This window comes from Bacillus sp. AFS077874 (assembly GCF_002566505.1).
Lineage (GTDB): Bacteria > Bacillota > Bacilli > Bacillales > Bacillaceae_G > Gottfriedia.
Map to the genome: position 1 here is coordinate 346028 of NZ_NUYF01000012.1, position 230686 is coordinate 576713.

Below are 230686 nucleotides of genomic sequence, written 5' to 3' on the forward strand. Positions count from 1 at the left end.
AATTCGTTTTACAACACCAATGCTTTGGTCAGTTGCTTTTATTCCATCATTCGTTCTAGGTGGGGTAACTGGTATTATGAACGCTGCAGCTCCTGCTGACTATCAATTCCATGATAGTTATTTCGTAGTAGCTCACTTCCACTACGTAATCGTAGGTGGGGTAGTATTTGGTCTATTTGCCGGTGCACATTACTGGTGGCCAAAAATGTTTGGTAAAATCTTAAATGAAACATTAGGTAAAATTACATTCTTTTTATTCTTTATTGGTTTCCATTTAACATTCTTTATTCAACATTTCTTAGGTTTAATGGGGATGCCTCGTCGTTACTTTACATACTTACCTGGACAAGGCTTAGATACTGGAAACATGATCAGCTCAATTGGAGCAATGTTCATGGGTCTAGCTACAATTGTTATGTTAATCAATGTTGTTTATACAGCAATCAAAGGTAAGAAAGCTGCTGGAGATGCATGGGGTGTAGGTCGTACACTTGAGTGGTCAATTCCTTCTCCTGCACCAGAATATAACTTTGCTCAAATTCCATATGTACGTGGATTAGACGCTCTATGGGTAGAAAAAATGGAAGGAGACGGCAAAATGACACCTGCTGAACCACTAGGTGATATTCATATGCCAAACTCATCTATTTTACCGTTTGTTATGTCAGTGGGCTTATTTATTGCAGCATTTGGGGCATTGTATAATGACCAACTTAAAAACCACACGGCAGTTGGTGTATTAATTCTTGGCTTAGTTATTACATTCGGTTCAATGTTCTTACGTTCTTGGATTGATGATCATGGATTCCATATCCATAAAGAAGACATAGCAGATGAGGGGGTTGAGGCATAATGGAAATGAATCAAAAATTTACAGCTGAAACGTTTCCTCACAACCCTGAAAAAGCTACAGAAGAAGGTAAAAATAAGTTCTTAGCATTCTGGCTATTTCTTGGTGGAGAAACTGTATTATTCGCATCATTATTTGGTACTTTCTTAGCATTAAGAAACTCTACTGCTGGTGGAGCCAGTGCTGCAGAAATGTTCGAACCAAAATTAGTATTCATTGCTACAATGTTACTTTTAACATCATCACTTACAAGTGTTTATGCAATGTACCACATGAAAAACTTTGAACACAAAAAGATGATGCTTTGGTTAGGAATTACAGTTTTATTAGGTCTAGGATTTTTATTATTAGAAATTTACGAATTTAGACACTATATGCACGAATATCATTTTACAATTAAAAGTAGTGCATTTGGTTCTTCATTCTATACATTAGTAGGTACTCATGGTGCCCACGTATTTGTTGGTTTACTATGGATCACTACTTTAATGCTTCGAAATGGTGGAAGAGGTTTAAATTTATACAACGCACCGAAGTTTTATGTGGCAAGTTTATACTGGCACTTCATCGACGTAGTATGGATTTTCATCTTTACAGTAGTATACTTAATGGGAATGGTGGGATAAGAAAATGGGTACAAATACAAACTCTCATCAAAGAAATCAAGTTGAAATAAAGTATCACAGACGTAAACATGCAGAAGAAATGAAACAACAATTAATTTCATTTGCATTAATGATCATTTTAACACTTGCATCATTTGCAGCAGTATTATACAGAGATAAAATGGATCCATACTTTACAGTACCATTTATTTTATTACTTGCTGTAGTACAACTAGTGTTCCAACTTTATTACTTCATGCACATGAAAAATAAAGGTCACAGCACACAAGCGTTCTTCCTATATTCAGGACTTACAGTTGCTGTAATTACACTATTAACATTCTTAACATTAATCTGGTTATGATGTAAAAAGGAAGTGAATTTTATTCACTTCCTTTTTTTATGTTCGTTAATGTAGATTGTTGATATGTTGTGGGACTTACTTGCAGTTTGTTTCGATAAGAAAGATTGTATTGTAGAACTTCTAATTTTGCAGGAGATTTTTCTTTTATATAAACTCCTAACATAAACTTAAAGATTAAAATAAGGTGGTATGGTTTGATTGAAAACATTTGAAGCTCTAGAGTGGCTTAAAAGTAATAATAATCCTTCAGCATTTGCGACTAATAGATTTGGTGAAACAATTTATGCTATTAATTTTGTTGAGAAACTTTATGAACTTGGTGCAGGAAAAGTGAGTGTTGTTGGTATTATAGATGAAAAAGAACGGATTGAGGATGAAGGTGGACCTTATGCTGAATCCTTGATAGTTGAATTACCTGAAGATGACGTAAAAAGGAATGATATTATAAGGTTTTATGAAAAAGAGATGGAAGAACAAGGGATTGACGAAGGAGAAGGAATTTTAGAATGGAATGAAATTAATTTGGATAATGGCATACTTGGTTTTGGTTGGTATTGATACGATGCCAACTTTAGATATGTAATGCACCTACCGTATGAGTTAAATAGAATAGAAAAAAAGGCTAATTTCGAAAGAGCCTTTTTTGAATTCGAAACCCTATGTATTACCTTGGAAATGTTATTAAATGTATATTTTTTTAGTTTTTTTGTAACTTAGTAACCACAATTAAAGATTCTTAATGTTGCCAGTATGGAGAACTTATTTAGATTGAGAAAGCACATAATGAAAGTACTTTTGTGGTGTACCATAACGCTTGAGTTCTAGAATAAATTCTTCATCAGCTTGAGTAATAGTTCCTTTTTCTACTCCATTACCATCTTGGATTGATACAGGAAATAAACTTCCATCTTGGTAATCAAAGTTAATGATTTTTCCCATACCTTCACCTGTGATGCTTAACGTAACTCCTTCGTTTACCATAGCATAACCAACTATATCATACATTTTCTTAAACAATTCCTCTATCTCAGCTAATGCAACAAGTTCTTCTTCGCCATCATTAAATACGGTATCCTTATCAAATTTTACCCAAATACCAACAGCTTCTTTTTCTGGAGCTCTATTTAAATCTTCATAATCAATTTTTGTTATCGTCCCGGAATGATAAATAGGTTCTTCCTCATTAATACAATAAATGTCACTTCTTTTAATAATTTCTACTCGATCGCCTTCACTTACTGTTAATTCTCTTTTTGTACCAAACCTATTGTAGTAGATCAATCATATTTCCTCCTAGTAAAATTCTTTAGACTTATAAATTATCCCCAAAATTACTAAAGAAATACTGAAAGGGAATATTAATTTTCATTGTTGTATTATTTAGGGTGTATCATGGATCCAATTCAACTATGGACATATTTATTGGTATAAGAAAGTTCAGTGGAAGAAAACTATAAAGCAGACATAATTTTAGAATGAGTACTAATTCGGTTATAGTTGAACAGTAAAATGGAAGGGATGATTCAACGATGGATATGGAAATTCCTAAAGATGAAGATATTGAAATGGAAGAAAAAGTTGAGCTTACTGGTAGTATTGATAAATTAACAGAGCATGTAATTTGGGGTGCACAAGGTTTCATGGATATTCCTGATCAAGGTAAAACGTACAGGAAAAGATATTTAGGAAACCGATATCAATAACTTAAGAAATCGTTGCCCGTGAAAAAGACGTGTAAGGTACAAAAGAAAGGCAAGGAAAATACACTGTATTATTTCCATTTACACAAAGATATTCATGAATAAATATAGATACATAACCAGCGCATGATTTTTTGGATATCATATTAATCCATAAGCAATTAACGCAATACTTTCATTCAAAATTTAGGAGCTGATTAATTAATCAGCTCCTATTTCACATTGCAAATTTAACTAACTCTAAGCGGTTCTTTATTATTAGGAGGTTGGCTAGTTTTTGAAGAAGACTCTTTATTCAAAGCCAATAATAATATCATTCCAAGTATACAAGCTGTACCAAGCCATTGGAAAAAACCAAAAGGCTCTTTTAACCAAAAGATTGTAGTTAAGACGGCAGCTAGTGGTTCAATACTTCCTAACAGACTTGATTCTTTAGGTGGAAGATTTTGTAAACTTTCTATATAGAACCAAAATGCAATCATTGTACCGAATATGATAATGAACACTAAATATAACATCGCTTCAAGCGTTAAGTTTTTAAAATCCATTTGCCAAGGAGGATGGATAAAACTTAATACAAAGCCACCGATTATCATAGCCCATCCGACAATGACAAGTGAGTCGTATTGCTTCAGTAATGGTACGGCAAATAAAGTATAAAATGCTAAAGCTACCCCAGATAATACACCCCAAGCGATTGCAATTGTTGGCACAGATAATTGCGAGATTGAGCCGTTAGTTAATAAAAAAAAACTTCCAGTTAATGCTAGAGAAACAGATAACAAATCTCTTCGTGTTAGTGCGGTTTGTTTACGGATAATTAAATATACGATAATCATTACAGGTGCTAAATACTGTAATAGTGTTGCAACAGCAGCGTTTCCATGTTCAATTGAGGCCATATATGTGTATTGAACCGCTAGCATCCCAAATACCCCGAAGATCATTAGTTGAATTGCGATCCTTCCATTTTTCCAAACCCCAAGGATCTGAGAACGATCTTTTATAAAATATTGAATGGCTAAGAGTAATAATCCAGCTATAAGCAAACGGATCGTAACAAGCCAATCTACATCAATTTGATACTGTTGAAACAGTTTTTTTGCGACAGTACCACCAATCCCCCAAAATACTGCCCCTGTGATAACAAGAAATATTCCCTTTCGTTTATTCATGATTTTAGTCTCCACCTTCAAATATAAAAATAGTGTTATAATATGTTAAATGATAAGTGGGAAAAGACTAAATTAATACTCAAATCGAATGGAAAAATGTAAGGATATTGAGGTGGTTATAGGGATATGCAAATTAAAAATTTTATGGTTGACGAAAGTTTAAAAGAATTAACTAAACATCAAACTGTTGTTTTGCCAATTGCATGTTACGAAACAACGATTAAGAAAAACATAAATAGTTATATACCACTTCATTGGCATGATGAATTTCAGTTTGTTCACGTTGTTAAAGGTGAAGCAATTTTTCAAATAAATGAAGAAAATATTTTTGTTCATGAAGGGGAAGGGCTTTTTATAAATAGTGGCTGCTTGCATATGGCAAAAGATCTGAATGATTCTGAATGTACCTATATTTGTTTAAATGTTTCTCCAAGTTTCGTTTTGTCTCAAGAACTTTATACAACCTTTGTAAAGCCTTATTATCAGGCGACTAATATACCCTTTTTATTCTTAGATCCAAGGGAGCTATGGGCCAATAGCATTTTAAGCTCTATTTTGAAAATCAATGAGATGATCAAACAAAATTCACCATTCTATGAAATCGAGGTCAGCTTACATCTCACATTAATTTGGAAGAATTTAATTATGAATGGGATTGAATTAGAGTACGAACAGTCGGTAGTGGTAAAGAGTAACCGAATGAAGCAAATGTTAAATTGGATCCACCTACATTATCCTGAGAAAATACTATTAGAAGACATTGCAAGAGCTGGTCAATTAAGTCGATCTGAGTGTTGTCGATATTTCAATCGTATTTTAAAAACAACTCCATTAAACTATGTAACCGATTATCGAATACAAAAAAGTTTAATATTACTACAACTACCTGAGTCGAATGTCACTGATGTTGCCTATCAAGTTGGATTTAATAGCACAAGCTACTTTATTGATAAATTCCGAAAGTTGATGAAATTGACACCATTAGCTTACAAAAAACAAAAAATTCCAGAAATCATATGAAGTAAAACACAAAAGCTTCTTTTAGTTGAAAAATATAAGTTGTTTAGCTTTAGTTTTTTTACTAATGTAATTGGCAGGATTGTGTAATATGGAGTGTTAGAATTCACAAGATCATAATCATGAGATGAACTCGGCGTAATGACCGAGTAATATGAAAAAGATACAAATAGGTGGTGGTATTATGATGAAACATCTTCTTCCTAGAATAGAAGATTTGTTGCAAACAAATTTTTCTTTGCACTCTGATCTGGATATCAATAATGAAGCAGCGTATCTATTTAAACAGCATCATAGTGAAGTCTGGATGTTAACGATAAATGAGTATCTTCATTTTAAGAGCAGAAATATAAAAGAATTTTATTGGAAAAAAGCGGGCGTTTTCAATGAAAAAGCTGTGATTCAAGACGTGATTCAAGCAGTACAAGCATCAGATGTTGTAGTCATCACAGATGGAGAAGGAAAAATTAAGGGCTATATCACTTCTGCTGTTTTAGTTTCTAAAGTGTTCGAATCATATCAATATTTAGAGGCCTATTTTCGAACGATGATTGATACAATGGATGGTTCGGTCTCGATTGTAGATGAAGCTGGAAAAACAGTTGTTTGGACTCAAGGTGCTGAAAGGATATTTTCAATCCCTAAAGAAGAAATTATTGGGAATAAAATGGAGGAGTTTTTTCCAAAAGATATGTTATTAAATAAAGTAACAATGGAGACAGGTCAATCCTTTCGTCATAAGCATCATAAACCACGTGAGGATCTCTTTGTCATGATTAATAGCAGTCCAATCTTTATCCATGATCGAATTGTGGGTGCAGTTGCGGCTGAAACCGACATTACGAGTCAAGTGATAATGAATCAAGAGCTTATGAATGCTTCCTCTAAAATTCTTCAATTGCAGAAGGAAGTTTCAAGACTGCAATTGTCACATGATTCTTTTCAACATATAAAAGGATCGAGTCAATTGATGAAAGAAACAGTTTCGTTATCGAGGAAAATGTCTGAAACGAGTGCGAATATTTTATTACTTGGTGAAACAGGAGTTGGGAAAGAAGTCTTTGCAAAAGCAATCCATTTTTATCGTGGATCATCTTCTCCATTTATTGCTGTAAACTGTGGTGCGATTACACCATCATTGTTTGAGAGTGAATTTTTTGGCTATGAAAAAGGAGCATTTTCTGGTGCAGATGTAAAGGGTAAAAAGGGAAAACTAGAGTTGGCGAACGGTGGAACTCTTTTTCTGGATGAAATTGGTGACTTACCATTGGATATGCAAGTTAAGCTTCTTAGAGTATTGCAAGATAAAACGTATTACCGCGTTGGTGGTACAAAGCAGCTAACAGCGGAATGCCGAATCATTGCTGCTACAAATAAGGATTTAGAATCAATGGTTGAAGTTAATACTTTTCGAGAAGACCTTTATTATCGTCTTAACATTTTATCTATTACGATTCCCCCGTTGAGAGAACGAAAAGAAGACGTAATGGAGCTCCTTCATCATTTTATCTATGAGTTTTCATTACTATATAATCGAACGATTAAAATCGTTGACCCTCAGGTAACTTCCACCTTATTACAATACGATTGGCCTGGAAATGTGAGAGAGATGAGAAATGTTATTGAGCGATTAGTATTACTGTCTGTAGAAGAAACGATCTCTATAGAAGCTTTACCGCCAAAGTTGCTACAATCTACATTGTTATCGACTAGGTATGATGAATCCTTGGAAGATGATCTAAATGATTTTGAGAAAAATAAAATCATTAAAGCCATTCAAACAGAGAAAGGGAACAAGCAAGCAGCCGCAAAAAAACTAGGAATATCTCGAGCTACTTTATACAATAAAATGAAAAAATTAAAGATTGAGCTTTAAAAGTAAAAAGCCTTTTCGACTAAATTAGTCCAGACGAGCGTAAGAAACTCCTGGGCTGATTTAGAACCTTGAAATCAAATATCCCCCATTATTTCTCCTCAACCAGTAAGTAGTAACTTTTAAATAAAAACTCTATCAATGGCATTTTCTACGGTTCTGTCAAACCGCTACCGTCTAAATATTTAGACACTATACGCTAAACAGTGTCTAAAGACATTTACACTATTTCCTAAACTATCCTCTAAATAAAAGATTTTAAAATGGCACAGAACTTGCATTTATACTTCATGTCTAATTTAAACCATCTATTAAAGGGGAAATGATCATGAATTATCGAATGCAAGAATTACAAACATTTTTACAAAAACAAAGTATCCCAGGTGGCTTGGTCACATCACGCCAAAATATTTTTTATTTATCAAATTTTGATTACAATCCGCATGAACGATTTGTAGGTATTTTTGTCTTCCCAAATGACGAACCCATTTTTATTACACCAGCAATGGAAGTTCAAATGATAAAGGAAGCAGGCTGGAAACATCTAATCCTAAGTTACACAGATTCCGATCATCCGTGGGAACTTGTTCGTGAAGTAATTGAAAGCAGAAACAAAATGAATCTCTTTGCAGTTGAAAAGCATGATATCTCCTATTTTTATATTGAAAGTCTGCAACAGATTTTTGGTGAAGTAGAGTTTGAATCTCTAGATTCGATTCTTACTGAAATGCGACTAGTAAAAGATGCTGATGAAATTGAAATATTACGTGAAGCCGCTGCTTTTGCTGATTATGGGGTACAAGTGGGTATTGAAGCATTAAAAGAAGGAATCACAGAACTTGAAGTATTAGGAAAAATTGAATTTGAATTAAAGAAAAAAGGGATTAAAGAAATGTCATTCTCTCCCATTGTTTTGTTTGGCCAAAATGCAAGTAACCCACATGGAGCTTCAGGTGACAATAAGTTAAAAAAAGGAGATAGTGCGTTATTTGATTTAGGTGTGAAATATAAGGGATATTGCTCTGATATCACAAGAACAGTCATGTATGGTAATCCTGGTATTGAACTCATTAAAATCTACAATACAGTTTTACAGGCTAATCTTGCAGGGGTAGAAGCATCTCAACCTGGAACAAGAATTGGTGATGTTGATCTCTCAGGAAGACGCGTGATTCAAGCAGCTGGCTACGGTGAGTTTTTTCCTCATCGAATTGGTCATGGTCTAGGGATTGAAATTCATGAGGCACCTTCTATAAATGAAATTAATGAAGGCTTACTGAAATCAGGAATGGTCATCACTATTGAACCTGGCATTTATCTAAATAGCCTCGGTGGTGTCCGTATTGAAGACGATGTTGTCATTACTGATCATGGGTATGAAGTATTAACGAAGTTTCCAAAAGAATTAATGATTGTAGGAGCTGAACGAAATTGAACCGAATCGAAAAAATACAGAAACAGCTTTTAGAGAACAATGTCGACGCAATATTGATTACAAAGAGTGAAAATCGTAGATATACGACAGGTTTTACAGGTTCAGCTGGTATGGTGCTAATTTCAAAAAATACTGCTACCTTTATCACTGACTTCCGCTACGGGGAACAGGCTCAAAATGAAGTGAAAAACGCTAAGATTATTGTCCATAACGGTAATATTGAAAAAGAAGTTGCAAATGAAATCGACTGTCAAGGTCTTAAAAAGGTCGCTGTTGAGGCAAATGCCATGACATTAAATACATTCTCAAAACTACAAGAGTATGGAAACGTAAAATGGATTCAATTGGAAAATATCGTTGAAAAGGTTAGAGAAATCAAAGAGCCAATAGAATTAGAAATAATGAGAACGGCAGCTAAAATCGCAGATAAGGCGTTTGATTATATTTTGAATATCATTAAACCAGGGATTACGGAATTAGAAATCCGTAATGAACTGGAATTCTATATGCGAAATCTTGGTGCAACCTCAACATCTTTTAATACTATAATTGCTTCTGGAAAGAGGGCTGCACTACCGCATGGAGTGGCTTCCGAAAAAGTGATCAATTATGGTGACATGGTAACCCTTGATTTTGGTGCATTGTACAATGGTTATTGCTCTGATATTACAAGAACAATCGCCGTTGGGAGCTGTTCGGATGAGTTTCGCAACATTTATCACATCGTATTAGAAGCTCTAAAACGTGGAACAGAAGGAATTAAATCAGGTGAAAAAGCGAAAACGATTGACGATTTAACGAGAGACTATATTTCAGAAAAAGGATTCGGAATTCGTTTTGGACATTCAACAGGTCATGGGTTAGGTATGGAGGTTCACGAACCAATCCGGCTTTCTGACAAAAGTGTAGAAATTCTTCAAACTGGAATGGTTGTTACCGTTGAACCAGGAATTTATATCCCAGGATGGGGTGGCTGCCGGATTGAAGATGATATTATAGTGAAAGAGAATGGTTATGAAATAATTACCCATTCTGATAAGCACTTAATTATCTTATAAAAAATATTGAACAGGTCATCTAATGCATTTTAAAAAGATGACCTTTCTTTTGAATGGGAGGAGTATTCGATATGAATGAAATCATCTTATATATCATGACGTGTTTTATGGTTCTAGGGGCAATCGATTATCTGATTGGTAATCGGTATGGACTCGGACAAAAATTTAAGGAAGCCTTCCAATCCATGGGACCACTTGCTCTTTCAATGGTTGGCATGATCTCGCTATCACCTGTATTAGCAAAATGGTTAACACCGATTGTATCTCCTGTCTACCAGTTTCTTGGAGCAGATCCATCGATGTTTTCATCCACGTTTTTAGCTCTTGACATGGGTGGATACTCATTAGCAAATGAAATGGCTCAATCGAGTGATGCTGCTTTATTTTCTTGGGTGTTTTTAGGAACAATGATGGGGCCAACAATTGTTTTTACCATTCCGGTTGCTTTAAGCATCGTTCATAAAAATGATCATCCCTTTTTTGCTAAAGGAATTTTAATTGGGCTAATGACTATTCCATTTGGATGTTTAGCGGGAGGATTCGTTGCAGGATTTGGTTTTATATGGATGCTGAAAAATTTGATTCCTTCTATCCTGGTTTCTATCTTGATTGGCATTGGAATGCTATCGGCTCAATCAGTGATGATTCGTGGTTTTAAATGGTTTGGAAAAGGAATTGAAATCGTTATTATCATTGGTCTTGTTTCGATTATCATTAAAACATTAACAGGTATCTCTATTATTCCAGGTTTGATGCCGCTTTCGGAAGGCTTTGTAACAGTTGGAAAAATAACGATCATACTTGCCGGTGCGTTTCCGTTTGTTTTTGTGCTAGTAAAAGTATTACAAAAGCCTTTTGCATTACTCGGAAATAAGCTAGGTATGAATCAACAAGCATTAGGTGGATTCATCGCTTCCTTCGCCCATCACATTCCAATGTTTGCGACAATGCATGAGATGGATGACCGTGGGAAAGTCATAAATACCGCTTTTGCAGTAAGCGGTGCATTTGTTTTTGGCAGTCACTTAGGTTTTGTAGCAGGTGTTGAGAAGAATTTTGTCATTCCACTGATTGTCGGTAAACTGACCGCTGGGTTTTTGGCTGCTGCATTGGCTTTGCTAGTGACAAAACGTGTGGCAAAATGAATTATGAATAATAGAAATGTAGATTGGAAGGTTAAAGGCTTGCCTCATTTGGGGAAGCATGATCAGTGTGTTGAAATATAATGTGGTCAATAGGGAAAAAGGACATTAAATTAACTTAACATTTTTTAGTGATGAAATTATCGTATATTTGGATGATTTTTTCATGGTTTTAAATGTGAATATGTTTGAGTAATTTCATGATTCCCAATGGTTTTTTCAGAAGTTAAAAAATTATGAGCTAATTTTATTAAAAACAAATTCAATTGATTAGTTTAGTTTTTTTAATGTTTGATATTAATTAACCTACAACAGCGTGAGGATGCTATAGTACCTCACAAAAAGTGTGCACCCTATATTTTCATTCACTATAAATACCCATCATTTAAAAATGAATAACGTTTTCAAATCGTATTTTAATTTGAATAAACCGTTATTACTGTTATATAATTTAGTAGTATAATAGTTTGGATAATTTCATTAAATATTATATGATAGAAGTAATGTTTAAATTTTTTTTGTCTTTGTGAAGTTTTTGTTTATAAGTTTTAAATCTACACTATATTTACATAGTCCAATATTAATTTAAACATTAGGTAAAAATAATAAGTGTGAATAGAATAATTAAAGGGTGTGCATTCATGATTAGCTTAGGGATGTTCGGGTTTAAAGCACTTTGGAGTCCATATTTATTTGTGTTTTTAGTTTTAGTCATTTTAGGTTATTTTTACATAATTAATAAATTTAAAGATAAAAACCATGTTACTGAGACTAAACAAAAGGTGTATTTCGTAATTGGTATTTTGTTAGTTTACACCGCACAAGGCAGTCCAATCGATTTAATTGGTCATATAATTTTTAGTGCACATATGACTGAAATGGCAGTATTATACTTAGTTGCACCGATCTTTCTTATTAATGGTATTCCAGATTGGTTATGGAGAAACATACTTAAACCAAAATTCGTTAATTCGTTTTTTACTTTTGCTACAAAACCATTAATTGCTTTACTTATTTTTAATGTAGTATTTTCGATTTACCATTATCCATTAGTATTTGATACGGTAAAAACGAATAATGTCTATCATTTCTTATTTACCAATATATTATTTTTCATGGCAGTATTTATGTGGTTTCCTGTTATTAATAACTTACCTGAGAGACAAACACTTTCTGATATCCAAAAGATTGGTTATATGTTTGGAAATGGTATTTTATTAACACCAGCATGTGCACTTATTATTTTTGCAGGACATCCATTTTACGCGACTTATAATGATCCAGTGTTATGGAGTAAAGCGATGGAACTTTGCGTATCACCAGATTTATTAAAATCACTTAATATTTCAGGTCCAGAAGTATTTAACTTTATGTCAGCAAGGGAAGATCAGCAGGTTGGCGGAGTTATCATGAAAATTATCCAGGAAATAGTTTATGGATCTGTTATTGGTTATAATTTTTTCAAATGGGCTAAAAGAGAACAAAATGGAAATAAAATTGATCCAATCAGTAGTAATCCGTTATTGCTTAAAAAATCGTAGGGGTGGAAATTTTGAATTCGTTACCAATTTTACCAACAATAAGTACAAGTTTTATTGTAATTAGTGCCGTATTAGTTGCAATCGGCTGGTATCTTATTGCAAAAAGAAATATAGAGGGACATAAGAAAGTTATGTTCTTTGCTGGAGTCTTTGCACTCTCGTTTTTCATTGTATACGCAACGAGAACAATCTTTATCGGAAATACTTCTTTTGGGGGACCAAAAAGTTTAAAGCTGTATTATCATATATTTTTATTTTTCCATATATTCTTAGCTACAACTGGCGGAGTATTTGGTCTAGTATCAATTATCTCAGGATATAAAAACAAATTAAAACTACACAAAAAAATTGGACCGATTACTAGTATTATTTGGTTTTTTACTGCAATTACAGGTGTATTCGTTTATTGCTTATTATACGTTTTCTACAAAGGTGGAGACACTACTTCCGTGATTAAAGCTGTTTTAGGATTTTAAGTGAAAAATAAAAGAGTGAGTAAAAGAAGTTGTACTTCTTTTTACTCACTCTTTTTAATAATTATAGAATAATGAACTTGCTTACTAGAGAAATTTGCTCTTCAGCTTTTTTAAGTAATTCTTTACTTTTATCAACGATACTTTCAGGGAAGTTTTCGCCTTCTCCGTACTCTACACCGTGAGGATAATAGTATTTACCTAAAAGTGGAGTAAGTAATTGGATTTTCCCTTTACTTGACTCTACGTGTCCTTCTACTGCGAAACCTTGAACGCGTAAGTAGTAGATTTCATTACGTTGTTCAAATTTATAATCGTAAGTTACTCTTTCGTAATCCCATTGACCAGCAAGGACAAAGCCTAATTCTTCCATGATTTCAGTTAATAAATTTACATTTAATACATGGTTTTCTAAATTTGTATTCTCAAATTTCATGTTATTACCCCCTAAATTACTTAGAAAAAATCCCTATTAATATAATATTATCTATGACAATAATTAGCAATGAAAAGCTGATAAATGTATTTTAACTAATTTATATATTTTTTTGAATAATTTGGCTACAATGGATATATAAACATAGAGTTAACAATTGGGAAGGGAAGATCTAAATGGAAAAGCTTATAAAACTTTTCTTTTTTACAATAAGTTTTATAACAGTTTTTATGTTCAGTCCACTTATTAAAGATTGGATCACCAATATTTCATCATTTAAACAATATCAAAAAGTAGAAGAAGTGAATATGCCAATGATCGAAAATGCAAGTACTGAAAAAGTTACATACTCCGTTTCTCAGTATATTGGTCAAAGTGAACAAGAAATTTTAAAAAACTTTGGTAAACCGTCAAGAAAAGTTCCTTCTCAATATGACTACGATTGGCTTGTTTATGATAAGGATGCTACAAAGTATACTCAATTTGGTGTACTAAATGGCAAAGTTGTAACGATTTATGTTGCAGGTAATAAAGTTGATATAACCCCATTTGTGATGGGGAGCCACTATGAAGAAACAATGGATAATGTAGCATTACATGATAAAGTCTCTTTTTCGATATTAAGTAATCAATACACATTTAAATTATCGACAACCGATTTACACGAACGTCCACTTGTTTCATTAAATAATTGTTTTGCTCAACTTTATTTTGACCGTTTTACTGGAAGTTTATTAGGTGTTCGCTATTTATCTCCAGAAACTTTAGTTAAGCAAAAACCGTACGAGCTAATTTATAGTGGGAATTTAATAAATGCAAAAAAATTAAATACATTGCAAGAAGCAATTGTTGATCGCGAAGAAGAGAGACAGATATTTAACTTAACGAATGTTTATCGTAAAAGAATGAATTTAAGTACTTTAAATTGGAATGCTAATGCTGCCAAAGTAGCTTTAGGACATAGTAAAGATATGGTTCAAAATAAATATTTTGATCACTATTCTAACTTATATGGTAGTCTAGCTGATCGTTTAAATGATGCAAATGTTCCGTACAGAATTGCTGGCGAAAATATTTCTGCTAATTATGTAGATGGTATAGCATCTGTATATGGATGGATTAATAGTAAAGGCCATCGTGTAAATATGTATAAAAAAGAATACACCACCCTTGGAGTTGGAGCCTTTAATAAATATTACACCCAAAATTTTATAAAATAATAGCGAAATCAAGCAAAAGCGAAAGTTTGTGCTTGATTTTTTTATTTCCATACAAGCACAAAATTATTCGAAAGACATAATTTTGTAGTAAATGCTTTTAATTGGAGTGATATGAATGGGAAATGAAAATAATCGTCCATCTATCGAACAATTTAGGCAATTCGTTATGGAACACCCAAAACTTCGTGAGGAAGTAAAAACGGGTAAAAAAACATGGCAACAATATTTTGAAGATTGGTATTACAAAGGTCAAGACCATGAAATGTGGGATGAATATAGAAATGACAATAATAATAATACAAAGTCTCAAAAGAAAACTGCCAAAACGGAACAATCAGAAGAAGGATATGTTGGAAAAGTCATTTCTTTTGTTAAAAATTTAGATCCAGATCAAATTCAAGGCCATTTAACAAATGTAAACTCTACTTTAACGAATATTCAACAGCTTATATCACAATTTAAATCTCCAGCTGCTTCAACTAATCAAAGAGAAGAAAAGCCAGCATCACAACAATTTAATTTTAGACAGGATTGAGGAGATCTAAATTGAGAAAAGATGTATTAGAATTTCTGCAGAGTGAGGAAGATTATTTGAAGTTTTTAAGACAACAACCAAAATGGTATCGTAAACTTTCTAGAAATCCTGAGCTTACTGATGAGTTTAGACTGGCTTCCCTTGAGTTTTTTGGTAAAACTATTCCACAACGAGTTGATAAATTGTCAAATCAAGTTCAAATGGCATCGTTTATGATTGACATGTTCCATGTATTAAAGGATCAACAAAGTACTAGTAGTGAATCCTCTGATACTGAATCAAAAGAAGACTAAAAAAGGATAATAATTCAATCTGTCATAGCTTTTTGCTACAATGAAGAAAGTAAGTTTTAAAAAAGGAGTAGTAGTTATGACAGAAATTTGTTTAGTAAGACATGGGCAAACTGATTGGAATTTTAACAATATAATTCAAGGAAGAGAAGATATTCCTTTAAATATGGTAGGTAAACAACAGGCGAATGATAGTGCATTGTTTTTAAGTGATCAAAAATGGGATTGGGTTATTACAAGTCCTTTGGTTAGGGCGAAACAAACTGCACAGGCAATTGCAGAGTTTTCTAAAATTGATGAGATTATAGAGGATGAACGATTTCTAGAAAGAGAATTTGGTGAAGCTAGTGGAAAACCTATTTCAGATGTTCATGAAAACATTTATAATAATAATGTAGAAGGAATGGAAACAAATGAAGAATTAATCGATCGAGCTTTTAGTGCATTAAAAGACATTGCCCAAAATTATGAAGGTAAACGAATTGTAATTGTTGCACATTCTCATACGATTAAGGCAATTCTACATGCGATTGATCCTGAGAAAGTAAATTTTAGGACGAAATTAAAAAATGCTTGTGCAAATTTTATTGAATTTAAAGATGGTAAATGGAAGATAAATGAATTTAATATTTCTGATCACATAAAAGCTTAGGACAAGTTCTTTTATTTAAGGAATTAAATGTGATATAGTTTATTCTTGGAGGTGTAAGGAAATGTATGCAACAATGGAAACCTTGCAACTTATAACAGTCTCAGAAGAACTTGCTTCAATGATCGTGCAATCGGATGTTGCAGATCAGTATCGAACTTCATATATTGCATTAAATAATGATAAAACTGCCCAAGAAATTATTAGCCGTTTTATGAAGACGAAGGATTTATATGAGGATGTTCAGCGATTTGGAAAATATCATCCTGATTATAAAGAAATTCGTAAAAAAATGAGTGAAGTTAAAAGAGAACTTCAATTAAACGATACAATCGCTGCATTTAAGCAAGCTGAAGATCAGGTCCAATTACTTTTAGATGAGACTAGCTATTTAATTGCTCAATCTGTTTCGCCTTCTGTAAAAGTTCCAGCGGGTAATCCATTCTTCGTAAATACAGGTGGAGGATGTAGTACTGGTGGATGTGGCACAGGTGGAAAGTGTGGATGTAAAACGAGGTAATAAATCATATTGAAAGGCTCATTATATGATAATGAGTCTTTTTTTTAGTAAAAGTCATTTTCTGAACCTAGTACAGTTAGCGCAATTATTTCCACAACAAAACATTTTTTTATTCGGAACGTAAAATCGATGTTTAAATACGAAATTATTATGTTCTTTACGAATAAATTCAACTCGGTAAATTAGTTTAAACTGTTCAGTAATGGTTCTTGCGCAATCAATCAGTAGTTTTTTGATCGATTCTTCGGTTTGTTGTCGGTCGGTCTGAATATATAGAAAATTGGCACCGCAAATTTGTTTGTTTGAAAAATGATTAATTTGTTTATAATTTGAAATACAGTTAAAAAATTGCTCCCAAACATCATCTAACATAATTTTCAATCCTTTCTAAAAACTATTTATGAAAGTTTCGTTGCAAAAGAAATTTGGGATATGATATTCTATTTCTAACGGATTTTTAAAGGAGAAAGCTATGTTCGTGCAAAGACAAGGTATTATTATTTATTTACAATCATTAAAACAAGCAAAAATGTTACGTAAATTTGGAAATATTCACTTTGTCTCTAAACGTTTGAAATACGTAGTCCTATATTGCAATATGGATGATATAGATCGAACAATAGAGAGATTGAAAAAATTTCATTTTGTGAAACGAATTGAATTGTCATATAAACCTTTTATTAAGACTGAGTACGAAAATGCAAAACCAGACGAAGCAAAGGAATATGATTATCAAGTAGATTAAAAACGATTGAATGGATAATTAATTTAGAAGGGGTGACCTATCTGAATTAAAAACCGTTCAATCGTTTTTCTTGTGGTATGGTTGAGTGGTAGGGGATAGGTAAAAACTATCCCTGATATTCTTTTTACTTTATAAGAAAGATTAGAAAATAGTAAATCCTATTATCTAGTCTAGTTATTTCATTGGTGGAATTAAGTGATTTAAGCGTAAAATTCCGATAATATATTGATGGAATAAATCGTTTTCATGAAATGAGCTTGAGTGTCTAATTTGTAATGTGATGATTTCTTTGTTTAAGGTTGTAGCTAATTCTTCAAACAACACTTCACGTTTTGTAACTGAATCTTCTTTTAGTGTAATTCCTTCTCTACAATAATATATTGGTTGGAATTCACCAATAGAAGTAGGGCTTAAGATAACAGCAAAAGAACAGCAGTTTGAACCTTTATTTTCAGCTGTTAATTTAAGTAAAAATTTAACTCTATCTTTTTGCGATTTAGCAATTTCAAATAGTTCATATAAATCTGAGTATCCTTCTCCAATTTCAATCATGCGTTGGATCATGTGTGTTCCCCCTTAAAACGTAAATACTTTACGAGTAATTCAAACAAAGTATGGAAATAAATGCAACATTTATTCTACAGGATAAAGGCATAAAAAAAAACCCCGCATTTGCAGGGCCCCTCTTATTAAAGTGTAATCACTTAAAAGAAGGCAAAGGGAGAGGAGAAACCGGAGGAAGAACTTATGGGGAAACGTAAGTCTTCTCCGCGGTTGGCAACAACATCAACTGAGATGTTGTTAAAATTAATTATTTCCAAAGTGGATGATTTTATACATAAGTAGAAGAATATGGAAAGAAATGTTTTTGTTTTAGTGAAATTATGATAGGATATGTTCGTAAATTGAAATATATAGTAGGAGTAAATTAAATGAGAGTAGTGTCAGGAAAAAATAAAGGATTAAGTTTAAAGGCAGTACCTGGAATGAGTACTAGACCGACAACCGATAAAGTAAAAGAAGCAATGTTTAATATAATTGGACCTTACTTTGAAGGTGGTATTGTATTAGATTTATTCGGTGGTAGTGGTGGACTATCAATTGAGGCATTAAGTAGAGGGATTGAAAAAGCGATTATTGTAGACCGTGAAATGAAGGCGATTAAGACGATTAAAGAAAACTTAGCAACTTGTAATCTAACTGATTGTGCTGAAGTATATCGAAATGACGCTGAGAGAGCTGTCAAAGCGATTATTAAAAGAGAGATCCAATTTGATTTAATTATTTTAGATCCTCCTTATAAAAAGCAACAAATCGTCTCATTAATTGAAACTTTTGATGGAAAAAATCTACTTGCATCAGATGGAACAATTTTAGTAGAACATGCTACAGATGTCGAATTACCTGAAAAAATAGGGAAATTTGTTCGAACAAAATCAGAAAAATATGGAATTTGTGGCGTATCAGTGTATCATATTCGTATGGAGTAATTTTTAGGGGGTACAAGATGAAACGTATTGCTGTTTGTCCTGGGAGTTTTGATCCAATTACTTTAGGACATTTAGATATTATTAAACGTGGAGCAAGAGTGTTTGATGAAGTAATTGTTGTCGTATTAAATAACTCGGCCAAAAATTCTTTATTTACTTTAGAAGAAAGAAAAGAATTAATTACGGAAGCTACAAGTGCAATTCCAAATGTACGCGTTGATTCATTTAGTGGTCTATTAATGGATTATGCGAAAAAAATTAACGCCTCTGCAATATTAAGAGGCCTAAGAGCAGTATCAGACTTTGAATATGAAATGCAAATTACAGCAATGAACAAAAAATTAGTAGATGAAATTGACACATTTTTTGTAATGACAAATAATCAATATTCATTCCTCAGTTCTTCAATTGTAAAAGAAGTCGCGAAATATGGTGGAAATGTAAAAGACTTAGTACCAGAATGTGTAAATAACGCATTAACAGAAAAATTTTTGAAACCTCAAGTTTAATGTAAGCTTAAGTATTTATATATAATTTATTAATGAGAAGACAACAAAAAAGAAACCTCAAGTGTTTAAAACTGAGGTTTCTTTTATTGTTGAAAATATAAAATAGTCACTTATACTAAGTGAGCCTTATTGATCATATAATTTATTTTTCGAAGACATAATAATTAATGATTTTAAAAGTTAATCTATGAACATTAATTAATAAAAATAAGCCTTTGAACTTGTTTTTAAATTCTTTTAACTCTTAAATATTTAATAATTTCTCAAGAATATACAATTACTAGAGATTATTGATCTTATAAAAATTCTTTAATAGTTGACCTATAAACTAATTAACAAACTTTTATACTACTCTAAGAAAAGGATATTTGATTAAGTTTTTATCGTAAACTTTTTTTGATGAATTAGTTGATTGGAATGGAAGGATGCTCGACTCCTATGGGATAAGCGGGAANNGCCCCATGGAAAGCGAGCATCCTGTAATGGAAATCAACATCACTCTACTCCTTTTACGAATATTTGATAATTATTTGACGAATTTTTTTTCAACCACGTGAGAAACCTCAATTATAATTTACTGAAGTTTCTCTTTTTATATACGGAAGGCTTTAAGAAGATAACTTTTTTATATACAGTTTATAAATCAAGATAATTACATAAATGTAAAGAGAAATTAATGTTATAAATGAACCTGTTGAAATCAATGATTCCAGGTTTAACTGTTTCTCTGTAAAAATCTTTATAACAGGTAAAGTATTATTAGTAACATTAGAAGTTAACTGATTAAGATATAGTGGCTTCCAAAAGATAATTGCCAAAATAGGTGCAATTCCAGATTGTAATAAACGACCAATTAAATAAGGTTTAATACTTAATTTCACTTCAGAAATAATACTTGCTACTTGGGCTTGTATTGAAAAACCACCAAATCCTAAAATAAAGCTAGTTAAAGCCACTTGCTGCAATAATGTACTATTGCCTAATTCACTGACTAATTTAGATCCTAGAGTAATTTCAAATAATCCAGATAAAAAAGGCGTAGATAAATTGTGATTAACCTTTAAATTTGAAAAGCAATATGCAATTATTTTTCCAACATTCGAGATAAATCCAATTTCAATTAAAAGCATATTAAGAACAGAAAAAACGATAATAAATCCACCGATCATTAATAATGTTTGTACGGAAGAAGCTATTGCGTCCCCTAATATTTTTCCGATCGGTCTTCTTTCACTTAATCTTTTTTCATGCATAACTTTAAAAGCGTATTTAAAGCGGTTAGAATGAATTCTTTCTTTACGAGAGTAGTTAGGTTGGTTTCTTCCGTAAAACCTCATAATGAGGCCTACAATAGCGTTAGATAAATAATGACTGAGTGCAAGAACGATCCCAACTTTTGGGTTATGAAAAAAACCAACAGATATGGCAACAAAAATAAACAATGGATTCGATGAATTTGTAAATGAATTAAGTCGTTCGGCTTCTAATTTTGTTAATTCCCCATCTTTATATAATTTTGCAGAAAGTTTCGCACCTGAAGGAAATCCTGAAGCCATCCCCATAGCCCAAACAAACGCCCCAACACCCGGAACTCTAAATAAAGGTCTCATAACTGGCTCTAAAAATACACCAATAAATTGAACAATTCCAAAGCATATTAGAAGTTCACTTAAAATGAAAAAAGGAAGGAGCGAAGGAAATACGATTCCCCACCACATATTTAACCCTCTTATTGAACCTTTAAATGCTACCTCTGGATGCAAAATAATAGTTGATGTCAGAAATATGAGTAATAAAAAAATTAGTAAGGTAATGAAGTAATTTTTTTTCACATATAAACCTCCAAAGATAAACTTAAAAACCATATAGATTTTTGTCTAATTGTAGTAAGACCAATGAGTAGGAAATAAGATAGTAATATATGTATAAAAAAACTTGTACAATTAAATATACGTTGCTGGAATTCAATTTTAGACCAAAGAGTTTAATTGGAGGGGAAACAACTTGGAACCGAAAATTGGTTTAGCATTAGGTTCAGGAGGTGCACGAGGATTTGCACATGTTGGTGTAATTTCTGTTTTAAAAAAGCATAATATTCCTATAGATCTGATTGCAGGCAGTAGTATAGGTGCTTTAGTTGCTGTTTTATACGGTGCTGGTGCGGATGTAGATCGTCTATATAAAATCGCAAAAGTATTTCAATCTAAATACTATATTGACTATGTTGTTCCAAAAATGGGTTTGATTTCTGGGAACAGAGTTAAAGAGTTGATAAAAGTACTATCATTTGGTAGAAAGCTTGAAGAATTAGATTTGCCAGTGTCGGTAATCGCTACAGATTTATTAACAGGAGAAAAAATTGTATTTCAAAAGGGAGATATTGCTACTGCAGTCCGTGGGAGTATTTCAATACCGGGAATTTTTGTACCAGAAACATGGAATGGAAAACTTTTAGTTGATGGTGGAGTCATCGATCGTATCCCCGTTTCAGTTGTCAAAGAGATGGGGGCTGATTTTATTATTGGAGTAGATGCTTCTCCTATTCAAGTAAGTGGTGAAGTTTCGACAATCTATGATGTGATTATGCAAAGTATTGAAATAATGCAGCATGAGCTCGTGAGAAATAGAGAAATTGCTTCGAATGTTATGATAAGACCTAAATTAGACCATGTTAATTCTAGAAACTTTACTAACCTTGAAAATGTTATCAAAATAGGTGAAGAAGCTACAGAAAAATTAATTCCAGAGATTCTTGAAAAGATTGAGCAATGGAAGGAGAAAAATAGTGATAAAAAGGATCAGAATTCTTAATGTCCTATTAGTACTTGGTATTACGCTAATTCTTTTATATTTCATTCCATTACCATACTATGTAACAAAACCAGGCTTAGCCGAGCCTTTAAGGCCATATGTAAAAGTTGAAGGTGCAAAAAAAGATAAAGGTGAATTTATGCTAACGACCGTCGCAATGGGTAAGGCAAATGTCTATTCATATATTGGTACGAAAATTAATGACAATTACCATTTATACAAGATAGAAGAAATAAAAGTAAAAGGTGAAAGTGATGAAGATTATCAGTTCCGCCAATTAAGATACATGGAAGAGTCAAAGCAAGCTGCGATTTTAAACGCATATAAGCAGGCTAAAAAATCTTATAAAGTGACGGAAAACGGAATAGTAGTCGTATCTGTTTTAAAGGATATGCCAGCCCATAACGTATTAATGCTAGGTGACATTATCACTAAAATCGATGGGAAAGAAATTCGTACGATCAATGATTTTACCAATACAATAAAAAGTAGAAAGCCTGGTACAAATTTTAATTTAGAAGTAAGTAGAAAAGGGGAAATTAAATACTTTAATATTAAAACAGAAGCTTTTAAAGACGAACCGAATCGTGCTGGAATTGGTGTTTCGATTGCAGAAAATTTAAATCTAACTACAAATCCAAAAGTTAAAATAAATTCAGAAGAGATTGGTGGACCTTCAGCGGGACTGATGTTTGCACTAGAAATTTATGATCAATTAAAAGACGAAAGTTTAGCAAAAGGTCATGAAATAGCTGGAACTGGAACAATTGATAAAAATGGAGTCGTTGGACCGATAGGTGGTATATCTCAAAAAATAATTGCAGCATCTGATTCCGGAGCAGAGATTTTCTTTGCACCAAATGAGAACGGTAAAAAGAATTCTAATTATAATGAAGCTATAAAAAGTGCAAAAAAACATGACTTGAAAATGAAAATAATACCGATTGATACATATGACGAAGCAATCAATTATCTTGAAAAGTTAAAGACAAAAAAATAATTTGATTAGAATAGGCGCATGATAAAAAATGGCAGGATATAAGGGGGATATCCCTAAACCTGCCATTTTTTTAGTTTATACTATTTAGTTGAAACTAATTACGATCTACTAAATTGATTACTATTTTCATCATAAATAATTGGATACAGTGAATATTCGGTTTTTATTAATTTTTGTTGATTATGTAATGAAAGCATCGAAGCATAAGTATATGTTGCTTTCAAATCAGTACTTAGTTCTTTTTGATTTTGCTGATTAATAGTCGTGTAAATTGGTAATTCAATTAATTTTTTTTTGCTATTTAAATAAGTTTTTCCCATTGAACTCATACCGAGTAAACGAATATAAGGAACACGATCTTTCTCTAATATTGCTGACATTTCCTTTTTTGATGTATTTGTTAAGATATGTGTTAACAATCTTTGAATTCGAGTCCAAGTGTATCTCTTTGTTTTTATTGATGTCATTAACTCTTCAAAATTAAGACAGTTTAATACAGAATGTAATACCCTTCTTTCTAAACCTTCGACAGCTTCGTAAATTTCCTCAAGCTCTTCTTTAGTTGAAGTCATTAATTTATATTTCAAAAATGGTAAATATTCATTCCAAGAATGAAGAGCACCATACTCGTTTATGTAATCTTCAATTGAATCTTTAGTAAAGCTTGGAACAAAGTCAGAAATCGATTGATTTTCACCTTTTAGAATTTTTCTAATTGCTGTAGCGCTAGCGATACTATGATGATTGGTTTCTTCATCATGATAATTTGCAGCTATACGCTGAATCGTTCTACCTTCCATTCGACTATCAAAGTGTTCAATAGCTTCTAAATAATGTATTCCTAAAATATTATTTGGAAGTGAAACATCTAGCTTCGATGATTCAAGATTTTTTTGTAAAGCAGTGCTATATGCAGCAGGATAACTTAGTCCTTCATCAAGAAAAGTACGTATACTTGTATTGATTGAAGAAGTAAGCTGCTTCTTTTGTTTGATTAACTCGTAAAATGTCTCAATTTTACCCTCTTCACTTCCAAAACAAACATAATCACATTTTAAAGAATCAAGAATTGAAATAGCGCCTTTGGCAAAGATGCTAGCGTGTTGAGTCGAATAGCTATAAGGTAATTCAATAACAAGATCTGCACCTGCTTGTAAAGCCAACTTTGTACGTACATGCTTTGGAACGACTGCTGGCTCGCCTCTTTGTAAAAATTGACCACTCATTACCGCAATAACAACATCAGCATTTGTACTTTTTTTAGAACTAGTTAAATGAAAAACATGTCCATTATGTAATGGGTTATACTCTACTACTACACCAACCGAACGCAGAGAAATGCACCTCCAATATTTACTAATTTCACGAATTTATACATTAAGAATACCAGTTTTCAGAAATAATTCGCAACCTAGTGTGAATTGTATTGAATTTTATTGTGGAAAATAATATATTAGATAGGTTACATATAAGAAGCAAGGTCAAGGATTTAATGGGAAAGCTAGTAACCAAGTCTAAAACTTTTAGTGAATTTTTCGTCGTATGCTTGTCGGGAATTCAGTCAAAGAAGTATATTATGATGTCTAGCTCCACAAGCTAGCTCTTCTGTAATATTCCATTAATCTTCGAAGTGGAAAGAGCCACTTCTTTTAGCTGAATGGAGATATTCTAAAAAATAAGTAGAAAAGATGTCTAGCTCCGGCTCCTAACTCCTCGAGTCATAAGCCAATTTTCATCTAAGATTAAAGAGCAAATCTTAGCCAAAAATCGTCTTATGCTTGTCGGAGCTAAGCAGTCGCCTCCGCTTTTCGAGAGTGTAAAGAAAAAATATTGACAAGTGATTATAAAGAATATATAATTTTCATTGTTGCCTTGAGGTGGTTTATTTATGAAATGGTCAGTGCACCAGTTGCAGAAATTAAGACATAAAGGTTTAAATTTAGATGAGACAATTGATGTAAGTCAAATAAAGGAACGTAATACTGATATTCGAGAGGTTTCTCCAATTCGAGTTACTGGACGAGTTGATTTTGGAACGAACCGATATACGTTTCATTTAACAATAACTGGATATTTAATTTTACCTTGTGTAAGAACATTAGTTGATGTAAAATATCCTTTGTCGATTACCACAACAGAAACATTTTTTACAACATCTGAATGGAAAAGTGAAGATGAGAATTTTCACATCCTAGAGGGTGACGTGTTAGACTTAACCCCAGTGATTGAGGAATGTATCTTAGCCGAGATTCCAATGCAGGTTTTTGCAGAGGATGTTGAGGGGAAAGAAACAGCTCCAACGTCAGGAACAGATTGGGAAGTTAGGGAACATGTCGAAGTAGAGCAAAAAATTGACCCTCGACTTGCTGGTTTAGCAAAATTTTTTGACAAACAAGATAATTGAGAAGTACCGGATAACCGGCTTCATAACAAACACTCACTTTAAGGAGGTGGGATCAATGGCAGTACCTGCAAGAAGAACGTCCAAAACTGTAAAAAGAAAGCGTCGTACGCATTTTAAATTAGCGGTACCTGGAATGGTTGAATGCCCAAACTGTAGTGAATTAACATTAGCACACCGCGTATGTAAATCATGCGGACACTACAAAGGAAAACAAGTACTTAGCAAATAAGCTAGTCTTTGAATGAGCACATAGGAAACTATGTGCTTTTCCTTTTGCCTTTAAACGTAGTTTATCTATGATCGAATCCTCTAAAATCATGCTCCCTCTTACCTCTGCCCATTTCAATTTCTGTATAGTATAATAAAAACTAATAGGAAACTAGGTATAGAGAGAGGGATTCCAATGTCTGAAGTAATTACTTATCAAAGAGATGAAATAGATTATATATTTTTAAATAGGCCTAATTACGGGAATTGCATTGATGAAAATACGGTAGAAAAACTTTCTGAAATTATCCGAGAAATCCGAATGAAATCCCAAAGTAAACTAGTTGTATTAACTGGGGAAGGTATGAAATATTTTTGTACCGGTGGAGATTTAAACACAATTTTAAAGTTTAAAAATAATTTAAATGGATTGGAATCTTTTAATCTAAAAATGTGTGATGTGATTTATCAAATTGCTATGTTACCTCAAATTACAATCTGTTTTATTAATGGTTATGCTTTAGGTGGCGGCTGCGAACTGGCAAGTGCATTCGATTTTAGATACGCGAGTCACAATGCAAAAATAGGATTTATTCAAGGAAGAATGGGAATTCCAACCTCTTGGGGTGGAGGTACCGTGCTTCAAGAAAAAATGAGTCATCAAGATTGGATTACATTACTATCATCCTCAAATATTTACACCGCATTTCAAGCTAAAAAGATCGGCTTTATACATGAACTATCAAAAGATTTAACAAGTTTACATAATGAAAGCTTTATTAGTTTAGCTAGAGGTATTCCAGCACAAATTCATCATCAAAATAAAAAAATACTTATTCGTAAATGGACTGAACAAAATCTTAAGAGAAGAATGGAAGAAGAAGTTATTTCTGCTATGCCACTTTGGTTTTCAGATGAACATATAAAAAATATCGAACAATTTACAAAAAAATTGGAAAAGTAATCTTCTACCTTCATTTTTTTGTGCATATGAATTAGTAAAATCTGCTTATTGCATAAGAAATTGGAGGGGATTGCAAATGGTTGCAAATCGCCAGGATGCATGGACAAAAGATGAAGATAACTACTTAGCTGAAGTAGTTTTAAAAACGATAAATGAAGGGTCAACTCAATTAATGGCATTTAAAGTAGTAGCAAAGAACTTATCAAGGACTGCTGCTGCTTGCGGTTACCGATGGAATTCTTTTGTTAGAAAGTTCTACAAAGAAGAAATTGAAAAAGCAAAAAATAGTAGTAAAAAACAAGCTGTTCCCACAAATGAGGTAGAACCAACGCACGATTCGGAAATAATTATGAATGAGATTCACGAAGAAGCTACAACAGAAAAAGGCCATTCCGAAATAACCTTTGAGTCAGTATATAAATTCCTTGAATATTTGAGATTAAAAGTTGATGCTAGTGGACGAATTAAAGATATACAATCTTTAGAAAAAAAGCTATTAAAATATAAACAAGAAAATGAACAATTGAAAATTGAAAAACAACAACTAGTTGAAAAACTAAATGAGCTCCAAAGTGAATATGAACATTTATTTGATTTTTTAGATCAAAAACGAAAAATAGTAAATGTTAGTTCTAAAAATGACACGAAGGTAAAATAAAGACAAAAAACTCANNTGAGTTTTTTGTCTTTATTTATTTTCTGGTTTCCAAATGACAAATTCAGAATCTGCCTCAATGAAACCTTGTTTATTCCAAAATTCATTTGAATTTGCTCTTGGTAGCGTTTTAATTGTTTTCTTAAAGGATTTAGCGAAGTTTACTAATTCTTTTCCGTACCCATTCTTTTGATAATAAGGTAGAACTTCCATTTTATTAATTTCAATTATTTCTTCATTATTTTCACTATGTGTATATAAACTCATTCGGGCAATAAGTGCCTTACCTAAGTATATACCATAGAAAGGAGATTGAAACTCGTTATCAATTAAATTTGATTCAAGATCTTCAAGCATTGATAGCTCTTGTAAACCGTAACCGGAAAATTGCTGAAATTGTTCAAGTGTTTTAAAATTTATTTGTAAACGTTCTATCTTGATGTTCAAAAAAGCTCCCCCTTAAAAAGAATGTAAATTTTTAATATTTTAAATATAATTATATCGTACAATTAAATTTAAAAAAAGATAGATTCGGTGTAAATTTATTATCACAAAGATAATAGTGGAAAAATAATTTTTCGATTGGAGAAATCAATGAAAATAGGCATAATTGGTGGTGGTGCCGTCGGTCTTCTTACAGCATCGTATTTGTATCAAAATAAACATAATGTTACATTGTTTACGAGAACAGAAGAACAGGCAAATCTTATAAATAACTTAGGTGTTATACTTTCAGTAGATGAAAAAACGAAACAAATGTGTATAACAGCAAAAAAATTATTACCTAAAATAAACACGTTCGATCTATTAATTGTTTGTGTTAAGCAATATCATTTAAATCAAATTGTTAACACGTTAAATCAATATGAGGGTGAGAATATATTATTTCTTCAAAATGGAATGTCTCATATTGATATCGTTAAAAATTTACCCATTCCAAATTGCTTTATAGGTATCGTTGAACACGGTGCATTAAAAACTTCTGCGAATGAAATCACACATACTGGTAAAGGTATAATTCGAATTGGACAAATAAAAGGGAAAATAGATGCATTAAATCGCTTATCAAGTTTACATACAGCTGAGTTTCCAATCAAAAGCCAAGATGATTGGGAGTATATACTTAAACAAAAGTGTTTAATAAATTGTGTTATTAATCCTTTAACGTCTATATTGAACGTTCGCAATGGTGAATTAATCACTAATGAGTATTTTAAACCAATTTGTAAATTATTATTTAAAGAGGTTGCAACGATCCTAGATTTAAATAACCAAAAAGAGTGGGATAAATTAGTAGAAATATGCGAGAAAACGAAAGAAAACTACTCATCAATGAATCGAGATTTATTTCACGGTAGACAAACAGAAATTGAAAGTATGCTAGGATTTGTTAAAAAATTGGCAATTAATAAAAAAATAAATGTACCGACAATTGAACTTGTGTACAATAGTATAAAAGGACTTGAGAAGAAAAAGGGGTAATTCTTTTTGGAAAAATTTTTCATTTTCTTTATTTCACTATTAATTGAATTTCCGATTTTTTCAACAATATTTATCTATATGTTTTTGAAATTATTTTTTAAAAATAACAAGCGTAAACTTTTGCTTTTTACGCTAGATTTATCTACAATTCTATATATTAGTTCATTTTATTTTGTATTAAATATGATTTTTCCAACTGCAACAGGTTGGATATTAATTAATTTATTATTGGTTATCTTATTTATTAGTATTATTCTTCAATGGAAAGCAAAAAGAGATATTCGGTTTACTAAGCTACTAAAAGGTTTTTGGAGAATGTCATGTATTCTGTTTATTATTCTTCACTGTATAACCGTGTTGGCTGGTTTAGTTTTAAAAATAACTGAGTATAATGCTTAACTGAAGAGCGAGAGAGGAAGTTCGTAATGCAAATTAGTAAAGTCCATTTAGACGGGCAAAATAAATTGCTGAATGATTTTGTAAATGGAAATGAAGTAATTTCTTCTTTCTTTGGTGAAAATCCATTAGTAAAGGAAGAAATGGAATATAGAATTAAAAATGTAATGGAGCGTTCTTATAATCGCACAGGATTAGTTAATGCACTAGAGAAGTTTCATCATAAGCATCATGCAAGTAATGAATCATTAGAAAATGTGAAAAAATTACTTAATAAAGATTCATTTGTGGTAATTGGTGGACAACAAGCTGGCTTATTAACTGGCCCATTGTATTCTATACATAAAATTATTTCAATTATTCAATTGGCTAAGAAATATGAAAAGGATCATGGTCTAACAGTCGTACCAGTATTTTGGATTGCTGGTGAAGACCATGATATAGATGAAATTAACCATATTCATACAATTGAGAACAAAACAGTAAAAAAACAAACCTTTTATCAAAAAACGACTTATTCCCATGCTGCTTCTAGAACAGAATTAGATCAACAGGAAATGAAAAAGTGGATTGATAAAATCGTTAAAACTTTTGATGAAACGAATTATTCGAAAGATTTACTTGAAGAACTATATTCGATGATTGAGCAATCTACTACTTACGTAGATTTTTTTGCGAAAATTATTTTTAAATTGTTCAAAAAAGAGGGACTTGTCTTAATTGATGCTGACGATCCGAATGTCCGTGAGTTGGAATCATCTTTATTTAATGAAATGATTCAAAAGCAAGAGAACGTAAGAGGGGTTTTAAAGGATACGAAAAGCAGATTAATAAAATCTGGGTACCACGAAACACTTCAAATTTCTGAACAGAGCATTCATCTTTTTTACCATAGTACTGAAGGTAGACAGTTACTTGAAGTGTCTGAAAATGAAGATGTTTTTCAAACAAAAAATAAGAATTATCAATTCTCTAAACTTGAGTTGATCAAAATCGCAAATGAACAGCCAGCCTTATTAAGTAATAATGTGGTTACTAGACCGGTCATGCAGGAGTATTTATTTCCTACATTAGCATTTGTCGGTGGCCCTGGTGAGATTGCTTATTGGGCTGAGTTAAAGGACATTTTTAATCTATTTAACCTTCAAATGCCACCTGTGTTTTTAAGACATATGTTTACTATTTTTGAAAGAAATATCGTATCTGCTTTAGAAGATTTTTCATTAGATATTAATGATGTGCTGAAAACATCATTAGAAGAGAAGAAAGTCGAATGGATTAAAGATCAAGTGAAGCTAGACTATAAAGAAGTGTTTAGTCATGCTAAAAAGTCTTTAGAAGAATTGCATAAACCTCTTCAAGATGTAACGAATAAAGTAACACCTAACTTAAAGGATTTTTCTATAAAGAATTATGTAAAAATAGAAGAACAAATTTTACTTTTAGAACGAAAAATAGAAGAAACAATTTTAAAGCAAAATGAAGAACAAATTGAAAAGTGGAATCGAATCATCTGTTCAATTTCTCCTAATGGGAAACCACAGGAGCGAACACTAAACATTCTCTACTATATTAATAAATATGGTTTTGATTTTGTTCATGAGCTTTGTGATTTAGAATTATCTTGGGATTACGCTCATCAAATTGTAAAAATTTAAGCATCAAAAATATTGCCTTTATTACTATGAATTAAGTTGAAATAATTCTTTGAAATAAGCTGAATTTTATAATAAAAATGAAATCCTGCTGCACTTTTAGCAGGATTTTTTGATTTTTTAAAGAATTTTTTAGAAAAGGTGGTAAGAAGTGGGGGAATGTGGTAAGTTTGTGTTAGAAAGTGGGGGAATAGGATGTTTATCGGTGAATATCAACATAATATCGATGTAAAAGGACGTCTTATTATACCTTCAAAATTTCGAGACAAGCTTGGTGAAAACTTCATTGTTACAAGAGGTTTGGATCAATGCTTATTTGGCTATTCATTGGCCGAATGGAGTGTAATTGAAGATAAACTGCGCACACTACCATTAACAAAAAAAGATGCGAGAGCATTTACTCGTTTTTTCTTCTCAGGAGCTATGGAATGTGAGATGGATAAGATGGGGAGAATTAATATAACACCTAACTTACGCAGTTATGCAAAATTAGAAAAAGAGTGTGTAGTAGTTGGTGTTACAAATCGTATTGAGATTTGGGATTTATCAACTTGGAATACATATATGAATGAATCAGAAGAGTCATTTGGTGAGTTGGCAGAAAACTTAATCGGATTTGACTTGTAAAAATTAACAAATTGAAAGTAGTGAAAGCATCATGTTTGAACATATTACGGTTTTATTAAAAGAAACTGTGGATTCTTTAGATATAAATGAAGATGGCATTTATGTAGATTGTACACTTGGCGGTGGAGGTCATAGTGAATACTTACTATCTCAACTTTCATCAAAGGGTAGATTAATCGCTTTTGACCAAGATGAAACAGCAATTAGACATGCAAAAGAGCGATTGAATAAATATGAAAACCAATTAACAATTGTAAAAAGTAATTTTAAACATATAAAAGAAGAACTTCATAATTTAGGCATTTATGAAGTTGATGGAATCTTATTTGACTTAGGTGTTTCTTCGCCACAACTAGACGTTGCTGAACGTGGATTTAGTTTTCATCAAGACGCACCACTTGATATGCGTATGAATCAAGAGCAAACATTATCAGCATATGAAGTTGTAAATGACTGGCCATATGAGCAGCTTGTGAAAATATTTTTCCGATATGGAGAAGAGAAATTCTCTAAACAAGTTGCAAGAAGAATTGAAGAATTAAGAGCTAAGAAACCGATTGATACAACTTTTGAGTTAGTCGAAATCATTAAAGATGCAATTCCTGCACCTGCAAGAAGAACTGGTGGACATCCTGCTAAAAGAATTTTTCAAGCAATTCGTATAGCTGTAAATGATGAACTAGGAGTATTTGAAGAAGCGCTAAAGGATGCAATTACCCTAATAAAACCTAAAGGTAGAATAAGTGTCATAACATTCCATTCATTAGAGGATCGCATTTGTAAAACGATTTTTAAAGAAGCTAGTTCACTTCCGCTGTTACCACCAGGTTTACCAATTATTCCAGATGAGTTTAAGCCGAAGTTGAAATTAGTGACAAGAAAGCCACTTTTACCAACAGATGAAGAAGTCGAATTTAATAAGAGAGCAAGATCTGCAAAGTTAAGGGTTGCAGAAAAATTATAAGGAGGGAAAATAATGAGTAATTTGGCTAGAAAGCTACAACAAAAACAAGTTACTGATTTACAACAAAGACCTTCTAACAAGAAAAAACAAAAGAAAGTATCAAAAATTACACCTTTTGAGAAAATACTTTATTTAGTATTTATTTTTGCATGCTTCTTTATGGGGACAAAAATCATTAAAACTCAAGCGGCAATATATGATACAAATTTAAAAATACAAAATGTGAAAAATGAAATAGCGGATGGAAAACAGCGTAATTCTGAGCTTAAAATGAAGATTGACGAATTAAGCACATATGAGCGCATATGGCAAAAAGCAAAAGAGTTAGGTTTAAATATTGATAGTAACAATGTAAAGTTTACCGACACTAGCAAGTAGGAGATTGTGATATGAGTAAGAAAAAGAATAAATACACAAATTATGGTATTCGTTGGTTTTTTCTAGGTACTTTACTCCTTTTTATATCACTTGTAGCTAGACTTGGCTATATACAATTATCAGACACAGTTGAAGGTAAAAATTTAAAAGTTTATGCGGATGAAAATTACAATACCTCTCAAAAAATTCCAGCAAAAAGAGGAACAATCTATGATTCACACGGAGTTCCACTTGCGGAAGAGGTTACAGCATATACCGTGTCGGCAGTTCTAGATCCAAGAGCCTCCAAAAACTCAAAAGTGAAAAGGCATGTAGTAGACAAAGAAAAAACAGCTAGAGAATTATCATCAATTTTAGATATCGATGAATCGGAACTTTTAGCGAAATTAGGTAAACCGAAATATCAAGTTGAATTAGGACCAGGTGGAAGAAATATTTCTCAAAGCACAAAAGAACAAATTGAGAAATTAAAGCTACCTGGTATTGTTTTTACTCCATCACAGCAGCGATATTATCCAAATGGTGTATTTGCTTCTCATACGTTAGGGTATACGAATGTAGATGATAATGGTGACCTAATAGGAGAAATGGGATTAGAAAAAGCATTGAATAATGATTTAACCGAAAAGGATGGAAAAAGAAGCTTTTTACGTGATCGAAAAGGAAATATACTTCCATATGAAAATGAGAAGGTTACTCCTCCACATAATGGTGATGATGTGTATTTAACAATAGATACAAAGATTCAAAGTTTACTAGAAGACGCAATGACCAGCGTTGAAAAAAAATATGAGCCAGAAAAGATTATGGCAATCGTTTCTGATCCAAAAACCGGTAAAATTGTTGCAATGAGTAATCGTCCTAGCTTCAATCCGAATATTCATGACATTACAAACTACACGAATGACCCGATTTCATATGCAATTGAAGCAGGTTCTACGATGAAAATATTCACTTTAGGGGCTGCGATGAATGAAGGCGTTTATAATGGGAATGAATATTTCCAATCAGGTCGATATAAAGTACCAGGTGGAGGCACTGTCCATGACGTAAATCGTAACGGGTGGGGTTCAATTACTTTTGACGAAGGGATTCAAAGGTCTTCAAACGTAGGTATTTCGATTCTTCTTAATGAAAAATTAGGTGCAGATCGCTTTTTACAATACTATAAAAACTTTGGATTTACTCAAAAAACTAATATTAATCTTCCAGGTGAATCAAGTGGTAAATTAGTATTTAATTATCCACTTGAAAAAACAACAACTGCTTTTGGACAAGGATCCACAGTAACTGGAATTCAAATTATCCAAGCTGCAAGTGCTATTGCTAACAATGGGAAAATGATGAAACCGTATATTGTAGATAAAATTGTCGATCATGATACGAATAAAGTCATTAAAGACTATAAATCTCAGGTTGTGGGTAATCCAATTTCAGAAGAAACAGCAAAAAGAGAGAGAGCGTTATTAGAAACGGTTATTACTGCGCCACATGGTACTGGGCATAACTATGCGATTGAAGGTTATACTGTCGCAGGTAAAACTGGTACTGCCCAAGTTGTTGACGATCACGGGAAATATCTTAAAGGACGTGGTCAAAACTTATTTTCATTTATCGGTATGGCACCAGCTGATAATCCAAAATTAGTCGTTTATGTAGCGATGCTTCGTCCAAAGCTTGAAGCGACTGAAATCGGTTCAGATGGTGTTTCTGAAATATTTAGAACAGTGACTAAAGGCGCATTAGAGTATATGAAGGTTGAGCCTGTTGAAAATGCTAAAGTAGACAAATTAATCGATAAAGAAAGTATAGAAATTCCGAATTTGAAGGGTCTAACTTTAGATGAAGCAAAATCTTTAGCTATATCTGAGGGATTAAAACCTGTATTATTAGGAAATGGGTTAGAAGTTACTGGTCAATCAATTAAGTCAAAAACTCAAGTTGTCAGAGGTACAAAAATTTATCTTAAGACAAATGGAACAAATACAATGCCATCGATTATTGGTTGGTCAAAATCGGATGTTAACCGTTTAGGTAAATTATTTAAGCTAAAAATCTCATCAAAAGGATCTGGATTTGTTACAAGCCAGAGTATTAAAGAAGATTCAGAGCTACGGGATCATGACTATTTAACGATTGAATTAAATAAACCTAATGGAACGACCAATGAAGAAAAAGATGTAAAAGTAGATGTACAAGAGTAAAATGACTGAAATAAGTTTAATTAAATAAAAATGACAATAGACCATTCTAGGACAATAACAAGCTAGAAGGTCTATTGTATTTGGTACAAGCATATATTGAAACGAACATAATGTAGAGGAGTGTTCGTTTCGATGCGAGTATCTAATGTAACAGTTCGAAAACGATTATTTTTTGTATTCATTGGCGGTTTATTAATTTTTTCTATTATTGCAACGAGGCTTGGTTATGTACAATTTGCTATGGGTGATCTTTTAACTGAGCGAGCGAAAAATTCGTGGAGTCGAGACATTCCATTTGAACCAAAGCGTGGTGAAATTTTAGATCGTAATGGTGTTGCTCTTGCTACTAATAAAAGTGCTCCATCTGTATTAGTCGTTCCTAGGCAAATTAAAGATCCTAAGGTAGCGACTGAAAAACTTGCCCCAATTTTAAAAATCTCCGAAGTAAAACTTTATAAAATTTTAACGAAAAGATCTAGTATGGAACACATTCGAACAGAAGGTATAAAAATTACAAATGAGAAAGCTAAACAAATCCGAGATCTTAACATAGCTGGTGTATACATAGCAGAGGATTCTAAAAGGTATTATCCATTTGGTAACTATCTTTCTCATGTTTTAGGTTTTGCTGGAATAGATAATCAGGGCTTAAACGGATTAGAACTTTATTATGATAAGCAATTAAGTGGTGAAAAAGGTAGTGTACAATTTTATTCTGACGCTAAAGGTCAAAGAATGCCTAATATTGCAGACGACTATATTCCACCAATTAATGGTTTAAACTTAAAATTAACTGTCGATTCGCGAATACAAACAATTCTTGAACGAGAAATGAATAATGCTACTGCACAATATAATCCTGATTCAATGATTGGAATTGCGATGAATCCAAATACGGGAGAAATACTTGCAATGAGCAGTCGTCCAAGCTTCAATCCTACTAATTTTAAAAATGTTTCGCCTGAAGTATATAATCGAAATTTACCTGTTTGGTCAAATTATGAGCCAGGTTCAACGTTTAAGATTATTACACTAGCAGCCGCATTAAATGAGGGATTGGTAGATTTGAATAAAGAGCATTTTTATGATGATGGGGCTGCTGAAGTAGCTGGAGCTCGTTTGCGTTGTCATAAAAGAGGTGGACATGGCTCTCAGACTTTCTTAGAGGTAGTTCAAAATTCTTGTAACCCAGGATTTGTAGAATTAGGTAATCGACTAGGAGAAGATCGTTTATTTAACTATATTCGTAACTTTGGTTTCGGCAAAAAAACAGGAATTGATCTACAAGGTGAAGGATCAGGGATTTTATTCAGCATGGATAGAGTCGGTCCAGTTGAAGCAGCAACAACTGCTTTTGGTCAAGGAGTATCAGTTACACCAATTCAGCAAGTTGCAGCAGTATCAGCTGCTATTAATGGAGGAATTCTTTACCAACCTTATATAGCGAAAGAGTTTGTAGATCCGGTTACAAACGAAGTAGTAAGTCGAAAAACACCAATTGCAAAAAGACGAGTTATTTCTCCAGATACATCTAAAAAGGTACGATTAGCTCTAGAAAGTGTTGTTGCACAAGGTACTGGTAAAGGTGCATTTGTGGAAGGATATCGTGTTGGTGGTAAAACTGGTACAGCGCAAAAAGTAAAAGATGGACGATACGATGATAGTAGCTTTATCGTTTCGTTTGTAGGCTTTGCACCGGCTGACGATCCTCAAATAGTGGTTTATATTGCAGTTGATAATCCAAAAGGCACTGTACAATTTGGGGGAGTTGTAGCTGCTCCAATAGTAGGGAATATTATTCGAGATAGTATGCAAGTTTTAGGCGTACCACCTAGAAAAAATCAAATCCCAAAAAAATTCGTATACGGTGATACACCAACATATGAAGTGCCAAATTTAATTGGTTTGGAGAAAAAAGATTTGCAACCTTTGCTAGATACTTTTACTATTGAATATAGTGGCAGTGGAAATATTGTCGTTGACCAAGCACCAAAAGCAGGTGTTAAACTAAAAGAAGGTTCTAAAATAAGAATTTATTTAGGAACGAAAGAAGAAACTAAATCTAAAACTAAAGATAAAAAATGATTTAGTGAATACGAAAGGAATTACTATGAAACTTCATACTTTACTATCAAGATTAAAGCCTTTAGTGAATCTTCCATCTGAAAATCCGGAAATCACTGGGGTTGAAATGGATTCAAGAAATGTAAAACCAGGTTATTTATTCATCTGTATTGAAGGATATACAGTTGATGGCCACAAGTACGTAAATCAAGCAATTGAAAACGGGGCAGTTGCGATCCTTGCACAAAAACCAATTGAATCGAATGTACCAGTAGCTTATGTGAAAGACACAAATCGTTCGATGGCTGTTGTTGGTAATGCCTTTTATGAAAACCCAACACAAAAACTAAATCTAGTTGGGATTACTGGTACGAATGGTAAGACCACTACTTCATATATTGTTGAAGAGATTGTTAAACACAATAAGAAAAAAACAGGTGTCATTGGCACAATTGGTATGAAAATAGGAGAAGAGATTTTTGAAACAAAAAATACAACTCCTGATAGTTTAACTTTACAATCAATGTTTGCAAAAATGGTTGACGCAAATGTGGATATGGCAGTTATGGAAGTATCTTCACATGCATTACATTTAGGGCGTGTTCATGGCTGTGAATATGACATTGCTGTTTTTACAAATCTATCACAAGATCACTTAGATTATCATGGGACGATGGAAGAATATAAAAAAGCTAAAGGTTTATTATTCTCTCAATTAGGTAATAGCTTCTCAACGCAAAAACCTAAATTTGCGATCCTAAATAATGATGATTCTGCTTCTGAAGAATATATGAAGTTTACACAAGCAAATCTAATAACTTATGGTTTAAGTAAAGAAGCTGACTTGTTTGCTGATGAAATTGAATTAACGAATGCTGGTACTAGATTCACATTACATTTTTTAAATAAACAATATGTTGTAGAAATGAATCTTATTGGAACATTTAATGTATATAATGTGTTAGCGGCAATTGGTGCAGGAATTGCATTAAATATAGAAATGGAGACAATCTTAGACGCGGTCGCGACGATTGAAGGAGTGCCAGGACGTTTCCAAGCCGTTAATGCTGGGCAAGATTTTACAGTTATCGTAGACTATGCGCATACACCAGATAGTTTAGAAAATGTATTAAATACTGTTAAGCAATTTGCAAAAAATGATATTTTTACTGTTGTTGGTTGTGGTGGAGATCGTGACCGTACAAAACGACCACTAATGGGTAAGATTGCAGCGGATCTTTCAACAAAAGCGATTTTTACATCTGATAACCCAAGAACAGAAGACCCATCTTTAATTTTAGAAGACATGAAACGCGGATTAGAGCATAATAATATTACGGTAATAGAAGATCGTAAAAAAGCTATAACATTTGCGATTCAAAATGCAAAAAAACATGATATTATTGTTATTGCAGGTAAAGGTCATGAGACATATCAGATTGTAGGAACGAATGTTTCACATTTTGATGATGTTGAAGAAGCTAAAGAAGCTATTTTGCAAAGAAGAGGATAGTATCCTCTTCTTTGTAATGTGAAAAATTGATTTCATAATTCTTTATAAAAGAATTAAACTATTAACAACAAAGAAGAGAACTTAGAAAGGAGGGCGTATAATGCTAGAACCGTCAATTTTAGTTGCTATGATTACAGCATTTATCATTGCAGTCATTTTATCGCCTATTTTTATACCGTACTTAAGAAAGCTTAAATTTGGACAGAGTATTCGAGACGAAGGTCCACAATCTCATAAAAAGAAATCAGGAACCCCAACTATGGGTGGGATTATCATATTAATTGCTTTAAGTTTATCTGCACTTTTAATTTCTATGTATTTTGATGTTTTATCAACACGTACATATGTATTATTATTTGTCACAATTTGTTTTGGAGTAATTGGATTTTTAGATGACTATATTAAGGTTGTTAAAAAAAGAAACCTAGGACTAACATCTAAACAAAAATTCATTTGCCAAGTTATTGTGTCAATCATTGTCTTTTTTGCAATCCGTGCTATGGGAATCTCTACATCTATTTCGATACCAGGGACACATTATTCATTTGATTTAGGCTTTATCTATGTATTATTAATTATCTTTATGCTAGTTGGTACTTCAAACGCTGTAAATTTAACAGATGGATTAGATGGACTTGTGTCAGGTACAGCAGCAATCGCATTTGGTGCATATGCTGTACTTGCTTATAACCAACACCAGCTTGATGTGGCAATATTTTCAATAGCAGTTGTAGGAGCTGTATTAGGTTTCTTAGTATTTAATGCACACCCTGCAAAGGTCTTTATGGGAGATACGGGCTCATTAGCATTAGGTGGGGCACTTGCTGCAATTGCAATCGTTACACACTTAGAAATTTTACTTGTTATTATTGGTGGTATTTTTGTTATTGAAACGCTATCAGTAATGATTCAAGTTGCCTCTTTTAAAGCAACTGGTAAAAGGGTATTTAAAATGAGCCCTCTGCACCATCATTATGAATTATCTGGATGGTCAGAATGGCGTGTAGTAGTAACATTTTGGTTTGTAGGATTACTTTTTGCATTATTAGGAATTTATATTGAGGTGTGGATGTAATTGAATAACATATCGAATTTTCAAAATAAAAATGTATTAGTATTAGGAATGGCAAAGAGCGGTTATGCAGCTAGTAGATTATTAAAAAAATTAGGTGCGACTGTAACTGTTAATGATCGAACTTCTTTTGAACAAAATGAAATCGCACAAAAGCTAAAAAGTGAAGGTTTTAACGTAGTTTGTGGTGAGCATCCACTTTCATTAGTAGATGATCAACCATTTTGTATCGTCAAAAATCCAGGAATTCCATATACGAATCCATTATTAATAGAAGCTGTAAAGCGTAATATTCCGATTTATACGGAAATAGAGCTTGCATATTTAATAAGTGAAGCACCATTTATCGGTATTACAGGCTCTAATGGGAAAACGACAACGACAACTTTAGCATTAAATATGTTACAAGAAGGCAATAAAAAACCACTTGTTGCAGGAAACATTGGTACTGTTGCATGTGAAGTTGCTGAAAATGCAAATGAAGATAATATTATTGTAACTGAACTTTCTTCATTTCAATTGATGGGAATCGAAAGTTTCCGACCAAAAATTTCATTAATCACAAATATTTTCGAAGCTCATCTAGACTATCATGGTACAAAAGATGAGTATATTAAGGCAAAAGCCAATATATTTAAAAATCAAACAGAAAATGATTTTGCTGTCGTTAATTTTGATGATGAGAATGTAATGGCAATGGCTTCTCAAATTAGAGCGAAAATTATTCCATTCTCTTCAACTAAAATTATGCAAGATGGTGCATATGTTCAAAATGGCTTTATTTATTTTAAAGAGAAAAAAGTGATTGAAGTTGAAAAAATTGTCTTACCAGGTAAACATAATTTAGAAAATATCTTAGCAGCAGTAGCAATTTCTAAACTTTTAGATGTTGAAAATGATGCAATTGAAAAGGTATTAACAACTTTCACTGGTGTTGAGCACCGACTTCAGTTTGTTACAGAAATAAATAAGAGAAAGTTTTATAATGATTCAAAGGCTACTAATATTTTAGCAACACAAAAAGCAATCTCTTCTTTTCAAAAACCAGTCATTTTAATAGCTGGTGGATTAGATCGAGGAAATGGGTTTGACGATTTAATTCCTTATTTTAAAAATGTAAAAAAAATGGTCACTTATGGTCAAACAGCAGAAAAATTAATTGAATCAGCAGAAAAAGCAGGAATGAAAGCAGTAAAATCGGTAGATAATGTTGAAGATGCTGTAAATGAAGCATTCGCTCATTCAGAAGTTGGAGATATTATTTTATTGTCACCTGCTTGTGCAAGCTGGGATCAATTTAAGACTTTTGAAGAACGTGGTAATAAATTTATACAAGCAGTGCATAAGTTAATGTAAGGCTTGTTTAATTCAAAAGTTGAGGTGTATTTAAGTGCCAACAAAGAAAAATAGTCCTGACATGATTCTTGTTCTCGTTACGCTATCATTATTAACAGTAGGTATGATTATGGTTTACAGTGCTAGTGCAATATGGGCATCATATAAGTTTCATGATTCGTTCTTTTTTGCTAAACGGCAATTATTATTTGCTGGGGTTGGAGTAGTTGGAATGTTTGTTGTTTCAAATATTGACTACTGGCTTTTCAAAACACATGCAAAAAAAATATTAATCGCTTGTTTTATCTTGTTGGTACTTGTACTTGTACCAGGAGTTGGTCTAGTACGAGGTGGTGCACGAAGTTGGATTGGAATCGGTGCATTCTCGATCCAGCCCTCTGAGTTTATGAAACTTGGAATGATGGTATTTCTATCAAAATACTTAGCAGATAACCAGAAAAATATTACGTCTTTTAAAAAGGGTCTTGTACCAACATTAGGTCTTGTGTTTTTAGCATTTGGATTAATTATGCTTCAACCAGATTTAGGAACAGGTACAGTAATGGTAGGTACTTGTGTAATTATCATATTCGTAGCAGGAGCAAGAATTTCTCATTTTATGGGATTGGGTATTGTTGGGGTTGCAGGATTTGTTGGCCTAATAGCTTCTGCTCCATATCGAATAAAAAGGATTACATCATTTCTAGATCCATGGTCTGATCCATTAGGAACTGGATTCCAAATTATTCAATCACTATATGCAATTGGTCCTGGTGGATTATTTGGTTTAGGATTGGGACAAAGTAGACAAAAGTTTATGTATTTGCCTGAACCACAAACTGATTTCATCTTTGCGATTCTATCAGAAGAATTAGGATTTATTGGCGGAACTTTTGTCATCTTATTATTCTCTTTATTACTTTGGAGAGGGATCCGAATTGCTTTAAGTGCGCCAGATTTATTCGGTACTTTTTTAGCAGTAGGAATTGTCTCAATGATTGCAATACAAGTAATGATTAATATTGGCGTTGTAATAGGCTTAATGCCTGTTACAGGGATTACATTACCATTTTTAAGCTATGGTGGTTCATCTCTAACATTAATGCTATTAGCCGTAGGTGTATTATTAAATATTAGTAGACATGCGCGTACATAAAAGGACCGACTCAAATTGAAACAAGTACAAGTGGTACTTGAATATTTCAAAAATGAGTCGGTCCTTTTTATGTAGTAAAGTAATATGTTCTTGCCTAATTACTTTCCAATTAGTAGGTTTTCTTTATTTTTATAGAAAAAACAATTAGAATGATAGTGATAAAATTGGTATAATAACTACTTAAACTGCTTAAAGTTATTTATGTATTGTAATTTAGGAGGATCTTTATGAAAATTTTAGTTAGTGGTGGGGGTACTGGTGGTCATATTTATCCAGCACTTGCGCTAATTAAAGAGTTAAAAAAACAAGATTCCAATGTAGAATGTTTATATGTTGGTACAGAAAATGGATTAGAAAAAGGGATTGTATCTAAAGCAAACATACCTTTTAAATCTATTGTTATTACAGGGTTCAAGAGAAGCGTATCATTAGAGAATTTTAAAACAGTCTATCGATTCTTAAAGGGTGTATCAGATAGTAAGAAAATAATTCGTGAATTTAAGCCGGATGTAGTCGTTGGAACCGGTGGATATGTTTGTGGTCCTGTTGTTTACGCAGCAGCAAAACTAGGGATTCCGACAGTTATACATGAACAAAATAGTATACCTGGACTAACAAATAAGTTCTTAAACCGTTATGTCACAAAAGTTGCAATTTGTTTTGAAGAGGTTGCTGACTATTTTAATAAGGAGAAAGTAGTGTTTACTGGAAACCCGAGGGCTTCTGAAGTACTTGGAGAATCAAATCCAGCAGTATTAGAATCATTAGGATTAAAATCAGGTAAACGCACAGTACTAATTGTTGGTGGTTCGAGGGGAGCAAGACCGATTCATCAAGCCTTTTTAAAAAGTGTCAATCAATTAGGTGAAAAAGATTACCAAATGATTTATGTAACAGGCGAAGTACATTACGATTCTGTCATTGAGGAAATAAATAAAGTAGGTAACCCAGAAAATGTAGTGGTTAAGCCATTTTTACATAATATGCCTGAAATTTTAAGAGAAGTGGATTTAGTCGTATCAAGAGCGGGGGCAACTACATTAGCAGAATTAACTGCATTAGGAAAACCTAGTATTCTAATACCAAGCCCATATGTAACGAATAATCATCAAGAAGTTAATGCTAGATCACTTGAGAAAAATGGTGCGGCAATTGTTATATTGGAAAAAAACTTTAATAGTGAATATTTAGTAACTGAAATTGAAAAAGTATTACTAAATCCTATTAAACTTGAAGAGATGAAAAATGCATCATTAAAAATGGGTGTACCAGATGCTGCAAAAAAACTAGTAAATGTATTAGAGAAAATAAGTAAATGAACTTGCACGAACAAGTTTGAAATAAAATAAAAATGTAATAGAGGATACTATAAGCTAAAGGGGGAAAATAACGAATGTTTGAATCAAAATTAAAGGAAATATTAAATGACTCGAGTCTTCTAATAAATGAGCCTTTAGCAAATCATACGACAATGAAAATTGGAGGACCAGCTGAGTATTTGGTCATTCCTAAAACTGTGAATGAAATTAAAGAGATTATTAACCTTGCAAATGAACATGGCGTAAATGTGACTGTAATTGGTAGAGGATCAAATTTACTTGTATCGGATCAAGGTATTGAAGGTGTCGTAATTAAAATAAGTGATTGCTTAGACCATATTGAAGTAGAGGGTACAAAAGTAGTTGTAGGTGCAGGATATTCAGTTATTCGTTTAGCTACTCAACTAAGTAGAAAAGGATTATCTGGTCTAGAGTTTGCAAGTGGAATTCCTGGTAGTGTTGGTGGCGGTGTATATATGAATGCAGGTGCTCATCAATCAGATTTTTCAAATATTACTTCTAGAGCACATATTCTATTTCCTGATGGAACAATGGAATGGTTATCAAATGAAGAATTAGACTTTTCATATCGAACTTCAGTATTACAACATAAACGTAAAGGATTTGTATTAGAAGCAGAACTTCAGCTTCAAGAAGGATCAAAAGAAGCTTCAACTGCTTTAATGCAAAAAAACAAAGATTATCGAAGAGAAACACAACCTTGGAATTATCCATGTGCTGGAAGTATTTTCCGTAATCCATTACCACAGTATGCTGGTAATTTAATTGAACGTGCTGATTTAAAAGGATATCAAATTGGTGGTGCGAAGGTTTCTGAAATGCATGGCAACTTTATTGTAAATGCTGGAAATGCTACTTCAAAAGATGTACTAGACTTAATAGCATTTATTAAGAAAACTATATTAGAAAAATTTAATGTGCAACTTGAAACAGAGGTAGAAATTGTTGGGAAAAAAATGTAAGTTTCTTCAAAACTAACCATATTATATGCTATAATTTACATAGCATATGATGACCAAGATAGAATGGCATTCATTTGCTATTCTATTTTTTATTATTCTATTATTAAGTCAAGAACACTCGTGATTTAAATTATGAGATGAATCGACTTCGGATGCAATATAGTATTAAAAAAACGTCATATTATTTTACTATACTAGTAACCGACATGAAGTATAAGATAAAATCATATCGGACACTTGAACTAGAACGAATTCAAGTATGGTGCTTGTGACTTGTTTGGTGGCTGTCGTTCGCCAATACCTCTCGAAAGTCGCAAAGAGAACAACCGTAATACCCCTCAGTATAAAATCAAGCAAAGTGCGTTTCACCTAGCGTTAGGGAAACTTAACCGTAGGGACTACGGGGATAGCTTGGTAAATAAAAGAAACCTCTGCTAGTTAAGAAATATGCTAACAAGTATGCTTTGTTCCCAAGAATCTCGTAACTTTAGTCATGAGTAGTTCAATATTCTTAAATTACTTCTTAAGCAAAAGTAAATTAAAAAGGTATTTTTAGTTGAACATTGATAATGGAGGCATATTTATGCAGGAAAATAAGATTATTAGTTTAGAAGACCGTGTACCTGTTTTACGTAATAAAAAACGTAAAAAAGCAAATTTGCGAATACTGGTCACAATTCTTGTGTTTTTTTCTTTGCTTTTATGTGTATTGTATTTCCAAACATCAATTGGTTCAAAAATTCACTTAGTCATTAATGGAAACCAACTGTACTCTGATAAAGAAATTGAAAAATTAGCCGATGTTAGCGTTGATGATAGCTTTTTGACAATTAGGTCAAAAAGGGTAGTAGATCAGCTTGAAAGTCAAAACACAATTCAATCTGCAATCGTACATAAAAGATTTCCTAATAAAGTAGAAATTGATGTAAAAGAATTTCAGCCTGTTGGACAAGGTTTATTCAGCGGGAAAAAGTATCTATTGTTAGAAAGCGGAGTCCTTATTAAAGAGAAAAATTCACTAGGAAATACTACAGCACCTGATTTAATTGGTTGGAAACAAGGAGACGAGTTGCAGGAAATGGCTGCAGAATTGAAAAAAATGCCACAAAGTATATTTCAATCAATTTCTGAAATAGATTATACTCCAAGTAAGGATGATCCTTTGTTAATAACGGTTTTTACGAATGAAGGGTATGAAGTAAGGACAACGATTCGAAAATTCTCAAATAAAATGTCAAATTACCCATTAATTTTAAAGTCAATACCTAAAGATCAAAAAGGGGTTATCCATTTAGAAGTTGGTGCGTATTTTTCTCCTTATAGTACTGAACCTAAATAGTCGATTTAACATTAGTTAACAGTACTTTCAAGTCTTTTTTAACTTTACATGTTAGTGTAGACTAGTAGTTAAATAGAAATAATGAAAAAAATTAAAAAGATTATGAAAAATCAAGCTTAAAAAAGAGGAAAAACCCCGTAAATGTTGAATAGATGTCATATATGATATTTAAGAATGAAGTGATGCTCGATTATAATAGATAGAGAGAAAAAGGAGGTGCCATCATGAACAGCAATGAGATCTATGTGAGTCTTGACGTTGGAACTTCAACAATTAAAGTAATCATAGGAGAACTAGTTAACGACACACTTAACATTATCGGTGTTGGTAATGTTAAATCTTCAGGCTTAAAACGTGGGTCAATAGTTGATATAGATGAAACAGTCAAATCAATCAAAAAAGCAATTGATCAAGCAGAAAGAATGGTTGGCATTCATATTGACAAAGTAATTGTAGGGGTTAGTGCGAATCAAGTGCAATTGATTAGTACTAACGGCGTAGTAGCAGTTTCTAAAGAAAATAAAGAAATTGACAATGAAGATGTTTTAAGAGTAATGGATCAGGCTCAAGTAATTTCTATACCACCGGAAAGAGAAATTATCGATGTTGTTCCACATGAATACATTGTTGATGGCCTTTCTGAGGTAAAAGACCCAAGAGGAATGATTGGTGTACGGTTGGAAATGGAAGGTACATTAATTACTGGTTCAAGAACTCTAGTACATAATATACTTCGTTGTGTTGAAAGAGCGGGGTTAGAAGTAACGGATATATGTCTACAACCTATGGCTGCAAGTACGATAGGACTAAAGCAGGATGAGAAAAACTTAGGTGTAGCACTTGTTGATATCGGTGGAGGCTCAACTACAATTTCTCTTTTTAGAGAAGGTGTATTAATGGCTACTTCAGTCCTACCTGTTGGAGGAGACCATATTACGAAAGACATATCAATTGGTCTGAAAACTTCAACAGAAGATGCAGAAAAAATTAAAGTGAAATTTGGACATGCTTTTTATGATACTGCATTACCTGAAGAAGTATTAAGTGTACCGATAATGGGTAGTGAACAACATCAACAATACAGTCAGCAAGAAATTTCTGATATTATTGAAGCTAGATTAGAAGAAATCTTCATTTTGGTTCAAAATGAGCTTGTAAGAATGAGGGGAAGCAATTTACCAGGTGGATTTGTTCTAACTGGTGGTACAGTAACAATGACTGGTGTAATCGATTTAGCTCAAAGGGTATTTAAAAATAATGTAAGGGTTGCAACACCAGATTATATAGGTGTAAGAGAACCTCAATACATTACTGGTGTAGGTCTAATCAAGTATGCTTTTTATAAATCAAAAATGCGTGGAAAAAAACTTAGCTCTAATATTGCATTCGAATCAAATGAACGAAAACCTGTAGCTGTTTCAAATTCAAATACAAAACCAAAACAGCAGGATGAAGAGCGCGTCATGAGTAAAGTTAAAAGCATTTTTAAATATTTATGGGATTAAATTTGTGATGAATTTGAAAAGTAGGGGGATCAATCATGTTAGATTTTGATACAAATGTAGATGCTTTAGCGAAGATAAAAGTAATTGGTGTAGGTGGCGGAGGAAATAACGCCGTTAACCGAATGATTGAACATGGAGTACAAGGTGTAGATTTTATTGCTGTGAATACTGATGCACAAGCTCTTAATCTATCAAAAGCTGAAGTGAAAATGCAAATCGGTGGCAAACTTACTCGTGGTTTAGGGGCAGGAGCTAATCCTGAGGTAGGTAAAAAAGCAGCAGAAGAAAGTAGAGAACAATTACAAGAAGCTCTTAAAGGAGCAGACATGGTATTCGTAACTGCTGGAATGGGTGGAGGTACAGGAACAGGTGCAGCTCCAGTAATTGCACAAGTAGCAAAAGAATTAGGTGCATTAACTGTAGGTGTAGTTACTCGTCCATTTACATTTGAAGGTAGAAAGCGTTCAACTCAAGCTGCAACTGGTATTGCTGCAATGAAGGAAAGCGTTGATACTTTAATTGTTATTCCTAATGACCGATTATTAGAAATCGTTGATCGTAATACCCCAATGCTAGAAGCATTCCGCGAAGCAGATAATGTACTTCGTCAAGGGGTTCAAGGTATTTCTGACTTAATCGCTGTTCCGGGATTAATTAACCTTGACTTTGCAGATGTTAAGACAATTATGTCTAATAAAGGTTCTGCATTAATGGGTATCGGTGTTGCTGGTGGAGAAAACCGTGCGGCAGAAGCAGCTAAAAAAGCTATTTCTAGTCCATTATTAGAAACTTCAATCAATGGTGCACAAGGTGTACTTATGAATATCACTGGTGGAACGAACTTAAGCTTATATGAAGTGCAAGAAGCAGCAGATATCGTTTCTACTGCATGTGATGCTGAAGTAAATATGATTTTCGGTTCTGTAATCAATGAAAACTTAAAGGATGAAATTATTGTAACGGTTATTGCGACTGGATTTGAAGGTGTTATTACAGCACCGCCTACTCCAAAACCAATGGCGAGACAAACAATTTCAACACCAACTCCGCAACCAACTATTAAACGCGAACCAATTCGCGAAGAAGCTCCGGTTGTAGAAACGACTAAAAATGTAACTAGTCTTGATGACTTAGATATTCCAGCGTTTTTACGTAATCGTAAAAGACGCTAATAAAATGTTAAAAAACCAAGATAAGATGACTCTCTTATCTTGGTTTTTTTCATTCTTTCGAGTAGTGATTTTGTAAATTAGTTAGATCACTAATGACACTCTTGAACTTTTCGTTACAGCCTTTAGGAAATAAAACACCTAAACCATGTGAGTGTGTAAATTCAAAAGATGGGAGTTGTTGTTTTATGCCTTCCCAAAATTTATAAACCCCAAAATCTTGTATTCGTACTTCGGTATCATGGATTAAAACAATACCTTCTTGAGATACTTTTGGAAGCCAAGTAGTGTAATCATGTAGCACAGCTTCAAAAGTATGAAACCCGTCAATATGAAGTATGTCGATCGTATTATCTTCGAAATTCTCAATTGCTTCATCAAAAGACTTACGTAACATTTTAGCTTCTCTTTGGTAATGTTTTTGAACAACTTCATGTACCGTATCAAAAACTTCATTACTATACAATCCACTATGCAGATCACCTTGCCAAGTATCAACTGCAAAACAATCACATGACAGATTTTGATCTTTCACACTTTGACAAAAACAGAAAAAAGAAAAGCCAAAGTGGGTACCTAATTCTACAATTTTTTTTGGTTTTACGAATTGAACTAAATCGTAAGCAAATTTAGCGTGACCTTTCCAGGCAGAGTGTTGTCTTATTGATGGTTTTGTTCCGTCAAACTCAAAAATGGGTGAATGAAATATCCAGCTATCCAAATCCTCACTCCTTATTGGGCAGTTTAATAGAAATAAAGTGAAAGATTTCTATATAATATTGACCTGTCCAATTCATATTTCGAAAATGTATTGTCGAAAAACTCTTCAATAAAGCTTCCTTTTTTTGACAGACTTCTTACCGTGCTCATCCTATACTTACATATAAATGAATATTCTATAGAGGATGGCGAACAAAATTGGTGATATATGGCGATCTTGTTTGGTTATTAAACTTGTTAATGGACTTCTTGATTATTCAGTTGACAGGCTTAATTCTAAAAAGAAATGTATCTATTTTGCGGTCATTGTTAGGGGCATTATTAGGTTCAATCGTTGTTCTAATGACGTTTACTCCTTATGCATATGTTTTTGGCTCACCTTTTATGAAAATATTATTATCGTTTTTTATCGTATTTTTTGCATTTGGAAGGCAACGGATTATCACTTTTTTACAGCTATTAAGTATCTTCTATTTTTCAACATTCATTTTAGGTGGCGCATTATTAGGCTTACATTATTTATTTGCTACTAATGAATCAAATTTAACCAAATCATCCTTTTATGGTGATCCTGTAAGCTGGTATTTTGTAATTGGAATGCTACCAATCGTCATATTTTACGCTAGAAAATCGATCAATCAGATCTCGTTTACCAAATGGAAATTGAATGAAATGTATGAAATGGAAATTGTGTGGCGGAACACTTCGATTAAAATTAGAGGGTTAATGGATAGTGGTAACTCTCTACATGAACCGCTTTCTAGGAAACCAGTTATTATTTTAGATTGTTCCACTAGTGATTATGGATTACCTATCGAACTAGTTAAGTTAGTTAGAGACTCTGAAAATACATTACATAATACAGAAGCACTCGATGTCTTAAGTTTTTTTCAAGGAACCTATATACCTTATAAAAGTATTGGTCAAAGTAATCAATTCCTCGTCGCAATAAAACCTACTGTTGTTAAATTGAAAATTAATGGGAAATGGTATTCATCGAGTTCGGTTTTGGTTGGACTGAGTCATGTTACTTTGTCTTCAGACAATTTATATGAATGTATCCTTCATCCAAAAATGATGCAGGGAACAATTAATGAAATTGCATAGGAGGTAGAAAATGAATCGATTGTTCTTAAAACTAAAGTTAGGTTTGTATAAGCTATTAGTAAAGCTTGGTTTGAAAGCCGACGAAGTATATTACATTGGGGGAAGTGAAGCATTACCACCTCCTTTGACAAGGGAAGAAGAAGAAAAGCTTTTACAGAAACTACCGAATGGAGATTTAGGTGCTAGATCACTATTAATTGAGAGAAATCTACGATTAGTAGTATATATTGCTAGAAAGTTTGAAAATACGGGCATTAATATTGAAGATCTGATTAGCATTGGTACAATCGGATTGATTAAAGCCGTTAATACCTTTAATCCTGAAAAGAAAATTAAATTGGCTACTTATGCTTCAAGATGTATCGAAAATGAAATTCTGATGCATTTACGTAGAAATAATAAAAACCGTTCTGAAGTCTCATTCGATGAACCATTAAATATTGATTGGGATGGAAATGAATTATTACTTTCTGATGTATTAGGTACAGAAGACGATATCATAACGAAGGACTTAGAAGCCAATGTCGATAAATCATTATTAACAAAGGCATTAGATCAACTGAATGATCGTGAAAAACAAATAATGGAACTACGATTTGGACTAGATGGAACTGAAGAAAAAACCCAAAAAGATGTAGCTGATATGCTTGGAATATCGCAATCATATATATCCCGATTAGAAAAACGTATTATTAAAAGGCTTCGAAAAGAGTTTAATAAAATGGTTTAAAATATAAGAACCGATTAGATTTGATTTTTTCAAATACTAATCGGTTTTTTCTATGTAAGGAGGATATCTAAATAATTTTAAAAAATATTTTCATTAGTCATACCTGCTAAATTTCATTAATTCCGCTTAGAAAATCCTAGTTTTTTCTCTATTTGCTATGCTATTTTAGTCCTGAATTTATTATATTTGTATATTTTATTTTGTGCATAAATTTTCCACCGAAGGAGATACTTACCTATAGTACAGCAACTCCAAGTAGGAGGGAACATCATGACACGAAACAAAGTAGAAATATGCGGTGTAGATACATCAAAGCTTCCAGTTTTAAAGAATGATGAGATGCGTAAGTTATTTCATGCAATGCAAAGCGGTGATCGAAGCGCAAGAGAAACAATTGTTAACGGCAATTTGCGACTTGTCCTAAGTGTTATTCAGCGTTTCAATAATCGCGGAGAATTTGTGGATGACTTATTTCAAGTAGGCTGCATAGGCCTTATGAAGTCTATTGATAATTTTGATTTAAGCCAAAATGTAAAATTTTCGACGTATGCTGTACCTATGATTATTGGTGAAATAAGAAGATATTTAAGGGATAATAACCCAATAAGAGTGTCTAGATCATTAAGAGACATCGCTTATAAAGCATTACAAGTAAGAGAGCGATTATTAGCAGAGAATTCAAAAGAACCAACTCCTGTTCAAATCGCAGAAGTACTAGGCGTAACACACGAAGAAATCGTCTTTGCATTAGATGCAATTCAAGACCCAGTTTCGTTATTTGAACCGATATATAACGATGGCGGAGATCCAATCTTTGTAATGGATCAGCTAAGTGATGATAAAAATAAGGACGAGCAATGGGTTGAAGAACTAGCACTACGTGAAGGAATGAAACGACTAAACGATCGAGAAAAAATGATCATAAGCAAAAGATTCTTCCAAGGAAAAACACAAATGGAAGTTGCCGAAGAAATCGGAATTTCCCAAGCACAAGTATCCAGACTAGAAAAATCAGCAATAAAACAAATGAACAAAAATATACAGGGTTAAAGAAAAGCGTAGGCGACTGGTTAGCTCCGACAAGCATAAGACGATTTCCGCTAAAGGTTGCTTTTTAACCTTTAGCGGAAATTGGCTTATGACCTCGAGGAGCTAGGAGCCGGAGCTAGACATCATACTATTTCTTTCCCTGAATAAAAAGTAATCACTCAAAAGAAAAGTAACTTTTAACCTTTAGCGGAAATTGGCTTATGACCTCGAGGAGCTAGGAGCCGGAGCTAGACATCACGAGAAATGCGGAGGCGACTGTTCAGCCCCGACAAGCATAAAGCGAAGACCGATGAAAGTTGCTTTTTACTTTCATCGGGCTTTGACTTATGACCTCGAGGGGCTAGGAGCCGGAGCTAGACATCATACTTTTCTTTCCCTGAATAAAAAGTAATCACTCAAAAGAAAAGTAACTTTTAACTTTTAGCGGAAATTGGCTTATGACCTCGAGGAGATAGATAGCGTAAATGAAGCCTGACTTCAATCAAGCTTCAATTCCTGTATAATGAAATGCTTATTATAATGAATGAAATAAAAAAACAATTATATAAACTAAATAATCCAATAACTATTAAATAGTTAAACTGGAAGAATGAAAATACGATATTAATGTGTTAGACAATGGATGAGCTTCGAACAACCTTGTCTAACACATTTTTATTTGAAATTTATCATGATATTTGGCCCTTACTTCATATATTTTATAAAAAGGATGGTGAAGTTAAATGGCCAGAATTTCAGATTTTCAAGTTAAAGATGTTGTAAATGTTGCCGATGGAAAAAAATTAGGCAATATTGTTGATTTAGATATTGATCAATCAAATGGAAAAATCACTTCGATTATTTTAACAAAGCCAGGGAAGGGTTTAAATTTTTTTAGTAAAGAAGAGGAAATGACAATTTATTGGAATGATATTGTGAAAATAGGTGAAGATGTTATTTTGGTAAAATATCGTTCATCTGTGGATTTGGATGAAAACCAAGCAAGTCCAGTTAAATACACATAAAAAAACTCGTTGACTAACGAGTTTCAAGGCGATGAGTGGGGCGTAATTGTACTTTTACTTTATTCTTAAAATTGGCTACCACGTCGAATACGATTCCTTGCAGCTATTTTTATTTTCGAAAGTGAAAAAAATAAGTGTGTTTTGTCAAAAATAATCAAAAATGTGAAATCTATGGTAAAATATAGGAAACCATCAACTGGTTTACATATATTTACTAAATTAGTTTCTGTGAGGTCTTATAAATATGAAAGAGAGCTTCATTCAATCGACTGAAAGTACTTTTATGATTCAACCTTGGGAAGACTCATACAAACATTTAGTTGCAGGATTTACAACAAAAAATGATGGAGTTAGCCAAGGTTGTTTCACTTCTTTTAATCTTGGATTACATGTAAATGACTCGAAGGATATTGTGGTAGAAAATAGAGAACTCCTTGCGAGTAAATTAGAGTTTTCAAAATCGAAATGGGTTTGTTCTGAACAAGTTCATGGGAATAATGTCATGAAAGTAACTAAAAAAGATTGTGGCAAAGGTGTTACTGATTATGAAACTAGCATCCAGACAACAGATGGTTTTTATACGAATGAGGAAAATATTTTATTAACTTCTTGTTATGCAGATTGTGTTCCATTGTATTTCCTTGAACCAACAAGTAAATTTATTGGTTTAGCTCATGCAGGTTGGAAAGGTACTGTTCAAAACATTGGTGGACGTTTAATCGAAAAATTAATTAAAGAAGAAAACTTACAACTTAAAAATATCCAAGTTGCAATCGGGCCATCAATTGGTGATTGTTGTTATGAAGTGGATGATTTTGTGATGAATAAGCTAAACGATGCTTTTGAACATAAGATTCCTAATAATATTTTAACCACTTTACAAAACGGGAAATTCAAATTGAATTTAAAAGAAGCAAACAAACAATTACTCATTAGATCGGGCATTAGTGAAGAAAATATCATAATGACAAATTATTGTACAAGTTGTAACCCGAGCATATTTTTTTCTCACCGTAGAGATGGTGGAAAAACAGGAAGAATGATGAGTTATATTGGTTGGAGGAAATAGCATCATGACAGTCAAACAAAATTATGAACGTATTAGTGAACAAATTAATGCAGCTAAAGTAAGAGCAAAACGAAATGATGAAGTCACTCTAATAGCTGTTACTAAACAAGTATCTACTGAAGTGGCTAAAGAAGTTTTAGCTGAAGGTATACTTCAATTAGGCGAAAACCGTTTTGAAGGTCTAAAGGAAAAACAAGAACACATTAAAAGTGATGTTGTTTGGCATTTTATTGGTTCACTTCAAACTAGAAAAGTAAAAGACGTCATACATAGAATAGACTACCTACATTCTTTAGATCGACTATCCTTAGCAGAAGAGATCCAAAAAAGAGCAGCAGAACCATTAAAATGTTTCATACAGGTCAATGTATCTGGAGAAGACTCAAAGCATGGCATACATCCAAATGATGTAATTGAATTTGCTAGACAGCTTTCAGAATTTGATAAGGTACAAGTTGTTGGGTTAATGACAATGGCACCATTTACAGAGGATGTAACAATCATTCGAAATAGTTTCAAAGGATTAAAGGAATTACAAGAAAAAGTAAAAAATCTACAGATTGCAAATATTTCATGTTCTGAATTATCAATGGGTATGTCTAATGATTTTGAGATAGCAATAGAAGAAGGTGCTACATTCATAAGAATAGGTACTGATTTAGTAGGAAAGGGAAGGTAGAGAAAATGAGTATTATTGGAAAAGTAAGAAACTTTTTTGCAATGGAAGATGAGTATGAAGATGATTATGAATACGAAGAGCAACAACAGCAACAACAGCATCAACAAAAACAATATCAACAACAGCATCAACAACAACAATTTTCTAAACATGTAAATGAAGAAATTAACCATGAGCGAAATGCATCAAAGCAAAAATTAGTAAGTATACCAGGAGGAGCTTCTTTGTCGTCAAAAGTTGTATTAGCGCAGCCGCGTGAATATGCAGAAGCACAGGATGTAGCAGACCATTTAAAATCAAAAAAAGCAGTTGTGATCAATTTACAGCAAATGCAAATCGATCAAGCTAAACGCTTTGTTGATTTCTTAAGTGGTACAGTTTATGCAATAAGTGGAGATATAAAAAAAATAGGTACAAATACGTTTATTTGTACACCTGATAATATTGATATTTCTGGAACGATTACAGATATGTTATTTGAGGAAGACAATTCCATTAAAAGGTGGTAATTAAATGGATTTACTTTTTTATATTTTATACAAATTAATTTCATACTATAGAATAGTCATCGTAATTCATATCATTTTATCTTGGTTCCCTCAAATAAGACAATCAGGCTTCGGTCGCTTAATTGGTAGGTTATCAGAACCATATTTAGAGCCGTTCCGTCGAATTGTTCCGTCAATTGGTATGTTTGATTTTTCACCGATTGTTGCATTATTTGCTTTAGAATTTGCTGGAATTGGTATTTTAAATATTTCTCGTTTCTTTTAAAGAGAGAATCTAACAGGTTCTCTTTTTTAATTAATATTGATAGTTTGATGAAAAAGAGGATTACATCAATGAGTATTTATGATCATTATCGAAAAGAAGAGCATGTTTTCGTAGACAAGGTTCTCAGCTGGAAAGAAGAAGCAATTGAACGCTATTCTATTAAGTTGACAGATTTTCTTGATTTAAGAGAACAAATGATTATGCAATCAATTATCGGTAATCAAGGGGAGTGTTTTGTCGCTTTTTTTGGTGGTCGTGAGGATTGTGAACGAAAACGTGCGATTATTTATCCGAGTTTTTATACACCTGTTGAAGAGGATTATTCTTTAGTTGCATTTGACTTAGTTTATGCAACAAAATTTCACACTTTATCTCATCGACAAGTATTGGGAACATTAATGTCTTTAGGAATCACAAGAGGAAAATTTGGTGATATTCTAATTAAAAATGATATGATCCAAGTAATTGTTGCTGATGAAATAGCAAGTTTTGTAGAAAGTAACTTAAATTCTGTAGGAAAATCGCCAATTAAATTAAAGAGAATTACATTTAAAGAATTGATTGAATCAGACGATGTTTGGCAAACTAATAATGGGACTGTATCATCACTAAGATTAGATGTCTTATTGAGTGAATTCTATAATATATCGAGACAAAAAGCACAAAGCTTAATTAAAGCCGAACACGTTAAGGTAAATCAGCGAGTTATTGATTCTACTTCGTTTTTATGTGAAGAAGGAGATTTATTCTCTGTCAAAGGTTTTGGTAGAGGAATGTTGATGTCAATTGATGGCTTATCAAAAAAAGAAAAATGGCGGATAAACTACGGCGTTAAAAAATAGTCAGAAATTGTAGAAGGAAAAACGTAGAAACTGTCGAAAGTTTATTATAACCTATTAATAAAGAACATACATACATGGAGGTGGCTTAATTGCCTTTAACACCACTTGATATTCATAATAAAGAATTTGGTAAAAGTTTTCGTGGCTATGACGAAGATGATGTTAACGAGTTTTTAGATCAAGTCATTAAAGATTATGAATTAGTTATTCGTGAGAAGAAACAATTAGAAGAACAAATTCTTGATATGAAAGAAAGATTAAAGCATTTTTCTACTATAGAAGAAACTTTAAATAAGTCAATTTTAATTGCGCAAGAAGCTGCTGAAGATGTAAAAGGTAGTGCCCAAAAAGAAGCTAAATTGATCATTAAAGAAGCGGAGAAAAATGCTGATCGAATTATTAATGAAGCTTTAATTAAATCTAGAAAAGTTACAATGGAATTCGAAGAGCTTAAGAAGCAATCAAAAGTTTTCCGAACTCGTTTAAGAATGGCAATTGAAACTCAATTAGAAATGTTAGGTCATGAAGATTGGGATCATATTTTAGATGATAAAGAAACAGAAGAAATCGCAAACTAGTCGTATAAGCCTTGACGATTTGTAAAGTTTTACATATAATTTATCATTATCCGACAGAAGACACCTTCCTAAGGTTACGTGAAGGTGTAATAACACCAGTAATAGGTGGGAGATGAATGACGATTGGCGTTAGCCAAAATGCTTTCTTTTTTTGCTACTATTCTGTACAATAGATAATGTAAATACCGTAGAAAAAGAATGAATTCAAGTGTAGTGCTTGTTGCGTAAATAGAACTCGTCTGGTGGTTGTCATTCGCCTATACCATTCAAGAGTCGCAAATAGAACAACTGTAATACCCCTCAGTAAAAATCAGGCTGAGTACGTTTCACCTAGCGTTAGGTGAAACCAAACCGTAGGAACTACGGGGTTAGCTTGGTAAATAAAAGTAACCTCTGCTGGTAAAGAATCACTAGTAAGTATGCTTTGTTCCCAAGAATCTCCTACTTCAATCAACCTGTAAGGGTGTTAAGTGGTGAGTAGTTCAATAGATATTAATAGTAAATCGGTGACAGGGAAGAGTACTTCTATAAAACTAGGTAGCGAGTCAAGGATAGTGTAAGCTTGATATAGAAAATAGAAGGAAAATCACCCTAGAGTGCTTTTCTGAAAATGAGTAAGAAAAGACGTTTCATTCACGTTATGAATGCTAAGTGGACAATGAATTAATGAAATTTATTGTCAATTAGGGTGGTACCACGGGAAACCTTTCTCGTCCCTTTTTGGGGATGAGGAAGGTTTTTTGCGTCTTATACGGTTTATTTATTATACATAATAGACAACTCCACTAATAAAAGGCTTGTAAGATGGATACAATGCGTTAATGTGGAATTTAAAAAATGTAAAGTAAGCTAGCATAGAGTAGTTGACTTGCCTAAAACGGCTAGCTTTAGATCAATTAAGTTTAATAATGGAGGAAAGCAAATGGAGTACAAAGATACGTTACTTATGCCAAAAACTGAATTTCCAATGAGAGGAAATTTACCTCAACGTGAGCCACAAATTCAAGAAGAGTGGAACAAAAAAGATATTTATGCAACTGTTCAAAAACATAACGAAGGAAAACCGTCATTTATCTTACATGATGGACCACCTTATGCAAATGGTGACCTTCATATGGGACATGCACTTAATAAAGTATTAAAGGATTTCATTGTACGTTTTTATAATATGAATGGATACCGTTCTCCTTACGTTCCAGGTTGGGATACTCACGGTTTACCGATTGAACAAGCATTAGCAAATAAAAAAGTAAATCGTAAAGAAATGTCAGTAGCAGAATTCCGTAAACTATGTGAAGAATATGCTTACGAGCAAGTAGATCGTCAAAAAGAACAATTTAAACGTTTAGGAATTTTAGGTGATTGGGACCGACCATATATCACACTTGAAAAAGAATATGAAGCTGAACAAATTAAAGTATTCGGTAAAATGGCAACTAAAGGTTTAATCTATAAAGGTCTTAAACCAGTATATTGGTCTCCATCAAGTGAATCTGCACTTGCAGAAGCGGAAATCGAATACCAAGATAAGCGTTCAGCATCAATCTATGTTGCCTTTGCAGTTGAAAATGGAAAAGACGTTTTAAACGGTGGAGAGAAATTCATTATTTGGACGACAACTCCATGGACAATCCCAGCTAACTTAGCTGTATGTCTACATCCTGACTTAAGCTATGATGTAGTATCTGTAAATGGTGACAAGTTCGTAGTTGCTAGTGAGTTAAGAGAATCTGTAGCAAAAGAACTAGGTTGGGAAGATGCAGTAGTTGAAAAGACTTTTAATGGTTCTGAACTTGAAGGAATTATTTGTAAGCATCCATTGTATGATCGCCAGTCAGTCGTTATTTTAGGTGATCATGTAACAACTGACGCTGGAACAGGTTGTGTTCATACTGCACCAGGTCATGGTGAAGACGACTTCCGTGTAGGTCAACAATATGGATTAGAAGTGCTTTGTCCAGTAGATGAAAAAGGTGTTTTAACAAAAGAAGCTCCTGGATTTGAAGGTTTATTCTATGATGAAGCTAATAAAGAAATTACAAAAGCATTAGAAGAAAAAGGTGCTTTATTAAAATTACAATTTATCACACACTCTTATCCACATGACTGGAGAACGAAAAAGCCAATTATCTTCCGTGCAACAGCACAATGGTTTGCATCAATTGAAGCAATTCGTGAACAATTAATGCAAGCTGTTCAAGATACTACGTGGTTCCCAGCTTGGGGAGAAACTCGTCTATTCAACATGGTTCGTGATCGTGGAGATTGGTGTATTTCACGTCAACGTGTATGGGGAGTTCCAATCCCAGTATTTTATGCTGAAGACGGAGAGGCAATTATTACTGAAGAAACGATTGAACATGTTTCGAACTTATTTAAAGAGCATGGTTCAAATATTTGGTTTGAAAAAGAGGCGAAAGAATTATTACCAGAAGGATTTACACATCCTGGTTCACCAAATGGTAACTTCACTAAAGAGAAAGATATCATGGATGTTTGGTTTGATAGTGGTTCATCACATCAAGCTGTATTAAACACTCGTGAGGAATTATCTTTCCCTGCTGATATTTACTTAGAAGGTTCTGACCAATACCGTGGTTGGTTTAACTCTTCATTAAGTACAAGCGTTGCTGTAACAGGTCAAGCACCTTATAAAGCTGTAGTAAGCCATGGCTTCGTTTTAGATGGTGAAGGTCGCAAGATGAGTAAATCAATCGGAAACATCGTTCTACCATCAAAAATTATGAATCAATACGGTTCAGATATTTTACGTCTATGGGTAGCTTCTGTAGATTATCAATCAGATGTACGTATTTCTGACGCATTAATGAAACAAGTTGCTGAAGTATACCGTAAAATCCGTAATACGTTCCGTTTCTTACTAGGAAACTTAGATGGATTTAATGCAGAACAAGATGCTTTAAAATATGAAGAGCTACGCGAATTAGATCAATACATGCTAGTTAAATTGAACAACGTGGTTAAAACTGTTCGTGAATCATACGAAAAATATGAATTTGCTAATGTTTACCACACAATTCAAAACTTCTGTACAACAGAATTAAGTTCTTTCTATTTTGATTTATCAAAAGATGTATTATATATCGAGCCAAAAACGAATAAAGATCGTTTAGCAATTCAAACAGTATTACATGAGTCATTACAAGCACTAACTCGTTTAGTAGCTCCAATTTTACCTCATACAGCTGAAGAAGTTTGGTCACATATGGCAGGAACTACTGTTGATAGCATTTTCTTAACTGAAATGCCAGATGTTAAAGATTTCGGCGATACTCAAAGCTTAGAAGCTAAGTGGGAAAAATTCATGGATTTACGTGATGACGTATTAAAAGCACTTGAAGTTGCACGTAATGAAAAAGTAATCGGTAAATCTTTAACTGCAGCAGTTAAAATCTATCCTAATGCAGAAGTAGCTGAGCTATTAAATTCTATAAATGAAGACTTTAAACAATTATTAATTGTTTCTCATGTAGAAATTGCAAATAGCGATGAGCAAGCTCCTGAAACAGCGCAAAAATTTGATACATTAAGTATTGAAGTAACTCCTGCGACAGGTGAAACTTGTGAACGATGCTGGGTAGTTACTGAAGAAGTTGGAAAAGATGAAGAGCACCCTACACTTTGCTTACGTTGTGCAAGTGTTGTAAAAGGTATGTAATCATTAAGTGTTTAAGCGCACTTAAGAAAAGAGTCGAAAGATTAACCTTTCGACTCTTTTAAATTTAGAATTGGATTAAGATTTTTCAAAAATTGTAAAAAAGTATGTATTGGTGTATGTTATGTTTACAGTACTAAAAATAAGATATAAGAGGTTAATACATAATGAATTATGAAAATAATCCAAATTGGGATAAATTAACTGACTTAATGAAGAAGAGAGTAGATTTAAGGGAAAAAGGATACAGTTACCAAGAAATAGCTGACCTAGAGCAGAAAAGTCGTTCAAGTATACAACAAAGTATCAAGCGCTCATATTACCTTTTAGGAATAAAAGAACCAGATATTAAAGGAATTCTAAAAAAAGAAATTGACCAGTCTGTTCATATAGAAGGAATTAGGAATGAAATGCTTGAGGAAATGAGAAAACAAGGAATTAGGGAATTTGTGAAAGAGTTTATTAAAAGAGATGATGTAAGAGAAATTCTTAAAGAAGAATATAGAAAAGAATTCGAAGATGAAAAAGGATGATTCGTTAGTAAAATCTTCCTTTTTTTATTTTCGAGTTGTATGTATGTATGTGTCGGTGTAAAATTATTCTTGTAAGCGATAACAAAAACTAAAAACAAACATTGGGGGAATACAATTTGAATAAAAACATCAAAAAAGTTACTCAAACAGTTTTAGGGGTTGCAATCGCGATGCCAATGTTTATAGGATTAGGCACAACATATGCTGGAGCGACTTCAGGTGCAGTAACTGCTACTAAATTGTCAGTAAAAGAAAGGCCATGGAGTAGTTCTAAAACAGTTGGATACCTTGCTAAAAACCAAAAAATTAACTACTCAGGTTACAATAGTACGTTTGTAAAGATCAGCTATAAAGGTAATACAAGATATATTCTTAAAAAATACGTAAAATATGTTCCACCAACTAAACCAACAACAAAACCATCAAATCCAACAACAAAACCATCAAATCCGACTACACCAGCTAGCTCAAATTCCTCGATTCAACAACAAATTTTAGACATAGTAAATATCGAGCGTGGAAAAGGCGGATTAAAGCCATTAACACTATCTAGCTATTTAAATGGAACAGCTCAAGCATGGTCACAAACAATGAGTAATGCTAACAATATGTATCATTCAACATTAAGCTTTAATGGTGGTTATAAAGGTGAAAACATCGCACACGGACAAACAACTGCAAATGAAGTAATGACTGATTGGATGAATTCAACAGGTCACAGAGCGAACATCATGAGCCCTAACTTTAAACAAATTGGAGTAGGTAAGGTAGGAACTTATTGGACGCAACAATTTACAGACTGATGAAAACGACTGAAAATGGTTGACAGTTAATTTAAAAATACAAATTAAAAGTACCATATAGATTAGACACTTTAAAAAGTCTATTCTATAAGGTACTTTTGTTTATAATTAGTAAAAACGGAATAGAGAACTTTTAAATAAGATTTAAACATGTACTTATAAAGACCTTAAACTACGTTCGGTAAGTTTCAAACGAAATAGTATGAGTGAAAAATGGAAACATGTTAAAAGGCTCCTTTTTAATCGATCGTTTCAGAAGGAAAGATTAATGCGACCATATCCTAGAAACGAAGTAAAGGAACGACGAATTACACAAACCTTTGTAAAATAAGCCAGAAAGATTATGTCTTTTCTGAAGTCTATTTGAACAATTGGGCTGGGTTGAGTGCAAGGGTCTTATTCTAACATGCGGGTAATAAACTAAGAAATAGAAGTTCAGAACAAGGGGGGATTTAACATGAAAAAATGGAATCTAGTTATACTTTTTCTTCTCGTATGTAGTCTGTTGATAGCTGGTTGCACGTCGGCAAAGCCGTCAGGAAAGCCGGAAGATGTCAATGTTGATGCAATTGAACAAGTGTTAATCCATCAGTTTTCGGATGATAAAGTGCTCGTCAAACTTGTCGAGTCGGGTGAGAGTGCAACGGTCATCGGAAGCGATGGAAAGGTCACTCAACCGAAAAACCCGACCAAACTTGAAACCTACTACAAAAAATTATACGGTGCTTACTTCACGAAAAATGCGTTCAATGCTTTTGTTAGCGTACATGCGTTTCGGTATGTGATGCTCGCACATGATCATAACTACATAATGAGTGTACACACAATGGATATTAGCGAAGATAACAGTACAAAAGGTGCTTATGATTTCCTGGTGCATATTGAGCTCGAAAAAGACGGCAAAAATAAAAATGCCGACGTCACCGGCCGCGTCAACTTCAACAATGAAGGGAAAATCACGTACATTCGATACGACGATGAGACATTTAATAAATTGTTGATGAAATGAAGAGTGTCCATATGATGTGTGGGCACTTTCATTAAACACAAATCCGATTCACGTATAATATACAAAATTTAGACTTAGTAAATGTCGAGAGTGGTTAATAATATGTATTATTTGATATTAAGCTTTAATGATGGATATAAATTTGGAGTCAACAATTCATACAATCATTTGAAATTTTTGAAAGAAGGAAAACCCACAAAAGGACATGGAGCCTAAGCGGGTTTTCTTTTTCGTTTAAAAAAAGAAACTTTCTTTAAGAGCAATTATTACTATATATCACAATTATGAATGGAAATATCTTTAGCTATTTCCTTTAAAGGAAAAAGTTTCACCTATTATCGACTTCAGTTTGAGGGAAAAGTATTTTTACATAAAAAAATTGGGAGTGAAGAAGATGAGGAGCAATGAAATTTTCTATATTAAACAAGAGCTTGAACTAATTAAAAATGAATTGCTACATCGTTTATTTTCTGAACCAATAAGTTCTACTGATATTGAGCAGCATCATTCGATTTTCGAGGAGACAAATAAACACCATATCCTCGTTGAAGACATGCAAAATGATTTATATGATATTGAGATTGCCTTGCAAAAAATTGACCATGGATTATTTGGTTATTGTGAAGTGACTGGGCAAGCCATTCCAATTGAAAAATTAAAAGTGCTTCCAACAGGTCGAACGTTAGAGGATTTTAGTTTTGTAAGAAATCATTACTAATACTATTCATTGTATAAACCTTTCCCCTATGCTAAAATTTGATGAGATATCTAATAAGGTAGGGGATAAATATGGCATATATTATTGCGGTAATTGTCATTTTAATTGATCAACTGACAAAACTAGCCGTTTTAAAGAAGATGTATTTAGGAGAAAATATTGAGATTATAAAAAATATTTTTTACATAACATCACATCGCAATCAAGGAGCGGCTTGGGGAATGCTCCAAGGAAAAATGGGCTTCTTCTATTTAATTACTTTAGTCTTTGTAGTAGCAGTGATTTACTTTATCCAAAAGCACGCAAAAGGAGATCGTTTCCTTGGTTTATCTTTAGGATTAGTTTTAGGTGGTGCGATTGGTAATTTTATTGATCGATTCTTCCGTAAAGAAGTAGTTGATTTTATTCATGTTTATATTTTTAATTATGATTTCCCTGTATTTAATATCGCAGACTCAGCACTTTGTGTGGGTGTTATTTTATTATTTATTATTACTTTATTGGAAGATAAAAGAGGAGTTAAGAAATGACAGTTTTTGCTTTTACAGTTCAAGAGGATCAACATTTAGAAAGAATCGATACGTTTATTGCAACTCAAAATGATGAATGGTCAAGGTCTCAAGTACAAACATGGTTAAAAGAAGATTTTGTGTTAGTGAACGGTGAAAAAATTAAACGTAATTATAAAGTAAAACAGGGCGATGAAATATCAGTTTCAGTACCTGATCCAAAGCCATTAGAAGTAATAGCTGAAAATATTCCACTGGATGTTTATTATGAGGATGCAGATGTTATTGTTGTAAATAAACCACGTGGAATGGTAGTTCACCCTGCATTAGGTCATGAAACGGGTACTTTAGTGAACGCTTTAATGTATCATTGTAAAGATTTATCTGGCATAAATGGTGTGTTAAGACCTGGTATTGTACATCGAATCGATAAGGATACTTCAGGTTTATTAATGGTTGCAAAAAATGATGTAGCTCATGAGAAGCTTGCAGAGCAATTACGTCAAAAAACCTCTGTGCGTAAGTATATTGCGATTGTACATGGTGTAATTCCTCATGAGGAAGGTACAATCGATGCGCCAATCGGACGAGATAAAAGTGATCGTCAAAGTATGACGGTTACCGAAGAAAATAGTAAAGAAGCCGTGACTCATTTTAGAGTATTAGAGCGATTTGATGAGTTTACTTTAGTTGAATGTCAGCTTGAAACAGGCCGTACTCACCAAATTCGTGTTCATATGAAATACATAGGATACCCGTTAGCTGGTGATCCTAAGTACGGACCACGTAAAACAATAGATATAGATGGTCAAGCTCTACATGCAGCTGTTTTAGGATTTAATCATCCAAGAACAAATGAGTATTTAGAGTTTTCATCACCTATTCCAGAAGTACTAGAAAATATTATTGAACAATTACGCAGATAACTGTTGACAATGATTGTAACATAGGTCATAATGAGGACAGTTGAATGAACCTTTAACACAACCCCGTGAGGTTGAGAAGGAAGCGGAAAATGAAAAGGGATAATTGTATCCTTTTGCGCTACCCTCTTGTCCATCGGGCAAGAGGGTTTTTTGCTTCTACACTATAAAAGTAGGAGGTAAGGTAAATGACTGAAAAAGCAATCATCTTAGACGAACTAGCGATCAGACGTGGTTTAACAAGAATTGCACATGAAATGCTAGAAAATAACAAAGGTATTGAAAATATTGTTTTGGTTGGCATTAAAACCAGAGGTGTTTATCTGGCAAAACGTATTGCAGAAAGAATTAAACAGATTGAAGGTAAAGATGTAATCATGGGCGATTTAGATATTACTCTTTATCGAGATGATTTATCGACAAAGACAGAAAACAAAGAACCATTAGTGAAGGGTTCAAATGTTCCTGTTGACCTAACAAACAAAAAAGTAATTTTAGTTGATGATGTGCTTTACACAGGCAGAACAGTTCGTGCCGCAATGGACGCAGTTATGGACCTAGGTAGACCGGCACAAATACAATTAGCAGTTTTAGTAGATCGAGGACATCGGGAGCTTCCAGTAAGAGCAGACTATGTTGGAAAAAATATTCCAACTTCGAGTAATGAAAAAGTAGTCGTAGCATTAAAGGAAACTGATGACCACGATAAAGTAAGTATATTTGAAAAATAGAAGTCCCTTTTAAATTTGGTCCAGAGAGGCTAACAAAGGGTCTAGTTAGTTGCTGTCTTATTTGAAGCAACGCACTTGGACTCTTTGTGTACAAACACAAAGAGTTTTTTTATTGGGAAAATTGGAGGAAACAACATGATAAAACAAAAACCTGTCCTAGAGATAAATGAAAAACCGAATATAGGTCAATGGATTTTCCTAAGTTTACAACACTTATTCGCAATGTTTGGATCGACAGTGTTAGCTCCGATCTTAATCGGCATAAATCCTTCAATCGCACTAATTTCAAGTGGGATTGGAACAATGGTGTTCATTCTAATTACAAGAGGTAAAGTACCATCTTACCTTGGATCATCATTCGCCTTCATCGCTCCGATGATCTACGCGAAAACAAATTTAGAACCTGGTGCAGCGTTCGTTGGAGTTTTCATCACAGGTATTATTTACGCAGTAATCGCACTAATTATTAACAAAGTAGGCGTGAAATGGTTATTCAGAGTATTACCACCAATCGTAGTTGGACCGGTAATTATCGTAATCGGATTAAGCTTATCAACAGTAGCGGTTGGAATGGCAATGAATGGGGCTAACCATAAATACAGCACAACATCAATCACAATCGCACTCATTACATTAGCAATTACAATCATAACAGCATTATTTACAAGAGGGTTCTTATCAGTCATACCAATCTTAGTAGGAATCATCGGTGGATACATTACTTCAATCTTCTTTGGAGTAGTAAATTTTACGGAAATTAAAAAAGCAGATTGGATAGCAGTTCCTGATTTCTCAGTACCATTTGTTCACTACACACCACATGTCACATTCCAGTTACTAATCATCTTCGTACCTGTAGCAATCGTGACAATATCAGAACATATTGGACACCAAGTTGTACTAGGAAGTGTCGTAGAGAAAGATTTAATTAAAGATCCTGGATTAGATAAGTCATTATTCGGTGATGCAGTTTCAACAATGATAGCAGGCTTAATTGGGGGACCTACAACAACAACATACGGTGAAAACATCGGTGTTCTAGCAATCACTAGAGCTTATAGCGTATACGTATTCATAGGTGCTGCAATCTTGGCTATGTCATTTGGATTCATCGGAAAAATCTCAGCGGTGATTAGCTCAATCCCGACACCTGTAATGGGTGGTATCTCAATCCTACTATTCGGAATCATCGCTTCAAGCGGATTACGAGTTTTAGTAGAAAACAAGACTGATTTTGCTAAACAACGTAACTTAGTTATCGCTTCAGTCATTCTAGTACTAGGAATTGGTGGAGCTGCAATACACATTGGTAAACAATTCGCATTAGAAGGAATGGCTTTATCAGCTTTAATCGGAGTTGTACTAAATTTAGTCCTACCTGAAAATATTGGTGGCGATCGTACAACTGAAAATAAGGACGAGAGCTTAGCTTCATAATTGACAATTAATTGGGGAATTCTTACATTGATAAGACTCCAAAAATAAAACAGATGAAATTCATTTAGGGGGATGACGGATGAATCATTTATTAACCATGTCTGATTTAACAATTGAAGAAATTCAAGATTTGCTAGAACAAGCACAAAGCTTTGCAAATGGAGAAATAAATAGCCTGAAACGTCAGACATTTGTTGCAAATTTGTTTTTTGAAAATAGTACGAGAACACGCTTTAGCTTTGAGGTAGCTCAAAAGAAACTTGGTCTTGAAGTAATAAACCTAGCTGTTGAAAGCTCAAGCATTCAAAAAGGTGAAACTTTATATGATACAGTTAAAACCCTTCAAGCAATTGGCGTTGAAGCAGTCGTAATCCGTCATACACAAGACGAGTATTTTCAAGAAATAAAAGATGCAGGAATGCCAATCCTGAATGCCGGCGATGGATGTGGAAATCACCCAACACAATGCTTACTTGATCTACTAACGATCAAACAAGAATTTGGAAGCTTTGACGGATTAAAAGTAGCAATCGTTGGGGATTTAAGACATTCAAGAGTTGCTCGCTCTAATGCTGAAGCACTAACTAGATTAGGTGCAGAAGTATACTTCGCAAGTCCTGATGAATGGAAAGATGAAAAAAATACTTATGGAACATATAAAAATTTAGATGAATTAGTCGAAGAAGTTGATGTCATGATGCTATTAAGAGTTCAGCATGAAAGACACGACGAAGAGACAAATCACATAATGGAAAATTACTTACAAAAGCATGGCCTAACAGTTGAAAGAGCAGCAAAAATGAAATCTACAAGCATTATCATGCATCCAGCACCATTTAATCGAGATGTTGAAATTGCAAGTGAATTAGTTGAATGCAAGCAATCAAGAATCTTTAAGCAAATGGAAAACGGAGTATTTTTACGAATGGCTGTGTTAAAAAGAGCCTTACCAACAGTATGGGGAGAGATGAAAAATGAAGTACTTGTTTAAAAACGGTGTCATCTTACAAGAAAATGGTGAACTTCTAAATCGAGACGTATTAGTAGTTAATGGAAAAATCTCAGTAATCGCTGAAACGATCGTTGATGAAGATGCAAAACAAATTGAATTAGAGGGCAAATTGCTTTCACCAGGTTTAATAGATGTTCATGTGCATCTTCGTGAGCCGGGCGGTGAACACAAAGAGACAATCGAAACAGGTACGAAGGCAGCGGCAAGAGGAGGATTTACAACAATTGCTGCAATGCCAAATACTCGACCAGTACCAGATACAATCGAGCACATAAGCGCATTAAACAAAAAAATAGAAGAAACAGCAGTCGTAAATGTATTACCATATGCATCAATTACGATCCGACAAGCTGGTGAAGAGCAAACAGACTTTGAAGGCTTAAAAGAAAATGGAGCATTTGCATTCACAGATGATGGTGTAGGAGTTCAATCTGCTGAAATGATGTACAAAGCTATGCAAAAAGCAGCTGAACTAAATGTATCAATCGTTGCACACTGTGAAGAAAACACACTGATTCAAAAAGGTTGTGTCCACGAAGGTAAGTTTTCAAAAGAAAATGGTTTAAATGGAATTCCTTCAATTTGTGAAAGTGTTCAAATTGCTCGAGATGTACTATTAGCTGAAGCTACAGGTTGTCACTATCATGTTTGCCATATCAGTACAAAAGAATCAGTAAGAGTAGTACGCGATGCAAAACGTGCTGGAATTAATGTAACGGCTGAGGTTTCACCACACCATTTAATTCTTTGTGAAGATGATATCCCAGGCTTAGACACAAATTTCAAAATGAATCCTCCATTAAGAAGTGCAGTCGATCGAGAAGCATTAATCGAAGGATTACTTGATGGAACAATCGACATGATTGCAACAGATCATGCACCTCACACAGAAGAGGAAAAAGCTCAGGGAATGCAATTAGCACCGTTTGGAATTGTAGGGTTAGAAACTGCTTTTCCATTATTAAACACTCATTTTGTTGAAACAGGCAAAATGACTTTACAACAAGTAATAAACTTTTTAACAACTAAACCTGCTGAAGTTTTTAACTTAAACAGAGGAAAAATTGAAGTTGGAGCGGTAGCAGACCTAACTGTAATCGACTTAGATTTAGAAGAGGAAATCGATTCAACAACATTCCTTTCAAAAGGTAAAAACACTCCATTTAATGGTTGGAACTGTAAAGGTTGGCCAGTAATGACAATGGTAAATGGCAAATTAGTATATGAAAGAGAGGAACTAACAGTATGATGCGTCAATTAATATTAGAAGACGGAACAGTTTTTGTAGGAGAAGGATTTGGTAGCGAAGTTGAAACAACAGGAGAAATCGTATTTACAACAGGTATGACGGGATATCAAGAGGTATTAACTGACCCATCTTACTGTGGACAAATCGTAACATTCACTTTCCCTTTAGTAGGGAACTATGGTATCAACTTAGAGGATTTTGAAAGCATCGTACCAGCAGTTCATGGTTTAATTGTAAAAGAATATGCTGAGCATCCATCAAATTTCCGAAACAAAATGAGCTTGGATCAATATTGCAAAGATAAAGGTATTCCAGGTTTAGCAGGAATCGATACACGTATGTTAGTGAAAAAGCTTCGTGAAGTTGGAACGATGAAAGGTAAATTCTGCAGCATGGAAGCAAATGTTGATGAAGTAGTTGCAGAACTAACAAATACACCACTATTTACAAACCATGTTGAGCGAGTTTCAACACAAAAACCTTATAGAAGTCCAGGTAGAGGACACAGAGTAGTATTAGTAGATTTCGGTATGAAGCATGGTATCTTAAGAGAATTAACAAACCGTAAATGTGACGTTACAGTTGTACCTTATAACGTCTCAGCAAAAGAAATATTCTTACTAGCTCCAGATGGAATTATGTTAAGTAATGGACCTGGTGATCCAAAGGATGTTCAAGTAGCAATCGAAATGATTAAAGAAGTAGTAGGTAAAGTACCATTATTCGGAATTTGCTTAGGTCACCAATTATTCGCTCTAGCAAATGGAGGAAATACTTCAAAGCTTAAATTCGGACACCGTGGTGCGAACCATCCAGTTAAACATTTAGAAACAGGAAAAGTAGCAATCACTTCGCAAAACCATGGTTATGCAGTAGAAACGGATTCAATCGAAGGAACAGATTTAGAAGTAACACATGTTGCACTAAATGATGGAACTGTAGAAGGACTTAAACATAAGATTTACCCAGCATTCACAGTACAATACCACCCAGAAGCATCACCTGGACCAGAAGATGCAAACTATTTATTTGATGAATTTATTAGCATGATGGAAGCACAGAAACGAGAGGGGAACTTACAATGCCAAAACGCGTAGACATTCAAACAATCTTAGTAATCGGATCAGGACCAATCGTAATCGGTCAAGCAGCAGAATTTGACTATGCTGGAACACAGGCTTGTCAGGCATTGAAAGAAGAAGGATACAAAGTAATTCTAGTAAACTCAAACCCTGCAACAATTATGACGGATGTACAAACAGCAGATAAAGTATACATCGAACCACTAACAGTAGATTTCGTTAGTCGAATCATTCGTAAAGAACGCCCAGATGCACTTTTACCAACATTAGGAGGTCAAACAGGACTTAACCTAGCGGTAGAATTAGATAAATCTGGCGTGTTAAAAGAGTGTGGAGTGAAAATTTTAGGAACGACTCTAGAAGCAATTAATCGTGCAGAAGACCGCGACTTATTCAGAACATTAATGAACGACTTAAGCGAGCCAGTACCAGAAAGTGAAATCATTCATACTTTAGAAGAAGCATATGACTTCGTAGAAAAAATTGGCTACCCAGTTATCGTAAGACCTGCCTTTACTCTTGGAGGAACAGGCGGTGGAATTTGTAATAATGAAGAAGATTTAAAAGAAATCGTAGCTAGCGGATTAAAAAATAGCCCAGTAACACAATGTCTATTAGAGAAAAGTATTGCTGGTTTTAAAGAAATCGAGTATGAAGTAATGCGTGATGCAAATGACCATGCGATTGTAGTATGTAACATGGAAAACATCGATCCGGTTGGTGTTCACACAGGAGATTCAATCGTAATTGCTCCTTCTCAAACATTAAGTGACCGCGAATATCAAATGCTACGAAATGTATCATTAAAAATCATTCGTGCTTTAGGAATTGAAGGTGGATGTAACGTACAGCTTGCACTTGATCCAGATAGCTTCCAATACTATGTAATCGAAGTAAATCCACGTGTATCACGTTCAAGTGCGCTTGCTTCAAAAGCAACAGGCTATCCGATTGCAAAATTAGCAGCAAAAATCGCAGTAGGCTTAACATTGGATGAAATGATTAACCCAGTTACAAAGAAAACATATGCTTGCTTCGAGCCAGCATTAGACTATATCGTATCAAAAATTCCTCGTTGGCCATTTGATAAGTTTGAAACGGCAAACCGTCAGTTAGGAACTCAAATGAAAGCAACTGGAGAAGTAATGGCAATCGGTAGAACACTTGAAGAGTCATTATTAAAAGCAGTACGCTCTCTAGAATTAGGAATAAGTCACATCGAGCTTAATGCAGTAAAAGAACTGACTAAAGAAGAAATGATTACTCGCATGGCAAAAGCTGACGATGAAAGACTTTACATTGTTGCTGAAGCAATGAGAACAGGTATGACGTTAGAAGAAATTCACGATATTACAAAAATTGATTTCTTCTTCCTACACAAAATTGAAAACATCATAAAAATGGAAAAACAAATTAAAGATAACCATTTTGAACTAGATGTACTTTTAAAAGCTAAGAAAATGGGCTTCAGTGATGATTACATCGCATCACAATGGAATGCTACAAATAAAGAAGTATACGAATTTAGAAAACAAAACCAAATCATTCCAGTATATAAAATGGTTGATACATGTGCGGCTGAGTTTGAATCTTCAACTCCATACTTCTACGGAACATACGAAATCGAAAATGAATCAATTGTAACGGATAAGAAGAGTGTAGTAGTTCTTGGCTCTGGTCCAATCCGAATCGGTCAAGGGATCGAGTTTGACTATGCAACAGTACACTGTGTAAGAGCAATTAAAGAAGCTGGATACGAAGCGATCATTATAAACAACAACCCAGAAACAGTTTCAACTGACTTCAGTATCTCAGACAAACTATATTTTGAGCCATTAACAATTGAAGACGTTATGCACATTATCGATTTAGAAAAACCGATGGGAGTAGTAGTTCAATTCGGTGGTCAAACAGCAATTAACCTTGCAGGTAAATTAGTAGAACGTGGTGTAAAAATTCTTGGAACTTCACTTGAGGATTTAGATCGTGCTGAAGACAGAGACAAGTTTGAAGAAGCACTTCAACAATTAGGAGTACCACAACCTCTAGGTAAAACAGCAATGACACCTGAAGAAGCAGCGAATATCGCTGATGAAATTGGTTATCCAGTATTAGTAAGACCATCATATGTACTAGGTGGACGTGCGATGGAGATTGTATACCACCGCGAAGAGATTCTTCACTACATGCAAAATGCAGTTAAAATCAATCCAGAACATCCAGTATTAGTAGACCGTTACTTAACTGGTAAAGAAATTGAAGTAGATGCAATCTCTGACGGAATCGATGTATACATCCCTGGTATTATGGAGCATATCGAACGTGCTGGAGTTCACTCAGGAGATTCAATCGCAGTATACCCTACACAAAATGTATCACAAGCTGCGAAGGAAAAATTAATCGACTATACAATTAAACTTGCAAAAGGCTTAAATATCAAAGGATTACTTAACATCCAGTTTGTTGTAACAGATAAAGATGAAGTATTCGTACTAGAAGTAAACCCAAGATCAAGCCGTACAGTACCATTCTTAAGTAAAATTACAAATGTACCAATGGCGAATATCGCAACAAAAGTTATCTTAGGTCAAACATTAGCTTCATTCGGATATGCAACAGGCTACCATCCAGAAGAAAATGAAGTATATGTAAAAGCACCAGTGTTCTCATTCGCTAAACTACGCTCAGTAGATATAACATTAGGCCCTGAAATGAAATCAACTGGAGAAGTAATGGGTAAAGATGTAAGTCTTCAAAAAGCATTATACAAAGCACTAATTGCTGCGGGAATGCAAATCCCAACACACGGTTCAGTAATCATTACAGTAGCTGATAAAGATAAAGAAGAAGTAGTAAATATCGCAAAACGCTTCCATGAAATTGGATTTACAGTATTCGGTACAGAAGGAACTAAAAATCATTTAGAAAACCACGGTGTACCTGTAAAAGCGGTAAACAAAATTAACGAGCATGAAGACAATATGCTAGATATGATCAAGCGTGGAGATGCACAGTTTGTTATCAATACGTTAACAAAAGGTAAAAAACCAGCTCGTGATGGATTCAGAATTCGTCGTGAATCAGTTGAAAACGGAGTAGTTTGCTTAACTTCACTAGATACAGCAACTGCAATATTATCAGTAATTGAAAGCTTAACATTCTCAACTTCTGCACTACCAAACAAAGAAATGAAGGCTGGCGTATTAGTATGATAAAAAAAGAACTCATGACAATTGTCTCAAATAGAGAAATTGCCCATCAAATTGTCGAAATGACATTAAAAGGTGAACTAGTTCAGGAGATGCACTCTCCTGGGCAGTTCGTCCATATAAAAGTGACTGGTGGACTAACGCCACTATTAAGAAGACCAATCAGTATATGTTCGATCGACAAAGAGAAAAGTGAGTTCACGATGATATTCCGCGCAGAAGGTGAAGGAACGAAGCTTTTAAAAGAAGCAAGCGTTGGACAACAAGTTGATGTATTAGGTCCTCTAGGTCAAGGTTATGATGTTGAAACTCTTTCAGAAGGAGATACAGCACTACTAGTTGGTGGTGGAATTGGCGTACCTCCGATGTATGAACTTTCGAAGCAATTTAAAGCTCGTGGTGTAAATGTAATACATGTGTTAGGATTTGCATCAAGTAATGTAGCTTTTTATGAAAAAGAATTTTCAGAATTAGGACCAACTTTTATGGCAACTGTAGATGGAACTCTAGGTACGAAAGGCTTTGTAACAGATGTAATTCGTGAAAAAGAGCTTCAATTTGATCAATACTTTGCATGTGGTCCAACTGTGATGTTAAAGGCTTTACAACAGCAGTATAAAGGTACGAAGGATGGCTATATATCACTTGAAGAACGAATGGGCTGTGGAATCGGAGCTTGTTTCGCATGTGTATGCCATACTGAAGACGGGTCATATCGTAAAATTTGTAGCGATGGACCAGTATTCCAAGCTGAGGAGGTAGTACTATGATTTCATTACAAACAAAACTTCCTGGCTTAGATTTAAAAAATCCTATTATGCCAGCTTCTGGTTGCTTCGGATTTGGTAGAGAGTTTGCAAATCTTTACGATCTAAGTATTCTTGGAGCTATTATGATAAAAGCAACAACAGTTGAAACACGATACGGAAATGAAACACCTCGTGTAGCTGAAACAGGGGCGGGGATGTTAAATGCGATTGGACTTCAAAATCCTGGTTTAGAAAAAGTAATTAACGGTGAATTAAAATGGTTATCAAATTTTGATGTACCAATCATTGCAAATATTGCTGGATCAACTATTGAAGACTATGTAACTGTCGCAAAAGAAATTTCAAAAGTAAGTAATGTAAAAGCACTAGAATTAAACATTTCTTGTCCAAACGTAAAATGTGGTGGGATTGCATTTGGAACGGATGCTGCAACAGCGGCTGAAGTAACTAAGAAAGTAAAAGAAGTAAGCGAAGTTCCGCTATACGTAAAATTATCTCCGAATGTAACGAATATTGTTGAAATCGCAAAAGCAATTGAACATGCAGGAGCAGATGGTTTAACAATGATCAATACATTACTAGGGATGAGATTAGATTTAAGAACTGGTAAACCAATTCTAGCAAATAAAACTGGTGGATTATCAGGTCCTGCAATAAAACCAGTAGCAATCCGTATGATTCATGATGTGAGCCAAGTAGTAAACATCCCAATCATCGGAATGGGCGGGGTTATGAATGCAGAAGATGCACTAGAGTTTTTCCTAGCAGGAGCAAGTGCAATCGGTGTAGGTACTGCAAACTTCGTTGATCCATTTGTTTGTCCAACAATCATAGATGAACTACCTGAAGTGCTACAAAAATATGGATATGAGTCAATTGAAGAATGTATTGGAAGGAGCTGGAAACAACATGTCATCACAAGTGGTCATCGCGCTTGATTTTTCATCAAAAGATGAAGTAATGAATTTTGTAAAAAAATTTCAAAAGTCTCTATATGTAAAGGTAGGGATGGAGCTATTTTACAAAGAGGGTCCAGCGATCATAAAGGAATTAAAAGAATTAGGACATCAAATCTTCCTAGATTTGAAACTTCATGATATTCCAAATACAGTAAAACATGCAATGAAAAATATCGCATCTCTAGAAGTAGACATGGTTAATGTTCATGCAGCTGGTGGAACGAAAATGATGAAGGCAGCATTAGAAGGGCTAGAAGAAGGCACTCCTGCTGGAAAAAAACGACCATTACTAATTGCAGTAACTCAACTAACAAGCACTTCAGAAGAACAAGTAATCCATGAACAAGGAATATCTTCTTTACAGGATTCGATTAAACTATATGCTGCTATAACAGAAGAAAGCGGTCTTGACGGTGTAGTTTGCTCTCCACTTGATGTAGAGTTAGTTCAAGCAGCAGTTCAAGGTAAGAACTTTCTTACTGTAACACCTGGTATTCGCCTAGCAGATAATAGTGTAGATGATCAAGTACGTGTAACAACTCCAGCGAAAGCTAGACAATTTGGAAGCAGCTATATTGTAGTAGGACGCAGTATTACAAAAAGCGAAAATCCAGTAGAAGCATATGAAGAAGTAATTGCACAATGGGAGGGCGTAACAATATGAAAAAAAATATCGCAGCAAACTTATTAAGCATTGGGGCAGTAAGCCTTCAACCTGAAACACCATTTACATGGGCATCAGGAATCAAATCTCCAATCTATTGTGATAATCGCCTTACTCTTGGCTATCCAGAAATTCGTAAAAACATTGCAAAAGGCTTAGTAGAACTAATCCAAACTAAATTTGGTAACGTAGATGTAATTGCTGGAACAGCAACTGCTGGAATTCCACACGCAGCATGGACAAGTGATTTAATGGAATTACCAATGGTTTATGTACGTAGCTCTGCAAAAGGCCACGGCAAAGGAAACCAAATCGAAGGCCCAATTAAAACTGGACAAAAAGTAGTAGTAGTAGAAGATTTAATCTCAACTGGCGGCAGCGTAATTACATGCGTTGAAGCATTACGCGAAGCGGGCTGCGAAGTACTAGGAGTAGTCTCAATCTTCACATACAATCTACCAGCTGCAGTAGAGAAGTTCGATGCAAACGACGTAACTTACTATTCTCTAACTGACTATGACACACTAGTAGAAGTAGCAAAAGAACAAGGCTCAATCGAAGCAGAACATGTAGCAAAACTAACTGCATGGAGAAAAAATCCACAAGATGCTAGTTGGATGACAGTTGAAGTTTAATACTTAGAGTAGGAAAGATGACTTTTTGGAGTCATCTTTTTTTTGTGGGGTGAGTTTGGGACTCAGATAAATAATTTGGAGTGCAACTAAATCGATTGGGACCGCAATTAGAAAGTGGACTGCAAATAAATCGATCTGGAGTGCAAATAAAAAGTGGACTGCAAATAAATCGTCCGATAGTACAAATAAAATCGTCGAAACTACAATTAAAATAGCCAGAAGTGCAAATAAAAAAAGTGAACTGCAAATAAAAAAGCCAAATGTGCAATTAAAAATATCAATTCTGCAAATAAAATAATCAAAACAGCAATTAAAAAATTCAAAAGTGCAAATAAGTCTTAGAATTACTTTGATTTAAAATAAAGTGAGAGGGAAAATAAGTAAATCCCAACAAAATAATGAGGTAATGACATGAAAAAAAGAGGATCGCAAATAAAATTTGATAATAGCAATTAAAAACTTGAAATCGCAATTAAAATAGAGAACAGCAATTAAAAAATGAAAATGGTAATTAAATTTAAGTAATCACAATTAAAAATAGTAAAATCGCAAATAAACCATAAAAGTCACACTCAACCGACTGCTCCACAATAGAAAATTCAAATAAAATAAGCTTCGAAGCGTTAAATCACCTAAAATGATCAGGATTCACGTGAAAAATCATCAAAATGAAAAACTTTCACCTGAAATCTTACTAATTTAGTGTTCTTTCACACCCTAAACCGAAACAAATTATTTGATAAATTATTAATAAGTTTTTAAACTATTCATAAAATTGATTGAAAGAAACTTTAAAATTGGAGGGTCAAGTATGTCAATCGCAAAACAATTTCTTTCGAATAGTTTAAAGGAATTCAAAGGGATAAAAAATCTTGGTGATCGTTCGATGGATCAGCTGAATAATGAGGAGTTGCACTTACAACCATCTAGTGAATCGAATAGTATTTCCATTATTGTAAAGCATTTAAGTGGTAATATGATTTCTAGATGGACGGATTTTCTTACGACGGATGGTGAAAAACCATGGCGAAATCGTGATGTTGAGTTTGAGGGGATTTACCAATCAAAGGATGAGTTATTAGCTGATTGGAATAAAGGATGGAATGTAGTTTTTAACACACTTGAAAGTCTACAAGAAGAAGATGTATTAAAAACGATTAAAATTCGTGGTGAAGATCATACTGTTTTACAAGCAATACATAGACAAATTAGTCATTACGGAAATCATATTGGGCAAATTGTTTATATAGCTAAGTTAATAAAAAATGATGAATTTAAGAGTTTGAGTATTCCTAAAGGAAAATCTCAAGAATTCTTAGAATACAAACTGAATGAATCAAAAAAATCTACGACTTAGGTTGTAGATTTTTTTTACGTATTAAGAAAGTGTAAATTTGCAGCGTTCAAGCAAGCTCGTCAGTAACCAATTTTAGTAAAAATATAATTGCAACTACGCCCTCTGTCTTCGCCTAAAAGTTCTCAAATTTGCGAGTTTTCTTTAAAAATTTCTAGCTTTATCTTTCACTTTACTCTGTACTATTATGAATTGAAGTATGTTTATCCACATTTCAAGAACTTAAAAAGTGTCACAAAAGAGACTAAAATTAGTAAATATTAGTAAACTTTTCCTTATATAATATTCTTGTATAGAATTGTGATGAATGATTCGACAGTAAAAATAATAAACAACACTTATCACTCTCTATTTCAAATACAGAAAATATTTGTAAAAGGATTAAATGAAAAAATTAATCGGAGTAAGTGTCTTATCTGCAAGTCTAGTCTTAACTGCAACCCCTATTAGCTATGCTAGTACAAACGATTTACCTTATGTAAAAGAAATTTTAATATTACAACCGAATGTTTCAGAAAAAGAATTGTTAAAGGATGTAGAATCCATTTCTAAAAACACTGGTGATACGCAAGAAGCTATATTAAAACAACTTTTTAGTGAGCTTAAACAAGACGAAGCTCAGGGATTGTCAGAAAAAAATTGCAAGCTAGAGGGGGCGGTGGTGGTACTGTTCCTGTTGGTACAGGTGTAAAAGGCCAGATTTACTATACGGCATCAGAAACTGCTTACTTAAATCATGGACATGTAGGAATGTATTATACTGCTGAAAAAGTAGTCGAATCTGTTCCAAAAAAGGGAGTTCGTACATTAAATTACCTAGATAGAAAGGTAGACAAAGGAGATGCACAAGTCAAATCCGTTAACACTTCAACTGCTAATCGAAATGCAGCTGCCGATTGGGCATACAGTCGAGTAGGTAAAGATGATTACTCTTACAATTTTGCAACTAACCGTAAAACAGGTCATACTGGTGATAAAAATTGTGCAAAGTTAGTCTGGTCTGCATATAAGTTAAAATCAGGCTTAGATTTAGATAAAGACAAAGGATCAGGTGTATATCCGAGGGATGTTCGTGATGCAAAAGATACAACGCTAGTCCGTAAAATATAAATTTTATAAGGCGATAAGTTGAACAGTTTGACTTATTGCCTTTTATTATAACCTAGGAGAAAAAAATGAAAAGAAAGTATAAATATATCATACTATTTTTAGCTTGTTTCCTTGTTATTTACAGTTGTTATGTTGTAGTTAATAAAATGAGAGTTTCTCCATTTATTGTAAATGAGGAGACCATTCGTAAAAATAACTTTTTAGATGATAAAGAAGCCGTCTTATATTATTCCTCTACTGCGGACCAAGATATGGATAATAGAGGGATTAGTATCGCGATTTTTATTAATGATGACGGTGTAGCTAGAGGGTATAAAATGAAAGGATTGGAACTTGGTAGTGTTGGGTTAGGAGAAACTGGCCTTTTAATAGAGGATAAAGAAACACTACGTTTAATTGGGAATAAGTATAAAGAAGTTAAAATGAAGTATCAACATACAGGGGAAATAACAGGATATTTAAAAAGTTCAAATCTTTTTTTTACTATCTTTAATTCAGGTTTTGTAAAAAATGGTTATGCTTCAAATGTATTATATGGAAATGAAAATGGATTCGAAAAAGAAAATATCCCCCATTATATTTATACATCGGGTGTAGATAAAAATGACATCCTTATTTTAACAGAAGATAATGAGACTTGTCATTTACGTAAAGTTGATTTCGACGACAACAAACTAAAAATAAAAGATTTAACTCAGCTTAAAAAACGATCTACTTATAACAGCTACGGCCCTAGCTCACAGATTATTAGTGATGAAAATTATCACTACATGGTACTTGAGGAAAGGAAACAAGGGAATTTGAAGGATGAGAAAGTAGTACTAGTTCGAATATATAAGAAAACATTAAAGCAAGATATGATCACACTTGTTTCTTATCAAAATAAAACCATCAATCAATTGACCGCTAAAATTCCATACAGCCCTAATCATTCGATCTATCTTTATGGAAAGCAGCTTTTCTACGCAAACGGATTAGGTGAAGTTTACTCAGTGGACACTACTAGTAATCTAGTGAAAAAGAAATTTACAATTGAAAATCCACGAAAAGGTCCGTATCGCTATGGAGAGCAAACATATTTCAAAAATGATTCAATGTTTGTTGTAAGGTATGATTCAAAAAGAAAGTTAAATATTATATTGAACAATATTCTTTAGAAACTGGCAAAAAGACAAAGGTAGTTCAAATGAAAGGTGTAGAGGAAATTTTGTCGTCAGTAAAAGGGAAATCAGTTCATTCATATGATTTTAAAATATTGAAATAGAATAAGAATGATTTTTTCATAAATCTACATTGCATAAATAATTAAACAAATAAAAATTCTTAAAATCTACGACTCTAGTTGTAGATTTTTTTTATGCCCCTTAAGACTAATAGTGTACGAATGTTCAATCAATTTAATGAAGAAATAGATTAATTGAATGATTAAAATATATTTGAGAACAGAAAAGGAATAACGAAGAACTGAGAATGGAAAGTAGTTCTGGGAGAAACACAACATAAACATTCAAAAATATCTTACCAGATCCATTTAGATATGTATTACTTTAATCCTGGTAAAAATTTTAATAGTGAAAATAGTTCGAAAATATTGTAAAATGTTACAGGTTAGGGGGATGGCAATAGATGAAAATTTTAATCGAAACAGTTAATCATTTTAAACCGTATTGGAAAGTATTTCTCATTGCTTTTGCATGTTCATTAATTGCTGGCGCATTTGCGATTATTCCGCCGATTTTAACTGGGAAATTGGTCGATGAGATTGTTGGGGGCCCTGATTCAAGAATTATCTTTTATTTAATTTTAGGGATTATGCTTTCATTCTTATTTAAGGTCGGTTTTGAATCATTACAAGAATTTATTCAAGTAAAAATTGGTTTAGATGTAATTACAGATATGCAATTACGTGCTTTTACAAAGCTTCAAAAAGCACCGATGACGTTTTTTTCAACTACACCTCGCGGGGATATGTTATATAGGTTAACTCATGATGTAGAGTCTGTTCAAAACTTGAATAATACAGTTATACCTCGTTTTATTCAACAAGTAATTGCGGCAATTGCAGCATTTATAGCGGTGTTTCCTTTATATTGGCCAGCGGCAGTGGTCATGCTTATTGTATTTGCAATTTATTTAGTTCCTTCATTTATGATTGGTAAAAAAGTAAGAAAAATGGGGGCTATAGCTCGTGATATGAGTGCTGATTTATATAATCACACTCAAGAAAGTATCGAATCTGTTCGTCTAGTGCGAACATTTCAAACACAGGATAAAGAAAATAAAAAATTAGAAGATAAGCTGTCTGTTTGGAAAAGATTTGCTATTCGATTGGCTTTAATTGGGAAGGTTAATTGGCGTTTAGGAAATGTGTTTAATAATGGTGCACCAGGGGTCATTATGTTAATTGGTGGATACTCGATCTGGCAGCATGAAATTACAGTTGGTACATTAATTGCTGTTCTAGGTTTTATCCCAACTATGTTTATGCCTGTCCGCTCGTTAGCTGAAAATGCATTAACAATTCAACAAGCAATTCCAGCACTTCAAAGAATTTATGAGTACTTCGACTTACCAGCAGAACAACCTGATGATTTACCGAAATTTGGAGAAGTGAAAGGTGATATAGAAGTTAAAAATATTCGATTTACTTATCCAAATTCAACTGAAGAAGTCCTGAAAGATGTTTCATTCTCAATTAAAGCAGGTCAACATATTGGGATTGTTGGTTCAAGCGGTGGAGGAAAAAGTACTTTAATTCAGTTATTACTCGGATTATACGAGCCTTCTTCTGGATCGATTTCAGTTGATCATAAAGATTTATCTTCTCATGATTATCAATCTTTACGCCAAAATATTGGTGTTGTTTCTCAAGAAACGTTTCTTTTAAATAGTACATTAAAGCAAAATTTACTTTATGCCAAACCTAATGCAACTGATGAAGAACTTGGGCTTGCTGTTGAAGCAGCGGACTTATCTGATTTAGTTGAGTCACTACAGGAAGGTTTTGAAACGATTGTTGGTGAGAGAGGCCTAAAATTATCTGGTGGTCAAAGACAACGAGTAGCTCTTGCAAGAGCAATATTACGTCATCCTCCAGTATTAATTTTCGATGAGGCTACATCATCATTAGATGGAGAAACAGAGGAAAAGGTACAATCTTCACTTGAAAAGTTAATCCCAGGTCGTACAACAATTACAATTGCACATCGACTTGTAACAGTAAAAGATGCGGACTGTATTTTATTATTAGATAAAGGACGTATTGCTGAACAAGGTACACATGAAGAATTATTGTCATTAAAAGGTCAGTACTATCAATTATATATGGCACAATACAGTGAACTAGAAAAGGAGAGTGCTGTATGATGCAGAAAAATACTAAAAAAATAGGCGATGGGAAAAGAGTCATAAACTTTCTCAAACCTCATAAAAAATGGGTATTTGCAGATTCATTTGTCATTGCTTTAAGTCAAGTTTGTGCAGCATTAATACCAACACTAGGAACTGGTTGGTTAATTGATCATATACTCCCAAATCATGACAATGCATTACTATGGGGATTAATGTGGTTGCTTGTAATTGCTGCAATTCTTGATTTAATTTTAATGGTCATTGATGAATATTTTTGTCATCATATTGCTAAATCTGTTACAAACTGGCAAAAACTACGCTTATTTAAGCACTTGCAAATTTTACCTTATTCATATTTTCATCAATCTAAATCTGGTGAATTATTAGCACGAGTTTCTGATGACCCAGATACTCTGCATAACTTTTTAGCATGGGAAGGCTCTACTTTTATGGCTTCTGTACAAGGAGTATTTATATATAGTATTGTCTTACTTTGGATTAATCCTTATTTAATGATTACGAGTGTAGTTTTAGGTGTTTTATTTTACTGGACTTCTAATAAAGTCGGAGCTCGTACTAGAATTGCTTCGGCTAAAGCTAGAAATGAAGCGTCACGTTATTTAGAAAGATTACGAGAATCAGTAACAGGAATCCAACTTTCGAGAATTCTTGGTGCAACGGATTATGAGATTCAAAGTGTTGCCGATATCCGTAAATCATTTATGAAGGAATCAATTATCGAATTAAAAGCAAGAATGCAATCAATTGTCGTAATCGGTAGCTATAATGGATTTGCTTTAGCTGCAGTCTATTTTATAAGTGTTTTACTAATTTCAAATGATCAAATCACAACGGGACAAATGTATACGGCAGGGGGACTTGTGACCATTGCGGCTAATGAAATTCAAAGAATGCTAAGAAACTGGCTATCAGTACGTAGAACTGGTCCAGCATTAGATCGTTCTGAAAAATTGTTAGCTGAAGAAGTTTCGGAATTTGAAGTACAAGAGGGTGAAAAATTAAATTCTGTTAATGGGTTAATTGAATTTAAAGATGTTAAATTTGCCTATCCAACGAAGGAAGAATTTGTGTTAAATGGATTGTCATTTTATGTGAAACCAGGGGAAGCAGTGGCCGTAGTAGGACCAAGTGGTGCTGGAAAATCAACAATTGTAGATTTATTATTAGGTTTCTATCCGTTAAATCAGGGAACAATTGAAATAGATGGTTTACCAATTGAAAAAGCAAATGCAAAGTGGATTAGAGATGCGATCTCGTTTGTTTCGCAAGATGTACAACTAAGAAATGGTAGTTTAGCTGATAATATTCGTATAGGAAATGAATCGGTCACAGATGATGAAATGATCCAGGCTCTAAAAGATAGTGGATTATCAGACTATTTAAATTCATTACCAGAAGGTCTAGAATCATCAATTGGTGAACGAGGGGCACTATTATCTGGTGGTCAAAAACAAAGATTATCATTAGCAAGAGCTTTAGTTAAAAACTCCCCTATTCTAATTTTAGATGAAGCAAGTTCTGCTTTAGATCCGATTACAGAGTTGCAAATAAATGAAGCGATTCAAAGGCGGAAATCAAAACAATCTGTCATCGTAATTTCACATCGATTATCTACCGTATTAACAGCGGACAGAATCGTTGTACTCGAAAATGGGAAAGTAGTCGAAGAAGGTACGCATCATTCTTTATTAGAAAAAGATGGCGTGTATTCAAGATTATTTAAAAGAGAAGCTGAAACTGGTGAAAATGTAATTAGTGTATCGTAAAAAGATTAAAAAGGAGTGTTAGAATGACTAATATTTCAGTAAAACTTTACGAAACAAAAGAAGAGTTAAGAAAAGGCTTTGAAGTTTTAAAACAACTTCGTACACATTTAAATGAAGAATCATTTTTTAGTTTGTATGAAGAAATGCAAAAACAAGGCTATAAATTATTTGGGTTAGAAGTTCAAGGAGTGACAGTTGCAGTCGCTGGAATTAGTATTTTAACAAATTTCTATAACGGTAAACATGTGTTTGTTTACGATTTAGTGACGGATGAAAGTAAACGCTCAAATGGATACGGTAAGAAATTACTAGATTTTATTTCTGAGTTTGGTAGTAGAAATGGATGTCAACTAGTAACACTACAATCCGGTGTCCAAAGAATAAATGCGCACCGTTTTTATGAGCATAAAATGGAGTATAAAAAGCTTTCTTATTCTTTTAGTAAAGATATTGAATGAAATTAAAAACCCTAATAATTTAGGGTTTTTTAATATATTTATCTAAAATAGATAAGGAACATGTATGATAAAATTATAATTATTTTGTTAATTTGAATTAGGAGGATTAATAAGTGAATAAAAAAGAGTTTTGGAGTTTAATTGAAGAGTCTAAAAGTAATGAAGATCAAGCTGAATGGTTAATTGAGGTTTTAAGTAAAAAAAGTTTAAATGAAATAGTGGATTTCGAGTTGCATTTTCAAGGTTTAATGAAAGAGAGTTATCAATCAAAATTATGGGCTGCTGGGTATATACTAATGGGTGGATGTTCAGATGATACATTTGATTATTTTAGAGGGTGGCTTATTGGTCAAGGTGAAGAAATTTATCACAAAGTAATGGAAAATCATGATTTCTTAGCAAATTACATAAATGATGAAAATCTGGATGAAGAAGGCTATCCTCAAAATGAAGAATTATTAAATGTAGGACAAGATGCCTATACCTTATTAAAAACAGGCGATATTGAGTGGGACGATGAAAGTTATGATGAGCTGTTAGAAAAACTAGAACAAAAAGGTCTAAAGCCTGCAAACGAAATCGAATTTGACTGGGATGAAGAAGATTCTGATGGATTAGAATCGATGTTTCCAAAATTATGGGCAAGATTTGGTGAAAATCCATTAGGATAAAAATATTGTTTTCTTTTCGTAATAAAATGGAATTTTAGAAATAGCTAAGAGCCCATACAAATTAAGGGCTCTTAAAATTAAAATTCATTATGTATGTTATTTTTTATTAATTCAACAACATCTAAAAGATAATTACTTTCGTGAGATACAAACTGATTTTTATCTACTGATTTTTGTATTGGAATTTTTTCATCTGTTTCAGTAATTTGAAAACCATCAACTTCTACTGTATCTCTTAAACCATGTGCGAATTGATAAAATTGATTGAAATCAGCTTTCACTATGCCTGAAACTTCTTCTTTTTGTAGGTTGAAATCGGTAAAAGGTTTATTGCTTTTAAGTAAAAAAACATGGCTCAATTCATGATCATTAATCGTTTCTAAAATGATCGAATTTTTAATGATGCCAAGAGGGATGACATCTTCCATTTTTACTTCTATTCCAAGTTCTTCTTTTACTTCTCTTAATCCATCTTGAACTGTTTCAGTAGATAGTAAATGACCAGCAGCAGTAATATCAAATAAATTCGGATAATCCTTTTTTAGATGACTACGGATTTGAAAATAGATGGAAGCTTTGTCTTCTACTAAACTGAGTAACCAGCAATGAAATGTTTCGTGCCATAATCCCTTTTTATGTACTTCACTTCGAGAGGCTTCTCCTATATGATTACCAGATTCATCAAAAATTTTAAGTAATTCTTCTTTCATTTAACTAACCACCTTGTTTCTGAACTATGAACCATGTACTTCATTATAAAATAAATTTTGTCGGATTGAAGTATATTTTTGATTGATCAAGATATTTTTACTATTCCATATCACTAGATAGAAAAAAGGCGGTAACCCTAAGACCGCCGTATTCTAAAGAGTACCTCTTTTATCTATTTATAAACCTATTCTTATTTAATACTGTTGCTGCTACTGCTATAAGGATTATACCCATAAAAGCAGGGGCGGCATGACCAAGTGATACGTAGATTTGACCTCCTATAATCGGCCCAATTATTCTTGCTAAAGCCTGAATAGATTGGCTACCTCCTTGAATTTTGCCTTGTTCACTAGGATTAACAGTCTTGGAAACCATTCCATTAAATGATGGCCCAAAGATTGAATCACCAAACCCAAATATAAACATTCCAACAATAAGTAGAGGGTAGTATGTGAACAAAGCCGATGCAGCAATAAGACTGTAGCCCATAATTTCTGAAACCATACCAAGAGTTGCTATTTGTGAATCACTAAATTTAATTAACAGCTTTGGCATGATGAAACCTTGTGAAATGATGTCCTGGACGCCCATAATTGAGAACATTAGTCCAATAAGTGCAGGCTCCCAGTTGAATGTATCAATTGTAAATTGTGAAAAAACTGCCTGTAATGATCCATTTGGTATCCAAAGTAGGAGCGCTGAGATGAGTAGCCATTTTAAGTTTTTTATGGAAAGTATGTGTACTAACTGGGTGAATGGATTCAACCTTACAAAAGTAATCTTTTTCAGTCTGATATTCATATCAAGGCTCTCTGGCATATATAAGATTCCAAAAACAAAATTTAGTAAAGTTATGATTGCTCCAAAATACATGGGTGCTGAATATCCAAACTTGGCAAGTAAACCACCTAGAGTAGGTCCAATAGCTGCGCCTACACCTGCAACGGCACTTACCCACCCGAAGTATTTGGTTCGTTGGTCACTAGGGGTGATGTCTGCAAAATATGCGAAGATTGTGCTTATGCTCCCGCCAGTAATCCCTTCTATTAAACGTCCAGCAAAAAGGACCCATAGAGCTCCTCCTATGCCAAAAACTAAGTAGCCGATGGCGGAACCTAAAAGGGATACTAAAAGTATTGGGCGGCGGCCATATCTGTCGCTTAATGCTCCGAGTCCAGGAGCTGCAAAAAAAACGCATATTGCATAAACTGAAGTCAACAACGTAACAACTATGGCTTGATCTCCGGGATTGCTTATATAAGGCTGTACTAAGTATGGTACGACAGGTGTGATGATACTGAAGCCTATTCCGCAAAGAAAGACGGACATAAGACCGAAGAGTAAAGCCTTTTTATCTATGGTTTGTTCTAGTTTCTGTTCTTTGTGTGATCTAAATTTGAACAATAAAATTTCTCCTCTCAAAAACGATAATTTTGATTCCTGGGAAACATATTTATCGTACGGTGATTTTGTTTCCTTGTCAACAATTATATTAGGATAAAAAAAGCAGCCGATCCTCTGATAGAGTATTGGCTGCAAGTGATTCTTTATTATTCAAATTCATTCAGGTATACGATCTATATCGATCCCTTGTTTCTTTATTTCTGCATCTAAATGACTACAATAATTGTTCACGAAGTTAAGCATACTCTCGAATTGTTCTTCGGTTATTTGATCAAATACTACTTGATCTCGCTCTCGGAACTTTTTATGTAGTTCTTCATGGATATTGTCTATTACTTTTCCTTGCTCAGTAAGCCTAAAATAAACTTCTTTCTTATTATCCGGTTTCTGATAGCTTTCAATCAGTCCTTTATTTATAAGCTTCTTCGTTATTTTAGTAATGGCACCTCTTGTCATATATAAAGAATCAGCGAGTTTGGTCACGTTGGAATCTACATTTTTTCCAATGTATTCGATACAATGTACTTCAGAAGATTGATACCCCTTAAGAGCCTCTTCCATCTTAAACTTATTAAGCCAAACCATTTTGTTAAATACGTTCCTGAAACCCATTATAAGCTGTTCTTCTTTGTTCATGGTCAATCCTCCCACCCGTTGGTTCACTAACAATATTATATAAAATATTGTTTCTAATTCAACAATATTAAAATCATTATCTTAAGATTAGGTGACAGGAGTACTACAAGCAACTAGTAAATTAAATGTTCTATAAGTCGGAAACACGAAATGAGAAGCTTTTCATTTTTAAAAATAATCGACCGCAGAGTTAACTATTTTCTGAAAAGTTTACATTCATCCATAATTAGGTTAATTTAGTATTATATATTTGTAAAAGTTTGTCTCTGTTGAATAATGTTATGATTTGTAGACACTTTCACAAATGACTTCATTAAATTAAAATTATTAGGTGAATTGAAATGAGAATAGCTTTTTTTGACTCAGGAATTGGTGGGTTAACTGTCTTAAATGAGGCACTGAAAAAATTACCAAATGAAGATTTTTTATATTTTGCTGATACACTTCACGTTCCTTATGGTACAAAGTCGAAGGAAGAAGTAAGTGCATTTGTAAAAAAGTCTGTTGAAATGATTATTAAAGAAGATGTAAAAGCACTTGTAATTGCATGTAATACGGCTACTAGTATTGCAGTAAATGAATTGAGAGAAATGTATGATTTTCCCATTATCGGTATGGAACCGGCTGTAAAACCAGCTGTTGAAATGAACAGAACAACTGGTAAAAGAGTATTAGTTTTTGCGACTCCACTTACGTTAAAGCAAACAAAGTATAATGAGCTTATTTCTAGGGTGGACGACCTAAGTATTGTAGACTCATTGCCTTTACCAGAGCTTGTTCATTATTGTGAGGAATTAAATTTTGATGAAAATTTTATGATTGATTATTTTAAAAGTAAACTTTCATTATTTAATATTGAGCAATATGGAACAATTGTTTTAGGCTGTACTCATTATCCATTTTATAAAAACATCTTAAAAAAGATTTTACCTGAAGATGTTCAAATTGTTGATGGAAGTAGTGGTACTGTAAAAAGATTAATCCAGCTTCTTGGAGAAAATGGCCAATTAAATGAAACTGGACAAACAAATGTCAAATTTATGTGTTCGAATAATGACATAGAATATATTGAGAAGACAAAACAGGCGTTAAGCTACTTGCAAAATGAAAGATAAGAGATAAGCTGAATTTTAGCTTATCTTTTTTTATGTTAGCATTATAGAACAACTATATTTATATTTACTATACTCTAAGGTATATAAGTAAAAATGGTGCCCTAAATAGGCACCATTTTTTTTTATTTCTTCAATTTTAAAACAAGTTCTTCATCAGGTGTTACATAAACAGTATTGTTTTGTTCGTATATAACAAAACCTGGTTTGGAACCATTTGGTTTTTTAACATGGCGAATTTCAGTGTAATCAACTGGAACTGAGCTTGATTGACGTGCTTTACTAAAATATGCAGCAATAATAGCTGCTTCTTTTATCGCAGTTTCACTAGGATCCTTAGCACGAATGACAACATGAGAGCCCGGGATATCTTTTGTATGAAACCAAAGCTCGTCTCTACTTGCAAGTTTATTTGTTAAATAATCATTTTGTTTATTATTTTTACCGACTAATAATTGTTCACCAGTAGTAGAGATATATTCATCTAATGTAACTTTTTGTTTACTAGACTTTTGGGCTTTTTTCGATTTTTTCTTTCTTATATAACCCGTCTCCACAAGCTCTTCTCTAATTTCTTCTAAGTCACGTGGTGAAGCAGACTCAATTTGCTGAATAACTGTCTCTAAATAATCATTTTCTTCTTTTGTTAATTTAATTTGTTCTTCAATATGTGCGACTGAATTTTTAAGCTTAGTATATTTGGTGAAATAAGCTTGTGCATTTTCAGAAGGTGTTTTTAATGGCGATAAAGGAATGACCATTGTTGCACCATTTTCGTCATAGTAATTAATTACTTCAATTTCTTTCATACCTTTTTGTAGTGCAAACATATTTGCAGTAAGCAATTCGCCTTGTAACTGAATTTTATCTGCTTTATCAGTATCTTCAAGACTTTTGTGTAACTTTTTAATTTTTTTCTTATTTTTGGTCAGTTCATTTTGTAACAGTTTTTCTAAATCGCCGCTTTGTTGTTTTACACGGTCACGTTCAGCTTTACCAAAGTAATAAACATCTAACAACTCACTTAAGCTGTCGAAAACAGTTTGTTCAGCTTGTAGGTGAGATAAATTTATGAAATAAAACATTTCTCTTGATTCTAAGCGGAAAAGTGAAGGAGTAAACTTTTTTAATTGTATTTCATTCATGATTGTTTTAAACGAATTATACACATCTTCTTTTCCATTATAGACAATTTCATTTGCGAGTAATGGAGAGATTCCGGAGAAATGTTGAACAATTGCTTCGGATGGTGAATGATCACTTTGAGTAATAATTTGATTAAACTCCTCTATAGAAGTGACCTGAAATGGATCAAGTTTTTCTTGGTTAGGAGGAGAAATATAAGTAGCACCGGGCTGTACTATTCGATGACGATTAACAGCCATTGGTACATGCTTTATACTATCTAATATTATTTGTCTTTCTTCATCAATTAAAAGGATATTACTATGTCTACCCATTAATTCAATGATCAATGTTCGGTATTGTTCATCACCAATTTCATTTCTACTACGAACTTTAATGTTAACGATTCGTTCGTGTTCTAACTGCGTAATGCTTTCAATGATTCCACCATTTAAATGTTTTCTTAAAAGCATTGTAAACATAGATGGTTCAGATGGGGTATCGTAGTTTTGATTTGTAAAATGAAATCTTGCGTAACTAGGGTGAGCGCTTATTATTAGTTTATAATTGGCACCATTTGCTCTCACAGTAAGTAGTACTTCATAGTTACTTGGTTGTACAATTTTTGATATTCTTCCAGTTGTTAGTTTAGAAGCTACTTCGTTTGTCATAGCTCCTGTAAAAAGTCCGTCAAAAGACATATGTATCACGTCCTACTCTTTAAAACACTATTTTTAAAAAAATTATAACTTTTAATCATTATCAATAAAATGATGAGGTTATTAAATGTGAACCAATATCGATGGAAAATAGAACGTTGATTTCCACTTTTAGAGTACTCGCTTTCCATGGAGCGAAATTCCCCGAGCTTCCTCGTTCCTGTGGGGTCTTGAGCTTTTAAATTTAATAATAAATTTTAAAAGACCATACAACCGTATTTTTAGGTTGTCCCTCTAATTTCGATCTTAAAATTCCAATTAATTTCTAATTACATTCAATATATTTCTCAAATCAACATAATTCTTAAACTGGCTCATATCCATTAATTAAACAATCAAGAAATTTCTCATGGAATTCAATCATACAATATCTTGATTGGTCTTGTCACAGTTCTAGTTGGTTAAAAGCTAGATTTATTTTCATCATTATATCATTTATTTGGACGAGTCTGAATATGCTTTTATGAGAGGTAAGGGGGACAACTTACCTAATGTTTAATTAGGGGTGAACGCGGGTATGAATTTTTATCGGATGAGAGCGGAAGAAGTCGTGCAAGTAACGAACACAAATGTTTCCTCCGGTTTAACTGATGAGGAGGTAAAGAAAAGGCGAGCAACTTTTGGGGCAAATGAATTAAAGGAATCAGTGAAAACTTCCAAACTCGTTTTATTTTTGAATCAGTTTAATGATTTTATGGTATTTGTACTATTAGGCGCAACGATTATATCAATCTTTTTAAAGGAAGTAGTAGATGCTGTTGCGATTATGGCAATTGTATTAATTAACGGGATTTTAGGTTATTTTCAAGAAGCTAAGGCAGAGAGATCATTAGAAGCTTTGAAAGAATTGGCTGCTCCACAAGTAAATGTTTTGCGTGATGGACAATTTGTAAAGCTCCCTTCAAAAGATTTAGTTGTTGGGGATATTATTAAGTTTTCAAGTGGCGATCGGATTGGTGCTGATATTCGCATAATCGAAGCATCAAGTTTATACATAGAAGAATCAGCGCTAACAGGTGAATCTGTTCCGGTTCAAAAAAGATTTGAATCAATTCAGACCGATGATATTGGTATTGGTGATCAAGATAATATGGGCTTTATGGGAACACTCGTTACGCGAGGAAATGGTAAAGGTGTTGTCGTATCGACAGGAATGAAAACAGCAATGGGGCAAATTGCGAATTTACTTCAAAATACAGAAACCATTGTTACACCTTTACAAAGACGATTAGAACAATTAGGGAAGATATTGATTATTTTAGCATTGTTTTTAACAGCTTTAGTTGTATTTATCGGTGTTTATCAAGGAAATGAATTATATCATATGTTTTTAGCGGGTGTGTCACTTGCAGTTGCTGCGATTCCAGAAGGTTTGCCAGCAATTGTAACGGTTGCTTTATCACTTGGTGTGCAACGGATGATTAAAAAGAAAGCAATCGTTCGAAAGCTTCAAGCGGTTGAAACATTAGGTTGTGCTTCAGTCATTTGTTCAGATAAAACAGGAACTATGACAGAAAATAAAATGACTGTTACAAATATTTGGTCGGGCGGATCTAGTTATGAAGTATCTGGGAACGGATATGCAATCGATGGAGAATTTACGAATAAAGAGAGAACGATTAATCCAACTTTAAATAAACAATTATTTCAAACTCTTGTTTTCGGATCTATTTGTAGTGATGCACAATTAATTCAAAAGAAAAAAGAAATCGTACTAGATGGTGATCCTACTGAAGGTGCAATTGTTGTTGCAGGTTATAAAGCTGGGATTGACCGTGAATATGTAAATTCGAATTTTACTAGAATACATGAGCTTCCTTTTGATAGTACACGGAAAATGATGTCGGTCGTTGTAAAAAATCGATCAGGTGAGCAATTTGTGATTACAAAGGGTGCACCAGACGTCTTACTTTCAAAATGTAATACAATTTTATGGCATGAAAGAGAAGAACAATTAAATACGTTTAGACAAAACTCAGTGGAAAGTACAATTGAAACTTATGCAAATAATGCACTTCGTACAATTGCGATTGCTTTTAAACCATTAAATCCAAATTCGATCATTGATGAAAGGGATCTCGAAAGCAATTTAACTTTTATTGGTTTACAAGGGATGATTGATCCACCAAGAGCAGAAGTTGCACAAGCTGTTCAAGAATGTAAAGAAGCTGGTATTAGGACGGTTATGATTACTGGGGATCATAAGTTAACAGCTTCTAGTATTGCTAGAAAACTAGGAATCTTAAGAGATAACGGAAGAGTAGTAGAAGGAAAAGAATTAGATGCACTTTCTGTAGAGCAGATTCAGGAATTTGTTGAAGATGCTGCTGTGTTTGCCCGAGTTTCACCTGAACATAAATTGAAAATTGTTAAAGCTCTTCAAGCGAATGGACATATTGTAGCAATGACTGGTGATGGCGTAAATGATGCACCAGCCATTAAAGCAGCCGATATTGGAATTTCAATGGGTATTACTGGTACAGATGTAGCAAAGGAAGCTTCAGCATTAGTATTACTTGATGATAATTTTGCAACAATCAAATCTGCAATTAAAGAAGGACGCAATATTTATAGTAATATTCGTAAATTTATTCGTTATTTATTAGCTTCAAATGTAGGGGAAATTTTAGTTATGTTGTTTGCGATGTTATTAGCGCTACCTTTACCACTAGTTCCAGTACAAATTCTATGGGTAAATCTAGTAACTGATGGTTTACCTGCAATGGCATTAGGTGTTGATTCTGCTGAAGATGATGTAATGAAAAGAAGTCCTCGTTCATTATCAGAAGGGATTTTTGCCAGAGGTTTAGGATGGAAAATTATTTCAAGAGGGTTTTTAATAGGATTTGTCACACTATTAGCCTTCATTATTTCGTATAATCAACATCCGAATCAACTAGAATACGCACAAACAGTAGCATTCTCTACTTTAGTTTTAGCTCAATTAATTCATGTATTTGATTGTAGAAGTGAACGTTCCATTTTCCATCGAAATGTATTCGGAAATTTATATTTAATTGGTGCTGTTATCGTTTCAATGCTATTAATGCTTGTTGTTATTTACTACCCACCATTACAACCTATTTTCAAAACGATTCCGATCGTGCCTAGAGATTGGTTCTTAATTGGAGGGCTATCATCAATTCCAACTTTTATGCTTGCAGGGGCATTATTTACTAAGAAAAAATAATTTACGAACAAAATGGATAACCATTTTAAAATATGTTATAATTCCTTAAGGTAGTAGAGGTATGCTCTATTACCTTTTCTCTTTTACATATTGAATGAAATTTGGGAAATAAATTAGAGAGAAAATTAGTGTATTGGAAGTGGAACAATGGTCGTAAGTATGACAGGGTATGGTAAAGCCATTTTGTCAAATGAACAGTACAAAATACATATTGAAATGAAAGCAGTGAATCATCGATACTTAGAGACAATCGTTCGAATGCCGAGGCAATTATTAGCATATGAAGATGCAATTAAGAAAATTGTAGCTGAGTATACTAGTCGAGGTCGAGTAGAGGTTTTTGTTACAATTGAGGGCTTATTACAACGTTCATTACAAATAGATGAAGGCTTAATTCAACAATATAAAAATGCGATTGAACATCTTTCTGGTGAAGATCAAAATAAATCTTTATATAATCCAATCGATTTATTAAAGCTACCTGAAGTTACTACAGTAAGTGAAGTAGAACAAATCAATGATAATTTTGAAGAATTATTATTAACGACTTCTGAAAATGCATGTCAGCAATTTTTTGATGCTAAGTGCAAAGAAGGTGGTCAACTAAAAAAAGATTTAATAGAAAGATTAACAGCAATTGAGGAATGTAAAAAACAGATTACTGTTCATTCTCCTCTTGTTTTGAAATCATATCGTGAAAAACTCCAATCGAAATTAGCGGAAGTTGAATTAACAGCGTTTGATGAGCAAAGATTATTAACAGAAATTATGCTCTTTGCGGATCGATGTGACATATCTGAAGAATTAGTTCGACTAACTAGTCATTTAGAATTATTTAATGAAACGTTACAAATAAAAGAATCAATTGGGCGAAAATTAGATTTTATCGTACAAGAAATGAATCGAGAAGTGAATACGATTGGTTCTAAAGCAAACTCATTAGATATTTCTAAACAAGTTGTTGAAATTAAAAATAATCTTGAAAAAATTAGAGAGCAAGTTCAAAATATTGAATAATGTAAAAGATTTGTTTATAGTTGCAAAGGTCCGGTAACAATGTGAAGTAGAAGACGAATTAATTTTTTATTAATTGACTCTAAACACAAAAAGAAGTGACAATAGATTGACCTTTAATAAATTAAACTGTCTAGAATTAGAAGGGTAGGGTCATAAATGAGGCATGAAAGAGGCTTATTAATCGTACTTTCTGGTCCATCAGGAGTAGGTAAGGGTACGGTGCGTAAAGCTATTTTTGATAATAAGGATTTAGATCTGCAATATAGTATTTCGATGACGACAAGAAATCCTCGTGAAGGTGAAGTACATGGAGTAGATTATTTCTTTACATCAAAAGAAGATTTCAAACAGAAAATAAATGAAGATAAGTTTCTTGAGTGGGCAGAGTTTGTAGGTAATTACTATGGAACGCCAATTGATTATGTTGAAAAAACATTAAGCGAAGGAAAAGACATTTTCCTAGAAATTGAAGTTCAAGGTGCCTTACAAGTAAAAAAAGCTTTTCCTGAAGGAATTTTTATTTTCTTAGCCCCTCCGAGTATGAGAGAATTACAAAATAGAATTGTAACAAGAGGTACTGAAACTGAAGATGTCATTATGAATCGTATGAATGCAGCAAAAGAAGAAATTGAAATGATGGATGCTTACGATTATGTAGTTGAAAATGATCAAGTTGATTTAGCTTGTGACCGTATTAAAGCAATTATTTTAAGTGAACATTTAAAACGTGAACGAGTTGCAAATTATTATAAAAGAATGATGGAGGCCGAATAAACTATGTTATATCCTTCGATTGACCGTTTATTAACAAAATTAGACTCAAAATATACGCTAGTAACAGTTGCTTCAAAGCGTGCTCGCGAAATGCAAGTAAATAAAGATACTCGTGTTGAAAAACCAGTATCTGATAAATTTGTAGGAAAAGCATTAGAAGAAATTAATGCTGGACTATTATCTTATAGAAAACTTGAAGAAGTTAAAGAAGATTAATATTTAACTGTGTGATGAGGCTGTCCCAAAACATTTGCTAATTTTCCATATGACTAAAAAGGACAACGTGGTGTTTAACACCTCTCCTAAAAGTTTCGTGGTGATTAGAAATGGGGGCAGTCTTATTTTTGTGATAAAATAGCCAAGTAGTTTAATCGACGAAAAGCACTGACTTTAAAAAAAGGATAAGTACACCTAGACTTATGACTTTGAAGATCAGCTCATTGGTGAGCTTTTTTTAGAAAAGCCTATAACATTTATTCAATCATATTTGTGGTATCTTAGACATAGAACGTCCAAAAGACCTATTTTTTGACATATAACATAGAAAGAATAAAATTTGAAAGGGTGAAGGTGAGTGGAACAAAAAAAGATTCTCCTATGTGTTACAGGAGGAATTGCAGTCTATAAAGCAGCAGCACTTACAAGTAAACTAGTACAAACAGGATATGACGTTAAAGTAATGATGAGCTTATCCGCTACAAAATTTGTGACACCTTTAACGTTTCAAGCTTTATCAAGAAATGATGTTTATATAGATACTTTTGATGAAAAAGATAGTTCAAAAATTGCACATATCGATTTAGGTGATTGGCCTGATTTAATCATTGTTGCTCCTGCAACTGCTAATACAATTGGAAAATTAGCAAATGGTCTTGGAGATGAAATGATTCAGGCAACATTACTGGCTGCAACAAAACCAGTTTGGATCGCACCTGCTATGAATGTTAATATGTATAACCATCCAATTGTTCAAAAGAATATGAACACATTGAAAGAGATTGGTCATCGATTTATTGAGCCAAATGAAGGATATTTAGCATGTGGCTATGTTGGAAAAGGTAGATTAGCAGAGCCGGAAGAAATCGTTCAATTCGTAAATGAACATTTCCAAAGAGAAGTTGGTTTATTAAAAGGTAAAAAAATTATTATTTCCGCTGGCCCAACAGTTGAAAAAATTGATCCCGTTCGATTTGTTTCAAATCATTCAACGGGCAAGATGGGCTATAGTATTGCAGAAGTTGCAGTTTCTTTAGGAGCAGAGGTAATTCTCGTTTCTGGACCAACTAATTTAACGCCACCTGAAGGGTGTAAATTTATCCAAACTGAATCTGCTGAGGAAATGTTTGAAGCGATTTGGTCTTATTATAATGAAGCGGATGTTGTAATAAAAACAGCAGCAGTTGCTGATTATACTCCTTCAATTACTTATGATCAAAAAGTGAAAAAAGCTGATGGTGATCTTTCAATTGCTTTTAAACGTACGAAAGATATTCTTCTAACTTTAGGTCAACATAAAACACATCAAATTTTAGTAGGGTTTGCTGCAGAAACTGATCAAGTAGATGAGTATGCAAAAAGTAAACTTTTAAAGAAAAATGCTGATATGATTGTTGCTAATGATGTAACAAAAGCAGGGGCTGGTTTTGGATCTGATACGAATATTGTCACCATTTTTAAGCGTAATGGTGAAGTTAAGCCACTTCCTAAAATGAGTAAAAAAGAAGTAGCAGAAGAATTACTACTTGAAGTTCATCACTTATTAAATGAGGTAGAAAGATGACATACGCATCAGTTTTAGTTGATGTATCAGTCAGACAAACAGACCGTCCTTTTGATTATAAAGTACCAACTAGATGGCAGGATGCAATACAACCTGGAATGCGAGTAATTGTTCCATTTGGGCCTAGGAAAGTTCAAGGATTCGTATTGTCTATAAAAGAAACAACGAATGTAGAGAAGGTTAAAGAAATTGAAGAAGTTCTTGATGTCATGCCAGTTTTAACAGAAGAACTTCTTCTTTTAGGTTCTTATCTATCTCAAAAAACACTTTGTTTTTTCATTTCTGCATATCAAGCAATGCTTCCGACTGCTATTAAAGCTGTATATAAAAAACATGTTCAAGTAACATCTGAAGAAGCATTAGATCAATTAGCTCCTGAATTAGCAAATCTATTTTCGATCGTAAAAAGAAGAGAATGGACTGAAATAGAAAGTCTAGTTAGTAAAATTTCATTAGTTCAACGAGCAATTAAAGAAGGATTGCTTGAAATTGAATATGAAGTGAAAAATAAAGCAAATAAAAAAACAGAACGTGTAGTGTCACTATTAAAGGTATTAGACGAAGAATTACCTATCATCAAATCTCCACAACAAAAAGACATTATTGAATACTTACGTATGAATGGTCAAACAAGTGTGAAGGAGTTAAAAGAATGTCTTGGCATCACTGATTCACCTATTAAGACATTAGAGAAAAACGAGGTAATTTCAATTAAAACAGTTGAAGTTTATCGTGACCCTTATGAAGGTAGGGAAATTGAACGTTCTAAGCCTTTACCACTAATAGAAGAACAACAGATTGCATTTGAGCAAATCGTTTCTTCATTTCATGAAAGAAAGAATAAGATTCATCTTTTACATGGGGTAACAGGTAGTGGAAAGACAGAAGTTTATTTGCAAGCCATTCAAGTGGTCCTATCTGAAGGAAAAGAAGCAATCGTATTAGTACCAGAAATTTCACTTACCCCACAGATTGTAGGTCGTTTTAAAAGTAGATTTGGAAATGATGTTGCAGTTCTACATAGCGGTCTATCTATTGGTGAGAAATATGATGAATGGAGAAAGATTCAGAGAAAAGAAGTTAAGGTAGTAGTGGGTGCCCGCTCAGCAATCTTTGCTCCATTTGAAAACATTGGCATGATCATCATTGATGAAGAACATGAGACAACTTATAAACAAGATGAACATCCAAGATATCATGCAAGAGATATTGCAATTTGGAGAGGAGAATATCATCATTGTCCGATCGTTTTAGGAAGTGCGACTCCTACACTAGAATCATTTGCTAGAGCTGGTAAAGGTGTTTATGAGTTAAATACAATGTCTAAAAGGGTTAATCAAGGCCCATTACCTGAAGTGGAAATAGTCGATATGAGAGAGCAGTTAAGAATCGGTAATCGTACGATGTTTTCTACAGCTTTACATGAAAAAATATTGGATCGATTAGAGAAGAAGGAACAAATCATCTTATTTTTAAACCGTCGAGGCTATTCTTCGTTTGTAATGTGTAGGGATTGTGGTTACACAATTCAGTGCCCCCATTGCGAGGTTTCCTTAACTTATCATAAACATAACCATCATCTAAAATGTCATTATTGCGGATATGAAACCTATATGCCAAAACAATGCCCATCTTGCCAAAGTGAACATATTCGATTTTTTGGAACTGGAACGCAAAAGGTAGAGGAAGCTATTACAAAAACGTACCCAGAAGCACGAGTCATCAGGATGGATAATGATACGACTAGTCGTAAAGGTGCCCACGAAAAAATGCTTAAGCAATTTGGTAACGGTGAGGCTGATATATTACTAGGTACACAGATGATTGCAAAAGGACTTGATTTTCCAAATGTTACATTGGTTGGTGTTTTAGCTGCAGATAGTTCACTTCATTTACCTGATTTCAGAGCAAGTGAGCGAACATTTAGCTTATTGACACAAGTAAGTGGAAGAGCTGGACGTCATGAAAAACCTGGTGAAGTAGTTATACAAACATATTCACCAGAGCATTATAGTATTGAATTAGCTAAAACTCAGGACTATGTAGCGTTTTATGAAGAAGAAATGAAAATAAGACGCTCATTTAGATATCCACCTTTTTATTATTTAGTTTTAATTTCAATAGCACATAATGATTTGATAAAAACAGTAAAAGTAAGCGAACAAATTGCAGGGTATTTAAGAGAGTACTTATCAGAAGGATCAATCGTACTCGGACCAGTCGCATCACCAATCGCAAAAATAAAAGACCATTTTCGATATCAATGTGTGATAAAATACAAATCTGAACCTGCACTCTATGACGTGCTAAACCGAATCCAACAATACTACCAAGACGAAACAGACAAAGGCAAACTACAATTAACAATCGACTTTCAACCTACTATGTTTATGTAACGAAAAGTGGAGGCGACTGGTCAGCCCCGACACCTCGAGGGGCTAAAGCCTGGACGAAAAGTGGAGGCAACTGGTCAGACCCCAACAAACATAAGACGAAGGTCGTTTTTAGAAAATAAATTTAACGTACAATCAAGATAGGAGTTGTGAAATTGGCTTTATTAAAAATAGTAGAATATCCAAATGACGTTCTTGAAACACCTTGTGAAAAAGTGACGACATTTGATAAAAATTTAGTAAAACTTTTAAATAATATGTATGAGACAATGCTGGCAGCAGATGGTGTTGGTTTAGCCGCTCCACAAGTTGGAATTCTGCAACAAGTAGCTGTTGTTGATGTTGAAGATGAGAATGGAAGAATTGATTTAATTAATCCAATCGTAATGGAAACAAAGGGCGAGCAAACTGATGTTGAAGGTTGTTTAAGTTTCCCTAACTTATATGGTGATGTAACAAGACCTAGCTATGCAAAAATCAAAGCACAAAATAAACGTGGAAAATATTTTATTATAGAAGCTCGTGGATTTTTAGCTCGTGCACTTTTACATGAAATTGATCATTTAAATGGAGTTTTATTCACTTCTAAAGTCTCGAAATACTATGAAGAAAGTGAATTAGAAGGGTAGGCAAAAAAATGACAAAGATTGTTTTTATGGGGACGCCAGATTTTTCTGTTCCTGTTTTAAGAAGATTAATTGAAGAAGGATATGATGTAGTAGGTGTAGTAACTCAGCCAGATCGCCCTGTTGGTCGAAAACGAGTGCTAACTCCACCACCTGTTAAAGTAGAAGCTTTAAAACATAATATCCCAGTTTTACAACCTGAAAAAATTAGACTTCCAGAAGAAACAGAAAAAGTATTGGCATTGAAGCCAGACTTAATCGTAACTGCAGCTTTTGGACAAATTCTTCCGACAGATATTCTTGAAGCTCCTAAATTTGGTTGTATAAATGTACATGCTTCATTGTTGCCAGAATTACGAGGTGGAGCTCCAATTCACTATTCGATCATTCAAGGCAAGAGTGAAACTGGTGTAACAATTATGTATATGGTTGAAAAGTTAGATGCAGGTGATATGTTAGCCAAAGTCGTTGTTCCGATTGAAGAAAAAGATCACGTTGGAACGCTTCACGATAAATTAAGTATTGCTGGTGCGAATTTACTTTCAGAAACAATCCCACCATTATTAAAAGGTGAAATGACTGCAGTGAAGCAAGATGAAAGTAAAGTTAGCTTTGCAAAAAATATTAAGCGTGAGGAAGAACAAATAAATTGGTCAAAAACTGGTGAAGAGATTTATAATCATGTAAGAGGTTTACACCCTTGGCCAGTAGCTTATACTACATTAAACGGAGAAGTTTTAAAAGTTTGGTGGGGTGAAAAAGTAAATACGAATCAAAATTCTACACCAGGTGAAATAATTGATGTTTTAAACGATGGCATATTAGTAGCAACAGGTAATCATACTGCTATCAAAATTACTGATATACAGCCTGCTGGTAAAAAGCGTATGGAAGCAAAGCAATATATTAATGGTGCAGGTTCTTTTATTGAACGTGGAATGAAGTTAGGAGAATAACATGAGTAAAAATGTACGAGAGATTGCCTTGGAGGCTCTTCTTTCAGTTTATAAAAATCAATCGTATAGTAATTTGTTAGTAAATAACTATATTCAAAAGAATGATTTATCTTCGGCTGATTCGGGACTATTAACAGAAATAATCTATGGAACAATCCAAAGAGATCAATTATTAGATTTTTATTTAGAACCATTCATTAAAAATCAGAAGAAATTAGAAGAATGGGTTTATATTTTAATAAAACTTTCATTATATCAATTGCATTTTTTAGATCGTATACCTCCTCATGCAGTTTTAAATGAGGCTGTTAATATTGCTAAAAAGCGAGGACATAAAGGAATTGCTTCTTTAGTAAATGGGGTTTTAAGAAATATCCAAAGAAATGGTTTACGATCAATCGATGAAATAAAGGACCCAATCGAAAAGCTTTCAATTCAAACGAATCATCCAAAATGGTTAATTGAACAATGGGTAAAAGAATTCGGAGAAGAAGAAACAAGAAGAATTTGTGAAGAGAACATACTTCCACCGTTTCAAACTGCAAGAGTCAATACAATGAAAGCAACTAGAGAAGAAGTTCTTAAAATGCTTGAAGATGAAGGGGTACAGGTTAAGGAAGGCAAACTGTCTCCATTTGCAATAGAAATCCAAAAAGGAAATGTTGCTCATACGAATGCATTTAAAGAAGGTTTCCTTTCAATTCAAGATGAAAGCTCGATGTTAGTTGCACAAGCACTTGGAGTTGAAAAGGGTGAAGATATATTAGACACATGTGCAGCACCTGGAGGTAAATCAACACATATTGCTGAGTTGTTAGGCGGTACTGGGTCAGTCACTTCATTGGATTTACACAAGCATAAAGTAAAGTTGATAAAAGAACAAGCTAATCGTTTAGGGTTAGATAATATAGAAACGAAAGCTCTAGATGCAAGAAAAGCACCAGAAGAGTTTGAAGGAAGATTATTTGACAAAGTATTAGTAGATGCACCTTGTTCTGGTTTAGGGGTTATTCGACGTAAACCAGATATTTTATTAAAAAAGAGCCCTACTGATGTAACGAATTTACAAAGAGTTCAGAAGTCTATTTTAGACGAAGCTTCAAAGTTGGTTAAGCCAGGTGGAACTTTAGTATATAGCACTTGTACAGTTGGACATGAAGAAAATATTGATGTGGTCGAAGCTTTTTTAGATGAGCATCACGATTATGAATTAGATCATTCATTAATTGATCATGTTCCGGAAAAATTAAATGAAAATAAATCGGTTCAAAAAGGGTATGTACAGCTACTACCACATTATTTTGGAACGGATGGATTTTTTATTGCAAGATTAAGGAAGAAGGTGTAACGTTGAAATTAGAAAATACTACAAATTCAGTCAAAATAGAAAAAACGCATAAACCCTCAATTTACTCGTTAAAAGTGAGTGATATAGAGGATTGGTTAAAGGCGCAAAAGCAGCAGGCTTTCCGTGCAAAGCAAATTTATAATTGGCTATACGTACAACGAGTTGAAAGCTTCGAAGAAATGCAAAATATTCCAAAAGAGCTACGTATGTTACTTGAAGAGAATTTTACAATAACGACATTAAAAACATTAGTTAAACAAACCTCTTCAGATGGTACGATGAAATTTTTATTTGAATTACATGATGGATATTCGATTGAAACTGTTTTAATGAGACATAATTATGGCAATTCTGTATGTGTAACGACACAAGTAGGTTGTCGAATTGGATGTACTTTTTGTGCATCGACTCTTGGCGGTTTAAAACGAAATCTTGAAGCAGGTGAAATCGTTGCACAAGTATTAGAAGTACAACGTGCTATTGATGAAGTTGAAGAAAGAGTTAGCTCAATTGTAGTTATGGGTATAGGCGAACCATTTGATAACTATAATGGTTTAATGGATTTCTTAAGAATTGTTAATTCTGAAAAAGGTCTTAACATTGGTGCAAGACATATTACAGTATCAACAAGTGGAATCATTCCAAAAATCTATAACTTTGCTGATGAGGGACTTCAAATTAATTTTGCGATTTCATTACATGCTCCTAACAGTGAGTTACGTTCTAAATTAATGCCAATTAATCGTGCATACAAATTACCGGATTTAATGGACGCTGTTCGTTACTATGTTGAAAAAACAGGTAGACGTGTAACGTTTGAATATGGTTTATTCGGTGGTGAAAATGACCAAGTTGAGCATGCTGAAGAACTTTCTAAGTTACTTAAAGGAGTTAAATGTCATGTTAATTTAATTCCAGTTAACTATGTACCTGAAAGAGATTACGTAAGAACACCTAAGGAACAAATTTTTGCATTTGAAAAAGTACTTAAAAATAATGGAGTTAATGTTACAATTCGTCGTGAACAAGGTCATGATATAGATGCAGCTTGTGGACAGTTGCGTGCAAAGGAGCGTAAAGAGGAGACGAGGTGAAACAATGCAAACTTTTTTTCAAACTGATACGGGGAAAGTTCGAGAGCATAATGAAGATAGCGTAGGTATATTTACGAACGATTCAGGAATCGTATTAGCTGTAGTTGCTGACGGTATGGGTGGCCATTTAGCGGGTGAGGTTGCAAGTATGATGGCGATCAATTTCCTTGAAGCAGAGTGGAAAAATACAAGTAATTTTGAAACACCGGTAGAAGCCGAATCATGGCTAAAAAATATTGTAGCGCAATTAAATACAAACTTATTAGTTCATTCAGAGCAAAATGAAGAGTGCAAGGGTATGGGGACAACCCTTGAAGCGATTATTTGTACTCCTTTATTTTTTACGATTGCTCATATAGGTGATAGTAGAAGTTATTTGAGAAATGATGAAGGGTTCAAGCAAATAACAGAAGATCATACTTTTGTCGCTGAACTTGTTAAATTTGGGCAAATTTCTATGGAGGATGCAGAAATTCATCCTCGTAAAAATGTTATAACGCGAGCACTTGGTACCGAGGAAACAGTTGATGTTGATATTAAAACTTTAACTTGGGAAGAAGATGATTTAATCATTTTATGTTCAGATGGTTTATCGAATAAAATATCAAATGAACTTTTTAATGAAAAATTAAATGAAAATCTACCAATCGATATTCTTGGTAACCAGTTGATCTCAATCGCAAATGATCTTGGTGGAGAAGATAACATCACGCTTGCCATTATTAAGTTTGAGCCTAGAAATATAGAGAAAGGGTGATGATGAGCGTGATGATTGGTAGACGCCTAAACGACCGATATAAGATTTTAAAATTAATTGGTGTTGGCGGTATGGCAAACGTTTATTTAGCCCGTGATATGATATTAGATCGAGATGTAGCTGTAAAAATGTTAAAAGCTGATTTTTCAAATGACCCTGACTTCTTAAGAAGATTTCAACGTGAAGCATATTCAGTTACTTCGCTTTCTCATCCAAATATCGTAAGCTCATATGACGTTGGGGAAGAAGATGGATTACAGTATATCGTCATGGAATACGTTGAAGGTGAGACTTTAAAGGAGTATATTCAGCATCATACACCTATAAAGCCAAAAGAAGTATTGAGGATTATGGAGCAATTAGCCTCAGCATTAGCTCATGCGCATCATTTTCAAATCGTTCATAGAGATGTAAAACCGCAAAATGTTTTAATCAATAAAGAAGGAAATGTAAAAATTACTGATTTTGGAATTGCAACAGCTTCGACAGCTGCAACAATTACACAAACAAATTCAGTACTTGGTTCTGTTCACTATCTTTCACCTGAACAAGCAAGAGGTGGCGTTGCGAATAAAAAGTCAGATATTTATTCTTTAGGAATTGTAATGTTTGAGCTTTTAACTGGAAAACTACCATTTTCGGGTGAGAGTGCAGTTGCAATCGCATTAAAACATTTACAAAGTGAAGTTCCGCCACCAACAAAATTTAATCCAGAAATACCACAAAGCGTTGAAAATATCGTTTTAAAAGCTACTGCCAAAGATATCTTTTATCGATATGATACAGCAGATGAGATGAAGCTAGATTTACAAACTGCTTTGGATAGTGATCGTTTGAATGAAAAACCTTTTGTGATCCCTACAAATGATGATGAAACGAAGGTAATTCCGATCATAAAGGATATTCCTGTATCAACTAATGATGATACTGTTGTCGTACCATCAAAGAAAAAATCAACTAAAGAAAAAGAACCAATCAAAAAAGAACCTGTCAAAAAAGAAGCTGTCAAAAATGAACCTGATAAATTAAAACGGAAGAAGAAAAATTCTTTTGCAAAGTTTATTATAGGTACATTTATTGCACTTTTAATTGGTGGTTTATTAGCAATAACATTGATTCCTGCATTATTTTTACCTGAAGATGTAGAAATTCCAGATGTTAAGGATATGACATACGAAAGTGCGGTTACGTTGCTTGCATCAAAAGGGTTAAAGATAAGCGATCCTAAAGAAATCTTTGATGATGAAGTTGATGTAGGGAAAGTAGTTAAAACTTCTCCTAATATTGGGGAAACTGTTAAAGAAAATTCATCGATAACGATCTATAAATCAAAAGGTAAAAAAAGTAACGAGATGGAAGACTTAAAAGGCTTCAAATACAACACGATAAAATCTCGATTACAAGACGATTATCGCTCTGTTACGACGCATTTTATCGAAAATGATGAATCAGAAGGTGAAATAATCGACCAATCTCCGAACGTTGGGGCTGAAGTTGTTCCATCAGAAACGGATTTAAATGTATGGATTAGTAAAGGGGCATCTACGATCACTCTTCGTGACCTAAAAGGATGGTCTAGAAAAGATGTTGAAACCTATGCAGGTGACAATAACCTAAAGCTTAACGTAACGAAGGAAGATTCTGGAACAGTTGCTGAAAATCATGTTATTTCACAATCTCCATCCGCTAACGTTGCAGTAAAAGAAGGGGATACATTAAATGTTGTTATTTCGTCTGGAAAACAAAAAGAAAAGACAAAAAAAGTAACAATCAATCTACAAGTACCATATACCCCAACAAATCCTAGTTCACCTCAGCTAATAGAGGTATATATTAGGGATAAAAATAATAATGGTGAAAAACCTGCAATTTCAAAATCGATCACCGAAACAACTACTATACCAGTAGAAGTGACAATTGATCCTGGACAAACTGCTTCCTATAAAATTGTTAAAGATGGTCAAGTTATTGCAGAAAGAGATGTACCTTATCCATCGAATTAAAGAGCTGTAGGAGTGAGTATATGCCAGAAGGCAAAATCATAAAAGCATTGAGTGGATTCTATTATGTCGAAACAGATGAGACAGTAGTTGCTTGTCGTGGTAGAGGTAATTTTCGTAATAAGAAAATAACACCTTTAGTTGGAGATGAGGTAGAATATCATATCGAAAAAAGTGGAGAAGGTTATCTACTTGAAATTAAGGAGCGAAAGAATGAACTTGTTCGACCTCCAATTGCAAATGTTGATCAAGCAATTTTAGTTTTTTCAGCTGTAGAGCCCGATTTTTCTCCAATATTATTAGATCGATTCCTTGTTTTAATAGAGTTTAATGAAATTAAACCTTTAATTGTCATTACAAAGATTGATTTGTGTTCAGAAGCACAATTAAAACTAGTGTACGAATACGTTTCTTATTATCGCCAAATTGGATATGAAGTATGTTTAACTTCTTCAAAAACTGAGGAAGGATTAGAAAAAGTACTTCCACATATGTCAAATAAAATATCTGTGTTTGCAGGACAATCTGGCGTTGGTAAGTCAACTTTACTAAATGCGATTAATCCAGAGCTAGATTTAAAAACGGGAATTATTTCCTCTCATTTAGGTCGAGGAAAACATACAACTAGACATGTTGAATTAATAAAAATTGGACAAGGGCTAGTGGCAGATACTCCTGGTTTTAGTTCATTGGAATTTATGGGAATCGAATCCGAAGATTTATCGTTTTGTTTTGTAGAAATGCGAGAAAAAAGTCAAGAATGTAAATTTAGAGGTTGTACCCACTTAAAAGAACCAAAATGTGCTGTAAAAGCTGCGGTTGAAAGTGGGGAAATTTCTCCTAAACGATATGATCATTATGTATCATTCATAGAAGAAATAAGAGATAGAAAGCCGAGGTATTAATCATGGTTAAAATTGCACCATCAATCCTTTCAGCGAATTTTGCTAAACTTGGAGAAGAAATTTTAGATGTAGAGCGTGGAGGAGCAGATTATATTCACGTCGATGTAATGGATGGTCATTTTGTACCAAATATTACAATTGGACCACTAATTGTAGAAGCAATTAGACCAGTGACGAAGCTTCCACTAGATGTACATTTAATGATTGAAAAACCTGATCAATACATAGAACAATTTGTAAAAGCTGGAGCGGACATTATTACGGTTCATGTTGAAGCTTGTACACATTTGCACCGCACGATCCAAACAATTAAATCATTTGGTATTAAAGCAGGTGTAGTTCTTAATCCAGCGACGCCAGTTTCAACAATTGAACAGATTATTGATGATGTCGACATGGTCCTTTTAATGACAGTAAATCCAGGCTTTGGAGGACAGAAATTTATTCAATCAGTTGTTCCTAAAATTAAACAAGTTGCTAATTTGATTAAAGAACGCAATTTATCAGTTGAAATCGAAATAGACGGTGGCGTTGACGAGCATACAGCTAAAATTTGTATAGAAGCAGGTGCTACCGTATTAGTAGCCGGTTCAGCAGTTTATAATAAGGAAGATAGAAAAGAAGCTATAGCGAAAATTAGAGGATAATGTAATCATCTAAAATTGCATGGAAAATCTAATTATGAAACAAAAAATGCAATCGACATTCGATTGCATTTTTTTTAAAGGTGGAAAATAAGTTGATTATACATATTGTAGGTGCAGGACCGAAATCGAATACAATTACTGAAATTACTCAGAAAGACGAAAACCAGTTACTGATTGGGGTAGATAATGGAGCGCATTACTTAATTGAAGAAGGATTAATCCCAGAGGCAATATTTGGTGATTTTGATTCTTTAAGCGATGAAAATTTAGAAAAGATAAAAAGGCTTGTCCCAAATGTTTTTATTTACCCCCCTGAAAAAGATGAAACAGATTTAGAACTTGCTGTTCAATGGGCAATTAAACAAAAACCAGAAAAGATTTTTATCCATTGTGTAACCGGAAAACGTTTAGATCATGAATTTGGCAGTATGTCATTATTAATAAAATTTATGAATTCTGGTGTTCCAATAAAAATCGTTGATGAATATAACGAAATATATGTCATTCAGGAAGGTACCCATTTTATTACTAAACTGGAGCATTTTAAATACGTATCCTTTTTTTCATTAGGTGCTAAAGTAGAAAATTTAACTTTAAAGGGCTTTAAATACCCACTAACTAATCATTTATTGGAGATTGGATCATCACTATGTGTAAGCAATGAACTGCTAGAGAGTGAAGGGTCTATTTCATTTAGCGAAGGCATAGCATTAGTAGTAAGGAGCAAAGATTAACAATTTCATGTCATAGTTTTCGCTCATCGCAAGTAGAATGTAATAGGATTAATCTTTTCCTTAAAAATGCTAGAAAGCTTGTAGGAGGGAAAGCATGAGATTTTATACGATTAAATTACCTAGATTTCTTGGCGGACTTGTTCGTGCCATGCTGAGTACATTTAAAAAAGACGCTTAGCTTTAGTTGAAGTAGGGTTTTTTGGTTAAAGGCAACAGGAAACATAAAAAAAGTAAAAAAGCATAGCGAATCGCTATGCTTTTTAGTACGTTAATAAATTAAACGCGCTCAATTTTACCTGATTTTAATGCTCTCGCTGAAACGTAAACACGCTTTGGTTTACCGTTTACTAAAATACGAACTTTTTGAAGGTTAGCACCCCAAGTACGTTTTGAAGCATTCATAGCGTGAGAGCGACTGTTACCAGAACGAGACTTTCTTCCTGTGATTACACAAACACGAGCCATCTATTTCCCTCCTAACAAAAAACGGAATAACATTTCAATGATTATTTTCATTCAAACACTACTATAATTTATCATACCGCTCTGCTTAATGCAACAGTTATTGGTAAGTTGTTCAAGAAAAAAACCTTGACATCGAAATGTATGATATACTAAATATTAAAGAGGGACCTTAGACTTATTAAAAAGAAATTCATCAATAATTGTATTTTCTATAATTAACCATGAATATTATTGAAATGCTAATAATAGTAGTGAGTCAATAGAATTATTTTGGAAAAAGGTATACAATAATAAGTAAGTAGTATAACTAACTATACTTGGATTATCCAATAAGGGGGACCAAATTATGTCATTAGAAATGAAAACTCAATATGGAACAATCGAGATTGGTACAGATGTGATCGCTACAATTGCTGGTGGAGCTGCCATTGATTGTTACGGTATTGTTGGAATGGCTTCTAAGAAACAAATTAAGGATGGTCTTACAGAAATCCTAAAAAAAGATAACTTTACAAAAGGTGTTATTGTTCGCCAAGTAGGTGAGGACGTTAATATCGATATGTACATAATTGTAAGCTATGGTACGAAGATTTCTGAAGTTGCTAATAACGTACAAAATAAAGTGAAGTATACTCTTGATCAAACATTAGGCTTGTCAGTTGACTCTGTTAATATTTTTGTTCAAGGTGTGAAAGTAGCTAACCTGTAAAGACGCATTAAGGAGGAGAATTTGTGTCGATAAAACGTATTGACGGTAAATTATTTGCAGATATGGTGATTCAAGGTGCAAATAACTTAACGAAAAATGTAAAATTTGTAGATTCATTAAATGTATTCCCAGTACCAGATGGTGATACTGGAACAAATATGAATCTTTCGATTACTTCTGGAGCAAAGGAAGTAAAAGAAAAACCAAATAGTCATGTAGGGAAAGTTGGTCAAAGCTTTGCAAAGGGCTTATTGATGGGGGCGCGTGGAAATTCTGGTGTAATTCTTTCTCAATTATTTAGAGGTTTTTCTAAATCTATTGAAACAAAGGATACAATTTCAACAACTGATTTTGCTTTAGCATTAGAAGCGGGGGTAGAAACTGCTTATAAAGCTGTTATGAAGCCTATTGAAGGAACAATCTTAACAGTTGCAAGAGAAACAGCAAAAAAAGCAGTTGTCATAGCAAAAACACATGAAGAATTTATTCCTTTTCTTGAGGATACAATTATTGAAGCACATGCATCTTTAAACCGTACCCCAGACTTACTGCCAGTGTTAAAACAAGTAGGTGTAGTCGATAGCGGTGGTCAAGGTTTAGTACTTGTCTATGAAGGTTTCTTAGCATCATTAAAAGGTGAAGAAATTTCTCTAGAAGGTGCTGAGGCGACTCTTTCTCTAGAGGAACTTGTTGAAGCAGAACATCGAAATGTACAAAGTATGTTAAATACTGAAGACATTGTTTACGGATACTGTACTGAATTTATGGTGCGATTTGAAAAAGATAAATTAAATAAACATCCTTTTGACATAGACACATTCCGTAAAGAGCTAAGTGCATGGGGTGATTCTTTATTAGTAGTTGCTGATGATGAAATTGTAAAAGTTCATATTCACGCTGAGTACCCTGGGGAAGTATTTAATTTAGGTCAACGATTTGGAAGCTTTTTAAAACTAAAAGCTGAAAATATGCGCGAACAACATACTAACTTACTACATGAAGAGGTTTCAAATGAATCTCCTTCTAAAAATGAGTCTACACAATCTACTGAAAAACAAGAATTTGGTATCGTTACGGTAGCTATGGGATCAGGGATTAAAGCATTATTTGAAAGTATTGGGGCAACTGTTGTAATTGAAGGTGGCCAAACAATGAATCCTAGTACAGAAGACATTGTAAAAGCGATTGAACAATGCAACGCAGAAAATGTTATTGTACTTCCTAACAACGGAAATATCGTGATGGCTGCCGAGCAAGCTGCATCTGTTGCAGAATGTAATGTAGCAGTGGTAACGTCTAAAACTGTACCTCAAGGTATGTCAGCTTTATTATCATTTAATCCTACGGCATCATTAGATGAAAATAAATCAGGAATGCAAGATGCATTAAAGACAGTTAAAACAGGTCAAATAACTTATGCGGTTCGAGATACTGAAATTGATGGTGTAGAAATAACAAAAGATCATTTCATGGGAATCCTTGAAAGTAAAATTGTTACAACAGATGTAAATCAATTAGAGGCCGCAAAAAAATTATTACAAGATATGATTGATGAAGATTCTGAAATCTTAACCATCTTATATGGTCAAGATGTTTCAGATGAAGAAATTTCAAAATTAGTTGAATTTGCCGAAGAGAGCTTTGATCACTTAGAAGTTGAAGTTCATAACGGAAACCAGCCTTTATATTCATATATTTTTTCGATTGAATAAGATAAAATATAGCAAGATAAAAGAGGAAGTGTGATCCACTTCTTCTTTTTTTTTGTAATTTATTTAAAGACTAATGTAAAATAACGTAGAACTCTGTAGAATTTCGTATTACACTATAAAGTGGACATTGTTGTCCATAATACCAACTTTTTATATAAATGATTTGTTCTTACAAAACAAAAACTAAATAAAATACGCTTTTACAATAACGTATTGGGGGAAACGTGATGAAATATAAAAGTGTTTTTGACATAATTGGTCCAATTATGATTGGCCCTTCTAGTTCACATACAGCGGGAGCGGCTAAAATTGGTCGTGTAGCAAGAAATCTTTATGGAAAAGAACCAAAAAAGATTTTGATTTCATTATATGGTTCATTTGCTAAAACATATCGTGGACATGGTACAGATGTTGCGCTTATCGGTGGATTATTGGATTTTGATACATTTGACGAGCGTATTCCAGAATCATTAAATATTGCACAAGAAAAAGGGATGTCAATTGATTTCGTTGAAGAAGATGCAGTAACGGAGCATCCAAATACAGTGAAAATTTCTATTCTCGATGATGACCAACCATTTGAATTAGTTGGAATTTCAATCGGTGGTGGAAAAATTGAAATTATTGAATTGAATGGATTTGAACTTAAACTTTCGGGTAATTACCCTGCGATCCTTGTTGTTCATAATGACCGTTTTGGTTCAATTGCTGGTGTAACAAATGTCCTAATGAAATATGCGGTAAATATTGGCCATATGGAAGTTTCACGTAAAGAAGTCGGACAAATTGCTTTGATGGCAATTGAGGTCGACCAAGATCTAGATAATAAAGTAATTAAAGAAATTGAATCTTTACCACATATCATTCGCGTTACGAAAATGGTTGATTAAGGAGAGGGGGAACTCAAATGTTTAAAAATGTTGCTGAATTAGTTGAATTAGCTGAATCAAAAAATGTTAAAATTTCAGAAATAATGATTCAACAAGAGATGTTGTTTACAGGAAGAAGTCGTGAAGAGATTATCGGTAAAATGGAGCAAAATCTTGTTGTTATGGAAAAGGCAGTTGAAAGAGGTCTTGCAGGTGTTCACTCGCCAACAGGTTTAACTGGAGGAGACGCTGTATTACTACAAAATTACATTGCAAAAGGTAATTTTCTTTCAGGTCATTTACTTTTAGATGCTGTTAGTAAAGCGGTTGCTACAAATGAAGTTAATGCTGCAATGGGTACGATTTGTGCAACTCCTACAGCTGGTTCTGCTGGGGTAGTTCCTGGAACTCTTTTTGCTGTAAAAGAGAAATTAAATCCTACTCGAATGCAAATGATTGAATTCCTATTTGCATCAGGTGCTTTCGGTTTTGTTGTAGCTAATAATGCGTCAATTTCAGGTGCTGCAGGTGGCTGTCAAGCGGAAGTAGGCTCTGCAAGTGGTATGGCAGCAGCTGCGATCGTTGAAATGGCTGGTGGCACTCCAAGTCAAAGTGCTGAAGCATTTGCTATTACATTAAAAAATATGCTTGGTTTAGTATGTGACCCGGTTGCAGGCTTAGTAGAAGTACCATGCGTTAAGCGAAATGCAATGGGTGCTGCTAACGCAATGGTAGCAGCAGATATGGCATTAGCAGGTATTACAAGTCGAATTCCATGTGACGAAGTAATTGATGCTATGTATCGAATTGGACAAACAATGCCATCTGCGCTAAGAGAAACTGCAGAAGGAGGACTAGCGGCAACGCCAACAGGACGTGAATTGGAAGCAAAAATATTTGGTGTTTCGCTAAAAAAATAGTGAGTATTGAACTTGAACAAAAAGTATCTGTATTAAGTGGTGTCGGCGAGGAAACTGAAACACAATTAAATGATATGGGTATTTTTACTATAAATGACTTAATCGAATATTTACCGTATCGATATGAGGATTTTCGAAATAAGGATTTATCAGAAGTGAAGCATGAAGAGCGCGTGACTGTCGAGGGGATTGTTCATAGCGCTCCTCTTCTTCAATATTTTGGCAAAAATAAATCACGACTAACATTTCGACTTTTAGTTGATCGATACTTAATTACTGTAATTTGTTTTAATCGACCGTATTTTAAAACAAAGTTAAATTTAAATGAGCATGTAACTGTTTCAGGTAAGTGGGATCAACATAAACAAACCATTTCCTTATCAGACCTTGTATTTGGTTCTCGTACGAATAGTCACGAAATTGAGCCTGTCTATTCAATTAAGGGGAAAATGTCTGTAAAAACAATGCGTAAGTTTGTTGAGCAGTCTTTTAAAAAATATGGACATTTAATAAATGACTTAGTGCCAAACGAACTAATTCTAAAATATAAACTTTTAAATCGTTCAGAAACAATGAGATTACTTCACCACCCAATTGATGCGAATAGTTTAAAACAAGCTAGAAGAAGCTTTGTTTATGAAGAGTTTTTTCTTTTTCAACTAAAAATGCAAGCACTTCGAAAAATTCAGCGTAATCAATCAAAAGGTATCCCAAAAACTTTAAACATTGAAAAAATTCAACAACTAATCCAATCCTTACCATTTCCTCTGACATCGGCTCAAAATAGAGTTGTACAAGAAATATTCACAGATTTAGAAAGTCCTTATCGAATGAATCGCTTATTACAAGGTGACGTTGGATCGGGAAAAACCGTTGTCGCTACCATTGCATTGTATGCATGTACACTTAATGGTTATCAAGGTGCATTAATGGTGCCTACAGAAATTTTAGCTGAGCAACATTTTGAATCATTAGCAAAAATGTTACAACATACTGAAGTTAATGTTGAACTTCTTACAAGTTCTGTAAAAGGTAAAAAGCGTCGTGAAATCCTAGAACGACTTAAAAACGGTGAGGTACATATTTTAGTCGGTACCCATGCTTTAATTCAAGATGAGGTTCAATTTAATAAATTAGGCATTGTCATAACGGATGAACAACATCGATTTGGTGTTGGTCAACGAAGAGTTTTAAGAGAAAAAGGCTATTTCCCAGACGTTTTATTTATGACAGCAACTCCAATCCCAAGAACTTTAGCAATAACAGCTTTTGGTGAAATGGATGTATCAATCATTGATGAATATCCGGCTGGTCGTAAAAAAATAGAAACGTATTGGGTTAAACAAGAAATGTTTGATCGTGTTTTAGATTTTATTAGTAAAGAAATCAAAAATGGACGACAAGCATATCTAATCTGTCCACTTATTGAGGAGTCAGAGAAATTAGACCTTCAGAATGCATTAGATTTACATAGTGTTCTAACTTTTCATTATCAAAATATGGCGAAGGTTGGATTGATGCATGGAAAGCTCTCATCAACAGAGAAAGATGACGTGATGAAGGCATTTGCAGCTAATGATGTTCAAATACTAGTTTCAACGACAGTTGTAGAAGTAGGTGTAAATGTACCTAATGCAACTGTGATGGTTATTTATGATGCAGATCGCTTTGGACTTTCACAATTACATCAGCTAAGAGGACGAGTTGGACGAGGTTCCGAACAATCGTATTGTATTTTAGTTGGCGATCCAAAAAGTGAAGTAGGAAAAGAAAGACTAACAATCATGACAGAAACAAACGATGGTTTTGAGTTAAGTGAAAAGGATTTAGAACTTAGAGGACCAGGAGATTTCTTTGGAAAACAACAAAGTGGTCTGCCCGAATTTAAAATGGCTGATATGGTACATGACTATCGTGCATTAGAAGTTGCGCGAAATGATGCAACATTTCTTGTTAATTCAGATGTATTTTGGAAAGCTAATGAATATCAAGAATTAAGAATGTACTTAGACCGAACGGGAATATTTAATTCAGAAAAATTAGATTAGTACTAGGTATTAAAAGTTTGTCAAAAAACTATTGTAATACGTGTATTTTTAATATAAACTGTATTTAATACCTGGTCACAAATTAGTAGTTGAGGTATGTAATATGAGAAGAAATAAAAAAGATCGTCATGAATTGTTAAAAAAAATTATAAAAGAAAATCCGTTTATTACAGATGAAGATTTAGCTAATCAATTATCTGTGAGCATACAAACTATTCGTCTTGATCGTCTTGAATTATCAATTCCTGAGTTAAGGGAGCGCATCAAAAATGTTGCCACTCAGCAATTAGAAGATGTAAAATCACTACCAGTAGATGAAATAATCGGTGAAGTTATTGATATTCATTTAAACGAAAGTGCCATTTCTATATTTGACGTTAAGGAAGAGCATACTTTTAGTAGAAATGGAATTGCCCGAGGTCATCACTTATTTGCCCAGGCTAATTCTTTAGCAGTTGCAGTTATTCATGATGATTTAGCTCTTACAGCTAAATCCAATTTTGTTTTTATTAAACCAGTAAAAACAAATGACCGAGTAATTGCGAAGGCAAAGGTTTTACCGCAAAAAGGAGATCCGAGGCGTACTACAGTTGATATCAATGGCTATGTTGAAAAAGAACATGTATTCCATGGCTTATTCGAAATGTACCACCGAAGTATTGAAGAATAGGAAGTGAACAAGATGAAATTAGCTATCGATGCAATGGGTGGAGATCATGCCCCAAAAGCCATCGTCGAAGGTGCGATGCTTGCAGTTGAAAAATTGAATGATATACATATTACTTTAATTGGTGATGAATCAAAAATTAAACCATTCTTAACGAATGATAAAAATATAACGATTATCCATACAGATGAAGTAATTGAAGGAACGGAAGAGCCAGTTAGAGCAGTTAGAAGAAAGAAGAATGCTTCTATGGTCTTAATGGCAAACCAAGTAAAAGAAGGTAATGCTGATGCATGTATTTCTGCTGGAAATACTGGCGCATTAATGACAGCTGGACTATTAGTTGTTGGCCGAATGGAAGGTGTAGAACGACCTGCACTTTCACCTACAATGCCTACATTAGATGGAAAAGGCTTTGTTTTCCTCGATGTTGGAGCTAATGTTGATGCAAAAGCAAATCATTTACTTCAATATGCGATAATGGGATCTGTATATGCCCAAAAAGTAAGAGGTATACATAATCCGACTGTAGGATTACTAAATGTCGGTACGGAAGATAAAAAAGGTAATGAACTTGCTAAACAAACTTTCCAATTACTAAAAGAAAGTAATTTGAATTTTATAGGAAATGTTGAAGCTAGAGACTTAATGAACTCAGTAGCAGATGTAGTGGTTACAGACGGGTATACTGGAAATGTAGCTTTAAAAGCGATTGAAGGTACTGCACTTGCAATGTTTTCATTAATTAAAGATGCGATGCTTACTAATTTCACATCGAAGCTTGCAGCAGCTGTATTAAAACCAAACTTAAAAGGCGTTAAAAAGAAAATGGATTACTCTGAGTATGGTGGAGCAGCGTTATTTGGCTTAAAATCACCTGTTATTAAGGCTCATGGAAGTTCTGATGCTATGGGGATTTTTAGTGCAATTAAGCAAACGCAAACGATGGTTGAACATAATGTTGTAAAACTAGTAAGTGATCACATGGAGAAAATCGAATCAAATGCATAAGGGGGTCACTCCAATGGGTAAAGTGGCGTTTATTTTTCCTGGACAAGGATCACAAAAAGTTGGAATGGGTAAAGATGTAGCTGAGAGCTATAATGAATGTGGATCAATTTTTGAAACTGCTAACGAACAAATTGGATTTAGTCTTTCTGACATTATTTTCAATGGAACTGATGAAGAGTTAACAGCAACATATCATGCACAGCCAGCAATCTTAACAACTTCAATTGCTATGCTTGAGAAGATTAAATCAGCTGGAATTAAACCAGACTTTGTCGCTGGTCATAGTTTAGGTGAGTTTACAGCGCTTGTAGCGGCAAATAGCATTTCATTTGAAGACGGTGTTAGATTAGTACATAAACGTGGTCAATTAATGGAGCAAGCTGTACCAGTAGGACAAGGTGCTATGGCAGCTGTATTATTTTTAGCTCCAGAAAAAATTGAAGAAGTTATTTCTGAAGTGAATAAAAATGGCCATTCTGTCGGTATTGCAAATTATAATTCCCCTACACAAGTAGTTATTACTGGAGATGCAGAAGGCGTACAAATTGCTTCTGGTTTACTAAAAGAAGCTGGAGCTAAACGTGTATTACCTTTAAAAGTAAGTGGTCCATTCCACTCATCTTTAATGAAACCTGCAAGCGAAGAATTCCAAAACGAGCTTGGTAAAATAAATGTAAATGATTGTGTAACGCCTTTAATTTCAAATGTTACTGCTAAAGTAGTGACTGATGCAAATGAAATTAAGGAATTATTAGTTAATCAATTATATTCTCCGGTAAAATGGAATCAATCTATTCAAGAATTAGTTGACCTTGGTGTTGATACATTCGTTGAAATTGGTCCTGGAAAAGTTTTAACTGGATTAGTAAAAGCAATCTCTCCATCATCAAAATTAGTGAATGTTTACGATGTTGAAACATTAAACCAATTTTTAAATGAATGGGAGGAAATAAAATTATGCTAAATGGTAAAGTTGCATTAGTTACAGGTGGATCACGTGGAATCGGACGAGCAATCGCATTAACTTTAGCAAAAAATGGTGCGAATGTAGTTGTTAATTATTCTGGGAATGAAGCGGCTGCTCTTAAAGTTGTAGAAGAAATTACAGCACTAGGAGTTAAAGCGATTGCATATAAAGCAAATGTATCAAATGGTGAAGAAGTTGCTGCATTAGTAAAAAATACTGTTGATGAATTTGGTAGTATTGATATACTAGTAAACAACGCAGGTATAACAAGAGACGGTCTTTTATTACGTATGAAAGATGCTGATTGGGATGATGTAATTGATATAAACTTAAAAGGCGTATTCAATTGTATCAAAGCAGCAGCGAAGTTTATGACTCGTCAACGTAATGGCCGCATCATTAATATTAGTTCAGTTGTTGGACAAATTGGTAATCCAGGACAAATGAACTATGTAGCTGCAAAAGCTGGCGTATTAGGTTTAACAAAAACAGCAGCAAAGGAATTAGCTTCTAGAAATATTACAGTTAATGCAATTGCTCCTGGTTTTATTGAAACTGATATGACAAATGAATTAAATGAGCAAATCAGAACACAAATGTTATCGAATATTCCATTGCAATCTTTTGGCCAACCAGAAGATATTGCAAATGCAGTAGTATTCTTAGCAATGGATGCAAGTAGATACATTACTGGACAAACAATCAATGTTGATGGTGGACTTGTTATGAATTAGTTTGGCGTTTGCCACATTTTTATGTATAATGCATAAGTAGACAATCTTTGGGGGGAGGTGAATAATAATGCAAGATGTATTAGAGCGCGTATCAAAGATTATTGTTGACCGTTTAGGTGTAGAAGAATCTGAGATCCAAATTACAAGCCGTTTCAAAGAAGATTTAGACGCAGACTCATTAGACGTAGTTGAATTAGTAATGCAATTAGAAGATGAGTTTGAATTAGAAATTTCTGACGAAGATGCTGAAAAAATCGTCACAGTTGGTGATGTTGTGAACTACATAGAGAGCAACATGTAATGAGAAAAGTCCCGTATTTTATACGGGACTTCTCATCATTTTCTTGACTAGTAGGTTTAGCAGCATATCAAACTGCTTTTTAGTTGGAGGTAAATATGCCGCATTCAAGAAGAGTAAGAGAATATAAACTTTCTGATGTTGAAAAAGAGAATTTTGTAAAATTCCAAAAACAAATAAATATTATGTTTAATAATGAGGGCTTGCTAATTCAAGCGTTTACACATTCATCCTATGTGAATGAGCATCGTAAAAAACCATATGAAGATAATGAGAGATTAGAATATTTAGGGGATGCTGTTTTAGAGCTTACCGTTTCACAATATTTATTTCAAAAATATATTACAATGAGTGAAGGCGAGTTAACAAAATTACGTGCCGCAATCGTTTGTGAACCATCACTTGTGAAATTTGCGAATGAATTAGATTTTGGTCAATATATATTACTTGGTCGTGGAGAAGAATTGACAGGTGGTCGAACACGTCCAGCACTACTTGCGGATGTTTTTGAAGCATTCATTGGATCATTATATTTGGACCAAGGATTACAAACAGTTATTAACTTCTTATCTCTTCATATATTCCCAAAAATAAACGATGGTGCTTTTTCGCATGTGATGGATTTTAAAAGTCAATTACAAGAGTTTGTACAAAGAGATTCCACAGGTTCAATTGAGTATAAAATACTTCAAGAAAAAGGACCAGCTCATAACCGAGAATTTGTTTCAAAAGTATTATTAAATGGTGAAACATTAGGAATCGGTAGTGGTAGATCTAAAAAAGAAGCAGAACAACAAGCAGCTAAAGAAGCATTATTAAAATTAAAAGAGTCAAGTAAATAGATTAACTATAAAATCTAATAGAAACTTGTCAATTAAACGATCAAACTTGATTTTTAGACTGATTGCAAGCGCTTGACATTCGAGGGTTGAAGCCTGGTGAGGAGCTTAAGTTCCCTTAGACGGTAAAGAGCACCGTTAGATAGGTGAAGTAACGAAGAAAACGAGCGTTTGGCGGGCAGTCTGCTCCCCCTTTTATGGGGGAGTTTTTGTGTATATAATTAAATCAAAAAGGGGGAATTCAGTTGTTCCTCAAACGACTAGATATAATTGGATTTAAATCATTCGCTCAGCGAGTTACGATAGATTTTGTAAAAGGTGTTACAGCAGTTGTAGGGCCAAATGGAAGTGGTAAAAGTAATATTACAGATGCCATTAGATGGGTACTAGGCGAACAGTCAGTCAAATCATTACGAGGAGCGAAGATGGAGGATATCATTTTTGCTGGTAGTGATGGAAGAAAGCCTTTAAATTATGCAGAAGTAACGCTGACTTTAGATAATGAAGATCAACAATTACCACTAGAGTATAGTGAAGTAAGTGTAACAAGACGTGTTTACCGTTCTGGAGATAGTGATTTTTATATTAATAAACAATCTTGTCGATTAAAAGATATTGTAGATTTATTTATGGATTCTGGACTTGGAAGAGAAGCATTCTCTATTATTTCTCAAGGGAAGGTTGAAGAAATATTAAGCAGTAAGCCAGAAGAACGAAGAGGAATTTTTGAAGAAGCAGCTGGGGTATTAAAGTATAAAAACCGAAAGAAAAAGGCTGAAGCAAAATTATTCGAAACGCAAGAAAACTTAAATCGAGTTGATGATATTTTATTTGAATTAAGTTCCCAAATCGAACCATTAAGAATGCAAGCTTCAATTGCAAAGGAATACATAGAACATAGAGATGAGCTAGAAGAGGTTGAGGCCGCTCTCTTAGTATACGAAATTGAATCGCTTCACCAGAAATGGGAGGAGCTTAAACTAGAAATTGCCCAAAACTCTGATTTAGAGATTGCGTTATCGACTGAGATTTCGACTGAAGAATCAAAACAACACGAAATACAAGAGAAATTAAATGCATTAGACGAATCAATCGATCAATTGCAGCAAGTTTTATTAACCGTTACGAAGAACTTGGAAAAATATGAAGGTCAGAAAGAGCTAATGAAGGAGCGAAAAAGAAATACTTCAACTCAATCTGAACAATTAAGAAAACAAGTTGACGAAGTTACGGTACAAATAAACGAGACGACTAAATTAATCGAAGCAGAAAAAGAACAAGAAAAACTTTCTCGTCAAAATGTAAACAAAACGAAAACAAATATTGTTGAGATCCAAAATGAGATTACATCTTATGAGGGTGATATTGAAGAACAAATCGAATTAATAAAATCTGACTATATTGAGCTTTTAAATAATCAAGCATCGATTAAAAATGAAAAAACAATGCTTGAAAAGCAAAGCCAACAATATTCAGTAAAATCGAGTCGATTAGATTTAGAAAATGAAAAATATATTCGTCAAAGAGAGCAATTACAGAATAAAAAAACTGAATTACTTAATGAGAAAGAACAATATGATTTAACATATAAAGAGTTAAATGAAAAGTTTGAAACCCTGAATAAGCAGCATGATGAAACTTCAACAATTCTAAAGGAAAAAGAAGAATTACTAAATAAAGCTTATCAGTTTATTCAACAAACAAAATCAAGAAAAGAAACACTTGAAGAACTTCAAGAAGATTTTGCTGGTTTTAATCAAGGTGTTAAAGAAATTTTGAAAGCAAGGGGCACAAGATTAGAAGGTATTAAAGGTGCGATTGCTGAACTAATTACAACAAACAAACAATACGAAATTGCGATCGAAATTGCACTAGGTGCAGCTACACAACAAATTGTTGTTGAAAATGACGAACATGCTAGAAGAGCAATTCAATTTTTAAAGCAACAACGACTAGGCCGTGCTACATTTTTACCAATGAATATTGTTAAAGCTCGTTTTGTACCAGCTAATGTTATTGAAGGATTAAAAAGAAATCCTTCCTTTATTGGGGTTGCATCATCACTTGTTAGTTATTCAAGCGAGTATGAGCAAGTGATCCAAAACTTACTTGGATCTGTTTTAATCGCACAAGATTTAAAAGGTGCTAATGAACTGGCTAAACTCGTTGGACATCGCTATCGCTTTGTCACGCTTGAAGGTGATGTAGTTAATCCTGGTGGAGCGATGACTGGTGGGGCCGTTCGAACAACGAATTCTTCACTTATAGGAAGACAGCGAGAATTAGAAGAAATCACCGTGAAGCTAAAGGATATGCAAGAAAAGACGAACTCGCTTGAGAGTGAGGTTCAAATCCTTAAAGTGACAAACCTAGAAAGTTCTACTAAAGCTCAAACGTTAAATGATGATATTCAAAAGGTTAAACAAATAATTGTTTCAATTATGGAGCAACTAAAAAGTATCGAATTTGAAGAAAAAAATATAAACGATGCTTTAGCAATCTATGATTTAGAAATGGGAAGTTCAGCAAGTGATTTATTAAAGGTTAAAGACCGTCTAGAGGAATTATCATCGTTAGATGCTAATGTGAAAAATGAGATTATTTCAAAAGAACAGAAAATCAATGAATTGACTGAACGGAAACTAAATCAAAAGGAAATTAAAGATGAATTACAATCGAAGTTAACTAGTCTGAAAATTTCCCTAGCACAAGAAGAGCAAAAGTTAAGTTATAGTAACGAAAGAATTCGCCAGTTTGAAGAAAATTCTATAAAACAAAAGCAAATTCTTGAAGAAACGAAGGAAAAAATAATTTTCTTATCAAGTGAACTTATGACGAATGAAAATGGTAAGGAAGAGCTCGAGAAAATAATTTCGGATACTCGAATTGAATTTTCAAAGACGACGGAAATTATTTCGAAACGTCGAGAGCAACGAATTGCTTTTCAAACAGAGCTAGAAGATTATGTTCAATCATTACGTGAAAAGCAACGTCAATATAAGTCACTTTCTGATTTACTAAAACAGCAAGAAGTAAATAGTAATCGACTTGATGTAGAGCTTGAAAATCGTCTTGAACAACTAAATGTAAAGTATATGACTACTTATGAAGCGGCAAAAATGAAATATACACTAGAAATGACAGTTGATGATGCAAGGAAACGAGTTAAACTATTAAAGCGTTCAATTGAGGAATTAGGAACTGTTAATATTGGTGCAATCGATGAGTATGAACGTGTGTCTGAACGTCATGATTTTCTTCAAGAACAAAGAACTGATTTAAATGAAGCAAAAATCACACTTTACAATGTAATTAGTGAGATGGATGAAGAAATGACAAAACGTTTCGAAACAAGTTTTAGTGCAATTCGTGAAAAATTTCAAGTCGTCTTTACTCAGTTGTTTGGTGGAGGAAGAGCTGATTTAGTTCTAACGGATGCGGAAAATTTATTGTTAACAGGTGTTGATATTGTTGCTCAGCCACCAGGTAAAAAGCTTCAAAATTTAGGTTTATTATCAGGAGGCGAACGAGCGCTTACGGCAATCGCACTACTTTTTGCAATTTTACAAGTACGTCCAGTACCTTTCTGTGTACTTGATGAGGTTGAAGCTGCACTAGATGAGGCCAATGTAGCTCGATTTGCAAAATTCTTAAAATATTTTAGTGAACAAACCCAATTTATAGTTATTACACACCGTAAAGGTACGATGGAAGAATGTGATGTATTATACGGTGTTACAATGCAAGAATATGGCGTTTCTACGCTAGTATCAGTTCGTTTGGATGAAGGTGAAGCATTATTATCGAATGGTAATTAGAAAGGATTGAAATTATGAGCTTTTTTAAGAAATTAAAAGAAACAATCTCGAAGCAAACTGAGTCAGTGACTCAAAAGTTTAAAACTGGATTAGAGAAATCTAGAAATAATCTAACAGAAGGGTTAAACGATTTATTTGCTAGATACCGTAAAGTAGATGAAGATTTTTTTGAAGAACTTGAAGAAATTCTAATTATGGCTGATGTTGGTGTAAACACAGTAATGGAATTAGTAGAGGACTTGAAATTTGAAGTTAAACGAAAAAATATTCAAGATCCAAAAGGTGTACAAGAGGTAATTTCTGAAAAATTAGTTGAATTGTATAAAGGTGCTGATTTAACTGATGATTCATTTGAGTTAAATTTAAATCCTGATGGTTTAACAGTTGTTTTATTTGTTGGAGTTAACGGAGTAGGAAAAACAACTTCAATTGGTAAAATCGCTCATAAACTAAAAACTGAAGGCAAAAAAGTACTACTTGCTGCTGGTGACACATTTAGAGCTGGAGCTATTGAACAATTAGAAGTTTGGGGAAATCGTGTCGGTGTAGAGACAATTAAACAAGGTGAAGGATCAGACCCTGCTGCAGTAATGTATGATGCAGTTCAAGCTGCAAAAGCTCGTAAAGTAGATGTTTTACTTTGTGACACAGCTGGCCGCCTACAAAATAAAGTAAACTTAATGAAAGAACTTGAAAAAGTACGTAATGTCATTGCTAGAGAAGTACCTGGTGCACCACACGAAGTATTACTAGTAATTGATGCTACAACTGGCCAAAATGGTCTTGTTCAAGCAAAAACATTCTCCGAAGCAACAAATGTCTCTGGTATCGTCTTAACGAAACTAGATGGAACGGCTAAGGGTGGTATTGTTTTAGCAATCCGAAATGAACTAAAAGTACCTGTTAAATTCGTCGGCCTTGGAGAACAAATGGACGACCTACAACCATTCCAAGCAGAACAATTTGTATATGGCCTATTTGGAGATTTAATGAATAAAGAAGCATAATTTAAAAATGAAGAAATGACGTGGATATGTTTTATATTGAAAGACATATCCACTTTTTTTAAATTGTGCAATAGCGAGATTAGTAAGACCATGGAATGAACGCATGGAGGGCCCTTAAAAAGCTTGCACTCCACAGTGGAAATTTAATTAACAAATAACATGAGTTTCGACTTTACTATAGTTAAGACGATTAGGATAAAAGTTCAATTTAATTCTGTTGTTTTGATTTTAATTAATCGTCAAGTAAAAAACTTGACAGATATTTGTGTATTAGGTAAACTAACATATGTAAAGGCAATTCACTTAACAAAGGAGTGATAGTTTTGGCAGATCATACAATGTTAGATAAGACGATGAGAATCAATTATCTATATGATTTTTATCATTCTCTTTTAACTCCTAAACAACAAAACTATATGTCATTATATTATTTGGATGACTATTCTTTAGGTGAGATTGCGGAAGAGTTTAACATAAGTCGACAGGCGGTTTATGATAATATAAAACGTACTGAAGCTATGTTAGAAGAATATGAAGAGAAATTATTACTTCTAAAAAAATTTCAACAACGAAATGAACTTTTAAATCATTTGAAAACTTATACTAAAACAGGTAAAGTTGTAGATGACGAGTTTCTTCGAGTAATCGATGAGTTAGAGAAATTAGAATAATAAGGAGGACGGTTTTATGGCATTTGAAGGATTAGCCGACCGACTTCAAAAGACATTACAAAAGGTTCGAGGCAAAGGTAAAGTATCTGAATCTGATGTCAAGGAAATGATGAGAGAAGTTCGTCTTGCTTTACTAGAGGCGGATGTTAACTTTAAAGTTGTTAAAGATTTTGTGAAACGTGTTTCTGAACGAGCTGTAGGACAAGAAGTATTACAAAGCTTAACGCCGGGTCAACATGTTGTAAAGGTAGTTCAAGAAGAACTAACGGCATTAATGGGTGGAGAACAAAGCAAAATTGCTGTTTCTAATCGCCCGCCGACTGTTATTATGATGGTTGGTTTACAAGGTGCTGGTAAAACAACAACGACTGGTAAATTAGCAAATTTACTTCGAAAAAAGTACAATCGTAAACCACTTTTAGTTGCAGCAGATATTTACCGTCCTGCCGCTATTAAACAGCTTCAAACATTAGGTAAACAATTAGATTTGCCAGTATTTACATTAGGAGATCAAGTAAGTCCGGTTGAAATTGCGAAACAAGCGATTCAACACGCTAAGGATGAACATCATGACTATGTCCTAATTGATACTGCTGGTCGTTTACATATTGACGAAGGGTTAATGGAAGAACTTGCACAAATTAAAGAACTTTCAAAACCTGAAGAAATCTTCCTAGTTGTTGATGCAATGACTGGACAAGATGCAGTCAATGTGGCACAAAGCTTTAATGATCAATTAGGTTTAACTGGAGTCGTATTGACGAAGCTTGATGGCGATACTCGTGGTGGTGCAGCATTATCAATTCGTGCAGTTACAAATACTCCAATTAAATTTGTTGGACTTGGTGAAAAACTAGATGCAATTGAGCCGTTCCATCCAGAACGAATGGCATCACGTATTCTAGGAATGGGTGATGTGCTTACTTTAATTGAAAAAGCACAAGAAAACGTAGACCAAGAAAAAGCAAAAGAAATGGAACAAAAATTAAGAAATGCATCTTTTACTTTAGATGATTTCTTAGACCAACTTTCTCAAGTTAAAAAAATGGGACCACTTGGTGATATTTTAAAAATGATGCCAGGTGCAAACAAAATTAAAGGATTGAATGATCTGCAAATTGACGATAAACAAATCGCTCATGTAGAGGCAATTATTCAATCGATGACAAAGCAGGAAAAGCTTACACCAGATATTATTAACTCAAGTCGCAGAAAGCGTATAGCTAGAGGTTCTGGTCGCCCTGTACAAGAAATAAACCGTTTATTAAAACAGTTTGAAGAAATGAAAAAAATGATGAAAATGATGGGTGGTATGCAAAAAGGGAAGAAGAAAGGTTTTAAATTTCCGGGCTTATTCTAACCTATTTGTATAATTTTCCAACATTTAAACATCATTTAATAAAAAATTATGCTGTTAAGAAATTTTACTTTACAAACAGTATTGGTTTTTGATAATATATAAATCGTTGTAAATATTTTCGGAGGTGCTTTAAAAATGGCAGTTAAAATTCGTTTAAAACGTATGGGAGCTAAAAAATCTCCTTTTTACCGTGTAGTAGTAGCAGACGCTCGTTCTCCTCGTGATGGACGTTTCATCGAGGAAATTGGAACTTACAATCCAGTTGCTCAACCAGCTGAAATCAAAATTAACGAAGAAGCAGCATTAAAATGGTTAGGAACAGGTGCTAAACCATCTGATACAGTTCGTAACTTATTCTCTAAAGCTGGTATCTTAGAGAAATTCCACAACGCTCGCAACGGCAAGTAATTATGGAAAAAAAGATGAATACACTCATAAATGCAATTGTTTCAAGTCTTGTAGATCATCCAGAGGATATTTCACTTCAAGTTAAAGAAGATGAGAACAATCTATTCTTTCATTTACAGGTAAATCCTGAAGATGCTGGTAGAGTGATTGGCAAACATGGTAAAATTGCAAAAGCGATTCGTACGGTTGTATATGCAGCAAGTAATGAACACGCAAAACGTATTCACTTAGATATTCAGTAATGTAAAACGGTCCTTGGCTATAGCTAAGGGCCGTTTTCAACATTACAGAGATTTACGGGAAAGCCCGATATAAAGTGGTGTGGTAGTCCATATTGAATAGATGTAAGTCCTTTGGGCAATAGGAAGCTTTTGATGCTTTAGTGACTTTAAGATATGCTATACTAGGTATTAGACAACCTGTTTAACCATTGAAGTCTCTTAGTAGACATATATACAATCTAAATGGTCAAACTAATAATGAACATAGAAATTTTAATATAGAGGTATAAGAATGAAAAAATATTTAAATGTCGGAAAAATTGTAAATACACATGGAGTTCGAGGAGAGGTTCGTGTTATTTCAAGAACTGATTTTCCAGAAAAACGTTACGTAAAAGGCAATACACTATATTTCTTTAAAGAAAACGAATCGACACCAATTGAATTAATCGTAACAAGTCACCGTGTACATAAAAATTTTGATTTACTTACATTTGAAGGGTATGAGTCTTTAAACTCTGTAGAACCACTTAAAAATGGGATTTTAAAGATTACTGAAGATCAATTACACGAACTAGATAAAAATGAGTACTATTACCATGAAATCATTGGTTGTGTTGTTGAGACAATTGATGGAGAAGGAATAGGAAAAATAAAAGAAATATTATCTCCAGGTGCAAATGATGTTTGGGTTATTCAAAGAAAAGGTCAAAAAGATGCCCTTATTCCTTATATCGAGCAAATTGTAAAAGAAATAGATGTAGCCAATAAAAAAGTTAAAATCGAATTAATGGAAGGTCTATTATGATGAAATTAGACTTTTTAACCCTTTTTCCAGAAATGTTTGAAGGAGTTTTAAATTCTTCTATTTTAAAAAAAGCACAAGAAAAAGAGGCTGTTAAGTTTCGCTGTGTAAATTTTAGAGATTTCTCTACGAATAAACATTCAAATGTTGATGACTATCCATATGGTGGTGGCGCTGGTATGGTACTAGCTCCACAGCCGATTTTTGATGCTGTTGATGAATTAGTATTAAAAAGTGAAAATAAGCCGAGAGTAGTCCTTCTATGCCCTCAAGGAGAGCGATTTAATCAACGTAAAGCTGAAGAGCTTGCAAAAGAGGAACACTTAATCTTAATTTGTGGACATTATGAAGGCTATGATGAACGAATTCGAGAACATGTAGTGACGGATGAAATCTCAATTGGAGATTATGTATTAACAGGTGGAGAACTTGGCGCTATGGTCATTGCTGATAGCGTTGTTCGTTTATTACCTGGGGTACTTGGTAATACTACTTCAAAAATTGAAGATTCATTTAGTACAGGATTATTAGAGCATCCTCATTACACGAGACCTGCCGAATTTAGAGGGCATAAAGTACCAGATGTTTTATTATCAGGAAATCATGCGAAAATCGAAGAATGGCGTACAAAACAATCTTTTAAACGTACGATAACACGCCGTCCAGATTTACTTGAAAACTACTCTCTTTCTGAAAAAGAGTCAAAATGGATGGATCAAGTAAAAGAAGAATTAAAACAAGAATTAAAACAAGAAAACTAGTTGCGTGCAATAATAGAATATGTTAATATAACTTGTGGCTTGAGTAAATACTTAAGCCTTTATTCTCGGTGTTCCGCTGCGAGTCACTAAATCTTGTAAGAGCATCGGTTGGAAAAGGAGAGCATACATTATGCAAAATTTAATCAACGAAATTACAAAAGAACAACTAAGAACTGACTTACCAGCATTCCGTCCTGGTGATACTGTACGAGTTCACGTTAAAGTTGTTGAGGGTACTCGTGAGCGTATCCAATTATTCGAAGGTGTAGTTATTAAACGTCGTGGTGGCGGAATTAGCGAAACTTTCACAGTTCGTAAAATTTCTTACGGAGTTGGTGTTGAACGTACGTTCCCAATTCACACTCCAAAAATTGCTAAATTAGACGTTGTTCGTCGCGGTAAAGTACGTCGTGCTAAACTTTACTACCTACGTGCACTTACTGGTAAAAAAGCAAGAATTAAAGAACTTCGATAGTCTTTTGAAAGGAGCTTGTATTAAACAAGCTCCTTTTTTTCCAATATTTGTAGATTATGGATATAATAAAAAGTAAAATAGAATACATAAATAAAGTTATTAACTTAACTGGTTAAAACTGCAAAACGTATGGTTATAAAATGGAGGGATTAGGTTGAAAGAAAGCAATAGTGGTGGAATTTGGGAATTAGTTAAAACAATTTTTATTGCGCTTGTACTTGCACTTGGTATTCGAACATTCCTTTTTACACCGGTTTTAGTTGATGGGATCTCAATGATGCCAACACTACAGGATCAAAGTAGAATGATTGTAAATAAGATCGTATACAAACTACATGAACCTAGACGTTTTGATATTGTAGTCTTCCATGCTACAAAGGAAAAAGATTATATTAAACGAGTTATTGGATTACCTGGTGACACGGTAGAATATAAAAATGATGTCCTATATGTTAACGGTAAACCGTATAAAGAACCATATTTGAACGAATATAAAAAAGAAACGACAGATGGTCCTCTAACTGAAGACTTTAAGTTAGAAGAGATTACTGGTAGAAAAACTGTACCTAAAGGACAAGTATTCGTTTTAGGTGATAATCGTCGATTAAGTAAAGATAGTCGTATTATCGGAACAGTTAGTCAAAAAGAAATTTTAGGCCGAGCAAGTTTTGTTTTTTGGCCGTTATCTGAGGTTGAAATGGCGAAATAAAAGCCAAATTAATCTTGATTATTCAATGTATAAGAAGGTGGCAACATGACGATACAATGGTTTCCTGGCCATATGGCAAAAGCTAGAAGACAAGTTACTGAAAAACTATCATTAATTGATGTTGTAATTGAATTAGCGGATGCAAGGGTACCTGCTGCTTCTAGAAATCCAATGATCGATGAAATAATTTCAAATAAACCAAGATTGCTTTTATTAAATAAAGCAGATTTAGCAGATCCAAGAATTACTCAGCAATGGTTAGCGCATTATGAAAAACAAGGCGTAATGGCAATTGCTATTGATGCAGCATCTGGACAAGGGTTAAAAGCGATTATTTCTTCCTGTGAAATACTTGTAAAAGAGAAATTTGATAAAATGAGATCAAAAGGGATCAAACCTCGCGCAATTCGAGCGTTAATTGTTGGAATCCCGAATGTTGGAAAATCAACTTTAATCAATAAGCTCGCACGAAAAAATATTGCTAAAACTGGTGACCGTCCTGGCGTAACGCAAGCACAGCAATGGATAAAAGTAGGGAAAGAAATTGAACTACTTGATACACCGGGTATATTGTGGCCTAAATTTGAAGATCAACTTGTAGGTCTTCGTTTAGCAACTACAGGAGCAATAAAAGATAGTATCATTAACCTACAAGAAGTAATGATTTATGCGATTAAATATTTAAGAGAGTTTTATCCAAATGTATTAAAAGAAAGATATGACATGAATGAGGAAGTTTTATTTTCTGAAGAAGTCGTTGATATTTTTGATCATATTGGTAAGAAACGTGGATTACTTATGTCAGGCGGAATTATAGATTATGATAAAACATCTGATTTATTTTTACGTGAGCTAAGAGCTGGGAAATTAGGAAGATTAACTTTCGAAAATCCATCAATGCTTGAGGTAACTGATGAAATATTAGAAGAAAGTGCGCAAGAATAAGCGTACTTTCTTCTTTTTTAATGAAATTTTAATGTCAAAACTTAAACTATGTATAAAAGGAGTTCTAAAGTATGTCTCTGAAAATAGATGAAATAAAAAATATACTAAGTGAATTAACTGACCCAACGAATGAACTCTTAAAAGAATTTGAAAGTGATCAAAGAATTGGTGTGCAAAAGCTAGTAGCTAAATGGTATAAAGAACAAGAAAAAAGAGATTTAGCTAGGGAGAAATTCCTTAAAATGATGGAATATGAACAAAATCTTTATAGCCAAAATATAAAGTTAATTGCAGGAGTAGATGAAGTTGGTAGAGGTCCATTAGCTGGTCCTGTTGTAGCAGCGGCAGTAATTTTAGCGGAAAATACTGAGCTAATTGGATTAGATGATTCCAAAAAATTATCTAAAGATAAACGACAGTATTTCGTAAAGCGGATCAAGGAAGAAGCAATTTCTTATGGGGTTGGTATGGCCAGTTCAACAGAAATAGATGAAATCAATATTTATGAAGCGACTAAATTAGCGATGAGACGTGCGATCGAACAACTGACTCATTCACCTGAACATTTATTAATTGATGCAATGAAACTTCCGCTTGATATTTCTCAAACATCAATCATTAAAGGCGATGCAACAAGTATCAGTATAGCAGCTGCATCTGTACTTGCAAAAGAAACCAGAGATTCTTTAATGTGCGAACTTAGTTTAAAGCATCCAAATTATGGATTTGAAAAGCATATGGGATATGGAACAAAGGAACATTTAAAAGCGATCGACGAGCATGGAATTATTAATGAACATAGAAGATCCTTTGCACCAATCAAAGAAAAAGTTTGATTGTAAAAAATAATTGGTAATTAGATACATCAATATACTGAAGTGGTCTAAAATAGAATAGATTAACGACGTTTAAAATTACATAAAATTTTAAGTTTGTATTAAAGTAGATGAATGAATCGAAATGATGTAAACCTAAAATCAAAAATCATACTAACTGTCGTTAATTTATTTTTTAAAGGATAAGGATAAATTATTGGAAAAATAATATTGTAATATGATAAACTACATTAACTATTGTATATGAAAGGGTTTTCTATATAAAAACATAGAATATTAAATTCTTTTCTACTAAAGTATTTACAGTATATTCTGTAAGAGATACAATAGGGATGTGTTTTAATTTGTCTTGTTCTAAAAGGGGAGGATGGATCATGAATATCCATGAGTATCAAGGGAAAGAAATCCTACGAAGCTATGGCGTAAAAGTACCAAATGGTAAAGTTGCATTCACAGTTGAAGAAGCAGTAGAAGCAGCGAAAGAATTAGGTACAGCTGTATGCGTAGTAAAAGCTCAAATTCACGCTGGTGGCCGCGGTAAAGCGGGTGGCGTAAAAGTAGCGAAAAATTTAGATGAAGTAAATACATATGCTAGTGAAATTCTAGGTAAAGTATTAGTTACTCATCAAACTGGACCAGAAGGTAAGGAAGTAAAGCGCTTACTTATCGAAGAAGGCTGCGATATTAAAAAAGAATATTATGTTGGTTTAGTTTTAGACCGCGCTACTTCACAAGTTGTATTAATGGCTTCTGAAGAAGGTGGAACTGAAATTGAAGAAGTAGCTGAAAAAACACCTGAAAAAATCTTTAAAGAGTATATTGATCCAGCAGTAGGTCTACAAGGCTTCCAAGCTCGTCGTATTGCGTTCAATATCAACATTCCAAGCAACTTAGTAAACAAAGCTGTAAAGTTCATGATGGGCTTATATTCTGCGTTTATCGATAAAGATTGCTCAATCGCTGAAATTAACCCATTAGTAGTTACAGGTGATGGAGAAGTAATGGCATTAGATGCAAAGTTAAACTTTGACTCAAATGCTTTATATCGTCATGCAGACATTTTAGCTTACCGTGACTTAGAAGAAGAAGATCCAAAAGAAATCGAAGCTTCTAAGTATGACTTAAACTATATTTCTTTATACGGAAATATCGGATGTATGGTTAATGGTGCTGGTCTAGCAATGGCTACAATGGATATCATTAAACACTACGGTGGAGATCCGGCTAACTTCCTTGATGTAGGGGGCGGTGCTACAGCTGAGAAAGTTACAGAGGCGTTTAAAATCATCCTTTCTGACCAAAATGTTAAAGGGATTTTCGTTAATATCTTCGGAGGCATCATGAAGTGTGATGTTATTGCTGAAGGTGTAATCGAAGCAACTAAACAAGTTGGTTTACACTTACCATTAGTAGTTCGTTTAGAAGGAACGAATGTTGAATTAGGTAAGAAGATTCTTAATGAATCAGGCTTAAACATTGTTGCAGCAGATTCAATGGCTGATGGCGCTGAAAAAATCGTTGCACTTGTAGGCTAAGAAAGGGAGGATAAAAATGAGCGTATTCATTAATAAAGATACAAAAGTCATTGTACAAGGTATTACTGGTTCACAAGGCTTATTCCATACAACTCAAATGTTAGAGTATGGTACTAAAATCGTTGGTGGTGTAACTCCTGGTAAAGGTGGAACTGACATTGCTGGCGTACCTGTATTCAATACAGTTAAAGATGCAGTTGAAACTACTGGTGCTAATGCATCTGTAATCTATGTACCACCAGCATTTGCTGCTGATGCAATCATGGAAGCAGTTGATGCAGAATTAGATATCGCGATTTGTATTACAGAAGGTATTCCAGTACTTGATATGGTTAAAGTTAAAAAGTACATGGAAGGCAAAAAGACTAGATTAGTTGGTCCTAACTGCCCTGGTGTAATCACTCCAGATGAGTGTAAAATTGGTATCATGCCTGGTTACATTCATAAAAAAGGTCATGTAGGAATCGTATCACGTTCTGGTACATTAACTTATGAGGCTGTACATCAATTAACTCAGGCTGGTATTGGTCAATCTACAGCTGTAGGTATTGGTGGAGACCCTGTAAATGGAACAAACTTCATCGATGTATTAAAAGCATTCAATGAAGATCCTGAAACTTATGCAGTTATTATGATTGGTGAAATCGGTGGAACTGCAGAAGAAGAAGCTGCTGAGTGGGTTCAAGCTAATATGGCGAAACCAGTAGTAGGATTCATTGGCGGTCAAACAGCTCCAGAAGGTAAACGTATGGGACATGCTGGTGCAATCATCGCAGGCGGTAAAGGTACTGCTAAAGAGAAAATGGCTACAATGGAAAGCTGTGGCATTAAAGTTGCACTTACTCCAGCAGTAATGGGCGAAACTTTAATTGGTGCATTAAAAGAGCGTGGCTTATATGAACAATGTAAGACACATGAAGCTTTAGTATAAGAATGATAAAATAAGTAGCCTCCGCTAGGAGGCTACTTGTTATTAGAAGAAAGTTCGAAAAATTTGATTATCAGATTGAGTAGTCTCCTATAGGAGGCTACTTTCTTATAAGAAAGGAGAATGTATGGAAAAAATTCGACTAATTCATTTGCATCATTTTTTATTTGAAAACTATCAAGCGATCAAGAAGATTCTTCTCTATGATCCACATTTAGAAAACCTCTATCGATATTCACCTTCTACATTTAAAACTACATTTCAAATGACTTCGAAAGCCGCTGGAAAATTATATGATCAACTTCATTCAACGTCCATTTTTGATATTTTAAAGGAAAGCTATAAAAAAAATATTAAAATTATTACAATTTATGATGATGTATATCCAAAATTGTTAAGAGAAATATGTGACCCTCCGTTTGTTTTATATTTAAAAGGTAATCAAAATATCCTTAATAAACAATTTATGTTGAGTATAATTGGAGCTAGAAAACCAACTGCATTTGCGAAAATTATTTGTGATTCATTAATATTAGGTCTAATTAGAGAAAATTGTGTTATTGTTAGTGGAATGGCATCTGGATGTGATTCAATCGCACATAATTCAGCTATTTTTCACAACGGAACAACGATTGCAGTTGTCGGATGTGGGTTAGACTATATTTATCCGAAAGAAAACAGTAATTTATTTAATGAAATATCATTAAATCATTTAGTTATAAGCGAATATCCATATTATATTAGACCAGAAAAAAGATACTTTCCTAGAAGAAATAGAATTATAGCTGGTTTATCTAAAGGTTTAATCGTTTTAGAGGCTAAGGAGAAAAGCGGGACGATGATTACTGCAAATTTTGCAATTCAATATAATAGAGAGGTATTTGCAGTGCCAGGTCCGATTATAATGGAAGAATATAAAGGAAATCATCGATTAATTCAGGATGGAGCGAAATTAATTACATGTACAAATGATATTTTAGAGGAATTTTAGGAATATACTAAAAAATAAAAAAATATGTTTATATTACAAAATATTGACAATACTAATGCGACTTGTGTTATTTTATATCTAAATAAAATTTGACTAATGTATAGAATAAACTATACAATTTGAAATTGTATGAAGGAAAATCAAAAATATAAATTGAACTCTTCTTATTATGAATCTATTTGAGAATACATAAGAATAAAAGAATGAAATAAGGAATACAGAGAGTAATGAATAGGAAACTCTCGGGAGGCTTAAAAGATGGCAGAAAATTTAGTTATAGTGGAGTCCCCTTCAAAGGCTAAAACAATAGAAAAGTACTTAGGTAAAAAATTCAAAGTAATCGCATCAATGGGACATGTTCGAGATCTACCTAAAAGTCAGATGGGGATTGAAATAGAAAACGATTACAACCCGAAATACATAACAATCCGCGGAAAAGGTCCAGTTTTAAAGGATTTAAGATCTGCTGCGAAAAAAGCAAAAAAAATCTATCTAGCAGCCGATCCAGATCGTGAAGGTGAAGCAATAGCATGGCATATTGCGAATACACTCAATATCGATACATCATCGGATTGTCGTGTAGTGTTTAATGAAATTACAAAAGATGCTATTAAAGAGTCTTTTAAAAAACCTAGACCAATTAATATGAATTTAGTAGACGCTCAGCAAGCAAGACGTGTACTAGATCGTTTAGTAGGGTATAACATAAGCCCATTACTATGGAAGAAAGTGAAAAAGGGCTTAAGTGCTGGTCGAGTTCAATCTGTCGCTCTTAGACTGATCATCGAACGAGAAAAAGAGATTGAAATCTTCCAACCTGAAGAATATTGGACAATTAAAAGTAAAGCCTTAACAAAGAAAGAAACATTTGATACTTCTTTTTACGGAGTTAATGGTAAAAAATTGGAATTGAATTCTGAAACTGACGTAAAAAATGTTTTATCACAAATTAAAGGTGATCACTTTGAAGTTCAAAGTGTTACAAGAAAAGAACGTAAACGTAATCCAGCAACTGCTTTTACTACTTCCTTACTACAGCAGGAAGCAGCTAGAAAATTAAATATGCGTGCAAAGAAAACGATGATGATTGCACAGCAATTATATGAAGGTATTTCCCTAGGTAGTGGAGGACAGGTCGGATTAATCACATATATGAGAACTGATTCGACTAGAATATCCGATGTTGCGGCTGAAGAAGCAAAATCTTATATAATTGAAACTTATGGTGCAGATTTTATTGCTACAAATAAAAAAAGTGAAAAAAAATCAGATAAAGTACAAGATGCACACGAAGCAATTAGACCAACGTCAACTTTACGTTCGCCTGATACAATTAAAGCACATGTTAGCCGTGATCAATATCGTCTTTATAAATTAATATGGGAACGATTTGTTGCTAGTCAGATGGCATCAGCAGTACTCGATACGGTTAAAGTTGACTTAATTAATAATGACGTAATATTTAGAGCTAATGGATCAGTAGTTAAATTCCCTGGTTTTATGAAGGTGTATATAGAAAGTAATGATGATGGCACAGAAGAAAAAGACCGTATCCTTCCACCGTTAGCTGAAGGTGAAAAAGTAAAATTAGAAGATATATTACCTGAACAACATTTTACGCAACCACCTCCACGTTACACGGAAGCTAGATTAGTAAAAACGCTTGAAGAGTTAGGAATAGGTCGACCATCAACATATGTACCAACTTTAGAAACGATTCAGAAACGTGGATATGTTTCATTAGATAATAAACGATTTGTACCTACTGAACTAGGTCAAATAGTATTTGATTTAGTCGTTGAGTTTTTCCCAGAAGTAATTAATATTGAGTTTACGGTTCAAATGGAAGGTGACCTTGATAAAATTGAAGACGGCAATGTGAACTGGATTCAAATCATCGATCAATTTTATAGAGGTTTTGAGAAACACTTAGAAATAGCTGAGAAAGAAATGCAAAAAGTTGAAATTAGAGATGAACCTGCTGGTGAAGACTGTGATCTATGTGGAAGCCCGATGGTATTTAAAATGGGCAGATACGGTAAGTTCATGGCGTGCTCGAACTTTCCAGATTGCAGAAATACAAAAGCAATTGTAAAGGATATTGGTGTCAAATGTCCTACATGTAAAGATGGGAATATAATTGAACGTAAATCGAAAAAGAATCGAATATTTTATGGATGCACGAATTATCCAGAATGTGAATTCTTATCATGGGATAAGCCAATTGCAAGACCTTGTCCGAAATGTGAAAACTTATTAGTTGAAAAGAAAATGAAAAAAGGTATTCAAGTTCAATGTGTATCATGTGACTACAAAGAGGATCAACAAGTGTGAGCAATTAATATACTCACCTGTAAAGTGCCAGCAAAAATCAGTCTGAAATTCATATTTCTTGAGACTTTGTCCAAATAAAAGTGTGAGCAATTAATTTGCTCACTTTTACTTTTCATATCAACTTTTAATTAAGAAATCTTTAAGAAAAAAATTATAAAATATTATTACGTAATTTTGATTGAATCAGCGTAGAAGGAGTTAACAATGAAAGAACAATTTATTAATGTAATTGGAGCAGGTTTAGCAGGAAGCGAGGCTGCTTATCAAATTGCAAAAAGAGGAATTAAAGTACATTTATACGAGATGAGACCAGTGAGACAAACACCTGCTCATCATACTGATAAGTTTGCTGAATTAGTTTGTAGTAATTCACTAAGAGCGAATACACTAACGAACGCTGTAGGTGTATTAAAAGAGGAAATGAGAAGATTAGATTCAGTTATTATTCGATCTGCTGATGAGTGTGCTGTACCAGCAGGTGGAGCGTTAGCTGTAGACAGACATGAATTTGCTAGCCGTGTAACTGAGTATGTAAAAAATCATCCAAATGTAACTGTGCATAACGAAGAAATGACTAAAATTCCTGAAGGACCAACAGTTATCGCAACAGGACCTTTAACATCACCTGAATTATCACAACAATTAAAAGAATTAACAGGTGAAGATTATTTCTATTTTTATGATGCAGCGGCTCCAATAGTAGAAAAAGAAAGTATTGATTTAAATAAAGTATATTTAAAATCAAGATATGATAAAGGTGAAGCAGCTTACTTAAACTGCCCAATGACAGAAGAGGAATTTGATCGTTTTTATGAAGCATTAACTACAGCAGAAACGGTTCCTTTAAAAGAGTTTGAAAAAGAAATTTTCTTTGAAGGCTGTATGCCAGTTGAAGTAATGGCTAAACGTGGAAAGCAAACATTATTATTTGGACCTATGAAACCAGTTGGCTTAGAGGATCCAAAGACTGGTAAGACGCCGTATGCAGTTGTCCAACTACGTCAGGATGACAGTGCTGGAACTTTATATAATATAGTAGGATTCCAAACGCATTTAAAATGGGGGCCTCAAAAAGAAGTTTTACAATTAATACCTGGCCTAGAGAATGCTGAAATTGTACGATATGGTGTAATGCATCGTAATACGTTTATAAATTCACCGAATCTATTAGAGGCAACATATCGTTTTAAAGGTCGTGAAGATTTATTCTTTGCAGGTCAAATGACTGGAGTGGAAGGTTATGTAGAATCCGCAGCATCTGGTTTAGTAGCAGGAATAAATGCAGCTAGATACGTAATGGAGAAAGAGTTAGTTGTATTCCCAGCAGAAACTGCAATTGGAAGTATGGCTAATTATATAACGACAACAAGTGCAAAACACTTCCAACCTATGAATGCTAATTTCGGTCTATTCCCTAAACTTGATGTCAAAATTAAAAGAAAACAAGAACGATATGAAGCATATGCAAACCGTGCATTAGAATCAATTATGAATTTTGTAGAATGTTAAGAAAATAAATTGCAAATAGCTACTTAATATGTTAGTATGTAGTGGCTTGTGAGGAGAAATTACCTTGAATATTAAAATATTGTGTCAATTATTCATTCAGTATTTACAATTAGAGAAAAACTCTTCACAATACACATTAAATAGTTATAAAAAAATTGTTGAACAATTTCTAGTTTTTATGGAGCAACAATCCATTATTTCATTTTCTTCAGTTACTTATTCTGATGTTCGTCTCTATTTAACAACTTTGCATGACAAACAGCTATCAAGACGTACAGTCTCAAAGCATATTTCTTGTTTAAGAAGTTTCTATCGTTTTCTTATGAGAGAAAATGAAGCAAAAGAGAATCCTTTTGTATTAGCGTCACTTCCTAAAAAAGAAACTATGATACCAAGATTTTTATACAAGGAAGAACTTGAAAAACTATTTAAGATTAGCGATCTAGATACGGAACTTGGACAAAGAAATCAAGCTCTTTTAGAATTGCTATATGCTACCGGAATCCGAGTAAGCGAATGCTGTAATTTGAAATTAAAAGACATAGATTTTCAAATTGGGACTATTTTAGTAACTGGCAAAGGGAATAAACAGCGGTATATTCCCTTTGGCAGTTATGCAGAAAAAGCTCTTCATACATATATAGAAGATGGCCGAAATAGACTGATAGTAGCTAACAAGCAAATGAATGACGATCTTTTTTTGAATCACCGTGGTACAAAACTAACGGCAAGAGGTGTCCGTGGTATATTAGAAAAAATGATCAAAGATACTTCGTTGACTAATAAAATCTATCCACATATGTTAAGGCACACCTTTGCTACGCATATGCTTGATAACGGTGCTGATATTCGTAGTGTTCAAGAATTACTTGGACATGAGAATTTATCATCTACTCAAATCTATACACATGTAACGAAGGAAAGATTACAAAAAGTATACAATTTACATCATCCTAGAGCATAAATTCGCTCAATTTTAGAAATTAACGACGTTTCTAAGGAGGATTCACATGTCCAATTTTCATGCTACAACGATTTTCGCAATCAGACACGATGGTAAAAGTGCCATGGCTGGTGATGGCCAAGTAACTTTTGGAAATGCAGTAGTAATGAAGCATACTGCAAGAAAAGTTAGAAAGCTTTTTAATGGAAAAGTTTTAGCTGGTTTTGCAGGATCTGTTGCAGATGCATTTACTTTATTCGAACTTTTTGAGGGCAAGTTAGTTGAATATAATGGTAATATTCAACGAGCTGCTGTTGAATTAGCAAAAAAATGGAGAACAGATCGAGTATTACATAAACTTGAAGCATTGCTAATCGTAATGGATCATAATTCATTATTATTAATTTCTGGTACTGGTGAAGTAATTGAGCCTGACGATGGAATTCTTGCAATCGGTTCTGGAGGGAATTACGCTCTTGCAGCAGGCCGTGCATTAAAGGAAAACGCAGGGGAAAATCTTTCAGCAAAACAAATTGCATATGCTAGTTTAAAAACTGCAAGTGATATTTGTGTGTATACGAACGGAAATATAATTTTAGAAGAATTAGAATAGGAGAGTGTATTATGAGTACTTCTTTCACGCCTCGTCAAATTGTTGAAAAACTTGATCAATATATTGTTGGACAGCAACAAGCGAAAAAAGCAGTAGCAATTGCACTCAGAAATCGATATCGTAGAAGTTTACTTGAAGAGTCATTCCGTGATGAAATTTCACCAAAAAATATTTTAATGATTGGACCAACAGGTGTTGGTAAAACTGAAATTGCTAGAAGGATGGCAAAACTAGTTGGTGCGCCATTCATTAAAGTTGAAGCTACTAAATTTACAGAAGTTGGTTACGTAGGAAGAGATGTAGAATCAATGGTTCGCGATTTAGTCCAAACTTCTATTCGAATTGTAAAAGAAGAGCGTATGAATAAGGTGAAAGATCAAGCTGAAAAAAATGCGAATCAAAGATTAGTAAAACTTCTAGCACCAAGTATGAAAAAACAAGCTTCATTCAAAAACCCACTTGAGATGCTTTTTAATCAAGATTCACAAAACTCGAATGCTGAGCAAGAAGAGAATGATACAGAATTAACATCTAAAAGAAGAAATATAGAATTTCAACTTTTATCCGGAAAACTAGAAGAAGATCTTGTGTCTATTGAAGTAGAGCAACAACAAGCTCCGATGCTAGATTTTATGCAAGGAACTGGAATGGAACAAATGGGAATGAACTTCCAAGAGTCATTAGGTAGTCTATTTCCAAAGAAAACTAAAAAAAGAAAGCTTCCTGTTAAAGAAGCTCGAAAGATTTTAACGAATGAAGAAGCTCAGAAATTAATCGATATGGATGAAGTAACTCAAGAAGCAGTTTATAGAGCTGAGCAACTAGGGATTATTTTCATTGATGAGATTGATAAGATTGCAAGTAAGCAAAACTCTACTCAAGATGTTTCGAGAGAGGGAGTTCAAAGAGATATCTTACCAATCGTTGAGGGAAGTACGGTTGTGACAAAATATGGACCGGTTAAAACGGATCATATTCTATTTATTGCAGCTGGTGCATTTCATATTTCCAAACCATCAGATTTAATACCTGAATTACAAGGTCGCTTCCCAATTCGTGTAGAATTAGGGAAATTATCTGTTGAAGATTTTGTGGGTATTTTAGTTGAGCCTGATTTTTCAATTATTAAACAATATAAAGCTTTATTGTCTACAGAAGGTATACAAATCGAATTTTCTGACGATGCTATACGTAGAATAGCAGAAATAGCATTTGAAGTTAATCAGACAACAGACAACATAGGCGCAAGAAGATTGCATACTATTATGGAAAAGCTTCTTGAAGACCTATCGTTTGAAGCTTCTGAAATTCAAATGGGAACAATTATGATTACACCACAATATGTAAATGAAAAGCTCGCAAATATTGCAAAAGATAAAGATATAAGTCAATTCATTTTATGATTTAGCTAAGAACACTTTTGAATTCAACCATGAGATTGCCAAGAAGTTCAAAGGAAACGTACAATTAAATAGGAGGCATTTAGAAAGATGCAATTATTAGAAAAAACAAGAAAGATTAATAAGTTATTACAACAATCTGCAGGGAAGCCAGTAAACTTTAAAGAAATGGCAGATACATTAGAAGAAGTTATTGAATCAAATGTATTTATTTTAAGTCGTAAAGGGAAATTATTAGGTTACGGTCTTCACCAAAAAATCGAAAATGAGCGTATGCAAAAAATGTTCAGCGATCGCCAATTCCCTGAAGAATATACACAAAACCTATTTAATATTAATGAAACATCATCAAATATTGACATCAACAGTGAGCACACTGCATTCCCAGTTGAAAATAAAGATTTATTTTCTGGCGGTTTAACAACTATTGTACCAATTATCGGTGGTGGTGAGCGCTTAGGTACTCTTGTTCTAGCTCGAATTAATCATGATTTTGAAAATGATGATTTAATCTTGGCTGAATATGGCGCAACAGTAGTAGGTATGGAAATTCTACGTGAAAAAGCAGAAGAAATTGAAGAAGAAGCTAGAAGTAAAGCTGTTGTACAAATGGCTATTTCATCTCTTTCTTATAGCGAATTAGAAGCAATCGAACATATTTTTGAAGAATTAAATGGCTATGAAGGTTTACTAGTAGCAAGTAAAATTGCTGACCGAGTAGGAATTACAAGATCTGTTATCGTAAATGCACTACGTAAATTAGAAAGTGCTGGTGTTATCGAGTCAAGATCACTAGGAATGAAAGGTACTTATATTAAAGTACTAAATGACAAATTCTTATTAGAGTTAGAGAAATTAAAATCTAACTAATTAATAAGGTCACTTCTTAAAGAAGGCAAAAGATAATATTTTAGTTTAAACCTTTTCTCAATTAATAATTGGGAAAAGGTTTTTTTGTCTTTATTAAATTAAAAATGATTAGAATTTTTGAAATTTTTATATCAGAATAAAAAGATTTGTTAAATAGGGACTATATTCCTTTTTATATAAATGAGATATATAGACGAATTGGAAATTATGGTATGATTAAAAAATATTTACTTGATTATTGTGATAAAATATAAAAATTATTTTTTGAGAGGGAATTAGATAAAAGAATTGTAATGAAGTTTTTTAGTTTTATATTGTTGGCTACTTTCAAATATATTGTTGTTTTTTAGTATATGTCAGTTATTTCCACTCCAGATACATACTCTCCTTAAGACGAAGATTAAGAACTACAATATCAAACAAGTAGGGAAAGTTTCTAGATCTAGCCTACTTGAATTAGTCTTAACCCTATTTTTAGACTACCTCGTTAGCTTTAATAAATTTTTGTCATAAACAGTAATTACTAAACAACAATTATTCAAAAAAACTACTTTTTAATAGTATAAAATAAAAAAAATTGTACTCTTTAAATTTGTTCTTTATTAAGTATAACTAAAATCAAGTCATCCTAAAGATTAATCTATTATTAAAAATAGAATTCTTGAATATATGTACAATTATTTTAAAAAAATGAAAAAAATAATATTTTTTATTGTGCTAAATAAAGTTTCACATTATTTTAAAGAATGAGTGAATACATTAAAGAGTTTTAATAATATAATTTTTAAAAGGGAAGAAAAGTGAACAACTGAGTTTTATCGAAACTTACATTGAAAAAGCATTTTGAGACCTAGTATAAAATTATACAATACGTGGTGCTTATGTATGGCGAAATGGATTGATTCGTACCGAGTATTGAATGAAATTAATAGATTCATATTTATTCCTATTTAGCCGTTTAATAATAGGGGAATTGAAAGGCTAAATAGGAATAAAAGAAGAAGAATTTGATGACTTGATTCTAGATATATTGTAATCTCCTTTTGATTAATTCACTCGACTCCTTGGGAAATCGACATGATATTACATATTTACCTAAATCACTATTTAAAAATAAATTGTCAATCAAGTATTAAACATAATATGGTAATTCGCTGAGGTGAAAGACGTGTTGCAAGTTCAAAAAAATGTTTCACAAAGTTATTGGAAAATGTGGATTGAAGATCGTGATTTAGATGCCGGAGATGCGTTAATGCAGATCTATATGCCATTAGTTCACTTTCAAGTAAATCGTATAGCTCAAAGATTACCTTCAAGTGTCAGTAGAGATGATTTACACAGCTTAGCGATGATGGGCTTATATGACGCACTAGAGAAATTTGACCCGAAAAGAGATTTAAAATTTGAAACATATGCTTCAATTAGAATAAGTGGTAATATATTGGATGGTCTTCGTAAAGAAGACTGGTTACCTAGATCAATTAGAGATAAAGCAAAAAAAATTGAATGTGCAATTGAAAAGTTAGAACCTGCTCTTGAACGAAAAGCTACACCTGAAGAAATAGCACTGTATACTGGCTATACTTCGATGGAAGTTGTTAATGTCATAAATGATGTGTTTTTCTCTAATATGTTGTCTGTAGATGAACAAATCAAAGATGCTGGAGATGGACAAGTTAATTTTATTCATACAATAAAAGATCATGAGACATTAACACCAGAAGAAATGCTACTGAAGGATGAACAAATAAGGCTACTTGCCAAGACGATTGGAACTGAATTAAATGAGAAAGAGCAGCTAGTAATAAGTTTGTATTATCATGAAGAATTAACATTTACTGAAATTGGAGCAATTATTAATTTATCGATTTCTAGGGTTTCTCAGATCCATGCTAAATCTATTTTTAAATTAAGGAATCTTTTAAGTAAAAGTAATATATAGGAGCTTTGTAAACTCTACATTGAATTCATTTAGAAGTTTAAATGGCAATTCTATTAGAAATAATTAGTATAAATGATTTTTAAGATTATTTATATTTGAGTAGTGGAAATCAGCCTCACATTCCTTACTTTATTGACAATTTCTTTTTTAACAATTTTATAGAAGAATACGATTAAGTTGAATAAATTAACAAAAATTCCCAATACTGATAAAGATTCAGTTATTTGGACAGGTGAATTCTTAATTTAAATACTTATTTTAATGCATTATGTGTTGATCATTTAGTATGAAAGAATAGACCAAATTCGAATAATAGAAGTTCGATGTTCTAAAAAATAGACTTACTATGGATGAAAATGGTAGAAGGATTTATATAGAGAATAGGAAAAACAACGATTGTTGAAACTTCGACAATAATTTCTCGTTTTCTCTTGATAATTAATGTTGTATATGCTATAGTAGTCCATGGTGTTAATACACACGCTTGCCGATTTTCTTATTGGTGCTACCCAGTTTGGGAGTGATAGGAGAAGAAGACGTGAGCGGAGGAAAAAGAACCATTAGGAGGAAATAAAATGTCAGTAATTTCTATGAAGCAATTATTAGAAGCTGGTGTTCACTTCGGTCACCAAACACGCCGTTGGAACCCAAAAATGAAACGTTACATCTTCACTGAGCGTAACGGTATCTACATCATCGACCTACAAAAAACAGTTAAAAAGGTTGAAGAATGTTACAACGTAATGAAAGGTATCGCTGCTGAAGGTGGAAACATCCTTTTCGTTGGTACTAAAAAACAAGCTCAAGAAGCTATTAAAGATGAAGCAATCCGTTCTGGTATGTACTTCATTAACCAACGTTGGTTAGGTGGAACGTTAACAAACTTCCAAACAATCCAAAAACGTGTTAAACGTTTAAAAGATATCGAAAGAATGCAAGAAGATGGCACTTTTGAAGTGTTACCTAAGAAAGAAGTTATTCAACTTAAAAAAGAATTAGAACGTCTTGAAAAATTCTTAGGCGGAATCAAAGACATGAAGCAACTTCCTGATGCATTATTCGTAGTTGATCCTCGTAAAGAGCGTATCGCTGTTGCTGAAGCTCGTAAGTTAAACATTCCTATCATCGGTATTGTTGACACTAACTGTGATCCAGATGAAATCGATCACGTTATCCCAGCAAACGACGATGCTATTAGAGCTGTAAAACTTCTTACATCAAAAATGGCAGATGCGATTCTTGAAGCGAAACAAGGCGAAGAAACAACTGCTTAATGAGAAATTGAAAGGTGATAAGAGGTTTTAGCCTTTTATCACCTTTTTTTAAGGTTAAAATAATCTAAAATTGTTTACCTTATAAAACGATTGAATAAAATAAGCTTACATATAGGAGATGAAATATTATGGCAATTACTGCACAAATGGTAAAAGAATTACGTGAAAAAACTGGCGCTGGTATGATGGATTGCAAAAAAGCATTAACTGAAACTGAAGGTAACATGGACAAAGCAATCGACTACCTTCGTGAAAAAGGGATCGCTAAAGCTGCTAAAAAAGGTGACCGTATCGCTGCTGAAGGTTTAACTTTCGTTGAAGTAGCTGGAAACGATGCAGTATTAATCGAAGTAAACTCTGAAACTGATTTCGTTGCTAAAAACGAAGGTTTCAAAGAATTAGGTTCTGTTCTTGCTAAACATATCGTTGCTAACAAACCTGCAACTGTTGAAGAAGCTTTAGCACAAACAATGGAAACTGGTGAAACTGTTGAAACATACATCAACCATGCAATTGCTAAAATCGGAGAAAAAATCTCTTTACGTCGTTTTGAATTAGTTTCTAAAACTGATGCTGATGCATTTGGTGCTTACTTACACAGTGGCGGCCGTATCGGTGTTCTTTCAGTAGTAGAAGGAACAACTAAAGAAGATGTTGCTAAAGACGTATCTATGCACATCGCTGCAATCAACCCTAAATATATCTCTCGTGATGCTGTTTCTCAAGAAGAAGTTGAGCATGAGCGTGGAATTTTAACTCAACAAGCATTAAATGAAGGTAAACCTGAAAACATAGTTGCTAAAATGGTAGAAGGACGTATTGGTAAATACTTCGAAGAAATCTGCTTATTAGATCAATCTTTCGTTAAAAACCCAGACGTTAAAGTAGGTCAATTCGTAAAAGCTGCTAACGGAACTGTTAAATCTTTCGTTCGTTATGAAGTTGGAGAAGGCTTAGAAAAACGTGAAGATAACTTTGCTGAAGAAGTAATGAATCAAGTTAAAGGTAACTAATTGTTACTTTGAATGAAAATAGGGGACACTATGTGTTCCCTATTTTTTAAAGAAATGTAAATACATAGATGTACGTAAATGGAGGGTATTATGAGTAAAGCAAAGTATAATCGCGTAGTATTAAAACTTAGTGGTGAGGCACTAGCTGGCGGGCAAGGATTTGGAATTAATCCATCAGTTATTAAATCAATTGCTGAACAAGTTAAAGAAATTGCAGAACTAGATGTTGAAGTTGCAGTAGTAGTAGGTGCTGGTAATATTTGGCGTGGTAAGACAGGTAGCGAAATGGGTATGGACCGAGCTACAGCTGACTACATGGGCATGTTAGGTACTGTAATGAACTCATTAGCACTTCAAGATAGTCTTGAAACACTTGGTGTACAATCTCGTGTACAATCATCAATTGAAATGCGTCAAGTTGCAGAACCATATATCCGTCGTAAAGCAATTCGTCATTTAGAGAAAAAACGTGTTGTAATTTTTGCTGCTGGTACAGGAAATCCTTATTTCTCAACTGATACTACTGCTGCATTACGTGCTGCTGAAATTGAAGCAGATGTTATTTTAATGGCAAAAAATAATGTAGACGGAGTATATACCGCTGACCCATCAATCGATAAAACTGCTGTAAAATACGAAACTCTTACATATTTAGACGTATTAAAAGAAGGTTTAGGTGTAATGGATTCAACTGCATCTTCTTTATGTATGGACAATGATATTCCATTAATTGTATTCTCAATAATGGAAGAAGGTAATATTAAACGTGCCGTACTTGGCGAAAATATTGGAACAATAGTAAAGGGGAAATAAAAATGTCTAATCAAATCATTTCTTTAGCAAAAGAAAAAATGACAAAAGCTGTTTCTGCTTTCTCTAGAGAATTAGCAACAGTACGTGCTGGTCGTGCGAACCCAGCTATTTTAGATAAAGTTTTAGTTGAATATTATGGTGCTCCAACACCAATCAACCAAATGGCAAATATTTCAGTACCAGAAGCAAGATTATTATTAATTACTCCTTACGATAAAACAGTCATTAATGATATGGATAAAGCGATTCAAAAAGCTGACTTAGGCTTAAACCCTTCAAATGATGGAACTGTAATCAGAATTAGTTTCCCACCATTAACAGAAGAGCGTCGTCGCGATTTAGTAAAAGTAGTTAAAAAATCTGCTGAAGATGCTAAAGTTGCTGTACGTAACATCCGCCGTGATGCAAATGATGATCTTAAAAAAGCAGAAAAAAATGGTGAAATTACTGAAGATGAATTACGTGGTCTTGTAGAAGACATTCAAAAACAAACAGATTCACACATCGAAAAAATCGATGGAATCACAAAAGATAAAGAAAAAGAGATAATGGAAGTTTAATACTGCATTGCAAGGTATATCTTACTAGCGCTTAGAAAAATAATGAATTTTTCACATTATGCTATTACATAATTTCATTATTGCATTATAATTAAATAAACTAAGCGCTTTGAGTAAAAAGACCCTCTGTTTAAGGGGGTTTTTTTACTCAATGCTTTAATTAGATATACTTAAACGGAGGATTAAAGATGTTTAAATTAATTTCTTTTTTTAAAAGAAATAAAGAAGAGAAAAATGTACCTCCAAGTTCGCAATTAAATGGGGTCGACGGAGTAATTCCTGAGCATGTTGCAATAATAATGGATGGTAATGGTAGATGGGCACAAAAGAGGAATCTACCAAGGGTTAAGGGACACTATGAGGGAATGAAAGTAGTTCGGAAAATCGCAAGAACTGCTAGTAAATTAGGTGTAAAGACTTTAACTTTATATGCTTTTTCAACTGAGAATTGGAAAAGACCTAAAACTGAAGTAGAATTCTTAATGAAGTTACCACAAGAATTTCTGGGGACATTTTTACCTGAATTAATCGAAGAAAATGTGCAGGTAAGATTAACTGGAAATAAAGAGCAATTACCAAGCTATACTACAGAAGCAGTATTAAGAGCAGTAGAGGAAACTAAAAATAATACGGGTATGGTATTAAATTTTGCCCTAAATTATGGTTCTAGAGACGAAATTATTTCTGCTGTTAAAAAGATTTCTTCAGATGTATTGGATAATAAAATAAATAAAGAAGAAATTAATGAAGACTTGTTTAATCGTTATTTAATGACTAGTGATTTTAAAGATCCAGATTTGTTAATTAGAACAAGTGGTGAATTAAGGATTAGTAATTTTATGCTTTGGCAAATTGCTTATTCTGAACTATATTTTACAGATGTATTATGGCCCGATTTTACCGAAGAGTGTTTAATAGATGCGGTTAAAGAATATCAAAATCGAGCAAGAAGATATGGTGGTATTTAAGAAAGCGGTGAACGAACTTGAAACAGCGTATTATAACAGGAGTTATAGCTGGAGCATTATTTTTAGGATTAGTAATATTTGGTAGATGGCCGTTTGGTTTACTTGTATTTGCACTTGGCACAATCGGTTATTTTGAATTGATTAGAATGAAAAAGTTTAATTTATTTAGTGCACAAACTGTACTTGGATTAATCTTAACTTGGGTAGCAATTACACCAAATGATTTATCAAATAGGCTTTTTCCTATAGAAATCGGTAAAACAGAAATTTCAATTGTACTAATCCTATTACTTTTATCATATACGGTAATTACAAAGAATACATTTACTTTTGAAGATGCTTCTTTTGTAGTATTAAGCAGTTTATATGTAGGATTCGGATTTCATTATATGTACGAGATGAGAAATATGGGAATTTCATACTTCTTCTTCCCATTATTCGTAATTTGGGCAACTGATTCAGGTGCATATTTTATTGGGAAAGCTACAGGTAAAACTAAACTTTGGCCTGATATTAGTCCCAATAAAACGATTGAAGGTTCGATAGGTGGAATTATTTGTGCTGTAGTAGTTGCAGTAATTTTATCGATTATGTTAACTTTAAATCATTCAATACTATATTTAGTACTAGTAGCTGTTCTTGTTTCGATTTTTGGTCAATTAGGTGATCTCGTACAATCTGCATATAAAAGATACTACGGTGTTAAAGACTCAGGAAATTTATTACCTGGTCATGGTGGGATTTTAGACAGATTTGATAGTATCATTTTCACATTGCCGATCGTCTATTTACTATTTACGTTATAGTATTAGTTTTTGTATTTAAGGAGACATATGAAAATGAAGAAAATCAGCTTACTTGGAGCAACTGGTTCAATCGGTATACAAACACTCGATATTATTAGAAATCAATCAAATGATTTTGAATTAGTCGCGTGTTCAGCTGGAAGAAATATTGATGAATTATATAAGATAATTTTAGAATTTAAACCAAAACTAGTTTCAGTTGCAGGTAAAGAAGAGGCTGAAAAATTGACGAGCTTAGGGATCCCTTCGAAAACCAAAGTTTTATATGGTGAAGAAGGTCTGATCGAAGTTGCAGTACATGAATACAGTACAATACTTGTTAACGCTGTTGTTGGAAGTGTAGGTTTAGTTCCAACTATGAAAGCAATCCAAAATGGTAAAACAATCGCACTTGCGAATAAAGAGACATTAGTAACAGCAGGTCATATTGTAATGGCTGAAGCAGAAAAATATGGTGTCCCCATTTTACCAGTAGATAGTGAGCATTCAGCAATCTATCAATGTTTAAATGGTGAAAACCCTAATGAAATACATAAATTAATCATCACAGCTTCAGGTGGTAGCTTTAGAGATAAAACAAGAGATCAATTAAAGGATGTTACAATTGAAGATGCGCTAAACCATCCAAATTGGTCAATGGGTGCAAAGATTACAATTGATTCAGCTACAATGATGAATAAAGGGTTAGAAGTGATTGAAGCACATTGGCTATTTAATATGCCATATGAAAAAATTGATGTAGTACTTCATAGAGAAAGTGTTATTCACTCTATGATTGAATTCGATGACGGAAGTGTAATGGCACAATTAGGAACACCTGATATGAGAGTACCGATTGCCTATGCACTTAACTATCCTTCAAGAAAACCAATTAATAATCATAAGCCATTAGATTTAATTAAATTTGGGACACTTCATTTCCAAGAGATGGACTTTAACAGGTTTAAATGTTTGGATTATGCTTATCAAGCTGGAAAAGTTGGCGGTAGTTTACCTACTGTATTAAATGCAGCAAATGAGGAAGCGGTAGCTGCTTTTCTACAGAATAAAATATCATTCTTACAAATTGAGAATTTAATAGAAAACGCTCTTGAAAAACACAATGTAGTTAGTAAACCTTCGTTAGAAGAAATTCGTAACATTGATGAACAAACAAGACAATTCGTTTCATCACTAATAAAGTAAGGGTGGTAATTAGATGAATACAGTTATAGCGTTTGTTGTAATTTTTGGCGCACTTGTATTTTTTCATGAACTAGGGCATCTATATTTTGCAAAACGTGCTGGTATTTTATGTAGAGAATTTGCGATTGGATTTGGTCCAAAGGTTTTCTCATTTTATCGAAATGAAACTACATACACAATAAGATTATTACCTCTTGGTGGTTATGTTCGTTACGCTGGAGAAGATCCAGAAATGGTACAAGTAAAGCCTGGATCACATATCGGTTTACAATTTAACACGGTAGGAGAAGTTACTAAAATTGTAGTTGATCAGTTTGATCGTTTCCAAGATCTTCGTTTTGTTGAAGTTGATTCAATAGATTTAGAGCATAAGTTAGAAATCATTGGTATTGAAGAAGGGACTGAAGGTGTATCAAAATTCAATGTAAATGAAAAAGCGTTCATTTATAGTGAAGGACAAGGTCACCAGATTGCTCCGTATAACCGACAATTTAATAGTAAATCTGTAGGAAAAAGAGCGATTGCCATTTTTGCAGGCCCAATGATGAATTTTGTATTAGCTTTGGTCATCTTTATCTTATTAGGATTACTTCAAGGAACTCCAGTAAATGATGCTAAAATTGGTGAATTACTTCCAAAAGGTCCAGCACAAACTGCTGGTCTAAAAGAAGGTGACATTGTTTTATCTATTGATAATAAAGATGTTTCAAAATGGGCAGAAGTAGTTAAAATTGTTAGAGAAAGCCCAAGTAAAGAATTATTATTTAAAGTGAAAAGAGATAACAAAGTTATTTCAATTCCAATCACACCAAAATCAGAAGAAATCGATCATAAAGTAAATGGTTTAATCGGTGTATATGCCCCTGTTGAAAAAAATGTTTTTTCTTCGGTTAAATATGGTATAACTGAAACAATTGGATGGACAAAAGAAATTGTATTAGCAGTTGGTCATTTAGTATCTGGTCAATTCTCAATCAATAATCTTTCTGGTCCAGTTGGTATTTACCAGGTAACTGATCAGGCTGCACAATCAGGAATTTTCTACTTAATGAAATGGGCAGCATTTTTAAGTATCAACCTTGGTATTATGAACTTATTACCATTACCAGCTCTTGATGGAGGAAGACTAACATTTTTTGCAATAGAAGCACTAAGAGGTCGACCTATTGATCGCCAAAAAGAAGGTGTCGTTCACTTTATTGGTTTTGCGCTTTTAATGTTATTAATGATCATCGTAACTTGGAACGATATTAAAAGATTTTTCTTATAAGAAGCTCTGTTTAATTTAATCGTGTAATTTCATGAATTTTGTTTAAAGAATCCGCGACTTACTTGCTTATAAAACGGGCTTAGTGACATATTGTTTGTCAATTAGCTCGTTTTAAGTGGGAGCGGATTCTTATCTTGCAAAGTGCTTTTTTTGAAATTGTTCGTTTGTATGGTTACATATAGCTTTTAAGACAATTATGAAATCTATTTAAAATTGATTAAAAAAGAATATAAGAATAAAAGAAAAATATGAGGTGAATCCTTTTGAAACAAAGTATCGTATATAGTCCAACTCTTCGTGAAGTACCATCAGATGCAGATATAAAAAGCCATCAATTATTATTAAGAGCAGGTTTTATTAGACAAAATGCATCTGGTATATATAGTTTCTTACCTTTAGGTAATAAAGTTCTTCAAAAAGTAGCAAATATCGTTCGAGAAGAAATGAATAATGCTGGTGCGATGGAAATGTTAATGCCATCAATGCAAGCGCAGGAATTATGGGAAGAATCAGGTCGTTGGGATAATTTTGGTCCAGAACTAATGCGTTTAAGAGATCGTCACGGTAGAGGATTTGCATTAGGAGCAACACATGAAGAAGTTGTTACTTCCATTATTCGCGATGAATTAAAATCATATAAAAAATTACCGATTACACTTTACCAAGTACAATCAAAGTTCCGTGATGAAAAACGTCCTCGTTTTGGACTACTTCGTGGGCGTGAATTTTTAATGAAAGATGCATATTCTTTCCATGCATCACAAGAAAGCTTGGATGAAGTATATGATCGTTTATTTACGGCTTATAGCAACGTATTTACTCGTTGTGGATTAAATTTCAGAGCGGTTGTTGCTGATTCAGGAGCAATGGGTGGAAAAGATACGCATGAATTCATGGTGTTATCCGACATTGGTGAAGATACAATCGCATTTTCAAATGAATCTAGCTATGCAGCAAATATTGAAATGGCGCCAGTTGTGACGAATTACGAACCATCTGATGAGAAATTAGAAGAAGTTCAAAAAGTAGAAACGCCAAATCAAAAAACAATCGATGAAGTAATTGAATTCTTAAACTTACCGATTGAAAAAAGCATTAAATCAATTATTTTCAAAGCAGATGAAAGTTTTGTATTAGTGCTTGCTCGTGGTGACCACGAAATCAACGATATTAAATTAAAGAATTATCTAGGTGCACATTCAGTTGAGCTTGCTACTAAAGAAGAAGTAAAAGAACTAATGAACTGTGAAATCGGATCATTAGGTCCAATTGGAGTAAAATCTGATTTATTAGTATTAGCGGATAATGCAATTAAAGGTATTGTAAATGGTTGCTGTGGAGCAAATGAAGAAGGTTATCACTACATTAACGTAACTGTAAATAGAGACTATGATGTGAAAGATTTCGTAGACTTAAGATTTATTCAAGAAGGTGACTTATCACCAGACGGTAAAGGAACTATTTCATTTGCAAAAGGTATTGAAGTAGGTCATGTATTTAAATTAGGTACAAAATACTCTGAGTCTATGAATGCAACATTCCTTGATGAAAATGGGAAGTCGAACCCGATCATTATGGGATGCTATGGAATTGGTGTATCTCGTACATTAGCTGCAATTGTAGAGCAATATAATGACGAGAAAGGTATTGTCTGGCCTAAAAACCTAGCTCCTTTTGATGTACATGTCATTACTGTAAATACAAAGAATGAAGAGCAAGTAAATTTAGCAGACGATATTTATAAAACGTTAAAAGAGATTGGGCAAGATGTATTATTAGATGACCGAAATGAACGCGTAGGTGTAAAATTTGCAGACGCAGATCTTTTCGGAATTCCTGTACGTGTTGTTGTTGGTAAAAAAGCTGCAGAAGGAATTGTAGAACTTAAAACTAGAGATGGACAAGTTAGTAAAGAAGTAGAAATTTCTAACCTTGTAAATGAAATAAATATGTTAAAATAAAATAAACGTGGAAGCGACACCTTACGGGAATCGCACACAAATAAAAAGTACCTCTTATTTTAGAGGTACTTTCGATTTTTTTTACACATATACTGCAATTTAACTGCAATTTATATAATAAGGTTGGTGAAAAAATGGGACAAACACGTCAGGAGCGGTTTCAGCTATTATTAGATCAGCTTCAGTTTCCCGAAGATATGCGAGATCTATATTTTAAAAATGGGGAAATCGTAAATCTTGAAGTAAATAAAAGCGAAAAAAAATGGCAGTTTACTTTTAAAATAGATAATGTTTTACCTTTTGCAACATTTCAAGTATTTGTAACAAGTTTATTAAGAACTTTTAAACATATAGCAGATGTTTCCGTCGTTATTAATACTGAAAATCCAAAAATAGATGAACAAAAAGTAATTGATTATTGGTCATTTATGATTCAATCTGTTGAATCGAAATCTCCTATATTACAACATATTGAATCTGCTCTACCTTCAGTTGAAAATAATAAAGTAATGATCGATTTAAATAGTCTAATTGAAGAAAATGCTTTTACAAATCGATACGTTCCTCAGCTGCAGGATTTATATCAAAAAGTAGGTTTTCCTAAGTTGTTTTTTGAGAATACGATAAAAGATAATGTTGAAGAAAAAACTGAGTTTCTTGAGAAAAAAGCTGAAGAAGATCGCAAACGAGCGATGGAAGTACTTGTTGAATTAGAAAAGAAAGAGGCTGCTGAAGAAGCTGAAGGAGATGAGCCTCAGGGTCCTCTTGTCGTTGGATATTATATTAAAGAAACTGAAATTAATACGATTTCGTCAATCATTGAAGAAGAAAAACGAGTAGTTCTACAAGGATATGTATTCGATTCTGAAATTCGTGAACTTAAGAGTGGCCGTGTCTTAATTACTTTTAAAATAACTGATTACACTAGCTCAATTCTAGTTAAAATGTTCTCTAGAGATAAAGAAGATATCCCAATGTTAAATAAAATTAAAAAGGGTATGTGGGTAAAAGTTAGAGGATCAGTACAAAACGATACATTTGTTCGTGATTTAGTCATGATTGCAAATGATATAAATGAAATTACGCCAAATGAACGCAAGGATGAAGCTCCAGAAGGAGAGCGTAGAATTGAGTTACATGCTCATACACATATGAGCCAAATGGATTCAGTCGTTTCAGCAGGTGATTTAGTCAAACAAGCAGGTAAGTTTGGACATGAAGCAATTGCAATAACGGATCATGCAGTTGTTCAATCCTTCCCTGAAGCATTTGGAGCAGGGAAAAAACACGGAGTAAAAATACTATATGGCGTTGAAATAAATCTAGTAAATGATGGTGTACCAACAGCATATAATCCATCGCATGTTTCATTAGAGGAAGCAACCTATGTTGTATTTGACGTAGAGACAACAGGTCTTTCTGCTGTTTATGATACGATCATCGAGTTAGCTGCTGTAAAGATTCATAAAGGTGAAATCATTGACCGATTTGAACGATTTGCAAATCCTCATCATCCACTATCTGCAACTACGATTGAATTGACGGGAATTACTGACGATATGGTAAGAGATGCCCCAAATGTCGATGTGGTACTTCGAGAGTTTAAAGAGTGGATGGGTGACGATATTCTAGTAGCTCATAATGCTTCATTTGATATGGGCTTTATACAAATGGGCTTTAAAAAATATGAAATTGGTATTACAAATAACGGTGTAATCGATACGCTTGAGTTAGCTAGAACATTATATCCAGATTTTAAAAACTTCCGATTAAATACACTTTGTAAAAAATTCGATATTAACTTAACACAGCATCATAGAGCGATTTACGATGCTGAGGCCACTGGCTTCTTACTCCTAAAAATGCTTAAAGATGCAGCAGAGCAGGATATGTATTATCATGACGAGCTAAATAATAACATGGGGAAAGGCGATGCTTATAAACGAGCAAGACCATCACATGCAACTCTATTAGCTACGAATGAAACTGGACTAAAAAACTTGTTTAAAATTGTTTCATACTCTCATATCCATTATCATCATCGAGTTGCAAGGGTTCCTAGATCATTATTAGTGAAACATCGCGAAGGAATATTAGTCGGATCTGCATGTGATAAAGGTGAAGTTTTTGAGGCAAGTGTTCAAAAATCTCCTGAAGAAGCAGAAAAGCTAATGGAGTTTTATGATTATATCGAAGTAATGCCGCCAGAGACACTTTTACATTTAGTAGAATTAGAAATTGTTCGAAATGAACAACATTTAAGAGAAGTAATTTCAAAGCTTGTAAAAATGGCTGAGAAGGTAGAAAAAATTGTTGTTGGTACTGGTAATGTTCATCACTTACAAAAAGAAGACCAAATTTATCGGAAAATTTTAGTTGGTTCTCAGGGTGGAGCAAATCCATTAAATCGACATCGATTACCAGATGTTCATTTTAGAACAACCAATGAGATGCTATCTTCATTCGCATTTTTAGGAGAAGAAAAAGCAAAAGAAATAGTCGTAACAAATACTCAAAAAATTTCTAGTTTGATTGAAGATATTAAACCAATTAAGGATGACTTATATACTCCAAAAATTGAAGGTGCTGAAGATGAAGTTCGCGATATGAGCTATCAAATGGCAAGATCTATTTACGGAGATCAATTACCAGAAATTGTAGAAGCCCGTCTTGAAAAAGAGTTGAAAAGTATTATTGGGCATGGTTTTGCCGTAATTTACTTGATTTCGCATAAACTTGTAAAAAAATCTTTAGATGATGGGTATCTAGTAGGTTCAAGGGGATCTGTAGGTTCATCATTAGTCGCGACCATGACAGAAATAACGGAAGTAAATCCACTTCCACCACATTACGTCTGTCCAAATTGTAAACATTCTGAGTTTTTCAATGATGGATCAGTAGGTTCTGGATTCGATTTACCGAACAAAGATTGTCCAGAATGTGGTACTGCATTTAAAAAAGATGGTCATGATATTCCGTTCGAAACCTTCCTTGGATTTAAAGGGGATAAGGTTCCTGATATCGATTTGAATTTCAGCGGTGAATATCAACCAACTGCTCACAATTATACAAAAGTACTTTTTGGTGAGGACTATGTTTATCGTGCAGGTACAATCGGTACTGTAGCTGACAAGACAGCATACGGTTATGTTAGAGGGTATGCAAATGATCATAATCTAAATTTACGTGGTGCTGAATATGATCGATTAGCTATGGGATGTACAGGGGTAAAAAGAACAACTGGACAACATCCAGGTGGAATTATCGTAGTTCCAGATTATATGGACATTTATGATTTTTCACCGATTCAGTTCCCAGCTGATGATGTAAAGTCTGAATGGAAAACGACACATTTTGATTTCCATTCAATTCATGATAATTTATTAAAACTAGATATTCTTGGACACGATGATCCAACCGTTATCCGCATGCTTCAAGACTTAAGTGGAATCGATCCAAAAACGATTCCAACTGATGACCCTGAAGTTATGAAAATATTTGCTGGACCAGAACCTTTAGGTGTTTCAGAGGAACAAATAGGCTGTAAGACAGGTACTTATGGAATTCCGGAATTTGGAACAAAATTCGTTCGTCAAATGTTAGAAGATACGAAGCCATCTACTTTCTCAGAACTAGTTCAAATTTCTGGTTTATCACATGGTACAGATGTATGGTTAGGAAATGCATCTGAATTAATTAACAGTGGAACTTGTACACTTTCTGAAGTAATTGGTTGTCGTGACGACATCATGGTTTATTTAATATATCAAGGATTAGAACCTTCATTAGCATTTAAAATAATGGAATCAGTTCGTAAAGGTAAGGGCGTACCAGCAGAGTGGGAAGAAGAAATGAGAAATAATAAAGTACCTGCTTGGTATATTGATTCATGTAAAAAAATTAAGTACATGTTCCCGAAGGCCCACGCGGCTGCATATGTTTTGATGGCAGTACGAATAGCATATTTCAAAGTACACCATCCAATTCTTTATTATGCTGCATATTTTACAGTCCGAGCAGAAGATTTCGATATCGAAGCAATGATTGCTGGTCCAAGTACGATTAAAGCTAAAATTGAAGAAATTGCGATAAAAGGATTAGATGCATCAGTAAAAGAGCGAAGTTTAATGACTGTATTAGAGTTAGCATTGGAAATGTGTGAAAGAGGTTTTTCATTTGAAAAAATGGATTTATATCGTTCAAGTGCAGATGAATTTTTAGTAAATGGTAACAAATTGATTCCACCGTTTAATTCGATTCCTGGATTAGGGACGAATGCCGCTAAAAATATTGTTGCATCTAGAGAAGACGGAGAATTCCTTTCGAAAGAAGACTTACAACAAAGAAGTAAAATTTCAAAAACAGTATTAGAGTATTTAGATAAACAAGGCTGTTTACAAAACTTACCTGATCAAAACCAATTATCACTTTTCGATGGCTTTTAACGGTTTGCAAAACTTGGGAATTATGGTATAGTAGATACAGATGTAATTTAGCACGGGATTTTTCTTGAAGAGCAGGGGCAACCTGCTCTTTCTTATTACCCTTATGACCCAATTCATCTCTTACGTAGTGTGCAACTTGAATTTTAAGTTACAATAATTGCGTAAATTGGAAATACTAAAGATAATTTCCCTGCTAAATAGCAGGGAATTTTCATCTTGTAATGTTTGGAAGGAGGATACTTCTTGAGTAAGAAGGTCACAGAGGTTGTATCAGAATTAGCACAACCAATAATTGAACAACTAGGATTAGAGTTAGTTGATGTAGAATACGTAAAAGAAGGAAAAGACTGGTTCCTTCGAGTATTTATAGATAGTGAGTCTGGAATTGATTTGGAGCAATGTGCTGCAGTAAGTGAAAGACTAAGTGAAGTCTTAGATGAAAAAGATCCAATTGAAAACCTATATTTTTTAGATGTTTCGTCACCAGGTGCTGAGCGTCCTTTAAAGAAAGAACAAGATTTTATAAAAGCAATTGGAAAACAAGTTTTCATTAAAACTTACGAACCAATCCTTGACGAAAAGAAATTTGAAGGGAAATTAATTTCCTATACGTCAGAGGAAGTTCAGTTAGAATTAACAATTAAAACAAGAAAAAAAATGATTACAATTCCAACACCAAAAATCGCAAGTGCAAGACTTGCTGTTACGTTTTTTTAAGTAGGGGGTACTTTTAATGAGTTCGGAGTTATTAACAGCATTAGAAATAATTGAAAGAGAAAAAGGAATTAGTAAAGATGTAGTAATTGAAGCAATTGAAGCAGCTTTAATTTCAGCATATAAACGTAATTTCAATCAAGCACAAAATGTTCGAGTTGATTTTAACCTACATAACGGTTCAATTCGTGTTTTTGCAAGAAAAGAAATTGTAAGCAATGTGTTTGATACACGTTTAGAAATTACAGTTGAAGAAGCACAACAACATAATCCAAACTTTATGGTAGGCGATATCATTGAATTAGAAGTAACACCTAAAGACTTTGGACGAGTTGCTGCAACTACTGCTAAACAAGTCGTAACACAAAGAGTACGTGAAGCAGAACGCGGTGTAATTTATTCAGAGTATATTGACCGCCAAGAAGATATGATGACAGGTACAGTTCAACGTATCGATTCACGCGCTATTTATGTTAACTTAGGAAAAATTGAAGCAGTTCTTCCTGTAACAGAACAAATTCCAACTGAGAAATACAGAATCCATGATCGCATTAAAGTATTTGTTACAAAAGTAGAAAAAACTTCAAAAGGTCCACAGATTTTTGTATCACGTACTCACCCTGGATTATTAAAGCGTTTATTTGAAACAGAAGTACCTGAAATTTATGATGGTGTTGTAGAAATTCGTTCAGTTGCACGTGAAGCAGGTGACCGTTCTAAGATTTCAGTATATACAAGCAACCCTGATTTAGATCCAGTAGGTGCATGTGTAGGTCAAAAAGGTCAACGTGTACAATCAATTGTTAATGAATTAAAAGGTGAAAAAATTGATATTGTACGTTGGTCTTCAGATCCAGTTGAATTTGTTGCAAATGCATTAAGTCCATCTCAAGTTATTAGAGTTTTAGTAAATGAAGAAGAAAAAGCAACTACTGTAGTAGTACCAGATCACCAATTATCTCTTGCAATTGGAAAAAGAGGTCAAAATGCTAGATTAGCTGCGCGTTTAACAGGTTGGAAAATTGATATTAAATCACAGTCTGATGCAGATAAAATTGGTATTGACTATACATCACCAGCGCAAGAAGTAACAGTATCTAATGATGATTTCGATGCTTACGCTGACAACTTTAATGAGGAGTGAGTAAACTCATGAATCGAAAAATTCCTTTACGTAAGTGTGTTGTCACACAAGAAATGAAACCAAAAAAAGAATTAATTAGAATTGTTCGTTCTAAAGAAGGAGAAGTTTCCATTGATCCAAGTGGAAAAAAATCGGGTCGTGGAGCTTACTTAACTAAATCTGTTGAAGTTGTAAAACAAGCGCAGCAAAAAAACACTTTAGAACAGCAATTAAACGCTAAAATTGATGCTAGTTTATATGAAGAACTTTTAGCGTATATTGAAAAGGAAAAAGCATGACAAACAAAGGATTGTCTTTATTAGGACTTGCAGCTAGAGCTCGTAAAGTGGTTTCAGGCGAAGAGTTAGTTGTAAAAGAAGTCCAACAAAAAAGAGCAAAACTAGTTATTTTGTCAAAGGATGCTTCTGAGTTAACTGCGAAGAAAATAAAAGACAAAACAACTTTTTACAATACTCCACTTTGTTATGTTGAAAATCGCTTTGAATTAGGGCACGCTATTGGGAAAGACGCTCGAGTGGTCGTTGCAATTACTGATCAAGGATTTGCAACAAAACTTCAGACATTATTAAATTAATGGACTAATCTGGGGGTGAACGTATGACGAAAATTAGAATTTATGAGTATGCTAAAAAGCAAAATGTTTCAAGTAAGGAAATTATTGAAAGACTCAAGGATTTAAAAATCGAAGTAAAGAATCATATGGCCACAATTGCAGAGGATATTGTTGAAAAATTAAATAAGAGTTTTCAACCAAAGTCTGTAGAGATAAAACAACCCCAAAAAGCTGTGTCAAAATCTTCTTTTAAGGTAATTCCTGCATTTAATGTAGAAGCTAGTGAAGAACTTGATTGCGATGTAGACTATCAATTAGAAGATACGAAAGAAAAATCAAAAAAGAACAGTAATAAAAAGAAAAAGACTGACAGCCAAAAGCAAAGCAGTCAAAATGAAGATCGACAAACGACAGGGATAAAGAAAGGCAATCAAAATATGAATCATAAAAATAACTCAACCGAGAACACCTCAAATAAAATAATCTTCTCAGGTTCATTAAAAGTATCTGAGCTTGCAAAAAAATTAGGTAAAGAACCATCAGAATTAATTAAAAAATTATTTATGTTAGGCATTATGGCGACAATCAACCAAGACCTTGATAAAGACACGATCGAATTATTAGCAAGTGACTACGGAGTTGAAGTTGAAGAGGAAGTTATTGTTGATGAAAATGACTTCGAAAGCTTTATTGATGAAGCTGACGATGAAGCTAATCTACAAGAACGTCCACCAGTTGTAACGATTATGGGTCACGTTGACCACGGTAAAACAACTTTACTTGACTATATTCGTAAATCAAAGGTAACTGCTGGAGAAGCAGGTGGAATTACACAACATATCGGTGCTTACCAAGTAGAAATCGAAGGAAAGAAAATTACGTTCTTAGATACGCCTGGTCACGCCGCATTTACTACAATGCGTGCACGTGGAGCACAAGTTACTGATATTACAATTATCGTTGTAGCAGCTGATGACGGTGTTATGCCTCAAACAGTAGAAGCGATCAATCACGCAAAAGCAGCAGAAGTACCTATTATTATAGCTGTGAATAAGATGGATAAAGAATCTGCAAACCCAGATCGTGTTATGCAGGAATTAACTGAACACGGTATTGTATCAGAAGCATGGGGTGGAGACACAATCTTTGTTCCTATTTCAGCATTAAACGGTAACGGTGTTGATCAGTTACTTGAAATGATTCTTTTAGTTAGTGAAGTAGAAGAATATAAAGCTAACCCTACACGTAAAGCACTAGGTACTGTAATTGAAGCTGAATTAGATAAAGGTAAAGGTGCAGTTGCAACTTTATTAGTTCAAAATGGTACATTAAAAGTTGGAGATCCAATTGTAGTTGGTACTTCATTTGGCCGTGTACGTGCGATGGTAAATGACTTAGGTCGTCGAATTAAAGAGGCTGGTCCATCAATGCCAGTTGAAATTACTGGTTTAAATGAAGTTCCTCAAGCAGGTGACCGTTTTATGGTATTTGCTGACGAGAAACGTGCGCGTCAAGTTGGTGAAGCACGTGCTTCACAAGCAGTTCTGCAACAACGTAGTGAAAGCTCAAAATTATCTCTTGAAGATTTATTTGCTCAAATTCAAGAAGGTAACGTAAAAGAAATCAATCTAATTGTTAAAGCAGACGTTCAAGGTTCTGTTGAGGCGATGGCTGCTTCATTACAAAAAATTGAAGTAGAAGGCGTAAAAGTTAAAATCATCCACACAGGCGCTGGTGCAATTACTGAATCAGATGTAATTTTAGCTTCTGCATCTAATGCAATTATTATTGGTTTCAACGTACGTCCTGATGTAAATGCAAAACGTACTGCAGATTTAGAAAATGTAGATATTCGATTACACCGTATTATTTACAAAGCAATTGAAGAAATTGAAGCTGCGATGAAAGGTATGTTAGACCCTGAGTTTGAAGAAAAAGTAATCGGTCAAGCAGAAGTTCGTCAAGTATTCAAAGTATCAAAAGTTGGTACAATTGCTGGATGTTATGTAACTGATGGAAAAATCACTCGTGACAGCGGTGTTCGTTTAATTCGTGACGGTATTGTTGTATTCGAAGGTCAATTAGACACATTAAAACGTTTCAAAGATGACGTTAAAGAAGTAGCGACAAACTACGAATGTGGTATCACGATCGAGAAATACAATGATATTAAAGAAGGCGACGTAATCGAAGCTTACGTAATGGAAGAAATTAAACGTAAATAATAACGAAAAGTGGAAGGCGTTTGCTAAAGCCCCGACAAGCATAAGAACAATAGCAGAAAAGGTTGGTTTTTAACCTTTACTGCTATTGGGCTTATGACCTCGAGGGGCTAACGCCTGGAACTAGACACGACGAAAAGTGGAAGGCGTTTGCTAAAGCCCCGACAAGCATAAGACAAGGACCAGATAAGGTTGGTTTTTAACCTAAACTGGTCATTGGCTTATGACCTCAAGGGACGACTCGCTGGAACTAGACATCATAAAATCTTCTTCTAGAAGATGATTTAAAACTGGAAATAAATAATGGACTTATCACAAATGAATAAGTTCAGCATAATAAATAATTATTTATACAATTAGTTAAACTAATTGTATGAAAGCACGAATTGTTTTGCTTTGTAAGATTGAGGTGAAAGTATGAAAGTAAGAGCACATCGTGTTGGGGAACAAATGAAGAAAGAACTTGGTGAGATTATTGGTAGAAAAATTAAAGATCCAAGAATCGGCTTCGTAACAGTTACTGATGTTCAAGTAACTGGTGACCTTCAACAAGCTAAAGTCTATATTTCAGTATTAGGTGACGACGAACAACGTCAAAATACATTAATTGGATTAGCGAAAGCAAAAGGATTTATTCGTTCTGAAATTGGTCAACGTATTCGTTTACGTAAGACACCAGAATTAATTTTTGAATTTGATGAATCAGTCGATTATGGTAATCGAATTGAGACATTGCTAACTCAAATTAATAAAGAGAATAACTGATAATGAATGGATAGGCGAGAGATTCGTCTATCCATTTTTCATCATGCTAAAAAATAAACGATAGGTGATAAGATGAATGGTGTAATTGCACTAAATAAACCAGCGGGTCTTACCTCTCATGATTGCGTCTTTAAAATAAGAAAGATTTTAAAGACAAAAAAAGTCGGTCATACAGGAACCCTAGATCCAGAAGTAACGGGCGTCTTGCCGATCTGTGTAGGTGAAGCTACAAAGCTAATACCATATTTAACCGATGATCGGAAAAAATATATTGGTGAAATTACTTTAGGATTTTCTACAACAACTGAGGATGCTCATGGTGAAATTATTGAGCAAAAGAAGGTTGATCGAGCTATTACTCGTGAAGAAATTTTAAATGTACTAAATCAATTAACTGGAGAAATTAGTCAAACTCCTCCTATGTACTCTGCTGTTAAAGTAAATGGCAAAAAGCTATATGAATACGCGAGGGCTGGAATCGAAGTAGAACGTCCAACTAGAACGGTTACAATATTTGAAATCATTTTACTTGATAATCGAGAAGTATTCGAAGGAGATACAATTTCTTTTAAATTTGAAGTTTTTTGTAGTAAAGGTACATATATTAGAACTTTAGCTGTTCAAATTGGTGAGCTTTTAGGATTCCCTGCTCATATGTCTTATTTAACTAGAACAAAAGCAGGTGCATTTACGATTGATGATTGTGTTACATTTGCTGAATTAGAAGAAAATGCTAATGATTTTACTTTAGATCGTGTAATGTTATCGATGGAGCAAGCTCTTAATGAGTATCCACGTCTAACTGTGACAGCTGAAGAAGAAGTAAGAGTATTTAATGGTGGATTTTTTCCGAATACGATGAACTGTAAAGAAGGGGAATATATTGCAGTCTACAACGAAAATAATCGAATTATTGCAATGTACACTCCAAACCCTAAAAATAATAATGTAATTAAACCGACAAGAGTATTTCATAACCAATAGAAAAAACTATATAAATTTTATTCATTGTTCTATAATGGGAAAAGAGACTTGATTATAGAAAAGGTGATAAATATGACAAAAATAATAAAAATCACCCATCCTCATTCAATAAAAAAAGAAGATTGTAAAGAAACGGTCTTAGCACTTGGCTTTTTTGATGGAGTACATAAAGGTCATCAACAAGTCATAAAAGCTGCTAAAGAAATTGCGGATGAAAAAGGATTATTATTATCAGTGATGACATTCAATCCACATCCATCTGCAATTCTTGGAAATCGTGATGATGCGATTTCTTATTTAACACCTTTGGAGCTAAAAGTGAAGTGGATGGAGAAACTTTGTGTAGACCAATTATTTGTTGTTGAATTTTCAGAGGAATTTGCGGCACTACTACCACAAGAATTTGTTGATCAATACATTATTGCTTTAAATGCAAAACATGTTGTTGCTGGATTTGATTTTTCATTTGGAAAATATGGTAAAGGGAATATGGAATCATTACCATTTCATTCTAGAGGTGAATTTACTCAATCAACAGTTTCAAAATTCGTTTTAGACGATGAGAAAGTAAGTTCAACACGAATTAGAGAAGCGATAAAAGCTGGTGAAATGGAAGAAGCTACCCACTTACTTGGCAGACAGTATCAAATTAAAGGGATCGTTGTAGATGGTGACAAACGTGGCCGAACAATTGGATTTCCAACAGCTAATATTTCTGTTTCCATTCCGTATGCATTACCATCAGTAGGTGTTTATGCTGTAAAATGTATTGTTAACGGTGAAATATATGAAGGTATGTGTAATATCGGATACAAACCAACTTTCTATCATGAGTTCCAAAAACAAACAATTGAAGTAAATATTTTTGAATTTAATGAAGATATATACGGAAAAGAAGTTGAAATTTTTTGGTATGCTAGAATTCGTGATGAAAAGAAGTTTAATGGTATAAATGAGTTAATCGATCAGTTACAAAAAGATCGTGAAACAGTAAAAAGTTATTTTCGCAAATAACTAATTTAGAATACTTGCTTTTATAATTAAAACAATGTAATATTATTAAAGTACTTGAAAAACCGTTGCTTGGCAAATCGATTCACCGACGACTGCTAGGTGATAGGTGTTCAACAATATTATTATGAGGTGAAAAAACATGGCATTAACTCAAGAACGTAAAAACGAAATTATCAGCACTTACAAAACTCATGCGAACGATACTGGTTCTCCAGAAGTTCAAATTGCAGTTTTAACTGAAAACATTAACTCTTTAAATGGGCACTTACGTACTCACAAAAAAGATCACCACTCTCGTCGTGGTTTATTAAAAATGGTTGGTAAGCGTCGTAACTTACTTAACTACTTACGTAACAAAGACATTACTCGTTACCGTGAATTAATTAACAAATTAGGTTTACGTCGTTAATTCGAGTATTAATTTGATACTTTAAGAAAAAGCGGGATTCTTCCCGCTTTTTCTTATACATATCGATTTAAAATTACTGATCAATTGAATTTTAAATTTATAAATATTTATTCTCTTTTTCTCGTTAGTTGATTTCTTTACTAAACATAGGAGATAATAGAGAATATACGATTTTTTTACATAATTAGTTTAGACTTTGAATTGTAAATTAGAGAGGGGTATTTATACCATATGGAACAACAAAAGCACGTTTTTTCCACGGAGCTTGCAGGTAAAACTCTTACTGTTGAAGTAGGACAATTAGCAAAGCAAGCAAATGGAGCAGTTTTAGTAAGATACGAAGATACAGTCGTATTAGCAACAGCAACTGCATCAAAGGAACCTAAAAAAGTTAGCTTTTTCCCATTAACAGTAAACTACGAAGAGCGTTTATATGCAGTAGGTAAAATTCCTGGTGGATTTATTAAACGTGAAGGTAGACCGAGTGAAAAAGCAATATTAGCGAGTCGACTAATTGACCGCCCAATTCGACCATTATTTGCAGATGGATTCCGTAATGAAGTACAAGTAATCAGCATGGTAATGAGTGTTGATCAAGATTGTTCATCAGAAATGGCTGCTATGTTTGGTAGTTCACTAGCGCTATGCGTATCTGACATTCCTTTTAACGGACCTATTGCTGGAGTTGTAGTTGGTCGTATTAATGGCGAATTTATTATTAATCCAACAGTTGAGCAAGCTGAAAACAGTGACATTCATTTAACAGTTGCTGGAACGAAAGATGCAATTAACATGGTTGAAGCTGGAGCTAATGAAGTGCCAGAAGAAGTTATGCTTGAAGCAATTATGTTTGGTCATGAAGAAATTAAAAAATTAATTGCTTTCCAAGAAGAAATTGTAGCTCAAATTGGAAAAGAAAAAATGGAAATTCAACTTCATGAACTTGATGTTGAATTAGAAAAACAAATTCGTGAAATTTGTGAAACAGAACTAAATGCAGCAATTCAAGTTCATGAAAAACATGCTCGTGAAGCTGCGATCAATGAAGTAAAAGAACGTGTTGTTCTTCAGTTTGAAGAAAATGAAGCAGACGATGAGACTATTGGACAAGTTAAAGAAATTCTTTCAATGCTAGTAAAAGAAGAAGTCCGCCGTTTAATCACGGTTGAAAAAGTTCGTCCTGATGGAAGAAAATTAGATGAAATCCGTCCATTATCATCACAGGTTGGTTTACTACCTCGTACACATGGTTCTGGTTTATTCACTCGTGGACAAACTCAAGCATTAAGCATTTGTACATTAGGTGCACTAGGTGATGTGCAAATTCTTGATGGATTAGGCATTGAAGAATCAAAACGTTTTATGCATCATTATAATTTCCCACAATTCAGTGTTGGTGAAACAGGACCTATTCGTGGACCAGGTCGCCGTGAAATTGGACATGGAGCATTAGGCGAAAGAGCACTTGAGCCAAGTATTCCAGATCAAAAGGATTTCCCATACACAATCCGCCTTGTATCAGAAGTACTTGAATCAAATGGTTCTACTTCACAAGCAAGTATTTGTGCAAGTACTTTAGCAATGATGGATGCTGGTGTACCAATCAAAGCACCAGTTGCTGGTATTGCAATGGGATTAATTAAATCTGGTGAACATTATTCTGTTCTTACAGACATTCAAGGTATGGAAGATCATTTAGGAGATATGGACTTTAAAGTAGCAGGAACAGCTAAAGGTGTAACTGCACTTCAAATGGACATTAAAATAGACGGTTTATCAGAACAAATTTTAAAAGAAGCATTAGAACAAGCAAAAATTGGTCGTATTCAAATTCTTGATTCGATGCTTGCTACAATAAGTGAACCAAGAACAGCTTTATCTGAGTTTGCTCCAAAAATCTTAATGATGACAATTAACCCAGATAAAATTAAAGATGTTATTGGACCAGGTGGAAAACAAATCAATAAAATTATTGAAGAAACTGGCGTAAAAATTGACATCGAACAAGATGGAACTGTATTTATTTCATCTGTGGACCAACCTATGAATGAACGTGCAAAACAAATTATCGAAGACCTTGTTCGAGAAGTAGAAGTTGGTCAATTATACATGGGTAAAGTAAAACGAATTGAAAAATTCGGCGCATTCGTAGAAATCTTTGCAGGTAAAGATGGATTAGTCCATATTTCTGAACTTGCAGAAGAACGCATTGCAAAAGTTGAAGACGTAGTTTCACTTGGAGACGAAATCCTAGTAAAAGTAACTGAAATCGACAAACAAGGACGAGTAAACTTATCTCGCAAAGCTGTATTAAAAGAACAAAAAGAAAAAGCTGAGCAAAACTAGAAAAGCGGAAGGCGTTCGCTCTGCCCCGACAAGTTGACCTCGAGGGGCAGACGCCTGGAGCTAGACATCATGAAATGCGGAAGGTGTTCGCCTTCCTAACAAATAAAAACAACAGGCACATAGAATGAGCCTGTTGTTTTTTTATCTTTTTACTTCCACATTCCTTCTTAATCCTCTCTTTTTAATTTTCCAGAATTTCATGTGTGCCTAAAATTTTTTTGGTTACAATAAGAAAAGTAGAACTAGAAATTACCAGATAAATTAGTTATTGCTAATTTAGTCGTACATAAGTAGAAAGCTTGTTCTATTTTATTAAAAAATATCATATTCCTTCTAGTAGGAGGGCGTTTAGGAAATGAGTAGAAGTCGATTTAAAGTCTTAGCATTCGTTATGGCATTATTTCTAGCAATTTTAGCAGTTAGAAATCAATATACGAATCAATACGTGAGGAACTTAACTTCAAAATCGTCATTTGTAACAGCAAAAACAAATGGGTTATTGGATGAAATCAAAACAAAAGCGCCAACTTTCGAGATAGCTCCAAAAGATGCCTATGTGGACTCGGTTTGGAAAGCAATACCCGGCTATAACGGTTTAACAGTCGATGTTAATGCGTCATATAAGAAAATGAAGGCAAAAGGTAAGTTTGATGAGAATAAACTAGTATTTAAAGAAGTTTCTCCAAAAGTTCATTTAAAGGATTTACCACCATCACCAGTGTATAAAGGGAATCCTGAAAAACCAATGGTAGCATTTACAATCAATGTTGCATGGGGAAATGAATATATTCCGGAAATGTTAGAAGTATTAAAGAAGCACAATGCAAACGCAACTTTCTTTCTTGAGGGTAGATGGGTAAAAAATAATCCAACTGTCGCTCAACTTATCACTGCTGCAGATCAAGAAGTTGGGAACCATTCTTATACACATCCCGATATGGCAAGATTAGGTAGTCAGCAAATAAGAAATGAAATAACTCAAACAAATTCAGTCATACTAGCTACAACTGATGAAAAAGTTGTATGGTTTGCTCCTCCAAGCGGTAGTTATCGTGACGAGGTAGTTAAAATCGCTTCAAGTTTAGGCTTAAAAACAATTATGTGGACAGCAGATACGATTGATTGGCAGAAACCGCCAAGAGAAGTCATTATTAATCGTGTTATGAAAAAAGTAGACAATGGTACAATCGTTCTTATGCATCCAACGAAACCGACAGCTGAGGCACTTGATGAACTAATCACAAAAATAGAGGCATCAGGTCGGAAAGTTGTAAATATTTCAACTTTATTAGATGAAAAACGGTACGATACAATTAAAAAAGTTGAAAACAAATGACAATTACTTTCAGCTTTGTTAAGATGATTGTAAAATATAGTTAAATTTTTCAATCTTATTACAAAAGTGTAAATAGATGGTGTATACATAGGAGGCATTACATGATTGTACGACATACTTGTAAAAATGGAGTTAGAGTAGTAATTGAAAATATTTCAACTGTCCGTTCAGTTGCACTTGGAGTCTGGATTAAAACAGGTTCAAGCAATGAAACGTCAGAACTGAATGGTGTTTCACATTTTCTTGAGCATATGTTCTTTAAAGGTACTAAAACACGCAATGCGAAAGAAATCGCTGAAAGTTTCGATTCAATTGGTGGACAAGTAAATGCATTTACTTCAAAAGAATATACTTGTTATTACGCTAAAGTGTTAGATACTCATGCGGATTACGCGTTAGAAGTGTTAGGAGATATGTTTTTTAATTCAACTTTTGATGAAGGTGAATTAGAAAAAGAAAAAAATGTAGTACTTGAAGAAATCAAAATGTATGATGATACACCAGATGATTTAGTTCATGATTTATTAGGTAAAGTTATGTACGAAACGCATCCATTAGGTTATCCAATTTTAGGTACAGAAGAAACTTTAAAAACTTTTAATGGCGATACTTTACGTCAGTACATGAAGGATTTTTACACTCCGGATCAAGTAGTTATTTCAATTGCAGGTAATATCGATGAATCCTTTATTAAACGTGTTGAAGATTTATTTGGAAATTATGAGGGGAAAAAGAAAGATATAAACTTTGGAATCCCAACAATCCATTATGGACAAATTGCTCGCAAAAAAGAAACAGAGCAAGCACATCTTTGTGTTGGCTATAGAGGTCTTGAACTTGGACATAGCGATTTATATCCATTAATTGCCTTAAATAATATACTTGGTGGTAGTATGAGTAGTCGTTTATTCCAAGATGTTCGTGAGCAAAAAGGACTTGCATATTCAGTTTTCTCATATCACTCTGCATACCATGATAGCGGTACAGTTGCAATTTATGCAGGTACTGGAAAAAGCCAACTAAATCAATTATTTGAAACAATCCAAGAAACTTTAAAAGTATTAAATGCAGATGGAATAACAGAAAAAGAATTAAATAATTGTAAAGAGCAATTAAAAGGTAATTTAATGTTAGGATTAGAAAGTACAAATAGCAGAATGAGCCGAAATGGTAAAAATGAATTAATGCTAGGCAATCACCGTACTTTAGATGAAGTAATTCAACTAATAGATGATGTAACAATTGATAAAGTAAATGATATTGCGAAGTTTGTATTTACTGACGACTATGCAGTTTCATTAGTAAGTCCTGATGGAGTAATTCCAACAAATATTAAACATTAAGTTGATCAATTAGGGGGTCCCTTATAGGGCCCTCTTTTTTATTTTTCAAATAACCGAGAATAGAAATGCTCAGATTTAAACAGTTTTTCATTACTGCTCCTTAATTTTAGAAAGAATCTTCACCAATGCAATGGAAGATTCATAAGATATTTAGGAGAAAGATGTTAGGCGGTAGTCCTGCTTACAGAGATTAATTTCCATTTACCATAGTGAAGTAAAGAAGGTGAATGCTGCATGTTAACTGGCTTGCATATTGCTGTTATTGGTGGGGACGCCAGACAGCTGGAAGTTATTCGGAAGTTAACAGAGTTAGACGCAAAGGTAACATTAATAGGCTTTGAACAATTAGATAGTGGATTTACCAGTGCATCAAAAGAATTAATGGCAGATGCAAATTTTGAAGATTTAGATGCAATCCTTCTACCTGTACCAGGTACGAATATTGAAGGAGTTGTCGATACAATTTTTTCAAATGAGAAAGTTGTGCTGACAAAAGAAATTTTAGACAGTACTCCTTCGCATTGTACGATTTACTCTGGAATAAGTAACTCTTACTTAGATAGTATAGTTACGGCTTCAAATCGAAAGTTAGTAAAATTATTTGAACGAGACGATGTAGCTATTTATAATAGTATTCCAACTGTTGAAGGTACGATCATGATGGTTATTCAACATACGGAATATACAATTCATAATTCGAAAGTAGCCGTGTTAGGTTTAGGTCGTACAGGAATGAGTGTCGCAAGGACTTTTCATAATTTGGGTGCAAAAGTAAAAGTAGGGGCTCGTAAATCAGAACATATTGCTAGAATTGTTGAAATGGGCTTAGAAGCTTTTGAATTTAAGAATATTGAAGAGGCCTTAAAGGATGTAGATGTTGTAATTAATACTGTTCCAGTTCAAATCGTGACAGCAAGTGTCATTTCAAAATTACAACCTCATTCATTAATCATTGATTTAGCTTCTAAACCTGGAGGAACAGATTTTCGTTATGCTGAAAAAAGAGGTATTAAGGCATTACTAGCACCAGGTTTACCAGGAATCGTTGCTCCTAAAACAGCAGGGCAAATAATTGGAAACGTACTAACACAGCTATTAAAGGTAGATTTAGATAAAAGGAAGGAGCAACAAAAATGACGTTGAAAGGTAAGAAAATTGGATTTGGTATTACAGGATCACATTGTACTTATGAAGAGGTAGTACCACAAATTCAAAAGTTAGTCGATGATGGAGCTGACGTATACCCTGTTGTTACATTTACTGTAAAAAGCACAACAACTCGATTTGGTGTAGGAGAAGACTGGATCGAAAAAATAGAAGAAATTACAGGGCGTAAAACAGTTGATTCAATTGTAGGAGCAGAACCATTTGGTCCAAAAGTACAATTAGATTGTATGGTAATTGCACCGTTAACAGGAAATTCAATGAGTAAGTTTGCTAATGCTCAAACTGATAGCCCCGTATTAATGGCGGCAAAGGCTACATTAAGAAATGGAAAACCTGTTGTTTTAGGTATTTCCACAAACGATGCTTTAGGTTTAAATGGAACTAATTTAATGTGACTTAGATGGTAATACCAAATCAGTTAACAAGGTCACCTAGGGAGCTTTGGGTAAAGTATAAGTGTAAAATCATCTAGTTTTTGATGTGGCTCTTTTTGATACTCAACTTTAAATAAAACGGATTTAAGGAGACGATTTTTAAGTTCTATATCAGTTGTTTTGTAATATAAATCTAACACTTTTTCAAAGGTTGGGATAAATTGTTCGTTTAGCAACTCTCTATTGTGATATTTAGCTAGTTCATCCAAAATTAACGTCTTACTATTTGAAAGTTCTTTTAGTCGATTAGAGACGATTTCAGAACGTTCATTGTAAATCGATTCATCATAAACACCACGTTCTAGTAAATTAAATAAATTATTTTTTTGTTTTACTACTTCATCTAATTCATTTTCAATTTGTTTAAGAGCCTGTTTTTTTAAATTAATTACTTCAAAATCTTCCTCGTCGGGTTGATTCGTAAAACTTATTTTGTATTCTTTTAACCAAATTTCTAACCCTTGTAAGAGTTTTTCTTCAATTAAATGAGTATAGGAAGAGCGAGTATTACAACGGTTATTTGTACACACAATTTGTCGAGGCTTACCCTTTGGATAACGCTGCTGTAATTTTGATCCACATTTACTACAAAACATTATTCCAGCTAGCTGATTACTTAATTTACTATTATAAGGAGCATGGTATCGGCTATTTAAAATATCTTGAGCTGAGTTGTATATATCAAGGTCAATGATTGCTTCATGTTTTCCATCAACAATTAACCAGTCAGATTTTGGTTTTCTTATACCTTTACTTGATTTTTTATTCCAAGTCACCTTCCCGATATAAATTGGATTTTTTATCATCTCCAAAATGGAATGGTAACTCCACTTTTTTCCAGTATAGGAAAGGATATTCATTTGATTTAAACGGTTGGCAATTTCATTTGCACCGATCAAATCCTTCGTATACCATTCAAAAATACTTTTTACTACCTTTGCCTGATTGCTATTAATACGTAAAGAGCGGAATTCCTTCGTTTCATAAATCTCATATCCATAAGGTGCAAAGGTTCCTAAATAATTTCCTCTTTGGACAGATAATACTCGACCTCGTTGAAGTCTACGTGTAATTATTTTTAATTCTTTTCGCGCCATAAATGCCTCAAATTCACTGTATTCTTCATCAAACTCATCATGAAGGTCATAGGTCTTTCTCGGTGTGATTATTTTAGTTCTAGATGATTTAAACGTTTCTAAAATAATACCCTGCTCCTTCATATTACCGCGTCCAAGACGGTCCATATCCATTACTAAAACGCCATCATATTTAAATTCTTCAACTTCTTGTAAAAGTTTTAACATTTCTGGCCGATAAACAAGCGATTCACCAGATGCAATTTCCTGTCGGATACAAATGATATTTAAATTCTGATCCTTAGCGAATTTTAAAAGCTGCTCCTTATGCTTTGATAAGGTCTCACCTTCACCTCTAGCTTCTGCATCTAAATCTGCTCGACTTTTACGCAAGTACAATGCAACTCGTTCCATTTAATCACCTCATAGACTATATATATGTCTAATTAAGGAATTAATTAATTTTTGAATCGATCGACAACAAAAGGTTGGTTAGTCCGTCATAAAACTAAACATACAATGAATTATGGGGGTGGTGATACTGAGTAAACAAACAGAATTTACTGCAACCTATCAATTTGGAAAAACAAAAGTGAATATAATTGCGCCAAATGATGTGACAGAAGAAAATAGAAAGAAAATTATTGAAGAAATCCATACGATTGGCCGGAAGATTGTTAAAGAAAAATTGTATAAGAAAGATGATCAGTAGGATGAACTTTAGTAAGCACCTAAAAAAGGGGTGCTTTTTTTTATTTGTTATCTTGGTCAAAGCAGAATTAGCTATTTTTCCAAAGTCTATATTGCTTGAGAAACAATATTTTAGTACTTATACAACGGTAAAAAACTAAATATGCAATCAATTTAACTGCAGATATAATAGTGACCATGATCAAGATGATTCATGTATTTCAGAAAAATTCTGAGACAGATTACTCAAAAATCTGTCATTTTTTTTACATAACGATCGTAATTATAGTGATAGTGATTCTAAATTTTCATCATAGAGAGGAATGTTGGTTATTATCGAATATCATTTAAAAAAACAATTTATTTCAAAGGAAAAATTGATCGAACGTAAACTTGCTGAACATTTAATATTAAATGTAAGAATAAAAGATGTCATAGAACTAGCTTATAATAACTGGGCCTTAGATTATGCTAAAGGTGTAGTTGCTTTTAATCTTACAAATGGTGAATTAATAGGTTATTCACTTAAAGGTGCAAATAATAGAACTAGAAACGACCATGAGATTATTATTTTTGAACTAGATGCAAATGTTGACGTGGAAGATGTTACTGTTTTAATGGGGAATATTGGTGTTCGAGCTGTACGGACATTTTTTGAAATCGAAGATGAAACTTTTTCAAACAATATAGTATTTTGGACTGAAACCTATTTACGGTTTCATAATTTGACGATTAAATCAATTAGAGATCGGTTTTTAAAGGTACTATTTACGGATTATAAACAAACATTTTATAATACTTGTCTTAAAAAACAACTTGATTCTGTTTACGCTAAATATATCGTACATTACAATCATTAGGGTGAGATCTTAAAAATTATTTTACTAAGCTTAATTTTTTGTTTCAATCCCCTTTTAAATCCTTTAATCGGCTCCTTTTAAAGTCAATTTTTTACTGTCCCAAACCAATGATATTCCTTTTAGATCGGTATTATCCTCTAAGTCATAATTTAATGCGTTTAATGAGTACAAAAAATATCTATTTTATTCCCTTTGGTCAAGATGATCCAATTAAAAAACCGAATTCATTAGTGGCAAGAATGGATTCATTGCTTGATACAGTGAAATCTTCTATTGAAGGAAAACAACTTCAACCTGTTTTAGTTGAAAAATATCGCGATCTCCAATAAAAATTTTAGAAAAAATAGGACTGAATTATTTTTTCTATGTTAGAATGAAGAAAATTGAGTATGTGTCATTGGATACATACTCGTTACTATGAAATCAATTATTCAAGCGAAAACCTTTGAATATAAACTTCATTTGACGTAAACTATTTAATAAAAGTGAAAACAGGGATGGTGCAAAAAAAGTGGGGAATAAACAAAGTTATGTAGTAGCTGTAGTAGGTGCAACTGGAGCAGTTGGACAACAAATGATTGCAACATTAGAGAAAAGAAATTTTCCAGTAAAAGAAATTAAATATTTATCTTCAAAACGTTCTGCAGGAACAAAATTAACATATAAAGGTGAAGAAGTAATCGTACAAGAAGCTACACCTGAAGCTTTTGAAGGTGTTGATATTGCTTTATTTAGTGCGGGTGGCTCAGTATCAAAAGATCTAGCTCCTGAAGCAGTTAAAAGAGGGGCAGTAGTAGTAGATAACACTAGTGCATTTAGAATGGCTGAAGATGTGCCTTTAGTTGTACCTGAAGTAAATGACAAAGATTTATTTAATCATAAAGGTATTATTGCAAATCCTAACTGTTCAACAATCCAAATGGTTGTTGCCCTAGAACCAATTCGTCAAACAATTGGTTTAAATAAAGTAGTAGTTTCAACTTACCAAGCCGTTTCTGGTGCTGGAGTTACAGCAATTGAAGCATTAAAGGAACAAGCGCAAGCATTCTTAAATGGTGAAGAAGCGACTCCATCAGTATTACCAGTAAAAAGTGGTGAGAAACATTATCAAATTGCTTTTAACGCAATTCCACAAATCGATGTATTTACTGAGAATGGATATACTTATGAAGAAATGAAAATGATTAATGAAACGAAAAAAATCATGCATTTACCTGAATTACAAATTAGCGCAACTTGTGTAAGGCTTCCTGTAATTTCTGGTCACTCAGAGTCTGTTTATATTGAAGTTGATAAGGAAGTTTCGGTAGCTGAACTTAAATCACTTTTAAGTGATGCACCTGGAATCGTTTTACAAGATGATCCAGAACAACAACTATATCCAATGCCATTTTACAGTATTGGAAGTAATGAAGTATTTGTAGGACGTATCCGTAAAGACCTAGATAATCCATTTGGATTCCATTTATGGATCGTTTCAGATAATCTATTAAAAGGTGCTGCTTGGAATTCAGTGCAAATTGCTGAAAGATTAATTGAGTTAAGCATCATTTAGTGAAAACGGCTAGAGAGGTGCAAAAATGAAAATATTAGTCCAAAAATTTGGAGGGACTTCAGTACGTGACGAAAATGGAAGAAAGCACGCACTTAAGCATATAAAAGAAGCATTAGAAAAAGGATATAAATTAGTAGTAGTTGTTTCTGCTATGGGACGAAAAGGTGAACCATATGCAACAGATACACTATTAAATCTAGTTGGCGCAAAAAAAAGTCAGGTAACACAAAGAGAACTTGATTTATTAATGTCATGTGGTGAAACAATTTCATCAATTGTTTTTTCAAATTTATTGAATGAAAACGGTATTCATGCCATGGCAATGACAGGTGCAACTGCAGGTTTCCGAACAAATGATGAATTTGGAAATGCAAAAATTCTTGATATGAAATGCGGCCGTCTAATTAAAGAGCTAGAAAACTATGATGTAGTAGTAGTAGCAGGATTCCAAGGATCAACATCTAATGGTGATATCACAACATTAGGTAGAGGTGGAAGTGATACTTCTGCTTCTGCACTAGGGGTTGCTGTTGGCGCAGAAACTATTGAAATCTTTACTGACGTTGAAGGCGTAATGACAGCAGATCCAAGGATTGTAAAAGAAGCAAGACCTTTATCAGTTGTTACTTATGCGGAAATTTGTAATATGGCATATCAAGGAGCGAAAGTAATTCATCCTAGAGCTGTAGAAATCGCGATGCAAGGGAAGGTACCTATTCGAATTCGATCAACTTATTCAAATAGTTTAGGTACACTAGTAACATCGAATCCTACACAACGAATTATTGGTGAGAATATTCAAGATCGTTTAATTACAGGAATCGCACATGTACCGAATGTTACGCAAATTAGAGTAACTTCAAAGGAACATACTTTTGATTTACATTCTCAAGTATTTAAAGCAATGGCAAATAAAGGAATAAGTGTAGACTTTATTAATATCTCACCTAATGGTGTAGTATACACTGTAAGTGATGAAGTTGCTTCAAAAGCGATTGATGTATTAAAAGGAATTGGCTATGAGCCTTCATACACTACAGGATGTGCAAAAGTATCAATAGTTGGAGCGGCAATTGCAGGAGTACCTGGCGTAACTTCAAAAATTGTAACTGCATTAGCTGAAAAAGGGATTCAAATTTTACAATCAGCTGACAGTCATACAACAATTTGGGTACTTGTCAAAAATGAAGATATGGTGGAAGCAGTTACTGCACTTCATGATGCATTTGAACTTAGTTCAGTTAAAGTGGATTAATTTTTGATCGGAGTGGAACAATGAGTAGATTTGGTAAAATTTCAACAGCGATGGTAACACCTTTTGATTCAAAAGGAAATATTGATTTCGCAAAAACAACAAAACTTGTGAACTACTTAATTGAGAATGGTACGGATTCAATCGTAGTTTGTGGAACAACTGGAGAATCTCCAACGTTAACTTCTGAAGAAAAGTTAGCATTAATTAGCCATGTTGTTTCAGCTGCAGACAGAAGAGTACCTATAATCGCGGGTACAGGAAGTAATAATACTCGTGAAACAGTTGAATTAACGAAAAAGGTTTCTGCTTTAGGTGTAGATGCAATAATGGTAGTTGTACCTTATTATAATAAACCGAACCAAGAAGGGTTATATCAACACTTTAAAGCGGCAGCTGAAAGTACTGAACTGCCTGTAATGTTATATAATGTACCAGGTAGAACAGTAGCTAGCCTTTCTGTAGATACAGTTGTAAGATTAGCAGAAATTCCGAATATAGTTGCAATTAAAGATGCGACTGGTAACTTAAGCATCATGACAGAAATTATTGACCGTACTCCTGAAGATTTTGAATTATATTGTGGTGACGACGGCCTAACACTTCCTGCATTTGCAATTGGTTCAAAGGGAACTGTTTCAGTTGCATCACACGTATTAGGAAATGAAATGCAGCAATTAGCTGAAAGCTTCTTTACAGGAGATATGGCTAAAGCACAATTCTTACACCGTAAACTATTACCATTATTTGAAGGATTCTTCATGGCTCCAAGTCCAGGTCCAATCAAAACAGCTTTACAAATGAAAGGTTTAGATGTTGGTGGAGTTCGTTTACCGCTTGTACCACTTTCAGAAGCTGAACGCACAACGATCGGTATATTAATAAATAAATTAGACGTAGCATTACAAAGTAATTAATAACAAAACCACTTACAATTAATCCGATTAATTTGGATGGCGTAAGTGGTTTTTTTAATGTATGGACTCATCCTCAAAAAAAAACACAATTCTTCTATTGAATCACAATAAATGGTCTCATCATTTCATAGTCCTCGTGTTCCAACATATGACAGTGCCAAACATATAATCCTGTGAATGGCCCAAACCTCATGATTATTCTAGTTACTTGATTTGGATTAGCTTGAACAGTGTCCTTCCATCCACATTCTTGTGGCTTTGGTGGAGTCGGTGGATCTGTGTACTGAATGATTCTTTCCTTTTTATACTTTTCTACATCAAAGTTTCTACGATCTAAGATTTGGAAATCAATTAAGTGGAGATGTATAGGATGAGCATCTGGCGTTATGTTAATTAAATACCATATTTCGGTCGTTCCCAATTTCGGATTTTCTGTAATGGGGGCATCCCAATGTTTATTATCCAATAACATAATTTCTCGTCCATACTGATCCATCTTGTGATCTAATGTTAAGTATCGCTGCATTGAAGCAGACTGTTCATTTATTTTTGGAATACTCACCATATTAGCTGGTATCATACTCGTATCCACGTTTGACAATGGCAATGTAACTAGAAATTGCATCACAGTTCCCGTATTTTCATCAACAGGTCTTCCAGATGGAAATGGGGTAGGAGCATCATTCTGCATAATAATCTTCTTACCCTCTAGATTAGTAAAATCGATGATTACTTCTGCACGTTCTGCAGGTGATAACATGAGCTCATTGATTCCAATTGGGTGCTGCATGAATCCACCCTCTGTTGCGATTTGATACATAAGTTGACCAGAATCAAGCTTAATTCGAAAAAAGCGTGAGTTAGAACCATTTAATAACCGAAATCGGTATTTTCTTGGTTCAACTTTTAAATAAGGATGAACTTTCCCATTCACGATTACAGTATCACCAATAAATTCAGGGATAATAGACGTTTGTAGTTCTTTGATTGGTTTATCTGGTTGTTTTGGATAATAAAGAGAACCATCGTGATTAAAACTTTTATCTTGTATCAATAGCGGGACATCATATTTCCCATTCGGTAAATTTAATGAACTTTCCTTCTGATCACTAATTAGATAGAATCCTGCTAAACCAGCATAAATATTAAGCCTTGTAATACCAAGTGCATGATCATGATACCAAAGCGTAGATGCACAATCGCAATTATCATATCGATATACTTGCTTTCTAAAATAACGACCAACTTGTTTATAATCTTTAGTAAACCAAGCTTCCGGATAGCCATCGCTTTCTGGTTCAACACAAGCACCATGTACATGTACAACTGTCCTTACTTGAGGAACATCTTTATGAGCACCATGTACAGTATAATCTATCGGAAAAAGGTGTTTGTCTGGGAGAGCATTAATCCATTTAATAAACACGATTTCACCTTTCTCTACTTTAATTGTAGGTCCAGGATAGCTTCCTTCATACCCCCAAACAGTTGAGTCTCCTAATTCACTATGGAGCGATTGCTTAAACTCTGACATCGTTACTTCATAATAAGTATAAAATTGATCTTTCCAGCGGGGGGTTAAAACGGATGGGATGGGTAGTTCGTCTACGAATTTAGTAAGATTCAATTTTTTTGATCGATCAGCCTTATTGATCAATTGGTTACTATATTTGGTATTAAATTGATCATCTACATCGTTATTAATGGGAGGATTGGTACGTTGTTTGAATAGACTGTTTAAAGTATGGGACTTTCTTTCATTAAAATTCATTCGTATCCTCCTTTTCTAAATTATTCATATTCCTGTATTAACTAAAAATTGACCATTCAATAAGTAAAAACCTTTAAACTGTTGGAATTATATTTGTTCTGGTAGGAAGAAGTTTATGAGTTCTTTTTATAGTGGTAGTGAGGCTTTTAATTAAAATTGAGGCTATATGATTTAACCTATAAATAAGAAGCATTACACAATAATAAACCACTTATGTACGATCCATTTTATTAGGATGTTATAAGTGGTTTTTTTGTAGTTTAGCAGGTAACTGAATTTTTAATTCCAAAAACTAGAATGAATGTAGTATAGTGGGAAATTACCAATTAATTGATCCGAATACGTCATTAAACTTTAACAACAGCATTTTAACCATATGGAAAAAAATGTAATTTTTTTAAATGGGTAGATACATATTCAAATTAACTTTGTCCACATATATTGCTTGTACAGGCCATGTTTAAAAACTTATTTCTATCAATGTAGATATATTAGTTAGCGCTTCATTACGGACAAGTATAAATGGGACAAACGTCAAACCATCTTCTAAGTGTACGTTTAATTTTATTCTAATGCTCCAAAGAAGTCCGCACTTTTCACATCAATTAAATTCCTAATCTACAGTTTGCTTTAGTAATAAATGTTTTAAATATTAAAATTTTTATTAGCCTTAATTATAGGAAAAGAAAGAGGAATATAGATGTCAACAACATATGATCCAAGAAGAAGGGGTATACCTTTTTATAAAGTTATTAACAAAAGTAGTAGTTCAAATGATACTAATAGTGAAGTTAGTACAAATAACAATCATTCAACTGATCTTACTACTAATGTCAATTCAGATATAAGTAATGCAACTGATAGCAATGCTAATGTTAGTAATTTTGACGCAAACAGTTCTGCTAATAGCACCTTCAATGGTATTAGTATTAATGGAAATATCATGACAAATTGCGAAATTACAAATTGTAAACTTACAAATTGTAAAATTACAAATTGCATGATTACCAATAGTATAATATCGAATTGCACTATAATGAATAGTACTATTTCGAATAGCAGTATCACTGATAGTAGTATAATTGATGGTAATATAGTTGATGACAGTTCGATTGATTCGATTGATATTAGCTCTAATGATAGCAATCCAAGTGATAGTAATTCTACTGATAACGTTTCAATTGATATCAATTCAAATGACAGTAACACAGCCGAAAGTATTGTAATTGATAATAGCTTAATTGATAGCATTACAATTAAACAAAGTAAAGACGGTTTTATGATCAATATAGACAAAACCGATACTTAAGTATCGGTTTTTTCGTATTTCCAATTTGGTTCAACATTAGATCAAGGAAAGTTTTTTATATACAGGAATTCATAATTGTAGAACGTAAAAAATAATGAAAACATTTATTACTGTAGTGGAAATCAGGTACCATTCATTTTATTAACTATCATTTTGTTAAAAATTAATTAAAAATACATACCCAAAGTAATCCGTTTTTCCTATTTAAGGAAGAATGTATCTTGTTTTACCTGTTCGGACTAGGATATAATGTTTGTAAGATTTTGAACGGTCTGTCAATTTAAAGAACTAACTAGGAGGAACAGGTTGTGGTGAAGGAAATGAAGGAACAAGTAAAAGTTTTTGCCCTTGGTGGGGTCGGAGAAATCGGAAAAAACATGTATATAGTCGAAGTTGGTGATTTGATTTACGTGTTAGATGCAGGTTTAAAATTTCCTGACCAAGAAATGTACGGAATAGATCATGTCATACCTGATGTAAGTTATTTAGAGAAAAACGCACATAAAGTTGTAGGTGTTTTTATAACACATGGGCATGAAGATCATATTGGTGCGATTCCATATATTATGAATAAGCTTCCACAAGTAAAGTTTTACACGAATAAATTAGCTTATTTATATATAAGAGAAAAATTAAGTGAAAAGGGTATTAAAAACCTTGAGCAATTTGAACTATATGACGAAACTACTTTATTAACATTTGAGAATAGTTCAATTAGCTTTTTTAGGACTACTCACAGTATTCCTGATTCATTTGGATTTTGTGTAAATACACCACAAGGTGCTGTCGTTTTTACTGGAGATTTCAAGTTTGATCAATCGAAAAGTCCTTATCCAGGAGCTGATTTAGGTAAATTAGCATTAATAGGAGATAAAGGAGTCTTATGTTTGCTATCTGATAGCACAAACGCAGAAAGACAAGGGTTTTCGGGGTCTGAGAAGAAAGTATCAGAAGAAATTAAAAAAGAAATCATGAATGCCAAAGGAAGAGTTTTAGTAGCTTGCTTTTCCTCAAATATATATCGAATCCAACAGGTTATTAATGCAAGTGTAGCTTCTGGTAGAAAACTAGCAGTAGTCGGAAGTAGTATGATGAAATCGATTGAAATAGCGAAGGAATTAGATTATTTATCGATTCCTGATGATTTAATGATTTCAGTTGTGGATACAGATAATTATAAAGAAAGAGATATTGTCATCCTTACAACAGGTACTCAAGGAGAACCGATGGCAGCCCTTTCAAAAATAGCTAAAGGTACGCATAAACAAGTTTCAATCCGAAAAGGTGATACTGTACTAATGGCGGCAACACCTATTCCAGGAAATGAAATGTTAGTTTCATCTTCTGTTAATCTATTATTTAGAGCTGGCGCAAATGTTATTTATGGTTATAAAAAGGTACATGTATCTGGCCATGGCTATGAAGAAGAATTAAAATTAATGCTTGAATTAATGAAGCCAAAATATTTCATACCAGTTCATGGTGAATATCGAATGCAAAAAGCACATTCACATATTGCAGAAGAAGTAGGGATGGCAAAAGAAGATATTTTTATTATTGAAAAAGGGGACATCGTTTCGTTTAAAAATGGTCAAGCTTCTCGTACTGAGAGAGTAGAAGTTGGCAACGTTTTAATTGACGGAATTGGTGTCGGTGATGTTGGAAATATCGTATTACGTGATCGTAAGCTACTTTCTCAAGATGGAATACTAATCGTTGTCGTAACGTTTAACAAGCAAAAGAAAGCAATCATTTCTGGTCCGGAAATTATAACTCGTGGCTTTGTATATGTTCGTGAGTCCGAAAAATTAATAACTAGATCAACTGAAATTGTAAAAGACATTACAGAAAAAATGTTGCAGAACGATCAAATTGAATGGACATTATTAAAAAATTCAATTAGAGATGGATTAAGCGCTTACTTATATGAAGAAACAAAAAGAAGACCAATGATTCTTCCGATATTAATGGAAGTATAATTTTAAAAACTAGGTACTTCTTAATCCAGGATGGGTATGATTTCCTTATTATTTTCACATACTAACTTGTATGAAAAATGATAGGGGGAACCGTTTTGACAAATTCAAATAATGAAACACCTATTCCAAACGAAGATGCACCTCCAAAGCCAAATGATCAAAAGGATATGAGCATTGTTGAAAAAATTCAGCAATTAGGACAAACAAATGTTCCAGCAAGCAATGATTCAAAAATCCATTGTTTAACGATAATTGGACAAATTGAAGGGCATGTAGCATTGCCACCTCAAAACAAGACAACGAAATATGAACATTTAATCCCGCAATTAGTTGCAATTGAACAAAATCCTAAGATTGAAGGATTATTAATTGTTCTAAATACTGTTGGTGGAGATGTGGAAGCAGGACTTGCGATATCAGAAATGATTGCGACATTAACGAAACCTACTGTATCAATCGTTTTAGGCGGTGGACATAGTATCGGAGTACCAATTGCAGTTAGTACTGACTTTTCATTTATTGCTGAAACGGCCACAATGACGATCCATCCAATTCGTCTAACTGGTTTAGTAATTGGTGTACCTCAAACGTTTGAATATCTTGATAAAATGCAAGAAAGGGTAACTCGTTTCGTTACGAAGCACTCGAATATTACGGAAGAACGTTTCAAGGAATTAATGTTTACAAAAGGTAATTTAACAAGAGATATCGGCTCAAATGTAGTCGGTGGAGATGCAGTAAAATATGGACTAATTGATGATGTAGGTGGGATTGGGCAAGCACTAAGTAAGTTGCAGGAATTAATTGACGAACGAAAAGAAAAGTCTAATAAAGAGGAGAATGAATTTTGATTCTTTATACAATAATGCCAATTGAATCGATTTTTCCTGTTGATCAACAAGAATACACATCGCAGCAGTTTTTGGAATACAATGGTGTTCCAATGTTGGTTGATAGTGTTGGGGGTACAGCTTTTGAAATTAAAAGAATTGTAAGTACCGATCCGCAGCATTTTATGCAATATACACCTGGTCAAAGAATTTTAGTACTTCCAACTTGAGGTAATTATTAACAATACATGGTAAACATATGTTCTGATATGTTATAATAAATTCAATTTAAGAAAGCAGCCAAAAGGCTGCTTTCTTTGGCGAATCTGCAAATTTTGATGGGGGTGAATTACATGGCAAAGCAGAAGCAGCAAAAGTCAAAAGCTCGAAAATCAGTAACTGGCAATGGTTCAATATGGTATGAAATTAGTGGATTAATATTTTTAGCACTATCAATCGTAACAATATTAAAGCTTGGTATTGTAGGTAAAGCCTTTGTATTATTCTTGAGATTCTTCTTTGGGGAATGGTACATGCTTAGTTTTCTTTTTATCATCGGTTTATCTGCATATAGCATAATTTATCGAAAAAGACCTCCATTTGTTTCGAGTATTACGATTGGTGGATTGTTAATCTTCTTTAGTATATTGATGTTTAGTCATGTTACTCTATTTGATTTATTAGCAAAAAATAATCAATTTCACGATCAATCTGTCATAAAAAGTACGCTCGATTTATTTTTAATTGAAGCCAAAGGCAAAATTAGTACGGTGGATCTTGGTGGAGGTATGATTGGAGCGATACTTTTTGCAGTTTTATATTTCTTATTTGACCGAACCGGTGCGATTCTATTCGGAATCATTGCAATTGTTGCGGGAGTTTTATTTATTACTGGTAAGCCACTTGGTGGTTATATATATCAATATATAATGCCAAAAGTAAGAAATTTAATTTCAGATACCTGGAAGGATTTTACAAATTTCTGGAAGCGTGGTCGTGAACAAAAAACGACTAGTAGACGAGCTGAGGCTAAGCAAAAGAGAAAATCAAAGAAAGATTCATATGAAGACAATGATCATGAAGAAGAAGTGTCTACTGGTAATAGTTTAAATTACCAAGTTAAAAATTCATATGAAGATGAGAACATCGAGCCGAAAAAAGAAATTCAAATCGAGTATTCTCCTACATATCAGCCACCTAAGGAGCCAGAATTGATCATCGCAAATAATTCAAATCAAATCCAGGCTCATTTTGCAGAGGAAGACGATCAGTCTATCGAATTGCCAGTTGCAGAAGTAGGTATTGATGATAAAGTAGATTACGTATTACCATCAATGGATTTATTGGCCTACCCAAAGGGTGCTAAAAAACGTGAAAATGAATCCAAACTAAAGGAAAATGCGGACAAGCTTGAAAGAACATTTCAAAGTTTTGGTGTAAAGGCTACAGTCACAAAAGTACATCATGGACCTGCGGTAACAAAATATGAAGTATACCCTGAAGCAGGCGTAAAAGTTAGTCGTATTGTTAATCTTAGTGATGATTTAGCACTTGCACTTGCAGCCAAAGACATTCGAATTGAAGCTCCGATTCCAGGTAAATCTGCTGTAGGAATTGAAGTCCCTAATACGAGTATAACGACTGTATTACTTAGAGAAGTTCTCGAAGCAAAAAATCCGAAATTACAAAATCCATTAGCTGTATCGTTAGGTAAAGATATTGCTGGTGATGCTGTATTTGCAGAGCTTAATAAAATGCCGCACTTACTAGTAGCCGGGGCGACAGGTAGTGGAAAAAGTGTATGTATAAATGGAATCATTGTTAGTATCCTAATGAATGCTAAACCATCTGAAGTAAAACTAATGCTAATCGATCCGAAGATGGTTGAATTAAATGTTTATAATGGTATTCCTCATTTGTTAACTCCGGTTGTAACAAACCCTAAAAAGGCTTCACAAGCGTTACGAAAAGTTGTTAGTGAAATGGAAAGAAGATATGAGCTTTTTTCTCATTCAGGTACTAGAAATATCGAAGGATATAACGAATTAACGAAACAAAATAATACGATGACTGATTCGAAACAACCTTTATTACCATTTATCGTCGTGATTGTTGATGAGTTAGCTGACTTAATGATGGTAGCTTCGAGTGACGTGGAAGATTCAATCACTAGATTAGCTCAAATGGCTCGTGCAGCGGGTATCCACTTAATTATTGCTACACAACGACCGTCCGTTGACGTTATTACGGGTGTCATTAAAGCAAATATACCTTCTCGAATTGCTTTTAGTGTTTCTTCTCAAACAGATTCTCGTACAATTCTTGATACTGGTGGAGCAGAAAAACTATTAGGAAGAGGAGATATGTTATATCAACCAATCGGTGCATCTAAACCAATTCGAGTACAAGGAGCATTTTTATCTGATGATGAAGTTGAAAGAGTAGTCGAGTTTTCAATCTCTCAACAAAAGGCTCAATACCAAGAAGAAATGATGGTAAAAGAGGAAAAAGATGGGAAATCTGAAGTGAATGATGATCTTTATAATGAAGCTGTTGAGTTAGTAACAAATATGCAATCAGCCTCGGTATCACTACTACAAAGAAGGTTTAGAATTGGTTATACAAGAGCTGCCAGATTAATTGATGCGATGGAAGATAATGGTATAGTTGGTCCGTATGAAGGTAGTAAACCTAGGGAAGTATTAATTAGTAAACCAGTGGAAGATGAGCAAGCCTTGTCTTAAACAAAAAGAAAAAATTGTCGAAACATTATTGACATTTTTAGACATACAATGATATTATTTCTTCAGATAAATTGATAGTCCTCATATAATATCGACATAATGGGTCGGAAGTTTCTACATTGCAACCAATATTTGCAATACTATGGGGAAAAAGCATTATTATGGAGAAATGATTTATATTTACGAAAATCAAAAACTCTTATAATCTAGCTTTTTCACTAAGTGGAACGGTAGATTATAAGAGTTTTTTTTGTTAAATATGAACAAATGATTCATTAACGAAATAAAAAATAAAGCGTTTACAAAAAAGTGTTGAAATGAGTAAAAAATAACAGTATAGTAAAGAAGGATTATACGACAGATGTCTAACAACTGATGTCTGAAATCCGAAGTTTGGGGGATGGGAAATGAAGATTAAAACAGACACCAGATTACTTTATCTCCAAGTGATGGATCGAATAAAACAAGATATTGAGAATGGTATTTACTTGCCACATCATAAGTTACCATCAGAGTATGAGTTATCTAAAATTTTTGGAGTATCAAGAGCAACATTAAGAGAAGCATTAAGAGTTTTAGAAGAAGAAAATATCTTAGTAAGAAGACACGGGGTCGGGACATTTGTGAAACCGAAACCAATTTTTAGGACAGGCATTGAACAATTAAGTAGTGTGTCAGAAATGATTATTGATGCAGGGAAAGAACCTGGTACAATCTTTCTATCTTCTAAACTATTAGTTCCTACGAAGGAAGATTTAAAAAGCTTCACAATCACTGAAGATGATCGTATGCACGTAGTAGAAAGAATTCGAACAGCAAATGGTGAACCTGTAGTTTATTGCATTGATAAATTACCGACTAATTATTTTAAACAGGTTCCTTCATATGAAGATCATTCGTTCTTTACATTCATCAAAAAAGAAACCGGTCGAAATATCGAATATTCAAGTGCAAGAATTGAACCTATCGGTTACCACGATAAAGTTTCTCCTTTATTACAGTGTGAACCAGATGTTTCATTATTATTAATCGAACAGTTACATTTTGACGATTTAAACCGTGCAGTTTTACATTCTTATAATTACTTCAGAGCGGATCAGTTCAGCTTTAATGTTTTAAGAAAAAGAAATTAAATTGTATAGCCAAATTAATATTTACGAAAAATAAGTTTTGGCTGGTTTTCAAATATAGTTTACTGAAATTTCATTAAAATTATTAGGGAGGTGGATCGTTAAGATAACGATTATAAACCAAGCTAGTACAAATGTAAATAAAAATTTAAGGGGGCAAATTTTTATGAAGATGAAAAAAGCTGGTCTTGTTCTTTCAATGGCCTTAGCAGCAGGTACAATTTTAGGTGCTTGTGGTAAAGGTGGAGATACAAAAGACGCAAAAGGCGCATTTAAAGTAGGGATGGTAACTGACTCTGGTACGATTGATGATAAGTCATTTAACCAAGGTACTTGGGAAGGGATCCAAGCTGGAGCTAAAGATTTAGGTTTCAATCTTAAGCAAGATACAAAATACTTAAAACCTGCTGGTGAAACTGAAGCAGATTATTTAAAAGAAATCGGAAACTTAAATGATGCAGGGTTTCAATTTATCATAACTCCTGGTTATAAATTTGAAACAGCAATTAACAAAGCGCAAGATAAATATAAAGATGACAAATTTGTCATTATCGATGGTACTCCACATACAGCTAAAGATTTTACTCCAAATGTAAAAGATAACACAGTTTCAATTTTCTTCTCAGAACATGAAGCTGGCTACCTAGCTGGTATTGCAACAGCAGTTCAATTAAAAACTGGTGATGTTGGATTTATCGGTGGTATGGAAATTCCAGCAGTTCAAAAATATAACTGGGGATTCCAACAAGGTATTAAATATGCAAACGAGAACCTTGGAACTAGCATTACTTTAAAAGCTAATAACGTTGTTTATTCTGGAAGCTTTACAGACAAAGCAGCAGGTCAACAAATCGCAGCTCAAATGTATGACCGTGGCGTTAAAGCGATTTTCGCTGCAGCAGGTGGAGTAGGACAAGGTGCTATTACTGAAGCTAAAAACAGAGTAGCTAGTGGTAAAGAAGTTTGGGTTGTTGGTGTAGACGTAGATCAGTACGCTGATGGAGTTTATAAAGATAACAAATCAGTAATTTTAACTTCAGCTATGAAAGGTGTTGCAAAAGCAGCTTCTGATATGGTTAAAGCTGAAAAAGATAAAAAATTCCCTGGTGGACAAACTTTAACTTACGATGCAAAAAATGATGGAATTGGTTTACCAAAAGAAAATCCAAACTTAAGTTCTGATACTTTAACAAAAGTTAATGATGTATTTAACAAAGTTAAGTCTGGTGAAATTGTAGTAGCAAGTGAAAGAGGAAATTTAATTAAGTAATTATCTTTCTAATTAATAAATGATAGAAGAAGCATAGGAAAGGAGACCCTTTTATATGCTTCTTCTACCCTAAAAATAATTTTTTTCTTTCATGCTTTAATCAATTGCAAGCACTTAATTGAAAAAGCTTCCAATTGATTAGGGCATGACGATCGGGAGAGAGAGTTAAGCCCTCCTTAAATAAAAAATATAGAAAAATATTTCGAAATCAAGTAAAACTTTAAAAATAAAAAATGACTTCGTAATATCAAGGAGGAAAATTATGGAATATGTAGTGGAGATGCTAAATATAACAAAAGAGTTTCCTGGCATTATAGCGAATGATAATATTACACTACGATTAAAAAAAGGGGAAGTTCATGCTTTATTAGGTGAAAACGGAGCAGGGAAATCAACTTTAATGTCCGTCCTTTTTGGAATGTACACACCCGAAAAAGGGATTATAAAAATAAAAGGTAAAGAAGTTAAAATTTCAAATCCAAATGTTGCAAATGAACTAGGAATCGGAATGGTTCACCAACATTTTAAATTAGTTTCAAATTTTACAGTAACAGAAAATATTATTCTAGGTCTTGAACCTAAAAAAGGGCTAGTAGTAGATATCAAGACTGCAGCAAAACGTATTGAAGAGCTTTCTAAAACTTACGGCTTAAATGTAGATCCATATGCAAAGATTGAAGATATTACAGTAGGGATGCAACAAAGAGTCGAAATTTTAAAAACTTTATATCGTAATGCTGAAGTATTAATCCTAGATGAGCCAACAGCAGTACTTACTCCACAAGAAATACAAGATTTAATGAAGATTATTAAAAACTTGATTAATGAAGGCAAGTCAATCATTATCATTACACATAAATTAAAAGAAATTAAAGCTGTTGCAGATCAATGTACAGTCATTCGTCATGGGAAGTACATTGGTACAGTTGATGTAAAACAAACTTCTGAATCTGAAATGGCATCTATGATGGTCGGACGTCAGGTGTCTTTCAAGGTAGATAAAGTAGAATCAAAACCTGGTGAAGTTGTATTAGATGTAAATAATTTAAGTGTCAAAAATAATAAAAAAGTTTTAGGTTTAAAAAATGCTACACTTCAAGTTCGAGCAGGTGAAATCGTTGGGATTGCCGGAGTTGAAGGAAATGGACAATCTGAACTTGTTGAAGCAATTACAGGGTTAAGACCGATTGAAGAGGGTTCTATTTTATTAAAAAATCAAGATATTACAAAACGCAGTATACGTGAGCGAATTAGAAGTGGTATTGCACACATTCCAGAGGATCGTCAAAAAAGAGGACTTGTTCTTGAATATACGATTGAAGAAAACGTTGTTCTAGAGATTTATAATCAAGAACCGTTCTCTAAATATGGAGTTTTAGATAAAGCTGCGATTGCCAAACATGCAAAGAAAATCATTGAAGAATTCGATGTACGCTCTGGTGAAGGGGCTAAAACAGTCGTTGAATCAATGTCTGGAGGAAACCAACAAAAAGCAATCATTGGTCGCGAAATCGAACTTAAGCCTGAGTTATTAATTGCATGTCAGCCAACACGTGGTTTAGACGTTGGTTCGATAGAGTATATTCATAAGAGATTAATTGAGCAAAGAGATAGTGGAAAAGCTGTTCTATTGATCTCGTTAGAACTAGATGAAGTTCTTAATTTATCTGACCGCATTGCAATCGTAAATGCTGGAGAAATCGTTGATATCGTTAATGCCAAAGACACAAATGAAGATGAATTAGGATTAATGATGGCTGGTATAAGGAGAGGTGAAGGGGCATGAAAAAGGGAGGAATCATTTCTTTAATTGCCGTAGTTTTAGGTTTACTAGCTGGAGCATTATTAATTTTAGTAACAGGTAATGATCCAATAGAAGGGTTTACTTATTTATTCCAAGGTGGATTAAAAGATCCGGAGCGTATTGGTAATACATTTGCTACTGCTACTCCGTTAATTTTAACAGGACTTTCTGTTGCATTTGCATTCAGAACAGGTTTATTTAATATTGGTGCAGCTGGCCAAATGCTTTTCGCAGGATTTTGTGCTTCTGCAATTGGTTTAACTGTCGATTTACCTACTCTTATCTTAGTTCCAATTATGGTAATTGTAGCCTTTATTGCAGGTGCAGCTTGGGCATTTATTCCAGGACTACTAAAAGCTAAGTTTAATGTTCACGAAGTAGTTTCTACGATTATGATGAACTGGATTGCATACTGGACTGTTTATTATTTAGTACCACAATATTTTAAAGGTAGTACTGAAACAGAGTCAAAAATGCTTGCAGATGCTGCAACATTAAAAATGCCGTTATTATCAAATTTATTTGGTGGTTCATATATTAACTTCGGTTTATTTATCGCCGTTATTATGGTAATCGTTATTTCATTTATTATTAATCGCACAGTATTAGGGTATGAATTAAAAGCTGTAGGTTACAACCGTAGTGCTGCTGAATACGCTGGTATTTCAGTAAATAGAAATGTTGTTTTATCAATGATGATTTCAGGTGGACTTGCAGGCTTAGCAGGTGTTGTTCAATTCGCTGGTAATGCATCGCTAATTCAAATAGGTGTTTTACCTACTGAAGGATTCGACGGAATTGCTGTGGCACTTTTAGGAATGAATACACCAGTTGGCGTATTTTTCTCAGCAATTTTCTTTGGACTATTATATTCTGGTAAAGGTTTTATGAGTGCAATGACTTCAATTCCACCAGATATTGCTGATGTTATCATTGCTATCATTATTTATTTCTCTGCAACTAGTATTTTAATTAAAAAAGTTATAGATCGAGTATCCAAATCACGCAAATACAAAAACAGCAATGTAGGAGAGAAGGTGAAATAAGGCATGGATTTAATTATACAAATTTTCCCATATGCAATTGCCTATACGATTCCATTATTAATCGTAGCATTAGGTGGTTTATTTTCTGAGCGAAGCGGTGTCGTAAATATTGGTTTAGAAGGTTTAATGGTTGTTGGTGGTTTCGCTAGTGCCTTAACAATTTCAAAACTTCAAGAAACTCATCAAGGTGAAGTTTGGGTTATCTGGGTAGGAATTCTTGTTGCAGTTCTTACAGGTGCTTTATTCTCTTTACTACATGCGTTTGCAAGTATAAATTTACACGCAGATCAAGTAATAAGTGGTATCGCAATTAATATGATTGCAGGTGCTTTAACAATCTTCTTAGCAAGAAATATTACTGGATCAGGAAACATCAGTATTAACGGTATTACTCGTACTGATATCCCAGTCTTAAAGAACATTCCAATTCTCGGAGATCTATTCTTTAAAAACACGTATTCTACAACATGGTTAGTAATCGGTATTCTAATCATTAGTACATTTATACTTTATAAAACTCGTTTAGGCTTACGTCTACGTGCATGTGGTGAATACCCTCAAGCAGCTGATGCAGCAGGTATTAACGTATACCGTATTCGTTACCTTGGCGTTATTATTTCTGGTGCATTCTCTGGATTAGGTGGAGCAATTATTTTAGTAACATACTCTGGCGAATTTACTGGTAGTGTTGCAGGTCTTGGTTTCTTAGCAATTGCTGCATTAATTTTTGGACAATGGAAACCACTTGGAATTTTAGCAGCGACATTATTCTTTGGTGTAGCTACAACAATTGCCAACGTATCGCAAGTTATTCCAAGTTTAGCTCATATTCCACCATTAGCATTAAAGTTATTCCCATACGTAGTAACTTTAATCGCATTAGTAATTTTCTCAAAATCATCTCAAGCACCAAAATCAGTTGGTGTTGCGTATGAAAAAGGTAAACGATAAATAAATGTTTAAAAAGCTTCCTATTAAATTAGGAAGCTTTTTTTTATTCTAATTAAAGGATGTTGTCAATTAATTAGGAATAATATCATTGTTATGAATATTTACTGTAGTTGATCATCTCTCAACTTTTACATGGAAGTTAAATAATAACTCGTTTATATTTTGAAAATGATTGAAACGTAAAGTGCGAGACTCCTGTAGGAAAAGATCGCAGGCTGGCCGAGGAGTTTCACCTCTCTCCACGGATAGGGAGCATCCTTTCGTTCCGGTTGACGTAGTACTTATTTTAAAAGAACAGATTTTTATTTGAATTAATTATTTTGGGTAAACTAAGCAGTAGGTTTTATTTTTGGTAAAATTAGAGATACAATGAAGATATTGGAAATAAATATGAGTAAATAGTATTTGACTAAGGAGGGTTCAATTTGAATTTGTTACAGTACAAAAATAGTGATATTAACGGTATTAAGCTACATGTGGTAACAACTGAAAAATTTAAAACAAATTCGATTACATTAAAAGTACGTGGAAAACTTGAAGAAGATACAGTATCGTATCGCGGAATTTTACCTTATGTATTGCAAAGTGGAACAAAAGATCTTCCTACCAATGGTGAAATTAGAAGAAAATTAGAAGAATTATATGGGGCGACCTTCTTTGTAGACGTATCGAAAAAAGGGGATTATCATGTTATGTCATTTACAATTGACATTGCAAATGAAAAATACCTTTCAAATCAAGGTTCATTACTAAATGAAGCGCTAATGCTTATTGCTTCTATTTGGCAAAATCCATTTTTAGAAAATGGGGTATTTTCAGCTAAGCATGTTGAAACTCAAAAAAGAACCCAAGTACAACGAATTCAATCAATAAATGATGATAAATTGAAATATGCAAATCAACGACTAGTGGAAGAAATGTTTAAGGATGAACCTTATGCATTACTTGCAAATGGAAAAACAGAAGATGTCAATTCAATTACAGCTGAGTCACTTTATAAGTATTATGAAAAAGCTTTGCAACAAGATTTAATTGATCTTTATATAGTTGGAGATGTTGCATTTGACCAATGTAAACAATTAGTTGAAGAGAACTTTAGAAACACAACTAGTGAAAGATTAACAGTCGATACAACAAAAGCAACGCCAGTCGATTCTCCTAATGAAGTAATTGAAGAGCAAAAACTAAATCAGGGCAAACTACACATCGGATATACTACTGGAATCTCGATTAAAGATCCAGATTACTTTGCACTTCAAGTGTTTAATGGACTTTTTGGTGGATTCTCTCATTCAAAATTATTTATCAATGTTCGAGAAAAAAATAGCTTAGCATACTATGCTGCTTCTCGTTTTGAAAGTCATAAATCAATTTTAATGGTTATGTCTGGTATAGCAAGTGAAAATTATGAAAAAGCAACTACAATTATTGCTGAACAACTGGAAGAAATGAAAAAGGGAAATTTCTCTGAAGAAGAAATTGATCAAACAAAATTAGTGATTAAAAACAGTCTATTGGAAAGTATGGACACTGCATATGGAATCATTGAAACATTATTCAATGACCAAGCTGCAGGGAATGAACGTCCAATCGAGGACTGGTTCCCTGAAATTGAAAAAGTTACGAAGAATGAAATTGTAGCTGTAGCTAATAAAATTAAACTTCACACAACTTATTTCTTAAAAGGTCAGGAGGGAGCATAATGGAAAAAAAGTATTTTGAACAATTGAATGAAACGCTTTATTTCGAGGAGCTTGAAAACGGATTAAAAGTATATATTCTTCCTAAACAAGGCTACAACAAAACATATGCGACCTTTACAACGAAATACGGTTCGATTGATTCTGAATTTATTCCTTTAGGAAAAGATGAAAAATTAGTTGTACCAGATGGGATTGCTCATTTTTTAGAGCACAAATTATTTGAAAAGAAAGATGGGGATGTATTCCAGGTTTTTAGCAAACAAGGAGCCTCTTCTAATGCGTTTACAAGTTTTACACGAACTGCTTATTTATTTTCAGCAACGAATAATGTAGAACAAAATTTAATGACTTTAATTGATTTTGTTCAAGATCCATATTTTTCTGATCAAAGTGTTGAAAAAGAAAAAGGAATCATCGGTCAGGAAATTAAAATGTACGAAGATAACCCTGATTGGAGACAATATTTTGGGATGATTGCTAATTTATATGGTAAACATCCTGTTAGAACAGATATTGCTGGTACAGTTGAATCAATTTCAAAAATTACAAAAGAATTACTTTATACTTGTTACGAAACTTTTTATCACCCAAGTAATATGTTGTTTTTTGTTGTAGGTCCAGTAGACCCGGATAAAACAATGAATTTAATTAAAGAAAACCAAAGCAAAAAAACGTTCAAAGATGCAAATGAAATTAAGAGATTTTTCCCTGAAGAAACGCCTGAATCTGCAGAAAAGAAAAAAGTGTTACATATGAATGTCCAATCATCAAAAGTACTCGTTGGCGTAAAAGACTTTTCTGCACCTAAAGGTGGAAGCGATTTATTAAAACATGAATTATCAATTTCAGTATTACTTGATTATTTATTTGGTAAAGGCTCAAATACGTATCAACAAATGTATGAAGATGGTTTAATCGATGATACATTCTCATATGATTACTCTGCAGAAAATGGTTTTGCTTTTGCGATCATCGGAGGAGATTCTACTTCACCTGAAAAACTCTCTGAAAAAATAAAAGAAGTGTTATTAGACTCAAAAAATCATCAGTGGGAAAAAGAAATTGTCGATCGCGTAGTTAAAAAGAAAATTGGCGGATTCTTACGCTCATTAAATTCTCCAGAATATATCGCTAACCAATTTACGCGATATGCGTTCTTAGATATGCATTTATTTGACATTGTATCTGTGTTACAATCTATTTCTGTAGAGGATTTAAAAGAAAGTGCCAGTCATCTAATAAATGAAGACTATATGAGTGAATTTTTTGTTCTTCCTCATTGAATGAATTAAAAGCATCCTCTATGGGATGCTTTTTGAAATTTTAAAAATTTAAGGGTTTTTAAAGAATCTAAGTGTACTATTTATTAATAAAAAATTTTAAGAGAGCTTCCTCGCTTACCTTTATATTTCTTAATACTCTTTAACCCTGCATTAAAACCTCGAATAAATGGAGATTATATTAAATGAGAAAAAGAATTCTTGTAATTGGAGCTAGTGGTGACATTGGCTTAGCAATTTCGAAAAAATTAATCAATGAAAAATATGATTTAGTTGTCCATTATAACAGTAAGAAAGAGCCACTTAATAAACTGATTGAATTGGCTAATGAGATTGAAGTAAGTTGCCAATTTGTTCAAGCAGACTTGTCAATTGAAAATGGAGTTGAAATTTTAACATCTCAAATAAATGATCCAATCGATTCAATTGTGTATGCATCTGGTTTTTCAATCATTGGTTTGATTAACGATGTAAGTGATGAAGAGATTAATCGAATGACTCAATTACATATAAAAAGCTTGATTAAAGTAGTCAATTATTTTCTTCCTAATATGGTGGCTAAAAAATCTGGCAGTATCGTCGTTATTTCGTCTATATGGGGACAAATTGGTGCTTCATGTGAAGTATTATATTCAACTACTAAAGGTGCTCAAAACGCCTATGTGATGGCATTAGCTAAAGAATTAGGACCAAGTGGAATAAAAGTAAATGCTGTTGCTCCAGGTGCCGTTAAAACCAATATGTTAAATACCTTCAGTGAAGAAGATTTAAAAGAAATTGCAAATGAAATTCCAATGAATCGTTTAGCTCTTCCAAGTGAAATTGCGAATACTGTAAATTACCTAATTTCCGAACAATCTTCTTATATAACTGGCCAAATCCTTGGAGTAAACGGCGGTTGGCATACTTCATAGCAAAGTTTCCGGTCGAAAGTTATTTATTTCACATATTTTACCTTTTATATTATGGCGAAATCGTTTATTATTAAATGGAGAGTTAAGTAGTTAACAAATAGGGGGTATAGGTATGGAGTTAATCGAATGGTATTTTGAGTATGAAATACATAAGAATCGCCCTGGACTACTTGGAGATATTGCATCGCTAATCGGTATGCTAGGGATTAATATTTTAACAATCAATGGTGTCGACACAATGAAACGCGGCATGTTACTTGGTTGCGATAACGATGATCAAATTACTAGATTTGAATCAATTTTAAATACTATGGACAATATAACAATAATTAAACTTAGAAAGCCAACTCTAAGAGATCGCTTAGCTGTAAGACATGGCACTTATATTCAACGAGACGTAGATGATAAAAAGACTTTTCGTTTTGTCCGCGATGATTTAGGTATGCTTGTTGATTTTATGGCAGAATTATTTAAAATGCCAGGCCATAAGCTAATCGGAATTAGAGGAATGCCTCGTGTTGGTAAAACTGAATCAGTTGTAGCAGCAAGTGTATGTGCAAATAAACGCTGGTTATTTGTTTCATCAACATTAATTAAACAAACATTAAGAAGTCAATTAATAGAAGACGAATATAATTCAGATAATGTATTTATTATTGATGGCATTCTTTCTCATAGAAGAGCAAATGAGCAACATTGGCAATTGGTTCGCGAAATTATGGCAATGTCTTCTGTGAAAGTAGTGGAGCATCCTGATGTATTTGTACAGCAAACTGAATACTCTTTAGAAGATTTTGATTACATAATTGAATTAAGAAATGATGAAAATGAAGAAATTAAATACGAACTTGTAGACCAAATGGATAAAAATGGACACAACTCGTTCTCGATGTTTGATTTTTAAAGTTAGTTGGGGTGTAACTTGTGACAGAATTAGGAAAATATTTACGAGAAGCAAGAGAAGCGAAAGGCTTATCAATTGACGATGTACAAGAGTTAACGAAGATTCAGAAACGTTATCTTGAAGCAATTGAAGAAGGTAATTATGAAATATTGCCAGGGCAATTTTATGTTCGTGCATTTATTAGACAATATGCAGAAACAATTGGTGTTGACGTTTCTGGATTTCTAACTGAAAAGCCAGTGGTAGAGGAATCAACTGTGGCTAGTACAGTAGAAGAAGTAAAGTATGAAGAAATCCCTAGTAGAGCATCGAAGCTTAAAGAACCATTAAGCAATGTTAAGTCATCACGAATAATGGATTATTTACCAAGGATACTAGTAGCGATTCTTATCATTGGGATTTGCATCGCTATTTATATGATGTTCCCATCAAAAAATGATGAAAAATCTGCGGATACAAATCAATCACAATCTAACTCTAATTCTGAAATTGAAAAGCCAAAAAATAATGCGCTAGATCAGGCAAAAGTTAAAAATACGAAAAAAACAGAGAAACCGAAAAATGATGTGACTGAGCAAACGCCAGCGCAAAAAATTACTGTTGACTCTGCAGCGGGTAAACGAACTACTATTTCTTTATCTGGTACGGATGTATTTAAATTAGAAGTAGTTGCAAATGGTGAAAGTTATGTGGATTTAAAAAATGCTGATGGAAAAATGTTCTATTCCGGAATTTTAAAACATGGACAAACTCAAAACTACGACTTAACAGATGAAAATGAAGTAACTGTAAATATTGGTGCTTCTAATAATGTTGAGCTACGAATTAACGATGAGGTATTTAAGTATCCAGTTAGTCCAACAAATGCTGTTCACCAAAAGATTACGATTAAAAATTTAAAAATGAATCAATAGTCATCTTTAAGATGGCTTTTATTCATTTATTATAAATGCTTCATTTTTAGAAAGTTTTGGAGGGTTTTACCATGAATTTACCAAATAAGATTACAGTTTCAAGGGTTTGTCTAATTCCATTATTTATGATTGCCGTTTTAATCGATTTTGGATGGGGAAATGTTACATTAATGGGTGATTCAATACCAGTTAATCATTTAGTAGGAGCTGCAATTTTTATTATTGCCTCAGTTACTGATTTTATAGATGGTTATTACGCAAGAAAATATAATCTAGTTACTAATTTTGGAAAGTTTTTAGATCCACTTGCTGATAAATTACTTGTTTCATCAGCATTAATTATCTTAACTGATTTTCATTATGTTCCTGCGTGGATTACAATTATCATAATAAGTAGAGAGTTTGCTGTAACCGGTTTACGAATGATTTTAGCTGGCTCTGGAGAAGTTCATGCTGCTGCAATGCTAGGTAAAATTAAGACTTGGGCTCAAATAGTTGCGATTTCTGCATATTTCTTACATGATTTCCCATTGAATTTCTTACCATTTTCAATTGCAGATGTATCACTTTGGGTGGCATTATTCTTTACAGTATATTCTGGTTGGGATTATTTTTATAAAAATAGAGATGTTCTTCTTAAATCTATGTAATTAATAATATAGGGGGAAATGATATGAAACGTGCTGAAATCATCGCAGTAGGTACTGAGCTACTTTTAGGCCAAATTGCAAATACAAATGCTCAATTTATAGCTAAACAGTTATCTGCATTAGGATATCACCATCATTTCCAAACAGTTGTAGGAGACAATTCCGAACGACTTAAAAGTGCATTAGAAATTGCTTCATCAAGAAGTGATTTAATCATCTTAACTGGTGGACTTGGACCAACAAAGGATGATTTAACGAAAGAAGTTGTCGCAGAATTTGTTCAAGAGTCACTTGTTTACCATGATCAATCACTAGAGTATATTGAAAAATATTTTATTAAAGTAAATCGACCAATGACTGAAAATAATAAAAAACAAGCATTAGTCATTAATAACGCACATGTTTTATTGAATAAAAATGGTATGGCACCTGGAATGGTTTATGAAGCGAAAAATAAACAATTTGTATTATTACCAGGACCACCTAAAGAAATGATTCCGATGGTTGAGAAAGAACTAATTCCTTATTTTTTAAAAGGTAAGGAAGCAAGTACGATTATTTCGAAAGAGCTTAAGTTTTTTGGCATCGGGGAATCGATTTTAGAAACTGAAATACTTGATTTACTTGAAAATCAATCAAATCCAACGATTGCTCCTTTAGCGAGTGAGGGAGAAGTAATGCTTCGAGTTACTGCAAGTGCTAGTAATGAACAAGAGGCAGAAAAACTAATTGGACAAGCTGAAGAAAAAATACGTGAGCGTGTTGGGCAGTTTATATATGGTACAAATAATGAAAACTTATTTACAGTTTTATCAAATAAGCTAAAAGATTTTAAACTGACTATTTCTGCTGCTGAAAGTTTAACTGGAGGTCTATTCAGTAAAAGAGTGACAGATATTCCTGGGAACTCGTCTATTTTTAAAGGTAGTATTGTTTGTTATTCTAATGAAATGAAACAAAACCTTTTAAATGTTCCATCAGACATTCTTAATAAAAATGGTGCAGTAAGTGCAGAGTGTGCAAAATCACTAGTTGAAAATATTCAAAGATTAACAGGAAGTAATATTTCAATTAGTTTTACTGGTGAAGCAGGACCGTCTACATTAGAAGATGTGCCAGTAGGGAAAGTATTTATCGGTATAAAAATTGGCGATTCTGATCCAATTGTAAAAGAGTTTCAATTCAGTGGCACTAGAGAACAAATAAGATTATCAAGTGTCAAAAATGGCGCGAACTTGTTGATTAAATTAATTAATTCAAGTTTTGAAAGTCAAGACTTATAAAATGAAATAGAATATTTTATAATATAAAAGCTCGGTTAATTTAGCCGAGTTTTTTAATTTTATAGTTTCGATATTAATAAAAATCTAGTTTTATAGACCGAAAAATACGAAACAAGCGTTTCTATTCTTTAAAAATTAAGTTTAAATACGAAAAATATCGAATAAACGTTCTATTTTTTTGTTGGCAAACGAACAAAAAACAGTTATTATATAGTTAAGAGATAAATGAATCCTTAAGGAGGAATCTAAATGAGTGATCGTCAAGCTGCATTAGATATGGCTTTAAAACAAATTGAAAAACAATTCGGTAAAGGTTCAATTATGAAACTTGGGGAACAAACTGACCGCCAAATTTCAACTATTTCTAGTGGATCGTTAGCACTAGATGTTGCATTAGGTGTAGGTGGTTATCCTAGAGGACGAATTATCGAAGTATATGGTCCTGAAAGTTCAGGTAAAACAACTGTAGCATTACATGCAATCGCTGAAGTTCAAGCAAATGGAGGACAAGCGGCGTTTATAGATGCTGAGCATGCATTAGATCCGGTTTATGCTCAAAAATTAGGTGTAAACATTGATGAGTTATTATTATCTCAACCAGATACAGGTGAACAAGCACTTGAAATCGCTGAAGCATTAGTACGTAGTGGTGCAATTGATATTATCGTAATTGATTCAGTCGCTGCATTAGTTCCAAAAGCTGAAATTGAAGGTGAGATGGGTGATGCTCACGTAGGTCTACAAGCACGATTAATGTCTCAAGCATTACGTAAACTTTCTGGTGCAATTAACAAGTCAAAAACGATTGCATTCTTCATTAACCAAATTCGTGAAAAAGTTGGGGTTATGTTTGGTAATCCTGAAACGACTCCAGGTGGACGTGCGTTAAAATTCTATTCTACAATTCGTTTAGAAGTACGTCGTGCTGAACAATTAAAACAAGGTAATGATATTGTGGGTAACAAAACAAAGATTAAAGTAGTTAAAAATAAAGTAGCACCACCATTTAGACAAGCAGAAGTAGACATTATGTATGGAGAAGGTATTTCTAAAGAAGGAGAAATTCTTGATATTGGATCTGATTTAGATATCGTTCTTAAGAGTGGAGCTTGGTATTCTTACAATGAAGAGCGTCTTGGACAAGGTCGTGAGAATGCTAAGTCATTCTTAAAAGAAAATAAAGAAATACGTGATACGATTAAACAATCAATCCGTCTTCATCATGGTTTAGATAACCCTGTTACTATTACTGAAACAGATGACGAAGAACAATTCTCTTTATTAAATGAGTAATCATAAGTTAACAAAAAATGCGGGCGCTTATTAAAAGTGCCTGCATTTTTTTATATTTATAATTTCATGTTTCCTTTATTTTTAGAGAATGGAAGGATTCACCAGGCCTATAGGAAATTCCAAGTGAGAGGTTATTGGAATGACAATGAAGAGTCAAATCAAATCAATCATGGTATGTAGGTGTTTTGCATTAGAATCAGGCATACTTTTATGATCAGGGCTTATCAAAATAACAGACAATACCTATTTTCTTTTATAATTATAAGTAGTACTTTATAAATGAAAAATTCGATCAATTAACTTATTAATCAGATCTTAAAAAAAAATTAATGAATAAAATTTAGATTCTCATGTATGAAATCTAGTAAAAATGTAATAAATATTGATAAATCAAGTAAGTAAGCGATTTACAAGGCTTGACATCATTTGGTAAGAGATTTAATATTTAAGTGTATATTCTAAAAAAATATTACTATTTTGTGAAAAATTGAATTGAAGTGTGCTGTATGTTGATGCAATTATTTATACAATATAACAGCCGACAAAAATGAAACTAACTAAATAGCAAGAGGAGGTGAAATCATGGGTGCAAATACTATAATTTTGATCATCTTCGCATTGCTTGCCACATTCGGAGTCGGTTATGCTGTCGGATTTTTTGTCCGTAAGTCCATTGCAGAAGCTAAAATAAATGGCGCAACTAATCATGCAAATCAAATTATTGAAGATGCAAAACGTGATTCAGAAACAATTAAAAAAGAAGCTTTATTGGAAGCAAAGGACGAAATTTTCAAAATTCGTACAGATGCAGAGAACGAAATTCGAGACCGTCGTAGTGAACTACAAAAGTCAGAAAATCGTTTAATGCAAAAAGAAGAGAACTTAGATCGTAAAGATGATGGACTTTCAAAACGTGAGTCTGTTCTTGAAAGAAAAGAGGAATCTCTTGTTTTAAAACAACAGCAGATAGAAGAAATGGAAAGCAAGATAGAAGCATTAATTGCTGCTCAACAAGAAGAGTTAGAGAGAATTTCTAGCTTAAATCGTGAAGAAGCAAGACAATTAATACTTACTAAAGTCGAAAATGAATTATCCCATGAAACAGCAATACTAGTAAAAGAAACAGAAGCTCGAGCAAAAGAAGAAGCAGATAAGAAAGCAAAAGATATTTTATCATTAGCAATCCAGCGATGTGCTGCAGATCATGTTGCTGAAACAACTGTTTCAGTTGTAAATCTTCCAAATGATGAAATGAAAGGTCGTATTATTGGCCGTGAAGGACGAAATATACGTACTTTAGAAACGTTAACTGGTATAGATTTAATTATTGATGATACGCCTGAAGCTGTAATATTATCAGGTTTTGATCCAATTCGTCGTGAAACTGCACGAATTGCACTAGATAAATTAGTACAAGATGGTCGAATCCATCCTGCACGAATTGAAGAAATGGTTGAAAAATCAAGACGAGAAGTAGATGAGTACATACGTGAAGTCGGTGAACAAACTACTTTTGAAGTTGGTGTTCATGGAATTCACCCTGACTTAATTAAAATATTAGGTCGTCTGAAATTTAGAACTAGTTATGGTCAAAATGTGTTAAAGCATTCGATGGAAGTTGCAAACCTAGCTGGACTTATGGCTGCTGAACTTGGTGAAGATACAAAACTTGCAAAACGTGCAGGTTTACTTCACGATATTGGTAAAGCAATTGACCATGAGGTAGAAGGAAGTCACGTTGAAATTGGTGTCGAATTAGCAACGAAATATAAAGAACATCCAGTAGTTATCAATAGTATTGCATCTCATCATGGAGATGCTGCGCCAACTTCAATTATTGCGGTTCTTGTAGCTGCTGCAGATGCATTATCTGCTGCTAGACCAGGAGCACGTAGCGAAACATTAGAAAACTATATCCGTCGTTTAGAAAAGCTTGAAGAGATTTCTGAATCATACGAAGGTGTAGAAAAATCATTCGCTATTCAAGCAGGTCGTGAAGTACGCATCATGGTAAAACCAGATACAATTGATGATTTACAAGCTCATAGATTAGCGAGAGATATTAGAAAACGTATTGAAGATGAACTGGATTATCCAGGCCATATAAAAGTTACGGTTATTCGTGAAACTCGAGCTGTCGAGTATGCAAAATAAAGTGGTCTATGCCACTTTATTTTCTTTTTTGTAACAAAATAAAGTATTTTTAAAAATAGCTCCAACTAATACATATCTGAAATGAATCTTAGTTGAATGGCATAGATGAAGATTCAGATTGTGCTAGTAATGGGGCTTTTCGTATTTTTGGGTAATCTAATAGTAAAATCAGTGCTGTGAATTAACAGTGGCAAGTTGGAAGGATGTAACGAAATGAGAATAATGTTTATAGGCGACGTAGTTGGTTCAAATGGTAGGGCAATGGTAAAGGCTAATATTCAAGCTTTAAAAAGGAAATATAATCCTTCAGTAACGATTATAAATGGTGAAAATGCAGCACATGGTAAAGGAATAACGGAAAAAATTTACCGCGAATTTTTAGAATTAGGTGCGCAAGCAGTAACACTTGGTAACCATGCATGGGATAAAAAGGATATTTTTGAATTTATTGATCAAGCAAAATACTTAGTTAGACCAGCTAATTTCCCTGAAGGTACACCAGGTAATGGATTAGTCTTTTTAAATTTTAATGATGTTGAAATAGCCGTTATAAATTTACAAGGTAGAACATTTTTACCACCACTTGATTGTCCTTTTAAAAAAGCTGATGAGCTAATAAAAATCGCTAAAAAACGAACAAACATCATTTTTGTTGATTTTCATGCTGAAGCAACAAGTGAAAAAATTGCGATGGGCTGGTATTTGGATGGAAGAGTAACAGCGGTAGTTGGTACACATACACATGTTCAAACGGCTGATGAGCGAGTTTTACCTGCTGGTACAGCGTTTATTACGGACGTTGGAATGACAGGTCCATATGATGGCATTCTAGGCGTTACGAAAGAAGCTGTTATTAAAAAATTCTTAACGAACTTACCAGTGAGATTCGAAGTAGATGAAGGTAGAGGTCAGTTAAGTGGTGTAATCATCGAATTAGATAAACAAACTGGTCTAGCAAAATCAATAAAAAGAATACAAATAAATGATGATCATCAAGAGCTATAATATCAATTAAAAGAATTGTGAAAATTTTTAAAAAACTTTTAAATATTTGCAGGAATAACTTCTTGTTATCGAGAATAGTTTTTATTGTACACAATAATAGCTTTGTAAGTACAAGGAGGATCAGGAATGGAAATATTAAAAGTTTCAGCAAAGTCAAACCCTAATTCTGTAGCAGGAGCACTTGCAGGTGTATTGAGAGAGCGTGGTACAGCAGAAATTCAAGCAATTGGTGCTGGCGCGTTAAACCAAGCTGTAAAAGCAGTTGCAATTGCAAGAGGATTCGTTGCACCAAGTGGTGTAGACCTAATTTGTATCCCTGCATTTACAGATATTCAAATCGATGGGGAAGAGCGTACAGCGATAAAATTAATCGTAGAGCCTCGTTAATAATAACAACCTGTTAGCCTAAAGCGACAGGTTGTTTTATTTTTAATTAAAGAAAGATTAAGTCGTAGCGAGTCAGATTACGCAAATTTGTAATTAAAAAGTTGAGTTAAGACTTTAGCTCCAACTTGAAGCTCGTCAGTCGACGAGTTTTTTTGCGTATAATTATTACTTTTATTATTGGATTTATTAATATGTTACACTAGTTTCAATAGTCAAAAAAATGGGAGGGTATTAATTATGAAAGTTTTTGATGCTCATTGTGATGTATTGATGAAATTATTTGAAAAGCCTTCAATCAATTTTGAAAATGATGATTCACTACAAGTTTCAGTTAATCGATTAAAACAAGGGAATAGTAAAATACAATGCTATGCGATTTATATTCCCGAAAATATACATAAACTAATCAAATTTGATGCTGCTCTTCAATGTGTCACACTTTTTTATGAAAAAGTAGCAACAGAAAATAATAATATAAAAGTTATTCGAACAAAAGAAGATGAAGTTGGATTAAAAAGTCACGAAATGGGTGCTATTTTGACGCTAGAGGGCTGTGATGCACTTTTAGGTGATATTAATCGCTTAAAGATATTACATCGTCTAGGCGTACGTAGTGTAGGTCTAGTATGGAATTATGCAAATGAAGCTGCAGATGGAATTCTTGAAGAAAGAAATGGTGGGTTAACTAATTTTGGAAGAAGTGTAGTTCATTACTTAAATGAGCATAATATGTGGTGTGATCTTTCTCATTGTACTGAAGCCGCGTTTTGGGATGCATTTGAACAAGCAAAATATCCAACTGCGACTCATTCAAATGCTAAAGCGATTTGTAAACATCCAAGAAATTTAAATGATGAACAGCTAAAGGCTATGTTTAATAGAGGAGCAATAGTAGGGATAAATTTCTATCCTACTTTTTTAGTCGATGAAGGTGTCGCAAGTATTTCAGATATTCTTAAACATATTGATTATATGTGCTCTCTAGGTGGAGAAAAATTTATTGCGATGGGATCAGATTTTGATGGAATCGATACTCATCCAACAAATTTACATCACGTAGGACTTTATCAAAATTTAACAAATGAATTGCTTAAACACTATACAGAACAACAGGTTAAAGGCTTTATGTATGAGAATTATTCATCATATATACATTACAAATAACACGTTACTTGTTCAGAATAATAAAAATATAAAAATTAAAGGAATAATTTCTTTCAAAATCATTGATTTTTTTGGTTAATAGGTCTAGAATTGAAAGCGAATTAACTCATATCAAAAGATATGTCTTAAATCGCTTTCATTCTTTTATAACAAATGAATGATATGCAAAAAAATTATCCATTTATAATTTAATTTATTACGAATGAGGGCATTCAAAGGGGTGTAGGAAATGATTGAACAACTTTCGTGGAAAGTTGGAGGACAACAGGGTGAAGGTATCGAAAGTACAGGTGAGATTTTTGCAATTGCGTTAAACCGTTTAGGTTACTACTTATACGGATATCGTCATTTCTCTTCTCGTATTAAAGGTGGTCACACTAATAACAAAATTCGTGTAAGTACAACTGAAGTTCGTGCAATTTCAGATGACTTAGATATTTTAGTAGCATTTGACCAAGAAACAATCGATGTAAACTTTTATGAATTACGCAAAGGCGGTATCGTAATCGCTGATGCTAAATTTAATCCGACAATTCCAGATTCAACTGACGTAACACTTTATTCAATTCCATTTACAGAATTAGCTACTGAACTAGGTACTTCATTAATGAAAAACATGGTTGCAGTTGGAGCTTCAAGTGCAATTTTAGGTCTATCAATTGAAGTTTTCAGAGAAGTTGTAGATGAAATTTTTGGTAAAAAAGGTCAACAAATTGTTGAGAAAAACATAGAAGCAATCGCACGTGGAGCAGAAGAAATGAGAGAAATGCTTGGCGTGAATGTAAATAAAATGCAATTATCAGAAGCTGATGGTAAAAAACGTATGTTCCTAATCGGTAACGATGCAATCGCAATGGGTGCATTAGCTGGTGGTTCTCGTTTTATGGCAGCGTATCCAATTACGCCAGCATCTGAAATTATGGAATACTTAATCAAAAAATTACCTCAGTATGGTGGAGCAGTTATTCAAACTGAAGACGAAATTGCTGCATGTACAATGGCAATCGGTGCTAACTATGCTGGTGTTCGTACATTAACAGCATCTGCAGGTCCTGGTCTTTCATTAATGATGGAAGCAATCGGTCTTTCTGGTATAACTGAAGTTCCTTTAGTAATCGTTGATACTCAACGTGGAGGTCCAAGTACTGGTCTTCCAACTAAACAAGAGCAATCAGACTTAATGGCTATGATCTACGGAACTCACGGTGAAATTCCGAAAGTAGTAATCGCTCCAAGTACAGTAGAAGAAGGATTCTACGATATGGTGGAAGCGTTTAACGTAGCTGAAGAATTCCAAGTACCTGTTATCGTAATTACTGACTTACAACTTTCTTTAGGTAAACAAACTGTTGAGCCACTTCAATTTGAAAAAGTACAAATTCGCCGTGGTAAGTTTGATTACAAACAAGAATTACCTGTATCAGAAAACAAAGAATACTTCAAACGTTATGAAGTGACTGAAGATGGCGTTTCTCCTCGTGTAGTACCAGGTATGAAAGGTGGAATTCACCACGTAACTGGTGTTGAGCATGATGAAATGGGTAAACCATCAGAATCACCAACTAACCGTAATCAACAAATGGATAAACGTATGCGCAAGTTAAATAACCTAAAATTCCCTAACCCAGTGTTAGTGAACTCTAAACACGATGATGCTGATGTATTACTAGTTGGTTTCAACTCAACTCGTGGTGCGATTGAAGAAGCAATGATTCGTTTAGAGCAAGATGGTATCAAAGTTAACCATGCTCATATCCGTCTAATTCACCCATTCCCAACAAACGAATTAATGCCTGAGCTTAAAAAAGCTAAGCGTGTAATCGTTGTTGAAAATAATGCTACTGGTCAATTAGCAAGCATTATTAAAATGAATTGTGGTCATGCAGAAAAGATTTCAAGCTTACTAAAATATGATGGAAATCCTTTCTTACCAAAAGAAATTTACAATACTTGCAAGGAAGGAGTTGTTCTAAATGGCAACATTTAAAGAATTTCGTAATAATATTAAACCAAACTGGTGCCCAGGATGTGGAGACTTCTCTGTACAAGCATCTATTCAACGTGCAGCAGCAAATGTTGGTTTAGAACCTGATAACCTTGCAGTAGTTTCTGGTATTGGATGTTCTGGTCGTATTTCTGGATATATTAACTCATACGGCTTACATGGTATCCATGGTCGTTCACTTCCAATTGCACAAGGTGTAAAAATGGCTAACCGTGATCTAACTGTTATCGCTTCTGGTGGTGACGGTGATGGATTCGCTATCGGTTTAGGTCATACAATCCATGCAATTCGTCGTAACATCGACATTACGTATATCGTAATGGACAACCAAATCTATGGTCTTACAAAAGGTCAAACATCACCTCGTAGTGATGTAGGATTCAAAACTAAGAGTACGCCACAAGGTTCAGTTGAATCTGCACTTTCAGTAATGGAAATGGCATTAACAGCTGGTGGAACATTCGTAGCTCAAAGTTTCTCAAGTGATTTAAAAGAATTAACTTCATTAATTGAGCAAGGTATTAACCACAAAGGTTTCTCTTTAATTAACGTATTCAGCCCATGTGTAACTTACAATAAAGTAAACACATATGACTGGTTTAAAGAAAATCTTGTTAAACTTTCTGATGTTGAAGGATATGATCCATCAAACAAAGAAATGGCTATGCAAACATTAATGCAAAATAAAGGTTTAGTAACTGGTCTTATCTACCAAAACAAAGAGCAAAAATCATACCAACAATTAATTTCTGGATACAGTGAAGAACCATTAGTTGAATCAGAACTTCAATTAGAAAAAGCACAATTCGAAAAATTAGTTGCTGAATTCATGTAATACAAAGAAAAACTCCTCAATTTTGAGGAGTTTTTTTTGTATGACAATTTATTATGAAGGATACTGCCTTTTAATGTTGAAGTAGTTTGTAGTTAGGAGTGTTTTTGATGATGAATATTAAAATTAGAAGACCAAGAATAGAGGACATGAAAGAGTTAAATCAATTTTTTAAAATAGTGATTATTGACACTTTTACAAGAGAAGGTATTAGCAATCAAGTGGAAAGTATGAATGAAGAAATCGAAACAAAAGGAATTTATTTAGAAAAGGATTTCGAAAGTAATGGTGAAAAACGATTTTTTTTAATTGCTCTTGATAACGAAAAAATTATTGGTTCGATTGAATATGGTCAAGCTAGTGATCTTATTTTAAATTGTACAAACCATGCATTTAAAGGGCTACCTGAGGTCGGTACTGTATTTGTACATCCGGACTATCAAAAAAATGGAATTGGAAATTTACTATTAAAGAATATGTACATTACTTTACAGAATAAAGGGATAGAAGAATTTTGTTTAGATAGTGGGTATAGTAATGCCCAAAAAATCTGGAAAAAGAAATTTGGAGAACCTGATTATTTATTAAAGGACTATTGGGAAAAGGGATATGACCATATGATTTGGAAAATTAATGTTAGCGATATATTAATATAGTAATTTCGAGGATATAAGAAGAGGTTTTCACATTTTATTCCGTTCTGAAACATTGATGTATACGAAGTGGGAGGAATTTCAACTTCAGTTATCATTCGTAGTTGAAATAATTGGGCTTTTTAAATGAAAATTAGCAGAATGTTATTCGATTTAGTAAGTTTAAGAACTTATTTGTTAATTTTTATTTTAAAAGCATCTCCTATTGTACCATTATTAAGCCGTAATACCTTAACGGGTACAGGTAATTTTTTATTATATTTGCACTTCCACTAGATTTAATTGCAGATTTGTTAATTATATTTGCGATTCCGTATTTTTAATTGCAGTTTTGCCAAATTTATTTGCGATTTTCGAGTTTTTTTTGCATACCAATGTTTATTTGCCAAATTTCATCATTTATTTGTACAGAAGAACCCTTTATTTGCGATTCCAATAGTCATATTTGCAGCCTAGACTTTGTTTATCACTTCTCTATATAAATCTACAGTTTTGCTACCATTTTACGTTACTCAAAGAATATTTCCCATATTTAAATATTAGAGGGTCCGTAATTTGGAAACCATTCTTTTTTAATTACATAAGCAACACTTAAATGAATTCTTTAATTAAAAAATAGTCAAATAAAGGAAATCGCTTGATATTATCGAATTTCTTAAATAAAAATAATTGAAAGGAGAAAAATTTTGTTATCCTCACTCGTACCTGCTTTAATTACTTTTATCTTGGTAAGTATTCTTTCACCCTTTTTAATTGCGACGTTAAGAAGATTGAAGTTGACTCAACCTATAAGAGCGGAGTTACCAGCTGAACACCATAATAAAAAGGGAACTCCTTTAATGCTAGGAAGTATATTTTTGATCGGTATTTTAGTAGCTTTCGTTAATTATTCAAGTCCACTTATGCTTTTTTTAGTTGGAACTTTTATTTTATTCAGTGTCGTTGGTTTTCTTGATGACTTTTGGAAAGCATCAAAACAGGATCCGGGAGGAATATCAGCTAAAACAAAACTAGTTTTTCAATTTTCTTTTACTATTTTTTTACTTATTGTATTAATTAATTTTTTTGAACTAGACACAACCTTTCGGATTACGGATTCTATAAGTATCTTTTTACCACTATGGGTGTATTTGGCCCTTATCACTTTATTTATTGTCGGATCAGCTAATGCTATTAATTTTACTGACGGGATGGACGGACTGCTTGGTATGGTATCAATCCCTACCTTCTTTTTCTTTTTTCTGATTTCAGATCATATTGAAGTGAAAATTTTTAGTCTCATAATGATCGCTAGTTTAGCTGGTTTTTTAATTTATAACTTATATCCAGCTAAGGCTTTTATGGGCGACACAGGTTCAATGGCAATTGGTGGTTCTTTATCTTTTTTAGCGATCATTGAAAAAGTAGAAATCTTGATTCCAATGTTGTTTTTTATTTATTTAGCTGAACAGTTTTCTGTTATTTTTCAAGTTTTCTACTTTAAAAGAACAAGAAAAAGATTATTTCTAATGGCCCCTATACATTTTCACTATGGTATCAAATATGGTTGGTCAGAAAATATCATCGTCATGAATTTTACGATTGTTTCCTGGACAGGTTGTTTGTTGAGTTACTTATATTTTTATTTTTTTATGTAATTCATGAACTCACAGTTATCATACTGAGAATTATTAATTTAAGAGGATCCATGATGGATTCTTTTTTTATGTTGAAAAAGGTGCTTTTTAGACTTCGAGGAGGCTCGGGTGACAGTTCCAAGAGTGAGGACCGTATATTTGAAATCAACATTCTTCTATTAGTAATTAAAGCGCTTTATTATTTAAAGAATTGTTTTTATAAAATTGAATAAAATTATTCAAATATACTACTATTATCGGCTTTCTTTTTTGCGTAACGTACATTGTATATTGTAGAATAACGTTATATACTTAAGTAATGTGTGGACGCTCGAGAAGAAAGGAGATTGTTTCATGAATGAACAACAACGCCTTCAAGGCACTAATATAAATAATTCAAAAGATAAAAACGATAAAGATTATAGTAAATATTTTGAAAAAGTTTACCAAGCTCCATCTTTAGCTGATGCTAAGCGTCGCGGTAAAGAAGAAGTTACTTATGATCGTGGTTTCGAAATTCCTGAAGAAATGAGAAATTCAGGTGTAGGTAAGAAATTCTTAATCCGTACTTATGGCTGTCAAATGAATGAACATGACACAGAAGTTATGGCAGGTATTTTAACGACGATGGGTTATGAAGTAGCTACATCAGTTGAAGATGCTGATATTATTCTATTAAACACATGTGCAATTCGAGAAAATGCTGAAAATAAAGTGTTTGGTGAAATTGGTCACTTAAAACCGTTAAAACTTCAAAGACCAGATCTATTAATTGGAATTTGTGGTTGTATGTCTCAAGAAGAAGCAGTTGTTAATCGAATTTTACAAAAACATTCATTTATAGATATGGTATTTGGTACACATAATATTCATAGATTACCATTTATTATTCAAGAAGCGATGTTTAGTAAAGAAATGGTTATTGAAGTATGGTCAAAAGAAGGGGATGTAATCGAGAACCTTCCAAAAGTACGTCGTGGAGAAATTAAAGCTTGGGTTAATATTATGTATGGCTGTGATAAATTTTGTACGTACTGTATTGTTCCTTACACACGCGGTAAAGAACGTAGTCGTCAACCAGAGGATATCATCAATGAAGTACGTGAATTAGCTAGACTGGGCTATAAAGAAGTTACTTTATTAGGCCAAAATGTTAATGCTTATGGTAAAGACTTAGATGATGGTAAATATGGATTAGGTCATTTAATGGATGAAATTCGTAAAATTGGCATCCCACGTGTTCGTTTTACAACAAGTCATCCACGTGATTTTGATGATCATTTAATTGAAGTATTAGCAAAAGGTGGCAACTTAATGCCACATATTCATTTACCAGTTCAATCTGGTAGCTCTGAAGTTCTAAAACTAATGTCACGTAAATATGATCGTGAACAATACTTAGAACTTGTAAGAAAATTAAAAACTGCAATGCCACAAATTTCATTTACAACAGATATCATTGTTGGATTCCCAAATGAAACGGATGAGCAATTCGAAGAAACGATGACATTATATGAAGAAGTTGGTTTTGATTTAGCATTTACATTCATTTATTCACCACGTGAAGGTACCCCGGCTGCAAAAATGGTAGATAATGTACCAGAGAGTGTGAAAAAGGAAAGATTACAACGACTTAACACTCTTGTAAATGAAAAATCTGCTGAATTTAATAAACGTTTTGAAGGCCAAATACTTGATGTATTAGTAGAAGGAGAAAGCAAGAAAAACCCTGATGTACTAGCTGGGTATACTCCTTATAATAAACTTGTAAACTTTAGAGGTCCTAAATCAATCGTTGGTCAAATTGTTAAAGTAAAAGTTACAAAAGCTAAAACATGGTCATTAGATGGAGAATTAGTAGAAGAAACAGTAGAGGTGCTATAATGGGAAAATATACAAAAACTGATATCGTTGAACGTGCAAAAGAATTAGCAGTAATGATTTCTGAAACTGAAGAAGTAGACTTTTTTAAACGTGCTGAAGCGCAAATTAACGAGAGTGAAACTGTAAGAGCTTATATTGAAGAAATTAAGTCATTACAAAAACAAGCAGTTAATTTAGAGCACTGGGGCAAGAAAGAAGCACTTAAAAAAGTTGAACAAGAGCTTGATGAATTAAATGAAAAACTTGAAACAATTCCAGTTGTACAAGAGTTTCAATCTTCTCAAGTAGAAGTTAATGATTTACTTCAATTAATCGCTCACACGATCTCAAATGGTGTGACAGACGAAATCATTAAGTCAACAGGTGGTAACTTATTAAGCGGTGAGACAGGTTCTAAAGTAGCACATGGACCGGATGCTTGCAAAACAGATAGCTGCAGCCATTAATAAAAAAAGACTCAAGGAAGCAATTAATTTTGCTGCCCCGAGTCTTTTTTTTATGTAAAGCTAATAAAGTAATTACTAAATAGCCTAAATATCATAATTTTTATGTTTATTTTTTAAATTCTTCAATTTAGAGTCAACTTTATTAGGCTGTCGTCATACAATTTATCATCACATGTTTTTTTAACTTGTATAAAAGAATTTTCATGTCATTAACACATTCCGCATATGTCACGCATAGAATGAAATGAAAATGGAACGAGGAGGGTCACACCTATGTCTGAACGCGAACATAGAGAGATTATAACGAAGGCAGTCGTAGGAAGAGGCAAGAAATATAACAAAGTCACACATACAATTACACCAAATCATACTCCATCAAGTATTTTAGGCTGCTGGGTTATTAACCATGTATATGATGCAAAAAAATGTAAGGATGGAGTAGAAGTATCTGGAAAATATGATATTAATATTTGGTACTCCTATGGCGACAATACGAAAACAGAAGTAGTTCCAGAGTCTGTTAAGTATTCTGAAGTAGTAAAGTTAAGACACAGAGATGAAAACTTTACTGGCGAAGATTGTGAAGTGATTGCTAGATCATTAAAACATCCAAATTGTTTAGATGCAATTATTTCTCCAAATGGAAATCGATTTATTGTAACTGTAGAGAAAGAAGTATTAGTTGAAGTTGTAGGTGAAACGAAAATTGTCGTACTTGTTGCACCACATGGTGTACACGACGATGACGAGTTCTTTGATGTAGATGATGAGTTTGAAGATTTAGATCCAGATTTTGTTTTAGAGGGCGAAGAAGAGTAAGCTAGGCTAGGAAGGTGATACTTCCTAGCTTTTTTATTTATAAAGATTTTATTGTCCAATCAATCAAAAGTTTTCTTTTTCTTAACTTTCGAACTTTCTAAGCCTTTTCGCAAAATGTGATATAATATGCGAAGAATGTTTTTTGATGGAGAGGATAGAATGGCAACTTATACGCCAATGATTGAGCAATATTTAAATATAAAGAAAAATTACCAAGATGCATTTTTGTTTTTTAGACTTGGTGATTTTTATGAAATGTTTTTTGAGGATGCAATTAAGGCTTCACAAGTTTTAGAAATTACTTTAACCGGTCGAGCAGGAGGAACTGAAGAACGAATTCCAATGTGTGGAGTACCATTCCATTCTGCGGCTGGATATATAGAACAATTAGTTGAAAAAGGATATAAAGTAGCTATTTGTGAACAAGTCGAAGATCCAACGGTCGCAAAAGGTGTAGTTCGAAGAGAGGTTGTTCAGCTGATTACTCCAGGGACACAAATGGAGGGTAGATCGATTGATGAAAAGCAAAATCATTATATCTCAACATTATCAGAAGTAACACCAAGTTCATATGCTTTAGCTTGGATCGATTTAACGACTGGTGAGGGCAATGCTTTATTACTTAGTGGTTCAATTGAAGAAGCAGTTTTAAAAATTGCAGCAACTGGTACAAAAGAAGTTGTTGTAAATGAAGATTTTTCTTCTAAAGCGATTCAAACATTAGAAAAAAGCTTTTCAATTACCGTTTCTTTCGAGGAGAACGATCGTTTATCAGTGGAGTTTACAAATGTTGTAAAATCAATTGATCAAACTAGTTTAAAAGCTACTGCTGCAAGATTATTAAATTATTTATCGAGAACACAAAAACGCACACTTTCTCATCTTCAAGAAATAGTCGTTATTCATCAACATGATTTTTTAAACATGGACATGTATTCGATGAGAAATCTTGAATTAGTTGAAACACAACGTTCAAAAAACAAACAAGGTTCTTTGAATTGGTTATTAGATGAAACGAAAACAGCGATGGGTGGACGATTACTAAAAAAATGGATTCAACGTCCACTAGTAAGTACGAAACAAATCGAGCATCGTTTGACGATTGTGGAATTGTTAATGGAAAACTATTTTATTCGTGAAGACCTGAAGGAATTATTAAAAGAAGTCTATGATTTAGAGCGTTTAGCTGGTAAAGTCTCATTTGGTAATGTAAATGCAAGAGATTTATTACAATTAAAACGTTCACTTCAAACAATACCTTCAATTATTCATGCTTTAAAATCAATTAGTCATGAAACGATAGATGAACTAATCAATCAAATCGATCCATGTGAAGAGCTTCAAATGCTTTTAGAGAATGCAATTATTGAAGATGCGCCTTTATCTATTAAAGAAGGAAACATTATTAAAGATGGCTTTCATAAAACATTAGAAGAATATCGATTCGTTAGTAAGAACGGTAAAAATTGGCTAATGGAATTAGAACAAAGAGAAAGAGAAATTACGGGGATTAAGTCCTTAAAAATTGGATACAATCGAATCTTCGGCTACTTTATCGAGGTAACTAGATCAAATATTAGTCAAATACCAGAAGGTCGTTACGAACGTAAACAAACGTTAGCGAATGCAGAACGGTTTATTACTGAAGAGCTAAAAGAAAAAGAAACAATGATTCTTGAAGCTGAAGAAAAAATGATTGGCTTGGAATATGAGTTATTTATTTCAATTCGAGAACAAGTAAAACAATATTTATCTAGACTTCAAACATTAGGACAAGTAATTAGTCAAATTGACGTTTTACAAAGTTTTTCTGTAGTTAGTGAAAAAAATGGATATGTAAGACCAGCATTCACTGAGGAAAGAGAATATATGGTGAAGAATGGAAGACATCCAGTAGTTGAAAAGGTACTTCTAGGTTCCGAGTATATTCCGAATGATACGAATTTCGATGTTGATACTCATCAATTTTTAATTACAGGACCTAATATGGCTGGTAAAAGTACGTATATGAAACAAGTTGCATTAATCAGTATATTAGCTCAGATTGGATGCTATGTACCTGCTGAATACGCGAAATTACCTATTTTTGACCAAATATTTACGAGAATTGGTGCTGCAGATGATTTAATTTCTGGGCAGAGTACATTTATGGTCGAAATGTTAGAAGCTAATTATGCAATCACGAATGCAACAGAAAAAAGTTTAATCTTATTTGATGAAATTGGTAGAGGAACTTCAACATATGATGGAATGGCTTTAGCACAAGCAATGATTGAATATATACATGATTATATTGGAGCAAAAACGCTTTTTTCTACTCACTATCATGAATTGACGGTATTAGCTAATCAACTTAAGTTTTTGAAAAATATTCACGTTGCAGCAAAAGAGCAAGATGGAAAAGTATTATTCCTTCATAAAATCTTTGAAGGTGCAGCGGATCAAAGCTACGGTATCCACGTTGCCGAATTAGCAAATCTTCCAAAAGATGTAATCAGTAGAGCAAAAGAATTATTAAATGATTTAGAATCAAATAATCATTCCTGTCTTAAAGAAGGAATTGAAAATACAGAAAAAGAGATTGTAACGATTCAAGTACCGAAAAAAGAAATTGTTCAAACAACCGACAAAGAGGATGCTGAATCTCAGTTAAGCTTATTTGACGATCATCAACCGGTGGTTAAAGAAGTTGTTAAAAACCATCCTGTCATTGATCAATTAAAAGGAATAAACATACTAGAATTAAATCCTATGGAAGCATTTAATTTATTATATGAACTTCAAAAGCAAGTTAAAAAATAAAAGAAGGCCAATTGGCCTTTCTTTTTATTAATAATTAAAATTATGATAATAGTTTAATGTACTATACCTTTTTTTATTGATTAGTGCATTTATTTAGAGAGGAGGTTCACTAATGTCAAAGATACAGAAGTTAGATGAGATTTTAGCCAATCAAATAGCGGCAGGTGAAGTTGTAGAACGTCCTGCATCGGTTGTAAAGGAATTACTTGAGAATGCAATTGATGCGATTAGTACACGTATTACAGTCGAAATTAACGACGGTGGACTCTCACGAATTTTTGTAAGTGATAATGGCGAAGGGATGACAAAGGAAGATAGTATTCTTGCATTTGAGCGCCATGCAACTAGTAAAATAAAAGATGAGAATGACTTGTTTCGAATACGTACATTAGGCTTCCGAGGTGAAGCATTACCGAGTATTGCATCTGTTAGTTATGTTACAGTAAAAACATCAACTGAAGACGGACCTGGAATTGAAACAATTTTAAAAGGTGGCGTATTGCAATCCCAAAAAGAAATTGCTAAATCAAAAGGGACAAGTATTGAAGTTTCAAATTTATTTTTTAATACACCAGCTAGATTAAAATATATGAGAACAGTTCAAACAGAATTAAGTAATGTGACAGACGTTGTCTATCGATTGGCATTAGCAAATCCACAAATCGCTTTTGATTTGAAACATAATGATAAATTAATGTTCCGTAGTAATGGAAATGGCGACGCAAGACAGATTCTTGCATCATTATACGGTCTACAAATTGCAAAAAACATGGTTCATTTTAAAGGCGAGTCATTAGACTTTCAAATTGAAGGCTATTTATCTATGCCTGAATATACACGAGCAACTAGAAACTATATTTCACTTTATGTAAATGGAAGATATGTAAAACACTATGGCGTAAACAAATCAATTAGCGAAGGCTATCATACTTTGCTACCAATTGGCCGATTTCCAATCGTTTCGTTATTTATTAAAATGGACCCTCAATTAGTCGATGTAAATGTTCATCCAACTAAACAAGAAGTTCGTTTTAGTAAAGAGGATCAATTATTTACATTAATTACCGAAAGTATAAAAAAAGTTTTTAGAGGTCGTTCCCTAATTCCAGAAATAAAGTCAACAGTTCCAAAGGAAAAAATATTTAGTGAACAATCAACATTTTCGTTCGAACATTCTTCTATAAAAGAAGACGTAGAAAAGAAATTACCATTCTCGCTTCAAGATCGTTTTACAACTAATTCGAATTATTCCAATGAGACTAATGAAACAATAAAGGAAGAAAATACAACTGAATTCGATTCATTTACTCAATTTGATTCATCAACTCCAACCGATTATGAGAGTCTTTATTTTGAAAAACATGAATCTAAAAAAGACGTAGGATATTCAAATATTGTAAATGAAGACGACCAATCAAATATAGAAGAAACAGTCATTGTGAACGAAGAAGTATATGATGAGCAAAATATAGACCAACTACCTCCTTTATATCCAATCGGGCAAATGCACGGGACGTATATTATTGCTCAAAATGAAAAAGGATTATATTTAATTGACCAACATGCCGCACAGGAACGTGTTTACTATGAATATTTTAAGGAAAAAATTGGGGAAGTTGCATCAGAACTACAAACTTTATTAATTCCAATCACATTTGATGTTTCACCAGAGCAAGCTATTTTATTAGACCAATACCAAGATGAACTTCAAGAAGTTGGATTATTTATCGAGAAGTTCGGATCGAATAGTTATGTCATTCGTGAACATCCAAATTGGTTTCCAGAAGGCCAAGAGGATACATTAATTGATGAAATGATTCAAGAACTATTAAAACGCGGAACAATTAATATAAAAAAACTGCGTGAAGAAAAAGCGATCATGATGAGCTGTAAGGCGTCAATAAAAGCAAATCAATATATAACAAACGATGAAATTTTTAATCTATTAGAATCGTTGAGAAAATCAAGTAATCCATTTACATGTCCTCACGGTCGACCAATCGTTATCCATTTTAGTTCATATGAGTTAGAGAAAATGTTTAAGCGTGTTATGTAATTTTAAAAGTGCTGTAGTCCCATGAATCAGGTTAACTGAATATGGGTCTACAGCACTTTTTTTATTTGCTAATTTTAATAAGGTAGTGAGAGGTATTTCTGAAGCTCTCCGCATTTGATTGAAGTCGATTCTTTTTATAAATTTTAGCAGAGTTATATCTGTTTTTTATTCGATTAGTATGAAGTAGAGCGTATTTGCAAATTTTCCAATTGAAAGTAGCTAGTTTCAGGTCGGAATACCTTAACTGGTATAGGTAATTTTTTACTTTATTTGCGATTCTTCGAGATTTAATTGCAGTTTCACTAATTTTAATAGCGATTATCTGTTTTTTAATTGTAGTTTAGCTATATTTTATTTGCGATTTTCAGACTTTATTTGCAGTTCGTTGTTTTTAAGCATTTTGATACAAAAGTTAAAAAATGGGCATTCTTAATAGTATTGCCTACCACAAATATTTTCAACGATACTGCTTATGGGCAGAATAAGTTTATTCTTTTTTGCAAACTTTCTAAGACATTTTCTGGAATTTTCTTTATCTTGATATCTTCACCTAAATATAGAAGCCAATTCGTAAACTCGGTTAATTCTCCAGAATTTTTAACATTTATATAAGTTCTTAGAATGGCTGTGGATTGGTATGGATTTGTATAGGAAATTGAGACTTTTAAAGGATGGTATTTTTTAAACTGAGCAATCGCCATCGGACCAAGTTCAACGATAAGATTAATTTCTTCTTCTTGTTTACTTAGTTTTTCTAGAATTATTTTTTTACTTAATCTTTTTTTTGTATGGTGTGGTATGACATCAATAAGATGATCGACAGGAAAAATCTTTTTCTTTTCATCCACCAAGTCAAAACCTTCAATTAGCCAAAAGCCTTTGTCATGATATAGATGCAAAAGATAAATCGGATAAGAAATGGATGCAAACTCTTCTTTGACGGTAATCAATAAACAAGTATCCAATAGAAGGACTTGGATTAGTTTTTCTAGTATTGGATGAGGTAAGTCTGATAGATCAAGTAAGTCGGGATTTTTTGGATTGGTCCCTTCAAAAAGCAATATTTGATTTAAATGAACAAGTTCATCTTGTTGATTTTCAGAGATCAGACCAAGTAATTTTTCTGTTAAAGATTGACGACTTTTTAGATAAGGAAGTTGTTTATTTCTTGTGGCCATAAATGCAATAAATAGCGCTTTTATTTCATTATCTGTAAAGCGAACAGTTGGGAGGACAGAGTTGTTTAGAACAAAATAACCCCCATCTCTTCCAACTTCAGCGACAAGAGGCATTCCCATCGCTTCAATTTCTTTGACATCTCTTAAAGCAGTTGAACGGGAGATGTTAAATTCTTGCATGATTTCTGAGATTGTAAACTTAGCACGATTGTTTATATATCGCATGATGATATTAATACGTTCAACTTTTTTCATCTGTATCTCCTAAACAGTATCATTTTTTGACATGATTTAAGTTTATTATAAACGTATCAGCTGATGAAATAAATCGCTTGATAAATTTTAAAAAAGGAAGGTTTTTAATATGACAAATTATAAATTAGAAGAAAAAGACAGTTTTAGAGTTTTAGGAATTGGAATTGAACTTAAAAGCGATTATACAGATTATGTAGGGATCAACAAAGAAAAGGAAAACTTCTGGGGGGCTATTAAAGAAGATGGTAGATTAAACGTTTTAAAAGCCATAGCTACAAATGACTATATTTTTTCTGTGAACGAAGCTGTAAATAATAAGATGATGCATTATGCTGGAGTCATGACTGAGGCAACAGTTCCTGAGGAATCTAGAGATATTCAATTCCCTAAAGGAGAATACCTAGTTGTAGAAGGAGAAGGGAATACAGCTGATGAATTGTGTAATAATCTTGCTGGCATCGCCTTTGGTCAAGTATTACCAGAAGTAAAGGATTTTGCCTATGTTGGTGGGCCAAACGCAGCGGTTATTATGGGAAATCGAAACGGCTTAGTCTTTGGAGAAATGTGGATTCCTGTTGTGAAAAAATAATGAAAAGGGGGAAGTAATTACCGTTGATTTCAAAAATGTTTCTACGGTAGATTTAGAGACTTCCCCTCCTGTGGAGTATACAACCGTAAGCTGCAATTATTACGATTAATTAGTAAAGAAGTATGGACGGATACTTATTGTTCATACTTCTTTTTTGCTTATTTAGCATCCAATTCAATTAAATTTAGTACTGACCAGGACTTGTAATATCTTGCCCAGAGCTTAATAAACCCATATCAATAAAGTTAATTTTTGGATATTATTTAACAACACCAATCACAAAACCATCATATCCTTTTAATCCAACAGTCTGAATTGCTGTAGTGTCAATACGAGGGTCAGCGGCTAATAGATCCATTAATTGACGTACACCCTTGATACTTTCATCTTGACTCGTTTCATAAATTACCTCTCCGTTTCGAACGACATTATCTACAATAATTAAAGCGCCTGGACTTGCTAATTTTAATGCCCAATTTAAATAGTGAGGATTATTTGGTTTATCGGCATCGATAAATACGAAATCAAATAAAGGCTTTGATTCTTTTAATGTTGGTAATGAATCTAACGCTTTTCCTATAATAATTTCTACTTTTTCTTGCAAATTTGCTTTTATGATATTTTGTTTGGCAACTTTTGCATGCTCATGGCTAATTTCTAAGGTTGTTAATTTTCCATTTTCGGTAAGTGCACGAGCTAACCAAATACTACTATATCCACCTAAAGTACCGATTTCTAAAATGTTTTTAGCACCTTTAATTTTTGCTAATAGATAAAGTAATTTACCTTGAGTAGGAGACACATCAATACTAGGTAAACCGGCTTGATCATTTGCAAGTAATACATTTTCTAATATAGGATCATTCAAATTAGTTTTTCAATAAAATATTCATCAACATCGTTCCAAATTACGTTATTTGGCAAGATTACTTCCCCCTTCTTTGTACTTACTGTTTCAAAAAAAGTATATGGTATTGTTTGATAAAAATGCTTCTACAGGAAAATAGTCATACACATGAAGTGAAAATTCATACTTATTCGGTTTGTTTTGCAGAATTGTGTTTGCTAAAATAAATAGGTAGTAAAATTAACCAGTAGAGGAGATTTTTATATGATTAATAAAATCGGTAAAGTTACTGTTTATGTAGAAGATCAAGAGCAAGCAAAAGATTTTTGGATTAATAAAATGGGGTTTGTTCTAAAAATAGAAATGCCAATGGGACCGGATGCTAAATGGATCGAAGTAGGTCCAAGCGAAAGTGAATTTACTACTTTAGTTCTATACTCTAAACCTTCAATGGAACAATTTAAACCAGAAAAAATAGCTCATCCATCTGTACTTTTTAGCACAACGGATATTGAAGCTGCTTATGAAAAAATGAAACAAAATGGCGTAAAAGTTGATGACCTGATGAAAATGCCATACGGTTCAATGTTTAATTTCTACGATCAAGATGGTAATGATTATTTATTAAGAGAAGACAAATAATACATAAGAAAAAGAGTTGTTTCTATATAGAGAAACAACTCTTTTTTACTTAAATAAGATGTTCGAATTTTACTCGTTTATTTAAATAGTACATAATCGGTATACCAACAACCATCACTACAAATTCACCAATGGCTGTAATTAAATAAGTCATAGGGAAAGGTAAATGAAATGCTAGTTTTAATTCGATTGCGATTAAGAACATAGTAATCGTAAATACAACCGTGTTAACAATCATTCTCGGTATAATACCTTTTATAAATTTTGACGTTGCAATTGTAATTAATAATGAAATAATCGATTGGCCAACACCAAAGACTAAATCATATGCCATTATTGGAGAAAAGAAAAAATTAGCTAATATAACTCCTAAAACTACTCCATATATGTACTTTTTATTAAATACGACTAAGTGGTTAAAAATTTCGGATACACGAAACTGTATATTCGTAAACCCGAACGGTTGAATAAAGTACGTAACTGCAATATAAAGTGCAGCAAATACTCCATTAACAGTAATTGTCTTTAACTTCATTTTGTTTCTCCTTAGTTTTTTTTCGTGGGAGGTTCTCGAACCACGTAAAAAATATATTTTTTAAACGTAAGAATAAATATTATACTTAAAAATAATTTTAGTCAATAATAAAAAAGAAACTAATTATGAAAATAAGTTCAAAAAAATACTTTATAAAAAATGTATTATACTGGTATAATTATTTAATCAAAACAATTTATTTTTCTTTCAGTTTAAAATGAAAGGACTGACAAAATGACAATTCCTTCTAATCCATATATATTAGTATTTGGTGTTTCGATATGTGATATTATCGGGTTTACGAAAAAAAATTATCGTCCATATGATTCAAATCCAGGCAGTGTGAAAGTATCGTTTGGTGGTGTTTGCCGTAATATTGCAGAAAATATGGCAAAGATCAACTTAAATACAAAGTTTATTTCAGTCATTGGTGATGATATCAATGGAATCAACATGTTAAATCACGCAAAAAATATGAACATAGATATGGAAGACACGTTAATTATTAAAGGTGAATCTACCCCAACCTATTTAGCCATATTAAATGAAAGCGGAGAAATGGTCTCTGCAGTAGTAGATTTAGATATCACAAACAATTTTACAAAGGAGTTTATAGACTCCAAAGCAGAGGTTATTCGAAATGCTGAATATATGGTAGTTGACGCGGATAATCCAAATATTTTGGCTTATTTATTAACAAATTTCCATAATGAAACAAAATTTATTTTAGATCCAGTTTCTGCTTCAAAAGCTTCAAAAATAAGAGATTATATTCAATATTTTCATACGATTAAACCAAATCGTCATGAAGCTGAAGTGCTATGGGGAAATGAAATTACATCAGTTGAAGATGTACGAAAAGCTGGCCGATATTTTAGAGAATTAGGCGTAACAAATGTTTTCATTAGTTTAGATGCAGAAGGAATTTATTATAATAACGGAATAGAAGAAGGTATTATCCAAGCCGATGGAGTTTCAGTCGTGAATGTAACAGGAGCGGGAGATGCTTTAGTTGCTGGGATCGGATATGGCTATATGAATAATATGAGCATTGTTGATACAGTTAAATATTCGGTTTCAATGTCTTCTATTACAATTTCACATGTCGATACGATTAATCCGAATATGTGTTGTAACGTTGTAGATCACCATATTAATGAACTTAATTGGGTAGAAATGCAATTTTAATTGAGAACCTTTTAGTGGGTTCTTTTTTTGTTTTTGATTAGAAAATTGCCAGTAAATTTAGGTAAGTAGCAGCTAGATTTGAAATTGCAAATATAATTAGTAAAGCTAAGTGCAAAGAAAATTAGTGAGTGCAAATAAGGTCAGTGAAGTCGCCAATAAAATCATGGATAGGTGTAATTAAAGTCTGTGAAACTGCAAATAAATTTGAACTGCAAATAAAATTAGCAAAACAGCAATTAAAACCAATAAAACTGCAAATAAGCCAACAAGAAACCTCTGAAAAATATAAAACAGTAGATAGTAATCAAAAAACTTAATAAATCGAACCAAAAGGGTATTGGTTCAGAACAATAAAGATCAACTATCACACACATACTGAAAAAAGAACCTCGCTTAATACAAGGTTCTTTCCATCATTAAAGAGAACGAACTAAAATATCTCGTGCACTTTCTTTATTCAAAATTTTGTAACAACCAACTACTGGTTTTACGAATGATTTTTCTACTAACTCGTCTAGACGTGAGTCGTCAATTTGATAATCTGCTAAACGGTTTGGTGCACCGATTGAGTTCCAAAAACTTCTTAGTGCTTGGATCCCTTCTTTTGCAACTTGCTTTGTTGTTTTTCCTTCTTCAGAAATTCCAAAAACATTTGTTGCTAGCATTTTAATTCTGCTTGGATCATAGTCTAAGCAGTGACTTAACCAGTTAGGGAATATGATTGCTAATCCACCGCCATGTGGAATATCGTAAATGGCAGATACTGCATGTTCAATCTGATGTGATGCCCAGTCGCCGCCATCTGTACCGTTTAATAACGTATCATTAAAGGCTGTTGTTCCAGCGTACATAATTGTTTCACGTAATTCATAGTTTTCTAAATCCTTAACAAGCTTTCCACCAGCTTCGATTACAGTAATTAATAAACTTTCGATAAAGCGGTCAATCATATGTGTATTGCTAGCACGGTGGAAATATTGCTCTAATGCATGTGACATAATATCAACAATTCCATAGATTGTTTGATCGATTGGTACCGAGAATGTATAAGTAGGGTCTAAAATTGAAAATTTAGGAAAAACGAATGGGTTACTCCATCCTCTTTTTTCATTTACTTCCATATTAGAGATGACTGATGTGCAGTTCATTTCTGATCCAGTTGCTGCTAAAGTTAAAACAGTACCAAAAGGAGTTGCACTAGTTGGTTGGGATTTTCTAGTTATAAGATCCCACACATCTCCTTCGAATGGAACGCCAATTGCGATTGCTTTAACACAATCGATTACACTGCCGCCGCCTACTGCTAAAATAAAATCAATTTTGTTATCTTTACAAATTTGAATTCCTTTTTGCACAGTTGTTAGTCTTGGGTTTGGTTCAACGCCAGAAAGCTCAAAAATCGTTTTACCACTTAGTTGGTTCATTACGTCATCATATACGCCATTTTTTTTAATACTACCGCCACCATAAACGACAAGTATATGATGATATTCTTGTACTTCATTTGCTAATTGTTCAATTTGATTTTTCCCAAACCATAATTTAGTTGGGTTATGTTGTAAAAATGGAATCAAGGTCTTGCTCCTTCTAGTTGTACTTACTTATTTTTTAGTGTTGTGTTTAGTAATTGGGCTTGCTGAATGGCTAATTGATCTTCCAATATTGCTCCAGGTGAATTTCCGGTTCCAATAATATGTCCTTCAAGTGTTGCTCCAACAAATTCGAAAATATGTTTAAATTGTAAAATTAATGGTAGTGCTTTAATTTTTGGCTGATCGCCACCAACAATTACGACATACATTTTTTTGTTTTTCATTTTTTCAGCGAATTGTAGATCTTTATTACGTAGACTTTGAGACCAACGATCAATAAAGTTTTTCATGTATCCACTCATTCCATACCAATATAAAGGTGTTGAAAAAATAATCGTATCATGCTCTAGCATTTCTTTAACAATTTCCTCGTAATCATCATGAATTGGTTGGAAGCCATTTGGCTCATGTCTTTGGTCGTTAATTGCCTTTATATGTTTATGACGTAATTGTACCTCCGTCTTGGCAACATCTTTTGTAATGAGATTTGTTAGTTGCTCTGTATTTCCGTTTTCCCTAGAACTACCATGAATGATAAACATATTGTTTCCACTCCTTTTTGAATAAATTATGTTTGTAATTATGAATGATAACGATCTTAAAATAAAGTACGTACTAAAAAGTACCTATAAAACTTTTTGGATCAACTAAGTCTGTAGAACTAAGTTTGGGCTTTTTATAACTGATAAATATTTGAACTATAAATTATTTGTATGCTATATTTTATGAACATTTACTGTTGACTGCAAAATCATTGTTAGGACAATAGTTATATATCCACAATATATGGTGATATTTTGAAGTTTTCATTTGTACTAAAAGAGTTAAGTAAAATAATTTTAATTTTAATTAAATAGTAATTAGCAATGATGGAGGATATATGAAAGAATATAATATGCCGATTGA

General features: G+C 33.5%; 211 protein-coding genes, 3 pseudogenes, 2 riboswitches and 1 other annotated feature (2 of these 217 cut by a window edge). Of the genes and pseudogenes, 193 read left to right on the forward strand and 21 right to left on the reverse strand.

The genetic code is table 11. From position 1 onward, the window contains the following. The 4 genes from ctaD to COJ46_RS14350 all read left to right on the forward strand — a co-directional run. Positions 1-853, forward strand: the 3' end of a protein-coding gene (ctaD, locus tag COJ46_RS14330) for a cytochrome c oxidase subunit I (RefSeq protein WP_097975667.1). The gene continues 1004 nt to the left of window position 1, outside the view; only the last 853 of its 1857 coding nucleotides appear in the window; its start codon lies beyond the left edge, outside the window; the stop codon is at positions 851-853. Beyond that, a complete protein-coding gene (locus COJ46_RS14335) occupies positions 853-1476 on the forward strand; it encodes a cytochrome (ubi)quinol oxidase subunit III (protein WP_088013072.1) in 624 nt (207 codons plus the stop codon). The genes ctaD and COJ46_RS14335 overlap by 1 nt, the downstream gene beginning before the upstream one ends. Before the next feature lie 4 nt (positions 1477-1480). Next, positions 1481-1819 carry a cytochrome c oxidase subunit IVB gene (gene ctaF / locus COJ46_RS14340; protein WP_088013071.1) on the forward strand — a complete coding sequence of 113 codons (339 nt, stop codon included), beginning with the start codon at positions 1481-1483 and terminating at the stop codon, positions 1817-1819. 198 nt (positions 1820-2017) lie between these two features. After that, the gene (locus COJ46_RS14350; protein WP_097975663.1) at positions 2018-2377 is read left to right on the forward strand and encodes a hypothetical protein; all 360 of its coding nucleotides are present in this window, start codon (positions 2018-2020) and stop codon (positions 2375-2377) included. A 201-nt stretch (positions 2378-2578) separates the two neighbouring features. On the opposite strand, the gene COJ46_RS14355 is transcribed toward COJ46_RS14350, so the two are convergent. Beyond that, a complete protein-coding gene (locus COJ46_RS14355) occupies positions 2579-3100 on the reverse strand; it encodes a hypothetical protein (RefSeq protein WP_097975662.1) in 522 nt (173 codons plus the stop codon). Between the two features lie 248 nt (positions 3101-3348). On the opposite strand from COJ46_RS14355, the gene COJ46_RS24520 reads away from it, so the two are divergent. Further along, positions 3349-3522, forward strand: a complete 174-nt coding sequence (locus COJ46_RS24520) for a hypothetical protein (protein WP_176522509.1) — start codon at positions 3349-3351, stop codon at positions 3520-3522. 227 nt (positions 3523-3749) lie between these two features. Here the strand turns inward: COJ46_RS24520 and COJ46_RS14360 are convergent, their stop codons facing one another. Continuing rightward, the gene (locus tag COJ46_RS14360; RefSeq protein WP_098566010.1) at positions 3750-4694 is read right to left on the reverse strand and encodes an EamA family transporter; all 945 of its coding nucleotides are present in this window, start codon (positions 4692-4694) and stop codon (positions 3750-3752) included. Positions 4695-4820: 126 nt separating this feature from the next. On the opposite strand from COJ46_RS14360, the gene COJ46_RS14365 reads away from it, so the two are divergent. The 7 genes from COJ46_RS14365 to COJ46_RS14395 all read left to right on the forward strand — a co-directional run bounded on the left by COJ46_RS14365 (position 4821) and on the right by COJ46_RS14395 (position 13236). Beyond that, positions 4821-5714, forward strand: a complete 894-nt coding sequence (locus COJ46_RS14365; RefSeq protein ID WP_098566011.1) for an AraC family transcriptional regulator — start codon at positions 4821-4823, stop codon at positions 5712-5714. A gap of 181 nt (positions 5715-5895) precedes the next feature. Next, the gene (locus tag COJ46_RS14370) at positions 5896-7587 is read left to right on the forward strand and encodes a sigma-54 interaction domain-containing protein (protein WP_286145509.1); all 1692 of its coding nucleotides are present in this window, start codon (positions 5896-5898) and stop codon (positions 7585-7587) included. A gap of 325 nt (positions 7588-7912) precedes the next feature. Next, entirely contained in the window at positions 7913-9019 is a 1107-nt protein-coding gene (locus tag COJ46_RS14375; protein WP_098566012.1) for a M24 family metallopeptidase, read from the forward strand. After that, complete coding sequence (locus COJ46_RS14380; protein WP_097975654.1) at positions 9016-10077, forward strand: M24 family metallopeptidase; 1062 nt, start codon at positions 9016-9018, stop codon at positions 10075-10077. Before COJ46_RS14375 ends, COJ46_RS14380 begins: the two co-directional genes overlap by 4 nt. A 71-nt stretch (positions 10078-10148) precedes the next feature. Next, positions 10149-11222 carry an ethanolamine utilization protein EutH gene (gene eutH, locus COJ46_RS14385; RefSeq protein ID WP_098566013.1) on the forward strand — a complete coding sequence of 358 codons (1074 nt, stop codon included), beginning with the start codon at positions 10149-10151 and terminating at the stop codon, positions 11220-11222. 638 nt (positions 11223-11860) lie between these two features. Next, the gene (gene ctaG / locus COJ46_RS14390) at positions 11861-12760 is read left to right on the forward strand and encodes a cytochrome c oxidase assembly factor CtaG (RefSeq protein WP_141437780.1); all 900 of its coding nucleotides are present in this window, start codon (positions 11861-11863) and stop codon (positions 12758-12760) included. Between the two features lie 11 nt (positions 12761-12771). Further along, entirely contained in the window at positions 12772-13236 is a 465-nt protein-coding gene (locus tag COJ46_RS14395; protein WP_097975651.1) for a DUF420 domain-containing protein, read from the forward strand. 61 nt (positions 13237-13297) lie between these two features. On the opposite strand, the gene COJ46_RS14400 is transcribed toward COJ46_RS14395, so the two are convergent. Beyond that, positions 13298-13669 (reverse strand): YugN family protein, encoded by a 372-nt coding sequence (locus tag COJ46_RS14400; protein ID WP_069035575.1) that lies wholly within the window; start codon positions 13667-13669, stop codon positions 13298-13300. Between the two features lie 176 nt (positions 13670-13845). On the opposite strand from COJ46_RS14400, the gene COJ46_RS14405 reads away from it, so the two are divergent. From COJ46_RS14405 to COJ46_RS14425, 5 genes are all read left to right on the forward strand, one after another. Continuing rightward, positions 13846-14889, forward strand: a complete 1044-nt coding sequence (locus tag COJ46_RS14405; RefSeq protein ID WP_097975649.1) for a CAP domain-containing protein — start codon at positions 13846-13848, stop codon at positions 14887-14889. Positions 14890-15004: 115 nt separating this feature from the next. Continuing rightward, positions 15005-15424, forward strand: coding sequence for a YlbD family protein (locus COJ46_RS14410; protein WP_097975647.1), 420 nt, complete (start codon positions 15005-15007; stop codon positions 15422-15424). A gap of 11 nt (positions 15425-15435) precedes the next feature. Beyond that, positions 15436-15717, forward strand: coding sequence for a YlbE-like family protein (locus COJ46_RS14415; RefSeq protein WP_097975645.1), 282 nt, complete (start codon positions 15436-15438; stop codon positions 15715-15717). Positions 15718-15793: 76 nt separating this feature from the next. Beyond that, on the forward strand, positions 15794-16366 hold the full coding sequence (locus COJ46_RS14420) for a histidine phosphatase family protein (protein ID WP_097975643.1): 573 nt from the start codon (positions 15794-15796) through the stop codon (positions 16364-16366). Positions 16367-16427: 61 nt separating this feature from the next. Then, positions 16428-16883: a YlbF/YmcA family competence regulator gene (locus COJ46_RS14425; protein ID WP_097975641.1), complete on the forward strand. Its 456-nt coding sequence runs from the start codon at positions 16428-16430 to the stop codon at positions 16881-16883. A 54-nt stretch (positions 16884-16937) separates the two neighbouring features. Here the strand turns inward: COJ46_RS14425 and COJ46_RS24775 are convergent, their stop codons facing one another. After that, on the reverse strand, positions 16938-17255 hold the full coding sequence (locus COJ46_RS24775; protein WP_097975639.1) for a hypothetical protein: 318 nt from the start codon (positions 17253-17255) through the stop codon (positions 16938-16940). Positions 17256-17355: 100 nt separating this feature from the next. On the opposite strand from COJ46_RS24775, the gene COJ46_RS14435 reads away from it, so the two are divergent. Next, the gene (locus COJ46_RS14435; RefSeq protein ID WP_056468449.1) at positions 17356-17628 is read left to right on the forward strand and encodes a YlbG family protein; all 273 of its coding nucleotides are present in this window, start codon (positions 17356-17358) and stop codon (positions 17626-17628) included. Positions 17629-17802: 174 nt separating this feature from the next. On the opposite strand, the gene COJ46_RS14440 is transcribed toward COJ46_RS14435, so the two are convergent. Continuing rightward, positions 17803-18192, reverse strand: coding sequence for a DUF7147 family protein (locus COJ46_RS14440; protein WP_097975637.1), 390 nt, complete (start codon positions 18190-18192; stop codon positions 17803-17805). 368 nt (positions 18193-18560) lie between these two features. On the opposite strand from COJ46_RS14440, the gene rsmD reads away from it, so the two are divergent. Further along, on the forward strand, positions 18561-19118 hold the full coding sequence (gene rsmD / locus COJ46_RS14445) for a 16S rRNA (guanine(966)-N(2))-methyltransferase RsmD (protein ID WP_097975636.1): 558 nt from the start codon (positions 18561-18563) through the stop codon (positions 19116-19118). A gap of 17 nt (positions 19119-19135) precedes the next feature. Continuing rightward, positions 19136-19627, forward strand: a complete 492-nt coding sequence (gene coaD / locus COJ46_RS14450; RefSeq protein ID WP_097975634.1) for a pantetheine-phosphate adenylyltransferase — start codon at positions 19136-19138, stop codon at positions 19625-19627. Between the two features lie 608 nt (positions 19628-20235). On the opposite strand, the gene ylbJ is transcribed toward coaD, so the two are convergent. Further along, positions 20236-21492: a sporulation integral membrane protein YlbJ gene (gene ylbJ / locus COJ46_RS14455; protein WP_097975632.1), complete on the reverse strand. Its 1257-nt coding sequence runs from the start codon at positions 21490-21492 to the stop codon at positions 20236-20238. A gap of 139 nt (positions 21493-21631) precedes the next feature. Here ylbJ and COJ46_RS14460 point away from each other — a divergent pair, with 139 nt between their 5' ends. Beyond that, a complete protein-coding gene (locus tag COJ46_RS14460; RefSeq protein ID WP_097975630.1) occupies positions 21632-22438 on the forward strand; it encodes a patatin-like phospholipase family protein in 807 nt (268 codons plus the stop codon). Beyond that, positions 22413-23438: a SepM family pheromone-processing serine protease gene (locus COJ46_RS14465; RefSeq protein ID WP_097975628.1), complete on the forward strand. Its 1026-nt coding sequence runs from the start codon at positions 22413-22415 to the stop codon at positions 23436-23438. Before COJ46_RS14460 ends, COJ46_RS14465 begins: the two co-directional genes overlap by 26 nt. A 98-nt stretch (positions 23439-23536) precedes the next feature. On the opposite strand, the gene COJ46_RS14470 is transcribed toward COJ46_RS14465, so the two are convergent. Beyond that, positions 23537-24808 (reverse strand): nucleotidyltransferase, encoded by a 1272-nt coding sequence (locus COJ46_RS14470; RefSeq protein WP_098566014.1) that lies wholly within the window; start codon positions 24806-24808, stop codon positions 23537-23539. 518 nt (positions 24809-25326) lie between these two features. On the opposite strand from COJ46_RS14470, the gene COJ46_RS14475 reads away from it, so the two are divergent. The 4 genes from COJ46_RS14475 (at position 25327) to COJ46_RS14490 (ending at position 27671) form a co-directional block, all read left to right on the forward strand. After that, the gene (locus COJ46_RS14475) at positions 25327-25842 is read left to right on the forward strand and encodes a YceD family protein (protein WP_097975625.1); all 516 of its coding nucleotides are present in this window, start codon (positions 25327-25329) and stop codon (positions 25840-25842) included. Between the two features lie 55 nt (positions 25843-25897). Beyond that, positions 25898-26071 (forward strand): 50S ribosomal protein L32, encoded by a 174-nt coding sequence (rpmF, locus tag COJ46_RS14480; RefSeq protein WP_025672195.1) that lies wholly within the window; start codon positions 25898-25900, stop codon positions 26069-26071. Between the two features lie 174 nt (positions 26072-26245). Then, positions 26246-27013 carry an enoyl-CoA hydratase/isomerase family protein gene (locus COJ46_RS14485; protein WP_097975623.1) on the forward strand — a complete coding sequence of 256 codons (768 nt, stop codon included), beginning with the start codon at positions 26246-26248 and terminating at the stop codon, positions 27011-27013. Between the two features lie 76 nt (positions 27014-27089). Beyond that, on the forward strand, positions 27090-27671 hold the full coding sequence (locus tag COJ46_RS14490) for an RsfA family transcriptional regulator (RefSeq protein WP_097975621.1): 582 nt from the start codon (positions 27090-27092) through the stop codon (positions 27669-27671). 30 nt (positions 27672-27701) lie between these two features. On the opposite strand, the gene COJ46_RS14495 is transcribed toward COJ46_RS14490, so the two are convergent. Next, positions 27702-28115, reverse strand: a complete 414-nt coding sequence (locus COJ46_RS14495) for a GNAT family N-acetyltransferase (RefSeq protein ID WP_286145510.1) — start codon at positions 28113-28115, stop codon at positions 27702-27704. A gap of 147 nt (positions 28116-28262) precedes the next feature. Between COJ46_RS14495 and COJ46_RS14500 the strand changes: the two genes are divergently transcribed. From COJ46_RS14500 to ftsZ, 17 genes are all read left to right on the forward strand, one after another. Beyond that, a complete protein-coding gene (locus tag COJ46_RS14500; protein ID WP_097975619.1) occupies positions 28263-29150 on the forward strand; it encodes a 2-dehydropantoate 2-reductase in 888 nt (295 codons plus the stop codon). Positions 29151-29156: 6 nt separating this feature from the next. Then, entirely contained in the window at positions 29157-29549 is a 393-nt protein-coding gene (locus COJ46_RS14505; RefSeq protein WP_056471117.1) for a DUF3397 family protein, read from the forward strand. Between the two features lie 26 nt (positions 29550-29575). After that, complete coding sequence (bshC, locus tag COJ46_RS14510; RefSeq protein ID WP_098566015.1) at positions 29576-31204, forward strand: bacillithiol biosynthesis cysteine-adding enzyme BshC; 1629 nt, start codon at positions 29576-29578, stop codon at positions 31202-31204. 192 nt (positions 31205-31396) lie between these two features. Continuing rightward, positions 31397-31828, forward strand: a complete 432-nt coding sequence (mraZ, locus tag COJ46_RS14515; RefSeq protein WP_025672272.1) for a division/cell wall cluster transcriptional repressor MraZ — start codon at positions 31397-31399, stop codon at positions 31826-31828. Between the two features lie 31 nt (positions 31829-31859). Further along, positions 31860-32792, forward strand: a complete 933-nt coding sequence (gene rsmH / locus COJ46_RS14520) for a 16S rRNA (cytosine(1402)-N(4))-methyltransferase RsmH (RefSeq protein ID WP_098566016.1) — start codon at positions 31860-31862, stop codon at positions 32790-32792. 12 nt (positions 32793-32804) lie between these two features. Next, the gene (gene ftsL / locus COJ46_RS14525; protein ID WP_097975614.1) at positions 32805-33170 is read left to right on the forward strand and encodes a cell division protein FtsL; all 366 of its coding nucleotides are present in this window, start codon (positions 32805-32807) and stop codon (positions 33168-33170) included. 11 nt (positions 33171-33181) lie between these two features. Continuing rightward, entirely contained in the window at positions 33182-35374 is a 2193-nt protein-coding gene (locus tag COJ46_RS14530) for a penicillin-binding protein (RefSeq protein ID WP_097975612.1), read from the forward strand. A 132-nt stretch (positions 35375-35506) separates the two neighbouring features. Beyond that, entirely contained in the window at positions 35507-37459 is a 1953-nt protein-coding gene (locus tag COJ46_RS14535; protein WP_098566017.1) for a stage V sporulation protein D, read from the forward strand. A 25-nt stretch (positions 37460-37484) separates the two neighbouring features. Then, the gene (locus COJ46_RS14540; RefSeq protein WP_097975608.1) at positions 37485-38951 is read left to right on the forward strand and encodes a UDP-N-acetylmuramoyl-L-alanyl-D-glutamate--2,6-diaminopimelate ligase; all 1467 of its coding nucleotides are present in this window, start codon (positions 37485-37487) and stop codon (positions 38949-38951) included. Between the two features lie 100 nt (positions 38952-39051). Beyond that, positions 39052-40026 (forward strand): phospho-N-acetylmuramoyl-pentapeptide-transferase, encoded by a 975-nt coding sequence (mraY, locus tag COJ46_RS14545; protein WP_097975606.1) that lies wholly within the window; start codon positions 39052-39054, stop codon positions 40024-40026. Beyond that, entirely contained in the window at positions 40027-41379 is a 1353-nt protein-coding gene (gene murD / locus COJ46_RS14550) for a UDP-N-acetylmuramoyl-L-alanine--D-glutamate ligase (protein ID WP_097975604.1), read from the forward strand. 34 nt (positions 41380-41413) lie between these two features. After that, positions 41414-42514, forward strand: a complete 1101-nt coding sequence (spoVE, locus tag COJ46_RS14555) for a stage V sporulation protein E (protein ID WP_141437779.1) — start codon at positions 41414-41416, stop codon at positions 42512-42514. A 227-nt stretch (positions 42515-42741) separates the two neighbouring features. After that, positions 42742-43833, forward strand: coding sequence for an undecaprenyldiphospho-muramoylpentapeptide beta-N-acetylglucosaminyltransferase (gene murG / locus COJ46_RS14560; protein WP_097975602.1), 1092 nt, complete (start codon positions 42742-42744; stop codon positions 43831-43833). Positions 43834-43907: 74 nt separating this feature from the next. After that, positions 43908-44816, forward strand: a complete 909-nt coding sequence (gene murB, locus COJ46_RS14565) for a UDP-N-acetylmuramate dehydrogenase (protein WP_098566018.1) — start codon at positions 43908-43910, stop codon at positions 44814-44816. Between the two features lie 583 nt (positions 44817-45399). Further along, positions 45400-46155, forward strand: coding sequence for a cell division protein FtsQ/DivIB (locus COJ46_RS14570; protein ID WP_097975599.1), 756 nt, complete (start codon positions 45400-45402; stop codon positions 46153-46155). A 224-nt stretch (positions 46156-46379) separates the two neighbouring features. Further along, positions 46380-47660: a cell division protein FtsA gene (ftsA, locus tag COJ46_RS14575; protein ID WP_097975597.1), complete on the forward strand. Its 1281-nt coding sequence runs from the start codon at positions 46380-46382 to the stop codon at positions 47658-47660. Between the two features lie 35 nt (positions 47661-47695). Beyond that, on the forward strand, positions 47696-48832 hold the full coding sequence (ftsZ, locus tag COJ46_RS14580) for a cell division protein FtsZ (protein ID WP_097975595.1): 1137 nt from the start codon (positions 47696-47698) through the stop codon (positions 48830-48832). 49 nt (positions 48833-48881) lie between these two features. Here the strand turns inward: ftsZ and COJ46_RS14585 are convergent, their stop codons facing one another. Beyond that, on the reverse strand, positions 48882-49550 hold the full coding sequence (locus tag COJ46_RS14585) for a class I SAM-dependent methyltransferase (protein ID WP_097975593.1): 669 nt from the start codon (positions 49548-49550) through the stop codon (positions 48882-48884). Positions 49551-49750: 200 nt separating this feature from the next. On the opposite strand from COJ46_RS14585, the gene spoIIGA reads away from it, so the two are divergent. From spoIIGA to COJ46_RS14755, 35 genes are all read left to right on the forward strand, one after another. Next, positions 49751-50656 carry a sigma-E processing peptidase SpoIIGA gene (spoIIGA, locus tag COJ46_RS14590; protein WP_248269387.1) on the forward strand — a complete coding sequence of 302 codons (906 nt, stop codon included), beginning with the start codon at positions 49751-49753 and terminating at the stop codon, positions 50654-50656. A 10-nt stretch (positions 50657-50666) separates the two neighbouring features. Next, the gene (gene sigE, locus COJ46_RS14595) at positions 50667-51386 is read left to right on the forward strand and encodes an RNA polymerase sporulation sigma factor SigE (RefSeq protein ID WP_069035602.1); all 720 of its coding nucleotides are present in this window, start codon (positions 50667-50669) and stop codon (positions 51384-51386) included. A gap of 270 nt (positions 51387-51656) precedes the next feature. Next, positions 51657-52436: an RNA polymerase sporulation sigma factor SigG gene (gene sigG, locus COJ46_RS14600; RefSeq protein ID WP_056471070.1), complete on the forward strand. Its 780-nt coding sequence runs from the start codon at positions 51657-51659 to the stop codon at positions 52434-52436. A 722-nt stretch (positions 52437-53158) separates the two neighbouring features. After that, positions 53159-53440, forward strand: a complete 282-nt coding sequence (locus COJ46_RS14605) for a YlmC/YmxH family sporulation protein (RefSeq protein WP_069035603.1) — start codon at positions 53159-53161, stop codon at positions 53438-53440. A gap of 244 nt (positions 53441-53684) precedes the next feature. Next, entirely contained in the window at positions 53685-54509 is an 825-nt protein-coding gene (pgeF, locus tag COJ46_RS14610) for a peptidoglycan editing factor PgeF (RefSeq protein WP_097975590.1), read from the forward strand. A gap of 4 nt (positions 54510-54513) precedes the next feature. Beyond that, a complete protein-coding gene (locus COJ46_RS14615) occupies positions 54514-55188 on the forward strand; it encodes a YggS family pyridoxal phosphate-dependent enzyme (protein WP_097975588.1) in 675 nt (224 codons plus the stop codon). Between the two features lie 5 nt (positions 55189-55193). Next, positions 55194-55697, forward strand: coding sequence for a cell division protein SepF (locus COJ46_RS14620; RefSeq protein WP_097975587.1), 504 nt, complete (start codon positions 55194-55196; stop codon positions 55695-55697). Positions 55698-55701: 4 nt separating this feature from the next. Further along, on the forward strand, positions 55702-55962 hold the full coding sequence (locus tag COJ46_RS14625; RefSeq protein WP_097975585.1) for a YggT family protein: 261 nt from the start codon (positions 55702-55704) through the stop codon (positions 55960-55962). A 68-nt stretch (positions 55963-56030) separates the two neighbouring features. Then, the gene (locus COJ46_RS14630) at positions 56031-56804 is read left to right on the forward strand and encodes a YlmH family RNA-binding protein (RefSeq protein WP_097975584.1); all 774 of its coding nucleotides are present in this window, start codon (positions 56031-56033) and stop codon (positions 56802-56804) included. A gap of 89 nt (positions 56805-56893) precedes the next feature. After that, positions 56894-57382 (forward strand): DivIVA domain-containing protein, encoded by a 489-nt coding sequence (locus tag COJ46_RS14635; RefSeq protein ID WP_069035609.1) that lies wholly within the window; start codon positions 56894-56896, stop codon positions 57380-57382. A 497-nt stretch (positions 57383-57879) separates the two neighbouring features. Next, positions 57880-58103 (forward strand) — a binding site (T-box leader). Between the two features lie 201 nt (positions 58104-58304). Beyond that, complete coding sequence (gene ileS, locus COJ46_RS14640; RefSeq protein ID WP_098566019.1) at positions 58305-61061, forward strand: isoleucine--tRNA ligase; 2757 nt, start codon at positions 58305-58307, stop codon at positions 61059-61061. Between the two features lie 164 nt (positions 61062-61225). Further along, a complete protein-coding gene (locus COJ46_RS14645) occupies positions 61226-61591 on the forward strand; it encodes a hypothetical protein (protein ID WP_097975580.1) in 366 nt (121 codons plus the stop codon). Between the two features lie 116 nt (positions 61592-61707). Further along, positions 61708-62394, forward strand: a complete 687-nt coding sequence (locus COJ46_RS14650) for a CAP domain-containing protein (protein WP_098566020.1) — start codon at positions 61708-61710, stop codon at positions 62392-62394. A gap of 457 nt (positions 62395-62851) precedes the next feature. After that, positions 62852-63403 carry a hypothetical protein gene (locus COJ46_RS14655; protein WP_098566021.1) on the forward strand — a complete coding sequence of 184 codons (552 nt, stop codon included), beginning with the start codon at positions 62852-62854 and terminating at the stop codon, positions 63401-63403. A 394-nt stretch (positions 63404-63797) separates the two neighbouring features. Then, on the forward strand, positions 63798-64121 hold the full coding sequence (locus COJ46_RS14660) for a TraR/DksA family transcriptional regulator (RefSeq protein ID WP_097975574.1): 324 nt from the start codon (positions 63798-63800) through the stop codon (positions 64119-64121). 71 nt (positions 64122-64192) lie between these two features. Beyond that, positions 64193-64651 (forward strand): signal peptidase II, encoded by a 459-nt coding sequence (gene lspA, locus COJ46_RS14665; protein ID WP_069035614.1) that lies wholly within the window; start codon positions 64193-64195, stop codon positions 64649-64651. Further along, positions 64648-65556 (forward strand): RluA family pseudouridine synthase, encoded by a 909-nt coding sequence (locus COJ46_RS14670; RefSeq protein WP_097975572.1) that lies wholly within the window; start codon positions 64648-64650, stop codon positions 65554-65556. Before lspA ends, COJ46_RS14670 begins: the two co-directional genes overlap by 4 nt. 185 nt (positions 65557-65741) lie before the next feature. Then, positions 65742-66284 carry a bifunctional pyr operon transcriptional regulator/uracil phosphoribosyltransferase PyrR gene (gene pyrR / locus COJ46_RS14675; RefSeq protein WP_097975570.1) on the forward strand — a complete coding sequence of 181 codons (543 nt, stop codon included), beginning with the start codon at positions 65742-65744 and terminating at the stop codon, positions 66282-66284. 138 nt (positions 66285-66422) lie between these two features. Then, a complete protein-coding gene (locus COJ46_RS14680; protein ID WP_141437785.1) occupies positions 66423-67721 on the forward strand; it encodes a solute carrier family 23 protein in 1299 nt (432 codons plus the stop codon). Between the two features lie 79 nt (positions 67722-67800). Then, entirely contained in the window at positions 67801-68712 is a 912-nt protein-coding gene (locus COJ46_RS14685; RefSeq protein ID WP_097975567.1) for an aspartate carbamoyltransferase catalytic subunit, read from the forward strand. Then, positions 68696-69982, forward strand: a complete 1287-nt coding sequence (locus tag COJ46_RS14690) for a dihydroorotase (RefSeq protein WP_098566022.1) — start codon at positions 68696-68698, stop codon at positions 69980-69982. Before COJ46_RS14685 ends, COJ46_RS14690 begins: the two co-directional genes overlap by 17 nt. Continuing rightward, complete coding sequence (locus COJ46_RS14695; RefSeq protein WP_097975563.1) at positions 69979-71079, forward strand: carbamoyl phosphate synthase small subunit; 1101 nt, start codon at positions 69979-69981, stop codon at positions 71077-71079. The genes COJ46_RS14690 and COJ46_RS14695 overlap by 4 nt, the downstream gene beginning before the upstream one ends. Then, positions 71064-74276, forward strand: coding sequence for a carbamoyl-phosphate synthase large subunit (gene carB / locus COJ46_RS14700; RefSeq protein ID WP_097975561.1), 3213 nt, complete (start codon positions 71064-71066; stop codon positions 74274-74276). The genes COJ46_RS14695 and carB overlap by 16 nt, the downstream gene beginning before the upstream one ends. Beyond that, on the forward strand, positions 74273-75043 hold the full coding sequence (locus COJ46_RS14705; RefSeq protein ID WP_097975559.1) for a dihydroorotate dehydrogenase electron transfer subunit: 771 nt from the start codon (positions 74273-74275) through the stop codon (positions 75041-75043). The genes carB and COJ46_RS14705 overlap by 4 nt, the downstream gene beginning before the upstream one ends. Further along, a complete protein-coding gene (locus COJ46_RS14710) occupies positions 75040-75981 on the forward strand; it encodes a dihydroorotate dehydrogenase (RefSeq protein WP_097975557.1) in 942 nt (313 codons plus the stop codon). The genes COJ46_RS14705 and COJ46_RS14710 overlap by 4 nt, the downstream gene beginning before the upstream one ends. Then, entirely contained in the window at positions 75953-76666 is a 714-nt protein-coding gene (pyrF, locus tag COJ46_RS14715; protein WP_097975556.1) for an orotidine-5'-phosphate decarboxylase, read from the forward strand. The genes COJ46_RS14710 and pyrF overlap by 29 nt, the downstream gene beginning before the upstream one ends. Further along, complete coding sequence (pyrE, locus tag COJ46_RS14720) at positions 76663-77301, forward strand: orotate phosphoribosyltransferase (RefSeq protein ID WP_088013014.1); 639 nt, start codon at positions 76663-76665, stop codon at positions 77299-77301. Before pyrF ends, pyrE begins: the two co-directional genes overlap by 4 nt. Before the next feature lie 811 nt (positions 77302-78112). Further along, on the forward strand, positions 78113-78658 hold the full coding sequence (locus COJ46_RS14725; RefSeq protein ID WP_097975554.1) for a DUF1572 family protein: 546 nt from the start codon (positions 78113-78115) through the stop codon (positions 78656-78658). Between the two features lie 382 nt (positions 78659-79040). Then, positions 79041-79346 (forward strand): hypothetical protein, encoded by a 306-nt coding sequence (locus tag COJ46_RS25045; protein ID WP_286133519.1) that lies wholly within the window; start codon positions 79041-79043, stop codon positions 79344-79346. Continuing rightward, a complete protein-coding gene (locus COJ46_RS25050; protein WP_286133518.1) occupies positions 79295-79765 on the forward strand; it encodes a YiiX/YebB-like N1pC/P60 family cysteine hydrolase in 471 nt (156 codons plus the stop codon). The genes COJ46_RS25045 and COJ46_RS25050 overlap by 52 nt, the downstream gene beginning before the upstream one ends. A 65-nt stretch (positions 79766-79830) precedes the next feature. After that, positions 79831-80922 (forward strand): hypothetical protein, encoded by a 1092-nt coding sequence (locus tag COJ46_RS14735; RefSeq protein ID WP_097975552.1) that lies wholly within the window; start codon positions 79831-79833, stop codon positions 80920-80922. Between the two features lie 469 nt (positions 80923-81391). Beyond that, positions 81392-83131, forward strand: coding sequence for an ABC transporter ATP-binding protein (locus tag COJ46_RS14740; RefSeq protein WP_097975550.1), 1740 nt, complete (start codon positions 81392-81394; stop codon positions 83129-83131). Beyond that, positions 83128-84903, forward strand: coding sequence for an ABC transporter ATP-binding protein (locus tag COJ46_RS14745; RefSeq protein ID WP_097975549.1), 1776 nt, complete (start codon positions 83128-83130; stop codon positions 84901-84903). The genes COJ46_RS14740 and COJ46_RS14745 overlap by 4 nt, the downstream gene beginning before the upstream one ends. Before the next feature lie 23 nt (positions 84904-84926). Continuing rightward, a complete protein-coding gene (locus tag COJ46_RS14750) occupies positions 84927-85361 on the forward strand; it encodes a GNAT family N-acetyltransferase (protein WP_097975547.1) in 435 nt (144 codons plus the stop codon). Between the two features lie 113 nt (positions 85362-85474). Next, positions 85475-86032, forward strand: a complete 558-nt coding sequence (locus COJ46_RS14755) for a DUF4240 domain-containing protein (protein ID WP_097975545.1) — start codon at positions 85475-85477, stop codon at positions 86030-86032. A gap of 77 nt (positions 86033-86109) precedes the next feature. Here the strand turns inward: COJ46_RS14755 and COJ46_RS14760 are convergent, their stop codons facing one another. The 3 genes from COJ46_RS14760 to COJ46_RS14770 form a co-directional block, all read right to left on the reverse strand. Beyond that, on the reverse strand, positions 86110-86742 hold the full coding sequence (locus COJ46_RS14760) for an NUDIX hydrolase (protein WP_097975543.1): 633 nt from the start codon (positions 86740-86742) through the stop codon (positions 86110-86112). 169 nt (positions 86743-86911) lie between these two features. Next, positions 86912-88147, reverse strand: a complete 1236-nt coding sequence (locus COJ46_RS14765) for an MFS transporter (RefSeq protein ID WP_097975541.1) — start codon at positions 88145-88147, stop codon at positions 86912-86914. A 156-nt stretch (positions 88148-88303) separates the two neighbouring features. Next, positions 88304-88783, reverse strand: a complete 480-nt coding sequence (locus COJ46_RS14770) for a MarR family transcriptional regulator (protein ID WP_097975540.1) — start codon at positions 88781-88783, stop codon at positions 88304-88306. A 341-nt stretch (positions 88784-89124) separates the two neighbouring features. Between COJ46_RS14770 and murI the strand changes: the two genes are divergently transcribed. Next, the gene (murI, locus tag COJ46_RS14775) at positions 89125-89898 is read left to right on the forward strand and encodes a glutamate racemase (protein WP_097975538.1); all 774 of its coding nucleotides are present in this window, start codon (positions 89125-89127) and stop codon (positions 89896-89898) included. A 122-nt stretch (positions 89899-90020) separates the two neighbouring features. Here the strand turns inward: murI and COJ46_RS14780 are convergent, their stop codons facing one another. After that, a complete protein-coding gene (locus COJ46_RS14780; protein ID WP_097975536.1) occupies positions 90021-91721 on the reverse strand; it encodes an Rqc2 family fibronectin-binding protein in 1701 nt (566 codons plus the stop codon). A gap of 535 nt (positions 91722-92256) precedes the next feature. Between COJ46_RS14780 and COJ46_RS14785 the strand changes: the two genes are divergently transcribed. The 16 genes from COJ46_RS14785 (at position 92257) to spoVM (ending at position 110138) form a co-directional block, all read left to right on the forward strand. Then, positions 92257-94929 (forward strand): calcium-translocating P-type ATPase, SERCA-type, encoded by a 2673-nt coding sequence (locus COJ46_RS14785; RefSeq protein WP_097975534.1) that lies wholly within the window; start codon positions 92257-92259, stop codon positions 94927-94929. Positions 94930-95076: 147 nt separating this feature from the next. After that, positions 95077-95946, forward strand: a complete 870-nt coding sequence (locus COJ46_RS14790; RefSeq protein WP_097975532.1) for a YicC/YloC family endoribonuclease — start codon at positions 95077-95079, stop codon at positions 95944-95946. A 156-nt stretch (positions 95947-96102) separates the two neighbouring features. Next, complete coding sequence (gene gmk / locus COJ46_RS14795; RefSeq protein WP_069034530.1) at positions 96103-96720, forward strand: guanylate kinase; 618 nt, start codon at positions 96103-96105, stop codon at positions 96718-96720. A gap of 3 nt (positions 96721-96723) precedes the next feature. Then, positions 96724-96936: a DNA-directed RNA polymerase subunit omega gene (rpoZ, locus tag COJ46_RS14800; protein ID WP_025568819.1), complete on the forward strand. Its 213-nt coding sequence runs from the start codon at positions 96724-96726 to the stop codon at positions 96934-96936. 358 nt (positions 96937-97294) lie between these two features. After that, the gene (coaBC, locus tag COJ46_RS14805; protein WP_097975530.1) at positions 97295-98500 is read left to right on the forward strand and encodes a bifunctional phosphopantothenoylcysteine decarboxylase/phosphopantothenate--cysteine ligase CoaBC; all 1206 of its coding nucleotides are present in this window, start codon (positions 97295-97297) and stop codon (positions 98498-98500) included. Then, positions 98497-100896: a primosomal protein N' gene (gene priA, locus COJ46_RS14810; protein WP_097975528.1), complete on the forward strand. Its 2400-nt coding sequence runs from the start codon at positions 98497-98499 to the stop codon at positions 100894-100896. The genes coaBC and priA overlap by 4 nt, the downstream gene beginning before the upstream one ends. A gap of 152 nt (positions 100897-101048) precedes the next feature. Then, positions 101049-101522 carry a peptide deformylase gene (gene def, locus COJ46_RS14815; RefSeq protein WP_097975527.1) on the forward strand — a complete coding sequence of 158 codons (474 nt, stop codon included), beginning with the start codon at positions 101049-101051 and terminating at the stop codon, positions 101520-101522. A gap of 8 nt (positions 101523-101530) precedes the next feature. Beyond that, positions 101531-102475, forward strand: coding sequence for a methionyl-tRNA formyltransferase (fmt, locus tag COJ46_RS14820; protein WP_097975525.1), 945 nt, complete (start codon positions 101531-101533; stop codon positions 102473-102475). A 1-nt stretch (position 102476) separates the two neighbouring features. Then, entirely contained in the window at positions 102477-103823 is a 1347-nt protein-coding gene (rsmB, locus tag COJ46_RS14825; RefSeq protein ID WP_097975524.1) for a 16S rRNA (cytosine(967)-C(5))-methyltransferase RsmB, read from the forward strand. A 2-nt stretch (positions 103824-103825) separates the two neighbouring features. Beyond that, positions 103826-104917, forward strand: a complete 1092-nt coding sequence (gene rlmN, locus COJ46_RS14830; protein ID WP_176522508.1) for a dual-specificity RNA methyltransferase RlmN — start codon at positions 103826-103828, stop codon at positions 104915-104917. A gap of 4 nt (positions 104918-104921) precedes the next feature. Then, positions 104922-105674 (forward strand): Stp1/IreP family PP2C-type Ser/Thr phosphatase, encoded by a 753-nt coding sequence (locus tag COJ46_RS14835; RefSeq protein WP_097975522.1) that lies wholly within the window; start codon positions 104922-104924, stop codon positions 105672-105674. Positions 105675-105682: 8 nt separating this feature from the next. Continuing rightward, a complete protein-coding gene (pknB, locus tag COJ46_RS14840; protein ID WP_097976158.1) occupies positions 105683-107677 on the forward strand; it encodes a Stk1 family PASTA domain-containing Ser/Thr kinase in 1995 nt (664 codons plus the stop codon). Between the two features lie 20 nt (positions 107678-107697). Next, complete coding sequence (rsgA, locus tag COJ46_RS14845; protein ID WP_097975520.1) at positions 107698-108579, forward strand: ribosome small subunit-dependent GTPase A; 882 nt, start codon at positions 107698-107700, stop codon at positions 108577-108579. Positions 108580-108581: 2 nt separating this feature from the next. Beyond that, complete coding sequence (gene rpe / locus COJ46_RS14850; RefSeq protein ID WP_025568808.1) at positions 108582-109226, forward strand: ribulose-phosphate 3-epimerase; 645 nt, start codon at positions 108582-108584, stop codon at positions 109224-109226. 92 nt (positions 109227-109318) lie between these two features. After that, complete coding sequence (locus COJ46_RS14855; RefSeq protein WP_176522507.1) at positions 109319-109960, forward strand: thiamine diphosphokinase; 642 nt, start codon at positions 109319-109321, stop codon at positions 109958-109960. Between the two features lie 94 nt (positions 109961-110054). Beyond that, a complete protein-coding gene (spoVM, locus tag COJ46_RS14860) occupies positions 110055-110138 on the forward strand; it encodes a stage V sporulation protein SpoVM (protein ID WP_049813551.1) in 84 nt (27 codons plus the stop codon). A gap of 98 nt (positions 110139-110236) precedes the next feature. Here spoVM and rpmB read toward each other — a convergent pair whose 3' ends face one another. Continuing rightward, the gene (gene rpmB, locus COJ46_RS14865; protein ID WP_025568947.1) at positions 110237-110425 is read right to left on the reverse strand and encodes a 50S ribosomal protein L28; all 189 of its coding nucleotides are present in this window, start codon (positions 110423-110425) and stop codon (positions 110237-110239) included. Positions 110426-110771: 346 nt separating this feature from the next. Between rpmB and COJ46_RS14870 the strand changes: the two genes are divergently transcribed. The 57 genes and pseudogenes from COJ46_RS14870 to dpaB all read left to right on the forward strand — a co-directional run. After that, on the forward strand, positions 110772-111134 hold the full coding sequence (locus COJ46_RS14870; protein ID WP_088012978.1) for an Asp23/Gls24 family envelope stress response protein: 363 nt from the start codon (positions 110772-110774) through the stop codon (positions 111132-111134). A gap of 23 nt (positions 111135-111157) precedes the next feature. Next, positions 111158-112846 (forward strand): DAK2 domain-containing protein, encoded by a 1689-nt coding sequence (locus tag COJ46_RS14875; protein WP_097975516.1) that lies wholly within the window; start codon positions 111158-111160, stop codon positions 112844-112846. A gap of 227 nt (positions 112847-113073) precedes the next feature. Beyond that, the gene (gene sdaAB, locus COJ46_RS14880) at positions 113074-113736 is read left to right on the forward strand and encodes an L-serine ammonia-lyase, iron-sulfur-dependent subunit beta (protein ID WP_097975515.1); all 663 of its coding nucleotides are present in this window, start codon (positions 113074-113076) and stop codon (positions 113734-113736) included. Positions 113737-113753: 17 nt separating this feature from the next. After that, the gene (sdaAA, locus tag COJ46_RS14885; protein ID WP_025568942.1) at positions 113754-114635 is read left to right on the forward strand and encodes an L-serine ammonia-lyase, iron-sulfur-dependent, subunit alpha; all 882 of its coding nucleotides are present in this window, start codon (positions 113754-113756) and stop codon (positions 114633-114635) included. After that, positions 114635-116683, forward strand: a complete 2049-nt coding sequence (gene recG, locus COJ46_RS14890; RefSeq protein WP_097975513.1) for an ATP-dependent DNA helicase RecG — start codon at positions 114635-114637, stop codon at positions 116681-116683. Before sdaAA ends, recG begins: the two co-directional genes overlap by 1 nt. 103 nt (positions 116684-116786) lie before the next feature. Continuing rightward, on the forward strand, positions 116787-117353 hold the full coding sequence (gene fapR, locus COJ46_RS14895; protein ID WP_097975511.1) for a transcription factor FapR: 567 nt from the start codon (positions 116787-116789) through the stop codon (positions 117351-117353). A 12-nt stretch (positions 117354-117365) separates the two neighbouring features. After that, positions 117366-118361, forward strand: coding sequence for a phosphate acyltransferase PlsX (gene plsX / locus COJ46_RS14900; RefSeq protein WP_097975509.1), 996 nt, complete (start codon positions 117366-117368; stop codon positions 118359-118361). Between the two features lie 13 nt (positions 118362-118374). Beyond that, the gene (gene fabD, locus COJ46_RS14905; RefSeq protein WP_097975507.1) at positions 118375-119325 is read left to right on the forward strand and encodes an ACP S-malonyltransferase; all 951 of its coding nucleotides are present in this window, start codon (positions 118375-118377) and stop codon (positions 119323-119325) included. Then, positions 119319-120062, forward strand: coding sequence for a 3-oxoacyl-[acyl-carrier-protein] reductase (gene fabG, locus COJ46_RS14910; RefSeq protein ID WP_097975506.1), 744 nt, complete (start codon positions 119319-119321; stop codon positions 120060-120062). The genes fabD and fabG overlap by 7 nt, the downstream gene beginning before the upstream one ends. A 67-nt stretch (positions 120063-120129) precedes the next feature. Further along, positions 120130-120363: an acyl carrier protein gene (acpP, locus tag COJ46_RS14915; RefSeq protein ID WP_025568936.1), complete on the forward strand. Its 234-nt coding sequence runs from the start codon at positions 120130-120132 to the stop codon at positions 120361-120363. Positions 120364-120458: 95 nt separating this feature from the next. After that, entirely contained in the window at positions 120459-121202 is a 744-nt protein-coding gene (rnc, locus tag COJ46_RS14920; protein ID WP_097975504.1) for a ribonuclease III, read from the forward strand. Positions 121203-121444: 242 nt separating this feature from the next. Then, complete coding sequence (gene smc / locus COJ46_RS14925) at positions 121445-125017, forward strand: chromosome segregation protein SMC (RefSeq protein ID WP_097975502.1); 3573 nt, start codon at positions 121445-121447, stop codon at positions 125015-125017. Between the two features lie 14 nt (positions 125018-125031). Continuing rightward, entirely contained in the window at positions 125032-126024 is a 993-nt protein-coding gene (gene ftsY, locus COJ46_RS14930) for a signal recognition particle-docking protein FtsY (RefSeq protein ID WP_097975500.1), read from the forward strand. 338 nt (positions 126025-126362) lie between these two features. Next, positions 126363-126695 carry a putative DNA-binding protein gene (locus COJ46_RS14935; RefSeq protein ID WP_097976157.1) on the forward strand — a complete coding sequence of 111 codons (333 nt, stop codon included), beginning with the start codon at positions 126363-126365 and terminating at the stop codon, positions 126693-126695. 16 nt (positions 126696-126711) lie between these two features. Next, positions 126712-128055 carry a signal recognition particle protein gene (gene ffh / locus COJ46_RS14940; protein WP_025569020.1) on the forward strand — a complete coding sequence of 448 codons (1344 nt, stop codon included), beginning with the start codon at positions 126712-126714 and terminating at the stop codon, positions 128053-128055. Positions 128056-128190: 135 nt separating this feature from the next. Further along, the gene (gene rpsP / locus COJ46_RS14945; protein WP_025569022.1) at positions 128191-128463 is read left to right on the forward strand and encodes a 30S ribosomal protein S16; all 273 of its coding nucleotides are present in this window, start codon (positions 128191-128193) and stop codon (positions 128461-128463) included. Between the two features lie 14 nt (positions 128464-128477). Continuing rightward, the gene (locus COJ46_RS14950) at positions 128478-128705 is read left to right on the forward strand and encodes a KH domain-containing protein (RefSeq protein ID WP_025569023.1); all 228 of its coding nucleotides are present in this window, start codon (positions 128478-128480) and stop codon (positions 128703-128705) included. A gap of 271 nt (positions 128706-128976) precedes the next feature. Then, complete coding sequence (rimM, locus tag COJ46_RS14955) at positions 128977-129492, forward strand: ribosome maturation factor RimM (RefSeq protein ID WP_097975499.1); 516 nt, start codon at positions 128977-128979, stop codon at positions 129490-129492. Next, positions 129492-130250, forward strand: a complete 759-nt coding sequence (gene trmD / locus COJ46_RS14960) for a tRNA (guanosine(37)-N1)-methyltransferase TrmD (RefSeq protein ID WP_098566039.1) — start codon at positions 129492-129494, stop codon at positions 130248-130250. The genes rimM and trmD overlap by 1 nt, the downstream gene beginning before the upstream one ends. A 130-nt stretch (positions 130251-130380) precedes the next feature. Then, on the forward strand, positions 130381-130725 hold the full coding sequence (gene rplS / locus COJ46_RS14965; protein ID WP_025569026.1) for a 50S ribosomal protein L19: 345 nt from the start codon (positions 130381-130383) through the stop codon (positions 130723-130725). A 154-nt stretch (positions 130726-130879) separates the two neighbouring features. Further along, positions 130880-131434: a signal peptidase I gene (gene lepB, locus COJ46_RS14970; protein WP_025569027.1), complete on the forward strand. Its 555-nt coding sequence runs from the start codon at positions 130880-130882 to the stop codon at positions 131432-131434. Between the two features lie 45 nt (positions 131435-131479). After that, the gene (gene ylqF / locus COJ46_RS14975) at positions 131480-132379 is read left to right on the forward strand and encodes a ribosome biogenesis GTPase YlqF (RefSeq protein ID WP_097975497.1); all 900 of its coding nucleotides are present in this window, start codon (positions 131480-131482) and stop codon (positions 132377-132379) included. 71 nt (positions 132380-132450) lie between these two features. Then, entirely contained in the window at positions 132451-133215 is a 765-nt protein-coding gene (locus COJ46_RS14980) for a ribonuclease HII (protein WP_097975496.1), read from the forward strand. A gap of 374 nt (positions 133216-133589) precedes the next feature. Then, the gene (gene sucC, locus COJ46_RS14985) at positions 133590-134750 is read left to right on the forward strand and encodes an ADP-forming succinate--CoA ligase subunit beta (RefSeq protein ID WP_097975494.1); all 1161 of its coding nucleotides are present in this window, start codon (positions 133590-133592) and stop codon (positions 134748-134750) included. Positions 134751-134766: 16 nt separating this feature from the next. Then, entirely contained in the window at positions 134767-135681 is a 915-nt protein-coding gene (gene sucD, locus COJ46_RS14990; RefSeq protein WP_097975492.1) for a succinate--CoA ligase subunit alpha, read from the forward strand. Between the two features lie 124 nt (positions 135682-135805). Further along, entirely contained in the window at positions 135806-136669 is an 864-nt protein-coding gene (gene dprA / locus COJ46_RS14995; protein WP_097975491.1) for a DNA-processing protein DprA, read from the forward strand. A gap of 258 nt (positions 136670-136927) precedes the next feature. After that, positions 136928-139003: a type I DNA topoisomerase gene (topA, locus tag COJ46_RS15000; RefSeq protein WP_097975489.1), complete on the forward strand. Its 2076-nt coding sequence runs from the start codon at positions 136928-136930 to the stop codon at positions 139001-139003. A 204-nt stretch (positions 139004-139207) separates the two neighbouring features. Beyond that, positions 139208-140512: an FADH(2)-oxidizing methylenetetrahydrofolate--tRNA-(uracil(54)-C(5))-methyltransferase TrmFO gene (gene trmFO / locus COJ46_RS15005; protein WP_097975487.1), complete on the forward strand. Its 1305-nt coding sequence runs from the start codon at positions 139208-139210 to the stop codon at positions 140510-140512. 64 nt (positions 140513-140576) lie between these two features. Next, entirely contained in the window at positions 140577-141476 is a 900-nt protein-coding gene (xerC, locus tag COJ46_RS15010) for a tyrosine recombinase XerC (RefSeq protein WP_069034515.1), read from the forward strand. Positions 141477-141522: 46 nt separating this feature from the next. Next, positions 141523-142068, forward strand: coding sequence for an ATP-dependent protease subunit HslV (gene hslV / locus COJ46_RS15015; RefSeq protein ID WP_056470870.1), 546 nt, complete (start codon positions 141523-141525; stop codon positions 142066-142068). 11 nt (positions 142069-142079) lie between these two features. Continuing rightward, a complete protein-coding gene (hslU, locus tag COJ46_RS15020; RefSeq protein ID WP_097975485.1) occupies positions 142080-143471 on the forward strand; it encodes an ATP-dependent protease ATPase subunit HslU in 1392 nt (463 codons plus the stop codon). Between the two features lie 87 nt (positions 143472-143558). Continuing rightward, positions 143559-144338, forward strand: coding sequence for a GTP-sensing pleiotropic transcriptional regulator CodY (codY, locus tag COJ46_RS15025; protein ID WP_056470865.1), 780 nt, complete (start codon positions 143559-143561; stop codon positions 144336-144338). A 1171-nt stretch (positions 144339-145509) separates the two neighbouring features. Then, entirely contained in the window at positions 145510-146280 is a 771-nt protein-coding gene (locus COJ46_RS15030) for a FliA/WhiG family RNA polymerase sigma factor (RefSeq protein ID WP_286133551.1), read from the forward strand. 575 nt (positions 146281-146855) lie between these two features. Further along, positions 146856-147554, forward strand: a complete 699-nt coding sequence (gene rpsB, locus COJ46_RS15035) for a 30S ribosomal protein S2 (protein ID WP_056470859.1) — start codon at positions 146856-146858, stop codon at positions 147552-147554. 128 nt (positions 147555-147682) lie between these two features. Next, positions 147683-148567: a translation elongation factor Ts gene (gene tsf / locus COJ46_RS15040; RefSeq protein WP_056470857.1), complete on the forward strand. Its 885-nt coding sequence runs from the start codon at positions 147683-147685 to the stop codon at positions 148565-148567. A gap of 90 nt (positions 148568-148657) precedes the next feature. Next, positions 148658-149380 (forward strand): UMP kinase, encoded by a 723-nt coding sequence (pyrH, locus tag COJ46_RS15045; protein WP_097975483.1) that lies wholly within the window; start codon positions 148658-148660, stop codon positions 149378-149380. A gap of 2 nt (positions 149381-149382) precedes the next feature. Next, positions 149383-149940, forward strand: a complete 558-nt coding sequence (gene frr / locus COJ46_RS15050; RefSeq protein WP_097975482.1) for a ribosome recycling factor — start codon at positions 149383-149385, stop codon at positions 149938-149940. Positions 149941-150128: 188 nt separating this feature from the next. Further along, positions 150129-150908 (forward strand): undecaprenyl pyrophosphate synthase, encoded by a 780-nt coding sequence (locus COJ46_RS15055; RefSeq protein ID WP_097975480.1) that lies wholly within the window; start codon positions 150129-150131, stop codon positions 150906-150908. Between the two features lie 17 nt (positions 150909-150925). Next, positions 150926-151714 carry a phosphatidate cytidylyltransferase gene (locus COJ46_RS15060; RefSeq protein WP_097975478.1) on the forward strand — a complete coding sequence of 263 codons (789 nt, stop codon included), beginning with the start codon at positions 150926-150928 and terminating at the stop codon, positions 151712-151714. 33 nt (positions 151715-151747) lie between these two features. Beyond that, positions 151748-152899 carry a 1-deoxy-D-xylulose-5-phosphate reductoisomerase gene (dxr, locus tag COJ46_RS15065; protein WP_097975477.1) on the forward strand — a complete coding sequence of 384 codons (1152 nt, stop codon included), beginning with the start codon at positions 151748-151750 and terminating at the stop codon, positions 152897-152899. A gap of 13 nt (positions 152900-152912) precedes the next feature. Next, positions 152913-154169: an RIP metalloprotease RseP gene (rseP, locus tag COJ46_RS15070; protein WP_097975475.1), complete on the forward strand. Its 1257-nt coding sequence runs from the start codon at positions 152913-152915 to the stop codon at positions 154167-154169. Positions 154170-154432: 263 nt separating this feature from the next. Then, positions 154433-156130 carry a proline--tRNA ligase gene (locus tag COJ46_RS15075; protein WP_098566023.1) on the forward strand — a complete coding sequence of 566 codons (1698 nt, stop codon included), beginning with the start codon at positions 154433-154435 and terminating at the stop codon, positions 156128-156130. A gap of 134 nt (positions 156131-156264) precedes the next feature. Further along, on the forward strand, positions 156265-160575 hold the full coding sequence (locus COJ46_RS15080; RefSeq protein ID WP_097975471.1) for a PolC-type DNA polymerase III: 4311 nt from the start codon (positions 156265-156267) through the stop codon (positions 160573-160575). A 243-nt stretch (positions 160576-160818) separates the two neighbouring features. Then, entirely contained in the window at positions 160819-161292 is a 474-nt protein-coding gene (rimP, locus tag COJ46_RS15085) for a ribosome maturation factor RimP (protein ID WP_097975469.1), read from the forward strand. A gap of 16 nt (positions 161293-161308) precedes the next feature. Next, a complete protein-coding gene (nusA, locus tag COJ46_RS15090; protein ID WP_098566024.1) occupies positions 161309-162433 on the forward strand; it encodes a transcription termination factor NusA in 1125 nt (374 codons plus the stop codon). Between the two features lie 8 nt (positions 162434-162441). Continuing rightward, positions 162442-162711 carry an RNase P modulator RnpM gene (gene rnpM / locus COJ46_RS15095; RefSeq protein ID WP_056470825.1) on the forward strand — a complete coding sequence of 90 codons (270 nt, stop codon included), beginning with the start codon at positions 162442-162444 and terminating at the stop codon, positions 162709-162711. Further along, complete coding sequence (locus COJ46_RS15100) at positions 162708-163007, forward strand: YlxQ family RNA-binding protein (RefSeq protein WP_097975467.1); 300 nt, start codon at positions 162708-162710, stop codon at positions 163005-163007. Before rnpM ends, COJ46_RS15100 begins: the two co-directional genes overlap by 4 nt. Before the next feature lie 23 nt (positions 163008-163030). Further along, on the forward strand, positions 163031-165211 hold the full coding sequence (gene infB, locus COJ46_RS15105; protein ID WP_098566025.1) for a translation initiation factor IF-2: 2181 nt from the start codon (positions 163031-163033) through the stop codon (positions 165209-165211). A 414-nt stretch (positions 165212-165625) separates the two neighbouring features. After that, positions 165626-165973 (forward strand): 30S ribosome-binding factor RbfA, encoded by a 348-nt coding sequence (gene rbfA / locus COJ46_RS15110; protein WP_025568543.1) that lies wholly within the window; start codon positions 165626-165628, stop codon positions 165971-165973. A 72-nt stretch (positions 165974-166045) separates the two neighbouring features. After that, on the forward strand, positions 166046-166957 hold the full coding sequence (gene truB, locus COJ46_RS15115) for a tRNA pseudouridine(55) synthase TruB (RefSeq protein WP_097975463.1): 912 nt from the start codon (positions 166046-166048) through the stop codon (positions 166955-166957). A gap of 72 nt (positions 166958-167029) precedes the next feature. Further along, entirely contained in the window at positions 167030-167971 is a 942-nt protein-coding gene (gene ribF, locus COJ46_RS15120; protein WP_098566026.1) for a bifunctional riboflavin kinase/FAD synthetase, read from the forward strand. Between the two features lie 139 nt (positions 167972-168110). Then, positions 168111-168380 (forward strand): 30S ribosomal protein S15, encoded by a 270-nt coding sequence (rpsO, locus tag COJ46_RS15125; protein ID WP_025568545.1) that lies wholly within the window; start codon positions 168111-168113, stop codon positions 168378-168380. Between the two features lie 231 nt (positions 168381-168611). Further along, positions 168612-170726, forward strand: coding sequence for a polyribonucleotide nucleotidyltransferase (gene pnp, locus COJ46_RS15130; protein ID WP_098566027.1), 2115 nt, complete (start codon positions 168612-168614; stop codon positions 170724-170726). A gap of 355 nt (positions 170727-171081) precedes the next feature. Continuing rightward, positions 171082-172062: a polysaccharide deacetylase family protein gene (locus tag COJ46_RS15135; RefSeq protein ID WP_098566028.1), complete on the forward strand. Its 981-nt coding sequence runs from the start codon at positions 171082-171084 to the stop codon at positions 172060-172062. 101 nt (positions 172063-172163) lie between these two features. After that, entirely contained in the window at positions 172164-173405 is a 1242-nt protein-coding gene (locus tag COJ46_RS15140; protein ID WP_098566029.1) for a M16 family metallopeptidase, read from the forward strand. A 234-nt stretch (positions 173406-173639) separates the two neighbouring features. Continuing rightward, positions 173640-174542, forward strand: a complete 903-nt coding sequence (gene dpaA / locus COJ46_RS15145; RefSeq protein ID WP_097975454.1) for a dipicolinic acid synthetase subunit A — start codon at positions 173640-173642, stop codon at positions 174540-174542. After that, positions 174539-174964 (forward strand): annotated as a pseudogene (gene dpaB, locus COJ46_RS15150) (dipicolinate synthase subunit B); the annotation flags it as partial. The gene dpaA and the pseudogene dpaB, both read left to right, overlap by 4 nt. Positions 174965-174999: 35 nt before the next feature. On the opposite strand, the gene COJ46_RS15155 reads toward dpaB, so the two are convergent. Next, a complete protein-coding gene (locus COJ46_RS15155; protein WP_097975452.1) occupies positions 175000-176496 on the reverse strand; it encodes a recombinase family protein in 1497 nt (498 codons plus the stop codon). Positions 176497-176617: 121 nt separating this feature from the next. On the opposite strand from COJ46_RS15155, the gene COJ46_RS24525 reads away from it, so the two are divergent. From COJ46_RS24525 to dapA, 6 genes and pseudogenes are all read left to right on the forward strand, one after another. Then, positions 176618-176794, forward strand: a complete 177-nt coding sequence (locus COJ46_RS24525) for a hypothetical protein (protein WP_176522506.1) — start codon at positions 176618-176620, stop codon at positions 176792-176794. 304 nt (positions 176795-177098) lie between these two features. Continuing rightward, a complete protein-coding gene (locus tag COJ46_RS15160; protein WP_098566030.1) occupies positions 177099-177632 on the forward strand; it encodes a hypothetical protein in 534 nt (177 codons plus the stop codon). 146 nt (positions 177633-177778) lie between these two features. After that, positions 177779-177961 (forward strand): annotated as a pseudogene (gene spoVFB / locus COJ46_RS15165) (dipicolinate synthase subunit B); the annotation flags it as partial. 182 nt (positions 177962-178143) lie between these two features. After that, the gene (asd, locus tag COJ46_RS15170) at positions 178144-179187 is read left to right on the forward strand and encodes an aspartate-semialdehyde dehydrogenase (RefSeq protein ID WP_097975448.1); all 1044 of its coding nucleotides are present in this window, start codon (positions 178144-178146) and stop codon (positions 179185-179187) included. A gap of 25 nt (positions 179188-179212) precedes the next feature. After that, entirely contained in the window at positions 179213-180442 is a 1230-nt protein-coding gene (dapG, locus tag COJ46_RS15175; protein ID WP_097975447.1) for an aspartate kinase, read from the forward strand. Between the two features lie 20 nt (positions 180443-180462). Then, positions 180463-181356 (forward strand): 4-hydroxy-tetrahydrodipicolinate synthase, encoded by an 894-nt coding sequence (dapA, locus tag COJ46_RS15180; RefSeq protein WP_098566031.1) that lies wholly within the window; start codon positions 180463-180465, stop codon positions 181354-181356. A 94-nt stretch (positions 181357-181450) separates the two neighbouring features. Here dapA and COJ46_RS15185 read toward each other — a convergent pair whose 3' ends face one another. After that, positions 181451-182983, reverse strand: coding sequence for a multicopper oxidase family protein (locus tag COJ46_RS15185; RefSeq protein WP_097976151.1), 1533 nt, complete (start codon positions 182981-182983; stop codon positions 181451-181453). Positions 182984-183827: 844 nt separating this feature from the next. Between COJ46_RS15185 and COJ46_RS15190 the strand changes: the two genes are divergently transcribed. The 31 genes from COJ46_RS15190 (at position 183828) to mutL (ending at position 222954) form a co-directional block, all read left to right on the forward strand. Beyond that, a complete protein-coding gene (locus COJ46_RS15190; protein ID WP_097975443.1) occupies positions 183828-184436 on the forward strand; it encodes a hypothetical protein in 609 nt (202 codons plus the stop codon). A 308-nt stretch (positions 184437-184744) separates the two neighbouring features. Continuing rightward, positions 184745-186415, forward strand: coding sequence for a ribonuclease J (locus tag COJ46_RS15195; protein ID WP_097975441.1), 1671 nt, complete (start codon positions 184745-184747; stop codon positions 186413-186415). 167 nt (positions 186416-186582) lie between these two features. Then, a complete protein-coding gene (locus COJ46_RS15200; protein WP_286131700.1) occupies positions 186583-187266 on the forward strand; it encodes a ClpP family protease in 684 nt (227 codons plus the stop codon). Next, a complete protein-coding gene (locus COJ46_RS15205) occupies positions 187263-187475 on the forward strand; it encodes a YlzJ-like family protein (RefSeq protein WP_025568559.1) in 213 nt (70 codons plus the stop codon). The genes COJ46_RS15200 and COJ46_RS15205 overlap by 4 nt, the downstream gene beginning before the upstream one ends. Positions 187476-187598: 123 nt before the next feature. Then, entirely contained in the window at positions 187599-189989 is a 2391-nt protein-coding gene (locus COJ46_RS15210) for a DNA translocase FtsK (protein WP_097975438.1), read from the forward strand. A 61-nt stretch (positions 189990-190050) separates the two neighbouring features. Further along, positions 190051-190152: riboswitch (purine riboswitch) on the forward strand. A gap of 244 nt (positions 190153-190396) precedes the next feature. Next, the gene (locus tag COJ46_RS15215) at positions 190397-191122 is read left to right on the forward strand and encodes a GntR family transcriptional regulator (protein WP_056470769.1); all 726 of its coding nucleotides are present in this window, start codon (positions 190397-190399) and stop codon (positions 191120-191122) included. 169 nt (positions 191123-191291) lie between these two features. Next, entirely contained in the window at positions 191292-192389 is a 1098-nt protein-coding gene (locus COJ46_RS15220; protein WP_217993261.1) for a BMP family lipoprotein, read from the forward strand. Positions 192390-192651: 262 nt separating this feature from the next. Next, positions 192652-194175, forward strand: coding sequence for an ABC transporter ATP-binding protein (locus tag COJ46_RS15225; RefSeq protein ID WP_097975434.1), 1524 nt, complete (start codon positions 192652-192654; stop codon positions 194173-194175). Further along, positions 194172-195239 carry an ABC transporter permease gene (locus COJ46_RS15230; RefSeq protein WP_097975433.1) on the forward strand — a complete coding sequence of 356 codons (1068 nt, stop codon included), beginning with the start codon at positions 194172-194174 and terminating at the stop codon, positions 195237-195239. Before COJ46_RS15225 ends, COJ46_RS15230 begins: the two co-directional genes overlap by 4 nt. Positions 195240-195242: 3 nt before the next feature. Continuing rightward, a complete protein-coding gene (locus COJ46_RS15235) occupies positions 195243-196190 on the forward strand; it encodes an ABC transporter permease (protein WP_097975431.1) in 948 nt (315 codons plus the stop codon). Between the two features lie 431 nt (positions 196191-196621). Next, positions 196622-197893 (forward strand): EF-P 5-aminopentanol modification-associated protein YfmF, encoded by a 1272-nt coding sequence (gene yfmF, locus COJ46_RS15240; protein WP_483294971.1) that lies wholly within the window; start codon positions 196622-196624, stop codon positions 197891-197893. Continuing rightward, positions 197893-199176, forward strand: coding sequence for an EF-P 5-aminopentanol modification-associated protein YfmH (gene yfmH / locus COJ46_RS15245; RefSeq protein ID WP_097975428.1), 1284 nt, complete (start codon positions 197893-197895; stop codon positions 199174-199176). The genes yfmF and yfmH overlap by 1 nt, the downstream gene beginning before the upstream one ends. A gap of 182 nt (positions 199177-199358) precedes the next feature. Then, positions 199359-200087, forward strand: coding sequence for an elongation factor P 5-aminopentanone reductase (gene ymfI, locus COJ46_RS15250; protein ID WP_097975426.1), 729 nt, complete (start codon positions 199359-199361; stop codon positions 200085-200087). A gap of 112 nt (positions 200088-200199) precedes the next feature. Then, complete coding sequence (locus tag COJ46_RS15255; RefSeq protein ID WP_097975425.1) at positions 200200-200991, forward strand: DUF3388 domain-containing protein; 792 nt, start codon at positions 200200-200202, stop codon at positions 200989-200991. 20 nt (positions 200992-201011) lie between these two features. After that, the gene (locus COJ46_RS15260) at positions 201012-201905 is read left to right on the forward strand and encodes a helix-turn-helix domain-containing protein (RefSeq protein WP_098566032.1); all 894 of its coding nucleotides are present in this window, start codon (positions 201012-201014) and stop codon (positions 201903-201905) included. 71 nt (positions 201906-201976) lie between these two features. Continuing rightward, positions 201977-202555 (forward strand): CDP-diacylglycerol--glycerol-3-phosphate 3-phosphatidyltransferase, encoded by a 579-nt coding sequence (gene pgsA / locus COJ46_RS15265; RefSeq protein WP_097975421.1) that lies wholly within the window; start codon positions 201977-201979, stop codon positions 202553-202555. Between the two features lie 23 nt (positions 202556-202578). Continuing rightward, complete coding sequence (locus tag COJ46_RS15270) at positions 202579-203838, forward strand: competence/damage-inducible protein A (protein ID WP_097975419.1); 1260 nt, start codon at positions 202579-202581, stop codon at positions 203836-203838. Between the two features lie 249 nt (positions 203839-204087). Next, entirely contained in the window at positions 204088-205131 is a 1044-nt protein-coding gene (recA, locus tag COJ46_RS15275; protein WP_097975417.1) for a recombinase RecA, read from the forward strand. Positions 205132-205713: 582 nt separating this feature from the next. After that, positions 205714-207285, forward strand: coding sequence for a ribonuclease Y (gene rny / locus COJ46_RS15280; RefSeq protein ID WP_069034493.1), 1572 nt, complete (start codon positions 205714-205716; stop codon positions 207283-207285). A gap of 213 nt (positions 207286-207498) precedes the next feature. Beyond that, the gene (locus tag COJ46_RS15285) at positions 207499-208290 is read left to right on the forward strand and encodes a TIGR00282 family metallophosphoesterase (RefSeq protein ID WP_069034492.1); all 792 of its coding nucleotides are present in this window, start codon (positions 207499-207501) and stop codon (positions 208288-208290) included. 126 nt (positions 208291-208416) lie between these two features. Next, positions 208417-208677 carry a stage V sporulation protein SpoVS gene (gene spoVS, locus COJ46_RS15290; protein WP_088041153.1) on the forward strand — a complete coding sequence of 87 codons (261 nt, stop codon included), beginning with the start codon at positions 208417-208419 and terminating at the stop codon, positions 208675-208677. A gap of 237 nt (positions 208678-208914) precedes the next feature. Next, positions 208915-209841, forward strand: a complete 927-nt coding sequence (locus COJ46_RS15295; RefSeq protein WP_097975415.1) for a dipeptidase — start codon at positions 208915-208917, stop codon at positions 209839-209841. A gap of 229 nt (positions 209842-210070) precedes the next feature. After that, positions 210071-211828 (forward strand): 2-oxoacid:acceptor oxidoreductase subunit alpha, encoded by a 1758-nt coding sequence (locus COJ46_RS15300; protein ID WP_097975413.1) that lies wholly within the window; start codon positions 210071-210073, stop codon positions 211826-211828. Next, positions 211815-212681, forward strand: coding sequence for a 2-oxoacid:ferredoxin oxidoreductase subunit beta (locus COJ46_RS15305; protein WP_097975411.1), 867 nt, complete (start codon positions 211815-211817; stop codon positions 212679-212681). The genes COJ46_RS15300 and COJ46_RS15305 overlap by 14 nt, the downstream gene beginning before the upstream one ends. Positions 212682-212788: 107 nt before the next feature. After that, positions 212789-213334: a GNAT family N-acetyltransferase gene (locus tag COJ46_RS15310; RefSeq protein WP_097975409.1), complete on the forward strand. Its 546-nt coding sequence runs from the start codon at positions 212789-212791 to the stop codon at positions 213332-213334. 722 nt (positions 213335-214056) lie between these two features. Further along, positions 214057-214968 (forward strand): phospho-N-acetylmuramoyl-pentapeptide-transferase, encoded by a 912-nt coding sequence (gene mraY, locus COJ46_RS15315; RefSeq protein ID WP_420488166.1) that lies wholly within the window; start codon positions 214057-214059, stop codon positions 214966-214968. Positions 214969-215301: 333 nt separating this feature from the next. After that, the gene (miaB, locus tag COJ46_RS15320) at positions 215302-216831 is read left to right on the forward strand and encodes a tRNA (N6-isopentenyl adenosine(37)-C2)-methylthiotransferase MiaB (protein ID WP_097975405.1); all 1530 of its coding nucleotides are present in this window, start codon (positions 215302-215304) and stop codon (positions 216829-216831) included. Beyond that, on the forward strand, positions 216831-217277 hold the full coding sequence (locus tag COJ46_RS15325; RefSeq protein ID WP_088012874.1) for a YlbF/YmcA family competence regulator: 447 nt from the start codon (positions 216831-216833) through the stop codon (positions 217275-217277). Before miaB ends, COJ46_RS15325 begins: the two co-directional genes overlap by 1 nt. A 273-nt stretch (positions 217278-217550) precedes the next feature. Further along, the gene (gene cotE / locus COJ46_RS15330) at positions 217551-218096 is read left to right on the forward strand and encodes an outer spore coat protein CotE (protein WP_097975403.1); all 546 of its coding nucleotides are present in this window, start codon (positions 217551-217553) and stop codon (positions 218094-218096) included. 159 nt (positions 218097-218255) lie between these two features. Continuing rightward, complete coding sequence (gene mutS, locus COJ46_RS15335; RefSeq protein ID WP_097975401.1) at positions 218256-220898, forward strand: DNA mismatch repair protein MutS; 2643 nt, start codon at positions 218256-218258, stop codon at positions 220896-220898. A 112-nt stretch (positions 220899-221010) separates the two neighbouring features. Next, positions 221011-222954, forward strand: coding sequence for a DNA mismatch repair endonuclease MutL (gene mutL / locus COJ46_RS15340; protein WP_097975399.1), 1944 nt, complete (start codon positions 221011-221013; stop codon positions 222952-222954). A gap of 470 nt (positions 222955-223424) precedes the next feature. Here the strand turns inward: mutL and COJ46_RS15345 are convergent, their stop codons facing one another. Then, on the reverse strand, positions 223425-224387 hold the full coding sequence (locus COJ46_RS15345; protein WP_097975397.1) for a helix-turn-helix transcriptional regulator: 963 nt from the start codon (positions 224385-224387) through the stop codon (positions 223425-223427). Between the two features lie 109 nt (positions 224388-224496). On the opposite strand from COJ46_RS15345, the gene COJ46_RS15350 reads away from it, so the two are divergent. Further along, positions 224497-224976: a GyrI-like domain-containing protein gene (locus COJ46_RS15350; RefSeq protein ID WP_097975396.1), complete on the forward strand. Its 480-nt coding sequence runs from the start codon at positions 224497-224499 to the stop codon at positions 224974-224976. Positions 224977-225235: 259 nt separating this feature from the next. On the opposite strand, the pseudogene COJ46_RS15355 reads toward COJ46_RS15350, so the two are convergent. Then, a pseudogene (locus COJ46_RS15355) lies at positions 225236-225900 on the reverse strand (O-methyltransferase). A 187-nt stretch (positions 225901-226087) separates the two neighbouring features. On the opposite strand from COJ46_RS15355, the gene COJ46_RS15360 reads away from it, so the two are divergent. Then, the gene (locus COJ46_RS15360; protein WP_097975394.1) at positions 226088-226465 is read left to right on the forward strand and encodes a VOC family protein; all 378 of its coding nucleotides are present in this window, start codon (positions 226088-226090) and stop codon (positions 226463-226465) included. A gap of 49 nt (positions 226466-226514) precedes the next feature. Here COJ46_RS15360 and COJ46_RS15365 read toward each other — a convergent pair whose 3' ends face one another. Beyond that, positions 226515-227000: a QueT transporter family protein gene (locus COJ46_RS15365; RefSeq protein ID WP_097975392.1), complete on the reverse strand. Its 486-nt coding sequence runs from the start codon at positions 226998-227000 to the stop codon at positions 226515-226517. A gap of 5 nt (positions 227001-227005) precedes the next feature. Beyond that, positions 227006-227050: riboswitch (PreQ1 riboswitch) on the reverse strand. A 184-nt stretch (positions 227051-227234) separates the two neighbouring features. On the opposite strand from COJ46_RS15365, the gene COJ46_RS15370 reads away from it, so the two are divergent. Next, a complete protein-coding gene (locus COJ46_RS15370; protein ID WP_097975390.1) occupies positions 227235-228188 on the forward strand; it encodes a carbohydrate kinase family protein in 954 nt (317 codons plus the stop codon). 416 nt (positions 228189-228604) lie between these two features. Here the strand turns inward: COJ46_RS15370 and COJ46_RS15380 are convergent, their stop codons facing one another. Together COJ46_RS15380 and COJ46_RS15385 are read right to left on the reverse strand one after the other, a co-directional pair. Then, a complete protein-coding gene (locus COJ46_RS15380; protein ID WP_097975387.1) occupies positions 228605-229762 on the reverse strand; it encodes an iron-containing alcohol dehydrogenase in 1158 nt (385 codons plus the stop codon). A 23-nt stretch (positions 229763-229785) separates the two neighbouring features. Next, positions 229786-230322 carry a flavodoxin family protein gene (locus COJ46_RS15385; RefSeq protein WP_097975385.1) on the reverse strand — a complete coding sequence of 179 codons (537 nt, stop codon included), beginning with the start codon at positions 230320-230322 and terminating at the stop codon, positions 229786-229788. A gap of 338 nt (positions 230323-230660) precedes the next feature. Here COJ46_RS15385 and COJ46_RS15390 point away from each other — a divergent pair, with 338 nt between their 5' ends. After that, positions 230661-230686, forward strand: partial view of a winged helix-turn-helix transcriptional regulator gene (locus COJ46_RS15390; RefSeq protein ID WP_097975384.1) — the 5' portion only. The gene runs 295 nt beyond the window's last position; only the first 26 of its 321 coding nucleotides appear in the window; the start codon lies at positions 230661-230663; its stop codon lies beyond the right edge, outside the window.

Excerpts from the sequence above, each read along its gene's own strand:
- COJ46_RS14335 (WP_088013072.1), top strand. The coding sequence starts at position 853 with ATGGAAATGAATCAAAAATTTACAGCTGAAACGTTTCCTCACAACCCT.
- ctaF (WP_088013071.1), top strand. The coding sequence starts at position 1,481 with ATGGGTACAAATACAAACTCTCATCAAAGAAATCAAGTTGAAATAAAG.
- COJ46_RS24520 (WP_176522509.1), top strand. The coding sequence starts at position 3,349 with ATGGATATGGAAATTCCTAAAGATGAAGATATTGAAATGGAAGAAAAA.
- COJ46_RS14360 (WP_098566010.1), bottom strand. The coding sequence starts at position 4,694 with ATGAATAAACGAAAGGGAATATTTCTTGTTATCACAGGGGCAGTATTT.
- COJ46_RS14365 (WP_098566011.1), top strand. The coding sequence starts at position 4,821 with ATGCAAATTAAAAATTTTATGGTTGACGAAAGTTTAAAAGAATTAACT.
- COJ46_RS14370 (WP_286145509.1), top strand. The coding sequence starts at position 5,896 with ATGATGAAACATCTTCTTCCTAGAATAGAAGATTTGTTGCAAACAAAT.
- COJ46_RS14375 (WP_098566012.1), top strand. The coding sequence starts at position 7,913 with ATGAATTATCGAATGCAAGAATTACAAACATTTTTACAAAAACAAAGT.
- eutH (WP_098566013.1), top strand. The coding sequence starts at position 10,149 with ATGAATGAAATCATCTTATATATCATGACGTGTTTTATGGTTCTAGGG.
- ctaG (WP_141437780.1), top strand. The coding sequence starts at position 11,861 with ATGATTAGCTTAGGGATGTTCGGGTTTAAAGCACTTTGGAGTCCATAT.
- COJ46_RS14400 (WP_069035575.1), bottom strand. The coding sequence starts at position 13,669 with ATGAAATTTGAGAATACAAATTTAGAAAACCATGTATTAAATGTAAAT.
- COJ46_RS14405 (WP_097975649.1), top strand. The coding sequence starts at position 13,846 with ATGGAAAAGCTTATAAAACTTTTCTTTTTTACAATAAGTTTTATAACA.
- COJ46_RS14410 (WP_097975647.1), top strand. The coding sequence starts at position 15,005 with ATGGGAAATGAAAATAATCGTCCATCTATCGAACAATTTAGGCAATTC.
- COJ46_RS14420 (WP_097975643.1), top strand. The coding sequence starts at position 15,794 with ATGACAGAAATTTGTTTAGTAAGACATGGGCAAACTGATTGGAATTTT.
- COJ46_RS14425 (WP_097975641.1), top strand. The coding sequence starts at position 16,428 with ATGTATGCAACAATGGAAACCTTGCAACTTATAACAGTCTCAGAAGAA.
- COJ46_RS24775 (WP_097975639.1), bottom strand. The coding sequence starts at position 17,255 with ATGTTAGATGATGTTTGGGAGCAATTTTTTAACTGTATTTCAAATTAT.
- COJ46_RS14435 (WP_056468449.1), top strand. The coding sequence starts at position 17,356 with ATGTTCGTGCAAAGACAAGGTATTATTATTTATTTACAATCATTAAAA.
- COJ46_RS14440 (WP_097975637.1), bottom strand. The coding sequence starts at position 18,192 with ATGATCCAACGCATGATTGAAATTGGAGAAGGATACTCAGATTTATAT.
- rsmD (WP_097975636.1), top strand. The coding sequence starts at position 18,561 with ATGAGAGTAGTGTCAGGAAAAAATAAAGGATTAAGTTTAAAGGCAGTA.
- coaD (WP_097975634.1), top strand. The coding sequence starts at position 19,136 with ATGAAACGTATTGCTGTTTGTCCTGGGAGTTTTGATCCAATTACTTTA.
- ylbJ (WP_097975632.1), bottom strand. The coding sequence starts at position 21,492 with ATGGTTTTTAAGTTTATCTTTGGAGGTTTATATGTGAAAAAAAATTAC.
- COJ46_RS14475 (WP_097975625.1), top strand. The coding sequence starts at position 25,327 with ATGAAATGGTCAGTGCACCAGTTGCAGAAATTAAGACATAAAGGTTTA.
- rpmF (WP_025672195.1), top strand. The coding sequence starts at position 25,898 with ATGGCAGTACCTGCAAGAAGAACGTCCAAAACTGTAAAAAGAAAGCGT.
- COJ46_RS14485 (WP_097975623.1), top strand. The coding sequence starts at position 26,246 with ATGTCTGAAGTAATTACTTATCAAAGAGATGAAATAGATTATATATTT.
- COJ46_RS14490 (WP_097975621.1), top strand. The coding sequence starts at position 27,090 with ATGGTTGCAAATCGCCAGGATGCATGGACAAAAGATGAAGATAACTAC.
- COJ46_RS14500 (WP_097975619.1), top strand. The coding sequence starts at position 28,263 with ATGAAAATAGGCATAATTGGTGGTGGTGCCGTCGGTCTTCTTACAGCA.
- bshC (WP_098566015.1), top strand. The coding sequence starts at position 29,576 with ATGCAAATTAGTAAAGTCCATTTAGACGGGCAAAATAAATTGCTGAAT.
- mraZ (WP_025672272.1), top strand. The coding sequence starts at position 31,397 with ATGTTTATCGGTGAATATCAACATAATATCGATGTAAAAGGACGTCTT.
- rsmH (WP_098566016.1), top strand. The coding sequence starts at position 31,860 with ATGTTTGAACATATTACGGTTTTATTAAAAGAAACTGTGGATTCTTTA.
- ftsL (WP_097975614.1), top strand. The coding sequence starts at position 32,805 with ATGAGTAATTTGGCTAGAAAGCTACAACAAAAACAAGTTACTGATTTA.
- COJ46_RS14530 (WP_097975612.1), top strand. The coding sequence starts at position 33,182 with ATGAGTAAGAAAAAGAATAAATACACAAATTATGGTATTCGTTGGTTT.
- COJ46_RS14535 (WP_098566017.1), top strand. The coding sequence starts at position 35,507 with ATGCGAGTATCTAATGTAACAGTTCGAAAACGATTATTTTTTGTATTC.
- COJ46_RS14540 (WP_097975608.1), top strand. The coding sequence starts at position 37,485 with ATGAAACTTCATACTTTACTATCAAGATTAAAGCCTTTAGTGAATCTT.
- mraY (WP_097975606.1), top strand. The coding sequence starts at position 39,052 with ATGCTAGAACCGTCAATTTTAGTTGCTATGATTACAGCATTTATCATT.
- murG (WP_097975602.1), top strand. The coding sequence starts at position 42,742 with ATGAAAATTTTAGTTAGTGGTGGGGGTACTGGTGGTCATATTTATCCA.
- murB (WP_098566018.1), top strand. The coding sequence starts at position 43,908 with ATGTTTGAATCAAAATTAAAGGAAATATTAAATGACTCGAGTCTTCTA.
- COJ46_RS14570 (WP_097975599.1), top strand. The coding sequence starts at position 45,400 with ATGCAGGAAAATAAGATTATTAGTTTAGAAGACCGTGTACCTGTTTTA.
- ftsA (WP_097975597.1), top strand. The coding sequence starts at position 46,380 with ATGAACAGCAATGAGATCTATGTGAGTCTTGACGTTGGAACTTCAACA.
- ftsZ (WP_097975595.1), top strand. The coding sequence starts at position 47,696 with ATGTTAGATTTTGATACAAATGTAGATGCTTTAGCGAAGATAAAAGTA.
- sigE (WP_069035602.1), top strand. The coding sequence starts at position 50,667 with ATGAATCGATTGTTCTTAAAACTAAAGTTAGGTTTGTATAAGCTATTA.
- sigG (WP_056471070.1), top strand. The coding sequence starts at position 51,657 with ATGACACGAAACAAAGTAGAAATATGCGGTGTAGATACATCAAAGCTT.
- COJ46_RS14605 (WP_069035603.1), top strand. The coding sequence starts at position 53,159 with ATGGCCAGAATTTCAGATTTTCAAGTTAAAGATGTTGTAAATGTTGCC.
- pgeF (WP_097975590.1), top strand. The coding sequence starts at position 53,685 with ATGAAAGAGAGCTTCATTCAATCGACTGAAAGTACTTTTATGATTCAA.
- COJ46_RS14615 (WP_097975588.1), top strand. The coding sequence starts at position 54,514 with ATGACAGTCAAACAAAATTATGAACGTATTAGTGAACAAATTAATGCA.
- COJ46_RS14620 (WP_097975587.1), top strand. The coding sequence starts at position 55,194 with ATGAGTATTATTGGAAAAGTAAGAAACTTTTTTGCAATGGAAGATGAG.
- COJ46_RS14625 (WP_097975585.1), top strand. The coding sequence starts at position 55,702 with ATGGATTTACTTTTTTATATTTTATACAAATTAATTTCATACTATAGA.
- COJ46_RS14630 (WP_097975584.1), top strand. The coding sequence starts at position 56,031 with ATGAGTATTTATGATCATTATCGAAAAGAAGAGCATGTTTTCGTAGAC.
- ileS (WP_098566019.1), top strand. The coding sequence starts at position 58,305 with ATGGAGTACAAAGATACGTTACTTATGCCAAAAACTGAATTTCCAATG.
- COJ46_RS14645 (WP_097975580.1), top strand. The coding sequence starts at position 61,226 with ATGAATTATGAAAATAATCCAAATTGGGATAAATTAACTGACTTAATG.
- COJ46_RS14655 (WP_098566021.1), top strand. The coding sequence starts at position 62,852 with ATGAAAAAATGGAATCTAGTTATACTTTTTCTTCTCGTATGTAGTCTG.
- COJ46_RS14660 (WP_097975574.1), top strand. The coding sequence starts at position 63,798 with ATGAGGAGCAATGAAATTTTCTATATTAAACAAGAGCTTGAACTAATT.
- lspA (WP_069035614.1), top strand. The coding sequence starts at position 64,193 with ATGGCATATATTATTGCGGTAATTGTCATTTTAATTGATCAACTGACA.
- COJ46_RS14670 (WP_097975572.1), top strand. The coding sequence starts at position 64,648 with ATGACAGTTTTTGCTTTTACAGTTCAAGAGGATCAACATTTAGAAAGA.
- pyrR (WP_097975570.1), top strand. The coding sequence starts at position 65,742 with ATGACTGAAAAAGCAATCATCTTAGACGAACTAGCGATCAGACGTGGT.
- COJ46_RS14685 (WP_097975567.1), top strand. The coding sequence starts at position 67,801 with ATGAATCATTTATTAACCATGTCTGATTTAACAATTGAAGAAATTCAA.
- COJ46_RS14690 (WP_098566022.1), top strand. The coding sequence starts at position 68,696 with ATGAAGTACTTGTTTAAAAACGGTGTCATCTTACAAGAAAATGGTGAA.
- COJ46_RS14695 (WP_097975563.1), top strand. The coding sequence starts at position 69,979 with ATGATGCGTCAATTAATATTAGAAGACGGAACAGTTTTTGTAGGAGAA.
- carB (WP_097975561.1), top strand. The coding sequence starts at position 71,064 with ATGCCAAAACGCGTAGACATTCAAACAATCTTAGTAATCGGATCAGGA.
- COJ46_RS14705 (WP_097975559.1), top strand. The coding sequence starts at position 74,273 with ATGATAAAAAAAGAACTCATGACAATTGTCTCAAATAGAGAAATTGCC.
- COJ46_RS14710 (WP_097975557.1), top strand. The coding sequence starts at position 75,040 with ATGATTTCATTACAAACAAAACTTCCTGGCTTAGATTTAAAAAATCCT.
- pyrF (WP_097975556.1), top strand. The coding sequence starts at position 75,953 with ATGTCATCACAAGTGGTCATCGCGCTTGATTTTTCATCAAAAGATGAA.
- pyrE (WP_088013014.1), top strand. The coding sequence starts at position 76,663 with ATGAAAAAAAATATCGCAGCAAACTTATTAAGCATTGGGGCAGTAAGC.
- COJ46_RS14725 (WP_097975554.1), top strand. The coding sequence starts at position 78,113 with ATGTCAATCGCAAAACAATTTCTTTCGAATAGTTTAAAGGAATTCAAA.
- COJ46_RS25045 (WP_286133519.1), top strand. The coding sequence starts at position 79,041 with ATGAAAAAATTAATCGGAGTAAGTGTCTTATCTGCAAGTCTAGTCTTA.
- COJ46_RS14735 (WP_097975552.1), top strand. The coding sequence starts at position 79,831 with ATGAAAAGAAAGTATAAATATATCATACTATTTTTAGCTTGTTTCCTT.
- COJ46_RS14740 (WP_097975550.1), top strand. The coding sequence starts at position 81,392 with ATGAAAATTTTAATCGAAACAGTTAATCATTTTAAACCGTATTGGAAA.
- COJ46_RS14745 (WP_097975549.1), top strand. The coding sequence starts at position 83,128 with ATGATGCAGAAAAATACTAAAAAAATAGGCGATGGGAAAAGAGTCATA.
- COJ46_RS14750 (WP_097975547.1), top strand. The coding sequence starts at position 84,927 with ATGACTAATATTTCAGTAAAACTTTACGAAACAAAAGAAGAGTTAAGA.
- COJ46_RS14760 (WP_097975543.1), bottom strand. The coding sequence starts at position 86,742 with ATGAAAGAAGAATTACTTAAAATTTTTGATGAATCTGGTAATCATATA.
- COJ46_RS14770 (WP_097975540.1), bottom strand. The coding sequence starts at position 88,783 with ATGAACAAAGAAGAACAGCTTATAATGGGTTTCAGGAACGTATTTAAC.
- murI (WP_097975538.1), top strand. The coding sequence starts at position 89,125 with ATGAGAATAGCTTTTTTTGACTCAGGAATTGGTGGGTTAACTGTCTTA.
- COJ46_RS14780 (WP_097975536.1), bottom strand. The coding sequence starts at position 91,721 with ATGTCTTTTGACGGACTTTTTACAGGAGCTATGACAAACGAAGTAGCT.
- COJ46_RS14785 (WP_097975534.1), top strand. The coding sequence starts at position 92,257 with ATGAATTTTTATCGGATGAGAGCGGAAGAAGTCGTGCAAGTAACGAAC.
- COJ46_RS14790 (WP_097975532.1), top strand. The coding sequence starts at position 95,077 with ATGGTCGTAAGTATGACAGGGTATGGTAAAGCCATTTTGTCAAATGAA.
- gmk (WP_069034530.1), top strand. The coding sequence starts at position 96,103 with ATGAGGCATGAAAGAGGCTTATTAATCGTACTTTCTGGTCCATCAGGA.
- rpoZ (WP_025568819.1), top strand. The coding sequence starts at position 96,724 with ATGTTATATCCTTCGATTGACCGTTTATTAACAAAATTAGACTCAAAA.
- priA (WP_097975528.1), top strand. The coding sequence starts at position 98,497 with ATGACATACGCATCAGTTTTAGTTGATGTATCAGTCAGACAAACAGAC.
- fmt (WP_097975525.1), top strand. The coding sequence starts at position 101,531 with ATGACAAAGATTGTTTTTATGGGGACGCCAGATTTTTCTGTTCCTGTT.
- rsmB (WP_097975524.1), top strand. The coding sequence starts at position 102,477 with ATGAGTAAAAATGTACGAGAGATTGCCTTGGAGGCTCTTCTTTCAGTT.
- COJ46_RS14835 (WP_097975522.1), top strand. The coding sequence starts at position 104,922 with ATGCAAACTTTTTTTCAAACTGATACGGGGAAAGTTCGAGAGCATAAT.
- rsgA (WP_097975520.1), top strand. The coding sequence starts at position 107,698 with ATGCCAGAAGGCAAAATCATAAAAGCATTGAGTGGATTCTATTATGTC.
- rpe (WP_025568808.1), top strand. The coding sequence starts at position 108,582 with ATGGTTAAAATTGCACCATCAATCCTTTCAGCGAATTTTGCTAAACTT.
- spoVM (WP_049813551.1), top strand. The coding sequence starts at position 110,055 with ATGAGATTTTATACGATTAAATTACCTAGATTTCTTGGCGGACTTGTT.
- rpmB (WP_025568947.1), bottom strand. The coding sequence starts at position 110,425 with ATGGCTCGTGTTTGTGTAATCACAGGAAGAAAGTCTCGTTCTGGTAAC.
- COJ46_RS14870 (WP_088012978.1), top strand. The coding sequence starts at position 110,772 with ATGTCATTAGAAATGAAAACTCAATATGGAACAATCGAGATTGGTACA.
- sdaAB (WP_097975515.1), top strand. The coding sequence starts at position 113,074 with ATGAAATATAAAAGTGTTTTTGACATAATTGGTCCAATTATGATTGGC.
- sdaAA (WP_025568942.1), top strand. The coding sequence starts at position 113,754 with ATGTTTAAAAATGTTGCTGAATTAGTTGAATTAGCTGAATCAAAAAAT.
- fapR (WP_097975511.1), top strand. The coding sequence starts at position 116,787 with ATGAGAAGAAATAAAAAAGATCGTCATGAATTGTTAAAAAAAATTATA.
- plsX (WP_097975509.1), top strand. The coding sequence starts at position 117,366 with ATGAAATTAGCTATCGATGCAATGGGTGGAGATCATGCCCCAAAAGCC.
- fabD (WP_097975507.1), top strand. The coding sequence starts at position 118,375 with ATGGGTAAAGTGGCGTTTATTTTTCCTGGACAAGGATCACAAAAAGTT.
- fabG (WP_097975506.1), top strand. The coding sequence starts at position 119,319 with ATGCTAAATGGTAAAGTTGCATTAGTTACAGGTGGATCACGTGGAATC.
- acpP (WP_025568936.1), top strand. The coding sequence starts at position 120,130 with ATGCAAGATGTATTAGAGCGCGTATCAAAGATTATTGTTGACCGTTTA.
- rnc (WP_097975504.1), top strand. The coding sequence starts at position 120,459 with ATGCCGCATTCAAGAAGAGTAAGAGAATATAAACTTTCTGATGTTGAA.
- ftsY (WP_097975500.1), top strand. The coding sequence starts at position 125,032 with ATGAGCTTTTTTAAGAAATTAAAAGAAACAATCTCGAAGCAAACTGAG.
- COJ46_RS14935 (WP_097976157.1), top strand. The coding sequence starts at position 126,363 with ATGTTAGATAAGACGATGAGAATCAATTATCTATATGATTTTTATCAT.
- ffh (WP_025569020.1), top strand. The coding sequence starts at position 126,712 with ATGGCATTTGAAGGATTAGCCGACCGACTTCAAAAGACATTACAAAAG.
- rpsP (WP_025569022.1), top strand. The coding sequence starts at position 128,191 with ATGGCAGTTAAAATTCGTTTAAAACGTATGGGAGCTAAAAAATCTCCT.
- COJ46_RS14950 (WP_025569023.1), top strand. The coding sequence starts at position 128,478 with ATGAATACACTCATAAATGCAATTGTTTCAAGTCTTGTAGATCATCCA.
- rimM (WP_097975499.1), top strand. The coding sequence starts at position 128,977 with ATGAAAAAATATTTAAATGTCGGAAAAATTGTAAATACACATGGAGTT.
- trmD (WP_098566039.1), top strand. The coding sequence starts at position 129,492 with ATGAAATTAGACTTTTTAACCCTTTTTCCAGAAATGTTTGAAGGAGTT.
- rplS (WP_025569026.1), top strand. The coding sequence starts at position 130,381 with ATGCAAAATTTAATCAACGAAATTACAAAAGAACAACTAAGAACTGAC.
- ylqF (WP_097975497.1), top strand. The coding sequence starts at position 131,480 with ATGACGATACAATGGTTTCCTGGCCATATGGCAAAAGCTAGAAGACAA.
- COJ46_RS14980 (WP_097975496.1), top strand. The coding sequence starts at position 132,451 with ATGTCTCTGAAAATAGATGAAATAAAAAATATACTAAGTGAATTAACT.
- sucC (WP_097975494.1), top strand. The coding sequence starts at position 133,590 with ATGAATATCCATGAGTATCAAGGGAAAGAAATCCTACGAAGCTATGGC.
- sucD (WP_097975492.1), top strand. The coding sequence starts at position 134,767 with ATGAGCGTATTCATTAATAAAGATACAAAAGTCATTGTACAAGGTATT.
- dprA (WP_097975491.1), top strand. The coding sequence starts at position 135,806 with ATGGAAAAAATTCGACTAATTCATTTGCATCATTTTTTATTTGAAAAC.
- topA (WP_097975489.1), top strand. The coding sequence starts at position 136,928 with ATGGCAGAAAATTTAGTTATAGTGGAGTCCCCTTCAAAGGCTAAAACA.
- trmFO (WP_097975487.1), top strand. The coding sequence starts at position 139,208 with ATGAAAGAACAATTTATTAATGTAATTGGAGCAGGTTTAGCAGGAAGC.
- hslV (WP_056470870.1), top strand. The coding sequence starts at position 141,523 with ATGTCCAATTTTCATGCTACAACGATTTTCGCAATCAGACACGATGGT.
- hslU (WP_097975485.1), top strand. The coding sequence starts at position 142,080 with ATGAGTACTTCTTTCACGCCTCGTCAAATTGTTGAAAAACTTGATCAA.
- codY (WP_056470865.1), top strand. The coding sequence starts at position 143,559 with ATGCAATTATTAGAAAAAACAAGAAAGATTAATAAGTTATTACAACAA.
- rpsB (WP_056470859.1), top strand. The coding sequence starts at position 146,856 with ATGTCAGTAATTTCTATGAAGCAATTATTAGAAGCTGGTGTTCACTTC.
- tsf (WP_056470857.1), top strand. The coding sequence starts at position 147,683 with ATGGCAATTACTGCACAAATGGTAAAAGAATTACGTGAAAAAACTGGC.
- pyrH (WP_097975483.1), top strand. The coding sequence starts at position 148,658 with ATGAGTAAAGCAAAGTATAATCGCGTAGTATTAAAACTTAGTGGTGAG.
- frr (WP_097975482.1), top strand. The coding sequence starts at position 149,383 with ATGTCTAATCAAATCATTTCTTTAGCAAAAGAAAAAATGACAAAAGCT.
- COJ46_RS15055 (WP_097975480.1), top strand. The coding sequence starts at position 150,129 with ATGTTTAAATTAATTTCTTTTTTTAAAAGAAATAAAGAAGAGAAAAAT.
- dxr (WP_097975477.1), top strand. The coding sequence starts at position 151,748 with ATGAAGAAAATCAGCTTACTTGGAGCAACTGGTTCAATCGGTATACAA.
- rseP (WP_097975475.1), top strand. The coding sequence starts at position 152,913 with ATGAATACAGTTATAGCGTTTGTTGTAATTTTTGGCGCACTTGTATTT.
- COJ46_RS15080 (WP_097975471.1), top strand. The coding sequence starts at position 156,265 with ATGGGACAAACACGTCAGGAGCGGTTTCAGCTATTATTAGATCAGCTT.
- nusA (WP_098566024.1), top strand. The coding sequence starts at position 161,309 with ATGAGTTCGGAGTTATTAACAGCATTAGAAATAATTGAAAGAGAAAAA.
- rnpM (WP_056470825.1), top strand. The coding sequence starts at position 162,442 with ATGAATCGAAAAATTCCTTTACGTAAGTGTGTTGTCACACAAGAAATG.
- COJ46_RS15100 (WP_097975467.1), top strand. The coding sequence starts at position 162,708 with ATGACAAACAAAGGATTGTCTTTATTAGGACTTGCAGCTAGAGCTCGT.
- infB (WP_098566025.1), top strand. The coding sequence starts at position 163,031 with ATGACGAAAATTAGAATTTATGAGTATGCTAAAAAGCAAAATGTTTCA.
- rbfA (WP_025568543.1), top strand. The coding sequence starts at position 165,626 with ATGAAAGTAAGAGCACATCGTGTTGGGGAACAAATGAAGAAAGAACTT.
- truB (WP_097975463.1), top strand. The coding sequence starts at position 166,046 with ATGAATGGTGTAATTGCACTAAATAAACCAGCGGGTCTTACCTCTCAT.
- ribF (WP_098566026.1), top strand. The coding sequence starts at position 167,030 with ATGACAAAAATAATAAAAATCACCCATCCTCATTCAATAAAAAAAGAA.
- rpsO (WP_025568545.1), top strand. The coding sequence starts at position 168,111 with ATGGCATTAACTCAAGAACGTAAAAACGAAATTATCAGCACTTACAAA.
- pnp (WP_098566027.1), top strand. The coding sequence starts at position 168,612 with ATGGAACAACAAAAGCACGTTTTTTCCACGGAGCTTGCAGGTAAAACT.
- COJ46_RS15135 (WP_098566028.1), top strand. The coding sequence starts at position 171,082 with ATGAGTAGAAGTCGATTTAAAGTCTTAGCATTCGTTATGGCATTATTT.
- COJ46_RS15140 (WP_098566029.1), top strand. The coding sequence starts at position 172,164 with ATGATTGTACGACATACTTGTAAAAATGGAGTTAGAGTAGTAATTGAA.
- dpaA (WP_097975454.1), top strand. The coding sequence starts at position 173,640 with ATGTTAACTGGCTTGCATATTGCTGTTATTGGTGGGGACGCCAGACAG.
- COJ46_RS15155 (WP_097975452.1), bottom strand. The coding sequence starts at position 176,496 with ATGGAACGAGTTGCATTGTACTTGCGTAAAAGTCGAGCAGATTTAGAT.
- dapG (WP_097975447.1), top strand. The coding sequence starts at position 179,213 with ATGAAAATATTAGTCCAAAAATTTGGAGGGACTTCAGTACGTGACGAA.
- dapA (WP_098566031.1), top strand. The coding sequence starts at position 180,463 with ATGAGTAGATTTGGTAAAATTTCAACAGCGATGGTAACACCTTTTGAT.
- COJ46_RS15190 (WP_097975443.1), top strand. The coding sequence starts at position 183,828 with ATGTCAACAACATATGATCCAAGAAGAAGGGGTATACCTTTTTATAAA.
- COJ46_RS15200 (WP_286131700.1), top strand. The coding sequence starts at position 186,583 with ATGAGCATTGTTGAAAAAATTCAGCAATTAGGACAAACAAATGTTCCA.
- COJ46_RS15210 (WP_097975438.1), top strand. The coding sequence starts at position 187,599 with ATGGCAAAGCAGAAGCAGCAAAAGTCAAAAGCTCGAAAATCAGTAACT.
- COJ46_RS15215 (WP_056470769.1), top strand. The coding sequence starts at position 190,397 with ATGAAGATTAAAACAGACACCAGATTACTTTATCTCCAAGTGATGGAT.
- COJ46_RS15220 (WP_217993261.1), top strand. The coding sequence starts at position 191,292 with ATGAAAAAAGCTGGTCTTGTTCTTTCAATGGCCTTAGCAGCAGGTACA.
- COJ46_RS15225 (WP_097975434.1), top strand. The coding sequence starts at position 192,652 with ATGGAATATGTAGTGGAGATGCTAAATATAACAAAAGAGTTTCCTGGC.
- COJ46_RS15230 (WP_097975433.1), top strand. The coding sequence starts at position 194,172 with ATGAAAAAGGGAGGAATCATTTCTTTAATTGCCGTAGTTTTAGGTTTA.
- COJ46_RS15235 (WP_097975431.1), top strand. The coding sequence starts at position 195,243 with ATGGATTTAATTATACAAATTTTCCCATATGCAATTGCCTATACGATT.
- yfmH (WP_097975428.1), top strand. The coding sequence starts at position 197,893 with ATGGAAAAAAAGTATTTTGAACAATTGAATGAAACGCTTTATTTCGAG.
- ymfI (WP_097975426.1), top strand. The coding sequence starts at position 199,359 with ATGAGAAAAAGAATTCTTGTAATTGGAGCTAGTGGTGACATTGGCTTA.
- COJ46_RS15255 (WP_097975425.1), top strand. The coding sequence starts at position 200,200 with ATGGAGTTAATCGAATGGTATTTTGAGTATGAAATACATAAGAATCGC.
- pgsA (WP_097975421.1), top strand. The coding sequence starts at position 201,977 with ATGAATTTACCAAATAAGATTACAGTTTCAAGGGTTTGTCTAATTCCA.
- COJ46_RS15270 (WP_097975419.1), top strand. The coding sequence starts at position 202,579 with ATGAAACGTGCTGAAATCATCGCAGTAGGTACTGAGCTACTTTTAGGC.
- recA (WP_097975417.1), top strand. The coding sequence starts at position 204,088 with ATGAGTGATCGTCAAGCTGCATTAGATATGGCTTTAAAACAAATTGAA.
- rny (WP_069034493.1), top strand. The coding sequence starts at position 205,714 with ATGGGTGCAAATACTATAATTTTGATCATCTTCGCATTGCTTGCCACA.
- COJ46_RS15285 (WP_069034492.1), top strand. The coding sequence starts at position 207,499 with ATGAGAATAATGTTTATAGGCGACGTAGTTGGTTCAAATGGTAGGGCA.
- spoVS (WP_088041153.1), top strand. The coding sequence starts at position 208,417 with ATGGAAATATTAAAAGTTTCAGCAAAGTCAAACCCTAATTCTGTAGCA.
- COJ46_RS15295 (WP_097975415.1), top strand. The coding sequence starts at position 208,915 with ATGAAAGTTTTTGATGCTCATTGTGATGTATTGATGAAATTATTTGAA.
- COJ46_RS15300 (WP_097975413.1), top strand. The coding sequence starts at position 210,071 with ATGATTGAACAACTTTCGTGGAAAGTTGGAGGACAACAGGGTGAAGGT.
- COJ46_RS15305 (WP_097975411.1), top strand. The coding sequence starts at position 211,815 with ATGGCAACATTTAAAGAATTTCGTAATAATATTAAACCAAACTGGTGC.
- COJ46_RS15310 (WP_097975409.1), top strand. The coding sequence starts at position 212,789 with ATGATGAATATTAAAATTAGAAGACCAAGAATAGAGGACATGAAAGAG.
- miaB (WP_097975405.1), top strand. The coding sequence starts at position 215,302 with ATGAATGAACAACAACGCCTTCAAGGCACTAATATAAATAATTCAAAA.
- COJ46_RS15325 (WP_088012874.1), top strand. The coding sequence starts at position 216,831 with ATGGGAAAATATACAAAAACTGATATCGTTGAACGTGCAAAAGAATTA.
- cotE (WP_097975403.1), top strand. The coding sequence starts at position 217,551 with ATGTCTGAACGCGAACATAGAGAGATTATAACGAAGGCAGTCGTAGGA.
- mutS (WP_097975401.1), top strand. The coding sequence starts at position 218,256 with ATGGCAACTTATACGCCAATGATTGAGCAATATTTAAATATAAAGAAA.
- mutL (WP_097975399.1), top strand. The coding sequence starts at position 221,011 with ATGTCAAAGATACAGAAGTTAGATGAGATTTTAGCCAATCAAATAGCG.
- COJ46_RS15345 (WP_097975397.1), bottom strand. The coding sequence starts at position 224,387 with ATGAAAAAAGTTGAACGTATTAATATCATCATGCGATATATAAACAAT.
- COJ46_RS15350 (WP_097975396.1), top strand. The coding sequence starts at position 224,497 with ATGACAAATTATAAATTAGAAGAAAAAGACAGTTTTAGAGTTTTAGGA.
- COJ46_RS15360 (WP_097975394.1), top strand. The coding sequence starts at position 226,088 with ATGATTAATAAAATCGGTAAAGTTACTGTTTATGTAGAAGATCAAGAG.
- COJ46_RS15365 (WP_097975392.1), bottom strand. The coding sequence starts at position 227,000 with ATGAAGTTAAAGACAATTACTGTTAATGGAGTATTTGCTGCACTTTAT.
- COJ46_RS15370 (WP_097975390.1), top strand. The coding sequence starts at position 227,235 with ATGACAATTCCTTCTAATCCATATATATTAGTATTTGGTGTTTCGATA.
- COJ46_RS15385 (WP_097975385.1), bottom strand. The coding sequence starts at position 230,322 with ATGTTTATCATTCATGGTAGTTCTAGGGAAAACGGAAATACAGAGCAA.